Here is a 210,847-nt window from a genome sequence, read left to right as displayed (position 1 = left end):
AAGGCTCCCAGTAGACGACTGGGTTGATAGGCCGGATCTGGAAGCCAGGTAACTGGTGGAGGTGACCGGTACTAATAGGCCGAGGGCTTGTCCATATTTGCTCGCGTCCACTGTGTTAGTTCTGAGGCAACGACCGTGTCATGTTTCCGGTCTTGTTTCATAGTGTTTCGGTGGTCATAGCGTGAGGGAAACGCCCGGTTACATTCCGAACCCGGAAGCTAAGCCTTACAGCGCCGATGGTACTGCAGGGGGGACCCTGTGGGAGAGTAGGACACCGCCGAACAATTTTTGATGAAAAGGCCCACACCTCATGGTGTGGGCCTTTTCGCGTTGTGGGTGTGGTTCATGGTTTTTGAGGGGGCGCTTTGCGCCCCCCTTTTTTTGTTTACAGGCGGCCGGCTGCTTTCAGTGCCAGATAGGCGTCGGCCAGTGCTGGAGCCAGGTCGTCGGGGGTCGCGTCGACCACGGTCACTCCGTGGCGGCGGAGTTGTTCCGCCGTGCGATGGCGTTCCGTCCGGGCCTGGGCGGCGGCTGCTGCCTCGTAGACCGCGTCGACGTTGCCGCGGCTCGTGGCCATGTCCGCGATATGAGGATCCGCCACTGAGGCCAGGAGGACCGTGTGCCGCTGGGTGAGTTGAGGGAGGACGGGCAGCAGGCCCTCCTCGATGGGCGCGGCGTCGAGGCTGGTGAGCAGCACGATCAGGGAGCGGCGGGGGGCCGTACGCAGGGCTGTGGCGGTGAGGCCGCGGGCGTTCGTCTCGACGAGCTCGGGTTCGAGGGTTGCCATCGCGCTGACCAGTGAGGGGAGCAGGTCGTTGGCCGTCCTGCCCTGGACCAGGGCCCGCACCCCGCGGTCGTAGGCGAGGAGGTCCACGCGGTCGCCGGCGCGGGAGGCGAGGGCTGCCAGGAGCAGAGCCGCGTCCATCGAGGCGTCGAGGCGGGGGGCGTCGCCCACGCGGCCTGCCGAGGTGCGGCCGGTGTCGAGGACGACGAGGATGTGGCGGTCGCGTTCGGGGCGCCAGGTGCGTACGGCGACGGAAGTCTGGCGGGCCGTGGCGCGCCAGTCGATGGAACGGGTGTCGTCGCCGGGGACGTACTCGCGGAGGCTGTCGAACTCTGTGCCTTCGCCTCGGGTGAGGACGCTGGTGCGGCCGTCGAGTTCGCGCAGGCGGGCGAGCTTGGAGGGGAGGTGCTTGCGGCTGGTGAAGGGGGGCAGGACGCGGACCGTCCAGGGCACCTTGTGGGTGCCCTGGCGGGCGAAGAGGCGGAGGGGGCCGTAGGAGCGGATCGTCACGCGGTCCGCCCGGCGGTCGCCGCGGCGGGTCGGTCGCAGGCGAGTGGTGAGGCGGCGGCGTTCGCCGGCCGGGACCGTCAGACGGTGGCGGGAGGCCTCCACCTCCGTGCCGGGCTGCCAACTGCTGGGCGGCCAGGCGTCGCGGACCTGGGCGCGGAGCGGGCGGCCGGACGGGTTGGTGACCGTGAGGGTGACGTCGGCCGTCTCGCCCAGGCGGGCGGAGGTGTCGCCGGACCGGGTCAGGCCGAGCCGTCGTACGGGTGCCGCCAGGGCGAAGTCGCAGGCGCAGGCCACCGCGAGGGGGGCGTTGACGGCGAGGATGCCCGTCCAGCTCGGTTCCCAGATGCCGACGGGGAGGGATCCCAGAGCCGCGAGGAGTGCGGCGCGTCCGGTGAGGGCCATCAGCGGGGGACCGGGACGTGGGCGAGGATCGCGTTGATGACGGAGTCGGCCGTCACGCCCTCCATCTCGGCCTCGGGGCGCAGTTGTACGCGGTGGCGGAGGGTGGGGAGGGCCAGGGCCTTCACGTCGTCGGGGATGACGTAGTCGCGGCCGGTGAGCCACGCCCACGCGCGCGAGGTGGCCAGCAGGGCCGTGGCGCCGCGCGGGGAGACGCCCAGGGTGAGGGACGGGGACTCGCGGGTGGCGCGGCAGATGTCGACGACGTACGCGGTGATCTCGGGGGAGATCGAGGTCTTGGCGACTGCCGCGCGCGCGGCTTCGAGGTCGGCCGGGCCCGCCACGGGGCGTACGCCGGCGGCCTTGAGGTCGCGGGGGTTGAAGCCTTCGGCGTGGCGGGTGAGGACGTCGATCTCGTCCTGGCGGGAGGGGAGCGGGATCGTCAGTTTCAGGAGGAAACGGTCCAGCTGGGCTTCGGGGAGCGGATAGGTGCCCTCGTACTCCACCGGGTTCTGGGTCGCGGCGACCAGGAACGGGTCGGGGAGGAGGCGGGGAGTGCCGTCGACCGTGACCTGGCGCTCCTCCATGGCCTCCAGGAGGGACGACTGGGTCTTGGGCGGGGTGCGGTTGATCTCGTCCGCGAGGAGGAGGTTGGTGAAGACCGGGCCGGGCTGGAAGGAGAACTCGGCGCTGCGGGTGTCGTAGACCAGGGAGCCCGTCACGTCGCTCGGCATGAGGTCGGGGGTGAACTGGACGCGCTTGGTGTCGAGTTCGAGGGCGGATGCGAGAGCGCGGACGAGCAGCGTCTTGGCGACGCCGGGGACACCTTCGAGGAGTACGTGTCCGCGGCACAGGAGGGCGACGACGAGACCGGTCACGGCGGGGTCCTGGCCGACCACGGCTTTGGCGATCTCGGCGCGCAGGGCTTCCAGGGAGGCCCGGGCGGTGTCCGGGTCCCCGGTGGTCCCGGCGTTGTCAGTGGTCGGGTCCATCATGGACGGCGTACCTCTCTTTCGAGGGCGTCGAGTTGGTCGGCTAGGGAGATGAGGGCCGCGTCGTCGCCGGGCGTCGGGCCGAAGAGCAGGGAGTGCAGGGACTGTCCGTCGCCGTTGCGGTGGAGGTGGGCGGACAGGGCGGGGAGCAGGGCTTCGGGCGCGTGCGCCTGGGCGACGGGGACGCCTACGAGGGGGGCGAGGCGGGTGCGGGTGGTGGAGCGAAGAGCGGTGGCCGCGCGGTCGCGGGCGTCGGCCTTGCGGTAGAGGCGGGCTCGGCCTTCGACGGTCTCGGAGGCGCGGATCGCCACGGGGAGTTTCTCGGGCACCAGGGGGCCGAGTCGGCGTGCCCTCCACAGGGCGGCGAGGGCTGCCGCGATGAAGAGCTGGAGTGTGCCCCAGAGCCAGCCCGAGGGGAGCAGGTCGAAGAAGCTCTTCTCGTCGTCCGGGTCGGCGGCGGAGGAGTCGGAGAGCGAGGGGAGGTACCAGACCAGATGGGGGCGGGAGCCGAGGAGTTGGAGGGCGAGCGAGGCGTTGCCCTGCTCGTCGAGGGTGTCGTTGTAGAGGATGTCGGGCGCGCCGAGTACGACGGTGTCGCCGTCCCCGGAGTCCGCCGGGACACGCACCAGGGTGGGCAGGCGGTCGCTGGGGTAGCACTCGTCGTTGCCGGGGTGGGTGACGGTGTAGCGGATGCCGCCGGTGTCGGCGTTGCCCGCGCGCCGGGCCGCCGGCAGGGCGCAGTCGGGGGAGAGCGTCGAGTCGAGGCTGGTGGCGGGGTCCGCGACGACGCCGGGGGCGAGCCGTTCGACGGACCAGTTCCCGGGGGCGACGAGGACGGTGCGGCCGTCGGAGCCGGCGGTCGCGGAGCGCAGTCGGTTCTGCTGGCCGTGCGTCAGGAGGTCGGGTACGGCGACCAGGAGCGTGGTGTCGGGGCCGGCCGCGGCGCTCGCCTCGTCCAGGGTGGTGACGACGCGGGTGTCGACGCCCCGGTCGGCGAGGAGTTCGGCGACCGCGCGGCTGCCGAAGGGGTCGGCGGAGCGCGGGTCGAGGCTGCCGTGGCGTTCGGTGGAGCGGATCGCCGCGATCGCCACGGCCGCGACGAGGAGCAGTACCAGGGCGAGCACGACGCCTCGCGCGCGGGTCCACACCTGACGGGCGGTGGGCGAGGCCGAGGTGGACGGGAGCGTGGCCTCGGTGGTCATTCGGCGGCTCCCGGGCGGGCGTTGTGGTCCGCGCTGTGGCTGCTGCCCGTGCTGCTCCGGCTGTTCCCGCTGTTCGCTGTCGCGAGGACCGGCTTGGCGCGTTCCAGGTCGCGGTCGAGTTCGGCGATGCGGTGGTACGACTGCTCGGTCGCGGCCCTGCCGCCGTACGTGACGTCGTCGAAGGCGCGGGCGGCGGAGCGCAGCCGGTCGGTGTGCGAGGGCAGGGCGCGGCCCGCCTCCGCGGCCGCCTCGTCCGCGGTGCGGCCGGGACGGACGTCGAGGAGGGCGCGTTCCTCCAGGGAGCGGACGATCGCACGCATGCGCTCCTGCACGGCCTGGCTCCAGTGGCCCTGGGCGGCGTGGGCCTCGGCGGCCGCGCGGTGGTCGGCGGCGCTGCGGGGGCGGTCGTCGAAGAGGGCGGCGGAGGAGGCGGGCCCGCGGCTCGGGGTGCCCAGGCGCCACCACAGTGCGCCGACGACCAGGACGATCGCGGCGATGACGACGACCAGGCCGAGCGGTCCGCCCGGGGTCGCCGACGAGGCGGCGTCGAACAGCTTGCCGACCCATTCCCAGAACGCGTTGAGGGCGCGCTGGAACCAACTGGGGTCGTTCTCGTGGTACATGCGCTTGGACAGCTCGCGGCGAGCCGCCTCCCGCGCGGGATCGCGCGGGATCGTCAGCGGCGGCTCGTCGGCGGACCGTGCCTTTGACAGCACGGAGGCGTCGACGCCGCGCAGCATGGTGAGCACTCCCCCCGGCAGGTTCACCGCATCAGCTCCCGGCAGCGGGGCCGGTGCCGTAGCCCTGGACGCCGGCCGCGCGGGCCAGTTCGAGGTCGAGGGCCTCGCGGCGGATGCGCTGGTCGATGTAGAGGAGCACGGTGACGCCCGCCGAGATCGGGAAGGTGATCATGGAGCCGATCACCGCGCCGATGCCGCTGATGATGAGGAACGTCCAGCCGAGGTCGCCCGTGCCGTTGACGAAGCCGCCGACCCCTTCGCCGCTGAGCGCCGCGGCGAGGAACGTGAAGGGGATGACGACGATCGCGGCGACGATGTTCGCGATGATCGCGGCCAGCAGCTGGATGCCGAGGACCCGCCACCAGGAACCGCGGACCAGCTTCGTGGAGCGGCTCATCGACTTCACGATGCTCTGCTTCTCCAGCATCAGCGCGGGCGACGCCAGGGAGAAGCGGATCATCAGCCACAGCGCGACGACGCCGGCGCCGATGACGCCCAGGGCCACCAGGGCGATACCGCCGCCGTCGGAGCCCGCGGCGGCCACGAGGATGCCCGGCAGCGCACCGACGGCGAGCACGCCGAAGGCGATGAGCATCAGCAGGAAGATCAGGCCGAACAGCCTGGGCACCTGCGGGCGGGCGTCGCGCCAGGCCTCACCGGTGGTGACCGGCCTGCCGAGCACGGCCCGGCTGGTGACGGCCGTCAGCATCGCGGTCGCGGCGATCGTGCCGATCAGGGAGATGAGGTAGACGACGGTGGAGCCGAGCATGGTCTCGCCCAGGGCGCGCGTCAGCTCGTCGGCGCTGGCGCTGGGGTCGTTGAGCGCCTCGGTACCCGCGCTGTCGTTCAGGACGAACCCCTGGAGCAGGATGACGAGGACCTCGGTCACGACCGCGACGGCCAGGGAGATGCCGAGGACCGTGCGCCAGTAGGTGCGCATGGTGGAGACCGCGCCGTCGAGGATCTCGCCCACGCCGAGCGGGCGCAGCGGGATCACGCCGGGCTTGGCCGCGGGCGGAGGGCCGCCCCAGCCGCCGTAGCCGCCGCCCCAGCCCGGGGGAGGGGTGTAGCCGGCGGGCGGGCCTGCGGGAGGCTGCGTTCCCCAGCCCGGGCCGGGGGGTGGCGGCGGAGGGGTCTGGCCGGGAGCGCCGGGGCCGGTGGGGGCGGACCACTGGCCGGCCGCCGGCTGCTCCTTGGACCACTTCGAGCCGGCGTCCTGCGCGTTGTCCTCCGGCTGCTGCGCGGGCTTAGCGGCGTCGGGCCGGGCGGCGGGCTCGGCGGGACCGGACGTGCCGGGCTCGTGCCCGTCGGACGGGGCGGATCCGGGCGAGGCCCAGCCCGGAGTGTCGTTCATCGTCGCTCCTTCACGGTGCCCGTCCGCGGTCGCGGCGGCAGGTTGGCAGCCATCGTGCCATGGGGTGGTCGGCGGGGGACCAGCCGCGGTATGGGCTGCACACCTTCAATACTCCGGCGGACAAGGGGCAGACTGATCGCATGGCTGATCAGTACGTGCAATCCGGCGAGGACAGCAAGCCCACCGAGATCCCGGCGATCCGCTGGGAGGAGCCACCCGAAGGCCCCGTGCTGGTGCTTCTCGACCAGACGAGGCTGCCGGCCGAAGAGGTCGAACTGGTCTGTACGGACGCGTCCGCGCTGGTGGAGGCGATCCGTTCGCTCGCGGTGCGCGGGGCGCCCCTGCTCGGCATCGCGGGGGCGTACGGGGTCGCGCTCGCCGCCGCGCGCGGGTTCGACGTGGAGGAGGCGGCGACCGCGCTTGCGGGTGCCCGTCCGACCGCGGTGAACCTCGCTGTGGGGGTGCGCAGAGCCGAGGCCGCCCACCGGGCCGAGCTCGGCAGGAGCGGTGACGAGGAGCTGGCGGCCGGGGCGGCGCTGGCCGCGGCCCGCAAGCTGCACCAGGAGGACGCGGCGGCCAGTGCGGCGATGGCCGAGCGTGGGCTGGCACTGCTGGACGAGCTGCTGCCGGGCGGCGGGCACCGGATCCTGACGCACTGCAACACCGGTTCGCTGGTGTCGGGCGGTGAGGGGACCGCGTTCGCGGTGGCGCTCGCCGCTCATCGCGCGGGGCGGCTGCGGCGGCTGTGGGTGGACGAGACACGTCCGCTGCTCCAGGGCGCCCGGCTGACGGCGTACGAGGCGGCGCGCAGCGGGATGGCGTACACCCTGCTGACCGACAACGCGGCGGGCTCGCTGTTCGCGGCCGGGGAGGTGGACGCGGTGCTGATCGGGGCCGACCGGATCGCGGCCGACGGCTCGGTGGCGAACAAGGTGGGGAGCTATCCGCTGGCGGTGCTCGCGCGGTACCACCATGTGCCGTTCATCGTGGTGGCGCCGGTGACCACGGTCGATCCGGACACCCCGGACGGGGCGTCGATCGAGGTGGAGCAGCGGGCCGGGCACGAGGTCACCGAGATCGTGGCGCCCCAGGTGCCGGTGGCGGGAGCCGAGGCGGGCGGCGGGATTCCGGTGGCGCCGCTGGGGACGCAGGCCTACAACCCGGCCTTCGACGTGACGCCGCCGGAGCTGGTGACGGCGATCGTCACGGAGGAGGGCGTGGTGTCGCCGGTGACGGCCGAGGCCCTCGCCGAGCTGTGCGCGAGGGCCCGCGAGGTGACGATGAGCTGACGCGGATGCGGTGGCCACGCATTCCGTCCCGGGTCGCGGCATGTCCACGGCGGCGGTCGAGGCAGACAGTGACCGTCCGGTACGACTAAGGTCACTGGTCGGTGAGCTGTCTCACCACTGCCTTCACCACTGTTATGAGAATGGGATGATGTCGTTTATGAAGGGACGAGTCCTTGTCGTCGACGACGACACCGCACTTGCCGAGATGCTGGGCATTGTGCTGCGTGGTGAAGGTTTTGAGCCGTCTTTCGTAGCCGACGGCGACAAGGCGCTGGCCGCGTTCCGTGAGGCCAAGCCGGATCTGGTGCTGCTGGACCTGATGCTGCCCGGGCGGGACGGCATCGAGGTGTGCCGCCTCATCAGGGCGGAGTCCGGCGTGCCGATCGTGATGCTGACGGCCAAGAGCGACACCGTGGACGTCGTCGTGGGCCTGGAGTCCGGCGCCGACGACTACATCGTGAAGCCGTTCAAGCCGAAGGAGCTCGTGGCCCGCATCCGGGCGCGGCTCCGCAGGTCGGAGGAGCCGGCTCCCGAGCAGCTCGCCATCGGTGACCTGGTCATCGACGTGGCAGGGCACTCGGTGAAGCGGGACGGGCAGTCGATCGCGCTCACGCCGCTGGAGTTCGACCTGCTGGTCGCACTCGCGCGCAAGCCCTGGCAGGTGTTCACGCGCGAGGTGCTGCTCGAGCAGGTGTGGGGCTACCGGCACGCCGCCGACACCCGGCTCGTCAACGTGCATGTGCAGCGACTGCGTTCCAAGGTCGAGAAGGACCCGGAGCGGCCGGAGATCGTGGTGACCGTCCGTGGTGTGGGTTACAAGGCAGGGCCAAGCTGACATGTCCGGAGACAGCGCCGCTTCGTCGCCCGGGCGGACCGGGGTGACCGCGGGGCGGCCTGTCGGGCGGAAGGGGGCCGGCTCCCGCTGGGGGCGGCTCTTCGAGGGAGGACTGCTCCAGGGCGGCGTCCAGGGCAGCCCGGTCCTCCGGCTCTTCATGCGCTGGGTGCGCCGGCCGCTGCTGCCGGTGATGCGGTTGTGGCGACGCAACATCCAGCTCAAGGTCGTCGTCACCACCCTGCTGATGTCGCTCGGCGTGGTCCTGCTGCTGGGCTTCGTCGTCATCGGGCAGGTGCGCAACGGCCTCCTCGACGCCAAGGTGAAGGCCTCGCAGAGCCAGGCCACCGGCGGGTTCGCGGTGGCCAGGCAGAAGGCGGAGGAGGCCGACGCCGGGACCGACGACACCGCTCCGGCCGACGGCCGGTCCGACCAGTTCGTCATCGAGTGGATGAGCAACCTCGTCTACTCGCTCTCCAGCGGCGGTCAGGGCGCCTTCGACGTGGTGAGCCTGCCCGTGGGCGGCGACAGCGGGAGCGGGCGCGGGCCGCGCGCCTCCGGTGACGTCGACCCGACGGCCAGCGTTCCCGAGGCGCTGCGCGAGAAGGTCGACGACAGCACGGCGGCCGCGCAGAGCTACACCCGCATCGTCTACGACAACACCGACCTGGAGTCCCAGCCCGCCCTGGTCATCGGCAAGCAGGTCAACGACCCCAACGGCGACCCCTACCAGCTCTACTACCTCTTCCCGCTCACCCAGGAGGAGAAGTCGCTCAGCCTGGTCAAGGGCACCCTGGCGACCGCCGGGCTCTTCGTCGTCGTACTGCTCGGAGCCATCGCCTGGCTCGTGGTGCGGCAGGTCGTCACGCCGGTGCGGATGGCGGCCGGGATCGCCGAGCGGCTGTCCGCCGGGCGGCTCCAGGAGCGGATGAAGGTCACCGGCGAGGACGACATCGCGCGGCTCGGCGAGGCCTTCAACAAGATGGCGCAGAACCTCCAGCTCAAGATCCAGCAGTTGGAGGACCTGTCGCGGATGCAGCGGCGGTTCGTGTCGGACGTGTCGCACGAGCTGCGGACGCCGCTGACGACCGTGCGGATGGCCGCCGACGTCATCCATGACGCGCGGGAGGACTTCGATCCGATGACCGCGCGGTCGGCCGAACTGCTCGCCGACCAGCTCGACCGGTTCGAGACGCTGCTCGCGGACCTGCTGGAGATCAGCCGGTTCGACGCCGGGGCGGCGGCGCTGGAGGCCGAGCCGATAGACCTCAGGGAGGTCGTGCGGCGGGTCGTCAGCGGGGCCGAGCCGCTCGCCGAGCGCAAGGGCACGACCGTCCGGATCGTGGGCGACCAGCAGCCCGTCGTCGCCGAGGCCGACGCCCGGCGGGTGGAGCGGGTGCTGCGCAATCTCGTCGTCAACGCCGTGGAGCACGGCGAGGGCAAGGACGTCGTGGTCAAGCTGGCCTCGGCGGGCGGGGCCGTCGCGATCGCCGTACGCGACTACGGGGTCGGGCTCAAGCCCGGCGAGGCCACACGCGTGTTCAGCCGCTTCTGGCGGGCCGACCCGGCACGCGCGCGTACCACCGGCGGTACGGGGCTCGGGCTGTCCATCGCCCTGGAGGACGCGCGGCTGCACGGGGGCTGGCTCCAGGCGTGGGGTGAGCCGGGCGGCGGCTCGCAGTTCCGGCTGACGCTGCCCAGGACGGCCGACGAGCCGCTGCGGGGCTCGCCGATACCGCTGGAGCCCAAGGACTCGCGGCGCAACCGTGGACTCGACGACGCCGGCCTGCCGCGCGGGGGCGGCGACAAGGCAGCCACCGTGCCGGTCCGGCCCAAGGACGACCAGGTGACCACCCGGGACCCGATAGCGCCCCGGACGAACCCGGTGCACCCCACGGCCGATCCGACGGCGCTGCCCGGCAACGGCGCGCGGGTGGTGTCCCGGCCGGCGCCGAATGCGCGACGGCCGGAGACCGCGGTCGGCGGGGACGCGTCCGGCGGTGGGACCGCCGACCGCGCGGACGCCGGGTCGCAGGAGTCGTACGGCCGGCAGGAGTCGTACGAGCAGCAGGGATCGTACGAACAGCAGGAGTCGTACGAGCAGCAGGGGGAGGCTTTCCGTGGACGCTGACCGCGACGGGGGCGGCCGGCGCACGCCGGGGCGCGCGGCGGTGTACGCAGCCTGTGGTGTCGTACTGCTGGCGGGGTGCGCCTCGATGCCGGACAGCGGGGATCTGCGCGGCGTGGACTCGACGCCGCGGCAGGACACGCAGGTGCGGGTCTTCGCGATGCCGCCGCAGGAGGATGCCGAGCCCACGGACATCGTGCAGGGCTTTCTCGAGGCGCTGACCAGCGACGATCCCAACTACGAGACGGCCCGCAAGTACCTGACCGCGAGCGCGGCGAAGCAGTGGCAGCCGGGGCTGTCCACGACGGTGCTCGACGACGGGCCCGGTGCCGACGTGGTGCCGCCCGTGGACCGGGAGCAGGGCGACGACAAGTCGTTCACGCTGGTCGGCACCAAGGTGGCCGTGGTGGACGCACAGCAGTCGTACACGCCGGCCTCGGGCGAGTACCGGGAGACCGTGCACCTCGTGCACGACAAGAAGACCAAGCAGTGGCGGATCGACAGCCCCCCGCGCGGTGTCGTCATGGGGAAGTCGGACTTCCAGCGCAACTACGTGTCCGTCAACAAGTACTACTTCGCCTCGAACACCAGGTCGGCGTCGGCTCCGCAGACCGTGGCGGTAGCCGACCCCGTGTACGTACGCGAGCGCGTGGACCCCATGACGCAGTTGGTGCGGTCCCTGCTCAGCGGGCCGACGAGCTGGCTCGACCCCGTCGTCAGGACGAGCTTCCCCACCGGTACGGCACTCAGGAGCGGTGTCTCCGCGCTGGCTCCCGACGACCGGAGCACGCTGACGGTGCCGCTCAACGGCAAGGCCGAGCGCGTCGGCGCGGACCAGTGCAAGGCGATGGCGACGCAACTGCTGTTCAGCCTCCAGAACCTCACCCCTGCCGTGGACGACGTCGAACTGCAGGCGGGCGGCAAGCACTTGTGCTCGGTCAGTGAGAGCGAGGCCAACGGGGACGCCATGCGCGGCTCGGTCGAGCGCCCCGATTTCCTGTACTTCGTCAACGGTGAGCACCGGCTGGTGCGGGTCTCGGCCGAGGCGGACGGCAGCGGTACGAAGGCGCAGGCGGTGCCGGTCCCCGGGGCGCTGGGCGAGGGCGACAAGGCTCTGCGGTCGGTGGCCGTCTCGCGTGACGAGCACACGGCGGCCGGTGTCGGCATCGACGGCAAGGCGCTGTACGTCGGGTCGCTGGTGTCGGGCGGGTCGCTCGGGGAGCCGGTGCTGGTCAGCACCGGCAAGAATGAGACGGACCGCCTGACCACGCCGAGCTGGGACACGGAGGGCGACCTGTGGGTGGCCGACCGGAACCCCGCCGATCCGCGGCTGCTGCTGTTCAAGGAGGGCGCGGGCGAGCCGCTGGACGTGGGGACCCCCGGCCTGGACGGGCGCATCAAGGACCTGCGGGTGGCCGCCGACGGGGTGCGGATCGCGCTCGTCGTGGAGAAGGGCGGCAAGCAGTCGCTGTTCATCGGGCGGATCGAGCGGGAGGGCAAGACCGGGGACCCGCAGAGCGTCTCGGTGCGGGAGCTGCGCTCCACGACACCGGATCTTGAAGAGGTCACGACCATGTCGTGGGCCGGTGACAGCAGGCTCGTGGTGGTCGGGCGCGAGCAGGGCGGTGTGCAGCAGACGCGGTACGTCCAGGTCGACGGTTCGACTCCGGAGGGTCCGCCGCCGGCCGCGCTCACGGGCGTGAAGGAGATCGCGGCGTCCGAGAACGACGAGATGCCCTTGGTGGCCTACTCGGAGGACGGGATCGTACGGCTGCCGTCCGGGGCGCAGTGGCAGAAGGTGGACGCGGACGGGACGGCGCCGGTTTACCCGGGGTGAGGGGGCCGGCGTGCTGCCGCGGGGGGAGCGCCTTCGGGATGCGAGAGCGGGACTGAGGCGGCTGGGTGCGCCTCCGCGCCATCGTGTTGGGAGCGGCTGCTTTTGCCGGGGGTGACTCTGGTGAGAGCGGCCGCTTTTGGTTGGTGGGGGTGGGGGATTCGTGGCTGCGGGGGGTGCCTGGATTCGCCGGCGGTGGAGCGGGGGCTGAACGGGGGCGGAATCGGTGTAGGGGGCTGATTAGTGGGGCGTGGTCGACCGGCCATTTAGTTGTATAGGGCCGGGATTTGTGGTGGGAACTGCTGTTCGTTTCAGGGGTTTGGGGTTCTACGGTCAGTTATCCACAGCCGTTATCCACAGGGGTGGTCGGCCGGCTTCCGTGTTGGCACAGTGATGGGCATGCGGGGGTGGTGGCGGGACCTCACGGATCTGGTGCTGCCGGCCGAGTGCGGAGGCTGCGGGAAGCCTCGCACGGTGCTCTGTGGGGAGTGCCGTGCCGCCCTGGACGGGGCCGCGCCGAGCCGGGTGCGACCGGTGCCGGAGCCGCCCGGCCTGCCGGTCGTCCATGCGGCGGCTCGGTATGCGGACTCGGTACGGGCGGTGTTGCTGGCGCACAAGGAGAGGGGGGTGCTGGGGCTTGCGGGGCCGCTCGGTACGGCATTGGCGGGGGCCGTGTGGGTGGCTGTGCGGGTGGCTGTGGGGGAGGTGGAGGGCCGTTCCGGCGGGGCGGGGGCGTATGCGGGGCGGACCGGTCGGACGGGGGTGCCAGGGGCGGGGGTTTCTGTGGGGATGCCGGGGGAGGGGGCTTCTGCTGGAGGGGGCGGCTGGGGGTGGTCGGAGGGTCTACGAGGGACGGGGGGAGCGGCTTCGGGCAGTGGCGGTGGCAGTGGTGGTGGCGGTGCGTCGGGAGCGGAGGTCCTGGCTGTCCGTCCCGGTGGCCCACAGTCCCCTGCGTACGTCGGTGGCGGTCGGACGGGTGAGGCGCTCGGTGTGCCGGTGTTGCTCGTTCCCGTGCCGTCCGCGCGGCGGGCGGTTCGGGCTCGGGGGCATGATCCGGCGCGGCGGATCGCGCTCGCGGCGGCAGCCGAGCTGCGGCGGGCAGGGATGCCGGCGCGGGTGGTGGCCGTACTGCGGCAGCGGTGGGGCGTGGCCGACCAGTCCGGGCTCAACTCCCGGCAGCGGAGGGAGAACCTCGCGGGCGCGCTGACCGTGGTGCCCGGTGGTGGACGGCTCCTGTCCGAGGGACTGGTCGTGCTGGTCGACGACCTGATGACGACGGGCGCGTCCCTGGCCGAGGCGGCGCGCGCGGTCCGGGAGGCGAGGGCGCGGGAGAGCCGGGAGGGGGCGGCGCAGGAGAGCCTGGCAGTGAGTGCGCGGCAGGGTGTCGTGCGCCGTGGTGAACGGACGGCCGTCGGGCGCCGTGATCAACGGCAACAGGGAGGTGCAGAGCACGGCGGTCGCGGGCACTTGGAGACAGGTGGACCGCCAGGTCATGGGCGGCCGGGACCAGCGGGACGACGGGGCCGCGTACAGCACGGGACGGACGGACTTCAGGGTGAACGACGACAGGGTCGCAGAGGGCGCCACGGTGGCCGAGCGGTGGCCGGATGTGGCGATGATCCGACGGGCCTCGTGTACACCGCTGCAACTCGGGAAGGCATGGGGGAACGGATGATCGCAGTGGCGGAGGAGGACGCGGACCGGGAGCGCTGCTTGACGACAACGGCGGGCGCCCATGGCGTCGGTGACGTCATCTGCGCGGCCGTGGTCGCGGCCTCGCCGGATTCCTTCGGAATAAACCGGAACTGACTGCGAAGTTGCATCGTTGCAGGTTACGAGAGAGTCAATTCACCTGAACGGAGGTACGCCGCGGTAGAGGGTGACGACATCCGTCCAGGCGAGATATGTTCGGTTGTGAGAGAAAGGCGCAGGCCACACCTCGCAAATCCGAATGCCGTGCCCGCGGGATTTCCACCATCACCCGCGACGGTGGAATGGAGATCTTGCCCGCGGGGGAGGAGGTGGACGTCACCGAGTCCGAGGTTCCGGGGCTCACCGGAGCCTGGTGCAAAAGGGAGATGCTCCGCATCGAGGCGGAGCGATCCGGGAACGGAGTTCTGCGTGGACATCGTCGTCAAGGGCCGCAAGACCGAGGTGCCCGAGCGGTTCCGCAAGCACGTGGCCGAGAAGCTGAAGCTGGAGAAGATCCAGAAGCTCGATGGCAAGGTGATCAGCCTCGACGTCGAGGTGTCCAAGGAGCCGAACCCCCGACAGGCCGACCGCTGTGACCGAGTGGAGATCACGCTCCGCTCCCGCGGTCCGGTGATCCGGGCGGAAGCGGCAGCCAGCGATCCGTACGCGGCACTCGACCTGGCGGCGGAGAAGCTGGACGCCCGGCTGCGCAAGCAGCACGACAAGCGCCACACACGCAGGGGCGCACGGCGGCTCACGGCGGCCGAGGTCCCCGACCACGTTCCGGACGCGGCGACGCTGAACGGCAACGGCCACCCCGTCCACGAGGACGAGTCGGACGGCGTGCCCACCAAGCGGATCGGCTCGCTGGAGATCAAGGGTGAAGGCCCCCTGGTCGTCCGCGAGAAGACCCACGTCGCCTCCCCGATGACCCTCGACCAGGCGCTCTACGAGATGGAACTGGTCGGGCACGACTTCTATCTGTTCGTCGACTCCGAGACGAAGGAACCGAGTGTCGTCTACCGGCGGCACGCCTACGACTACGGCGTCATCCACCTGAGCACGGACCCGATGGTCGCCCGGGCGCACTCTCCCGCGGTCGGCGACACGACGGGCAGCTGACCCTCCCGGATGACAGATGAGCCGGTGCCCCTGGAGCGCGTGTGCGCCCCCAGGGGCACCCGCGTGCGACCACTTCGCGCACCGCTCTGTCACCTCACTGTCGTCCGGGCATGGAATCATGGGCCCACCGGCCCAACCGGTGGGTCGTTGCCTTGGGTTGGCGATGGCACAGGACCAGCCACAGCCTTCAGGGGGAGGAACGATGGCGGACAGCTTCGGACCGCTGCACGGCGCGGACGCCGGCGACGGCGCCGTCGGCATGGGCGCGGACACGGGCTCTCCACGCAAGGAGCCGATCCGGGTTCTCGTCGTGGACGACCACGCCCTCTTCCGGCGCGGACTGGAGATCGTGCTCGCGGCCGAGGAGGACATCCAGGTCGTCGGGGAGGCGGGCGACGGTGCCGAGGCCGTCGACAAGGCCGCCGACCTGCTGCCGGACATCGTTCTGATGGACGTGCGGATGCCCAAGCGGGGCGGGATCGAGGCCTGTACCTCCATCAAGGAAGTCGCACCCAGCGCCAAGATCATCATGCTGACGATCAGTGACGAGGAAGCCGACCTCTACGACGCGATCAAGGCGGGCGCGACCGGATACCTCCTCAAGGAGATCTCGACGGACGAGGTGGCCACCGCCATCCGCGCCGTGGCCGACGGGCAGTCGCAGATCAGCCCCTCGATGGCGTCGAAGCTGCTCACCGAGTTCAAGTCGATGATCCAGCGGACGGACGAGCGGCGTCTCGTGCCGGCCCCGCGGCTGACCGACCGGGAGCTGGAAGTCCTCAAGCTGGTCGCCACCGGGATGAACAACCGCGACATCGCGAAGGAGTTGTTCATCTCGGAGAACACCGTGAAGAACCACGTGCGCAACATCCTGGAGAAGCTGCAACTGCACTCCAGGATGGAGGCCGTGGTCTACGCGATGCGGGAGAAGATCCTCGAGATCCGCTGACCCGGCAGCGGTCAGCGCAGGGCCGCCACCAGGGCCCGGGTCACCTCCGCGGTGAGCGGCTCGCGCAGCTCCGGCGCGTCCACCCGCTCGACCCGGATGTCCGTGCAGTCCACCCAGCTCGCCGCCTCGACCAGGGCCTGGGCCACCGCGGGAACCGCCTTCGGGCCGTCCAGGCTGACCTGCCTGGCCACCAGCGTGCCGCCCTCCCGGGCCGGATCCACGCGGCCGACGAGACGGCCACCTGCCAGCACCGGCATCGCGAAATAGCCGTGGACCCGCTTGGGCTTGGGGACGTACGCCTCCAGGCGGTGGGTGAAGCCGAAGATGCGCTCCGTGCGCGCGCGTTCCCAGATCAGCGAGTCGAACGGGGACAGCAGAGTGGTCCGGTGGCGGCCGCGCGGGGGTGTCTCCAGGGCCGCGGGATCGGCCCAGGCGGGCTTGCCCCAGCCCTCGACCGTGACCGGCACCAGGCCCGAGTCGGCGATCACCGCGTCGACCTGCTCGCCCTTGAGACGGTGGTAGTCGGCGATGTCCGCGCGGGTGCCGACGCCCAGCGACCGCCCGGCCAGCCGGACCAGGCGGCGCACGCACTCGGCGTCGTCCAGCTCGTCGTGGAGCAGGTCGGCCGGGACGGCGCGCTCGGCGAGGTCGTACACGCGCTTCCAGCCGCGGCGCTGCACGCAGACCACCTCGCCGTACATCAGGGCGCGCTCGACGGCGACCTTGGTGCCGGACCAGTCCCACCACTCGCTGGTCCTCTTCGCGCCGCCCAACTCCGTGGCGGTGAGGGGGCCCTCGGTGCGGAGCTGCTTGATGACCTGGTCGTAGGTGCCGTCGGGGAGCTGGTGGTTCCAGTGCGGGCGGTTGCGGTAGGCGCGGCGGCGGAAGGCGAAGTGGGGCCATTCCTCGATGGGGAGGATGCACGCCGCGTGCGACCAGTACTCAAAGGCGTGCGGTCGTGCCGGAGGCGCGCCGAGGGGAGCAGTGGTCCAGTAGGCGTCCTCCACCGTCTTGCGGCCCACCGCGCCGAGACGGGCGTACGGGATCAGCTCGTGGGAGCGGGCGAGGACCGAGATGGTGTCGAGCTGGACCGCGCCGAGGTGACGCAGGACGCCGCGGACTCCGGCCCGGCGGTCGGGAGTGCCGAGGAAGCCCTGGGCGCGCAGCACGATGCGGCGGGCCTCGTCGGCCGAGAGGTCGATGGTGGGACGCGGAGTCGTCATGGGTCCGAACGATAGAGGCCGGCACTGACAAAGCGGAGTGCCCCCGAGGATCTACCGAGGCGCGGGGAGGTACTGCACCGTCGACGGCAGGCCCAGGTCCGACGGGAGCAGCGCGCCCACCCAGCAGTCCCGGCGCACGCCCTGGTGGGTGATGCCGGAGCGCTGGACGCCCTCCATGACGAAACCGACGCGCTCCGCCACCGCGCGGGAGGACTGGTTGCCCACTTCCGCACGCCACTCCACGCGGTCGATCGACAGCTCGGTGAAGGCCCAGCGGGAGACGGCGCGCACGGCCTCGGTGACGTAGCCCTTGCCGCGGTGCTCCTTGCCGGCCCAGAAGCCGATCTCGGCGGTGCCCGGCGCACGCATGGCCAGACCCAGCATGCCCACCAGTTCCTCCTCCTCGGGCAGGAACAGGCCCCAGGTGCACGTGGTGCCGTTCGCCCAACCCGTCGGAACGAGCTGCTCCGTGAAGCTCCGGGCGTGCTCCACCAGGTAGGGGGAGGGGATCGTGGTCCAGCGCAGGATGTCGGGGTCCTGCACGGCCGCGAGGACGGTCCCGGTGTCCTGCGGGGTGGGCGGGCGCAGCAGGAGACGGTCCGTGGTCAGCGTGACGGGTTCCATCGGCCGATTCTGCTCAGGTGTTCGGTCCGGACGCCATCGTTTTCGCTGTGAGTGAGCGGGTGATCACAATTCGCGCAATTCGTGAGCGGGGCGCGGCACCATCGGCGTTCCCCGTCCGTTGTCCCCTTTGAAGCAGATTTGAAAGAGCTGACAGCCGGCCTACCCGGCAGGCCTCCCGACGCGGCGGGGTCCTCGCATACGATGGCCGTTGCTCAGTAAGCCAAATGGAAACCGACCGTCCCAGGCCCGACCGGCAAGGAGACCAACCCCCGTGTCCGTCCTCTCGAAGATCATGCGTGCAGGCGAAGGCAAGATCCTGCGCAAGCTGCACCGCATCGCGGACCAGGTCAACTCCATCGAAGAGGACTTCGTCGACCTCTCCGACGCCGAGCTGCGGGCCCTCACCGAGGAGTACAAGCAGCGGTACGCCGACGGTGAGAGCCTGGACGACCTGCTGCCCGAGGCGTTCGCCACCGTGCGCGAGGCCGCCAAGCGCGCGCTGGGCCAGCGCCACTACGACGTGCAGATCATGGGCGGCGCCGCCCTCCACCTCGGCTACGTCGCCGAGATGAAGACCGGTGAGGGCAAGACGCTCGTCGGCACCCTGCCCGCGTACCTGAACGCGCTGTCCGGCAAGGGCGTCCACCTCATCACGGTCAACGACTACCTGGCCGAGCGCGACTCCGAGATGATGGGCCGCGTCCACAAGTTCCTCGGTCTGACCGTCGGTTGCATCCTCGCGAACATGACGCCGGCCCAGCGCCGCGAGCAGTACAACTGCGACATCACGTACGGCACGAACAACGAGTTCGGGTTCGACTACCTGCGCGACAACATGGCGTGGTCCAAGGACGAACTCGTCCAGCGCGGCCACAACTTCGCCATCGTCGACGAGGTCGACTCCATCCTGGTCGACGAGGCCCGTACGCCGCTGATCATCTCCGGCCCGGCCGACCAGGCCACCAAGTGGTACGGCGACTTCGCCAAGCTGGTCACCCGCCTGAAGAGGGGCGAGGCCGGCAACCCGCTCAAGGGCATCGAGGAGACCGGCGACTACGAGGTCGACGAGAAGAAGCGCACGGTCGCCATCCACGAGTCCGGTGTCAGCAAGGTCGAGGACTGGCTGGGCATCGACAACCTCTACGAGTCGGTGAACACCCCTCTGGTGGGCTACCTGAACAACGCCATCAAGGCGAAGGAGCTCTTCAAGAAGGACAAGGACTACGTCGTCATGGACGGCGAAGTCATGATCGTCGACGAGCACACCGGCCGTATCCTCGCCGGCCGCCGCTACAACGAGGGCATGCACCAGGCGATCGAGGCGAAGGAAGGGGTGGACATCAAGGACGAGAACCAGACCCTCGCCACGATCACCCTCCAGAACTTCTTCCGCCTCTACAAGCGCCACGACCACGACGGCAAGGAACAGCCCGGTCTGTGCGGCATGACCGGTACGGCCATGACCGAGGCCGCCGAGTTCCACCAGATCTACAAGCTCGGCGTGGTCCCGATCCCGACGAACAAGCCGATGATCCGCAAGGACCAGTCGGACCTGATCTACCGCACCGAGGTGGCCAAGTTCGAGGCGGTCGTCGACGACATCGTCGAGAAGCACGAGAAGGGCCAGCCGATCCTCGTCGGCACCACCTCGGTCGAGAAGTCCGAGTACCTCTCGCAGCAGCTCAGCAAGCGCGGCGTCCAGCACGAGGTGCTCAACGCCAAGCAGCACGACCGGGAGGCGATCATCGTCGCCCAGGCCGGCCGCAAGGGCGCCGTCACCGTCGCCACGAACATGGCCGGCCGCGGTACCGACATCAAGCTCGGCGGCAACCCCGAGGACCTCGCCGAGGCGGAGCTGCGCCAGCGCGGCCTCGACCCCGAGGAGCACATCGAGGAGTGGGCCGCCGCTCTGCCGGCCGCCCTGGAGAAGGCCGAGCGGGCGGTCAAGGCGGAGTTCGAGGAGGTCAAGCAGCTCGGCGGGCTCTACGTCCTCGGCACCGAGCGGCACGAGTCGCGCCGTATCGACAACCAGCTGCGCGGTCGTTCCGGCCGTCAGGGCGACCCCGGCGAGTCCCGCTTCTACCTCTCCCTCGGCGACGACCTGATGCGCCTGTTCAAGGCCCAGATGGTCGAGCGCGTGATGTCGATGGCGAACGTCCCGGACGACGTCCCGATCGAGAACAAGATGGTCACGCGCGCGATCGCGTCCGCGCAGTCGCAGGTCGAGCAGCAGAACTTCGAGACCCGTAAGAACGTCCTGAAGTACGACGAGGTCCTCAACCGCCAGCGCGAGGTCATCTACGGCGAGCGCCGCCGGGTCCTGGAGGGCGAGGACCTCCAGGAGCAGATCGTGCACTTCATGGACGACACGATCGACGCGTACGTCGCGGCGGAGACCGCCGAGGGCTTCGCGGAGGACTGGGACCTCGACCGGCTGTGGGGCGCGTTCAAGCAGCTCTACCCGGTAAAGATCACCGTGGAGGAGCTGGAGGACGCGGCGGGCGACCGCGCGGGCCTGACCGCCGAGTACATCTCCGAGTCCATCAAGGACGACATCCACGAGCAGTACGCGGCGCGCGAGGCGCAGCTCGGCTCCGAGATCATGCGTGAACTGGAGCGCCGGGTCGTGCTGTCGGTCCTGGACCGCAAGTGGCGTGAGCACCTCTACGAGATGGACTACCTCCAGGAGGGCATCGGCCTGCGCGCGATGGCCCAGAAGGACCCGCTGGTCGAGTACCAGCGCGAGGGCTTCGACATGTTCACCGCCATGATGGAGGGCATCAAGGAGGAGTCCGTCGGCTACCTGTTCAACCTGGAGGTCCAGGTCGAGCAGCAGGTCGAGGAGGTCCCGGTCGAGGACGAGAAGCCGTCCCTCGCCAAGCAGGACTCCGTTCCGGCGCAGGCCGGCGCGCGTCCCGAGATCCGCGCGAAGGGCCTTGACGCCCCGCAGCGCAGGGACCTGCACTTCTCCGCGCCGACCGTGGACGGCGAGGGCGGTGTCATCGAGGGCGAGTTCGCCGACGACGACGAGCCCGTGCGCTCCGAGGCGGACGGCCTCACGCGCGCGGAGCGCCGCAAGCAGTCCCGCGCGCGGGGCCGCCGCAAGAAGTAGCGCGTGCGGCGTCCCGGACGCCGTTGCCGATCGACGTGACGGTGCCTGGGGCGCCGTGTCGTAGGAAGGGCCGGTCACCTGAGGGTCACCTCAAGGTGGTCGGCCCTTCGGCGTGTGGGGCACTCGCGGGCCTCTGTGGGCCTCGGCGGGGCTCTCAGTCGTCGTTCGGACGGGGTGCCCGGGGGCCGCCCAGTTCGACCGCCGTGCAGCGCCAGCGGAGGTCCTGGCCCTGTTCAAGGCGGAAGGCCATGGCGCGCAGTTGGTCGCCTGCACCGATCCGGGCGAAGGCCTCCACGGCGCCTCGGCGCGGGACGTAGTAGCCGATGTCCCGGACGACCGGGCGGGCGCCGCGGGTGCGCAGGGGGCCGCGCTCGGCGAGCCAGGCCAGCTCGTCGTAGGCACGGCCGGCGGTGTGCCGGAGCATCGAGTGCACGGGACGCTGGCCGCTCAGGACGGCAAGCAGCAGGTCGGCGAAGAGGTCGGTGGGGCGGGGCTGGGGGACGACGGGGCGCCGGGGGGTCTGGGGCGGGACGGTGGCCGTGGCCGTGGCGGTGCCGGTCGTCGTGGCGCCGGTCGTCGTGCCGCCGGAGCTGGTCGTCGTGCCGCGGTGAGCGGCCGCGGTGGGCGTCCCGTCGGGGCCGGGGATGCTCTGCGGGCGGCTGTCCGCGGGGCGCGTGCGGGCGCGGGGGCCGCTGCCGGGGGAGCCCGGTGGGCGGCCGTCGCCCGGGGCCGTGCGGGGAGCGCTGCCACCGGGAGTGCGAGGCGGCGTGCCGCCCGGGCGGCGGGAGTCGCGGCGGGCCGGCGGGCGGGTGCCGGGGTGATGCTGGGCCCTGGTCATGACCTTGTTCATGGGATCCCCGTTCAGCGGGCCCGGGAAGTACCGGGCAGTAACTTCGGTTGGGGATCTTGTACGGGGCCGGAGACCGCTGCGGCAAGGAAGCGGCGGGCCCGGGTCGGGTGGCCGGGATGTTCACCTATCAGGCTGATCCGAGGGGCGAAAAGCCCGTGAACGCGGGGGCAGGGAGGGTGAATTCCGGGCCCGGAGTGGACGCCCGCCGAGGCTTGGGCAGGGACTCGAAAGGGGACGCCCGCACGTATCCTGAAGGCCTTCGCGGACCCTTCCGACGATGTTCCCCGACCACGAAAGCGGCCAGTCATGCGCGTCTACGTCCCCCTGACCCTCTCCGGTCTCGCCGAGGCGTACAAGACGGGTGAGCTGGGGGCCGGACCGCTCCTCGCCTACGCCGTCACGCCCGCCCTGCGCGAGTGGTACCTCTCCGACGACATCGAGGAGCTGGAGTACGCGGCCCTGAACCGGGCAGCGCTGGCCTCGCTGCGGCTGCTGGCCGCGGACTCCGGGGCCGTGCGGCGCCGGGTCGTGGTGGCCGTCGACGTGGCCGACGGGGCGGCGGTAGCCGACCCCGACCGGGCGCTGGACCCCGCGGCGCTGGGTGAGGTGCGGGTCGCCGGGCCGGTGAGGCTGGCCAAGGCGGCCGCGGTGCACGTCGACTCGGACGACGCGGTGGAGGACGTCACCGCCGCCGTGGACGCGCTGGAGGCGGCCGACGCCGGGGACGACGACGCGCAGTTCGTCGTGGACGGGGCCGAGGACCACGAGCTGCTGTGGTACGCCACCCAGGAGATCCCGAACCTGGTGGGACTGGACGGCTGAGCCCGTTCCCGCCGTCCCGGGCCGCGGCTCCACCCGGCGCGACCTGCCGGTCTCTTGATTGTCAGTGGGGGCGGGTACGTTTTCGGCATGGGGAAGCTGACAGGGGCGCACATCGTCTGGGACTGGAACGGCACGCTGTTCCACGACAACGACGCGATCATCGGGGCGACGAACGCGGCATTCGGCGAGCTGGGGCTCGCGCCGATCACGATGGAGCAGTACCGGGCGCTGTACTGCGTGCCGGTGCCGAAGTTCTACGAGCGACTGCTCGGCCGGCTGCCCACCGACGCCGAGTGGGAGCTGATGGACGACACCTTCCACCGGTACTACGCCGAGCACCGGGTGGGGTGCGGGCTCACCGACGGCGCGGTGGAGCTGCTCACGGGGTGGGGCTCGGCCGGGCGCAGCCAGTCGATCCTCAGCATGTACGTCCATGACGAGCTGGTGCCGTTGGTCCGCGGGTTCGGGATCGAGGAGCACTTCCTGCGGGTGGACGGGCGGACGGGACCGTCCGGGGGGAGCAAGGCGGAGCACATGGAGCGGCATCTCGCCGCCCTGGTGGGAGTGGAGGCGGCCCGGACCGTGGTGATCGGGGACGCCGCGGACGACGCGGTGGCCGCGATGCGGGTGGGAGCACGGGCCGTGCTGTACACCGGCGGGTCGCACAGCCGGGCCAGCCTCGAAGGGGTGGGGGTGCCCGTGGTGGACACCCTGGCGGAGGCGGTCGCGGAGGCCGAGCGAATAGCGGCGTGACGGCCTGCCGCCGTTCCGCGACCACGGCGGCGTACGGCAGGTACCGGCGCCGCGCCGGCTAGCTCACCGGTGCCTTCGCCCTGAGCACCTTCAGGAACTCCCGCATCCAGGCCGAGTGATCCGGCCAGGCGCGGGAGGAGACCAGGGTGCCGTCGACCACCACCTCGGTGTCCTGGTAGGCCGCGCCGGCGGACTGCATGTCGGGTTCGAGGGCCGGATAGGCCGTGACACGGCGGCCGCGGAGGCCGTCGACCGCGGCCGTGAGCAGCGGGCCGTGGCAGATCTGGGCGACCGGCTTGTCCGCGTCGAAGAACGACTTGAGGATCTTGCGGAGCTCGGGGTCGTTGCGCAGGTACTCGGGGGCGCGGCCGCCGGGGATGACGAGAGCGGCGTACTGGCCGGCGTCGACCTCGGCGAAGGCCAGGTCGGCGGGCCAGGTGTAGCCGGGCTTCTCGGTGTAGGTGTCGAAGCCGGGTTCGAAGTCGTGGACGACGAAGCGCAGCTGCTTGCGGTCGGGGGCCGCGACATGGACGTCGTAGCCCTCCTCACGCAGGCGCTGGTAGGGGTACAGGACCTCCAGTGACTCCGCGGCGTCACCGGTGACGATGAGGATTTTTGCGGTCATGTCGGCAAAGTGCACCGACGGGGCGTGCTTGCCAAGAGGGTGTGCGAAAAGGAGGGAAGAAGGTCATGGCCTGGATGCGACGTCGGCACTGTGCAGAGTGTCAAAGTTCCACCCCCGGTTTTGTACACATACGGCTCATGACGGCCCCCCTGTGGGGAGCGATAGCCTTGGTGGCGTGATCAGCGCGATAGTTCGCGGGGGCGCTGTGGCCCCCGCCCCGCGCCCGGTGCGCACGGAACACCTCCGTGGCCGGGCGGCGGCCGCTGGTCCTCGCGGGCGGGACGGGGCCGTAGGGGCCCTCATGACGCCGAGCACACCCTCGTCACCGGCGCGGCAGAGAGCAGCGTCACACCTGACGGGCGTGTCGAGAATGGCCGATATACCCCCGCTCATCTCACCCTGCGGCATAGCGTCGGAGCAGACCGGAGACCCCGGGCCGTGGCGTCGAGCCGCAGGGGAAGAGACCGTACTTCCTTCTACGTCACGCAACGGCGCGCGACAGGAGTCAGAGGACAATGCAGACCAAGCTGGACGAAGCCAAGGCCGAGCTGCTCGAGAGGGCCGCGCGGGTAGCTGAGAACAGCCCGGCCGGGGGGCACCTACCGACTGGGACGACGGACGACGAGACCCCCCGCACCCCGGACACCCCGGACAGCGAGACCGTCCTCGCGTTCCTCCAGCGCTACTACCTGCACACGGCCCCCGAAGACCTCGCCGACCGCGACCCGGTCGACATCTACGGAGCCGCTCTCTCCCACTTCCGGCTGGGCGAGGCCCGCCCGCAGGGCACGGCCAACGTGCGGGTGCACACCCCCACGGTGGAGGAGAACGGCTGGACCTGCACCCACTCGGTCGTCGAGGTCGTCACCGACGACATGCCCTTCCTCGTCGACTCCGTCACCAACGAGCTGACCCGCCAGGGCCGCGGCATCCATGTCGTGATCCACCCCCAGGTCGTCGTCCGCCGCGACCTCACCGGCAAGCTGATCGAGATCCTCGCCGCCCCGCCCTCCGCCGCCGACCTCCCGCACGACGCGCACACCGAGTCCTGGATCCACGTCGAGATCGACCGTGAGACCGACCGCGGCGACCTCAAGCAGATCACCGCCGATCTGCTGCGCGTCCTGTCCGACGTCCGGGAGGCCGTCGAGGACTGGGAGAAGATGCGGGACGCGGCCCTGCGGATGGCCGAGGAGCTGCCCGCCGAGCCCGTCGCCACCGATCTGCGCGACATGGAGATCGAGGAGGCCCGCGAGCTGCTGCGCTGGCTGGCCGACGACCACTTCACCTTCCTCGGCTACCGCGAGTACCAGCTCAGGCCGGACGACTCCCTCGCCGCCGTGCCCGGCACCGGCCTCGGCATCCTGCGCTCCGACCCGCACCACGCCGGCGAGGAGGGCCACCCGGTCAGCCCGTCCTTCGAGCGGCTGCCCGCCGACGCGCGCGCGAAGGCACGCGAGCACAAGCTGCTCGTTCTGACCAAGGCCAACAGCCGGGCCACCGTGCACCGGCCGTCCTACCTCGACTACATCGGGGTCAAGAAGTTCGACGCGGACGGCAACGTCGTCGGCGAGCGGCGCTTCCTCGGACTGTTCTCCTCCGCCGCCTACACCGAATCCGTACGCCGGGTTCCGGTCATTCGGCGCAAGGTGGACGAGGTGCTCGAAAGGGCCGGATTCTCGCCCAACAGCCACGACGGCCGCGACCTGCTCCAGATCCTGGAGACCTACCCGCGCGACGAGCTGTTCCAGACCCCGGCCGACGAGCTGGAGTCCATCGCCACCTCCGTCCTCTACCTCCAGGAGCGGCGGCGGCTGCGCCTCTACCTGCGCCAGGACGAGTACGGCCGCTACTACTCGGCCCTCGTCTACCTGCCCCGCGACCGCTACACCACCGGCGTCCGCCTCCGGATCATCGACATCCTGAAGGAGGAACTCGGCGGCATCAGCGTCGACTTCACCGCCTGGAACACCGAGTCGATCCTGTCCCGGCTGCACTTCGTGGTCCGCGTCCCGCAGGGCACCGAGCTGCCGCAGCTCAGCGACAGCGACAAGGAGCGCATCGAGGCCCGCCTCGTCGAGGCCGCCCGCTCCTGGGCCGACGGCTTCGCCGAGGCGCTCAACGCCGAACTCGGCGAGGAGCGCGCCGCCGAGCTGACCCGCCGCTACGGCAACGCCTTCCCCGAGGGCTACAAGGCCGACCACAGCCCCCGCTCCGCCGTCGCCGACCTGGTCCAGCTGGAGCGGCTCGGCGAGGAGAACGACTTCGCGCTCAGCCTGTACGAGCCGGTGGGCGCCGCCCCCGAGGAGCGCCGCTTCAAGATCTACCGCAAGGGCGACGCCATCTCCCTGTCCGCCGTCCTGCCGGTCCTCAACCGGCTCGGCGTCGAGGTCATGGACGAGCGGCCCTACGAACTGCGCTGCTCCGACCGAAGCATCGCCTGGATCTACGACTTCGGCCTGCGCATGCCCAAGTCGCAGAACGGCTCGGGCGACTACCTCGGCGACGACGGCCGCGAGCGCTTCCAGGAGGCCTTCGCCGCCACCTGGACCGGCAAGGCGGAGAACGACGGATTCAACGCCCTGGTGCTGAGCGCCGGCCTGAACTGGCGTCAGGCGATGGTGCTGCGGGCGTACGCCAAGTACCTCCGCCAGGCCGGCTCCACGTTCAGCCAGGACTACATGGAGGACACCCTCCGCAACAACGTCCACACCACCCGGCTGCTCGTCTCCCTGTTCGAGGCGCGGATGTCGCCGGACCGCCAGCGCGCCGGCCACGAACTCGTGGACGCCCTCCTGGAGGAGCTCGACGCCGCGCTCGACCAGGTCGCCTCGCTGGACGAGGACAGGATCCTGCGCTCCTTCCTCACCGTCATCAAGGCGACCCTGCGCACCAACTTCTTCCAGGAGGCCACGGGCGGCAAGCCGCACGACTACGTCTCCATGAAGTTCGACCCGCAGGCCATCCCCGACCTCCCGGCCCCGCGCCCGGCCTTCGAGATCTGGGTCTACTCGCCGCGCGTCGAGGGCGTGCACCTGCGCTTCGGCAAGGTCGCGCGCGGCGGACTGCGCTGGTCCGACCGGCGTGAGGACTTCCGCACCGAGATCCTCGGCCTGGTCAAGGCGCAGATGGTGAAGAACACCGTCATCGTGCCGGTCGGCGCCAAGGGCGGCTTCGTCGCCAAGCAACTCCCCGACCCGTCCGTCGACCGGGACGCGTGGATGGCCGAGGGCATCGCCAGCTACAAGACCTTCATCTCGGCGCTGCTCGACATCACCGACAACATGGTGGCCGGCGAGGTCGTGCCCCCGGCGGACGTCGTCCGGCACGACGAGGACGACACCTACCTCGTCGTCGCCGCCGACAAGGGCACCGCGACCTTCTCGGACATCGCCAACGGGGTCGCCGAGCAGTACAACTTCTGGCTCGGCGACGCCTTCGCCTCCGGCGGCTCGGCCGGTTACGACCACAAGGGCATGGGCATCACCGCCCGCGGCGCCTGGGAGTCCGTCAAACGGCACTTCCGCGAACTGGACCTCGACACCCAGTCCGAGGACTTCACCGTCGTCGGCATCGGCGACATGTCCGGTGACGTGTTCGGCAACGGCATGCTGCTCAGCGAACACATCCGTCTGGTCGCCGCCTTCGACCACCGGCACATCTTCATCGACCCGAAGCCGGACGCGGCCGCCTCCTACGCCGAGCGCCGCCGCATCTTCGAGCTCCCGCGCTCCAGCTGGGCCGACTACAACACCGAGCTGATCTCCACAGGCGGCGGCGTCTTCCCCCGTACCGCCAAGTCGATCCCCGTCAACGCCCACGTCCGCGAGGCCCTCGGCATCGAGGACAAGGTCACCAAGATGACCCCGGCCGACCTGATGAAGGCCATCCTCAAGGCGCCGGTGGACCTGCTGTGGAACGGCGGCATCGGCACCTACGTGAAGGCGTCCACCGAGACCCACGCGGACGTCGGCGACAAGGCCAACGACCCGATCCGCGTCGACGGCGCCGACCTGCGCGTGCGGGTCGTCGGCGAGGGCGGCAACCTGGGCCTGACCCAGCTCGGCCGGATCGAGTTCGCGCTGCACGGCGGCAAGATCAACACCGACGCCATCGACAACAGCGCGGGCGTGGACACCTCCGACCACGAGGTGAACATCAAGATCCTGCTCAACGGCCTGGTCGCCGAGGGCGACATGACCGTCAAGCAGCGCAACAAGCTGCTCGCCGAGATGACCGACGAGGTCGGCCGCCTGGTCCTGCGCAACAACTACGCGCAGAACACCGCGATCGCCAACGCGCTCGCCCAGTCCAAGGACATGCTCCACGCCCAGCAGCGCTTCATGCGCCACCTGGTGCGCGAGGGCCACCTCGACCGGGCCCTGGAGTTCCTGCCCACCGACCGCCAGATCCGCGAACGGCTCGGCGCGGCACAGGGGCTGACCAGCCCGGAGACGGCCGTCCTGCTGGCGTACACGAAGATCACGGTCGCCGAGGAACTGCTGCACACGTCGCTCCCTGACGACCCGTACCTGCACGGTCTGCTGCACACGTACTTCCCGAAGGCGCTGCGGGAGCAGTTCCCCGAGCACATCGACAACCACCCGCTCCACCGCGAGATCACCACGACCGTCCTGGTCAACGACACGGTCAACACCGGCGGCACGACCTACCTGCACCGCCTGCGCGAGGAGACCGGCGCGTCGCTGGAGGAGATCGTCCGGGCGCAGACGGTGGCCCGCGCGATCTTCCGCTCGGGCGTGGTGTGGGACGGAGTCGAGGCACTCGACAACAAGGTCGAGGCCGCCGTACTGACCCGTATCCGCCTGCACTCGCGCCGCCTCGTCGAACGCGGCACACGCTGGCTGCTCAACAACCGGCCGCAGCCGCTCCAGCTCGCCGAGACCGTCGAGTTCTTCGGCGACCGCGTCGAACAGGTGTGGTCGCAGCTCCCGAAGCTGCTGCGGGGCGCCGACCTGGAGTGGTACCAGAAGATCTACGACGAGCTGAGCGGCTCCGGCGTCCCGGACGAACTCGCCACGCGCGTGGCCGGATTCTCCTCGGCCTTCCCGACACTGGACATCGTCTCGGTGGCCGACCGCATGGGCAAGGACCCGATGGACGTCGCCGAGGTGTACTACGACCTCGCCGACCGGCTCCACATCACCCAGCTCATGGACCGCATCATCGAACTCCCCCGCGCCGACCGCTGGCAGTCCATGGCCCGCGCCTCCATCCGCGAGGACCTGTACGCGGCCCACTCGGCGCTGACGGCCGACGTCCTGGCGGTGGGCAACGGCACGTCCACGCCCGAGCAGCGCTTCAAGGCCTGGGAGGAGAAGAACGCCCCGATCCTCGGCCGGGCCCGCACCACCCTGGAGGAGATCCAGAGCTCGGACGCGTTCGACCTGGCCAACCTGTCGGTGGCCATGCGCACGATGAGGACACTGCTGCGGCAGCACTCCTGAGGCCTACGGCCCCTTCGCCGGGCCTACGACCATGAGGGCGCCCGGGACTTCACGGTCCCGGGCGCCCTCGCCGTCGTGCTGCAGGAGCTGTGGGTGGAGCTGTGCTGTCAGGCGGCGGCCTTCTGCCGGGCCTTCGCCTTGTCCGGACCGCCCGTGAAGTCCTCGTAGGCCGCCAGGACCTCGTCGGTGGGGCCGTCCATGCGCAGCTCGCCGCGCTCCAGCCACAGCACCCGGTCGCAGGTGTCGCGGATCGACTTGTTGCTGTGGCTGACCAGGAACACCGTGCCCGCGTGCTTGCGGAGCTCGCGGATGCGGGCCTCGGAGCGCTTCTGGAACGAGCGGTCGCCGGTGGCGAGGGCCTCGTCGATCAGGAGGACGTCGTGGTCCTTGGCGGCGGCGATGGAGAACCGAAGCCGGGCCGCCATGCCCGAGGAGTAGGTGCGCATCGGGAGGGTGATGAAGTCGCCCTTCTCGTTGATGCCGGAGAAGTCGACGATCTCCTGGTAGCGGTCCCTGACCTGCTCGCGGGACATGCCCATGGCGAGGCCGCCGAGGTGGACGTTGCGCTCCCCAGTCAGATCGTTCATCAGGGCCGCGTTGACGCCGAGCAGCGAGGGCTGACCGTCGGTGTAGATACGGCCGTTCTCCACCGGGAGCAGGCCCGCAACCGCCTTGAGCAGGGTCGACTTGCCCGAACCGTTGGTGCCGATCAGGCCGATCGCCTCGCCCTTGTAGGCGACGAACGACACGTTCCTGACGGCGTGCACCCTGCGCACGCCCGCCGCCTTCTCGGCCTGGCCCCTGCGCAGCATGCGGTTCAGGGCGGCGGTGGCCGAACCCTTGCCCGCGCCGGTGCCGTTGACGCGGTAGACGATGTCGACGCCGTCGACGACGACGGTCGGGATCTTGTCGGTCTCGATGTCAGCCACGGCCGTACGTCTCCTCAGCCTTCCAGAAGTAGATGAAGCCCCCGACGCCGGCGAGCAGCGCCCAGCCCACGGCGATCGCCCACACGTGGTGCGGCAACTGGCTCGCGTGGAAGCTGTCGATCAGGGCGTAGCGCATCAGGTCGATGTAGACGGCGGCCGGGTTGGCCTGGAGGACCGGGACCACCCAGGACGGCCAGTCGTGGTGGCCCTTGGCCAGCTTGTCGATGCTCCACATCACCCCGGAGACGTACATCCAGGTGCGCAGGACGAACGGCATGAGCTGCGCGATGTCCGGTGTCTTGGCGCCCATCCGCGCCACGATCATCGAGACGCCCGCGTTGAACGTGGACTGGAGCACCAGCGCCGGAACCGCCAGCAGCCAGGACGCCGCGACCGGGACACCGAAGCAGAGCAGGATCACGACCAGGGCGGCCATCGAGAACAGCAGCTGCTGCAACTGCTGGAGCGCGAACGAGATCGGCAGCGCGGCCCGCGGGAAGTGCAGCGCGCGCACCAGACCGAGGTTGCCGGAGATCGCCCGGGTGCCCGCCATGATCGAGCTCTGGGTGAACGTCCAGATGAACACACCCGTCACCAGGAACGGCACATAGTCCGGCACGTTCCTCTTGGTGCCCAGCAGCACACCGAAGATGAAGTAGTAGACCGCCGCGTTCAACAGCGGGGTCATCACCTGCCAGACCTGGCCGAGCTTGGCCTGGCTGTACTGCGCGGTGAGCTTGGCGGTCGAGAACGCGGTGATGAAATGACGCCGCGCCCAGAGCTGACGGACGTAGTCGGGCAGGGAGGGACGGGCGCCGCTGACCGCGAGGCCGTGCCGGGCGGCCAGGGCCGAGAGGTCTTCGTCGGCTCGGGGCGCTGTCGGGGGCGGGGTGTCGAGGACCTGGCTCACATCCGTTGCTTTCGCTCGGGGGTGGGGGTGGTGCACATGTGCGGCCGGCACGCCCGTCATCCGGCGTTTCCTTACGAGACTCTTCACGTTTTCTTACGTCGGGACGGGACCGTATCGTCGCAACGCGAGCGTACGGCGAGAGTGCGTCGGAACGCAACCGTTTCGTCGTCACGCGCGACGTCGGGACGAAACCGTTTCGTCGTGCCGCGCCACGTAGGGACGAAACCGTTTCGTCGTGCCGCCTCGCGTCGGAACGTAACCGTTTCGTCGCTACGCCCTATGCTGTCCGCATGACGACCAACGCCGACGCGCCGCAGACCCGTACGCGCCGCCGTGCCCCGGCAGGAGCCGCCGTACTCCGTGAGGACGTGACCGACGCGATCCGGGCGGCCGTGTTCGAGGAGCTCGCGGCCGTCGGTTATGCGCGGATGTCGATCGAGGGCATCGCGCGTCGCGCGGGTGTCGGGAAGACCGCGGTGTACCGCCGGTGGCGTTCGAAGCTGCACCTGGTGCTGGACGTCGTGTCGGAGATCGCGGTGATGGGTCTGCCGGTGCCGGAGACGGGTTCGCTGGAGGATGACCTGCGGATGCTGTACGAGGTGACGTCGCGGGCGCTGCGGCATCCGGTGGCCTCGCAGATCATTCCGGATCTCCAGGCGGAGGCGGCCCGTAATCCCGAGATCGCCGAGGCGTTGCAGAACGCGTTGCAGAAGGGTCAGGAGGGCGTCGCCAGCAAGATCATCTCGGCGGCGGAGCAGCGCGGGGAGCTCCGCGCGGGCCTCAACGACGAACTGGCCCTGGATCTGATCTCCGGCCCCCTGTACTGGCGTTCGGTCGTGATCCGCAGCCCGAAGCTGCCGAAGGGCTATCTGGCGGCGTTGGCGCGGGCGACGACGGAGGCGTTGAAGGCGCTCTGAGCCTCAGCGGCCGGGCCCGGCGTCCGGTGCCGCGCGCAGGGCGAGGAGTTCCGGGGCGAGCACCTGGATCCGGCTGTCGCCCGTGCCGTTGCCGCCGCTTTCCGTGGGCCCGATCAGTCCGTCCCGCCGGAGCCGGGACAGTGCGCGGTTGACCGTGACGCGGGTGACTCCGAGGAGGTCGGCGAGTGCGCGCTGACCGCCGGGGAGGGGGCGCGGCTGTCGGTGCCGTGCCGGCTCAGTTCGTCGAGGAGCCAGGACGCGAGGCGGGCCTCGCAGGGCAGGGTGGCCGTGTCGGTGAGCCGTTCCTGCTGGGCGCGTGCCTGCGCGGCGAGGAGCCGCAGGACGTGGGCGCGGACGGCCGTGGAGTCGTCGAGCAGGGTCGTGAAGCGGGTGCGGGGGAGGGCCCGTACGGCGCAGGGGGTGAGTGCGGTGAAGGTGGCCGTGTGGCCGGCTCGGTCGAGCAGGGCGACCTTGTCGAGGGCGCAGGGCCCGGACCAGGTGCCGAACCGCAGGACGCGTCCGGCGGCGGTCGTGGCGGACGCGGAGGCGGTGCCGTCGAGCAGGACGAGCAGGTGGTCGGCGGGGGCGCCCTGGTGGCGCAGGATCTCGCCGGGGCCGTAGCGGCGGGGGACCGAGGTGTCCCACAGGTGGCGCAGGTCGGGCTCGGGGAGGGCGGCGAACAGCGGGACGTCCTGCAGTCGCCGCCAGTCGGAGGTGGGCACGGCGGCTGCTCCTTCCCTCGCTGTATCGGCTGATACAGACGGGCGCGGCGGGCTGAGCCCAGCATCGTCGCGTCGGATTGTCGTCCTGGGAAGGGGACCTTGTGCTGGTCGTGGATCTCGCCTTCACCTCCGCGCCGGAACGCCTCGCCGCCCGGCCCGCTCACCGTGCGGTGCTCGGCCGTCTGCACGCGGAGGGGAAGCTGTTCGCCGCGGGGCCGTGGGCGGACGACCGGGGGCGATGCTGCTGTTCGCGGTGGAGCGGGCGGAGTTGGAGGAGCTGCTGGAGGCTGATCCGTACTACCGCTCCACTCCGGGGGTCGAGGTGCGGGCGATCCGGGAGTGGGTGCCGGTCGTCGGGGGCTGAGGTGAGCCGTGCCCCGCAGGCCCGCCCGGACCTCCGGGACGCGTCCCGCGCGCCCTGCCTTCGACACCCCGCACCCCCGCCCCCACCCCTCACCGGCCCTACTCGATGACCAGGTCGACCTCGATGTTGCCGCGGGTGGCGTTGGAGTAGGGGCAGACCTGGTGGGCCTGCTCGACCAGCTTGCGGCCGGTCTCCGCGTCCACGGTGTCGGGGAGTTCGACGCGGAGGGCGACCTTGAGGCCGAAGCCCTCGCCCTGCTTGCCTATGCCGACCTCGGCGGTGACGGCGGCGTCGCTGACGTCCACCTTGGCCTGGCGGCCGACGAGGCCGAGGGCGCTGCCGAAGCAGGCGGCGTAACCGGCGGCGAAGAGCTGCTCGGGGTTGGTGCCCTGTCCGTTGCCGCCCAGTTCCACCGGCGGGGCCAGAGCGACGTCGATCTTGCCGTCGTTCGTGTAGGCGCGGCCGTCCCGGCCGTGGGTGGCGGTGGCGACAGCGGTGTAGAGCGCGTCCATGGGAAACCGTCCCTCTCGAAGTCGTGTTCCGGCGGCTCTTCCGGGGCCGCCTCACGGCCATAAGTAGAGCACACAATTCAATTGCGCACAACTAAATGGCTCGCAAGAGCTATCCTGGAGCCATGGACACGCCCCCGACCACGGCAAGCGCTCCCGCCGCGACCCCGGCCGCCACCGACTGGCTCCGCCTGGACCAGCAGATCTGCTTCTCCCTGAACGCGGCCTCCCGCGCCTTCGGCGGCCTCTACCGCGTGATCCTCAAGGACCTGGGGATCACGTACCCGCAGTACCTGGTGATGCTGGTGCTGTGGGAGCACGGCGATCTGCCCGTCAAGAAGCTCGGCGAGCACCTGCGGCTCGACTCGGGCACCCTCTCCCCGCTTCTCAAGCGACTGGAGGCGGCCGGCCTCGTCCGCCGCGAACGCAGCACCCGCGACGAGCGTTCGGTGGAGGTGCGGCTCACCGAGGAGGGCGTCGCCCTGCGTGAGCGCGCGGAGCAGGTGCCCCGCCGGATCGTCTCGGCGACCGGCTTCGACGTGGACGAGATCAGCGACCTGCGGGCCCGCCTCGACCAGCTCACCTCGGCCCTGGACGCGGCGGTGCACGCCGAGCTGCCCGACGAGGACTGACGTGACCGGCGCGCCGGCCGGCCCGGCACCGCACGTGCCCCCGTCGCGCGCACGGTGACGACCGGGGCGCCCTGGTTCACTGATACGCGGACACGGGTCAACCGAAGAGGGGACGGCCGTAGATGACCTGGCTGATCACCGGCGGTGCCGGTTACATCGGGGCGCACGTCGTGCGGGCGCTGACCGAGGCGGGCGAGCAGGCGGTCGTGTACGACGACCTGTCCACCGGCGTCGCCGAGCGCGTGCCGGCCGCTGTGCCGCTGGTGACGGGTTCCACGCTGGACGCCGAGCGGGTCGCGCACACCCTGGCGGACCACGAGGTCACCGGTGTGGTGCACCTCGCGGCGAAGAAGCAGGTCGGCGAGTCGGTGGAGCTGCCGCTGCACTACTACCGGGAGAACGTCGAGGGCCTGCGCGTCCTTCTGGAGGCGGTGACGGCGGCGGGGGTCCCCTCCTTCGTCTTCTCGTCCTCGGCGGCGGTGTACGGCATGCCGGACGTTCCGCTGGTGACCGAGCGGACCCCGTGCGCGCCGATGTCCCCGTACGGCGAGACCAAGCTGGCCGGGGAGTGGCTGGTCCGCGCCACGGGCCGGGCGACCGGCCTGTCCACCGCCTGCCTGCGCTACTTCAACGTGGCGGGAGCGGCGAGCCCCGAACTGGCCGACACGGGTGTCTTCAACATCGTCCCGATGGTCTTCGAGAAGCTCACGGAGAACGCCGCCCCGCGCGTCTTCGGCGACGACTACGACACCCCCGACGGCACCTGCGTCCGTGACTACATCCACGTCGTCGACCTGGCCGAGGCGCACGTGGCCGCGGCCCGCGCCCTCCAGTCGGCCCCGGGCCGTGACCTCACCGTCAACATCGGCCGCGGCGAGGGCGTCTCCGTCCGCGAGATGATCGACCACATCAACGCCCTCACCGGCTACGACCGCCCCCCGACGGTCGTCGCCCGCCGCCCCGGCGATCCGGCCCGGGTCGTCGCCTCCGCCGATCTGGCGGCCTCGGAGCTCGGCTGGCGGGCCAAGCGCGACGTCCAGGACATGATCACGTCGGCGTGGGAGGGCTGGGTGCGGCTGCACCCGGAGGCGGTCAGGGGTTAGGTCCCTCGTCGAAGTGCAGCGGGCAGGCGGGAGTTCGACGACAGGGCCTACCGGCGCGGCCGGCGTCCCGGCCGCCCGACCGGGCGCCAGGTGGACGGGCGGGTCGGTGTGGGATGGGAGGCGCTGGACGGCATCGGCCCCTCCTAGCGGGTCTCGGCGACGGGCGTGTCCGTTGCCGGCCGGGGCACGGTGGCCAGCGGGGTCCGGTCGAGCGCCGCCGCGGCCGACGGCACCGGGTGCCGCTCCGCGAGCGGGACCACCTCCGGCAACTCGGTCTCGCCCAGGACGACACGGCGTACGACCCGCTCGGCGGCGCGGCCGTCGTCGTACGGGCAGAAGCGCTCGCGGAACGCCGCGCGCAGTTGGGCGGAGCGGGAGCCGCGCCAGTGGCCGGTGGCGAAGATGTCGATCAGTTCGTCCTCGCTGCGCGCGACCGCTCCGGGTGCGAAGGACCGCAGGTCGAAGTAGGTGCCGCGGGCCGCCTCGTACGCCTCGCGGTCGTCGGCGTGGATCACGATGGGGCGGTCCAGGTTGGCGTAGTCGAACATCAGGGACGAGTAGTCGGTGACCAGGGCGTCCGAGGCGAGGCAGAGGGACTCCACGCTCGGGTGGCCGGTGACGTCGACGATCCGGCCCGTCGGGTGCGGGACGAGCGGGCCGCCGTGCCGGTGGTGGGCGCGGGCCAGCACGACGAAGCGGGGGCCCAGGCGGCGCAGCACGCGGTCCAGGTCGAGGGGGGTGTGCTGGGTGCGGCGGTAGTCGCGGTGGGTGGGCGCGTACAGGATCGCCACCGAGCCCTCGGGGATGCCGAGGGACTCGCGCAGCCTCCGCACGTCCTCCGAAGTCGCCCGCTGGAACACGTCGTTGCGGGGGTAGCCGTAGGGGAGCGTGGTGTAGCGGCCGGGGTAGACCCGCTCCCAGGTGAGGGTGGTGTGGCGGTTGGGGGACAGGAGGTAGTCCCACTGGTCGACGCCGTGCAGCATCGCCTCGAAGTCCGTTTGACCCGCGGCGGCGGGGCGTTCCCGCAGGTCCAGGCCCATGTGCTTGAGGGGCGTGCCGTGTTGGGTCTGGAGGAGGACCTGGCCGGGGCGCTTGACCAGGCGGTGGTCGAAGCCGGTGTTGTCGACGAGGTACTTGGAGCGGGCCAGTGCCGTCCAGTGGGCGGCCGTGCCGGGGCGCAGCCTGCGGGTGGCGGTCGGGATGGTGTGGTGGTGCTCGGGGCGGGCGACCCACGCGGTGCGGATGTGCGGGGCGAAGGTGCGGAACGCCTCCTCCAGGGCGCCCGGGTTGCAGCCGTGGCCGCGGCCCCCGTACGCGGCGAAGACGGCACGGTCCGCGCGCAGGGGGAGGCAGCGCTGGACGCGGTAGTGGAGGCGGAGGGCCGCCGTGCGCAGGGACCGGGCGAGGCGTGCGGCCGGGCGGGCGGTCCGGCGGCCCAGGCTCCGGGCCAGTTCCGTGAGCCGGTGGGTGCGGTACAGGCCGAGGCGGATCACGGTGTGGCGCAGCCGGGAGCGCACCGGGGCCGGGTGGCCCGGGGTGCGGTGGGCGCGGTGGTGGGCACGGGCGCGCCGCAGGAACTCGGCCCGGGCGCCGCGCGGCAGACGGCCGGGCCCGGTGAACACCGCCCACAGGTCGTCCACCATGCGACGGAACAACACCGGGCGCCAGCAGGCGAGTTCGGGGCGCGCGGTGAGGTGCGCGAAGACCCTGTCGTACTGCTCGAACAGGTCGAAGTGCCCCGTCGCCTCCGGGAGTTCGCTCCTGCGATGCCGCCGGTGGTGGACGCAGACCCGGTCCAGGGTGGCGATCGACTCGGCGGCCATCAGGACCGGGTAGGTCCAGGGCAGGTCGGCGTGCCGGCCGGGCGGGAACGCGAAGCCCCCGCGCTCGACGAACTCCCTGCGGTACGCCTTGTTCCAGGCCACCGGCGGCACCCGCAGCAACCCCGGGCGGTCCTCCAGGCGGAACGGCGCCGGGCCGCGCTCGGTGAGCCGGCCCGCGGAGGTCTCGCGGACCTGCTCGCCCGACCGGTCGACGAGCGCGTGGTCGTGGACCAGGACGTCCGGCTCGCCCGTCTCCTTCAGCCGGTCGGCGACGGCCCGCAGCGCGTGCGGGGTGAGCGTGTCGCCGCCGTCCAGGAACAGCAGGTAGTCGCCCGTGGCCTCGGCCGTCCCGGCGTTGCGGGCGGGGCCGAGTCCCGAGTGCCGTGTCAGGTGGACCGCCCGGACCCGGGGATCGCGGGCCGCGAACTCGTCGATGATCTCCCCGCACGCGTCCGGCGAGCGGTCGTCGACCGCGATCAGCTCCAGATCCTCGTACGACTGCGACAGCACCGATTCCAGGCACGCTTGCAGGTGGGCCTGAACCTCGTACGCGGGGACGATGACACTGAACCTGGGCACGGCACATCCAAGGGTCGGCGCGGGAGTTCTGCCCGGGAACGCCCCAGCGCGGCCCGGGGTTACGGTCCGTACGGCATTCGGGCGAACGCGAAGGGGCGGACCGTCTCCGGCCCGCCCCTCCAAATGCGCTGTCTGCGACGCTACTTGACCGCGCCCGCCATCACCCCGGACACGAACTGCCGCTGGAACGCGAAGAACACGATCAGCGGAATCACCATCGAGATGAAGGCGCCCGGTGCCAGGACGTCGACGTTGTCGGCGAAGGCACGCATCTGGGTCTGGAGGGCCACCGTGATCGGCTGGCTGTCGGCGTCGGTGAACACCAGCGCGATCAGCATGTCGTTCCACACCCACAGGAACTGGAAGATGCCCAGGCTCGCGATCGCGGGCCCGCCGAGCGGCATCACCACCCGTACGAACAGGCGCAGTTCGCCCGCGCCGTCCAGCCGTGCCGCCTCCAGGAGTTCACGGGGGATCTCCGCGAAGAAGTTCCGCAGCAGGAACACCGCGAACGGCAGGCCGAAGCCCACATGGAAGAGGATCACTCCCATGATGTTGCCGAACAGGCCGATCTTGCCGAAGAGTTCGGCGATCGGGATCAGCGCCACCTGCACCGGCACCACCAGCAGCCCGACCACGGCCATGAACCACCAGTCGCGGCCCGGGAACTCCATCCACGCGAACGCGTAGCCCGCGAGCGCGCCGATGACGATCACCAGGATCGTCGCCGGGACCGTGATCAGCACGGTGTTGACGATGGAGCCGGTGATGTCGCTGTTGTGGAGCAGCTTGTCGTAGCTGTCGAGGGTGAGCTGGGAGGGCTTGGTGAAGACCTTCCACCAGCCGGTCGCGGCGAGGTCCCCGGGGCTGCGCAGCGAGGAGATCAGCAGCCCGATCGTCGGCACCAGCCAGAACAGGCCGACGACCACGAGGAAGACGCTGATCAGGCCGCCGCTGACCCGTTCGACGAGCCGTGAACCCAGCGACTGCCGTGCCTTCGCCCCCTCGGCCGGTGCCGTCTCGGGGAGCCTTTCGGCCTGAGTGGTCATCGCCGTACCTCCCGCCTGAGCCGACGAATGTTGAACCACATCACCGGGATCACCAGCAGCAGCAGGAACACCGAGATGGCGCTCGCGATGCCGGGCTGGTCCTCGGCGAAGCCCTTGCGGTACAGCTCCAGGGCGAGGACGTTCGCGTCGTCCTGCGAGGAGCCCGGAGGGATGATGAAGACCAGGTCGAAGATCTTCAGGACGTTGATCATCAGGGTCACGGTGACGACCGCGAGGACGGGCGCCAGCAGGGGCACCGTGACCCTGCGGAAGACCTGCCACTCGCTCGCGCCGTCGACCCGGGCCGCCTCCAGGAGTTCCCGGGGGATGCCCGCGAGCCCGGCCGCGATCAGCACCATCGCGAAGCCGGCCCACATCCAGATGTACGCCCCGATGACCGCCGGCGTCACCAGCGACGGGCCGAGCCAGTCGACCCCGTTGTAGGCCTCCTTGAAGTTGCTCGCCGGAAGTCGGAGCCTGGCCCCGTCGGCCTTCTCGGAGAAGGAGAACGTGCCGTCGTCTCCGGCCTTCGCCGTCTCGACGACCTTGCCGTCCTTGACCGCCTCGATCTTCATGCCGGGGTAGCCGAGTTCGGTCGGGTCGACCCCGCCGAGCTTGCCCACGCCCTTGCCCCGCGTGAAGTCCTGCCAGGTGGTCCCGGTGATCCGGCCCGGGTCCGCCTGCGGCGCCACGGCCTTCTTCGCGTCACCGGGCATCTGGTCCGGGGCGACGCCCACCAGGGGCAGGGTGACCGTGCCGCCGGTGTGGACCGTGGCCTTGGTGACGAAACCGCCGCCCTGGGGCACCAGCGGCGAGTTGCGGCCCGGGTGGGCCTTCGGGAACGCCGAGGACTGCGCGAACGTGTCGTGCACGCCCACCCACACCGCGTTCGCGAACCCCTTGTCCGGGTCCTGGTCGTAGACGAGCCGGAAGATGATGCCCGCCGCCAGCATCGAGATCGCCATCGGCATGAAGACGACCAGCTTGAACGCCGTTCCCCAGCGCACCCGTTCGGTCAGCACCGCGAAGATCAGACCGAGCGCGGTGGCGATCGTCGGCGCGAACACCACCCAGATGATGTTGTTCTTCAGGGCCGTGCGGATGCCGTCGTCGGTGAACAGGGCCTTGTAGTTGTCGATGCCGGCGAAGCCGTCGCCGGACTGGTCGTAGAAGCTGCGGACGATCGAGTACCCGATCGGGTAGACCACGAGCGCGCCCAGCAGCACCAGGGCGGGCAGCAGGAACAGCGCTGCCACGGTCCTGCGCGTGCCGGTCACGCTCTTGCGCGACTTGGGAGAGGCAGGGGCCGGAGGGACCCCTGCCTCGGTGGCTGCTGTCATCGCCTCAGTTCCCGTAGGCGGCCGCCGCGTCGGCCTCCAGCCTCGCCTGCGTGCCCGCGACGTTCTTCGGGTTCGCCAGGAAGTCCTGGAGCGCCTTCCACTCACCCTTGCCGGGGGTGCCGCCGAAGGCCTGCGGGGCCTGGTCCGACATGTCGAAGCGGAAGTCGTCGCCCGAGTCGATCAGCGCCTTGGCGATCTTCTGCTGCACCGGGTTCGGATACGACGAGACGTCCACGCTCTTGTTCGGCGAGAGGTAGCCGCCCAGCTTGGCCTGGATCGTCGCCGCGTCCGGGGAGGCCAGGAAGGTGGCCAGCGCCTGCGCCGCCTTGGAGTCCTTCAGGATCACGGCCGCGTCGCCGCCGGAGACCACGGGGGCCGTGTCGCCGACCTTCGGGAAGGGGAACACCTTCGCGTCCGTGCCGACCTTCGCCTTCGCCGTCTGGATGTTGACCTGCGCGAAGTCGCCCTCGTAGACCATCGCCGCCTTGGGCTGCTCACCGCCGGTGAAGGTCTGCGTCACCGAGGCCGGGAAGTCCGTCTGGAGCGCGCCCTTGGCGCCGCCCGCGACATAGTCCTTCTTGCCCCACACCTGGGCCAGCGTGGTCAGCGCGTCCTTCACGGACGGGTCCGTCCACTTGATCTCGTGCTTGGCGAGCTGGTCGTACTTCTCCGGGCCCGCCTGGGAGAGGTAGACGTTCTCGAACCAGTCCGTCAGGGTCCAGCCCTCGGCACCGCCCACGGAGAACGGTGTCACGCCCGAGTCGTAGACCGTCTGGGCCGTGGTGAGGAGCTCGTCCCACGTCTTCGGCTCGGAGGCGCCCGCGTTCTCGAAGACCTTGGCGTTGTACCAGATCAGCGACTTGTTGGCGGCCTTGTAGTAGACGCCGTACTGGGTGCCGCCGACCTTGCCGATGTCCTGCCAGCCCTGCGAGTAGTTCTTGGCCAGCTCGGCCTTGGCCTCCGCGCCGAGGGGCTTGGCCCACTTCTTGTCCACGGCCTGCTTGATCGCGCCGGGCTGCGGAAGCATCGCGATGTCCGGCGGCTGGCCGCCCGCGACCTTCGAGCCAAGGAAGTTGACGATCGGGTCCTGGGCGGGCACGAAGGTCACCTTGGCGCCGGTGCGCTTCTCGAACTCCGCAAGGACCTTCTTGAAGTTGGCCTGTTCGGCGCCGCTCCAGACGGCGGCGACCTCCAGGGTCTGACCGTTCAGTTTGGGGAGGGTGACCGTGGTGCCGGTCTCCTTGCCGCCTGTCGCGCCCGAGTCACTGCTCTTGTCGTCGTCTCCGCCGCATGCGGTGAGCGACAGGGCGAGGGCCGCCGCGAGGGCGGCGGCCGCCGATTTCGCAGCCCTGTTCGCTGACCTGGGCTTCCGCTGGGTGCTGCTGGTGGTGCGCATCACGACCCCGTTCTTCGTTCCTCGTCGAACGTCCGAGGGCTGTCCCGTGCGATCTGGTCTACGCCGGGGGAACGAGGTCGGCAAGTGGGCGTCCGCTGTCAACCGGAAGATCGTGATGCCGTCGTGACCAGTGCCGGTGCGTCGTGGCACGCGTCGGCCGGGGGCGGCGCCCCCGGGCCCCTCGATGGCTACAGCAGGGACGGGACCTCTGTCGCAGCGACTTCCCTCGCCGCGCGTTCCAATGCACTTGCCAGCAGGGCAAGATCCGTCGGTCCGTTGCCCAGTTCGCGGACCGGGCGGCGGGCCGGGGGGTCGCCCATGCGTTCCCATTCCAGCGGGACGACCGTGGGCCGCAGGGTCGCGGTGCGGGGGATGCGGCCGGTGACCCGGCCGGCCTGGAAGGCGGTGACCCGGCCGTCGGGCCGGGTCAGCCGGCCACGTCCGGGAGCGGGTTCCTCCGGGCCGGTGGCCGGGGCGTCCAGGGCGACGCGGAGGGTGGCCCGGCGGGCCGCTTCCCACTCCGCCGTACGGCCGCCCGGACCGGTCGCGGCGACCAGGTGCACGCCCAGGCGCTCACCCTCACGGGAGACCGCCTCCAGCGCGCGTATGACCGAGCCGGCGGCCGGCCTGCCCGGCGAGCCGAGGGGCGGGGAGACCAGGGCGTCCAGGTCGTCCACGACCACCACGAGACGGGGGAGCGGGGGTGCCGTCTCCGTCTGCCGCCGGGCCGCCGCCGGGCGCAGGCGGATCGTGGAGCTGGGCGGCGAGTCGAGATCGCCGGAGGCCGGGTCGCCGGGGGCGCCCGCGGTGCCCGCCGTGCCCCGAGGGGACGTGCGCCGGGGGGAGGGGGAGCGCTGGGCGACCATGCGGCCCGACACCTCCCGGCCGGTGTGCCACTCCGCGAAGTCGCAGCGGCCGAGCAGCTCCGCGCGCCGCTTCAGCTCGGCGCTCAGGGACTGCGCGAACTCCCGCATGCGGACCGGGTCGTTGGCGGTGAGGTGGGTGGTCACGTGCGGTACGTCCGTGCACACGCGCAGCCCCTCGCCGTGGCCGCCGGCGGTCACGCTGTCCCGGCCGTCCATCAGGACGACGCTGAGGCGGTCGGGGCGCTCGGCCGAGGCCAGCGAGGCGACGACCGCCCGCAGCAGTTCCGTACGGCCGCTGCCCGCGGGGCCCTCGATCAGCAGGTGCGGGCCCTCCGCCACGAGGTCGGCGCAGACCGGACCGCGCGGTCCGGCCCCCAGCACCGCCCACGCCCGGCCGCCGAGCGACTCCGGGTCGTCGGCCGCGTCCGCCCAGCGGGTCATCAGCGACGGCGGGGTGGCCCGGGCCAGCCCCAACTCGTCGAGCAGCCGGGCCGACCGGGGCAGCGGCGAGGACACGCGCGCGTGGCCCGCGGCGGCGGTGCCGTCCGTCCGCAGCGGTGCCAGCGCCCGCGCGAACCGCTCGGCCCAGGCCACGGAGACGGCGTCCACCGCGGCGATCGTGCCGTGGCCGACGGGGGCGGGGGCCGCGGTGAGGTGGAGGGTGTCGGCGTCGGTACGGGCGCCCGGGCCGGCGGGACGGGCCTGGGCGCCGGTGCGGTGCGCGTCGGCGTGGCGTGCGTCGGCCGGGGACAGGGGGGTGCGGGTGCGGCCGGGCTCCGGGGCGGCGGTGCGGTAGGCGTCGGTGCCGTCGGGGCCGGTCTCCGTGGGCACCCCCGCGCGCGCCACCCGCATCAGCCGCAGGGCCGTCGCCACGTCCCCGCTGAGCAGCCCGACCGCCCCGCACTCGCGGAACGTGGGGGCCGCCGCGCACGCCGCCTCGTAGGTGTCCGTCACCGGGGAGGCGGGCGAGGCCGGGGCCGTCTCGGCCAGGCAGACGACGTGGATGCCGGCCCGGGGGCCCTCCGCCGCCAGCCGCGCCATCGCCTTGCGCAGATCCGCGCCGCCCGGGTCGCCGTCCACGACGACCACGGTGTACGGCCCCGGGAAACCGCCGCCCGGACCGTCCTCCGCGTCCTCCCGGGCCCAGGAGGGCCGTCGGACGGCAGTGCCGGGACGGTTCTGCGGGGCGGCGGAGCGGGCGGCGGGGACGGCGGGGGCGAGCTCGGCGTCGGTCAGGTGGTCGTCCAGGCGCCGCAGGAGTTCGTCGGCGCGGGCGGCGGCCTGTTCGCGGTCGTGGGCGAGGAGGAGACGGCAGTCCTGGCCGTGTCCCGGGCGGACATGGGGGAGCCAGCCGAGCCAGGACCACTCGGCGACCCGCTCGTGGGCGGGCCGGGACCGGTCCGTGCTGATCAGGACGATCTCCAGGGTCTCCGGCGCGTGCAGGGCGGCGAGCTGGGCCACCACCGCGCGGGCCAGCCCGGCGAGCCGCGCGCGCGGACCGGCCAGCCCGAGCGCACCGGCCTCGCGCAGGTCCGCGGTGACCGGAACCGCCGGCAGCAGTCCCGAGCCGTCGGGGGCCGCCCGGTCGGCGGTGCCGAGCCGCACGGTGAGCGCCTCCGGATGGCCGGGCCCGCGCTCCCACAGGCGCGCGCCCGGACCCAGCGCCGTGAGCAGCAGGGCGGCCGGGTCGGGCCAGACCTCGGGCACCTGGGGCCCGGCGGCCGACGGCACCGCGGTGACGGACGCGGCCGTGCCGTCGTACGCCTCGTCCTGCCCGGACGGCTCCTGCTCGCCCCGTCCCCCGGCCAGCCGCCGGGCCCACGCGGACAGCCCGCCGCGCCGCCGCACGCCTTGCGGTACGTCGGTCCCGCGCAGAGGAGTGCCCTTGCGGCGGCCGGCCGCGGGGGCGTCCGGGGCGTCGGCGGCGGAGGACGCCGAGGAAGGGGAGGAGCCGTCGTGGGCGGCCGGGGGAGGCGGGGGGACGGCGGTCGTGCGCGTCACCTCGAAGGAGCCGAGGCCGGACCGGCCGCCGTGGGTGTCCCCACCGGAGGCACCGGTGTCCGGGCGTCCGGCACGGGAGTCGTCCCGGTGCTCGATCCGGGGCGCGCTGCCCTGACCCGGTACGACGACCGGCGGCTCGAAGGGGCCGTGGCCCTGCGCACCCGTGTCCCCGGGACCGCCCGACGCACCCCAGCTCGCGGAACCGTAGGCGTGATGGGTGCCGTCGGCGGGCGGACGGGGGGAGGCGTCGCCGCTGTCACGGCCGTCCCGCGCGCGTGCCGAGCCCTCGGCCGAGGCGGACGCGGCCCTCGCCGACACCCGGCCCCGCGCGCGTGGCGAGGCCGGTCCGGTGACCGGGCCTGCCGCACCCCTGTCGTCCTCGTGCGGTCCTGCCGTCCCGCGGTCCGGGGCAGCGCCGGACTCCGAGCCCCGGCGGGCGGCGGGCACGCCCGGTCCCTGACCGCCGCTCGGCCCACCGGCCGGCGCGGAACCCGCGTGTGCCAGGCTTGCGCCCGCTGTGGGCCCGGAGCGGCCGGCACGGGCGGCGTCCGCGCGCCCGAGCCCCCGCTCGTCGCCCGGCCACGGCCCGGCCTCGTCGGAGGTGATCCGCACATGGCCCTCGCCGTCCGGTTCCGTCCCGAGCCGTCGTCCGCCGCTCGGCGACAGCCGGAGCACCGACTCGCCGATCCTCAGGAGCGCCCCCGGAGGGAACCGGACCGGGCGGGTGCCCACGCGGACGCCGTCCAGGGTGGTGCCGTTGGTGGAGTCGAGGTCGGCCACCGAGACGCGGCCGTCGGGCGCGACCGTGACCGCGCAGTGCAGGCGGGAGACGTCGGGATCGTCCAACGGGACGTCGGCGTCGGCGGAGCGGCCGATGTGGATCTGGCCGCCGTGCAGCAGATGGACGCCGCCGGCGTCGGGGCCGGCGACCACGTGGAGCTGGGTGGGGGCGTCGTCGAGCTCGGGATGGGGCTCGGGGGCCGCCGGAGCGCCCAGGGACAGCACGGCCCCGTCGATCAGCGGGGGCTCGCCCAGGGTGGCGCGCTGGGCGTCCAGCCGCTCGCCGTCGGCGTACAGCACGACCGGACCGCCGCCGCGCTCGGCCTCGCCCGCGCGGGAGGCGGCCCCGTCCCCGGGGACCGCCGAGGCGAGCGCGGTGGCCACCGCGGCCAGTGCGGTGCCGACGGGGGCGGTGACCAGCACGTCGCGACTCGCGGCGCGGCCCCGGGTCCGGTCGGGCGGGCCCAGCGGGTCTACGACGGTCAGCCGGATCTGCATCGCCGTCAGCGGTCCCTTCTGCTCGGACGCGGACAGCCCCACCCCCGCACGAGCACATCGGCCAGTACTGCACGCATCCTCGCACCTGACACTGACAACGCGCCCGTCGCCCGAGGGCAAGTGATCTTGATTGGTCAGCTCTGCCCCCAAAAGTGCCTGACCAGTGCAGCGCCGGCGATCACTTGAGATCGGTCACGTCACCGTCCGGCAACCGAAGGCCCGGACGGAGCGTCCTTCTCCGGAAAGTGCTTGGCAACGCTTACGTGGTGCCCGCGGGAGCGGCACTACAGTGGGTCGGAAGTGGGTCGGAACGACAGCAAGCAGCAGGGAGTGCATGACGTGCGGCCGGTAGGCAGCAAGTACTTCCTCGAGGAGCCGCTCGGACGCGGTGCCACGGGGACCGTGTGGCGAGCCCGCCAGCGGGAGACCGCGGGCGCCGAGGCCGCCGTACCGGGACAGCCCGGCGAGACCGTCGCGATCAAGGTCCTCAAGGAGGAGCTCGCGAGCGATCCGGACATCGTGATGCGGTTCCTGCGCGAGCGCTCCGTGCTGCTGCGGCTGACCCATCCGAACATCGTGCGGGTGCGTGACCTGGTCGTCGAGGGCGATCTGCTCGCCCTGGTCATGGACCTCGTCGAGGGTCCCGACCTGCACCGCTACCTGCGCGAGAACGGCCCCTTCAGCCCGGTCGGCGCCGCTCTGATCACCGCCCAGATCGCCGACGCGCTCGCCGCCAGCCACGCCGACGGCGTGGTCCACCGCGACCTGAAGCCCGCCAACGTGCTGCTGCGGCAGCACGGCGGCCAGATGCACCCCCTCCTGACCGACTTCGGCATCGCGCGCCTCGCGGACTCCCCGGGCCTGACCCGGACCCAGGAGTTCGTCGGCACGCCCGCGTACGTCGCGCCCGAGTCCGCCGAGGGCCGCCCGCAGACCTCCGCCGTCGACATCTACGGCGCCGGCATCCTGCTGTACGAGCTGGTCACCGGCCGTCCGCCGTTCGCCGGCGGTTCCGCCCTGGAAGTCCTGCACCAGCACCTGAGCGCCGAGCCGCGCCGCCCCTCCACGGTCCCCGACCCGCTGTGGACGGTCATAGAGCGCTGTCTCAGCAAGAGCCCCGAGCGGCGCCCCAGCGCCGAGAACCTCGCGCGCGGGCTGCGCGTCGTCGCCGAGGGCATCGGCGTGCACGCGAACTCCGCGCAGATCGCCGCGGCGGACAACGTCGGAGCGCTGCTGCTGCCCGACCCGGACCCGGCCGCCGTGCCGGACACCCCGGGTGCCGCCGACCCGACCCAGGTGCTGCCGCACGGCGCCGGCGCCGCGGGCGGCTACGACCCGAACGCGGCGACCAGCTTCCTGCCGCACACCGGTCCCGGGAACCCGGTCGGCGCCGCCGACCCCACCGCCGTGCTCCCGCACCGCGGCGCGGCCGATCCCACGGCCGTCATGCCGCCGGTGCCGCCCGGGCAGCCGGGCCAGGGCCAGTACGGGCAGCAGGGGCAGCAGTCCGGCGGCCCCGAGGACCCGCACCCCTGGCAGAACCAGCTCCGCGCGGCCCGTGACCGTAACGAACAGACGCAGGTCCAGTACCTCGACCCGAACGAGGACCCGCTGCGCCGCCGCCCCCAGCGGCAGGTCGCCAGGCCGCAGCAACAGCAGCCGCCCCAGCGGCAGCAGCGGCCCCAGCAGCGCCCGCCGCAGGGCGGTTACGGCCGTCAGCCGCAGCAGCAGCCCCAGCAGTACGCCCCGCAGCAGCAACCGCAGCGCTACGCGCCCCCGCCGCAGCCCGAGCGCCCCGCGCGTGAGCCCCGGCAGCCGCGGCAGCGCAGCGCCAACCCGATGAAGATCCCGGGTCTGGGCTGCCTCAAGGGCTGCCTCTTCACGCTCGTCATCCTGTTCGTGGCCAGCTGGCTGATCTGGGAGCTGAGCCCCCTCCAGGACTGGATCGGCACCGGCAAGAGCTACTGGCAGCAGATCGGTGACATCGTCGAAACCGTGAGCGGGTGGATCAGCGACCTGGGCGGAAACTCCTCAGGTCAGCAGTAAGTCTGGAGATTTGTCGACACCCGGCGGGTGATTTCCGTCTCCGCGGTGAAGGTTGGCTCCTACGGCGCGTAGTTTTAGCGACAACACGCGTCTGTAGGAGCAGCCTTGGCACGGAAGATCGGCAGCCGGTACACCGCCAACCAGATCCTGGGGCGGGGCAGCGCCGGCACGGTGTGGCTGGGCGAGGGACCCGAGGGGCCCGTCGCGGTCAAGCTGCTGCGCGAGGATCTCGCGTCCGACCAGGAACTCGTCGGGCGCTTCGTCCAGGAGCGCACGGCCCTGCTCGGCCTGGACCACCCCCACGTGGTCTCCGTACGCGACCTCGTGGTCGACGGCAACGACCTGGCGCTCGTGATGGACCTGGTCCGGGGCACCGACCTGCGCACCCGGCTCGACCGGGAGAAGCGGCTCGCGCCCGAGGCGGCCGTGGCGATCGTCGCGGATGTCGCGGACGGGCTGGCCGCCGCGCACGCCAAGGGGGTCGTGCACCGGGACGTGAAGCCGGAGAACATCCTCCTGGACATGCAGGGGCCGCTGGGCCCCGGCGGCGCGCACCCCGCCCTGCTGACGGACTTCGGTGTGGCGAAGCTCATCGACTCGCCGCGCCGGACCCGCGCCACGAAGATCATCGGGACGCCGGACTACCTGGCCCCGGAGATCGTCGAGGGGCTGCCGCCGCGGGCCTCCGTGGACATCTACGCCCTCGCGACCGTCCTGTACGAGCTGCTGGCCGGGTTCACACCGTTCGGCGGCGGGCACCCCGGGGCGGTGCTGCGACGGCACGTGACGGAGACGGTGGTCCCCCTGCCGGGGATCCCCGACGAACTGTGGCAGCTCGTCGTGCAGTGCCTGGCCAAGGCGCCGGCCTCCCGTCTGCGCGCCTCCGAGATGGGCGCACGGCTGCGGGAGCTGCTGCCCCTGCTGGCCGGGATGCCCCCGCTGGACGTGGACGAGCCGGACGCGGAGCACGAGGAGGAGCAGGACGCCGAGGACGCGGCCGCGGACTCGGCCGGGGAGCCGGTGCCGGCCGGGCGGCCGGCGCGGCGGGGCGCGGTGCCGCTGGTGCCGGGGGCCAAGCCCGCGGACTCCAACCGGGACACGCACACCTCGATGCGGGTGCCGGGCCCCGACGAGCTGGCCGGCGGCGCGCGCGGGACGGCCCGGGTGCCGAGGCCCGCCGGGGCGCCCCGCCCCGGATCCGCGCGGCACCGGGCGACCACGCGGCGGCGCAGGCTGGTGGTGGGCGTCGCGGGGCTGGTGCTGGTCGCCGCGGCGGGCGCCGGGATCTGGGCGGCCACCTCGGGCGACGACGCGGGAGCCGCACCGCGGGACACGGAGAACTCGGCGCCCGCCTCCCCCTGAGAGGGGCGGCGGCCCGGGGGACGACCGACGTCGGTTGCCACAGCCGTTAGGCTGGAGGGCGTGGCAGTCGTCGATGTATCCGAAGAGCTCAAGTCCCTCTCCTCGACCATGGAGTCGATCGAGGCCGTTCTGGACCTCGACAAGCTGAGGGCAGACATCGCCGTGCTCGAGGAGCAGGCGGCCGCGCCGTCCCTGTGGGACAACCCGGACGAGGCGCAGAAGATCACCAGCAAGCTGTCCCACCTCCAGGCCGAGGTCAGGAAGGCGGACGCGCTGCGCGGTCGCATCGACGACCTCTCCGTGCTGTTCGAGATGGCCGAGGAGGAGGACGACCCGGACACCCGCGCCGAGGCCGAGTCCGAGCTCGCCGCCGTTAGGAAGGCGCTGGACGAGATGGAGGTGCGGACCCTCCTCTCCGGCGAGTACGACTCCCGTGAGGCGCTCGTCAACATCCGCGCCGAGGCCGGCGGCGTCGACGCCGCCGACTTCGCCGAGAAGCTCCAGCGGATGTACCTGCGCTGGGCGGAGCAGAAGGGCTACAAGACCGAGGTCTACGAGACGTCGTACGCCGAGGAGGCCGGCATCAAGTCGACCACCTTCGCCGTGCAGGCGCCGTACGCCTACGGCACGCTCTCCGTCGAGCAGGGCACCCACCGGCTCGTGCGCATCTCGCCCTTCGACAACCAGGGCCGCCGCCAGACCTCCTTCGCGGGTGTCGAGGTGCTGCCCGTGGTCGAGCAGACCGACCACATCGAGATCGACGAGTCCGAGCTGCGCGTGGACGTGTACCGGTCCTCCGGGCCCGGTGGCCAGGGCGTCAACACCACCGACTCCGCGGTGCGGTTGACCCACCTCCCGACCGGCATCGTCGTCTCCTGCCAGAACGAACGCTCGCAGATCCAGAACAAGGCGAGCGCGATGGCCGTCCTCCAGGCCAAGCTGCTGGAGCGGCGCCGCCAGGAGGAGCAGGCCGCGATGGACGCCCTCAAGGGCGACGGCGGCAACTCCTGGGGCAACCAGATGCGTTCGTACGTGCTGCACCCTTACCAGATGGTCAAGGACCTGCGCACCGAGTTCGAGGTCGGCAACCCCGAGGCCGTGTTCAACGGCGAGATCGACGGTTTCATCGAAGCCGGAATTCGCTGGCGCAAGCAGCAGGAGAAGTAACTTTGTCGACTTGACCGTCGGCCCGCAACTGCCGCCCCCCGGGCGGCAGTTTGCTTTATGTCTGGGTTTTACATCACACTCACAGACCGCTTTCCCCGGCAAAGAGCGCTTACCAGGACATCGCGCCCGCAACGGCCTTGACGATGCTTTGAAAAATCGGAAGGGTAAAGCGTGGCATGCGTATCTCTGGGGCGCATGTGAACCGGGGGACATCAGCACACCGCTACCTTCCTCCGTCGATCACGGCCCCGAGCGCCGCCTCATTGACGATGAGCTACTGGGGGTAGCAACCACATGACGAAGAAGACGCGGATCCGGATCGCGCGCATAGCCGCCGGTGCCGTGATCGCAGCCGGTGCCTCGCTGACCGCCGCAGGCGCCGCTTCCGCGCTGGAGCTCGGCGTGACCGTGGGCGACAGCGGTGTCGGTGTGAACGTGAACACCGACGACGACCCGACCGACCCGGGCACGGAGATCCCGACCGACCCGGGCACCACGCTCCCCACGGACCCCGGCACCGAGGTGCCGACGGACCCGGGAACCACGCCGCCGGTCACCGAGGAGCCCACGGACCCGACCGAGGAGCCCACGGAGCCCACCGAGGACCCGACCGACCCGGGCAACGGGAACGGCAATGGGAACGGCAACGGCAACGGGAATGGCAACGGGAACGGCAACGGCAACGCCGGGGGCGGTGGCAACAGCAACACCAACCCCGACGGCGGCTCCAACACCTCCACCCAGGAAGAGGGCTCCTCGGCCCTGACCGAGACCGGCACGGACACCACGTCCAACACGTCGGCCCAGGGCAACGGCCAGGAGCTCGCCGAGACCGGTGCCGGCCAGACCGCGTTCCTGATCGTGGGTGCCGCCACGATGATCGCCGGCGGTGTCGGCTTCCGTCTGCTGCCCCGCCTCGCGGGCGGTCGCGGTGGCGCTGCCGCCTGACGGTGACACCCGGTAGCCGCGCACTCGCCTGACGTGTGCGTACGGTACGGACGAAGGGCCCGGAGCGTGTCCGCTCCGGGCCCTTCGTGCGTCCTTCGTATGTCCTCGGCCGCCGCCTAGGCGGTCTGGTGCGCCAGCAGGGCCACCGCCGCGATCAGGACCGCGAGCAGGGCGATCAGGGCCATCGGGTTCAGCCCCGCGAAGAGGTTCTCCTGCTGAAGCCGCTCACGGTTCGCACGGCAGACGGGGCACCGGCCCTCGCTCACGGGCGCCGCGCAGTTTGCGCACACCAGGCGGTCGTACGTCATGCGCGTCACCCTTCTTGCGATATACGTTCCACAGGGAGAACGCCCCCGGGTCGGAGAACGTTCCCCTCCCTACTGTGCCAGGTTCCTCCGGGGGCCGCCTGTGCGCTGCCGGAGCCGGGGTCAACAGGGGGGCACAAAACAGCCCAAGCAATACGCAACCCGAACCGGCGCCTGCGCTCGCGCACCCGGTTCGCGTATGGTCACGCTCATCTACCCCCGGCCTACCGTGGTGCATCCGTGATCCGATTCGACAACGTATCCAAGGTCTACCCCAAGCAGACCCGCCCCGCACTCAGGGACGTCTCCCTGGAAGTGGAGAAGGGCGAGTTCGTGTTCCTCGTCGGGTCCTCCGGCTCCGGGAAGTCCACCTTCCTGCGGCTGCTCCTCCGCGAGGAACGGTGCAGCCAGGGACAGGTGCACGTGCTGGGCAAGGACCTCGCCCGCCTGTCCAACTGGAAGGTGCCGCAGATGCGGCGCCAGCTCGGGACGGTGTTCCAGGACTTCCGGCTCCTGCCCAACAAGACGGTCGCCGAGAACGTGGCCTTCGCGCAGGAGGTCATCGGCAAGTCCCGCGGCGAGATCCGCAAGTCCGTGCCGCAGGTGCTCGACCTCGTCGGGCTCGGCGGCAAGGAGGAGCGCATGCCCGGTGAGCTCTCCGGTGGTGAACAGCAGCGCGTGGCCATCGCCCGCGCCTTCGTGAACCGGCCCAAGCTGCTCATCGCCGACGAGCCCACCGGCAACCTCGACCCGCAGACCTCCGTCGGCATCATGAAGCTGCTGGACCGGATCAACCGGACCGGCACGACCGTCGTCATGGCCACGCACGACCAGAACATCGTGGACCAGATGCGCAAGCGCGTCATCGAGCTGGAGAAGGGCCGCCTCGTCCGCGACCAGGCACGCGGCGTCTACGGCTACCAGCACTGACCGCCGTTCGAAGAGTCCCCGGAAAGGCCTGAAGAAGACGCCATGCGCGCCCAGTTCGTACTCTCCGAGATCGGTGTCGGTCTCCGTCGCAACCTGACGATGACGTTCGCGGTCATCGTCTCCGTCGCCCTGTCGCTCGCCCTGTTCGGCGGGTCGCTCCTGATGAGCGATCAGGTCGGCGCCATGAAGGGCTACTGGTACGACAAGGTCAACGTCTCGATCTTCCTCTGCAACAAGAGCGACGCCGAGTCGGACCCCAACTGCGCCAAGGGCGCGGTGACCGACGACCAGAAGAAGGACATCCTCTCCGACCTGAAGAAGATGTCGGTCGTCGAGACGGTCATCCACGAGTCCCAGGACGAGGCGTACAAGCACTACAAGGAGCAGTTCGGCGACTCCCCGCTGGCCGCGTCCCTCACCCCGGACCAGATGCAGGAGTCGTACCGGATCAAGCTGAAGGACCCGGAGAAGTACCAGGTCATCGCGACCGCCTTCAACGGCCGTGACGGCGTGCAGTCCGTGCAGGACCAGAAGGGCATCCTGGACAACCTCTTCACGATGCTGAACCTGATGAACAGGGCCGCGCTCGGCGTGATGGCGCTCATGCTGGTCGTCGCCCTGCTGCTGATCGTCAACACGGTGCGGGTCTCGGCGTTCAGCCGTCGGCGGGAGACCGGGATCATGCGGCTCGTGGGCGCGTCCGGCTTCTACATCCAGGCGCCGTTCATCATGGAGGCCGCCGTCGCCGGTGCGATCGGCGGCGGGCTGGCCTGTGTCTTCCTCGTCGTCGGCCGGTACTTCACCGTCGACCACGGCATGGCCCTGGCCACCAAGCTCAACCTGATCAACTTCGTGGGCTGGGACGCCGTCCTGACGAAGCTGCCGCTCATCCTCGCCGCGAGCGTGCTGATGCCCGCGTTGGCCGCGTTCTTCGCGCTGCGCAAGTACCTGAAGGTGTGACACATGCCAAGAGGGCCGTACGGTCAACCGACCGTGCGGCCCTCTTGCGTTGTCCTAGACTCACCGGCATGCAGGGCCGAGATCTGTTCTGTCAGCCCCGCCGCATCCGCCGCGGGGCGGCCCTGACATTGGTGTTCGCGAGCGTCCTTGTGGCCGGCGCGGCGACCGGCTCCTTCCCCGAGGCCGACGGCGGCGACCGGAAGTCCTCCTCGGACACGGCCCGTTCGGCCGCCCCCGCGGGTCACCACGAGGACGTGGCCGAGGCCGCCCAGGAAGCCAAGGCGGCCGGCGCCTCCCCCGTGGAGGCCGCCGAGCGTGCCGTCAGCCGCAGCGGGGACCGCTGGGCAGCCGTCTACTCCCGGGGCGAGTACGAGGAGTTCGAGGAGGCCCTCGACGGCCAGTACACCGGCGTCGGCCTGTGGGCGCGGCGCGAGCGGGACGGCCGTATCGAGGTGACCCGGGTGAGCTCGGACTCGCCCGCGGCCGCCGCCGGGATCCGCGAGGGCGACCGGCTGCGCAGCGTCGACGGCGAGCGGGTGGACGGCCACCCGGTCACCGAGGTGGTCTCCTTACTGCGCGGCGACGCCACGGACGCGGCCGCCGGCACGGCGGTCCGGCTCGGCCTGGAGCGCGGCACGCACGCGTGGACGCAGACCGTCCGGCGGGCCCGGCTGTCCACGGACTCGGTCGCCGTCCGGGAACTCCCCGACGGGGTCACCGTCATCAGGATCGACTCGTTCACCAAGGGTGTCGGCGCCGAGGTCCGGGACGCCGTCCGGGACGCTCCGGCCGGCGGCGGGATCATCCTCGACCTGCGCGGCAACTCCGGCGGCCTGGTCACCGAGGCCGTCACCACGGCGTCCGCCTTCCTCGACGGGGGCCTGGTGGCGACCTACGACGTCGACGGGACCCAGCAGGCGCTGCACGCCGAGCCCGGCGGGGACACCAGCAGGGCGCTGGTCGCGCTGGTCGACGGCGGGACGATGAGCGCGGCCGAGCTGCTCACGGGGGCGTTGCAGGACCGGGGGCGGGCGGTGGTCGTCGGTTCCCGCACCTTCGGCAAGGGGTCGGTGCAGATGCCGAGCCGGCTGCCGGACGGGGCGGTGGCCGAGCTGACCGTGGGGCACTACCGGACCCCGTCGGGGCGAGGGGTCGACGGCCGGGGGATCACGCCGGATCTGGAGGCCGACGACCGGGTCCTCCAGCAGGCGCAGACGGTGATCGCGGGGCTGGGCGACTAGCTCGCTCCATGAGCTTGCGCCTCCGCCGGATAAGCACTGGTCTCCGCACCCCTTCCTAGTGCGAAAATGGCAGCACTATGAGCAAGGGAATGTACGTACCGAAGGAGTCCCAGCCGAAGCAGGGTGGCGGGGGCGGCAAGGCGCGGGACGGGGAGAAGGGGGGCAAGCGGAAGCTGGTCGCCCAGAACAAGAAGGCCCGGCACGACTACGCGATCATCGACACCTACGAGGCCGGGATCGTGCTCACCGGCACCGAGGTGAAGTCCCTGCGTCAGGGGCGGACCTCGCTCACCGACGGGTTCGTCCAGATCGACGGCGGTGAGGCGTGGCTGCACAACGCCCACATCCCCGAGTACAGCCAGGGGAGCTGGACCAACCACTCCGCGCGCCGCAAGCGCAAGCTGCTGCTGCACCGCGAGGAGATCGACAAGCTGGAGACGAAGGCCCAGGAGACCGGTCACACGATCGTGCCCCTCGCCCTGTACTTCAGCAACGGCCGGGCCAAGGCCGAGATCGCCCTCGCGCGAGGCAAGAAGGAGTACGACAAGCGGCAGACCCTGCGGGAGAAGCAGGACCGGCGGGAGTCGGACCGTGCGATCGCGGCGGTCAAGCGGAGGCAGCGGGCCCAGTAGGGCGAGCCGCCGGGAATACGGTGGCATCGGCGTGCGTTGGTCACGTACGATGGAGTCAACACCGGCCGCGGTCGGTGGGCTGATTGACAACACAACATGGGGATGATCGGTTTCGACAGCGGCTGTTGAGGCAGGGGAAGCGTGTCGAGGAAGCGGCAATGATCTCGTAAACCATATGTCGCAACCAATAATCGCCAATTCCAAGAGCGATTCCCGCGTCTTCGCCCTCGCTGCCTAATAAGCAGTGAGCGAAGGCCCTAACGGGTGTCAGCCCGGGAGTGTTCCCGACCCGGATCCTGGCATAATCTAGGGGACTAAACCATTGAGCCCGGTCACGGGGTTCAATGGGAAATCAAACAGTGACTGGGCCCGTCGGCGACTTGTTCGCGTGATCGCCGGGGCCGAGAAAATCGCAGCGAACTGCACACGGAGAAGCCCTGGTTCTGCACCGTTGGACGCGGGTTCGATTCCCGCCATCTCCACTCGTCCCTCCGGGGACCACCCCATGTGGGCGAAGGCCCCGCTGCTTGACGGCAGCGGGGCCTTCGTCATGTCTGTCCGGGAGTATCCGCACCGGTCCCGGTCTTCACACGTTGCTCACATGTAACCCGGAAAACTCTTGTCCTGCACCCGACATGTATGTCTAAGGTGAACGCCGCGCCGGACGGAGCCGACCACTCCGCCACAGGGCGCGTCGAACGGCGACCGGGGGAACACCGTCGCCACGGGGAGGACAGACCACCATGCCGAGACATCGGCTCTTCACGCATGCCCGGGCGCACTCCGGGCTCCTGACGCCACTGCTGACCTCCGCGGTCGCCGTGGCCCTGATCGGGTCGGTGGCCGTACAGCCGGACCTGATCAGCCGGTACGCGGCCGAGGACATGGCTGCCGCGGCCGCCACCTCGGACAGCGGCGACAGCTACGAAGGCTTCGACGCCAAGGCCGCCGAACAGCTCCGCCAGGACCAGTGCCTGCTGGGCGAGACACTGCGGATGGGCGGGCCGGCCATGTTCGGCGTCGCCCAGGACGGGCTCAATCAGCCGCCGGACAAACTGCACGCGGCGGCGAACCGGTCGTATTGGGAAACCACTCCGCTGTCGACGGCGTTCAAGCAGGACCGGGACGCCGCCAACAAGCAGGGCACTGAACTGCACGACCACCTCCGGGACTTCCAGATTTCCGGGCTGTCTCAGCCAGGCGGTTTCCAATCGAAGGCCGACTTCGAGTGGCCGCCCGGCACGAGCGGTGACCCCCGGCCTGACTTCTTCGAGCAGAGCGGCATCTCGACTTGGATCTGGGATCAGTTCTGGAAGAGCGAGAGCGACTTCTACCGCGACCTCACCCCGCCGGCTGACGAGGCCGCCGTCAAGGCGGTCAAGGACCTCGGTGACCCGTTGTACGGCGGAGATCCCGACCCGAAACTGCCCAACTGGAATCAGCGGTACGAGGAGCACAAGGCCTACGACGGCCTGGTGAACTGGTCCATGGAGCCGACGGCCGCGGACAACGCCCGGCTCTTCCTCTCGTACGGCGGCTTCCCGCGCACCGCGCCCGAGCCCGGCAGCGTCGAGTACCGCATCGCCGTCGAGGACCTGAAGACCCGGTTCGCCTCCTGTGCCTGGCGCACCCCGGTCGACCCGAACAAGGTGCTCGGCAAGGAGGTCGCCACCGCGTCCGCCGAGTGGCAGCAGGAGATCGCCGCGCAGGCCGGCCCGCGCAACCAGATCCTGACGGCGAACAAGAGCGCCACCAAGGCCCTCGCCGCCGGCTCCAAGGCGTTGAGCGAACTCCTCGGGCTGTCCTGGCGGGCCGACCACCTGGTCCGCTGGCAGGACCACTGGTCGGCAGGCGGTCCGGGCTGGATCGGCACCAGCCCGTTCGTCGTGCACGCCCACGGGTCCACCGACAAGTGCCTGGACGTGGCCGGCGGCCAGAAGGACAACGGCACGCCCGTGCAGATCTACACCTGCAACGGCAGCGCCGGACAGAAGTGGCAGATCGACGCCGACCGGCTGGTCAACCCCAACTCGGGCAAGTGCCTGACCGTCAAGGGCGGTGCGAGCGCCAACGGCACGCCGGTGCAGATCTCCACCTGCGGCACCGGGGCCTCGCAGAAGTGGCAGTACGGCACCCACGGCACGACCCGGCTCCACAACCCGGGCACCGGCAACTGCCTCGACCTCGCCGACTACACCAACAGCCGTGACGGCCGCATGTGGGACTGCACGGGCAAGGCCCCGCAGCAGTTCGACATCGTCCCGTCCGGACACCAGGGCGCCGACGACGACCTCGACTACCCCACCAAGGCCCAGTTCGACAAGGCGAAGCAGTGGGTCACGGCCGCCCAGACCGAGGCGAAGAAGCAGGTCGACCTGCTCAAGTCCCAGGCCACGGCGGCGAAGACGGCCGCCACCACGTCGGACACCGCGCTGACCGCGGCGTACGGCATCGCCGACAAGGCGGGTGCCCCGCGCGGCCGCGGCCTGCTCGTCGGGCAGCAGAAGGCGCAGGTCACCAAGGCGTCGTCGGCCGCGCTGGACGCCCTCGCCAAGGCCGGTGACACCGCGTACGCGGCCACCCGCGCCGCCGCCGGGGACAGCGCCACCATCGCAGCCCGCGCACTGACGCAGGCCGCGCAGTCGAAGGCCGCCTTCCGTACCGCGGCCGCGAACGAGGCCCGGGCGCAGGCGAAGGCCGCCGCCGACGCGGCCGCCGTACAGGCGCAGACCGCCAAGGCCGCCCGCGACCTCGCGAAGGCCAAGCTCGCCGAGACGCAGAAGGCCGAGGCCGACGCGAAGGCGGCGGCCGCCGACGCGCACGCCAAGCGGCTCGCGGCGGAGGCCGAGGCGGCGACGGCGAAGGCGGAGAAGGAGACCGCCGCCGCCAAGCAGGCCGAGGCCGCGCAGCACAAGCAGAACGCTGAGGGGTACGCGCAGACCGCCCAGGAGGCCAAGGGCCGGGCGGAGAACGCCGAGTCCACCGCCCGCGCCAAGCGGCAGGACGCCGAGGCCGCGCGGGACCGGGCCAAGGGCAAGCGGGACGACGCGTGGGACGCCGAGAGCCAGGCCAACGCGGCCCGCGCCAAGGCCGACGCCAAGGACGCCTACGCCGAGGCCCATGACTCCGAGTCGGACGCCAAGGAGTCCCGGGCCGCCGCCGACCAGGCGGACGCCGCCGCCGACGACGCGGAGTCGGCCGCGCGCTCGGCCCGCTCCGAGGCGGACGCGGCCACCCAGGCCGCCGCCGACGCGGACGCCGCCGCCACCCGCGCGGAGGCCGCCGCGAAGCGGGCCCGCTCCGACGCGGACGCGGCCCAGGCCGCGAAGCTCCGGGCCGACGCGGCCGTCCGTACCGCGACCAGCGCCGCCGCAGACGCCATCAAGGCGTCCGAGGCCTCCGCCTCCGCCGCCCGCAGCGCGGTCGAGCTGGCCGACGAGGCGGAGAAGCACGCCGCCGACGCCATGAAGCAGGCCGACGCGTCGAAGGCCGAGGCCGCCAAGGCGGTCGCGGGCGCTGCGGACGCCGCCGGCCACGCCTACACCACCGCCCAGGCGGCGGAGGACGCCGGCAACGCGGCCCAGCAGGTCGCCGCCCCCGCCAACGACGCGATCCAGCTGGGCGCGCCGTACGTCACCACCGACTCGGCGGCCGGCCTCGCCGTGCTGTCGGGCCAGGCGTCGAAGACGATCGCCGAGCAGCAGCGGGCGGTCGCCGAGGCGCACGCGGCCAACGCGCAGAAGAACGCGGACCAGGCGGCGAGCCTCGCCGCCGCGGCCACCGGTGACGCGAAGGCGGCGTACACGCTGGCGGCGGAGGCCGCCGGATTCGCGGCCGACGCCCGCAAGTCGGCGAAGGAGGCGCTGGGTTACGCCGCCGAGGCGGCCCAGTACGCGGCCGACGCGCAGGCGTCCCTGGCCCGGGCCAAGGAGTACGACCGCCAGGCCACCGAGGACGCGGCCGCCGCCGACCAGGCGGCCGACCGCGCCGAGACCTACGCGGCCGACGCCCGCTCCTCCGCCGACCAGGCGGCCCTCGATGCGGAAGCCGCCCGCTCGGCGGCGGCGGAGGCCGAACAGGCCGCGAAGGACGCCCGCGCGGCGGCCGACCGCGCGGACGCGGAGGCGACGGCGGCGGAACAGGCGGCGAAGGACGCGCAGAAGTACGCGGAGTCGGCGCAGCAGGCGGCCGAGCAGGCGGCCAACAAGGGTGCGAACGAACAGGTCGCCAAGGGTGCGGCGACCGGCCAGGAAAACACCTTCCTCGTCATCGACAAGATCACTCTGACCGAGCAGCCGAAACAGCTCAACGGCTGCACGCTCACCGTCGACGGCTGCACGGTGGAGTTCGAGTTCCACTTCGACGCGATCGTCAGTTTCTACTACTGCGCCAACCCGGACGTCCCGGCCACGGAGTCGGGCTGCCCGAAGGCGGACACCTTCTACCTCGGTTCACAGCCGCAGAAGGGGCTGTCGAAGAAGATCACCTACCACTTCAGCTTCTGGGAGGTGGAGAAGGCCGGCCTGCAGAGCCTGGGGCTGTTCGTCGCGAACCTGGCCTACGGAATCCTCGTCGAGGACTTCGTCCAGTGCTACCACCAGTTCACGCCCTCAGACGACGGGGGTTCCGCGTCGGGATGTGCCTGGGCGGCCGCTGTCTTCGTCCCCGTCGGGAAGGTCGCGGAGGCGCTGAAGGCCGCCAAGCTCGTCGAGGACGCGATCAAGACGGGCCGGGGAGCGGAGAAGCTACTCGGCGACCTGAAGAAGCTCTTCGGTGAGAAGCCGTCCGCCACGGACCTGGCGGACCCCGACACCCTCGCGGGGATGGCGTTGCGGCTCTCCCAGCGCATGGCGGACCGGGCCAAGGCGGCGAACAGCGTCGACCTGGACCTGGTGCGCAAACTGGAGGCCAGCGGTGCCAACTTCAACCGGGCGGACGTGGTGATGGCGGTGCGCTATCCGCGGCCCGGTGTGCCGGTGGCGTGGCTGGAGTTGGGCACTCACAAGTCGGGTCTCGTCCACATCATCTTCCGGCACGCGGGAGAGTTCATCGAACGCGGTGTAGCGTCCGAGGACATTCCCAAGCTTCTCAACAAGGCACTGAGCGAAGGCAAGATCGTGGGACAACAGGGAGCGGACGGCGGCCGGCCGATCTACGAGACCGTGTACAACGGCAGGACCCAGCGGGTGGCCATCACAGTGGGCGACAACGGATTCATCGTCGGAGCGAACCCCGCATGACCTGGGAGCCGGCTCCACGCCATCTGCTCGTCCGTGCGCGGGGCGACGACTCGCCGCTGTATATCGCGGAGCACGAGGGCGACGACGACCTCACCCGGTTCACCCGCCCCGTTTCGCTCGACGACCCCCGGCTCGGGCTGACCGAGTCCCTGGCCGGGCGGCTGTCCGCCTGGGCGCGGGCCCGGCCCGGGGCAGGGGCGTCCCGGCAGAACCTGCGCCGGCACGCGAAGCGTGGACTCGAGGTCGCCCAGGCGTTGGCCCGGTACCTCGGGCCGCGGTGGGTGGTGCGCTACTGGGACGACGCGTACGACACCGACAAGTTCGTGTGCTGGGGATGCCGGCGACTGCACTGGTCCCTGGAGGAGCACGACGCGCCGCCCTATCCGCTCCACATCACCGTCGAGGGCGAGTACAAGTGGCACCCGCTCCGGGCGGAGGGGCTCGGGGACTTCGCTCCGGACGATCCCACCGCCGGACTCGACCTGTCCGACGAACTGGTCGCGGACCTGTACCGATGGGCGGCCGACTTCGACGCCGGTATGGAGCAGTACCTCAAGGACCGGGACGAAGAGCGGGACGACGAGAGGCGCCGGGAACTGGATCTGCGGGGCCGTGACCTGGCAGCGCGAGTGGCCCGGGAAGCGGGTCCGGCCAGGACCGTCACCTACGGGGGACTCGCCTAGTGAGGGCCCGTACTCGACCGGGTACGGGCCCTCTCCGTACGCCTGCGTCGGCGTCTCACGGAACCGTCCGCCGCCCCGTGCTCGCCCGTTCCGTCATCCGTGGTGGCAGCAGGGTCGACTCCGGTGCGGCTGTTCCCGCCAGTTGCTTCATCAGGAGTTCCACGGCGCGTTCGCCCAGTTCCTCCGACGGCAGGGTGACCGACGTGATCGGGACGCGGGTCGACTCGGCCACCTCGTCGGGGCAGATCGCGGTGACCGACAGGTCCGTGGGGACCCGTAGGCCCAGGCGGGCGAAGGCGTCGAGGAGAGGTTCCAGCAGGGCCTCGTTGTGGACTACCACCCCCGTCAGCGCCGGTTGGTCGCGCAGGAGGCGCTCGGCGGTCTCGCGGGCCGCGTCCGGTTCGCAGGGCAGGACCGTCGAGGACATGCCGGCGCGGTCCGCGGCGGCCGTGAAGCCCTGGACCACCCGTTGGGCGAAGGCCGTGCGGCGGACGTAGACCTCCGGCGGGGAGCCGACCAGGGCGACCGAGCGGTGGCCCAGCCGGGCCAGGTGCTCCACGCACGCCTCGCCCGCAGCCTTGAAGTCGAGGTCGACGCAGGTGAGGCCCGTACAGGAGGCGGGGAGGCCGATCAGGACCGACGGCAGGTCCAGCGTGCGCAGCAACGGCAGCCGGGGATCGTCCAGTTGGACGTCCATCATGACCAGGCCGTCGACCAGTGCCGTGTCCGCGACCCGGTGCAGCCCCTCCTCGCCCTCTTCCTGCGTCAGCAGCAGCACGTCGTGGTCGTACCGCCGGGCCGTGGTCACCACCGACACCGCGAATCGCATCACGGTCGGGACGTGGATGCCGGTGCGTAAGGGCACCACCAGCGCCAGCACGTTGGCGCGCCGGCCGGCCAGGGCGCGGGCACCGGCGTGCGGGCGGTAGCCCAGTTCGCGGATGGCGTCCTCGACCCGCTGCCGGGTCTCCTCGGAGATCGGGCGCTTGCCGCTGAGGGCGTAGGAGACCGTGCTGGGGGAGACCCCGGCCCGTCGCGCCACATCCGTGATCTTCACCATCAGCCCAGCTCCAGGGAGAGGAACCCGGTACCGGCCCGCGCCCGCGCCGCCCGGTCCCCGGCCGCCAGGCCCCAGGGCGCCGACGGGTCGTCGCAGGACGCCCGCAGTGTGTCCCCTTCGCGTACGACGGTGTAGGCGACCTCTCCGACCCGTACCGTGACCTGCTCGCCCCGGGCCAGGCCGTACGCCCGCAGGGTCACCCCGTCGGCGTGGTCGTAGTCGGGGCGGTCGTCCACCGCGCCGACCGGGATCACCGCGCCGGGCCGTACCAGCAGTGGCACGCTGCTGAAGTCGTGCCGCTCGCGCACCCAGCGCGGGCCGGTCACCGTCTCCCCGGTCACGAAGTGGGTCCAGGTGCCCTCGGGGACGTAGTACGAGACCTCCCCGGAGTCGGTGAACACGGGCGCCACCAGGAGATCGGGGCCGAGCATGTACTGGCGCTCCAGGTGCGCGCAGCCGGGGTCGTCCGGGAACTCCAGGACCATCGCCCGCATCACCGGCACGCCCTCGGTGTGGGCGGTGCGCGCCGCCTCGTAGAGATACGGCATGAGGCTCAGCTTGAGGCGGGTGAAGTGGCGCAGGACGTCCACGGACTCCTCGTCGAAGAGCCACGGGACGCGGTACGACGAGCTGCCGTGCAGCCGGCTGTGGGAGGACAGCAGGCCGAAGGCCAGCCAGCGTTTGAAGAGCGCCGGGCTCGGGGTGCCCTCGAAGCCGCCGATGTCGTGGCTCCAGAAGCCGAAGCCCGACAGGCCGAGGGACAGGCCGCCGCGCAGGGACTCGGCCATCGACTCGTACGTCGCCTCGCAGTCGCCGCCCCAGTGCACCGGGAACTGCTGGCTGCCCGCGGTCGCGGAGCGGGCGAAGACGACCGCCTCCTCCTCGCCGCGGTGCTTGCGGAGCACGTCGAAGACGGTCCGGTTGTAGAGGTAGGTGTAGTAGTTGTGCATCCGCTCCGGGTCGGAGCCGTCGGACCACTCCACGTCCAGCGGGACCCGTTCGCCGAAGTCGGTCTTGAAGCAGTCCACGCCCTGCGCGAGGAGCGCCTCCAGCTTGGACGCGTACCAGTCGCGGGCCGCCGGGCTGGTGAAGTCGACCAGGGCCATGCCGGGCTGCCACAGGTCCCACTGCCAGACGCTGCCGTCGGGGCGCCTCAGCAGATGACCGAGGGCCTTGCCCTCCGCGAACAGGGGGGACCGCTGGGCGATGTACGGGTTGATCCACACCGAGACCCGCAGGCCCCGCGCGTGCAGCCGGGCGAGCATGCCCTCCGGGTCGGGGAAGACCCGCGGGTCCCACTGGAAGTCGCACCAGTTGAACTCGCGCATCCAGAAGCAGTCGAAGTGGAAGACGGACAGGGGCAGTTCGCGGTCCTTCATGCCGTCGATGAACGACGTCACCGTCTCCTCGTCGTACGACGTCGTGAAGGACGTCGACAGCCACAGGCCGAAGGACCAGGCGGGCGGGAGGGCCGGGCGGCCGGTGAGGGCCGTGTACTTGCGGATGATCTCCTTGGGGGACGGCCCGTGGATGACGTAGTACGTCAGCTCCTGTGTCTCCGCGCTGAACTGCACCCGGGAGACCGCTTCCGAGCCGACTTCGAAGGAGACCTTGCCCGGGTGGTCCACGAAGACGCCGTAGCCGGCGTCCGTGAGGTAGAACGGCACGTTCTTGTAGGCCTGTTCGGTGGCCGTGCCGCCGTCGGCGTTCCAGATGTCGACGACCTGGCCGTTCTTCACCAGCGGCCCGAAGCGCTCACCGAGGCCGTACACCGAGGTGCCGACGGCCAGGTTGAGCTGCTCGCGCAGGTAGTGGGCCCCGGCCGCGTCCCGCATGATGCCCATGTTCTTGGTGCCGCTGCTGGTCAGGACCCGGCCGTCGGCGAGGAAGTCGACCTGCCACGGGCCGGTGCGGGCGAAGCGGACCGACAGGGAACCGGAGGTCAGGGTCGCGAAGTCCTCGTCGGATCCGCTGTGCGGGGTGAACTCCTCTCGGGCGAGCGCGAATTCGGGACGGTTCGGTTGCTCACCCTCGAAGTGCGTGAAGGTGATGCCGATGACGTCGGGCATCGGGGCGTGGGCGCTGATCGTCACGACCGGTCCCTTCAACAGGTCGCCGCGGTGGCGGATGGGCTGGGACGGCGCGTGGATCTCGAGCCCGCCGTCCGACGCGACGACCTCGTGGACCACGGCCGGGTGGTCGGCGGTGACGCCCTCGCGCAGCAGCCAGTAGCCGTCGGTGAACTTCATCTGAGGGGTCCTTACTTCACGGCACCCACGGCGATACCGCGGGTGAGGGTTCGCTGGAAGACGAGGAAGAAGACGATCGCGGGGAGCACACCGAGCAGGGCGGCCGCGTTGGTCATCGTGGCGTCCATCAGGCGCTGGCCCTGGAGGACGCCGAGGGCCACCGACACCGTCTGGTTGTCGTTGGAGATCAGCATGACCAGGGGGAGCAGGAACTCGTTCCAGGTCCAGATGAAGAAGAAGACCAGCAGGACGCCGAGGGTGGGGCGGCTGACCGGGACGACGATCCGCCACAGGACCTGCCACTTGCCCGCGCCGTCGATCCGGGCCGCCTCCAGGATCTCGCGGGGGAACTGGCCGAGCACCGCGGAGAGCAGGTACGTGCCGAAGGCCGCCTGGATGACCGTGAACACGATGATCACGCTCAACCTGGTGTCGTAGAGGCCGACTTCCTTGCTCAGGTAATAGACGGGGTAGACCAGGGCCTCCTGCGGCAGCATGTTCGCCAGCACGAAGAAGGCGAGGACCCAGGTGCGGCCCTTGATGCGGCCGATGCCGATCGCGTAGGCGTTGAGGACCGACAGGACCACGGCGAGCACCGCCACCGAACCGCTGATCAGGACCGAGTTGACGAGCTTCCGGCCGAAGTCGACGCGCTCCCAGAAGTCCCTGACGCCGTCGGTGTAGAGACCGTCGGGGAGACTGAGGGGGCCGTTCTGGGCGTACTCCGCCGGGGACTTGAAGGCGTTGACCGTGACGATGAGGAACGGCACGACCATGAACAGGGCCGCGACGCACAGGGCGATCAGCACCGGGTAGCGGCGCAGGGCGGTGGTCATGCGTCCGTCCTCTCCTGGAGCTTCAGACCGATCAGGGACAGCGCGAGGATGATCACCGTGAGCACGGTGGAGATCGCGGCGCCGTAGCCGACCTGCGTCTTCTCGAAGAACGTGGTGAAGGAGAAGTAGGACGGCACGTTCGTGGCCCCGCCCGGTCCGCCCTTGGTCAGCACGTACACCGCGCCGAACACCTTGAGCGCGGCGATCGAGCACCAGGTCAGCACGACGTAGATCTCCGGGCGGATCTGCGGCAGCGTGATGTGCCAGAAGCGGCGCCACCAGCCGGCCCCGTCCAGCTCGGCGGCCTCGGCCAGTTGGGGGTCGGCGCGTTGCAGGCCGGCCATGAAGACGACCAGCGGGAAGCCCAGTTGGACCCAGACCATGACGCCCATGACGCTGTACAGGGCGAGGTCGGGATCGCCGAGCCAGTCCTGCTGCCAGCTGCCGAGGCCGACCGCCTTGAGGAGGGCGTTGAGGGAGCCGTTGTCGGGGGCGAGGATCCAGCTCCAGACGATGCCGGCGACCGCGATCGGCAGGACCTGGGGGAGGTAGAAGCAGGCGCGCAGGACGGCCGCGATCCGGGTGCCGAAGTGCTTGCCGACGTAGTCGAACAGGGCGGCGGCGAGGACCAGTCCGAGGACGGTCGGAACCGCCGCCATCGCCACGACCATGAACAGGCTGTGCCGGAAGGACGCCCAGAACTCGGAGTCGTCCACCAGCTCGCGGTAGTTGGCGAGCCCCGACCACTCGGGGGAGCCCACGCCCTGCCAGTCCGTGAAGCTCACATACGTGTTCATCACGAACGGCAGGACGACGACCGCGAGGAAGGCGAGGGCGCCCGGGAGCAGGAACAGGGCGTAGGAGTCGCGGGGGCGGCGCGGGGGGCGGGGGGCGCTGCCCTTGCCGACCGCCCGCGCGGTGCGTTCGACGGTCGCCGTCATTGCTTCGGCGCGCCCTTGTCGTAGGCCTCCTGGAGGTCGCTGAGGTAGCCCTCGGGCTTCTCGCTGCCCGTGATCAGCTTCTGGGTCGCGGAGACGAGGACGTCGTAGAAGCCGGGGACGGGCCAGTCCGGGTAGAAGGCCAGGCCGTCGGTCTCGGAGAGGGTGTTGAAGTCGTCGATCAGGGTCTTGGACTGCGGGTCGGTGATGGCGGAGGCGTCGGCCGCGACCGGGACGCCGCCGGAGTTGCCGAGCAGGTTCTGGATCTTCTTCGACATGGTGATGTCGATGAAGTCGTAGGCGAGTTCCTTGTTCTTCGACCCCTTCGGTACGACCCAGAGGTTGCCGCCGGAGCCGAGGGTGAGCTTCGAGTCGGGCCAGCGGAAGGTGCCCCAGTCGAACTTGTTGTCCGTCTTGAAGCGGCCGTACCACCAGCTGCCGGAGAACAGGATCGGCGCCTTGCCGGAGGTGAAGGCGACGCCGGCGGCCTCCTCGTTCTGGCCGCTGGAGCTCTTGCTGAAGTAGCCCTTCTCGACCCAGTCGGCGAAGGTCTCGGCGCCGTAGGTCCAGGCCGCGTCGTGGAAGTCGGTCTTCCCCTTGTAGAGCTGGTACGAGTCGACCCAGGCGCGGTCGGCCTTCGAGAGCGCGAGCTGGTAGAGGTACTGCTGGGCGGGGTAGGCGGCGCCGCCGTTGGCGAGCGGGGTGACCTTGTTCTCGACGAACTTGTCCATGGCGGCGGTCAGTTCGGCGAGCGACTTCGGCACGGCGACGCCGTACTTCTTGAAGAGGTCCTTGTTGTAGTAGACCAGCGTGTACTCGGCGTAGTTGGGGACGCCGTACCACTTGCCGGAGCCCATCACGCCGTTGGTGTCGTAGAGGCTGGTGGTGCGGACACTGGGGCTGAGCGCCTTGTCCCAGCCGCGCTCGGTCGCTTGTTCCGTGAGGTCGGTCAGCAGTCCCTGCTTGGAGAGCAGGCCGGCGGTCGCGTTGCCCTTGTTGTACTCCATGAGGTCGGGCGCGTCCGAGGAGTTGAGGACCATCGGGGCGGTCTTCTGGATCTGGTCGAAGCTCTTCTCCTCGAACTCCACCTTCACGCCGGGATGCGTGGCCTCGAACTCCTTGATGGCCTCCTTCCAGGCGATGCCCATCGCGCTGCTCGGGCCCTCGTAATGCCACAGCCGCAGGGTCTTGCCGTCCGAGGACCCGCTGTCGGAGTCCCCGCAGGCCGTCATCAGCAGTGACCCGGCCAGGACCACCGCGGTCACCACCACACGCCTTCGTGCCGTCAACATCCCGTACCTCCGGGGAGTCGGATGGTCGCTTCGGGCGGGCGCCGCGCAGGGGTCGTTGATTCGACTCGGTTCGACGGCCCCTGTCGAAGCGCTTCGACGAAGGAACGTATGCGGGGGCCTCAAGGTCGTCAATGGGTTGCACAGGATCTGGTGAAGCGATTCGACGATCGGGGGGTGCGAGGGAGGGGTGCGGCGGGGGCGTCGTGCCGGTGCTGGTGGCTGGGGCGGGTCTTCCGGGGGGCGGTCGGAGGTTCCGGTCGGGGGCGTCCGTACCGGCGTGGTCGGAGGGGCCCGACTGCTGTGGCGCTCTTGGCTGGGAGGCCGTGACCGCCACGGGGCCGCGGGAAACTGTGCGATCAGCCCTCATCGGGCGGGCGGTGTGGTGCGGGTGAGGGCCGGGAGCGGGGTCGTGCGGTGGTTGTGGGGGAGGGGCCGGATCCGCCGCCGGGGGGTGTGGGCGGTCGCCCACCGTTCGCCGCGGATGCGCCGCAGGCCTCAGCGGCGCGGGGAACGGCGCGACCAGCCCCCACCGGGCCGGCGGTGTGGTGAGGGCCGGGGTCGGGGTCGTGTGGTGGTTGTGGGTGGCGGGCCGGATCTGCCGTCGGGCGGCCTATCGCTTGCCGCGGATGCGCCGCAGGCGTCAGGGGCGCGGGGAACTGCGCGACCAGCCCCCACCGAGCCGCACCCGCCAGCTCACCGCCGAGCCCACCCCAGCGCTGTCCTCAGAGCCACCGTCCCGGCCGCCACCGTCGAGCCCACCTCAGCGCTGTCATCAAAGCCACCGCACCCGCCAGCTCACCGTCGAGCCCACCCCAGCGCTGTCCTCAGAGCCACCGCCCCGGCAGCCTCACCGTCGAGCCCACCCCAGCGCCGTCAGCAGAGCCACCGCCCCCGCCGTGACCGGGATGCCGTAGCCCGCCAGCGGCGACACGTGTTCCGCCGTCCAGCCGCCCGCCGCGCTTCCGCAGGCGATTCCCGCGAGGAGGCCGGTCACGGCGAGGGTCATGCCCTCGTTGAGGTGGCCGGGCGGGGTGCGCCGCTGGATCAGGGTCATGCCGGTGACCATCGTCGGGGCGGTCGCCATCCCGGCGATCAGGAGAGCGACCGCGAGGACCGGCAGGGAGCCGGTGAGGGAGGCGGCCAGCAGGGGGAGGGTCAGCAGGGCCGTCATGGCGGCTATGCACCACACGTAACGGTCCGCCGCAGAGCCGGTGCCGGTCCGGCTCCCCGCCCCGTAGACCAGCCCCGCCGCGCACGACCCGGCCGCCTGGAGCGCGAGCACGACGCCGGCCGCCGAGCGGTGCCCCTGCGTGTCGGCGAAGGCGATGGTGACGACCTCGATGGAGCCGAAGACGGCACCCATGGCGAGGCAGACGGCGAGGAGGGGAGGGACGCCCGGCGCACGCAGGGGCGCCTTCGCCGGTCCGCGCCCCCGCACCGGCGGCTCCGTCGCACGCTGGGCCGTGAACACCAGCACGCCCGACACCAGCAGCACCACCCCGGTCAGCGTCCCCGCCTCCGGGAAGAACGCCGTGCACAGGAAGGCCGCGAGCACCGGCCCCAGCATGAAGCACGCCTCGTCCACGGCCTGCTCGAAGGAGTTCGCGACATGCAGCGACCTCTCGTCGCCGTCGAGGAGATGGGCCCAGCGCGCACGCGACATGCCGCCGAGATTGGGGGTCGTTGCGGTGGCGGCGTACGACACGAAGAGCGTCCACGCCGGGGCGCCGAGGTGGACGCACAGCAGCAGCGCCAGCGAACCCAGTGCCGCCAGGACCGTGGCCGGCACGGCGATCTTGGCCTGTCCGTGTCGGTCGACGAGCCGCGCGGTCCACGGGGCGACGACCGCCGTGGCCCCGAGCCCGGCCGCGGTGACGGCGCCGGCGAGGGCGTACGACCCGCGCGTCCCCGCGATCATCACGACCGCGCTGACGCCGAACATGCCCATCGGGAGCCGGGCGAGAAGGTTCCCGATGGTGAAGGCGCGGGCTCCGGGGGTGGCGAGAAGGCGGCGGTAGGGGCCGGGGGCGCGGCGGCGACGCGAAGCCCGTGGGCCGAAGTCGGCGATGACGAGCGCGTCCGCGGTCATGGTGAACATCGGTCGGTTCGATGGCGGCATGTGCCCACCGTCGCGCGGCAACGATCAAGGGGTCCAACACCTTCTCCGCAGCGATTCACGCACCTGTGTTGTAAGTTCGCCCGATGTCCGTGCCCAGCCCCCGCCCCAACCCCGGCCCACGCTCCCGCCACCTCGACCCCCGCCTCCTGCGCGCCTTCCTCACCGTCGCCGACGAGCTCCACTTCACGCGCGCGGCGGCCCGGCTGTACGTCGCCCAGCAGGCGCTCAGCCGTGATGTGCGGCGGCTGGAGCGGGAGTTGGGTGCCGAGCTGTTCGTGCGCACCACCCGGCAGGTGACGCTGACCGCCGACGGCGAGCGGCTGGTGCCGTACGCCCGCCGCGCCCTGGACGCCCAGGACGAGCTGCTCGCCGCGTTCGCGCAGGCCCGCCCCCTGCTCGTGGACCTGAACTTCCCCGACCAGGCCACCGCCCGCGCCGTCCTGCTGCGGGCCCGGGAACTGGCGCCCGACCAGGAGCTGATGGCCCGCTACGAGAGCGGGCTGACGGGCGCGGCGGGGGAACTGCTCGCCGGTCGCCTCGACGCCTCCTTCGGCCGGTTCGCCGGTCTGGACCCGGCGCTGCGGGCGGGCCTGGACCACCAGCCCGTGCGCTACGAGCCCATGGCCCTCGTCCTGCCCGAGGACCACCGGCTGGCCCCCCTGGAGCGGGTGCCGCTCGCCGCGCTGGAGGGCGAGACCGTGTACGCGGGAGCCGGAAATCCGCGTACTCCGGAATGGACCGATCTCGCTCGTCGGCTGTTCGAAGGACGGGGTATCCGGATCGCCCCGCCGATGCCGCTCGCGGTCGGCGACGAGGAGTTCCAGCGGCTCATGGCGAAGATCCGTAACCCGGTTCTGGTGGTCCTGGATTTTCCGGCCATGCCCGCCACCGTGCTGCGTCCGCTGGTCGAGCCGGTGCCGCTGTCGCCCGTGTCGTTGGTGTGGCGCAGGGGTCTGGTGCACCCCGCCTTCGACGCTCTCCGCCGTGCCGCGATCGAACTGTCCGTCGAACACGGTTGGCTCCGTCGGCCGTCCGATGGATGGATTCCAGCCATCGATGAGGCCGATATGAACATCCACAAATGACACGTGGCAAACACGGATCCTCCGTGTGCGCTACATTCGTGGCCTGAGCACGGTGTGGTAAGGGGGGCGCTCGGACCGGGTGGGGGCCTGGTTCAGCCGACGTGTGCTCAAGGTCGAAAGCGCGCCCAGATCAGCCCGTGGGGGATGTGCGTGCGCGTGAAAAACTGGCGAGAAGACGCCCAACCGGAATGGCCCGAGGTCGCATCAGGGACCCAGGACATCCCGACGACGGGGGGCGCCACCCAGACGTTCCCGGAAACCGGAGGGTTCGCCTCGACCGGATTGAACGGCTTGACCGGATCGGCCGGGTCGGCAGGAACGGCCGGGTCGACCGGGTCGGCAGGATCGACCGGGGCCGCCGACTCGACCCGCTCGAAGGGATCGACCGGTCCGGCCGGAGTGCCGGCCGCCGGCCTCTTCGGCTCGGTCGGGACCGAGGGCCCCGAACCGACGGCCGACCGCTCCGGGACACCGGCGGGACCGGACGGAGACCGGGACTTCCCCGGGGCCCCGACAGCGGACCACACCGGGGACGAACCGGAACCCGCGGGCCGCAGAGTCGTCGTACGCGACCCCTGGGACGAGTCCGGCGTCGGTGCCGGCGGCACCCACGACCCGCACGAGGTGACCGTCCAGCTCGACGCGATCAGCCTGAACGGCCAGGACCGTATCGAGGGCCGCTCCGGCGGCGACGGCGGATCCGAGGGCTCCGAGGGCCCGGTCTTCGTCGACGAGTCCGGCCGGCGCAGTCGGCGCTTCCGCCGGATCGGCATGGCCGTCGGCCTGGCCTGCGCGGTCTACGCCGTCGTCATCGTCGTCACCCTGCTGTCCGGCAACTCCAACGCGCCCTGGATCCCGATGAACGGCCCCAAGGACGACGCCCCGGCCGGCAAGGTCGACACCAGCCCGACGCCGGCCGAGTCCACCGCGCCCTCCGCCGGCGCGGGAGTGCTCCCGGGGACCACCCCGACGGTCAGCGGCGGGGTGACACCGGCTCCCGGACTCAGCGGCACCGCCCCCGGGGCCACCGTGAGCCCGGGCGGACCGGGGGCGTCCGCCGACGCGCCGGCCACGGCCACCCGGCCGGGCGGCAACCCGTCGGCGAGCGCCGACCCGTCGACGCAGCCGACGCAGTCGGTCACCCCGCCGCCCAGCCCCTCGGTGACCCCACCCGTCACCACCAGCCCCGACCCCTCGGTCGCCCCGACCCAGACCACGGGCGGTGACAGCGCCGGACCCGGCACGGTCGCCGACGGGCCGGCCGCCCCCTCGCCCATCGCGTCGGAGACGTCCCCGACCTCGGCACCCGGCACCTCCGCCCCGGTGCCCTCCGGCGCCCCGCTCTCCTCCCCGTCCCCGGAGTACATCCTCTGATGGCATCCCGCACCCGCCGCCCGGGGGCCGCACCAGGAGCCCCCGACGGCTCCAGGCGCCGTCGCCTGCCCATGCGCCTGCTGCTGCCCGTGCTCGTCCTCGTCGCCCTCATGGCGATGCTGATGCTGCGCGGCTACGTCCACAGCGAGATCCTCGCCGACCACCGCATCCAGCCCGAGGCCTCCTCCGACAAGGTGCCGGAGAAGATCATCGACGGCGGGCCGGTGATCGACACCCGCAGCGGCCGCACCACCAGCCTGAGGATGCCCGACCACCGGCTCGTCCTCACCTTCGACGACGGCCCCGACCCGACCTGGACCCCCAGGGTCCTGGACGTCCTGAAGAAGCACCACGCGCACGCCGTCTTCTTCGTCACCGGCACCATGGCCTCCCGCTACCCGGACCTCGTCAAGCGCATGGTCGACGAGGGCCACGAGGTCGGGCTGCACACCTTCAACCACCCCGACCTGTCCTTCCAGTCGAAGAAGCGCATCGACTGGGAGCTCTCCCAGAACCAGCTCGCGCTGGCCGGCGCGGCCGGCATCCGCACCTCGCTGTTCCGGCCGCCGTACTCCTCCTTCGCCGACGCCATGGACAACAAGTCCTGGCCGGTCACCGAGTACATCGGCACCCGCGGCTACATCACCGTCGTCAACAACACCGACAGCGAGGACTGGCGCAAGCCCGGAGTCCGGAAGATCATCAGCAACGCCACGCCGAAGAACGGCAAGGGCGCGATCGTGCTGATGCACGACTCCGGCGGCGACCGCCACCAGACGGTCCAGGCGCTCGACCGGTTCCTGCCCGACATGAAGGACAAGGGCTACGAGTTCGACAACCTCACCGAGGCCCTCGACGCGCCCACCGCGCACACCGCGGTCGCCGGACCCGAGCTGTGGAAGGGCAAGGCGTGGATCTTCCTGGTCCAGGCCTCCGAGCACATCACCGACGTCCTCGTCGTCGGGCTGTCGATCATCGGCTCCCTGGTCATCGGCCGCTTCGTCCTCATGCTGCTGCTCTCCGGCATCCACGCCCGCCGGGTGCGCCGCAAGGACTTCCGCTGGGGCGAGCCGGTCACCGAGCCGGTGTCGGTGCTGGTCCCGGCGTACAACGAGGCCAAGTGCATCGAGAACACCGTGCGTTCCCTGATGGCGAGCGAGCACCCCATCGAGGTGCTCGTCATCGACGACGGCTCCAGCGACGGCACCGCCCGGATCGTCGAGGCGATGGGCCTGCCGAACGTCCGGGTCGTGCGCCAGCTCAACGCGGGCAAGCCGGCCGCCCTCAACCGCGGTCTGGCGAACGCCCGCCACGACATCATCGTGATGATGGACGGCGACACCGTCTTCGAACCGTCCACGGTCCGCGAGCTGGTCCAGCCCTTCGGCGACCCGCGCGTGGGAGCCGTCGCCGGCAACGCCAAGGTCGGCAACCGCGACTCGCTGATCGGCGCCTGGCAGCACATCGAGTACGTGATGGGCTTCAACCTCGACCGCCGGATGTACGACGTCCTGCGCTGCATGCCGACGATCCCGGGCGCGGTCGGAGCCTTCCGCCGCTCCGCCCTGGAACGCGTCGGCGGCATGAGCGACGACACGCTCGCCGAGGACACCGACATCACCATGGCCATGCACCGGGACGGCTGGCGCGTGGTCTACGCCGAGAAGGCGCGGGCCTGGACGGAGGCACCGGAGTCCGTCCAGCAGCTCTGGTCGCAGCGCTACCGGTGGTCGTACGGCACCATGCAGGCGATCTGGAAGCACCGGCGCGCGCTGGTGGAGCGGGGCCCGTCGGGCCGCTTCGGCCGCGTGGGACTCCCGCTGGTCTCGTTGTTCATGGTGGTGGCCCCCTTGCTGGCCCCCCTGATCGACGTGTTCCTGCTCTACGGCGTCGTGTTCGGCCCGACCGGGAAGACGATCCTGGCCTGGCTGGGCGTCCTCGCCATCCAGGTGGTCTGCGCCGCCTACGCGTTCCGCCTCGACCGGGAACGCATGACCCACCTGATCTCGCTGCCGTTGCAGCAGATCCTCTACCGCCAGCTCATGTACGTCGTGCTGCTCCAGTCCTGGATCACGGCCCTCACCGGGGGCCGCCTGCGCTGGCAGAAGCTGCGCCGCACGGGAGTCGTCGAGGCACCGGGCGGACCGGTGCCGAGGCCACGGGCGAGCAGTGAGAGCGACGAGCGGAGGCCGGTCGGATGACCCAGGAGTACACGGCGGGGCTCGCCGCTCCGGCGCCCGAGGCGGAGGCGAGGAAGCCCGGCCGGGACCGGTACCTGGACCTCCTGCGCTCCCTCGCCCTGGTCCGGGTGGTCCTGTACCACCTGTTCGGCTGGGCCTGGCTGACCGTGCTGTTCCCGTCGATGGGCGTGATGTTCGCGCTGGCGGGCTCGTTGATGGCGCGGTCGCTGAACCGCCCCGCCCTGAGCGTGATCAGAGGGCGGATACGCCGACTCCTGCCCCCGCTCTGGGCGTTCAGCGCGGTGGTGCTGCCGCTGATGTTCCTGGGCGGCTGGAAGCTCTCGGAGGACCCGGACCACAGCGGCACCTGGGGCCTGCTGGAGCTGGTCAACTACGTCATCCCGATCGGGGCACCGCCGTACCCCTGGGAGGTCGGCTTCCCGAACGACCTGCTGGAGAGCACGTGGGCGGACCAGGCGGTGGGCCCGCTGTGGTACCTCCGCGCGTACCTGTGGTTCGTGCTGGCGTCCCCGCTGCTGCTGTGGGCGTTCCGCAGGGTGCCGTGGGCGACGCTGCTGGCCCCGCTGGCGCTGACGGCCGTCGTGGGCACGGGACTGGTGACCATCCCCGGTGAACTGGGCAACGCGGTCACCGACTTCGCGGTCTACGGCAGCTGCTGGGTCCTCGGTTTCGCGCACCACGAGGGAGTGCTGGCGAAGGTCCCGCGCTATCTCGCGGTCTCCGGATCGGTGCTGGTGATGGCGTTCGGCCTGTGGTGGGCGTCGGGCCACCTCGGCCCCGAGGGCTGGGACCTGAACGACATCCCGCTCGCCCAGGCGGCCTGGTCCTTCGGTTTCGTGGTCATCCTGCTCCAGTACTCCCCGTCCTGGCAGGAACTCCCGGGCCGCCTGGCCCGCTGGGACAAACTGGTCACCCTCTCCAACAACCGTGCCGTCACGATCTACCTCTGGCACAACCTGCTCATCATGGCCACGGTCCCGATCATCGACCTGGCCTACCGACTCCCCTTCATGCAGAGCGACCGCGCGGTCGCAGCCCTCGACTCGACGGACACGCTGTGGATGTTCTTCCTGGTGTGGCCGCTGATCGGCCTTGCGATCCTGGCCTTCGGGTGGATCGAGGACCTGGCGGCGAAGAGGAGGCCGCGGTTTTGGCCGAACGGGGTGAAGCGGGGACGGGTGAAAGGGACGGCGCGCGCGGGGCACGGGGCATGACGGCCCACGGGCGCGACCTCGGATGAACGTGACCCTCCTGGCCGTGCCGACGACCGAAACCGGCGCCGGGTTCGACCAGGTCGTCGCCCGGTTCCGTGCACCGGAGGCGGGCGACGCCTCTCCTTGGGGCTCCTGCGACCTGGGGGAGGAAGCGGGGGTGGTCGAGGAGTTGCTGCTGCGCGCGGACGCGGGTGAGCTCGCCGGTCTCGCCGCCTACGGCGGGACCGTCCTCGGGGACGACCGTGCCGGTACGGTGTGCACGCTGCTGTCGGCCGACGAGGTGGTGCGGGTCCACGAGTTCCTCGCCGCGGTCGGCACCGCAGGCGTGACGGACCGGATGGCCGACGTGCTGGATGCGACCGTGCGTGGGGGCGTCCCCTACGGTTACGCGGATGATCTCACCGAGCTGGTGGACGAGTTGACCGCCCTCTTCGCGTCGGCCGCGCGGAACGGGCTCTGTGTGGTGCACCTCCATGAGGGATGAGGAGCGAGAGGCCGCGGCGGTCGCGAGTGTGCGCGGTCTCCGTGACCGGGGGACGCCCGAGGACGTCGTCGCCGTGCATGCGGCCTGCCGGTACTACTCGGTGATCGAGCTGGAGCAGCTGGGCGAGTTCGACCTGTACGACCTGCGTGACCGGCTCGAAGGTGTCGTCTGGGTCGGTGACGAGGAGTTCGCCGCCCTCGGGCTCGGTCCCGACGAGATCGCCGAGCTGCGGCTATGGGCCCTGGACTGGGAGTCCGACCTCGGGTTGCGGATCCTTGAGGACCACGAGAACTCCCAGGACGACGAGTACTGACGCGGAGCTCTTCGTAACACAGAGCACCCATGACCTCTCATCCCGCCCGCCCCCGGGGTGAGAGCAAAGTTCCTTTCCGGTCACCCGGCGAAACACAGGCAGGAAACGCGCCCTCCCTACTTTCGGGATCAGCCAGTCGTAGCAGGACCTGAGCCCGTCGCACCGTGGAGGCGTCATGACAGCCCCTAGTACAGCCCCCGCACCCCCGAGCAGGGGCGGTCGCTGGATCCAGCAGTGGGATCCGGAGGACGAGACGTTCTGGAAGGAGACCGGAGAGAAGGTCGCCAAGCGGAACCTGCTCTTCTCCGTGCTCTCCGAGCACATCGGGTTCTCGGTCTGGACCCTGTGGTCCGTGCTGGTGCTCTTCATGGGCCCGGAGTACGGGCTGACCCCCGCCGACAAGTTCCTGCTCACCTCGATGGTCACGCTCGTCGGCGCCGTCGTCCGCGTCCCCTACACCTTCGCCGTCGCGATCTTCGGCGGGCGGAACTGGACGATCATCTCGGCCAGCCTGCTCCTCGTCCCCACCATCGCCGCGTTCACCGTGATGGAGCCGGGTACCTCGTTCGGCACCTTCCTCCTGGTCGGTCTGCTGGCCGGCATCGGAGGCGGCAACTTCGCCTCGTCCATGACGAACATCAACGCCTTCTTCCCGCTCCGCAAGAAGGGGTGGGCGCTCGGGCTCAACGCCGGCGGCGGCAACATCGGCGTCCCGGTCATCCAGCTGGCCGCCCTCGCGATCATCGGCGCCAGCGGCGGACCCCGGGTGCTGCTCGGCATCTACATCCCGCTGATCCTCGTCGCCGCCGTCCTCGCCGCGCTCTTCATGGACAACATCGAGAACGTGAAGAACGACACAGGGGCCGCGAAGGACGCCGCACGGGACGGCCACACCTGGATCATGTCCTTCCTCTACATCGGCACGTTCGGTTCGTTCATCGGCTACAGCTTCGCCTTCGGGCAGGTGCTGCAGAACCAGTTCGGCCGGACCCCGCTGGAGGCGGCCTACGTCACCTTCATCGGCCCGCTGCTCGGCTCGCTGATCCGCCCGGTGGGCGGCGCGCTGGCCGACAAGTACGGCGGCGCCAAGATCACGCTGTGGAACTACGTCGCGATGGCCGCCGCCACCGCCGTCCTCATCGCCGCCAGCATGGAGAAGTCGCTCGGACTGTTCACCGTGGCGTTCGTAGTCCTGTTCGTCCTCAGCGGCCTCGGCAACGGCTCGACCTTCAAGATGATCCCCGGCATCTTCCACGCCAAGGCCCTGGGCAAGGGCCTCGAAGGCGAGGAGGCCGCCGCCTACGGACGCCGTCTGTCCGGTGCCTCCATGGGCCTGATCGGCGCGGTCGGCGCGCTCGGCGGTGTCGGCATCAACCTCGCCTTCCGCCAGTCCTTCCTCTCCTACGGCTCCGGGACCGGCGCGTTCGTCGCCTTCCTCGCCTTCTACGCGGCCTGCTTCGGGGTCACCTGGGCCGTATACCTTCGCCGTACGGCCGACAAGGGGTCGACCACGGCCGCCGCCGAGACGAAGCCGCAGCTCAGCTATGCCGAGGTGTGACGTAACACTGGCGACATGAACCGGAACCGAGCCTGTCACGAGCCGTTGACAGGCTCGGTCGGCATGTAGGGACGACCCACGTACGACCACGTACGACCACGTACGACCACGTACGACCCACGTACGACTGTGTACGACGACTCGAGTGCGGGACGAGAGCCATGTACGAGCAACAGCAGGACGCAGAGCGACACGGCCCCCTCGCGGGGTTCACCGTGGGAGTCACGGCCGCGCGCCGGGCGGACGAACTCGGTGCGCTGCTCCAGCGCCGCGGGGCCGCGGTCCTGCACGCGCCGGCCCTGCGGATCGTGCCCCTCTCCGACGACAGCGAACTGCTGGCGACGACGAAGGACCTGATCGACCAGGCACCGGACGTGGTGGTGGCCACCACGGCCATCGGCTTCCGGGGGTGGGTCGAGGCCGCCGACGGATGGGGGCTCGGGGAGCCGCTCCTCGCCCGGCTGCGCGAGGTGGAGCTGCTGGCGCGCGGGCCGAAGGTCAAGGGTGCGGTGCGGGCCGCGGGGCTGACCGAGGACTGGTCGCCGTCGTCCGAGTCCATGGCCGAGGTGCTGGACCGGCTCCTGGAGGAGGGCGTCGAGGGCCGCCGGGTCGCCATTCAGCTGCACGGCGAGCCGCTGCCCGGCTTCGTGGAGGCGCTGCGGGCCGGGGGAGCGGAGGTCGTGGGGGTACCGGTGTACCGGTGGATGCCGCCGGAGGACATCGGGCCGGTGGACCGGCTGCTGGACGCGGCGGTCTCGCGAGGGCTTGACGCGCTGACGTTCACCAGCGCGCCGGCCGCGGCCTCGCTGCTGTCCCGGGCGGAGGACCGGAGCCTGCTGCCGGAGCTGCTCGCCGCGCTCGACCACGACGTGCTGCCGGCGTGTGTCGGGCCGGTGACGGCGTTGCCGTTGCAGGCGCGGGGGGTGGAGACGGTCTCGCCCGAGCGCTTCCGGCTCGGACCGCTCGTGCAGCTGCTCTGCCAGGAACTGCCCGCCCGGGCCCGGTCGTTGCCCATCGCGGGGCACCGGGTGGAGATCAGGGGGCACGCGGTGCTGGTCGACGGGGAGCTGCGGCCGGTGCCGCCCGCGGGGATGTCCCTGCTGCGGGCGCTGTCCCGGCGGCCCGGGTGGGTGGTGTCCCGGGCGGAGCTCCTGCGGGCGCTGCCGGGGGCGGGCCGTGACGAACACGCGGTGGAGACGGCGATGGCCCGCCTCCGCACGGCCCTCGGAGCCCCGAAGCTGATCCAGACGGTGGTGAAGCGGGGCTACCGCCTCGCCCTGGACCCGGCGGCGGACGCGAAATACGCCGACTCCTAGTCATCGGCCGTGACGTACGCCGACTCCTAGTCATCGGCCGTGACGTACGCCGACTCCTGGTCAGTCGGACGCGAAGTACGCCGACTCCCGGTCAGCCGGCCGCGGGGGCACGGCTGCCGGTGGCCTTCACCAGCAGCCCCGTCGCCACCGTCAGCAACACCGCCCGCACCACGTTCCACGCCACCCACGGGTCCTCGAACTCCTCGCGCAGGGCGGTGGGGTCGCCGTCGGCCGCGAGCGCGTCGTTGAGGGGGATGTTGCAGGCGACCGTGACCAGGAAGGCCAGGGCGGAGGCCGCCAGGGCCGCCCACACCCACCTCCGGTGACTCGCGCCCCGCGCCTGCCACGCCGCCACCGCCGTGAGCAGCGGGGCGCCCAGGAAGCCCAGGAAGAACACCGGGTTCTGGATGACCTCGTTGATGTCCCGCATCACCGTGACGTAGACGCGGTCGTCGCTGCGGGCCAGGGCCGGCATCACGGCGCACGCGAAGACGTAGAAGGCCCCGGCGATCAGGCCGGTGGCGACCGCGGCCGCGCCCAGGACGAGGCCGTCGCTCCTGCTGTTCTGTGTCATGCAACCAGTCAAGGACCCCGTCCGCCGGGCCGACATGGCCGAGACGCGCCTCCGCATACGTGCGCGTCCAGGCACCGCTCCGGGTACGGGGGGTTCCGGCGGCGGGGGCGGGAAGGCACTGTGGGAGGGAGCCCCGGAACAGCCCCGCACAGCCTTGAAGCACCCCACCGACCCCATCCGACCGGGGCACCCTAGGCGGTGACAGGCACATGGCACTGGGTACGGCCACGGTCGCGTACGAGCTGCGGTTCGACGCCGGACGGATCTGTCTCGACCTCCTCGCGACCACCCACCCCGGGGAACGCCTCGACTCGACCGGGGTGCTCGCCGCCTGGATCGTCGGTTCGGGGCTGGTGCCGCGGGGGACGGACCTGACGCACGCGGACCCCTCCTGGCTCGTCGCCTTCCGCGAACTGCGCGAACGGATCGGGGAGTTGGTGCGGGGCACCTCCCGGGACATCCCGGGACCCGGTTACGACCTCGCGCTCGCCCAGGTCAACGAGGCCGCCCGTACCGCGCCGCCCGCCCCGCGCGCGGTACCGGGCGAGGACGGCTCGCTGGTGCGCGAGCTGGACGGTCCGCCCGACTGCGCGGCACTGCTCGGGGCCATCGCCAGGGACGCCGTGGAACTGCTCACGGACCCTGTCGCGCGGGCGGCGATCAGAGAGTGCGAAGGGGACAACTGCCCCATCGTCTACCTCGACACGTCACGGGGACGCAGGAGGCGCTGGTGCTCCAGTGAGGTCTGCGGGAACCGCGAAAGGGTGGCCCGGCACCGTCGGCGCGCGGCTCTCTCGCGGACCTGACTGGCCGTTATGTCCCTTCTGTGGAGCGGCTGTCGAAGTGATTTCGATTACATGTCGTTTACCCGCTCAACCTCACGGGCCGTAGTCGTGATCTTGCCCGTGTGGCGGAAATGTAAAGATCGCGCGGCGGGAATGTGCGCGCATGTCCTGTCTCGTCACGTCACTCGGAAGAAAACTGTCGCCACCCTTTGAACATCCAACTCATCGCGTGCGTACCCGTAGTCGAGCGACCGACTGGGGGAACCCCCGGACATCGGAGGTGGGCGTGCGCAAGGATTCCGTCGTGGCCAATGAACGTGGATCGAGGGCCCGACATCGCATGTCCCAGCCCTCGGAACCTGATGAGGAGCTGATGCGTGCCCTGTACCGGGAGCACGCCGGACCTCTCCTTGCGTACGTCCTTCGTCTGGTCGCGGGTGACCGCCAGAGAGCCGAGGACGTGGTGCAGGAAACACTCATCCGTGCCTGGAAGAACGCCGGACAGCTCAATCGAGCGACCGGATCGGTACGCCCCTGGCTGGTGACGGTCGCCCGGCGCATCGTCATCGACGGCCACCGCAGCCGGCAGGCCCGGCCGCAGGAGGTCGATCCGTCGCCGCTGGAGGTCATCCCCGCGGAGGACGAGATCGACAAGGCGCTGTGGTTGATGACGCTGTCGGACGCGCTCGACGACCTGACCCCCGCCCACCGGGAGGTGCTCGTCGAGACGTACTTCAAGGGGCGTACCGTCAACGAGGCGGCCGAGACCCTGGGCATCCCCAGCGGAACCGTCCGCTCGCGGGTCTTCTACGCCCTGCGGTCGATGAAGCTCGCACTGGAGGAGCGGGGGGTGACAGCGTGATGGGTGTTTACGGGGGTAACCAGGGATTCGGCACAGGTGGTTCGGGTATGTCTGGCTCCATGATGGGATCTCCGGTGCCGAACGAGCACGAGACCGTCGGCGCCTACGCCCTCGGAATCCTCGACGACGCCGAGGCGACCGCCTTCGAGGCCCATCTCGCGACCTGCGAGTGGTGCGCGCAACAGCTCGACGAGCTCGCCGGCATGGAGCCGATGCTCGCCGCCCTCGCGGACCTGCCGGGCTCCGGCACCCCCGCGATCGGGGAGTCGCTGTCCGCCAAGCCCAGTCCGCGGATCGTGAACAAGCTCGTGGACGAGGTCGCCGAGCGCCGGGCGCAGAAGCGGCGCCGCAGCTTCTACATGGTCGCGGCCGCGGCCGCGCTGATCATCGGCGGCCCGTTCGTCGCGATGGCGGCGAGCGGCGGCGACTCGGACGGCGGGGCCAAGCAGGGCCAGGTCCTGGCGGCCACCCCGAAGGAACTCTTCGAGTCCATGCGCGACAAGGTGTCCGCCACCGACTCCACGACCGGCGTCAGCGCGACCGTCGCCATGCAGGAGAAGAACTGGGGCACCTCGCTGGGCCTGGAGCTCAAGGGGGTCAAGGGACCGCTCAAGTGCTCGCTGATCGCGGTCGGCACCAACGGTGAGCGCTGGACGGCGTCCACCTGGTCCGTCGGCAAGTGGGGCTACGGCATCCCGGACGGCAAGACCGAGGAGTCCAAGAAGCCGCTCTACATCGGCGGCGCGGTCGCTCCGGCCCAGAACGAGATCGATCACTTCGAGGTCGTGGACTCGGACGGCAACAAGCTCGTCCAGGTCGACGCGTAACTTCCCGCCGGGGCCCCCTTCGCGTACGGTTGACGGCTGCCCAGCACGTCAGAAGGGGGCCCGGTGGCCGCTCAGGCTCAAACAACCGCGGTCGGCTCGGTTCAGGACTCGGTTCGGGACCGTGAGATCAGCGTCGAACAGGAACATCTGGACCGGGTCTACCGGCGCCTCGAGGAGAAGATCCACGAGGCGGAGTTCCTGATGAACGACGCGGCCAAGCGTGGCCAGGTCGGCACGCCCGGCGCGCTCGCCGAGCGGGACGCCCAGGTCTTCCGGGCCGGCGTCCACCTCAACCGGCTCAACAACGAGTTCGAGGACTTCCTCTTCGGCCGGATCGACCTGCTCGCCGGCAAGGACGGCAAGAAGGGGCCCGACGGCGCCTACACCGCCGTCGAACCCGCCGAGGGCGCGGTCCGCGAGGACAACACCGCGGACATCGCGGAGACCCTGCACATCGGCCGGATCGGGGTCCTCGACTCCGAGTACGCACCGCTCGTCATCGACTGGCGCGCCCCGGCCGCCGCGCCCTTCTACAGGTCCACTCCGGTGGATCCCGGGCGTGTCGTACGACGCCGGGTCATCCGCTCCAAGGGCCGCAGGGTCCTCGGCGTCGAGGACGACCTCATGCGCCCCGAGCTCACGGCCTTCCTCGACGGCCAGGAGCTGCCCGTCATCGGCGACGGCGCCCTCATGGCCGCGCTCGGCCAGGCCCGCAGCCACACCATGCGGGACATCGTCGCCTCCATCCAGGCCGAGCAGGACCTGGTCATCCGCGCTCCCGCCGCGTCCGTGACGTACGTCGAGGGCGGGCCCGGCACCGGCAAGACCGCCGTGGCCCTGCACCGCGCGGCCTATCTGCTCTACCAGGACCGCCGCCGCTACTCGGGCGGCATCCTCATCGTCTCGCCCACCCCTCTGCTGGTCGCCTACACCGAGGGCGTCCTGCCGTCCCTCGGCGAGGAGGGCCAGGTCGCCATCCGCGCGATCGGCTCCCTGGTCGACGGCGTCGAGGCCACCCTGTACGACTCCCCGGCGGTGGCCCGCGCCAAGGGCTCGTACCGGATGCTCAAGGTGCTGCGGAAGGCGGCGCGGGGGGTGCTGGAGCTGGGCGCCGACGGTTCGGGCAGGGCCGCGCCGGGCCCCTCCGACTCCGGGCAGCTCTCCTTCGGGGACGCCGGTGACCTCGACGGCGGTGCCGGGGGGGGAAGCGGTGCCGGTACCGCCGTAGCACCGAAGGCCGGGCCCCCCACCCGCCTGCGCGTGGTCGCCTTCGGGCGGAGGCTGGAGCTGGAGGCGGACGAGCTGGAACGTATCCGCCGCAACGCCCTCGGCGGCACCGCGCCCGTCAACCTGCTGCGGCCCCGGGCCCGCAAGCTGCTGCTGGACGCGCTGTGGGCGCGCTCCGGGGCGGGCAGCCGGCACACCGATCCGGAGCTGGCCGCCGAGCTGCGGTCCTCGTTCGACGAGGACATCACCTCCGAGGACAGCTTCGTCGAGTTCCTCGACGCCTGGTGGCCCGAGCTCACCCCGAAGGCCGTCCTCGCCGCCATGGCCGACGAGCGGCGCCTCGGCCGCTGGGCCCGCCGCATCCTCAACCCCGGTGAGATCCGCCGGGTCGCCCGCTCGCTCCGGCGGGACGGCCTCACCGTGCACGACATCGCCATGCTCGACGAGCTCCAGGCGGTCCTCGGCGCTCCGGCGCGCCCCAGGCGCCGACGTGAACTGGACCCGCTCGACCAGCTCACCGGGCTGGAGGAGCTGATGCCGGTGCGCGAGGAGTCGCAGCGCGAGCGGGCCGAGCGGCTCGCCCAGGAGCGGGTCGAGTACGCCCACGTCATCGTCGACGAGGCTCAGGACCTCACGCCGATGCAGTGGCGCATGGTCGGCCGCCGCGGCCGGCACGCCACCTGGACGGTCGTCGGCGACCCCGCCCAGTCCTCCTGGTCCGACCCCGACGAGGCCGCCGAGGCCCGCGACGAGGCCCTCGGCACCCGGCCCCGCCGCCGCTTCCAGCTCACCGTCAACTACCGCAACCCCTCCGAGATCGCCGACCTCGCGGCGAAGGTGCTGGCCCTCGCCATGCCGGGCGCCGAGTCCCCGCGGGCCGTCCGGTCCACCGGCGTCGAGCCCCGGTTCGTGACCACGAACAGCGGACGCGGCAGCGGCGTGCGCAGGTCGCTGGGCGAGACCGTCCGCGAGGAGGCGGCCCGGCTCCTCGGCCTCGTCGACGGCACCGTCGGTGTCGTGGTCGCCATGAACCGCCGCGAGGAGGCGGCCCGCTGGCTCACCGGCCTCGGGGACAGGGTCGTGGCGCTCGGCAGCCTGGAGGCCAAGGGCCTGGAGTACGACGCCACCGTGGTCGTCTCCCCGGCCGAGATCGCCGACGAGTCGCCCGCCGGACTGCGGGTGCTCTACGTCGCCCTGACTCGGGCAACCCAGCAGCTCACGGTCGTCTCGGCGGAGCGCGACCAGCCAAACGCGGAAGGCGTGCCGGATCTGCTGAAAGATTGAACTCTCCGCACGGGAATGGTCTTTCGGGATCCGTTTGTTAGCCTGGATGTGACACCGGCCCGATCCAAGCCCCCGGGCCCAACCTTCGTCGCTACGAGCGACCACTTGCCGCGAGGCGAGCATGGCGGGTCGGTGTCACTGACCTGGTGAGAGGCCCACGTCCCTGTGACGTGGGCCTCTTTCGCATGAACGGCCCCGTGAACAAAACGTCCGCAATCCGGGGCGGCTAACGCCTACTCATCAGTAGGTGCGACGATCGGACGGCATCAGCAGTACAGGTGAAAGCAGAGGAAGTCGGCCATGGCAACGGCGCCCAGCGTCTCCTACTCGATGACGGTCCGGCTGGAGGTGCCCGCGAGCGGAACCGCCGTCTCGCAGCTCACCACCGCCGTGGAGTCCTCCGGAGGCTCGGTGACCGGCCTCGACGTCACCGCGTCCGGCCACGAGAAGCTCCGGATCGACGTCACCATCGCGGCCAGCTCCACCAAGCACGCCGACGAGATCGTCGAGGAGCTGCGCGGCATCGAGGGCGTCACGCTCGGCAAGGTGTCCGACCGAACGTTCCTGATGCACCTCGGCGGCAAGATCGAGATGGCGTCGAAGCACCCCATCCGCAACCGCGACGACCTCTCCATGATCTACACCCCGGGCGTGGCCCGCGTGTGCATGGCGATCGCCGAGAACCCCGAGGACGCCCGCCGCCTCACCATCAAGCGCAACTCCGTTGCGGTCGTGACGGACGGCTCGGCCGTGCTCGGCCTGGGCAACATCGGCCCCAAGGCCGCCCTCCCGGTCATGGAGGGCAAGGCGGCCCTCTTCAAGAGGTTCGCCGGCATCGACGCCTGGCCGCTGTGCCTGGACACCCAGGACACCGACGCGATCGTCGAGATCGTCAAGGCGATCGCCCCCGGGTTCGCCGGCATCAACCTCGAGGACATCTCCGCGCCCCGCTGCTTCGAGATCGAGGCCCGGCTGCGCGAGGCCCTCGACATCCCCGTCTTCCACGACGACCAGCACGGCACCGCGATCGTCGTCCTCGCCGCCCTGACCAACGCGCTGCGCGTCACCGGCAAGGCGATCGAGAACATCCGGGTCGTCATGTCCGGCGCCGGCGCGGCCGGTACGGCCATCCTCAAGCTGCTGATCGCGGCGGGCGTCAAGAACGCCGTCGTCGCCGACATCCACGGCGTCGTGCACGCCGGCCGCGAGGACCTCGTCGACGCCGCCCCCGGCTCGGCGCTGCGCTGGATCGCCGACAACACCAACCCCGAGAACCTGACGGGGACGTTGAAGGAGGCCGTCCGCGGCGCCGACGTCTTCATCGGCGTCTCGGCCCCGAACGTCCTCGACGGCGCCGACGTGGCCGCCATGGCCGAGGGTGCGATCGTGTTCGCGCTCGCGAATCCCGACCCCGAGGTCGACCCGGCGATCGCCCGGCAGACAGCGGCCGTCGTGGCCACCGGCCGCTCCGACTTCCCGAACCAGATCAACAACGTGCTGGTCTTCCCGGGCGTCTTCCGCGGCCTGCTGGACGCCCAGTCCCGCACGGTCAACACCGAGATGATGCTCGCGGCCGCGAAGGCCCTCGCGGACGTCGTCACCCAGGACGAGCTGAACCCGAACTACATCATCCCGAGCGTCTTCAACGACAAGGTCGCGGGCGCGGTGGCCGGCGCGGTGCGGGACGCGGCGAAGGCCGCGGGCGCGACGGCGTAGGGCCCCCGGCCGGGTCCGGGGACCCGCGTCTACAGTGGTAGTCGTATGTTTGTTCGGCTGTGAGGATTGCCACGGCGGTCCTCCGGCCCGGCGCGTCGCGAAACCGGGGGCTTCGCGCCACCCTCTAGGGTGGCGCCACGCCCAGGCCTCTGTTCGTGTGACCCCCTAGGGTGTTCTCACGAGTCCAACGGGTGCCGGATTGGCTTTCCCGCAGCAGGTAGGGGCAGGATGCGTCCCTGGGCGCGAGCGCATCGGCTTCGCTGTGCCTCGTGTGCGGCCCCGCCGCGTGGCACACCCCAACGGCAAGAAGAACACGGGAGTAACAACATGAACCGCAGTGAGCTGGTGGCCGCGCTGGCCGACCGCGCCGAGGTGACCCGCAAGGACGCCGACGCCGTTCTGGCCGCGTTCGCCGAGACCGTCGGCGAGATCGTCGCCAAGGGCGACGAGAAGGTCACCATCCCCGGCTTCCTGACCTTCGAGCGCACCCACCGTGCCGCTCGCACCGCGCGCAACCCGCAGACCGGTGACCCGATCCAGATCCCGGCCGGCTACAGCGTCAAGGTTTCGGCGGGCTCCAAGCTCAAGGAAGCCGCCAAGGGCAAGTAAGCGCTCCGCTTCGAGCGCCGGGTGACTGCGGGCCGTCCTTCGGCTGACGGGACCGCCGTGGCTGGTCGCGCAGTTCCCCGCGCCCCTTCGGGGCGCACAGCACAACGCCGATGGGGCGGTCACCCGGACTCGGGTGACCGCCCCATCGGCGTCCGTACGACCGGCGTCAGCCGAGCGCCTTGCCCGGCAGTTCGACCTTGGCGCCGAGCTCCACGAGCTTGTCCATGCTGTGTCCGCCCGGGGGCAACCCCCGGACCCCCGGCCGGGCAGGGAAGCAGCCGGGGTGGTCATGCGGCCGGGGCGGCCATCCGGTGTGGTGGCCGCCCCGGCGTCGTGTTGTTCAGGAGATGCTCAGCCGAGCGCCTTGCCCGGCAGTTCGACCTTGGCGCCGAGCTCCACGAGCTTGTCCATGAAGTTCTCGTAGCCGCGGTTGATGAGGTCGATGCCGTGGACCCGGGACGTGCCCTGGGCCGCGAGGGCCGCGATCAGGTACGAGAAGCCGCCGCGGAGGTCGGGGATGACCAGGTCGGCGCCCTGGAGCTTGGTGGGGCCCGAGACGACCGCCGAGTGCAGGAAGTTGCGCTGGCCGAAGCGGCAGTTCGAGCCGCCCAGGCACTCGCGGTAGAGCTGGATGTGCGCGCCCATCTGGTTCAGCGCGGAGGTGAAGCCGAGGCGGGACTCGTAGACCGTCTCGTGGATGATCGACAGGCCGGTGGCCTGGGTGAGCGCGACCACCAGGGGCTGCTGCCAGTCCGTCTGGAAGCCCGGGTGCACGTCCGTTTCGAGCGCGATGGACTTCAACTGGCCGCCGGGGTGCCAGAACCGGATGCCCTCGTCGTCGATCTCGAAGGCACCGCCCACCTTCCGGTAGGTGTTCAGGAACGTCATCATCGAGCGCTGCTGGGCGCCGCGGACGTAGATGTTGCCCTCGGTCGCCAGCGCGGCGGACGCCCAGGAGGCGGCCTCCAGACGGTCCGGCAGGGCGCGGTGGTTGTAGCCGCCGAGCCGGTCCACGCCCGTGACGCGGATGGTCCGGTCGGTGTCCATCGCGATGATGGCGCCCATCTTCTGCAGCACGCAGATGAGGTCCTCGATCTCCGGCTCCACCGCGGCGTTGGAGAGCTCGGTGACGCCCTCGGCGAGGACCGCCGTCAGCAGCACCTGCTCGGTCGCGCCGACGGACGGGTAGGGCAGCCGGATCTTCGTGCCGCGCAGCCGCCGCGGCGCCTCCAGGAACTGCCCGTCCGCGCGCTTCTCGATCGTCGCGCCGAACTGCCGCAGCACCTCGAAGTGGAAGTCGATGGGCCGGCCGCCGATGTCGCAGCCGCCGAGACCGGGGATGAAGGCGTGACCGAGCCGGTGCAGCAGCGGGCCGCACAGCAGGATCGGGATACGGCTGGAACCCGCGTGGGCATCGATGTCAGCGACGTTGGCGCTCTCGACGTGCGTCGGGTCCATCACCAGCTCGCCCGGTTCCTCACCCGGACGGACCGTCACGCCGTGCAGTTGCAGCAGCCCGCGTACGACACGCACGTCACGGATGTCCGGAACATTGCGCAGTCGACTCGGCTCGCTGCCCAGCAGGGCGGCGACCATGGCCTTCGGTACGAGGTTCTTCGCACCGCGGACCCGGATCTCGCCCTCCAGCGGGGTTCCGCCGTGGACAAGCAGTACGTCGTCAGAGCCGTTGACGGTCATGTATCTCGCGTTCCGATGAGTCGGGCAGGGGCCAGAAGGGACAAGGGTAATCGCCGCCCACCCCCCTTCTGTAAGCCCAAGTGCCGCTCAGTCACGTCATAGCTCTGTCACAACACGGCGTGCTCATCACCGGGCACATGGGGTCACCGGCGCCCGGCGTGCGCTCGCGGCGCACCGGTGCGCTCTGAGCTGCATCCGCCGTCGTCGGGGCATTGCCTCCCCACGCGGAGGGAAGATGCGGGATCATGTCTGGCATGACCGAGGTGTCCTCGCTCACAGGGCGGTTGCTCGTGGCAACGCCCGCCCTGGCGGACCCGAACTTCGACCGTGCGGTGGTGCTCCTTCTCGACCACGACGAGGAGGGCTCCCTCGGCGTCGTCCTCAACCGGCCCACCCCGGTGGACGTCGGCGACATCCTGGAGGGCTGGGCCGACCTCGCGGGCGAACCCGGAGTCGTCTTCCAGGGCGGCCCGGTCTCCCTGGACTCGGCCCTGGGGGTCGCCGTCATCCCCGGCGGCGGGGCCGTCGACGGGGCGCCGCTGGGCTGGCGCAGGGTGCACGGCGCGATCGGACTGGTCGACCTGGAGGCCCCGCCGGAGCTGCTCGCCTCGGCCCTCGGCAGCCTGCGCATCTTCGCCGGGTACGCCGGCTGGGGCCCCGGGCAACTGGAGGACGAGCTGGTGGAGGGCGCCTGGTACGTCGTCGAGTCGGAGCCCGGCGACGTCTCCTCCCCGGCCCCGGAGAGACTCTGGCGCGAGGTGCTGCGCCGCCAGCGCAACGAGCTGGCGATGGTGGCCACGTACCCGGACGACCCTTCGCTCAACTGATCCATGTGAGCTTCAGTACTCTTGGGCTTATGAGCACTCTCGAGCCCGAGCGCGGGACTGGTACGGGGACCCTCGTCGAGCCCACGCCGCAGACTTCCCACGGCGACGGCGACCACGAGCGCTTCGCCCACTACGTCCAGAAGGACAAGATCATGGCGAGCGCCCTCGACGGGACTCCCGTCGTGGCGCTGTGCGGCAAGGTGTGGGTACCCGGCCGCGATCCCAAGAAGTACCCCGTGTGTCCCATGTGCAAGGAGATCTACGAGTCCATGGGCTCCGGGGACGACGAGGGCAAGGGCGGCGACAAGTAGCCGTCCGGCCCCACTGAGCTTCACGAGGCCCCCGAGGCGTGTTCCGCACGCCTCGGGGGCCTTTCGCGTGTCACGAAGTGGTGGAGACCTCTTGTGGGCGTGTTCATGCAAGCCATAACCTCCGTTGCGTTGAGCGAAACCGTCATTGCACATGTTGCAACGCACGCTCGGAGGACCGCTTCATGAAGCTCTCCCCCCGCCTTCCCGCACTCCTCCTGACCGCCCTCCTCGTCACCGCCTGCGCGCCCCAGACCTCCTCCAACTCCGCCTCCGACAAGGACGAGAAGACCGGAACCCTGCGCGTCTGGCTCTTCCAGGAGGTCGGCAACAAGCCGAAGGAGAAGGTCGTCGACTCGGTCGTCACCGCCTTCGAGAAGGCCCACGAGGGCACGGAGGTCGACGTCGAGTACATCCCCGTCGAGACCCGCGCCCAGCGCGTCAAGGCCGCCTTCAACGACCCCTCCTCGGCGCCCGACGTGATGGAGTACGGCAACACCGACACCGCCGGCTACGTCAAGGACGGCGGACTCCTCGACGTCACCAGGGAGTTCGGCGACTGGAACGAGGCCAAGGACATCGACCCCACGGCGAGGACCTCGGTCACCGTCGACGGGAAGGTGTACGGCTCGCCCTTCTACGTCGGCGTCCGCGCGCTGTACTACCGGACCGACGTCTTCGCGGAACTCGGCCTGCACGTCCCGAGGACCATGGCCGAGTTGGCCTCCACGGCCCGCAGAATCCGGGCCGCGAAACCCGAGTTGTACGGCCTCGTGGTCGGCGGTGCCTACACGTACGGCGCGATGCCCTTCATCTGGGCGAACGGCGGCGAACTCGCCACCGGCAAGGGCGGCTCGTACACCTCCGCGATCGACGGCGCGGCCGCGCAGAAGGGCATCGAGGAGTACACCTCGCTCTTCACCGACGACAACTGCCCCGCCGCCAAGTGCGCCGGCATGGGCGGCAACGACACCGTCACCGCGTTCGCGGCGGGCAAGGCGGGCATGGCGATCGGGGGTGACTTCAGCCATGCGGCGGTGGAGGCCGGCAAGGTCAAGGGCAGGTACGCCGTGGTGCCGTTGCCCGGGGTCGCCGCCGGGTCGATCGCTCCCGCCTTCGCCGGCGGCAACAACATCGGAGTGCTGAAGAGCACCTCGCACCGCACGCAGGCCGTCCGGCTCATGGAGCAGCTCACGTCGAAGAGGACGCAGGCGGCGATGTTCGACGCGATGGGCTTCCTGCCGACGTTCGCGGACGTCCGGCAGCAGGCGGCGGCCGAACGGCCGTACGTGAAGCCGTTCGCGCGGACCCTCGCGGCCGGCACCAGGTTCGTGCCCGCGTCCCCCGGGTGGTCGCGGATCGACTCCTCGCTGGTGCTGCCGACGATGTTCCAGGAGGTCATCAGCGGCCGGAAGAGCGTGGCCGCGGCTTCGAAGGAAGCGGCGGCGAAGATGAACGACGCGTTCTCCACCGCCGGGTGACCTCGGTGAACACCCGCGCCACCTGGACCCCGTGGCTCTATCTCGCCCCCGCCCTCGCCGTCCTCGGCGGCCTGCTCGTCTACCCCGTGTACCAACTCGGCCTGATCTCCCTCTTCGAGTACACCCAGGCCCAGGTCAGCGGCGGCGCGCCGACCGCCTTCCAGGGGTTCGGGAACTACTCGGCGCTGTTCTCCGACCCGCAGTTCTGGCAGGTGCTGCTGGCCACCGTGCTGTTCGCGGCGGCCTGTGTCGTCTCGACGCTCGCCGTCGGATGCGCGCTGGCGGTGCTCCTCACCCGCGTGCGTGCCCTGCCGCGGATGGCGCTGATGCTGGCCGCGCTCGGGGCGTGGGCGACCCCCGCGGTGACCGGCTCGACGGTCTGGCTGTTCCTCTTCGACCCCGACTTCGGCCCGGTCAACCGGCTGCTGGGACTCGGCGACCACTCCTGGACGTACGGGCGGCTCAGCGCCTTCCTCCTCGTCCTGCTCGAAGTCGTCTGGTGCTCCTTCCCGTTCGTGATGGTCACCGTCTACGCCGGGATCCGGGCCGTCCCGGCCGAGGTGCTGGAGGCCGCCGCGCTGGACGGGGCCTCGCAGTGGCGGATCTGGCGGTCCGTGCTCGCGCCGATGCTGCGTCCGGTCCTGACCGTCGTCACCATCCAGTCGGTCATCTGGGACTTCAAGGTCTTCACACAGATCTACGTCATGACGAACGGCGGCGGCATCGCGGGCCAGAACCTCGTCCTGAACGTCTACGCCTACCAGCAGGCGTTCGCCTCCTCGCAGTACGGCCTCGGCTCGGCGATCGGGGTCGTGATGCTGCTGATCCTGCTCGCCGTCACGCTGGTGTACCTGCGGCTGCTCCGCCGCCAGGGGGAGGAACTGTGAATCTTCCGCGTCCGGATCTTCTGCGGCGGCCCTGGCGCACGGCCGCCGAGGCCTCGACGCTCCTCATCGCCGTCGCCGTCGCCTTCCCCCTCTACTGGATGGTCCTCGGCGCCTTCAGACCGGCCTCGGAGATCGAGTCGACCGAGCCCCGGCCCTGGACGCTCGCGCCCTCGCTGGATTCCTTCCGGCGGGTGTTCGGGCAGCAGGATTTCGGTCGGTATTTCGTCAACAGCCTGGTCGTCGCATGCAGTGTGGTGATCGTCTCCGCGTTGATCGCGTTTCTCGCGGCGACCGCCGTGACGCGATTCCGCTTCCGCTTCCGGACCACCTTGCTGATCATGTTTCTGGTGGCCCAGATGGTGCCGGTGGAGGCCCTCACCATCCCCTTGTTCTTCCAGATGCGGGACTTCGGTCTGCTGAACACGCTGGGCTCGCTGGTGCTGCCCCACATCGCCTTCTCGCTGCCCTTCGCGATCTGGATGCTGAGGGGGTTCGTGAAGGCCGTACCGGAGACCTTGGAGGAGGCCGCCAGCATCGACGGGGCGAGCCGCGCGCGATTCCTGTGGCGGATTCTCTTCCCGCTCGTCCTCCCCGGGCTCGTGGCCACCAGCGTGTTCTCCTTCATCTCGGCCTGGAACGATTTCCTCTTCGCCAAGTCCTTCATCATCAGCGACACTTCGCAGTCGACGCTGCCGATGGCCCTGCTGGTCTTCTACAAGCCGGACGAGCCCGACTGGGGCGGGGTGATGGCCGCGTCGACGGTGATGACCCTTCCGGTGCTGGTGTTCTTCGTACTCGTACAGCGACGCCTGGTCTCGGGGCTGGGCGGAGCGGTCAAGGACTGACGTGACTTCATTGGCAGGACTGATTCCCGCGCCCCGCGCCGTCGAGGGGCCCACGGCGTGCGGCTTCGTGTTCGGACCGGAGACCGCCCTGTGGGGTGCGCCCGGCACCGGGAGCACACAGCGGTGGCTGCGCTCCACCCTGGGCGCCGCCCTCGGCCTGCCGCTGCCGCCCGGACAGGAGGGCGCCGAGAACACGCTCACGCTGCGCCTCGACGACACCCTGGACCCGGAGGGCTACCGGCTGAAGGTCACCGCCGGGTGGGGCGTCGAGATCACGGGCGGCGGCCCGGCCGGGGTCTTCTGGGGCGCCCAGTCGCTCCGTCAGCTCCTCGGCCCCGACGCCTTCCGGCGCGCGCCCGTGGCACCCGGCCTCCAGTACGGCGTCCAGCACCAGACCGTCGAGGACGCCCCCCGCTTCCGCTGGCGCGGCCTCATGCTCGACGTGGCCCGGCACTTCATGCCCAAGGACGGGGTCCTGCGCTACCTCGACCTGATGGCCGCGCACAAACTCAACGTCTTCCACTTCCACTTGACGGACGACCAGGGCTGGCGGATCGAGATCGAGAGGTACCCCCGGCTCACCGAGGTGGGTTCATGGCGAGCGCGCACCAAATTCGGCCACCGGGCCTCACCGCTGTGGGAGGAGAAGCCGCACGGCGGTTTCTACACCCGGGACGACATCAGGGAGATCGTCGCCTACGCGGCCGAACGGCATATCACCGTCGTCCCCGAAATCGACGTGCCCGGACACTCGCAGGCCGCCATCGCCGCGTACCCGGAACTCGGCAACACCGATGTCATCGACACGTCCTCCCTCTCGGTCTGGGACAACTGGGGCATCTCCGCAAACGTACTCGCCCCCACTGACAACACCCTGCGCTTCTACGAGGGGGTGTTCGAGGAACTGCTGGAACTGTTCCCCTCGGAGTTCATTCACGTCGGGGGTGACGAATGCCTCAAGGACCAGTGGAAGCAGTCGCCCACCGCCCAGGCCCGCATCAAGGAACTCGGCCTCGCCGACGAGGACGGCCTCCAGTCGTGGTTCATCGGCCACTTCGACCGGTGGCTGGCCGCGCGCGGACGCCGGCTCATCGGCTGGGACGAGATCCTGGAGGGCGGTCTCGCCGAGGGAGCCGCCGTCTCCTCCTGGCGCGGCTACCAGGGCGGGATCGCGGCGGCGCGATCCGGCCACGACGTCGTCATGTGCCCCGAGCAGCACGTGTACCTGGACTACCGTCAGGACGCCGGCGCGGACGAGCCGGTGCCGATCGCGTACGTCCGCACCCTGGAGGACGTCTACCGCTTCGAACCCGTTCCGCCGCAGCTCACCGCGGAGGAGGCCGCTCACGTGCTGGGCACGCAGGCCAACCTGTGGACCGAGGTGACGGAGGATCACGCGCGCGTGGACTATCAGGCGTTCCCGCGGCTGGTGGCCTTCGCCGAGGTGGCCTGGAGCGCGCTGCCCGCACCGGCGGAACGGGACTTCGCCGACTTCGAGCGGCGGATGACCGCGCACTACGCGCTGCTCGACGCCCTGGGCGTCGGCTACCGGCCGCCCACGGGACCGCTGCCGTGGCAGAAACGGCCCGGAGTGCTCGGCCGGCCCCTTGAGGGGACGCCCCCGAACAGGTAGGAGAAAAAGACCTCAGGAGTCACCGAAGAGTGTCAATCGCCATGTGCGGGTTATCCCGGACGAAAACGGACCATCTCCCTGATGGGGCGGGCGAATGCCGCCGAACGCCTCCTGGCGGACCCCTGTCCTCGGGTGTTGCGAAGATGTGCCAGAGTTGCCACGTCCGCCCTGTCAGCACGTACCGTACGGCAACAAGCAGGCAGGACCAGCAGGACCAGGTGGGGCAGCGGGAAGGGGCAGCCGGTTTGACCACGCACGCACCGCAGGCGGCGCAGGCCGTCACGCTGCCCACGACGCTGGACGAGGCCGTGGCGGCCCTCACCGCGATGCCCGCCGCCGTGCCCGTCGCCGGCGGCACCGACCTGATGGCCGCCGTCAACTCCGGGCAGCTCAGGCCCGCCGCCCTCGTGGGCCTCGGCCGGATCAGCGAGATCCGCGGCTGGCAGTACCAGGACGGGCACGCCCTGCTCGGCGCCGGACTCACGCACGCGCGCATGGGCCGCCCCGACTTCGCCGCCCTCATCCCCGCGCTGGCCGCCGCCGCCCGCGCCGCCGGCCCGCCGCAGATCCGCAACGCCGGCACCCTGGGCGGCAACATCGCCTCGGCGGCCCCCACGGGCGACGCGCTGCCCGTCCTCGCCGCCCTCGAGGCCACGCTGATCATCGCGGGCCCCGAGGGAGCCCGCCGGGAGATGCCGGTCTCGCACCTGCTGGCCGGCATGGAGATGCTGCGCGCGGGCGAGCTCATCGGCTACGTGCGCGTGCCGCTGCTGCACGCCCCGCAGGTCTTCCTCAAGGTCACCGGGCGTACCGGACCGGGCCGCGCGACGGCCTCCGTCGCGCTGGTCCTCGACCCGGCCCGGCGCGGGGTCAGGTGCGCCGTCGGCGCCATAGCGCCGATGCCGCTGCGGCCCCTGGACGCCGAGCAGTGGGTCGCCCGGCTCATCGACTGGGACAACAACCGCGCGATCGTCCCGGAGGCTCTGCAGGCCTTCGGCGAGTACGTCGCCGCGGCCTGCATCCCGGACCCGGCACCGGCCCCGGACGGCTCCGTGCCGCAGCATCCGCCCGCGGTACTGCACCTGCGGCGCACCGTCGCCGCGCTGGCCCGACGAGCACTGGGGAGGGCACTGTCGTGACCGACGACCAGCACGGAGAGGGCACGCCCCGCGCCGCCGGCCGCTGGGACCCGCTGCCCCAGGGCGACTACGACGACGGCGCGACCGCCTTCGTGAAGCTCCCCGAGGGGGGCATCGACGCCCTCCTGGCCTCCGCCGACAGCCCGCTCGCCGCGCCCGGCCACGGCTACGTGCCGCCGCAGATAACGGCCGCGCAGGGCGACGGGACCGACCCGGGCGCCTGGACCGCGCCGGCCGAGGGCGCGCAGTGGCCCGACCCGAGCACCCTGCCGCAGGGCCAGACCGGGCAGTTCACGTACAACCCGGCGGCCACCCAGCAGTGGCAGGTCGAGGACACCGCGCCCGCGCCCGCGCCGGGCCACGACGTCACCGGCCAGTGGTCGATCCCCGTCGCCGGCGGCGAGCTCCCGGACGAATCGGGCGAGTTCACCACGTCGTCCCTGGTCGAGCAGTGGGGCGGCACCCCTCCGGCGACCCTGCCGGGCGGCGCGGCGGCGCCCTGGGCGACCCAGCCGGCCCAGCCGTGGGGGGACCAGCCCCAGGGCGGCCCCGGCGCGGGACCCGAGCACGGCGGACCGGCCGGGGAACCGCACACGCACGTGCCGCACGGCGACGGTCCCGGGAGCGGGTTCGACGACGGACGCGGTGGCTTCGGCGACGGCCACGGCGGCGGGTTCGACGAGGGCCGCGGCGGCGGGTTCGACGACGCTCACGGCGGGACGGCCGGTGACGGGCACGCGGGTCCGGCCGGCGACGGCCACGCGCACGTGCCCGGCGGTGAGTCGCCGGGCGAGTCCGACGACCCGCACGGCGCCGGCGGTCCGGCCGGCGACGCGCACATGCCGTCCGCCGTGCACCCGGGAGGCCACGCGGTCGCCGACGCGCCCCCGCACCCCGAGCCCGGCGAAGCCCCCCACGAGGCGGCCCAGGACTCCGCGCACCCGCACACCGACGGTCGCGGCACCGCCCTCGCCGACCCGCACGGCACGGCCCGCCCCCACGACCCCGCCGAGCCCCACGCGGACGGCCCCTCCGTGGCCGCCTCACAGCCCCCGTCCGGCCCCGGCGAGGCATCGGTGGCCCTCGGGGCCCCCGAGGGCGCCGAAGCGGCCGTGGAAGCCGCTGACGGCCCCGCCGAGCCGGGCGACGGGCACGCCCCCGCTGCGGCCGACGACGAACCGGCGCCGGAAGCCGCCGAGGAACACGCCGCCGACCCCGGAGAGGACACCGGCGACCAGGCCACCGCGCTCCCCGGCGAGGAACACCCCCTCGCCGCCTACGTCCTGCGCGTCAACGGCGTCGACCGCCCCGTCACCGACGCCTGGATCGGCGAGTCGCTGCTCTACGTCCTGCGCGAGCGGCTCGGACTCGCCGGCGCCAAGGACGGCTGCTCGCAGGGCGAGTGCGGGGCGTGCAACGTCCAGGTCGACGGACGGCTCGTCGCCTCCTGCCTGGTGCCCGCCGTGACCGCCGCGGGCAGCGAGGTCCGTACCGTCGAGGGCCTCGCCGAGGACGGACAGCCGTCGGACGTGCAGCGCGCCCTCGCCCGGTGCGGGGCCGTGCAGTGCGGCTTCTGCGTGCCCGGCATGGCGATGACCGTGCACGACCTGCTGGAGGGCAACCCCGCCCCCACCGAGCTGGAGACCCGCCAGGCGCTGTGCGGCAACCTCTGCCGCTGCTCCGGCTACCGGGGTGTCGTCGACGCCGTCAGGGAGGTCGTCGCCGAACGCGAGGCCCACGCGACGGCCGACGCTGAGACGGACGGCGACGAGGCACGTATTCCGCACCAGGCGGGTCCCGGGGCCGGCGGCGTCCACCCGTCGGCGTTCGACTCCCCGGGGTTCCCGAACGCCTCCGGGCCGCATGAGCAGGCGTACGGACAGGGACAGGACGGAGGCCAGGCGTGAGCAACGAAGCCGCCACCGCGACCACCGCCGCGGAGGCAGCACCCGCCCCCGAGCCGATTCCGCACGGCATCGGCGTCTCCCTGCCGGCCGCCGACGCGCGCGCCAAGACCGAGGGCACCTTCCCCTACGCGGCCGACCTGTGGGCCGAGGGCCTGCTGTGGGCGGCCGTCCTGCGCTCCCCGCACGCGCACGCGCGCATCGTGTCCATCGACACCACCCACGCGCGCGAGATGCCCGGAGTCCGCGCGGTCGTCACCCACGAGGACGTGCCCGGCAGACCGGTGCACGGCCGCGGCAGGGCCGACCGCCCGGTGTTCGCCTCCGAGGTGGTGCGCCACCACGGCGAGCCCATCGCGGCCGTCGCCGCCGACCACCCGGACACCGCGCGCATGGCCGCGGCCGCCGTCATCGTCGAGTACGAGATCCTCGACCCGGTCACCGACCCGGAACAGGCCTTCGAGGCCGAACCCCTGCACCCCGACGGCAACCTGGTCCGGCACATCCCGCTCCAGCACGGCGACCCCTCCGTGACCGGCGAGATCGTCGTCGAGGGCCAGTACCGCATCGGCCGCCAGGACCCCGCCCCCATCGGTGCCGAGGCCGGCCTCGCCGTGCCCCGCCCCGACGGCGGCGTGGAGCTGTACCTCGCCTCCACCGACCCGCACACCGACCGCGACACGGCCGCCGCCTGCTACGGCCTCGAACCCGAGCGCGTCAAGGTCGTCGTCACCGGAGTGCCCGGCGCCACCGCCGACCGCGAGGACCAGGGCTTCCAGCTCCCGCTGGGCCTGCTCGCGCTCAAGACCGGCTGCCCGGTGAAGCTGACGGCCACCCGCGAGGAGTCCTTCCTCGGCCACGTGCACCGCCACCCGACGCTGCTCCGCTACCGCCACCACGCCGACGCCGACGGCAAGCTGGTCAAGGTCGAGGCGCAGATCCTGCTCGACTCGGGCGCCTACGCCGACACCTCCTCCGAGGCCCTGGCCGCCGCCGTGGGCTTCGCCTGCGGGCCGTACGTCGTGCCGAACGCCTTCATCGAGGGCTGGGCCGTGCGCACCAACAACCCGCCCTCCGGCCACGTCCGCGGCGAGGGCGCGATGCAGGTGTGCGCCGCCTACGAGGCGCAGATGGACAAGCTCGCCAAGAAGCTCGGCGTCGACCCGGCGGAACTGCGCCTGCGGAACGTACTGGCGACGGGGGACGTGCTCCCCACCGGCCAGACCGTGACCTGCCCGGCCCCGGTCGCCGAACTGCTCCAGGCCGTACGGGACTTCCCGCTCCCGGCGCTGCCCAAGGACACCCCCGAGGACGAGTGGCTGCTGCCCGGCGGACCCGAGGGCGCGGGCGAACCGGGCGCGATCCGCCGGGGCGTCGGCTACGGCCTGGGCATGGTGCACATGCTGGGCGCCGAGGGCGCGGACGAGGTCTCCACGGCGACCGTACGGGTCCAGGACGGCGTCGCCACGGTGCTCTGCGCGGCCGTCGAGACCGGCCAGGGATTCACCACGCTTGCCCGTCAGATCGTCCAGGAGACGCTCGGCATCGACGAGGTCCACGTGGCCCCCGTCGACACCGACCAGCCTCCCGCGGGCGCGGGCGCGCGTGGCCGTCACACCTGGGTCTCCGGCGGCGCGGTGGAACGCGCGGCCAAGATGGTCCGCACCCAGCTCCTCCAGCCCCTGGCGCACAAGTTCGGCATGTCCACCGAACTCCTCCAAATCACCGACGGCAAGATCACCTCGTACGACGGCGTCCTGTCGACGACCGTCACCGAGGCCATGGACGGCAAGGAACTGTGGGCCACCGCCCAGTGCCGTCCGCACCCGACGGAACCCCTCGACGAGACGGGCCAGGGCGACGCCTTCGTCGGGATGGCGTTCTGCGCGATCCGCGCGGTCGTCGACGTCGACATCGAACTCGGCTCGGTCCGCGTGGTCGAGCTGGCGCTCGCCCAGGACGTCGGCCGCATCCTCAACCCCGCCCAGCTCGAGGCCCGTATCGAGGCGGGCGTCACCCAGGGCGTCGGGATAGCGCTGACGGAGAACCTGCGCAGCGCGCGCGGTCTGATCCGCCACCCGGACCTCACGGGGTACGCCCTGCCGACGGCGCTGGACGCGCCGGACATCCGGATCGTCAAGCTCGTGGAGGAGCGGGACGTGGTCGCCCCCTTCGGCGCGAAGGCGGCCAGCGCGGTGCCGGTGGTCACGTCACCGGCGGCCGTCGCCTCCGCCGTACGGGCCGCGACCGGCCGTCCCGTCAACCGGCTGCCGATCCGCCCGCAGGCCGCGGTGGTGACGGACCGGTGAGCGCGCCCGGGCAGGAGCCCCGCGAGTACGAACCGCCGCCCGGGTTGGGCAAGTTGGCGCTGTGGATCCTGCTGTTCGTGGTCGCGGCGGTCGTCGTCGTGGTGGGCGGCGTGTACTTCGCGTGATGCGCGGGGTCGTGCTGGTCACCGGGGTGATGGCGGCCGGGAAGTCGACGGTCGCGCAGGCGCTGGCGGAGCGGTTGCCGCGGGCGGCGCACGTCCGCGGTGACGTGTTCCGGCGGATGATCGTGACGGGACGCGAGGAGTACGCGCCCGGGGCCTCCGAGGAGGCTGCCGCCCAACTTCACCTGCGATACCGGCTGTCGGCGGCGACGGCGGACGCGTACGCCGAGGCCGGGTTCACGGCCGTCGTGCAGGACGTGGTGCTGGGCGAGGCCCTCCCCGCGTACGTCGGACTGGTCCGCACCCGACCGCTGTACGTGGTGGTCCTCGCGCCGGACGCGGAGACGGTGGCCGCCCGTGAGGCCGCCCGGACGAAGACGGGCTACGGACCGGCCTGGTCGGTGTCCGCCCTGGACGAGGCGCTGCGGGAGGCGACCCCGCCGATCGGCCTGTGGCTGGACACCTCCGCGTAGACCCCCGCGCAGACGGTGGAGGCGATTCTCGCGGGACGGGAACGCGCCAGGGTGCTCTGACGTCTCCTTGGTACGGGGGCGTTGTCAGTGGCGGCGCGTAGTGTTTCGAGCAGTGGGGGACGAGCGCAGGCCCGACGGGTTCGCCGTGCCGTGCCCGGCCAGGGGACTGCGTACGAAGCACACGGGGGAGCCATGAGCACGACCGATGCCGCCGTAGCGGCGATCAGACTGACCGAGGACGAACTGCAGCCGTACATCTCGCACGTGTCGACCCGCCGCTGGCTCAGCGGTCCCGGACTGCCCGCCGACAGCGACCTGTTCACCTTCGAGGAGCTGCGCCGGGAGGGCCTGCGCACGGTCGCGGACTCCACGTCCGACCCGGCCGGACGGCTCAGCGAGGAGCTGCGCGACCAGTTGGTGATCGGCGGACTCACGGACCTGCACGGCAGGGAGACGGAGTCGGTCCTGCTCGACGGGGCCACCGGCGAGGTCTCCACGACGGCGTTCTTCCACGCCCGCCCCGACCTGATGGACCGCACGCCCCTGGCCCCGTCGCTCCCCACCCTGGTCCGCTTTGCGACGGCGACGGACGAACTGACCGAGGTGCGCGGCCAGTTCGCCGCCTACGCCGGCCGCTTCGGCCCTACGGCGGTGGAGGACGCGACGCGCCAACTGCTGACGGTGTTCGAGGAGGGCACGGGCGGCGACGTGCCGACGTTCTGGAAGATCGCGGCACTGATCCGCCCGCTGACCCTGGTGGCGGGCCCGGGCACGGATTCCGGACTGGCCCTGGACCTCCCGCCGCGCCTGCTGGACCACGAGTTCGGCCGGAACCGGGTCGCCCGCTTCGAGGACATCGACTTCCCGTCCACGCTCACGCACGCCCCGACCCGCCGCTTCCTCGCGGAGACGGGCCTGCCCGAGGACGGCGTCCTCTTCCACACCGACCCGGACGCCCCGCTCCCGACCCTCGCGGAGCACCGGGCCGAGCACCTGGTCGCCCTCCCGCCGCGCGCCGGCCACCTGATCGTCCTCGGCCATCTGATCGAGGACAACACCCTGGTCGTCGACGGCGAGACGGGCGCGGTCCTGAACTGGAGCGAGCGCGAGGGCACGCTCCACCCCCTCAACACCGACATCTCCACCCTCGCCTTCACCCTCTGGCTCCTGCACCGGGAGCGCCGGATAGACGAGTCGCTCGCCCACGAACTGACGAACACGCTGTACGTCCAGGTCGCCAAGACGATGATCCGCGCCCTGTCCACGATCGACCCCACGGGCACGACGACGGACGCGGACTGGCACTACTGGACGGAGCTGTTCCAGGACGAGGTGGGCGGGGTGCTCTGACCGGCCGCACGCCGCAGCGTCGCCGACAGGTGGTGCTGCAGGGGCTGCCCGACCGCTGCCAGATCGTGCACGAAGTCCAGAGTGCCGGCGTCGGCGAGGGTGTAGCGGCGACGGGTGGCGGTCACGTCCTTGGCGGTGGGGGTGAGCGCCACGGAGTGCGTGGCGAGCTCGACCGCGCCCTCCCCGGCGTGCCCGACCAGGATCTCGGTGATGCCGGTGGGCTGGGTGACCAGCGCCTCCACCCGGCCGTCCGGCTGCAGACGCCACCACCCGCTCTCCCGGGCCGCGGGCCGCAGGGGCGCCCCCTCGTCGTCGAGCAGCCAGGCCCGGGCCTCGTACCGGAGGAAGGGCCGCCCGTCGTGACTGAACCGGACCTCCTGCGCGTACCCGAAGCCACCGTCGAGCGTCGGATACCCGCCCCGCCCCCGACCGCGCCACACCCCCAGGAACCCGAGCACGGGCCCGAGCAGCGCGTGGGGGGCAGGCGCCTGATCCGCCCACAGGGAATCGGGAAAGGGCGGCTCCGCCCCGCTGTCGACCACGCCCGCGTCCTCCTCGCTCACGACCACAACCGCCGCAAGCGTAGGACGCCCCACGGGAAAGGGGCGGCACCTCGAACGAGATGCCGCCCCCTCTCCACGGAGGCCGTGGCGGGAATCGAACCCGCGTAACTCGCTTTGCAGGTTTGTCCGAGCTGGTCAGGGCATGATCCGGGGTCGTTCAGAGGCGTTCAATCTTGTGCGGTCGGCACCGCAGGGGAGTGAGCGAATCGTCCTGAACGGCCGCGTACTGCTACGAACGAGACGGAAACTGAGACGGAGCTAGGACGGCTGACCTAGACGACGCCCCCGGCACGTGAGCAGAAGGGCGGCACCCTGTGCAGGGGTGCCGCTCCTTCCACATACTCGGCTGACACTGTCGAGCTACACCGCTGAACAGGTAAAAGGGCGTTTGCTGGCGTTGGTTGTCGATGGACCCGTGTGAGGGCGTTGTGCCCTCCGGACGCGGCGTGACAAGCGCCGCTGAGGACGCGCGTGGACTGCGGATCCAGGCGAGCGATACGGGAGCCCATCATCTGGTGGTAGTTGGCCATGCCTCTGCAGAGCAGGATGAAGACCGACCGTATGGAAGGAACCGCAGCGACGCGGGCGCCCAGCGATTCCGCATGAGCTACGGCGCACCTGGCAGACACGACGGCGGACGCTTAAGTACCTTCGTTCTGCGTAAAACAGCTGACCCTCAGGGCACCTGTGACTGTACGCTCTACCCAACTATGCCACGGGATGGGAGCTGGCTGGTGGTGCAGCAGTACGACTATGAAACGCTGGGTGCCGATACATTTCAGCAGTTGTGTCAAGCGCTACTGGTTAAGCAGTATCCCGACGTCCAGTGCTTTCCAGTCGGCATGCCGGATGGCGGTCGAGACGCGTCTAGCCCAGCCGAACAAATTTCCGATAGTGCAGTCTTCCAGGTTAAATTCCGCAAGCCGACGCCAAACAAGCTGGCCACGGCAGACGAAATTGCCAAGTGGCTGATTGATCACATTAAAGGCGAGCTGGGCAAGGTCGAGCGCCTCGTTGCTAAAGGTGCCACTAGTTATATTGTTATGACAAACGCCCAGTGTTCCTCGCATGAGGATGTGGGTACACGCGATAGGGTGCAAAGCTGGCTAGACGATAACGTGGATATTCCCTCCCAGGTTTGGTGGCGAGACGATATTGATCGCCGCCTGGATGGTGAGACGGAAATTAAGCGCACGTATGGCTTCCTTCGAGACGTTGTCGGACTGGCTGAACTTATCGGGGCGGTCAGGCATGGAATAAATGATCATGAAACTGTAAAGGTCGCTCGCGCTGATCGTCGAGTAGCTGCTTTACTCAAATACCTTCGACACCAGTACCAAAGAGATAAAGTGGTCAAGTTCAAGCAGACGGAGCATGAACCTGACCTTCTCGATGTTTTCGTCGATGTGCCCGCAGAGGCGTATAGGACCGATACTGTCGCAGCCCATGCCGTGATGTCGGTTCGGGCCGCAGCGCCTGGGGCCGATGAATCCGACGGAACTCTCGCGATGTGGGAAGGACTGCTTACCCCGCAGACGCAATCGATTCTCTCGGTAAGGGATAGATCGGAAGCTGCACCAGCGGCAGAACTGCTGCTATCGCGAGATCTGTCGATAATCCCAAAAGATGATGCGGAGTCAACGCATACTCGCATTGTTCTAGAGGGTGCGCCTGGGCAGGGTAAGTCGACTGTCGCACAGTATATCTGTCAGGTACACAGAGCGCGCCTTCTGGGCCTCACTAGTGAAATTTCACGCTTCCCGTCTTCGCACATCTCCAGCCCAATTAGACTTCCGTTCCACGTGGATCTGAGGGACTTGTCGGCGTGGCTCCGGAAGGAGGACCCTTTCGACATTAAGAACACCGGTACCCCGCCCAATTGGGGGGCGAGCCTTGAGGCCTTTTTGGCCGCTCAAGTATCGCGCGATTCAGGCGACATCGAGTTCAAAGCGAGCGACTTGGATGCCGTCACAAGTGCCACGCCAGTGTTGCTGATGCTGGATGGTCTGGATGAGGTGCCGGACTTCAACGATCGCAAGAATGTAGTAAATGCTGTAGATGAGGCAGTTAACCGAATTTCGTATAGCTGCCCTTCTTTGATGACGGTCGTAACGAGCCGTCCCAGTGTTTTCGCTAAAACCCCTGGATTTTCGCGCAAAGCCTACAATTACCTCAGCCTCTCAGATCTGCCATTGCAGATGGTGCTCCAATACACCGATGGCTGGCTGAAGTCGCGAAATGTTCCACACCAGGAGGCCTACGCAGTCCGTAAAGTCCTGGGTGAAAAGCTCGGGCACCCGCATATAGTTGACCTTGCAAGAAATCCCATGCAGCTTGCGATCCTTCTGTGGTTGGTAAAGCGCAAGGGGCCTTCCCTGCCGGATAAGCGTACGGCGCTTTATGGTTCCTATATGGACACCTTCCTCGATCGAGAGGCTGAGAAGAGCTCGATAGTGAGGGACGAACGGGATCTCATTCTTGAGATGCACGGTTTCGTCGCTTGGGAGCTTCATTGTCAAGCTGAAACTGGGCAGTCCGGCGGAAGAATCTCCGAAGTAAAGCTCAAGGGCCTTCTCAGGCGATACTTGGCTCGCGAGGGGTATAAGAAACCCGATCTCTTGGAGCAGCTGTTCACTGGTATGACCTTGCGGGTCATGGTCCTCACAAGTCGGGTTGAGGGGACATTCGAATTCGAAGTTCAGCCGCTCCGTGAATATTTTGCTGCGCGGTTTTTGTACCTGACTGCTCAAAGTTCTCCCCCTGGCGGCGAGCGTCGCGGAAGTAGGTCCGATCGTTTCGAAGCGCTGCTGAGAAATCCATATTGGTGGAATGTCACACGGTTCTACGCCGGGTTCTCCGACAAGGGCGAACTGGCCAACGTGGTTGACCTTCTGGAAGCGCTTAGCGAGGACAAGGATTTCGCCCTGGTTGCATATCCGCGTATGGCGGCCGCCACGCTCCTGCGTGATCAGGTCTTTTCCCAAGGTCCACGCAGCGCGGCGCGGGTATTCGATCGAGTTACATCGCCGGACGCGCTTGCACTGATGCTGGCCTCTCGCACAAGCAATGAGGCGCTGACATTCGGCGGCGATGGTGGGGATATCGTCCAAGAAATGAAGGGTCGTATCCAGAAGGGTATCTCGGCGAGCGGTCAGCTTGATTTGGTCGGCTGTCGCGCCCTTTCCAAGAATGGCGACCCTGCGGGACTGACTAGCTGGTGGTTGGACAGGTTTAAATCCTCTAGGAATGTTACGCAGCAAAAGCTTTGGTACGTGGCTGCATCAGAGATGAATCTCTTGCGAACGCTCTCTGATGAAAATTTGAGTTATATCGCCGAGCGAATCTCCGATCCTTATTTGTTTTGGAGAAGACTAGTCTCGGACGATGTCGTCTTTGACCCTGCCGAGGGCACAGTCGCCTTCCAGCAAATGCGCGAAGCAGTGCGAGACGTGATCGTTGAACCCGTATTTCTCTACCGGGCTGGCCCGCATTTCAGTATGGTAATCAGGACACTCAGCTCAGTGTCTCTTTTCCCTTTGTCCGTCTATCGTAGGCTCATGGCACAAAGCTTGAGCATGCTGCGACTGACAGACAACAGCGGTCCGGGTGGCCAGCTGGCGGAAGAGGTCACAGAGGCTTTGGTCGGTCTCTATCACTCCATGCGCGAGAACACAAATAACATCGATGTCTGGCAGTCTGCGTACGAGAGCCTGGTTCGAGTCTTGGGCAGTGAGGCCAAGCAAACGCAGATGTTTGCGCTCGCCGGCGGCAGGGTCCGAACCAATAATATTTCAAGAGAAAAGGGCGGGCGTCTACTCGATGAGGAACTGCCCGCAGTCTTTCGCGCCCGCTATGCTCGGCAACGGCGAAAGGATGCGGAGTGGTGGGGGACACAGGTCCGCTCAATCGAGACGAAGCAGGATGCGTGGTTCATCATTGCTGCGATGCTGTCCTATGCGTCCGCTGAGATGATGCTCGACCATGCTCGCGAGCTGGATCAGTGGGTATCTGAGTTTACGCCTGAGGATATTCGTGGGCTCTCGACTGCTTTCCGGGGGCGATCAATCTCCACAGATCCTGGCGTAGGGTTTCGATTGCCTCGAGGGCTGTCGCACCAGTCACGATTTATTAGCGTGCTGTCGGGCGCCAGTGATCGCTTTGACGAAGATATCGCTACGGCCATTCGAAAGGCCGGATCGCAACGGGAATTTGTCGGTCTCTACGCTAACCATCAGTTGCAGAGGTTTCTACACTCTCCGCTTGTAAAAGTCGTCCCTTCTTTGAGTGCGATCAAAGAGGCGATGCGACTAGTTTCCCGAGGGTTTGATCCAGTTGAGGCGAACTACTATATAGAGCACAGGTTGCAGCCCGCTGACTCCAGAAAGGTTCTAGCGGAGCCGAGCCGTATGTTGCCTCAACATGTTAACAGCGCCGACCTTTCACTCATGGCCGCAATTTCTGAACACTGTTCTCCGTTGGCCGTCATTGCGGAGAGCGAAGGGTGGTTCGAGGAGATGTAAGCCAGTGGGACGGACGGGAAGACAATGATTACCTGCTTCGCGCCTGTGGTGGGGCTATGGGACAGCAGGGTGGTCCGGCCTGCTCGGTTTTTCGGAGGCAGCGCGGTGCCGACCTGTCGTGGGATGGTAGAGAGGAGAAGGACAACGACGGCATGGGCGAAGAAGGGGAGGACGCGTGCCGCAGGGCAGTCCGCGAGGTACGTACCTAGAGGTCTCGGAATCTCTCAAGACCTCTTGGCCGAGGCGAAGGTGCGGGACGGTCGGCTGCACAACGCGCGCCACACGGCCGCCACGGTTCTACTCATCCTCGGTGTCCCCGGGCGGGCCGTCATGGGCCTCATGGGGTGGTCCACCACAGCCATGGCCGCCCGCTATCAGCACATGGTGGACGGCGTGCGCGCCGACGTGGCGAAGCAGGTGGACGGTCTGATCTGGAAGGCTGAGGCGGTTCGGGACGAGGACAATGGCGTGGCTGGCAGTCAGCCCAGTGATCAAGTGCCGCCCGAGAAGTAGGAACTGGATGGGATCGCTGGTCCCTGGGCGACCGCTTCCCTGTACATCTCGTCGACTATGGTCACGAAACGCATCTCTCTGCGAACCTTTGAAGCGTTGGCTAATTGTCGCCAGTGTTGGCCGGCACCCTCCCAGTGCTTGCGAGGAATTTCACCTCTGAAGTGGGTGCTCAGCACCACTCGAAGTTCGCCATCATTCAAGCGCTTCAGACGGTACTCGGCTATCCAGTTGCTGACGAAGAGGTTCGTCAACATCATCTGCCTCGCCTCTTGCTCTGTCACGTTGATTGGAGGTGGTTCGCCGCCTGGGAGAAGCGTCGGATCGTTCATCACCAGCGCGATCACGTACTGATGCGAGGCGCGCAGAGCCTGCTCCGTTGTAACGGCTGTCTGGCGGGACTGGTGAACCAAGGATGCGACTACACCAAGAAGTGCGGCTGCGGAGAAGAAGACAGAAAGCGCTCCGTATGCCTGGCTGATGTTACTGAGTTGCTCCCAATCCTTGTTGGATGGGGCAGCCGCTTGGAGCAAGAACGGAGTGATCACTATCAATAGAGTTGTGAGCACTCCCACGACCGCCCACAGGGCGATGCCCCGTCGCCTTACAGGCATCATCGCGAATCCCCCCGTCTTGATGCTCTTACTCATCTTGGGGAGCTTGTCGGTGCTGAGCAAGACGGCGGCGGGGCTGAGCCGAGCCCCACCCTCATCGCGGGTGTACCGGGCGTCGATTGAGACGGAAACTGAGACGGACGAGCGATAGGGCGGCATCTCCGAGGAGATGCCGCCCTATCGTCTTACCTGGTCAAGGCACTGGAGGCCGTGGCGGGAATCGAACCCGCGTAACTCGCTTTGCAGGCGAGTCCCTGAACCACTCGGGCACACGGCCGGGATGAACCGGTGACTTGACCGTAGGGGGCCGTGGGGGGTGGTTCAAGGGAGGCGTGGGGGCTGCAACGGGACCGCCATACGCCGTTCATGAACGGGGACGGGGCCCGAGGGGGTCGTACGACCAAGGTCTCAGGGGGAGGCGGGCTTTCGACAGGGGCAAAGGCGGGCCGAGGACCTTACCCTGGCGGGCATGTCAGTGCTCGAACCACGTGACGCCGGTGTCACCGGCGACCCTCAGGTCCCGTCCGTCGACGAGGGGGAGGAGGGGGTGCTGGGGCGTTCGTACCGGGCGCTGAGCATCGGCATCGTGTCCGTCGTGCTGCTGATCGCGTTCGAGGCGACCGCCGTGGGGACCGCGATGCCGGTCGCCGCGCGGGAGCTGGACGGGGTCGCGCTCTACGCGTTCGCGTTCTCCGGGTACTTCACCACCAGCCTGTTCGGGATGGTGCTGGCCGGGCAGTGGGCGGACCGCAAGGGGCCGCTCGGGCCGTTGACCGCGGGGATCGCCTGCTTCGGGGCGGGGCTGCTGTTGTCGGGGACGGCCGGTGCGATGTGGCTGTTCATCCTCGGGCGGGCCGTGCAGGGGTTCGGGGGCGGGCTGGTCATCGTGGCGCTGTACGTCGTCGTCGGCCGGGCCTATCCGGAACGGCTGCGGCCCGCGATCATGGCGGCGTTCGCGGCGGGCTGGGTGGTGCCGTCGATCGTGGGGCCGCTCGCGGCCGGGGCGGTGACCGAGCACCTCGGGTGGCGGTGGGTGTTCGTCGGGATTCCGGCGCTGGTCGTCCTCCCGCTGGCCCTCGCCCTTCCGCAGATACGGCGGCGGGCCGCGGGCCCGGTGGACGGTCGTGCTCCCGGCGCCGACCGGCGCCGCATCCGGCTCGCCCTCGGGATCTCCGTGGGCGCCGGGCTCCTCCAGTACGCAGCCCAGGACCTGCGTCCGCTCTCCCTGCTGCCCGGTCTCGTGGGGGTGGCCCTGCTCGTGCCGGCCGTGCTCGGACTGCTCCCTCGCGGCACGTACCGGGCGGCGCGCGGGCTGCCCTCCGTCGTGCTGCTGCGCGGGGTCGCGGCGGGCTCCTTCGTGGCGGCGGAGTCCTTCGTGCCGTTGATGCTGGTCACCCAGCGGGGGCTGTCGCCGACGCTGGCCGGGTTCTCGCTGGCGGCGGGCGGGGCCACGTGGGCGCTGGGGTCGTGGGTGCAGTCACGGGCGCGGGTGGAGCCGTACCGGGAACGGCTGATGACCGCGGGGATGGTGCTGGTCGCGGCCGCGATCGCCGCCGCGCCGAGTGTGCTGATCGACTCCGTGCCGGTCTGGACGGTCGCCGTCGCCTGGGGCTTCGGCTGTTTCGGGATGGGGCTGGTGATCTCCTCCACCAGTGTGCTCCTGCTGCATCTTTCCGCCCCGGAGGAGGCCGGCAGCAACTCCGCCGCCCTCCAGATCTCCGACGGCCTCTCGAACGCCGTCCTGCTGGCGGCGGGCGGCGCCGCCTTCGCGGCGCTGGGCGGCGGCACGGTGAGCCACACCGCGACCCAGGCATCCGGCTCTCACCCGGCCGCGTTCGCCGTGGTGTTCCTGCCGATGGCGGGGGTGGCCCTGGTGGGGGCGTGGGTGACGACCCGGCTGCACGCCGGGCAGGGGTCCGCCCGCACATGAGGGCCACCGCCGGCGGACCCACTGTGACCTCCGTCCCACCCCCACCCGCCCCGGCCCCGTCCGCGCGGTGACACGTGCGGGCCGCCGGTAAGGTGACCCGGTCGTCATACACAGGCGAAGACACCGCCCAGCCGCTCGACCCCGACGGAGACCGTGACTACCACCGCCGCCTCCTCCCACCACCTTTCCCCCGCCTTCCCCGGCCGGGCCCCCTGGGGCACCGCCAGCAAGCTGCGTGCCTGGCAGCAAGGGGCGATGGAGAAGTACGTCCAGGAGCAGCCGCGTGACTTCCTGGCCGTCGCGACGCCGGGGGCCGGCAAGACGACCTTCGCGCTCACGCTGGCCTCCTGGCTGCTGCACCACCATGTCGTGCAGCAGGTGACCGTCGTCGCGCCGACCGAGCACCTGAAGAAGCAGTGGGCCGAGGCGGCCGCGCGGATAGGGATCAAGCTGGATCCCGAGTACAGCGCCGGGCCGCTCGGCAAGGACTACCACGGTGTCGCCGTCACCTACGCGGGTGTGGGCGTGCGGCCCATGCTGCACCGCAACCGGGTCGAGCAGCGCAAGACCCTCGTCATCCTCGACGAGATCCACCACGCCGGCGACTCCAAGTCGTGGGGCGAGGCCTGTCTCGAGGCCTTCGAGCCCGCCACCCGCCGGCTCGCGCTCACCGGTACGCCGTTCCGCTCGGACACCAATCCGATCCCCTTCGTGACGTACGAGGAGGGCAACGACGGGATCCGCAGGTCGGCCGCCGACTACACGTACGGGTACGGCAACGCGCTCGCCGACCACGTCGTGCGGCCCGTCATCTTCCTCTCCTACAGCGGCAACATGCGCTGGCGGACCAAGGCGGGGGACGAGATCGCCGCCCGGCTCGGCGAGCCCATGACCAAGGACGCCATCAGCCAGGCCTGGCGTACGGCCCTCGATCCGCGCGGTGAGTGGATGCCGAGCGTGCTGCGCGCCGCCGACCAGCGGCTCACCGAGGTCAGGAAGGCCATCCCGGACGCCGGGGCCCTCGTCATCGCCTCCGACCAGGACTCCGCGCGCGCCTACGCCAAGCTGATCCGTGAGATCACCGGCACCCGGGCGACCCTCGTCCTGTCCGACGACGCCGGCGCCTCGAAGCGGATCGACGACTTCAGCCAGAGCAACGACCGGTGGATGGTCGCGGTGCGGATGGTGTCCGAGGGCGTCGACGTCCCCCGCCTCGCGGTGGGCGTGTACGCCACCACCATCTCCACGCCCCTCTTCTTCGCCCAGGCCGTCGGCCGTTTCGTACGGTCCCGGCGGCGCGGCGAGACCGCCTCCGTGTTCCTGCCGACCGTGCCCGACCTGCTCACCTTCGCCAACGAGATGGAGGTGGAACGGGACCATGCCCTCGACAAGCCGAAGAAGGAGGGCGAGGAGGACCCGTACGCCGAGTCCGAGAAGGAGATGGAGGAGGCGAACAAGGAGCAGGACGAGGACACCGGCGAGCAGGAGCAGTTCGCCTTCGAGGCGCTGGAGTCCGAGGCCGTCTTCGACCGCGTGCTGTACGACGGCGCCGAGTTCGGCATGCAGGCGCACCCGGGGAGCGAGGAGGAGCAGGACTACCTCGGCATCCCGGGCCTCCTCGAACCGGACCAGGTGCAGCTGCTGCTCCAGAAGCGGCAGGCCCGGCAGATCGCGCACAGCCGCAAGAAGCCGGACAGTGAGGCGGACCTGCTGGAGCTGCCCGCCGAGCGGCGGCCCGTCGTCTCGCACAAGGAGATGATGGAGCTGCGCAAGCAGCTCAACACCATGGTCAGCGCCTACGTCCACCAGAGCGGCAAGCCCCACGGTGTGATCCACACCGAGCTGCGCCGGGTGTGCGGCGGCCCCCCGAGCGCCGAGGCCACGGCCGGGCAGCTCCGCCAGCGGATCGCCAAGGTGCAGGAGTGGGCCACCCGGATGCGGTGAAGCCTGCCGGAGGCCGACCGTACGTATCAGGACAAACGGAGTGGTCCGTACCGGCTGGTGCCCGGATTCTGGACGGAGGCTTCCGCTGAGCGAACCCGCTTCGCTACTGTCCCGCTACGCACACGCCCCGTGGCAGCGCCGCCGCGGAGCGCAGCCGTGAAGCGACGCGGCCCGGCGAGGGACCGGGCCGCCGGCCGATCGGCGGCCTCTGAAGCGCGTCACTGACGGGACTCGGTGACGCATCCGCCGCGAGGGGGCTGCCGACCTCACCACTTGGAGGAGTGGGCGTCGTGACCGCGGAGACCTCTCAGACGCTTGACCGGGGACTGCGTGTCCTCAAGCTCCTGGCCGACACGGACCACGGGCTCACCGTCACCGAGCTTTCCAACAAACTGGGCGTCAACCGGACCGTGGTGTACCGGTTGCTGGCCACGCTGGAGCAGCACGCCCTCGTACGGCGTGATCTCGGCGGGCGCGCCCGGGTGGGGCTGGGGGTGCTGCGGCTCGGACGGCAGGTGCATCCGCTGGTGCGGGAGGCGGCGCTGCCCGCGCTGCGGTCGCTCGCGGAGGACATCGGGGCGACGGCCCACCTCACGCTGGTGGACGGCGCCGAGGCGCTGGCCGTGGCCGTCGTGGAACCCACGTGGACGGACTATCACGTGGCCTACCGGGCCGGGTTCCGGCATCCGCTGGACCGCGGGGCCGCGGGGCGGGCCATCCTCGCGGCCCGGCAGCAGGGGTTCGGGGAACCGGGGTACATGCTGACGCACGGCGAGCTGGAGGCCGGGGCGAGCGGGGCGGCCGCGCCGCTGCTCGGGGTCACCGGGGTCGAGGGCAGTGTCGGGGTCGTGATGCTGGCGGACGCGGTGCCGGAGCGGGTGGGGCCGCGGGTGGTGGACGCTGCGCGAGAGGTGGCGGAGGCGCTGCGCTGACCTGAGCGGTGCGGTGCGGTGCGGTGCGGGTTCGTCGTCGGCTGCGGGTTCGGTGGGGGCTGGTCGCGCAGTTCCCCGCGCCCCTGGGTGGGTGTGGTTGCCGTCCGCCGACACGCCCTCGTGTGAACCTGCCGTCGCCGTCCGCGGCCACGCCCTCGTGTGAACTTGTCGCCGCCGTCGGCCGACACGCCCTCGTGTGAACCTGCCGTCGCCGTCGGCCGCCATGCCCTCGTGTGAACCCGCCGCCGCCGTCGGCCGACACGCCCCCGTGTGAACCCGCCGTCGCCGTCGGCCGCCATGCCCTCGTGTGAACCTGCCGCCGCCGTCGGCCGACTTGTGCGCGTGGTCAATCGGCGGGCGTGCTCGGGCCGAGGCCCGCCAGTACTCTCAACTGGAGCCACATCACCAGGCGTTCGTCGGGGTCGTCCAGGTCGATGCCGAGTTGCCGGCGCACCTGCTTCAGCCGGTAGCGGCACGTGTTGGGGTGGACGGCGAGCGACTTCGCCGCGCCCGCCATGTCGCACCCCGCGTCGAACCAGCACACCAGCGTGCGGGCGTGGTCGGTGCCGTGCTCCTCGTCGTGGGCCAGCACCCGCCGCCAGGTGCCCTTCGTCAACTCCCCGTGCTCGGCGAGCACTTCGGCCAGACGCAGCAGCGTGACGCGTGGCCGCACCTCGTCGACCGTCGCCACCGGCAGCGAGGGCCCGAGCACCCGCAGGACCAGGTCGGCGTCGGCCCGTGAACCGGCCACCTCCCCGAGCCCCGCCACCACCTCGCCCAGTCCCGCCCGCACCGGCACCCTGAGCGCCTGTCCGGCCCGCGCCACGATGTCCTCGGCCAGCCGCCGGTGACGGTCCCCGGGCGCCGGCAGCAGCGCGTACACCACCCCGTCGAGCAGTACGCACGCGTGCCGCCCGTAGCGCGCCTCGCACTGGAGTCGTACGACGTCCAGCAGCCGCAGCCCGGTCTGTCCGGCGTCCGGGAGGCCGGCCGCGTCCGAGACGAAGGCCGCCACCCGCACCGGCCCCTCGACCCCGAGCCGTACGGCGGACGTCGCCGGGTCCGCCGTGCCGTCCAGCACCCGCCGCAGCAGGTCACCGCTCTGGTGCCGGGCCAGCTCCTGTGCCGCCCGGGCCCGCAGGAGCAGCACGGCCGCCGTCGACGCGCCCTGGACGAGCGTCTCCTCCGCGTCCAGCGCGAGTGTGCCGGCGTCGACGACCCACACCGAGCCGAGGGTCTCCCCGCCGGCCCGCACGGCGACCGCGAGGCGCGGCAGGGAGCCGTCCCGCAGCGCGGGCAGCCGTACCGGTCCGGCGGCCGCGAACAGCTCCCGGTACTGCTCGGTGTTCTCCACGTCTGCCGGCACCCGGAGGCCCAGGATGCCCTGCCGGCGGTCCTCGTCGACCGGCTGGCCGGGGACGGTGGAGTAGGCGAGGATCCGCCGGCGCGGGTCCTCCACGGCGGTGGCCCCGCCGGTCGCCGTCGCGATGGCGTCGGCGAGGGCGAAGAGGTCGCCGTGCCCGGCCGTGGACGGCACCGGCCGGGCGCCGGTCGCCGAGGCCAGCAGCAGGTGCGCCCGGTGCCAGGCGGTGTCCTCGGCGACGGACAGCAGCGCCACGCCGTACGCCTCGGCTTCCGCTACCGGCCCGTCCGGGCCCCGGACCACCAGGCCGGTCATCCCGGCCTCCGCCGCCGCCCTCGCCAGCGGCCCGGCCGCGGCCGCCCGCACCCCGACGGCCAGCAGCAGCGCGCCCGGCACGCGGGGGAGCGGGGCGTGGGCGTCGTGCAGGACCACCTCCGTGACGGGGGCGGTGAGCCCGGCGGGGGCGGTGTGCAGCCGTACCGAGGTGCCGCCGACGATGTCGAGGAGGTCGCCGAGGGTGCAGGCGTCCACGAGTCGCACCTCCCCGCTCCTTGGCTGTTCCGCAAAGGAACGTACGCACACGTTGTACGACTGCACAACCCGGAGCGCCCGCCCGCGGCCGAGACTGGGCGCATGACCGTGGTGAGCATCCGTACCGTCCACGACGTCGCCGGCCTCGGTGCCGTCAGCGCGTACTTCGGCGAGGTGTGGCGGACCCCGCCCTCGGCCCCGCCCTACCCGGCCGAGGTGCTGCACAGCCTGGTCCACGCGGGCGGCGCGGTGCACGCGGCCCACGACGGGCGGCGGCTCGCCGGGGCCTGCGCCGCCGTGTTCGGGCCGCCGGGTTCGGCGGAGGCGTACTCCCTGGTCGCCGCCGCGGAACCCGGGGTCGGGCAGACGGTGAAGCAGGCGCAGCGGGCCTGGGCGCTGGGTCTCGGTGTCCGCACCATGCGCTGGACCTTCGACCCGCTGGTCGCCCGCAACGCCCGCTTCAACCTGGTCAAGCTGGGCGCGGTCGGCACCGAGTACCTCGTCGACTTCTACGGCCCCATGCACGACGGCGTGAACGGCGGCGACGAGAGCGACCGGCTGACGGTGACCTGGGACCTGACGGCGCCCGGACAGCCGTACGACACGGGGGAGCGCGAGGACGCGCCCGCCACCCACCGCGCTCCCGACGGCGGGGTCCTCGCCCGCCGCGACCTCGCGGACCTGCACGTCTGGTGCCGGGTCCCGGACGACGTCGTCGGGCTGCGGGCCGCCGACCCGGCGCTCGCGCTGCGCTGGCGGCGGGCCGTGCGCGAGGTGTTCACGGAGGCGTTCGGGCAGGGTTTCCGGGCGACCGGGATGTCCCGGGACGGCTGGTACACCCTCACCAAGGAGGCCGCCGCATGAGGCTGGAGCGCGTCGAAGTCGTCCATGTGGCGATCCCGCTGGTCACTCCCTTCCGCACCTCGTTCGGCACGATGACCACGAAGGACACCTTCCTGCTGCACGTCGTCACGGACACCGCCGAGGGCTGGTCGGAGTTCGCCGCCGACCCGCAGCCGCGGTACTGCTCCGAGTTCGTGGCCGGTGCGGAGTTCGTGCTGCGGGACTTCCTGGTGCCGAGGGCGGCGGCGCTGCCCACGCTCTCGGCGGCGCTGGTCGGGCCCGCCGTGAGCGGGACCAAGGGGCACGAGCTGGCGAAGGCGGCCCTGGAGACGGCGGTGCTGGACGCGGAGCTGCGGTCGTACGGCATGCCGCTGGCGGTGTACCTCGGCGCGGTGCGCGACCGGGTGCCCGCCGGGGTGTCGGTGGGGATCAAGGAGTCCGTGCCGGAGCTGCTGGACGACGTCGAGGGGTATCTCGCCGAGGGGTACGTCCGGATCAAGCTGAAGATCGAACCGGGCTGGGACATCGAGCCCGTACGGGCCGTGCGCGAGCGCTTCGGGGACGCGCTGCCCCTCCAGGTCGACGCCAACACCGCGTACACGCTCGCGGACGCCGAACACCTGCGGCGGCTCGACGAGTTCGGGCTGCTGCTGATCGAGGAGCCGCTGGACGAGAACAACCTGTACGGCCACGCACGCCTCCAGAGCCGTATCACGACCCCCGTCTGCCTCGACGAGTCCCTGCACAACGCCCGGGACACCGCCTCCGCGATCGCCATGGACGCGTGCCGGGTCGTCAACGTCAAGCCCGCGCGGGTGGGCGGCTATCTGGAGGCCCGGCGCATCCACGACGTGGCCCGCGCGCACGGGGTGCCGGTGTGGTGCGGCGGCATGCTGGAGACGGGGATCGGCCGCGCCGCGAACCTCGCCCTGGCCGCCCTGCCGGGCTTCACGCTCCCCGGCGACACCTCCGCCTCCTCCCGCTACTTCGCCGAGGACCTCACCGAGCCGTTCGTCCTGGCGGACGGCCACCTGCCGGTGCCCCGGGGGCCGGGCATCGGGGTCGAACCGCTGCCCGACGTCCTACGGCGTTTCACCCGCGCGCGACGGGATCTGTACCGGGGCTGACCGGCTCGTGGCCGGAAGTGACCGCCGCGTTAGATTGATCCCGTGCTCTCTCGCCTCACGCGCCCCCAGGCCGTCGCCGTCTGTGCCCTGCCCGTCGTGGCGCTGGTCGCCACGGCCCTCCTCGCGCCGCTGCCGTTCTCGCTGGCGCAGCCGGGGATGACGGCGAACGTCCTCGGTGACAACGAGGGCGCGGCCGTGATCACGGTCTCCGGGGCCGCGACCCGGACGACGAGCGGGCAGCTGCGGATGACGACCATCGAGGCGACCGGGCCCGACGCGCACATCTCCCTCGGCGACATCGTCGACAACTGGTTCCGCACCGACCGGGCGGTCATGCCCCACGACGCGGTCTACCCGAGCGGGCAGAACGTCGAGGAGATCGAGAAGCACAACACCGCGCAGATGAAGGAGTCCCAGGACGCGGCGACCCAGGCGGCCCTCGGCTACCTCAAGCTCAGCGACGACAAGGTCAAGGTGACGCTGAGGCTCGCGGACGTCGGGGGGCCGAGCGCGGGTCTGCTGTTCGCGCTGGGGATCGTCGACAAGCTCCACGGCAACGGCTCCGGGGGCGAGCTCACGGGCGGCCGCACCATCGCCGGGACCGGCACGATCGACGCGGACGGCACGGTCGGCGCGGTGGGCGGTGTGGCGCTGAAGACACAGGCCGCGAAGCGGGACGGGGCGACGGTGTTCCTGGTCCCGAAGGACGAGTGCGCCGACGCGAAAGCGGAGCTGCCGAAGGGGCTGCGGCTGATCCCGGTGACGTCCCTGAAGGGGGCGGTGGGTGCGCTGACCGCCCTGGAGTCCGGCAAGGGGTCCGTCCCCGCCTGCTAGGGCGCGAGGGCAGGCCGCGGGGAGGCGAGCCGGAGCCCGACCTCCACGAGGGTCCAGCCGAGGCGGGTGCGGATGGCGTACGGCCGCCTGGCCTCGACGGCGAGCCGGTGCGCGTCGGCCTCGGCGCGGAGGTCGGCGGCGCGGAGCTGGTGCAGGGCCAGGTGGGTGTCGGGGTGCATGGCGGGGCCTCTCAGTCCGTCTCGGTGGGGAACAGGTGCGTGTGGACGCGGACTTGCTCCGTGCCGGGGGCCTCGTCGGTGACCCGGCCGCGGTAGTCGTTGATCAGGGCGTGCATCTTGTCGACGAGCTCGGTGGCCAGGTCGGGGGTGAGCCGGAGCGTCATGTCGCTCATGTCGGAGGCGCGGGTCCACTCGGTGGACCAGTGATCCCGGGTGCTGAGCCAGCCGGAGAGCTCGCGGGCGTGCGTGGCGGCGACCTCGTGCAGGTAGATCTCGGCCATGCCCCGAACCTCGGGGCCCGCGCCGTCGAACTCGGTGGTGTCGAAGGTCAGCCCCTGGTCCACGGCCTGCCACCACCGCTCCCGGCCCTTGCCGTGCTCCGGGGCGTCGGCGATGAAGCCGTGCTCGGCGAGCTGGCGCAGGTGGTAGCTGGTGGCGCCGCTGGACTCGCCCAGGCGCTCGGCGAGCATCGAGGCGGTGGCCGGTCCGCGCCGGCGCAGCGCGTTGAGCAGTTCCATCCGCAGCGGGTGGGCCAGCCCGCGCAGTGAACGGGCGTCGAGTTTCCGTACCTTCGGCTCTTCCGGCATGCGTACAAAGATAACTCTGCAAAGGTTCCTTTGCAACGGGTTCTTTGTAACTCGGCGGATCGGGAGCCGGCCCCTACTTCACGAACCCCTCCGCCTTCATCCAGTCCAACGCCACCTGGTGCGGGTCCTCCCCGGCGACGTCGACCCTGGCGTTGAGCTCCCGAGCCACCGTGTTGTCCAGCTTCTCCGTGACCGGGGCGAGCACCTCCGCGATGGCCGGCCACCGCTTGAGGGACCTGGAGTTGATCACGGGCGCCGCGTTGTAGTTGGGGAAGAACCTGCGGTCGTCCCGCATCACCGCGAGGTTCATGGACGTGATGCGGCCGTCGGTCGTGAAGACCTCCCCGTACCGGCAACTGCCCTTCGCCACCTGGGTGTAGATGATCCCGGTGTCCATCTGGGTGATGTACCCCGCCGGGACGCTCATCCCGTACGCCTTCTCCATGCCCGGCAGCCCGTCGGCGCGGTTGGCGAACTCGTTCTCCACGCACAGGGTCACCGCGCCGGGGTCCTTCTTCGCCAGCGCGGCCACCTCGGAGAGCGTTGTCGTGCCGTACTTCCGGAGGCCGGCCCGGTTCGTGGCGAGGGCGTAGGTGTTGTTCAGGGGTGCCTTCGGCAGCCAGGTCAGCCCGTTGGCCAGGTCGGCCCCGCGCACGGCCGTCCACTGCTCCTGCGGGTCGGCGATCGGCTCGCTGTTGCCCTGGTAGGTGATCCACGCCGTGCCGGTGTACTCGTACATCCCGTCCGCGTCCCCGGACCTGACCGCCTCCCTGGCCCCGACCGACCCCTGGATGCCGGTGCGGTCCAGCACGTCCGCCCCGGCCGCCTCGAAGGCGATGCCCATGATCGCGCCGAGGACGAGCTGCTCGGTGAACTCCTTCGACGTGACCGTCAGCTCGGCACCCTTGAGCGGCTCACCGCGGCCGATCGACCCCGGCTCCACGTCGTCGGCCATGGGCGAGCCGCTGGTCAGCCCACAGCCGGCCAGCAGGACCAGGCAACCGCTCAGCACCAGGAGGGCCGGTTTCACACCGTCACCTCACGTCGTCGCGACGGGAGGCGCGCTTCCCTGTCGGCGGGCGGGCACGTGGACGTCATGGCGTGACCGCCGAACCGGTTGCCCCCAAAGGCAGTTCGACCGACCGGGCGACCGGCGGAGGGCCCGGGCTGCCGGGGGCCCCGGAGGTTCCCGTGCCTCGTCGTCGGCACGGCAGGACCGGGGAACGGACGCCCGTCGGGCCCGACGCCGGGCTCCTCCGTTCCAGGCCCCCGCCCCCGGCCCCCTGCACGTGGGCAGCGGTGCGCCGGACGCGAGGGGGGAGGGGCCCCGGCCTCAGAACCCGTGGGACGGCCGGCGAGGCCGGTGCCCGGCGTCCGCACCTCATCCCCCCACCTCCAATCCCCGTGGTTCGAGCAGCAGTTCCGCGAGGGAGGCCAGCCAGTCGACCAGGAGGGCGAGGGTGACCGTGAGGACGGAGCCCAGCATCAGGACCGGCATCCGCTGGTTGGTGATGCCGGTCGTGATGAGGACGCCGAGGCCGCCGCCCCCGCCGAAGGCCGCCAGGGTCGCCGTGCCGACGTTGAGGACCAGGGCCGTGCGGACGCCCGCGAGGATCAGCGGGACCGCCAGCGGGAGTTCGACGCGGGCCAGTACTCCCAGCGGGGACATGCCGATACCGCGTGCCGCCTCCAGCAGGGTGGGGTCGTTCGCCTTCAGGCCCGCGATCGTGTTCGACAGGACCGGCAGGACGGCGTAGGCGACGATGCCGATCAGGGCCGCCTTCGTGCCGGTGCCCAGCCAGATCACCAGCAGGGCCAGCAGGCCGATCGCCGGGGTCGCCTGGCCGATGTTGGCGGCCGCCGTCACCACCGGGCTCGCCTTCCGGAAGGCGCCGCGGGTCAGCACGATCCCCAGCGGGATCGCGATGATCAGCACGAAGAACGTCGAGACCACCGTCAGCTCCACGTGCTGCCACAGGGCCTTGGACACCTGCCCGTTCGACAGCGCGTTCGCGGAGAGCGGGTCCAGGTCGGCCTGCTCGAACCACAGCCAGGTCGCGAGCAGGACGGCGAGGAGGAACGCGGGCAGGAAGGTCAGCTTCCGCCAGGTCACCCGCCGCTTCGGCGGCCCCGGCGGGGGAGCGGACGCGCCCTCCTCCCGCCCGTCCTCGGCAACGGGACTCGCGGCCGTCGTCACGCCGTCCGCCCCCCTGCGGCGGCGCCCTCCTGCTCGGCGTGCGTCCGGTCGGCCCGGATCGTCTCCAGTTCGTGCTGATGCTCCATGGCCTCCAGCCGGTCCGCCTCCAGGAGTGCGTGCACGGAGTTCATGAGCGTCTCCATGTCGACGACCCCCGTGTACTCACCGTGCCGCCCCGTCACCGCGACCCGTCCCGCGTTGTCGGTCAGCACGGCCTCCAGGGCGTCCCGCAGGGTCGCGTCCCTGGTCACCGTGTCGCTCACCGGCGTCCCGGCCCGGGCCGGCGACCCCTTCGCCCGCATCATGTCGCCGCGCCTGAGCCACTTGTAGGGCCGTCCGCGCCTGTCGAGCAGCAGGATCTCGTTCGTCCCGCTGCCCCGGAGCCTGTTGAAGATCTCCTGGAGGGGGTCGTCGACGGTCGCGGTCGGACAGCCGGTGATCTCCACGTCCCGCACCCGGGTGAGGTTCAGCCGCTTCAGGGCCGCCCCGGCGCCGACGAACCCGGACACGAAGTCGTCGGCCGGGTTGGTCAGGATCGCCTCCGGGGTGTCGAACTGGGCGATGCGGGAGCGTTCGCGCAGCACGGCGATCCGGTCGCCCAGCTTGATCGCCTCGTCGAAGTCATGGGTGACGAAGACGATCGTCTTGTGCAGCTCGCGCTGGAGCCGGATCAGCTCGTCCTGGAGATGGTCCCGGGTGATCGGGTCGACCGCGCCGAACGGCTCGTCCATCAGCAGGACGGGCGGATCGGCCGCGAGCGCCCTGGCCACCCCGACCCGCTGCTGCTGACCGCCGGACAGCTGGCGTGGATAGCGGCCGTGGAACTCGCCGGGGTCGAGTCCGACCAGGTCGAGCAGTTCCTCCACCCGGTCGCCGATCCGTGCCTTGCCCCAGCCGATCATCCGCGGCACGAGCGCGATGTTCTGCGCGACCGTCATGTGCGGGAAGAGTCCGGCCGACTGGATCGCGTAGCCCACCTTGCGGCGCAGCCGGACCGGATCGATGTCGGTGACGTCCTCGCCGTTGATCCGGATGCGTCCGCCGGTCGGCTCGATCAGCCTGTTGATCATCTTGAGCGTGGTCGACTTGCCGCAGCCGGACGGCCCCACGAGGACGACGGTCTCGCCCGCCCTGATCTCCATGGTCACGTTGTCGACGGCGGGCTGCGGACTGCCGGGGTACCGCTTGGTCAGGTGCTCCAGCCCGATGGCCGCACCCGAGGCGCCGGACGTCTCAGACACGGATCCCCCTCGGAATGGTCAGCCGCCCGAGCAGGACGTACGCGGCGTCGAACAGCAGGGCGAGGACGACGATCCCGAGCGTGCCGGCGAGCACCTGGTTGAGTGCGTTCCTGCTGCCCAGGGAGGCGATGCCGCGGAAGATCTCGTTGCCGAGGCCGGGACCGGAGGCGTAGGCGGCGATCGCGGCGATGCCCATCAGCATCTGCGTCGAGATCCGGATCCCGGTCAGGATCGGCGGCCAGGCGAGCGGCAGCTCGACCCGCGCGAGGCGGGTCACCCGGGACATCCCGATCCCCTCGGCCGCGTCCACCAGCGAGGGATCGACCCCGCGCAGCCCCACGATCGCGTTGCGGACGACCGGCAGCAGCCCGTACAGCGTCAGGGCGATCACCGTGGGCGGCACCCCGAGGCCCACGACCGGGACGAGCAGGCCGATCATGGCGAGCGAGGGGACGGTCAGGATCGTCGAGGTGGCCGTCGTGGCGAGGTTGCCCGCCCACTCGCTGCGATAGGTCACGACCCCGATCAGCACCCCGATCACCGTCGCCGCGACCATGCACTGGAAGACGGCGCTCGCGTGCTGGTAGGCGTCCACGAGCAGTTGCTGGTGGCGGCTGCCGAGGTACTCCCAGAAGTTCACACCCGCTCACCCCGCTGGCTCGGTCACTCCCGAAGGGCCGGATCACCCGCCGCCTGCTCCACCAGCGGGATGATCCGCAGCGGAACGGGGTTCTCCATGACGATCGCGGTGGCGGCCCGGACGATCCCATCGAAACCGACAACCCGGTCGATCACACGTTGGAGATCGGCGTTGGAGCGGGCCACGAGGCGGCACAGCATGTCCCCGCTGCCGGTGGTGGTGTGCAGTTCGAGGACCTCCGGCACGGTCGCCAAGTGCGCCCGTACGTCGGCCCCTTGCCCCTGCCGGATCTGGAGCGTGGCGAACGCGGTCACCGGGTAGCCGAGCGCCGCCGGATCGACCTGCGGACCGAACCCCCGGATGACTCCGTTCGACTGAAGCCGGTCCAGCCGCGCCTGCGCGGTCCCCCGGGCCACCCCCAGCCGCCGGGACATCTCGAGGACCCCGATCCGCGGCTCGCGCGCGAGGAGCACGATGATCCGCCCGTCCAGCTCGTCGATCCCCACGGCAGCCTCCCCGAGAGATGGTCATCCTGCACAGAAAGTCCGTCGATACGGCCGTACCGCTGAACATGTTGTCCAGTGGACACGCAAACTATTGCGCACCTTGCAGGGCGGAGCCAGGCTTCGCACATGACGCAGACCACACACCACACTCCCGACACCGCCCGGCAGGCCGATCCCTTCCCGGTCAAGGGAATGGACGCGGTCGTCTTCGCCGTCGGCAACGCCAAGCAGGCGGCCCACTACTACTCGACCGCCTTCGGCATGCGGCTGGTGGCCTACTCCGGACCGGAGAACGGCAGCCGCGAGACCGCGAGCTATGTGCTGGAGAACGGCTCCGCCCGGTTCGTGTTCACCTCGGTCATCAAGGCCGCCACCCCCTGGGGCCACTTCCTCGCCCAGCACGTGGCCGAGCACGGCGACGGGGTGGTCGACCTCGCCATCGAGGTCCCGGACGCCCGCCGCGCGTACACCTACGCGCTCGAGCACGGTGCCCGCTCGGTCGCCGAGCCGTACGAGTTGAAGGACGAGCACGGCACGGTCGTCCTCGCCGCGATCGCCACCTACGGCGAGACCCGCCACACCCTGGTCGAGCGCACCGGCTACGACGGCCCCTACCTCCCGGGCTACGCGGCGGCCGCCCCGATCGTCGAGCCCCCCGCCCACCGCACCTTCCAGGCCGTCGACCACTGCGTCGGCAACGTCGAGCTCGGCCGGATGAACGAGTGGGTCGGCTTCTACAACAAGGTCATGGGCTTCACGAACATGAAGGAGTTCGTGGGCGACGACATCGCCACCGAGTACAGCGCGCTGATGTCGAAGGTCGTGGCCGACGGCACCCTCAAGGTGAAGTTCCCGATCAACGAACCCGCCGTCGCCAAGAAGAAGTCCCAGATCGACGAGTACCTGGAGTTCTACGGCGGCGCCGGCGTCCAGCACATCGCGCTGAACACCAACGACATCGTGCAGACCGTGCGGACCATGCGCGCGGCCGGGGTCCAGTTCCTCGACACCCCCGACTCCTACTACGACACCCTCGGCGAGTGGGTCGGCGACACCCGCGTCCCGGTCGACACCCTCCGCGAGCTGAAGATCCTCGCCGACCGCGACGAGGACGGCTACCTGCTCCAGATCTTCACCAAGCCGGTCCAGGACAGGCCGACCGTGTTCTTCGAACTCATCGAGCGGCATGGCTCGATGGGCTTCGGGAAGGGCAACTTCAAGGCACTGTTCGAGGCCATCGAGCGGGAGCAGGCGAAGCGGGGCAACCTGTAGCCCCCGCTGATCGAGGGAGGACCGTGACCGAGCGTTTCGACCTGTCCGTGCCGGCCGTCCGCTGGCTGTGGAAGAAGTCGCTGCACGAGGGCACGGTCCTCCAGTCCTTCGCCTTCGACGAGGCGCACGGACACCTCTACGCCCTCCAACTCGCCCCGGGCGGAGCGGAGTCGGGCGATCTGTGCCTGAACCGGCTCGACTACGAGGGCACGCTGCTCGGGCACATGCATCTCCAGGGCTTCGGGCACGGCGTCAGCATGGGCGTGCAGAACGCGGCCGACGGCACCGTCTGGATCTGGACCGAGGCCGCCGCGGAGAACGGCTACGGCCAGGGCATCACCCGCTTCCGCTTCTTCGACGGCGCCACCCGCACCGGCGAGGACGTGGCGATCCGCAAGCCGATGCCCGGCACCACCAACAACCAGCCCTCGGTGTGCATGGCCTCGCGGCGCATCGCGATCCGCTACCGCCTCGACGGCCGGCCCCGCTACCGGATCTGGGACCTCGACGCCTTCGTCGCCCGCGACTACGCCGACCCGGTCGCCGACCTCGCCCAGACCGGCCTGCACCCCGACCCCGCGATCCCCTTCCAGGGGTACGCCCTGTACGGCGACCACGTCTACCAACTGGCCGGGACCGCCTACGACGAGGCCACCAACCCGCCCGAGGAGCACGGCAACGCCTACCTGTCCTGCCTCGACATCCGCACCGGAGAGCTGGTCCAGCGGCAGCGCACCGAGGCCGGCCACTCCCTCGACCACCGCGAGCCCGAGGGAGTCGCCGTACGGCACGGCGGCACCCCGTGGCTGTGCATGGGGCTCGTCTCGGGTGCGACGGGCGCACGGCGTTTCTCCGTCTACCACAAGCCACAGTCCGGGCAACCCTCGTAGGCTGGCCGCATGGCCAGGATGAACGACGTGGGCGGCACGCAGGGGTTCGGTGCGATCGACACCACCGACGACACCGAGCCCTTCCGCGCGGACTGGGAGGCGCGGGTCGTCGGCCTCTACAACACCCTGCGCGCCCAGGGGCTGTTCAACACCAACGAGTTCCGCGACGCGATCGAGTCGATGCCGCCGGCGGAGTACCTGGCGGCCTCCTACTACGAGCGCTGGTTCACCGCGATCTGCACCCTGCTGGAGCGCAAGGGCGTGATCGAGGCCGGTGAGCTCGATGACTGACACGCCGCCCGACCGCTTCCCGCCCGGCACCCGGGTCCGCACCTACCGCCACGACCCGCCGCACCACACGCGGCTGCCGCGGTACGCGCGCGGCCAGCGGGGGGTCGTCGTCGAGCCGGAGGGCCCGGAGGAACTGGCCGACCTCAGCGCGCAGGGACGCGGGGACGCACCCGTCGAGCAGATCTACGCGGTCCGCTTCGCGGCCCGGGACCTGTGGGGCGAGGGCGACCACCACGTCGTGCTGGACCTGTGGGAGAGCTACTTGGAGGCGGACGAGAGGAGCGGGGCCGATGAGCGGTGACCACCACACCGACGCCACGATCGCCAGGCGGGTCAGGCGCCTGGAGACCCTTCTGGAGGAGAAGGGGCTGATCACCGGCGAACGGCTGGACGAGGCGATCGACGCGTTCCTCGTGGAGTCCTCGCCGGCGAACGGCGCCCGGGTCGTCGCCCGTGCCTGGACCGACGACGCCTACCGGGCCCGGCTCCTCGCGGACGGCACGGCGGCCGTCCGGGAACTGGGGTACATGGACGGCTCGTACCAGCGCCTGCGGGTGGTGGAGAACACCGACTCGCTGCACAACGTCGTCGTCTGCACCCTCTGCTCCTGCTACCCGCTGCGCCTCCTGGGCCCCTCACCGAGCTGGTACAAGTCCGAGGCGTACCGCTCCCGCGTGGTCCGCGAACCACGCGCCGTGCTGCGGGAGTTCGGCCTGGAACTGCCCGCCGCCACCGAGATCACGGTGTGGGACTCCAGCGCGGAGACCCGCTACATGGTGCTGCCCCGCAGGCCCGAGGGCACGGCGGGGCTCGGCGAGGAGGAACTGGCGGCGCTGGTGACGAGGAACGCCCTCATCGGTACGGCCGCGGTGTGACCGCCTTCGCGTCCATCACCGGCACCCCCTCGTCCGGCACCTCCCCCAGCGCCGCCAACGCCTCCCGCGCCGCCCGCACCCGCGGGAGCGAGAACCACGGATTGATCCGCAGCGCCTCCCGCAGATGCCGGCGCGCGGGAGCGGAGTGGCCCGACGCGGCCTCGATCATGCCCAGGTGGTAGGCGTACAGCGCGCTGCGCACCTTGCCCCCGTGCACCTTGTCCGTCGCGATCCGGGCGTACCGCAGGCCCTCCCGGCCCCGGCCCGCCCGGTGCAGCGCCCAGCCCAGGGCGTCGGCCACCGCGGTCCCCGGCTGCCGCAGCCACTCGGCCCGCAACCGCCGTACCGCGGACTCCGGGTCGCCGTGGTCCGCCTCGAACTGCCCCAGCACCAGCTCCCCGTCCACCCCGCCCGCCGCGGCGCGCTCGACCGTCGTCCGCAGCAGGTCGTACTGCACCCGGGCGGCCTGCCCCAGCCCGAGCGACTCGTACAACTCGCCCAGCTCCAGGGCGTACTGGGGCAGCGGCTGCTTCGCGAGGGCCGTCCGGTAGGCGCTCAGGGCCTCCGTCGTCCGGCCCAGTGCCGCGAGGGCCCGCCCCTGACCGGCCTGCGCGGCCCGCTGGTCGGGGTCGATCCGGACCGCCGCCTGGAAGTACCGCAGCGCGTCCTCGCGGTCCCCGCGTTCCCAGGCGAGCTGCCCGGCCTGCTCCAGGTACGCGGCCCGCTCGGCCGGCGCCCGCGCCTCCGCCACCGCGTCGACCAGCTGCGCCGCCGCGTCCTCGCGCCAGCCCCGGTCCCGGTACACGGCCGCCGCCCGGGCCCGCACCGCAGGCCCCGACCGCAGCCGCGTCAGCCGCTCCAGCGCCACACCGGCCGCCTTGTGGTCGCCGAGCCCGGTGTACGCGTCGATCAGCGCCGGATACGTCGTCCACCGCCTCGGCTCCAGTTTCCGCGCGGCCTCGCCCCAGGTGCGCGCGGCCCGGAAGTCCCGGCGCGCGTTCGCGAGGGCGGCCAGACCACCGAGGGCCTGGGCGCCGCCGCGCAGCTTCAGGGACCTTTGCAGGCTGTCGTCGGCCTTCGCGTAGAACGTCGTGTCGGCCGTCCGCCGCCCCTGCTCGACGTACGCCGTCCCGAGCACCGCCCACGACTCGGCGTCCCCGGGGTGCCGGCGCAGATGGCGCTCCCGCTCACCGATCAGCGCCGCCAGGTCGGGCAGCGCGGCGGGCACACCGGCGGTGACCGCCGTCAGCGCCTGGGCCCCCGGCGCGGGGGCGGGAGCGCGCGTCACCGTCCGCTCCACGGGCAGCAGCATCAGCACCGTACCGAGCACCGCGCAGCCCGCGACCGCGGCGGCCACCAGGCGCCCGCGCACCCGGGTCCGCCGCTCCTGCGGGCGGTTCTCCGTGGCTTGGTTCTCCATGGCGCTCACTGTGCGGCAGTACGGCGACCACCCCCCGGAGTGCGGCGGTCGGCGCTGGTGGGGTTCACACCGATGGCCCCCGGTGCGACGCTGTGATCATGAGCCGTATCGAAGCCCCCCGCGACGAGGCAACCGGCAACCTGGTGGACCGCCTGCTCACCGGTCTGCCCGCCGACGCCCTCCTCACCGATCCGGACGTCACGGTCTCCTACGCCAACGACATGGCGAGCTTCTGCCCGGCCGGCACCCCGGCCGTGGTCGTCCTGCCCCGCACGGTCGAACAGGTCCAGCACGTCATGCGCGTCGCCACCGAACTGCGCGTCCCGGTCGTCCCCCAGGGCGCCCGCACCGGCCTGTCGGGCGCGGCCAACGCCTCCGACGGCTGCATCGTGCTGTCGCTGACCAAGATGGACCGGATCCTGGAGATCAACCCGGTCGACCGCATCGCCGTCGTCGAGCCCGGAGTCGTCAACGCGACCCTGTCCCGCGCGGTGAACGAACTCGGCCTCTACTACCCGCCGGACCCGTCCAGCTGGGAGATGTGCACGATCGGCGGCAACATCGGCACCGCGTCCGGCGGACTGTGCTGCGTGAAGTACGGGGTCACGGCGGAGTACGTCCTCGGTCTTGACGTCGTCCTCGCCGACGGGCGGCTGATGTCCACCGGCCGCCGTACCGCCAAGGGGGTCGCCGGCTACGACCTGACCCGCCTCTTCGTCGGCTCCGAGGGCTCGCTCGGCATCGTCGTCCGGGCCGTCCTGGGCCTGCGGCCGAAACCGCCCGAACAGCTGGTGCTGGCCGCCGAGTTCTCCTCCGGGGCCGCCGCCTGCGACGCGGTCTGCCGGATCATGGAGGGCGGGCACGTGCCGTCCCTCCTCGAACTGATGGACCGCACCACCGTCAAGGCCGTCAACGACCTGGCGCACATGGGGCTCCCGGAGACCACCGAGGCCCTGCTCCTCGCGGCCTTCGACACCACCGACCCGGCGGCGGACCTCACCGCCCTCGGCGCGCTGTGCGAGGTGGCCGGCGCCACCCAGGTCGTCCCCGCCGAGGACGCGGCCGAGTCGGAACTGCTGCTCCAGGCACGCCGGTTGTCGCTCCCCGCCCTCGAAGCGGTCAAGGGCACCACCATGATCGACGACGTGTGCGTGCCCCGCTCCCGGCTCGCCGAACTGCTCGAAGGCACCGAGCGGATCGCCGAGAAGCACGGGCTCACCATCGGGGTCGTCGCCCACGCGGGTGACGGCAACACCCACCCCACGGTCTGCTTCGACGCCGCCGACCCCGACGAGTCCCGGCGGGCCCGGGAGTCCTTCGACGAGATCATGGCCCTCGGCCTGGAGCTCGGCGGCACGATCACCGGGGAGCACGGGGTGGGCGTACTGAAGAAGGAGTGGCTGGCCCGCGAGATCGGTCCCGTCGGGGTGGAGATGCAGCGGGCGGTGAAGGGGGTCTTCGACCCGCTGGGGATCCTGAACCCGGGCAAGCTGTTCTGAGACCTCGCGCTACGGCTCACTCCCCGTCCGCCGACTCGTCGCCCGGCCACGGGTCGCCCAGCCACAGGTCGTCCGCCGGAGTGGGGGCCAGCAGTTCGGCGAGGCCGTCGTCGATACCGAGCTGCTCCGCCTCGGTGCCCGGCGGGACCGCCCGCAGCGTGCGCTCCAGCCAGGCCGAGACCTGGGCGGCCGGGGCCTCCAGGAGGGCGTCTCCGTCCGGGGAGCTGAGCGCCATCAGCACGACACCGCGCCCCTCGACCTTCGTCGGCCACACCCGCACGTCCCCGTGCCCGCACGGCCGGAACACCCCCTCCACGAGGAGTTCGCGGGCGAAGGTCCAGTGGACGGGGTGGTCCGAGCCGATGTGGAAGGTGACGTGGACGGCGAAGGGGTCGTCGCTGCGGTAGCCCAGTCTGGCCGGGACCGGGATGCTGCGCTCGGGCGACAGGATGAGCTGGAGCTCCAGTTCGCGCTCCACCACCGTGTGATGCATGTCGTTCGTTCCTCTCTCGGCTCGCGTCCGGGTCCCGCGGTGGGCCCGTACGAAGGGAGAGGGGGAGGGGGCGGGATCATTACGCGGGTTCGGCGAACTTTTTTCCGGCGGTACCACGGCGGGTGTCAGGTCGTGCTCAAAAGGAGTGGGTCCGGTGGGACTGGCGGTGGGTCCTGCGCCGGTCTGATAGATGTGGAGCCCCCTCTATTGACCCCCGAGCAGATACGGGACGACGGACATGAGCGCCCCAACCCCGGCACCCGGTGACGACAGGCCCCGCGAGGGCTACTACCCGGACCCGTCCATTCCTGGATATGTCCGTTACTGGAACGGTGCCTCCTGGGTGCCGGGCACCAGCCGTCCCGCCCCGGCGGACGGCGAACCGCTCGCGCCGCCGGCCGGCCCGGGCTCCGGCCCGGCCCCGTCGGTGGAGGAGACGGGCCCGCACTTCTTCGACGAGGACCCGGCCGAGGAACCGCCGCACCCCGACACCCAGCACGGCAGCCGCCCCGAGCCCGCGTCCGCGTGGGCCGCCGACCGGGCCCACCAGGCCGGCTTCGGCGGCGACCAGGACCGCCGGGTGTCGTGGGGGTCCCCGCAGCAGGCCGCGCAGGCACCCCAGGGGATTCCGCAGCAGGGTGCTCAGCAAGGCGCTCAGCAGGGGCCGCAGGCAGTTCAGCAGGGGACGCCGCGGGCTCCGCAGGGCGCCGACCCCAGGGTGCCGGGGCCCGGGCGGTCCGCCGACGGTGCCGCCCCTGGCCGGCCGGACGGACAGGCGGCCCGTACCGAGGGCACGGCGACGATCCCGCCCGCCGAGCCGGACGAGGACGGCGGCACGCGCGTCTTCCGCCGGCCCGCGGCCGGGTCCGGGGGAGCGGGGACGGCCCGGCAGTCCGACGACGGCACCATGAAGTTCCGCGCGCTCTCCCCGCGCACGGCGCAGCAGGGCGCGGGTCCCGGGGCGCAGAACGGAAGCACGCCCGGCGGTCCCGGCGCGGGTGCCGTGGCCCCGGCCGGTCCGCAGGGCCCCGGTTTCGGTGCCGGCAAGGCCGCCGCCGAGCGGGCCGTGGCGTCCGGTGCCGCGGGCCCCCAGGGCCCCGCCTCCGCCGCTGCCGCCGCCCCCTCCGGCCCCCAGCAGCCCGGCCCCGTGCCCGGCCCGCAGACGGCCCCTCCGGGCGTGCCCCAGCAGGGAGCCGCAGCCCCGGCCGTCGGTGCTCCGGTCCCCGCCACCCCCATGAGCGCGGGTCCCGGCGGTGGCCAGCCCTCCTGGGCCCAGCAGGTGCACCGGCTCGCGGGACCCGACGAGGAGCAGCCAGCCCCCTGGAAGCCCCCGGTCGAGGACATCTTCCAGGCGGCCGCCCGCCGCCAGGCCTCGGCCAGGCCCGCCGGGCTCGGCAAGCGCCTGGCCGCACGCCTGCTCGACACCCTCGTCGTCGGCGCGGTGACCGCCGTGGCCGCGGTCCCCCTCGGCACCAAGGCGGCCGACCACGTCAACGAGAAGATCGACGCGGCCAAGCTCTCCGGCGAGACCGCGACGGTCTGGCTGCTGGACGGCACCACATCGGTGTACCTCGGCATCGTGGTCGCCGTGCTCCTCGTCGCCGGTGTCCTGTACGAGGCGCTGCCCACCGCCAAGTGGGGCCGCACCCTCGGCAAGAAGCTGCTCGGCCTGGAGGTGCGGGACATCGAGGCGCACGAGCCCCCGCCGTTCGGTGCGGCCCTGCGCCGCTGGCTGGTCTACAGCGTCCCCGGCCTGCTCGGCATCGGCCTCGTGGGCGTCGTCTGGTGCCTGTTCGACCGGCCCTGGCACCAGTGCTGGCACGACAAGGCGGCGCATACGTTCGTGGCGGGCTGAGCGGGTCCTCCGAACGGCGTACGTGATTCGGTACTCCGGACGGCCGCTCGCCGGATGCGGAGCCGTGGGGTTCGCGGTCGACTCGGGCCATGAGCAGCGAACCCCCCCACGGCTCCGGCCAGCAGCCGCCGGATGACGACCCGTTCAGGAAGCAGCCCCCGCCTGCCGAGGGCTCGGGATCGCCGTACAGCAGCCCGCCCCCGCCCTACGGGGGCACCCCCGGCGGCGACCCGTACGGCGGCGGCTCCTACCCCACCGACCCGCTGGCCGGCATGCCCGCCCTCGCGTCCAGCGGCAGACGCACGCTGGCCCGCATCATCGACATGATCCTCGTGGGCATCGTCGTCTGGCTGATCACCTGGGGCTTCGGGGTGAGCGAGTACGACGTGAACGGCGACAACGTCCAGTACGGCAAGTCGCTCGCCCAGTCCCTCCTCGCCGCGGTGCTCTACATCGCCTACGACACCGTCCTGATCACCCGGTCCGGGCAGACGCTCGGCAAGAAGTGGCTCGGCATGCGGGTGGCGAACCTCGACAACGGCTCCACGCCCTCCGTGCAGACCACACTGATCCGCTCGGCGGTCCTGTGGATCCCGTTCGCCTTCTGCTGCGCCTGCATCTGGACCGCCATCTCGGGCGGCTGGAGCTACTTCGACAAGCCCTACAAGCAGGGCCTGCACGACAAGGCGGCCAAGACGGTGGTGGTCAGCACGGATTGACGCAGGTGTGAGGCCCACGGGCGGCCGCGGCGGCACGCCGGGCTATGCACCCTCGGTGAGGCGGTGTCGCGGCGGCACGCTCATGAGGCCGAGCCGGCAGCCGACGCGTGCGGGGTGCCGCGCTGTGCCGCGCTCTGGGCCGGCGGGGCGGACGCTGCCGCTGCCCCGGCGGATCGGTGGGACGGCGCACGCAACCCGGGTGGGCGTGGGGAACGTGGTGTCGGGGATGCCGAGTTGTCGGCGTCCCGGTTCGCCGTGCGGCGTCGGAGGCGTTCAGTCGTACCCGGGCGCTCGTCGAGCCGTCGTCGGGCGGCACGGCGTGGTGACCGGCGCCCGGAGCGCACCGGCAAGCCCGGGAGCTGTTCAGGCCGCGGTCTTCGAGCCGGAGGCCACCGCGGGGACCGGCTCCTCCGCCGGACGGTCGGCGGGCCTGCTCACCGCCACGACGCGGGGCTTGGGCTGCGGGACCGTCATGGCGACCAGCAGGCCGAGGGCGAGCGCCGAGACCGCGATGACCGCGGTCCCCACGACCGAACTCGTCTGTGACAGCAGCAGCATGGCGAGCGTCGAGAAGATGACGGTGATCGAACCGTAGGCGATCTGTGCGGCGGTCGGACGAGGCATGGCAATCGGTCCTCGGATTTTGGGGTCCACGGGGGGCGTCGGCCTGGCTTTCCGCCGACTTCCGGGCGTTCCGCCAATCGACTCTAATCGCCTGTGTGCCCGAGTGGAACGAACAGTAAGCGTGACCTAACCAACAGTGCCGGTGCACAGGGGGCGCACGGAGTCATGGCGTCCACCAAGTGGACGGCTGCACGCGCCCGTCGCGGTTCTGTCACATGTCCGCAATGCGAACACCGGCTCCTAATAATGCACTTGTCGGGTCCAAGTCAAGGTCTGTCTTTTCTCCTCAACCTTTAGTCAAATACCGGTCACTTGCCTGATAGGGGAGAGGTACAAGTGACTGACAGATCCTGGACGTTCAGGACGGCGGCGACGGTCGTGGCGCTGGCCGCGGCCTCGGCCACGTTCTCCACGTTCGCCGTGGCACAGGCCGCGGACAACTCGGCCGGGACCTCCGCGGTCGACCGGCAGGACCCGCAGCCGGCGAAGGCCAGGGAGCACGACTTCGACGGCCCGCTGACCAAGACCCGGGAGGCGCAGCGCAAGGAGGCGCTCGACCAGGTCATATCCGGCGACGCCGCCGTGCGGAACCGCGACGGTTCCCAGGTGGTCGAGCTCAAGAGCCGCAAGGGCGACAGCAAGTACGTCGAACTCGGCCGCGAGAAGACCGACAAGATCTTCACCATCCTGGTCGAGTTCGGTGACAAGGTCGACCCCCGCTACGGCGGCACGGCCGGCCCGCTGCACAACCAGATCGCCCAGCCCGACCGCAGCCAGAACAACAGCACGGCCTGGCAGGCGGACTACAACCAGGCGCACTTCCAGGACCTGTACTTCGGGACCGGCAAGAAGACCGAGTCGCTGAAGAAGTACTACGAGAAGCAGTCCTCGGGCCGCTACTCGGTCGAGGGCGAGGTCACCGACTGGGTCAAGGTCCCCTACAACGAGGCCCGTTACGGCTCCAACAAGTGCGACCCCGACAACTGCGCCTGGTACGCGGTCCAGGACGGCGTCAACGCCTGGGTCGCCGAGCGCGAGGCCGCCGGGGACACCGCCGCCGAGATCGCCGCGGAACTGGCCGAGTTCGACCAGTGGGACCGCTACGACTTCGACGGCGACGGCGACTTCAACGAGCCCGACGGCTACATCGACCACTTCCAGATCGTGCACGCCGGCGAGGACGAGTCCGCGGGCGGCGGCGCCCAGGGCGAGGACGCCATCTGGGCGCACCGCTGGTACGCCTTCGGCACCGACGCCGGCTCCACCGGCCCCTCGGGCAACAAGCTCGGCGGCACCCAGATCGGCGACACCGGCATCTGGGTCGGCGACTACACCATCCAGCCGGAGAACGGCGGACTCGGCGTCTTCGCGCACGAGTACGGCCACGACCTCGGCCTGCCCGACGAGTACGACACCTCCGGCGGCGGCGAGAACTCCACCGGCTTCTGGACGCTGATGTCCTCCGGTTCCTGGCTCGGCACCGGCAAGGACTCCATCGGCGACCTGCCCGGCGACATGAACGCCTGGGACAAGCTGCAACTGGGCTGGCTCGACTACGACGTGGCCACGGCCGGCAAGCGTTCCTCCCACAAGCTGGGCGTCGCGGAGTACAACACCAAGAACCCGCAGGCGCTCGTGGTGCAGTTGCCGAAGAAGAAGGTCAGCACCGAGGTGGTCACCCCGGCGCAGGGCGCGACCCAGTGGTGGAGCGGCAGCGGCAACGACCTGCGCAACACCCTGACCCGCGCGGTCGACCTGACCGGCAAGTCCTCGGCGGCGCTGACCCTGGACGCCTGGTGGGACGCCGAGAAGGACTACGACTACGCCTACGTCGAGGTCTCCACCGACGGCTCCAACTGGACGCCGATCGACGGCACCCTGGCCGACGGCACCGCGATCCCGCGTGACGGCAGCGGCAAGCCCGCCCTCACCGGCACGGTCGAGGCGTACCAGAAGCTGACCTTCCCGCTGAACGCCTACGCGGGCCAGAAGATCCAGCTGCGCTTCCGCTACCAGACGGACGGCGGGGTAGCCCAGAAGGGCTTCGCGGCCGACGAGATCACGGTGACCGCCGACGGCGCGGCCCTGTTCTCCGACAACGCCGAGACGGCGGACGCCGCCTGGACCGCCAACGGCTTCTCGCGCATCGGCGCCTCCATCACGGACGACTACGCGCAGTACTACATCGCCGAGAACCGCCAATACGTGTCGTACGACAAGGTCTTGAAGGTCGGCCCGTACAACTACGGCTTCTCCAAGACCCGTCCGGACTGGGTGGAGCACTACGCCTACCAGAACGGCCTGTTGATCTGGAAGTGGGACACCTCCCAGGCCGACGACAACACCAGCCAGCACCCGGGTGAGGGCCTGATCCTCCCGGTCGACTCGCACCCGACCGCGCTGAAGTGGTCCGACGGCACGCTGATGCGCAACCGCATCCAGGCCTACGACTCCACCTTCAGCTGGTACCCGACGGACGCGATCACGCTGCACAACGCCGACGTCCCGACGAAGATCAAGTCCAAGCCGGGCGTCCCGGTCTTCGACGACGGCACGTCTAACTACTACGACGCGACGAACCCGCTCGCCGGTGTCAACATCACTGACACCGACACCAGGATCAAGATCGTCAAGGAGCCCCTGGACGGCTCGACGATCACGCTCCAGGTCGGCCCTTCGGCCAAGAAGCGGTAAAACAGCAGGTCAGAAGCGTATCGGCGGCAACCCCTGGCGGGTTGCCGCCGATCGTGTTTAGGTGCGTCCTGTGGCTTCCTTATTGACACCGACGCACACGGGGGTGTGACCGCATGGCCGCAGGAGGTTTCTGCAAGCTGCCGAACGGCAGGGTGGTGGTGGCGCTGAACCTGCCCCGCCCGCCCGCCGACGGCTTCGGCAGCGTGCGGGTACTCGTCCACGCCCAGAACCGGGCGCGCGCCCTGACCAGGCTGCGCAACCTGGGTCTGCGGGCGGTGTACCTGCGCGGCAACGGCGCGCCCCCGACCCCCGACGAGATCACGGCCGTACTGCACCACCCGGACGGACTGATATGGCGTACCGCCCCTGACAACGCTGTCGCGGGCGGACCCGAGCTGGTCCAGGAGCTGTGGCATCCCATCAGGTCACTGCTGCGGAGACCGACGGCACCGGTCTGAGCACCCGCCCTAGACGACCGGCTTCCCGGAGAGCTCCACGCCCGCCTCCCGCAGCTCCTCGATCGCCCGCTCCGTCGTCGCCTCGGCGACCCCGGCGGTGAGGTCGAGGAGGACCTGCGTACGGAAGCCCTCCCGGGCCGCGTCCAGCGCGGTGGCCCGTACGCAGTGGTCGGTGGCGATCCCGACCACGTCCACCTCGGTCACGTCCCGCGCCCGCAGCCAGTCGGCCAGCGGCACGCCGTTCTCGTCGGCGCCCTCGAACCCGCTGTACGCCGCCGCGTACGCCCCCTTGTCGAAGACCGCGTCGATCGCCCCGGAGGCGACGGCCGGCGCGAAGTTCGGGTGGAACCCCACCCCCTCGGTCCCGGCGACGCAGTGCGCGGGCCAGGAGTGCACGAAGTCGGGGTTGTCGGCGAAGTGGCCGCCGGGCGCGATGTGGTGGTCCCGGGTGGCCACCACGTGCTGGTAGCCGGAGCCCGCCGCCTGCCCGATCAGCTCGGTGACGGCGGCGGCCACATCGGCGCCCCCGGCCACCGCGAGGCTGCCTCCCTCGCAGAAGTCGTTCTGCACGTCGACGACGATCAAGGCGCGGCGCATGGTGGGTGTCCTTCGACTAAGAGTGAACTTACGAGCCTAGAGACTTCGCGGAGTGAGCGGGAGGGGGCACGGGCGGGCGCGTTCGGGGCGGCGGCCGCGGGGCCTGTCCGGCGGATCACGCCGGCGCCGCGGGGGCCGGGCCGCCCACCTGGGGCGTTGCCGTCGGCAGCCGATCCGCCACGCCCGAACAGCTTCGTACGGGGACCGGCCCGATCGGCCGGACAGCTCCTTAGCTACCCGTGCGCCCGTTGACATACTCCGTCGGAATGACGGGCTCCCCACGCGAGAGCTGGGTCGCCGACAGCGGCAGGTTGGCCCGGGCGGCCGCGTGCCGGTCCCGTACGACGTCCAGCGGCTCGCGGGCCACGACCTCGCCGCCCTTGACCAGCTCCACCAGGAGCTGCCGGTCCGTGAGCCCCGCCGGCACGGGTCCGGTGCCCACCACCTCGGCCTCCGCGATCCCGTCCGCGTCCAGTCGCCGGGCCGCCCACTTGCGGCCGCCGACCGAGGTCTTGCCCCCGGACGACTTCTTCGCGACCGGGATCAGCGGTGCCTTCGGGTCGTCCGACCCGGCCCGCGCGACCAGCTTGTAGACCATCGAGGCGGTCGGGTGCCCGGACCCGGTCACCAGCTGGGTGCCGACGCCGTAGGCGTCCACGGGGGCCGCGGCCAGCGAGGCGATCGCGTACTCGTCGAGGTCGGAGGTGACGATGATCCGTGTCCCCTTCGCGCCCAGCTCGTCCAGCTGCTGCCGCACCCGGTGGGCGACGAGCAGCAGGTCGCCGGAGTCGATGCGCACGGCCCCGAGCTCCGGCCCCGCCACCTCGACGGCCGTACGGACGGCCTCGGTGACGTCGTAGGTGTCCACCAGCAGGGTTGTGCCCCTGCCCAGCGAGTCCACCTGGGCTTGGAAGGCGTCCCGCTCCTGGTCGTGCAGCAGGGTGAAGGCGTGCGCGGAGGTGCCCACCGTGGGGATGCCGTAGCGGAAACCGGCCGCGAGGTCGGAGGTGGTGGCGAAGCCGCCGACGTAGGCGGCGCGGGCGGCGGCCACCGCGGACAGCTCGTGGGTGCGGCGGGCACCCATCTCGATCAGCGGCCGGTCGCCCGCGGCCGAGGACATCCGGGAGGCGGCCGCGGCGATCGCGGAGTCGTGGTTGAGGATCGACAGGATCACGGTCTCCAGCAGCACGCACTCGGCGAAGGAGCCCTCCACCCGCATGATCGGCGAGCCCGGGAAGTACACCTCGCCCTCCGGGTAGCCCCAGATGTCGCCGCCGAAGCGGTAGGAGGCGAGCCAGTCCAGGGTCTCCTCGTCGACGATGGAGCGCTCGCGCAGGAAGGCGAGGACGTCCCCGTCGAAGCGGAAGTTCTCCACCGCGTCCAGCACCCGGCCGGTGCCCGCGACGACGCCGTAGCGGCGCCCCTCCGGCAGCCGCCGGGTGAAGACCTCGAACACGCTGCGCCGTTCGGCGGTACCCGCCTTCAGTGCGGCCTGCAGCATCGTCAGCTCGTACTGGTCCGTGAAGAGTGCCGTCGAGGGAACGTCCACCGGCAGCCCAAGGTCCGCTGTGTTCATAGCAAGAGATGCTACCCCACTTCGCGTCAGTGTGACGATTTGTGGGGCGCGTGGCAGCATGGGCCGTGTGACGTCACCCGCTCCCGTAGAGATCGAACGCACCGAGTCGGCGGAAGAGGTCTTCGCCGTCCCCGAGCCGGACGTCCCCTGGGTCACGATCGTCCACAACGACCCGGTCAACCTCATGAGCTACGTGACCTACGTCTTCCAGACGTACTTCGGCTACTCGAAGGACAAGGCCACCAAACTGATGCTCGACGTCCACCACAAGGGCCGGGCGGTCGTCTCCAGCGGAACCCGCGAGGAGATGGAGCGCGACGTGCAGGCCATGCACGGCTACGGTCTGTGGGCCACCCTCCAGCAGGACCGGAAATGACCCGACCCCGCCCGCAGGACCGGAAGTAGCGACAATCCCTGATGCCCGGAACCTTCGAACCGCTCCCCGGCGGCGGCGCGGCCGTCGCCCTCGACGACGTCGAGATCTCCATCATCCGGTCGCTGGCCGTCCAGCTCCTGGAGCTCATCGGCCCCGGACCCGCCGAGGACGCCCCCGACGACCCGCTCGCCGAGCTCTTCGCGGAGGGGCCGAGCGAGCCGCCCTCCGACCCGGTGCTCAGGCGGCTCTTCCCGGACGCCTACAGCGACCCCGAGGGCACCCCGCAGGCCGAGGAGGCCGAGGAGCAGCGGGCGTACTCCTCGGAGTTCCGCCGCTACACCGAGAACGACCTGCGGGCCGGCAAGCGCGAGAACGCCCTCGCGGTGGTCCGCTCCCTGGACGCGCTGCGCTCCGCGGGCGACGGCGGCGCGGTCCTCAAGCTGTCGGCCGACGAGTCCCGGCAGTGGCTCGGCGCCCTCAACGACCTGCGGCTCGCCATCGGTTCCCGCCTCGACATCACCGACGAGGAGGACACCGACCTCCTCTACCGGCTCCCGGACGAGGACCCCCGCAAGCCGATGGTGATGGCGTACCTGTGGCTGGGCGGCCTCCAGGAGACCCTCGTGAACACCCTTATGCCGTGAGATGTGACGGTTCCGTGTTCGCTCAGAGGACGCTCAAATCCGGATAACGATCACGTCACCGTGATGGCCGCCTATGTCCGCCACGGGTGCTCTTTGTCCGCTTCTCCCTGTGGTGACTGCCACATCGCGCCCAGGTGATCACTGTTGCGGCCGTGATAAATCTTCACGACCGCCCGGCGAACACCACCCGCATGTTCGTCCGGGTGCGCCACCGAGCCGGCAACCGCCGGCCAGGCACGACTCCATCAATCCGGGGGGATCGAAACCCGATCCGTGGCCGACGAGAGGCCCGGTTCGGCATGGAGAAAGGCGCACCACCACATGACCTCCGCTCAGGTCGAAGGCAAGGGCTCAGGCCCGCAGAAGGCCCCTGACGAGACCGAAGAGGGCTACGAGCGCGGACTCGGCAGCCGCCAGGTCCAGATGATCGCGATCGGCGGCGCCATCGGCGTCGGCCTCTTCCTCAACGCCGGGGCGAACATCGCCAAGGCCGGTCCGAGCCTCATCCTGATGTACGCCCTCGCCGGCGTGATCATCTTCTTCATCATGCGGGCCCTCGGCGAACTGCTGCTGTACCGCCCGGTCTCCGGGTCCTTCGCGGAGTACTCCCGCGAGTTCCTCGGCCCGTTCTTCGGTTACTTCACCGGCTGGACCTACTGGCTGATGTGGGTCGTCACCGGCATGGCCGAGCTGACGGCCGCCGCGATCTACATCCACTACTGGTTCCCCGGCATCCCGCAGTGGGTCACGGCCCTGGTCTTCCTGGTCGTCCTCTTCACCGCGAACCTGATCTCGGTGAAGCTGTTCGGCGAGATCGAGTTCTGGGCCTCCATGATCAAGGTCACCGCGCTCATCGGCATGATCGTGATCGGCCTCGGCGTCCTCACCTTCGGCTTCAGCAACGCCGGTGACACCGCCGCCGTCTCCAACCTGTGGGAGTTCGACGGCTTCTTCCCCAACGGCATCGGCTCCTCCCTGATGACCCTCCAGGGCGTCATGTTCGCCTACCTCGCCGTCGAGCTCGTCGGCGTCACGGCGGGCGAGTCCGAGAACCCCGAGAAGACGCTGCCCAAGGCGATCAACACCCTCCCGTGGCGGATCGCCCTCTTCTACGTCGGCGCGCTCACCGTCATCCTCTGCGTCGTGAAGTGGACCGAGTTCGCGCCGGGTGTCAGCCCCTTCGTCAAGGCGTTCGCGATGATCGGCATCCCCGCCGGCGCCGGCATCGTCAACTTCGTCGTCCTCACCGCGGCCCTGTCGTCCTGCAACTCCGGCATGTACTCCACCGGCCGCATGCTGCGGAACCTGGCCGACAGCGGAGAGGCCCCCGCCGCCTTCGGCAGGCTGTCCTCCACCAAGACCCCCGCCCTCGGCATCACCGTCTCGGTGCTCTTCATGGGCATCGGCGTGGTCCTGAACTACGTCGTCCCGGAGAAGGCGTTCGCCTACGTCACCTCGGTGGCCGTCGGCGCCGGCATCTGGACCTGGCTCATGATCCTCGTCAGCCACGTCCTGTACCGCCGCGCGGTCGAGGCGGGACGGCTGCCCGCCTCCTCCTTCCCGGCGCCGGGCGGCTCGGTGGGCTCCTGGATCGCCATCGTGTTCCTGCTCTTCGTGACCGGCCTGATCATGAAGGACTCCGAGTCCCGGATCAGCCTGTACGTGCTCGCCGTGTGGGCCGTCGCCCTCGGTGTCGGCTGGGTGGTCCTCAAGAGCCGCAACCCGCGGATCACCGAGCGCCGCGAGCCGGAGTTCGAGAAGGTCGGAAGCTAGCCGGTCCGGCATGTGGGCCGCTTCGTACCACTCCTCGGTACGAAGCGGCCCTCTGCTTATCCTTTCGGCATGCTGACCATTACCCAGGCCCTCGTGGACCAGATCGTCGCGCACGCGCGCAAGGACCACCCCGACGAGGCGTGCGGAGTCGTCGCGGGCCCGGCCGGATCGGACCGCCCGGAGCGCTTCATCCCCATGCTCAACGCGGCGATGTCCCCGACCTTCTACGAGTTCGACTCCGGCGACCTGCTCAAGCTGTACCGCGAGATGGACGACCGCGACGAGGAGCCGGTGGTCATCTACCACTCCCACACCGCGACCGAGGCTTACCCGTCCCGCACCGACATCTCCTACGCCAACGAGCCCGGCGCCCACTACGTCCTCGTCTCCACCGCCGACACCGACGGCCTCGGCGACTTCCAGTTCCGCTCCTACCGGATCGTCGACGGCGAGGTCACCGAGGAGGACGTGGAGATCGTCGCGGCGTACTAGGCCCGGGGAGGTCCGGTGGGCGAGGTCCACCGCGTGAGGCCGCCCTGCTGTTCCCGGACGACCCCGACGGCCGCACCCGGGCCGCCGACCGGCTCCACGGGATGGCCGACGGGCACGGTGTCCCGGTCGCCTCCGGCGGTCGCCCCCTGCCGTGTGCGGGTGACACCGTGCGGGCCGTCCAGCGTCTCGTCTTCCCGGCCGCACGAGGATCGCGACCGTCACCGGCCCGGACGGCCACCAGCACTCCGCGGGAGAGGGGCCGCCGGGTGCCCGAGGGCGTCGCGGTCACCGGCCTCGACGACCTGCCCGGGATCAGCGGGACGACGGACCCGCCGCCGGCCACGGTCGACCAGGACGTGGCGCACCCGGGCCGGCTCAGGGCCTGCGGGCTGCTTCTGCGGCACTCCGCCTGAGCTGCCGTATCTCAGCCAGCGGCCGGATTCCGTCCGCATGGTGGGATCACATTCCGGGACCCGGAGGGGGAATCGATACGATGACCCCATGGTTTCTTACGACGTGAGCGAGAAGACGCCGGGCACCCTGCTCGTGGCGCGGCTGCACGTCGACCTGTGCAGGCTCGCCAGCGCCATCTGTTGACGCTGCCCCTGCCGCCGTACGGCCGTGAGCCGCGGCGCGCCACACACGCACGACCTGCCGCACCAGAGCTGCCGCGCGCCCACCGACCAGACACCATCCGACAGGAGCCCTGAGCCATGGCCATCGAGGTCCGCATCCCGACCATCCTCCGCACCTACACCGACGGCCAGAAGGCGGTGGAGGGCAACGGGAACACCCTCGCCGAGCTCTTCGCCGACCTGGAGACCCGGCACGCGGGCGTCCAGGCCCGCATCGTGGACGGCGGTGAGCTGCGCCGCTTCGTCAACGTCTACCTGAACGACGAGGACGTCCGCTTCCTCGACGGCATCAACACCAAGCTCGCCGACGGCGACAACGTCACGATCCTGCCGGCCGTGGCCGGCGGCATGGCCTGATCGTCGATGCGTTACGACTCCCCGCTGGCCGCGGTGGGCAACACTCCTCTGGTGCGCCTGCCGCGGCTCTCGCCGTCCGCCGACGTCCGCATCTGGGCCAAGCTGGAGGACCGCAACCCCACCGGCTCCGTCAAGGACCGCCCCGCCCTGCACATGATCGAGCAGGCGGAGAAGGACGGCCGGCTGACCCCGGGCTGCACGATCCTCGAACCCACCTCCGGCAACACCGGCATCTCGCTGGCGATGGCGGCGAAGCTCAAGGGCTACCGGATCGTCTGCGTGATGCCGGAGAACACCTCGCAGGAGCGCCGGGACCTGCTCGCCATGTGGGGCGCCGAGATCATCTCCTCGCCGGCCGCGGGCGGCTCCAACACCGCCGTACGGGTCGCCAAGGAGCTGTCCGCCGAACACCCCGACTGGGTGATGCTCTACCAGTACGGCAACCCCGACAACGCGGGCGCCCACTACGCCACGACCGGCCCGGAGATCCTCGCCGACCTCCCCTCGATCACCCACTTCGTCGCGGGCCTCGGCACCACCGGCACCCTGATGGGCGTCGGCCGCTACCTGCGCGAGCACAAGCCGGACGTGAGGATCGTCGCCGCCGAACCGCGCTACGACGACCTGGTGTACGGCCTGCGCAACCTCGACGAGGGCTTCGTACCGGAGCTGTACGACGCGTCGGTGCTCACCACCCGCTTCTCCGTCGGCTCCGCGGACGCGGTCACCCGCACCCGGGAGCTCCTCCAGCAGGAGGGCATCTTCGCGGGCGTCTCGACGGGCGCCGCCCTGCACGCGGCGATCGGCGTCGGCACCAAGGCGGTCAAGGCGGGGGAGTCCGCCGACATCGTGTTCGTCGTGGCCGACGGCGGCTGGAAGTACCTCTCCACGGGCGTCTACACGGCGGCGACCACGGAGGATGCGATCGAGACGCTCCAGGGCCAGCTCTGGGCCTGACCTCCCGCTAGGTCGCCAGGTGACGGACCTGGTCCCACAGGACCGGGTCCACCACCCCCGCCCTGCGCCGGAAGTCCCCCACCGGCACCTCGCGCAGCTCGTGCGTCTCCAGGAAGCTCGCCCGGCCCTGGGCGTCGCCCACCGAGCCTGGCGGCAGGGGGATCACCCCGGCCCGCTCGTCGTGGTACTTGCTGGTGATCTTCGCGACGACGGCCCGCCGCCCGCGCACGGCCAGCACGAGACACGGCCGGTCCTTGGCCCCCGGCCCGTCCTCGTACGGCACCTGAGCCCACCAGATCTCGGCGGGCCGCGGCCGCACCCCCGTGGTACGCCCGGACGGGCCGGTCGTACGGTCCGAGCGCCCGCGGGGCCGCTGCCCCCGCCCCCACCCGTCGACGAGCGTGGCGACCAGCGCCAGCAGCACCACGGCCGCGAGAGCGAGCCACCAGGACGTGTCCATGAGGACGACGTTACCGGCGCGCGATCTGCCCCGCGCGCCCTCTGTTCAAGCCGTTAGCGCGGTCACACTCCCCACACGCCCCTGGTCCAGCCGAACCGGTGACACCACAGGTGAGTTCGCCCACAACAGCCCTTGGCGGAGGAGCGACCGGAGGTTTTGCGCCTTACGCTCGACGGACCGCACGACCCCCGTCTCTTTCCCAGAAAAGTTCCCGCCAGCGGAGGTTTCTGCTCTATGAAGCTCACCGTCGTCGGCTGCTCGGGGTCGTTCCCGTCCGCGGAATCGGCCTGCTCGAGCTACCTCGTCGAGGCCGACGGCTTCCGGCTGCTTCTCGACATGGGCAACGGTGCCCTTGGCGAGTTGCAGCGCCACTGCGGTCTCTACGACCTCGACGCGATCTTCCTCAGCCACCTGCACGCCGACCACTGCATCGACATGTGCGCGTACTTCGTCGCGCGCTACTACCGCCACGAGGGCGGCCGCTGCGACCCCATCCCGGTCTACGGCCCCGAGGGCACCGAACACCGTCTGACCACGGCCTACGCCGACACCCCCACCGCCTCCTCCATGAGCGAGGTCTTCGACTTCCACACGGTCAAGCCGTCCACCTTCGACATCGGCCCGTTCACCGTCCACACCGAACGCGTGGCGCACCCGGTCGAGGCGTACGGCATCCGCATCGAGCACGGCGGCAGGTCGCTGACCTACTCCGGCGACACGGGGGTCAGCCCCGCCCTGACCGAACTCGCCCGCGACACCGACCTGTTCCTGTGCGAGGCCGCCTTCACGCATGGCAAGGAGAACATCCCCGACCTGCACCTCAACGGCCGCGAGGCGGGTGAGACCGCGACCCGGGCCGGCGCCCGCCGCCTGGTCCTCACCCACATCCCCCCGTGGACCGACCCCCAGGTCAACCTCGCCGACGCCCGCGCGGTCTTCGACGGCCCGGTGTCCCTGGCGACACCGAGGCAGTCGTACGAGATCTAACCCCTACGACATGCCGAAGGCCCCCGGAGCGGTTCAGGGCTCCGGGGGCCTTCGCGTGCGGTACGGCTGTGCCTACGCCTTGGTGAGGTCCTCGACCTCTTCCTCGGGCTCGCGGCCCGGGGTGGGGAGGTTGAACTTGACGATGGCGAAGCGGAAGACGGCGTAGTACACCGCGCCGAAGACCAGGCCGATCGGGATGATCAGCCAGGGCTTGGTGGCCAGGTTCCAGTTCAGCCCGTAGTCGATGACACCCGCGGAGAAGGTGAAGCCCGCGTGGACACCGAGAGCCCAGGTCACCGCCATGGAGACGGCGGTCAGGACCGCGTGGATCGCGTAGAGCACCGGCGCGATGAACATGAACGAGAACTCGATCGGCTCGGTCACGCCCGTGACGAAGGAGGTCAGCGCGAGCGAGACCATCATGCCCATCACGGCCTTGCGGCGCTCGGGGCGGGCGGAGTGGGCGATCGCGATCGCGGCGGCCGGAAGACCGAACATCATGATCGGGAAGAAGCCCGACATGAACTGCCCGGCGGTCGGGTCACCGGCGAAGAAGCGGTTCAGGTCGCCGTGCACGACCGCGCCCGTGGCGTCCTTGAAATCGCCGAGCTGGAACCAGGAGACCGTGTTCACGAACTGGTGCATGCCGATGGGGATCAGCGCACGGTTGATCAGGCCGAACAGCCCCGCACCGACAGCGCCGAGACCGGTCATCCACTCACCGAAGTCGGAGATGACCTCACCGATCGGCTCCCAGACGAGGCCGAAGAAGACGCCCATGAGGGTGCCGACGAAGGCCATGATGATCGGCACGAGACGGCGGCCGTTGAAGAAGCCGAGCCAGTCCACCAGCTTGGTGCGGTGGAAGCGCTGCCACAGCACGGCCGAGAGCAGCCCCATCAGGATGCCGCCGAGGACGCCGGGGTTGTTGTAGGTCGCGGCTATGTCGGCGCCGGCCTGGACCTTCGCCTCGGTGACCGGGAAGGCCTTGAGGACGTTGCTGTACACCAGGAAGCCGACCAGGGCCGCCAGTGCGGTCGAGCCGTCGGCCTTCTTGGCGAAGCCGATGGCGACACCGATGCAGAACAGCATCGGCAGGTTGTCGAAGATCGCGCCACCGGCGGTGGCGAACACGGACGCGACCTTGTCCCAGCCGAAGCCGTCCTTGCCGAATACATCGGGCTGGCCGAACCGGAGCAGCAGCCCCGCCGCCGGCAACACGGCGATCGGGAGCTGCAGGCTGCGGCCGACCTTCTGAAGGCCCTGGAAAAGACCGGATCCCCGCTTCTTTGCGGGGGCCGCCGTCTCGGTGGCGGTGCTCATGACGCTTCCTCCATCGGGTGGTGGTCTACACCACTCAGTGGTGTAGACCTGTTGTACACGATGGGGGCGTTATAAGGAACCCGTCAATTCCGCAACCGGAGGACTACAGCTTGGTGACGTCCTCGACCTCCTCCTCGGGCTCCCGGCCCGGCGTCTTCAGGTCGAACCGGGTGATGGCGAACCGGAAGATCACGTAGTACACGGCCGCGAAGCACAGGCCGATCGGGATGATCGCCCACGGTCTCGTCGCCAGGTTCCAGTTGATGACGTAGTCGATGAGACCGGCCGAGAAGCTGAAGCCGTCGTGCACCCCGAGGCCCCACGTGACCGCCATCGACACCCCTGTCAGCACCGCGTGCACTGCGTACAGCACCGGCGCGATGAACAGGAACGAGTACTCGATCGGCTCGGTGATCCCCGTCACGAACGAGGTGAGCGCGACCGACAGCATCAGACCGCCGACTTCCTTGCGCCGCTCCGGCCGCGCACAGTGCGTGATCGCCAGCGCCGCCGCCGGCAGCGCGAACATCATGATCGGGAAGAACCCCGACAGGAACTGCCCCGCGTTCGGGTCGCCCGCCAGGAACATGTTGATGTCGCCGTGCACCTCGGTGCCGTCCGGCTTGGTGTACGTCCCGAACTGGAACCAGATGGGCACGTTCAGGAACTGGTGCAGCCCGATCACCAGCAACGCCCGGTTCGCGACACCGAACAGCCCCGCACCCCACGCCCCCGCGTCCTTCAGCCAGTCGCTGAAGTTCTCCAGACCGTCGCCGATCGGCGGCCACACCCACAGGCACAGCGCCGCGAACACGATGGCCACGAACGCCATGATGATCGGCACGAGACGGCGGCCGTTGAAGAAGCCGAGCCAGTCCACCAGCTTGGTGCGGTGGTACCGCTGCCAGAAGAACGCCGTCAGCAGCCCCATCACGATGCCGCCGAACACCCCCGGGTTCTGGTAGGTGAACGCCACCACCGTGTGGTCCACCGCCGCCTGGCACCCGATGCCCGGCACTGCCTTCGCCCCGCTCGGACAGTCCTCCGGGAACTGCCTCAACACCGTGAAGTAGACGAGGAATCCGGCCACCGCGGCGAGCGCAGTGGACCCGTCCGCCTTCTTCGCCATCCCGATGGCCACCCCGACGCAGAACAGCAGCGGCAGCCCCAGCTGGCCGTCGAGCAGCGCTCCGCCCGCGCCCGCCATCACCTTGGAGACGTTCGTCCAGCCCAGCCCGTCGTCCCCGAACACGTCCGGCTGGCCGAGCCGGTTGAGGATGCCCGCGGCCGGCAGCACGGCGATGGGGAGCTGAAGGCTGCGGCCCATCTTCTGGAGCCCCTGGAACGCCGACTGCCACCGCCGGCGTGCGGGCGAGATCTCGGTTTCCGAACTCATCAGTTGGCGACCGCCTGTCGGGTGGTGTAGACCAGTCACGGACGATTGGTTGCTGTGACGTCATCTTTCGGCACGAACAGCGCAATCGCCCGCGAAGTTGGGCCAACTGTGCATGAGGAGAACGACATGGCCACCAAGGCTGAGAAGATCGTCGCCGGACTCGGCGGCATCGACAACATCGACGAGATCGAGGGCTGCATCACGCGCCTGCGCACCGAGGTCCACGACGCTGCCCTCGTCGACGAAGCCGCCCTCAAGGCCGCCGGCGCCCACGGCGTCGTCAAGATGGGCACCGCGATCCAGGTCGTCATCGGCACCGACGCCGACCCCATCGCCGCCGAGATCGAGGACATGATGTGAGCTGAGCGCGCCAAGCGCTCACCCGGCAGGCCGATAGGCTCGACGCCATGTCTCGAATCGACGGCCGCACCCCCGAACAACTCCGCCCGGTCACCATCGAACGCGGCTGGAGCAAGCACGCCGAGGGCTCCGTCCTCGTCTCCTTCGGCGACACGAAGGTCTTCTGCACCGCCTCCGTCACCGAAGGCGTCCCTCGCTGGCGCAAGGGCAGCGGCGAGGGCTGGGTGACCGCCGAGTACTCCATGCTGCCCCGCGCCACCAACACCCGAGGCGACCGCGAGTCCGTCCGCGGCAAGATCGGCGGCCGCACGCACGAGATCAGCCGGCTCATCGGCCGCTCCCTGCGCGCGGTCATCGACTACAAGGCACTCGGCGAGAACACGATCGTCCTCGACTGCGACGTCCTCCAGGCCGACGGCGGCACCCGCACCGCCGCCATCACCGGCGCCTACGTCGCCCTCGCCGACGCCGTCGCCTGGGCACAGGGCAAGAAGCTGATCAAGGCCGGCCGCAAGCCGCTCACCGGCACCGTCTCCGCCGTCTCCGTCGGCATCGTCGGCGGCGTCCCCCTCCTCGACCTCCGCTACGAGGAGGACGTGAAGGCCGACACCGACATGAACGTCGTCTGCACCGGCGACGGCCGCTTCGTCGAGGTCCAGGGCACCGCCGAGGCCGAACCCTTCGCCCGCGACGAACTCAACTCCCTCCTCGACCTCGCGGTCCTCGGCTGCTCCGAACTCGCCGCCCTCCAGAGCAAGGCGCTTGATACGGTCCTCGAAAGGTAAAGGGACCGCCAAGAACGGTGGCCGGCGAGCGCAACCCGACCGGCCGCCCCGGCGTCTTCGGGAGTACGGGCGCCCGCTGTGCACAACGGGCGCCCGGCCAGTCGACGGGGGGCCTCCCCAGGCCTGCCACAGGGAGGGAACAGATCCATGGCCGCGAGCCGACGCCGCCGTAGTCGCCGTATCACCATCGCCGCCGCGGTGGCCGCCGCAGTACTCACGACCGGCCTCACCACCGGCTGCGACGCCGTCAGCAAGGCCCTGGACTGCGTCCAGACCGCCGAGGCCGTCGCCGACAGCGTCACCGACCTCCAGCAGGCCGTGGAGAACGCGTCGAACGACCCCACCCAGATCGACGAGGCCCTCGCCTCCATCGACCAGAACCTCGACGAGATCGGCGACAAGACCGACAACGCCGACGTCAACAAGGCGGTCGACGACCTGAACTCGGCCGTGTCCAACGTCCGTACCGCGGTGAGGAACGGCGACGAGACCCCCGACCTCAGCCCCGTCACCGACGCGGCCGGCGAACTGACCAAGGTCTGCACGCCGTAATACTGGTGGGCATGACCCGCCTGATCCTCGCCACCCGCAACGCCGGGAAAATCACCGAGCTCCACGCGATCCTCGCCGACGCAGGTCTGCCGTTCGACCTCGTCGGCGCGGACGCGTACCCCGAGATCCCGGACGTCAAGGAAACCGGCGTCACCTTCGCCGAGAACGCCCTGCTGAAGGCCCACGCCCTGGCCCGGGCCACCGGCCTGCCCGCCGTGGCCGACGACTCGGGCCTGTGCGTGGACGTCCTGGGCGGCGCCCCCGGCATCTTCTCGGCCCGCTGGTCCGGCCGCCACGGGGACGACAAGGCCAACCTGGACCTGCTGCTCGCCCAGCTCTCCGACATCGCCGACGAACACCGCGCCGCCCACTTCGCCTGCGCGGCGGCCCTCGCCCTGCCGGACGGCACGGAAAGGGTCGTCGAGGGCCGCCTGAACGGCACCCTCCGCCACACCCCGACGGGCACGAACGGCTTCGGCTACGACCCGATCCTCCAGCCGGAGGGCGAGACGAGGACCTGCGCGGAGCTGTCACCGGAGGAGAAGAACGCGATCAGCCACCGCGGCAAGGCGTTCCGGGCACTGGTACCGGTGGTGCGGGAGCTGTTGGGCTGAGGCTACGCGGGTACGGCCTGCGCATCGGTCCTTCGATGCGCAGGCCGTTCGTGTGCGGCGGAAGGGATTCGAACCCTCAAGCCCGATCAGGGGCCACAGGACCTAAACCTGCTGCGTCGCCGTTGCGCCACCGCCGCCAGCCGTCTGTCATCGTACCGGGAGTCGCTCGTCGCCTTCCGCCGCCTCTGCACCAGGTGCTGGTGATCGCGTGACAGTTGGGGCACAACAGCCGCAAGTTCTCCCGCCGGTCGTCGCTCCAGTCGCCGTTGATGTGGTCGACCTCCAGCGTCATGGGCTTGCCCAGCCATTCGGGGCCGGTTCCGCAACAGACGCACTCCTCGGTCACGCCGACTTCCAGCAGCGCGCGGCGCAGTCGCTTGGTCGTTGTCCGGTGTGTGCCGTGGTGCCGGACCAGTACCTCCTCCGGGCGCTTGGCGTTCGCTGACGATTTGCCTCGTCGGTGGGCTTGCCCCAGGAAGTGCGAGGTCGCGATCTCATGCTCGGCGATCCACCGGCGCACCTGACTCCGTTGACTGCCATTTTCCGGGCGATCCAGTCGGCGCAGCACCTCCGCGAGGGAACTCGATTCGGCGACCGCTGCTCGCAGTTGGTGCTCTGAGGGGCGAGTCAGCCTCCCGCAGGGACGGAAGTGCGAGATGTCGATACCGAAGTGAGCGAAGCGCCTTACGAGGTAGCGACGGAGGCAGCCGTAGGGCCGGGTGCCGAAGAAGGTGATGACCTCGTCGATGTCGGAACATCGCACAGCGGCTTCGACCAGCCTTTCCCGGGTGTACCGCACGCCACTGCTCATGAGGCACGCGCCTTCCCGCGCCCGCGGTAACTGTCCGTCGTCGAGTGGCAGTTGGGGCACAGGAGCCGCAGGTTCTCGATCCGGTTGTTCCGCCAGTCGCCGTCGATGTGGTCGACCTCCAGCGGCAGCGGTTCGCCGAGCCACACCGACTCGATCCCACACAGGGCGCAGCGCTCCTCTGCGCCCAGCTCGCGCATCGCCCGCTTCAGACGGCTGCCCGGTACGCGCGTGGCATGCGCCGAGGTCTCCTCGACGAGGATCTCCTCAGCCGTCCGGCGGCGCTGGTTGCACCGCTGTCGCTCCGTACGGCGCACCGGCGTGAAGTGCGAGGTGTCGAGGCCGTACGCCTTGATTCGCCGGGAGATGTTCGTGTGGTGACCGCCGACCGGGTCGAGCCCCAGGTGCCGCAGGACCTCGTAGACGCTCGATGACCGAGCGACCACGGGCTCAAGGATCTCTCGAGTCCACTTGACCCCCTCCCGCTCGAAGTGCGAGACATCCACCCCGAGCTTCTGCATGCGCTCGTGGATGTACCGTCGCTTCCAACCTTTCGGGTCCACCCCCAGCCTCCCCAACGCCTCCGACAACGTCCGAGCCCCCCGAGCCGCCTCCTCCAGCCGCTCCCTGGTGTACGCACTGGCCCCCATCGGTCCCCCTCCGTCCTCGGCCACGCGTTCGTGGCCTCGTACGGAGTAACGAACCGTTTATCGGACAGTCACGCCCGGAACGTGGAGCGGCCCGCGCCGGGGGTCCGGTGCGGGCCGTTCGGAGGGGGAGGGTCAGATGCCCAGGTCCTTGATGATCTTCGCCACGTGGCCCGTCGCCCGGACGTTGTAGAGGGCGCGTTCGACCTTGCCCTCCTCGTCCACGACGATCGTGGAGCGGATGACGCCCATGTAGGTCTTGCCGTAGTTCTTCTTCTCGCCGTAGGCGCCGTAGGCCTCGGTGACGGTCTTCTCGGGGTCGGCGAGGAGGGTGACCCTGAGGGACTCCTTCTCGCGGAACTTCGCCAGCTTCTCCGGGGCGTCGGGGGAGATGCCGATGACGTCGTAGCCCGCGCCGGCCAGCACGTCCAGGTTGTCGGTGAAGTCGCAGGCCTGCTTCGTGCAGCCGGGGGTCAGGGCGGCCGGGTAGAAGTAGACGATGACCTTGCGGCCCTTGTGGTCGGACAGGGACACCTCGGTGCCGTCGGCGTCGGGCAGGGTGAAGGCGGGGGCCACGTCCCCGGGCTGGAGTCGCTCGCTCATTGGGTCAGCGTAACCGGGGGTCCTGACAGTGCGGTCGCGGGCGGAACTGACAGACTGTCCAGGACAAGTAGCAGCGACCCCGGAGGCTCTACCGTGGCGGACACGTCGGACATCAGAACCCCGGCGCAGATCGAGGCGGACATCAAGCGCCGCCGCGAGGTGCTGGCAGAGACGCTCGACGAGATCGGGGTGCGGGTGCACCCGAAGACGATCGTCGGCGACGCCAAGGCCAAAGTCGTCTCCAACATCGACCACACGCTCGGGCGGGCGTACGTCTCCGTGAACAAGGCCGTGACGGACGTGAAGGCCCAGTTCGTGGACGAGGACGGGGCACCCCGTCTGGAGCGCGTCCTGCCCGTCGCCCTCGTCGCCGTGGGACTCGTGGGGCTGCTCGCCCTGGGCGCCCGGCGCCGCAAGGGCTGACCCGGCCGCGTACACGGGCGTCGAGGACAGGTAGGTTCAGTGGCGTGAGCGCCAAGAGAAACGACACCACGCACGACAAGCTGCCCATCCGGATGCTGCACGACCGCGTGCTCGTGCGGCAGGAGAACAGTGAGGGCGAGCGGCGGTCGGGTGGCGGCATCCTCATTCCCGCCACCGCGGCCGTCGGACGCCGGCTGGCCTGGGCTGAGGTCGTCGCGGTGGGGCAGAACGTACGGACCGTGGAACCGGGCGACCGGGTGCTGTACGACCCCGAGGACCGGGCCGAGGTCGAGGTGCGTGGGACGGGTTACGTCCTCATGCGTGAGCGTGATCTGCACGCCGTGGCGGCCGACCGGTTCGAGGGGTCCGAGGACTCGACGGGCCTGTACCTCTGAATCAGCGGTTCAGAAGGGCTGGTGACCATCGTCACCAGCCCTTTTTGTCGTTCCTTTGCTAGTTTTGAAAGTGCCAGCCCGACGAGACGCGCCGTACCGGGACTGCCGTGGAGACATCGGAAAAGACGACGCACCCGCTGTCGGAGTTCGTTTCCCGGAGGTGTCCGTCATGGCCTGGGTCCTGCTCGTCGTCGCCGGTCTGCTCGAGGTCGGCTGGTCGATCGGCATGAAGTACTCGGAGGGCTTCACCCGGCCGGTGCCGAGCCTGCTCACCGGCGCCGGGATCGTCGCGAGCATGGTCCTGCTGTCGTACGCGGCCAAGTCCCTTCCCATCGGTACCGCCTACGGCGTCTGGGTCGGGATCGGCGCGGCCGGGGCGGCGGTGCTCGGCATGGTGGTGCTGGGGGAGCCGGTCACCGCCGCGCGGATCTTCTTCGTGTGCCTGCTGCTGGTCGCCGTGGTGGGGCTGAAGGCGACCTCGGGTCACTGAGGCGCGGTCACTCCCGGCGGCTCGTGGTCAGCAGGTTCTGGCCGCCCGTCGCCCCGCCGCTCGGCGAGTCGCCTGTCGTGCCTCCGGTGGCGTCGCCCGTGGTGCCGCCGTCGGTCGTGCCGCCCCCGGTGGAGGTGTCCCCGGTGGTCCCGCCCGTCGTCGTGCCGCCGTCGGTCGTGGTGCCGCCGTCGGCCCCGCCCGTGGTGTCGCCGCCGGCGGCGCCGCCGTTGTCCTGGCCCTCGGTCTGGCCCTGGGACTGGCCCTCGCTCTGCCCCTCGGTCTGGCCCTCGGTGCCCTGGCCGCCGGTGGTGTCGCCCGTGGTGCCGGCGTCGCCCTGGCCGCCCGTGGTCGGGTCGACGGGGGCCTGGGTGCTCGGGGCCCGCTGCTCGGCGCCCGCCTGGAGCTGGAGGTCGAAGTCGCCGACCGGCTTCCCCTTGAGGGCGTCCTTGGTGTACTGCGCCCAGATCTCGGCGGGCGGCCCGCCGCCGTTGACGCGTTCCAGGCCCATCGCGCCGTACAGCGACTTGTGCGCGGCGGTCACCGGGTCCTGGCCCATGACGGAGACGACGGTGGCGAGTTCGGGGGTGTAGCCGGCGAACCAGGCCGCGGTGTCCTCCTCGGCGGTGCCGGTCTTGCCCGCGGCGGGGCGGCCGGCGCCCTGGGCGGCGGTGGCGGTGCCGTTCTCGACGACGCTCTGGAGGATCGAGGTGGTGGTGTCGGCGGCCTCGCGGCTGACGGCCTGCTTGGTGCGCTGCTTCGGCAGCTCGACGGTCGCCTCGCCGTCCTTGGTGATCTTGTCGATCATCGTGTAGGTGCCGTGCCGGCCGTGGTTGGCGAGGGTGGCGTAGGCCTCCGCCATGTCGAGGACGCTCGCGGTGTTGACGCCGAGCGCGATGGAGGGGGACGCGGTCAGGTCCGGGGTGTCGGCGGGGATGCCCAGGTCGATCGCGGTCTGCTTGACCTTGTCGGAGCCGACGTCGACGGCCATCTGCGCGTACACCGAGTTGACGGACTTGTCGGTGGCCTCGCGGACGGTGATCTCGCCGTAGGAGCCCTGGTCCTCGTTCTCCGGGGCGTAGGAGCCGCCGCTCCACCCGACGACGGGGCGCTTGTTGGTGCCGTCGTAGTAGGTGTTGGGGGTGATGAGCCGGCCGTCCTGGGTCTCGGAGTGGTTCTGGACGGCCGAGGCGAACACGATCGGCTTGAAGATGGAGCCGACCTGGAAGTCACCGCGGGTCGCGCCGTTGGTGTACTGCTTGACGTAGTCGATGCCGCCGTACATCGCGACGACCCGGCCGGTCTTCGGGTCGACGGAGGCGCCGCCCGCGCGGACGTAGTTGTCGACCTTGTTGTTCTTCTTGTCGAGCTTCTTCATCACCTGGTCGTTCACCGCCTTCACGAAGGCGTCCTGCTTGCTCTTGTCCAGCGTGGTGGTGATGCGGTAGCCGCCCGCCTCCAGCTGCTCGGCGGTGACGATCTTGTTGGTGGTGAGGTAGTCCTTGATCGCCTGGACGATGTAGCCGCGCTGCCCGGACAGGCCGGTGGAGACGGTCTGCTCCTTGGGCATCGGGAACTTCAGCCCGGTGCGCTCGGACTGGTCCAGCCAGCCCTTCTTGACCATGCCGTCCAGGACGTAGTTCCAGCGGGCCTCGGCGGCGGCCTTGTTCTCGGGGTGGGCGACGACGTCGTACTCGCTGGGCGCGTTGACCAGCGCGGCGAGGTAGGCGGCGTGGGCCGGGTCGAGGTCGACGGCGTCCTTGCCGTAGTAGGCCTGGGCGGCGGCTTGGATGCCGTAGGCGTTGCGGCCGAAGTAGCTGGTGTTGAGGTAGCCCTCGAGGATCCGGTCCTTGGACTGGGTGCGGTCCAGCTTGATCGAGATGAAGAACTCCTTCACCTTGCGGGTGACGGTCTGCTCCTGGGCCAGGTAGTAGTTCTTCACGTACTGCTGGGTGATCGTCGAGCCGGACTGCTTGCCCTTGCCGGTGGCGGTGTTCCAGCCGGCCCGGAGCATGGCCTTCGGGTCGATCGCGGACTCGCTGTAGAAGTCGCGGTCCTCGGCGGCCAGCACGGCGTGCTGGGCGTCCTTGGAGACCTGCGAGAGGGAGACGTTCTCGCGGTTGACCTCGCCGTCGCGGGCGAGCTGGCTGCCGTCGGCGTAGAGGTAGACGTTGGACTGCTTGATGGCGAGCGCGTTGGCCGGCGGGATCTTGACCATGGAGTAGCCGAGGAAGAACAGGCCGGCCAGGGCGATCAGTCCGAGGACGAAGGTGCCCAGCACCATGCGCCAGGTCGGGACCAGCCGTCGCCAGCCGGTCCGCCTGGGCCGCTTGGCCTTCTTCTTCCCGTCGGGCTCTTCAGCCGCCTGCGGGTCTGTCGGTGCCCAGCCCTCGGTCGGCTGCTGCGGCTGGTCGCTCATCTCGTGCACGGACTCCTGTTTCGCGTCGTACGTTCCCGTACGACCTCGTACGCCTTCTGCGTCCCCTGTTGAAGACTCTCGCACCCTGCGTTCCGTTCCCGGATATGGCGCGCGTCTCGCCCGGAAAATGAGTGGCACGCCCCGTCACCTGCGCACTAGGCTCCTGCGCTTCGGTGTCCGCGGGCCGAGGAGGGCTGTCGATGTGGGTTCCTGGCGGTTGTACGCGACCGTCGCGGCAGGGGGATTCCGACGATACGCGACATATCGCGCGGCCACGTTCGCGGGGGTGTTCACCAACACCGTTTTCGGTGTGATCCTCGTCTACACGTATCTCGCGCTGTGGGACGAGAAACCCCATCTGGGCGGCTACGACCAGGCGCAGGCCGTCACCTACGTGTGGCTGGGGCAGTGCCTCTACTCGACGCTGGCCCTCCAGGGCGGCGGCGCCGAGAAGGACGTGATCGAGCGGATCCGCACGGGTGAGATCGCCGTCGACCTGTACCGCCCGGCCGACCTCCAACTGTGGTGGCTGGCGAGCGACTTGGGGCGCTCGCTGTTCCAGCTGCTGGGCCGCGGGGTGATCCCCTTCGCCTTCGGCGCGCTGTTCTTCCCGATGGCGCTGCCCACCGATGTCACGTCCTGGGCGGCCCTGTTCGTGGCGCTGCTGCTCGCGATGGTCGTCAGCTTCGGGATCCGCTATCTCGCGGCGCTGAGCGTGTTCTGGCTGATGGACGGCATGGGTGTCATGCAGGCCGTGATGATCACGGGAGTCTTCTGCTCCGGCATAGTGTTCCCGCTCAACGCCTTCCCCGGGGTGCTCGGCGACATCGTGCGGGCGCTGCCGTGGGCGGCGCAGCTCCAGGTGCCGGCGGACGTCCTGATGGGGGAGGCCGACCCGCTCGGCGCGTACGCCTTCCAGGCGACCTGGGCGGTGGTCCTGCTGGGGGCCGGGCGGCTGCTCCAGTCGGCGGCGACCCGGCGGGTGGTGGTGCAGGGTGGCTGAGACGTCCCGCCTGGCCGACGGGGTGCGGGCCTACCGGCTGATCGCCGGCATGTGGGTGCGGTCCGCGATGACCTACCGCACCTCCTTCGTCGTCACGATGTGCGGCAACCTGCTGATGACCGGCCTCGACTTCGCCGGGATCCTGCTGATGTTCTCGCAGGTCGACTCGCTGGGCGGCTGGGGGCTCCCCGAGATCGCCTTCCTCTACGGCCTCTCGGTGACCGCCTTCGGCGTCGCCGACCTGGTGCTCGGCTCGATGGACGTGCTGGGCTCCCGGATCCGCGACGGTTCCTTCGACATCCTGCTGGTGCGGCCGGCGCCGGTGCTCGCGCAGATCGGCGCGGACCGGTTCGCGGTGCGCCGCCTGGGCCGGATCGTCCAGGGCACGGTGGTGCTGGTGTGGGCGCTGGCCGCGGTGGACGTCGACTGGAGCGCGGCGAAGGTCCTGCTGGTGCCGGTGATGGTGGTCAGCGGCGCGGTGATCTTCTGCGCGGTGTTCGTGGCGGGCGCGGCCTTCCAGATCTTCGCGCAGGACGCCTCCGAGGTGCAGAACGCGTTCACGTACGGCGGTACGACCCTGCTCCAGTACCCGCCGACGGTGTTCGGGAAGGACTTCGTGCGCGGGGTGACGTTCATGCTGCCCCTCGCCTTCGTCAACTGGGTGCCGGCCTCCTACGTGCTGGACCGGCCGTACCCGCTGGAGCTGCCGCACTGGGCGGCCTTCACGCCGCCGCTGGTGGCGGTGGTGTGCTGTGCCCTGGCCGGGCTGGCCTGGCGGGCCGGGCTCGGGTCGTACCGGAGTACGGGGAGTTAGCGATGGACGTGGAGATGGACGTGGCGCAGGAGGCCTTCATCGAACTCGACCGTGTCGAGAAGGTCTTCGACGTGCGCAAGAAGACCGGATTCCTGAAACGGGAGCGGCGCCGGGTGCGGGCGGTCGACTCGATCTCCTTCACCGTGGCGCGCGGCGAGATGGTCGGGTACATCGGCCCGAACGGCGCCGGCAAGTCGACGACGATCAAGATGCTGACGGGCATCCTGACCCCGTCGGGCGGCCGCCTGCGGGTGGCGGGCATCGATCCGTCCCGGGAGAGGACGAGGCTCGCGCACCGCATCGGCGTGGTCTTCGGCCAGCGCACGACCCTGTGGTGGGACCTCCCGCTGATCGACTCCTACAAGCTGATGCACCGCATGTACCGCATCCCGGACGCCCGTTACCGCGAGAACCTCGACCGCTGTGTCGAACTCCTCGAACTGGCCGACCTGTTGGACGTGCCGGTGCGCCAACTGTCGCTGGGCCAGCGGATGCGGGGCGACATCGCGGCGGCGCTGCTGCACGACCCCGAGGTGCTGTACCTGGATGAGCCGACCATCGGACTCGACGTCATCTCCAAGGCCAAGGTGCGGGGGTTCCTGCGGGAGTTGAACGCCGAGCGCGGCACGACGGTCCTGCTGACCACCCACGACCTCCAGGACATCGAGCAGCTCTGCTCGCGCGTGATGGTCATCGACCACGGGCGCCTGATGTACGACGGCCCGCTCACCGGCCTCCACGAGGTGGGCGAGAGCGAGCGGACCCTGGTGGTGGACCTGGAGCGGGAGTTGCCGCCGATCGAGGCGGCACCCGCGCGCGTGGTGAGGGTGGAGGGGCCACGGCAGTGGCTGGCCTTCCCGGCGTCCGAGTCGGCGGCGGCGCTGGTGGCGCGGGTCGCGGCGGAGTACCCGCTGGTGGACCTGTCGGTGCGGGAGCCGGACATCGAGGCGGTGATCGCGAAGATGTACGCGGGAGAAGCGGAGCAAGCGGTGTCGTAGCCGTGCGGTGAGGTACCTCGTAGGCTGCTCGTATGACGGAGGAACTCCCGGAGCTGCGTGCTTCCGACGCCGATCGTGAGCGAGTCGCCGAGGTCCTGCGGGACGCCCTCGCGGAGGGCCGGCTCGACATGGAGGAGTTCGGCGAGCGGCTGGAGGCGACCTACAAGGCGCGGACCTACGGCGAGCTCGCGCCGATCACCCGTGACCTGCCGGTCGGACAGGTGGCCGCTCCCAAGGTCGACATGGTGAAGGGGCCCGAGGGCGACGGGAGTTGGGCGTCCCGGATCGTCGGCGGCGAGGGTTCCTCGACATGGGCCGTCGCCGTGATGTCCGGGTTCCAGCGCAAGGGGCGGTGGACCGTGCCCCGGCGGTTCAACTGCTTCGCCTTCTGGGGCGGCGGGGAGATCGATCTGCGGGAGGCGAACTTCGCCGCCGGTGAGGTCGAGATCAACTGCGTCGCGATCATGGGCGGGATGCAGGTGGTCGTGCCGCCGGGGGTCGAGGTCGTGGTGCGCGGGATCGGGATCATGGGCGGGTTCGACCAGCGCGAGGAGGGGGTGCCGGGAGAGCCCGGGGCGCCTCGCGTGATCGTGACCGGGTTCGCGTTCTGGGGCGGGGTCGGGGTCGAGCGCAAGCTCAGGAAGGCCGACCGGCAGCGGCTGCGGGAGGAGCGGCGGCGGGAGCGTGTGGAGCGCCGGGAGGTCGCGCGCGAGCTGAGGGAGGGGCGCGGGCGGGGGGAGGGCTGAGCGGTTCGTCGGCGGGTGCGGGTGCGTTGTGGCCGGTCGCGCAGCTCCCCGCGCCCCTGAGAGCCCTCACCTGATCGCCCCTTCAGGGGCGCGGGGAACTGCGCGACCGGCCCCCACCGGTCCGCGCCTACAGTCGTGCCGCCGTTGACCCGTTCAACAGCCGCAGGTCGAAGGAGTACGCCATCCGCTCGTACCCCCTGTCGTTGGGGTGCAGCCGGTCTCCCGAGTCGTAGATCGCGCGGAGGCTGCGGGGGTCGTAGGGATCCCGCAGCGCCCGGTCGAAGTCGATCACCGCGTCGTACACCCGGCCCGAGCGGATCTCCGCGTTGACCCTCTGGCGGACGCCCTCGCGGGCCTCGGTCCAGGTGGAGCGCTCACCGACGGGCATGAGGGTCGCGCCGACCACCTTGATGCCGCGCGCGTGGGCCTGGCGGACCAGGTCGCGCAGGCCGGCGAGGAGCTGCCGGGGGTCGACGGTGCCCGGGGTGCGGAGGATGTCGTTGATGCCGAGGTCGACGACCACGATCCTGACGTTGGGGCGGTCGAGCACGTCCCGCCGGAAGCGCCGGACGCCGGCCTGGTTCTCCCCGGGGCGGCCGCGGGCGTCCGCGAGGACCCGGTTGCCGCCGATGCCCTCGTTGACGACGCTGTAGCGGGGCAGGTCCCGGCCGGCGGCGAGCGCGGTGCGCAGGCGCCGGTTCAGGAAGTCCGGCCAGCGGGCGTTCGCGTCGGCGGTGGAGTTCTTGCCGTCGGTCAGCGAGTCGCCGAAGGCGACCACCGTGCCGTCGGCCTCGTCGCTGAGCACGTCCACCGCGGTGAGGTACCGCCAGTGGTCGACCTGCTCCGTGTACCCGGTCCCGGTCTCGTCCTCGGTGAGGTCGCCGGGACCGGCGTACGAGGTCTGGCGGGCGGTCGGGTGGTAGGTGACCGGACCGGACAGCACGGGGGAGTAGGTGGTGACGAGGAGGTCGCCGCCGGCCGGGACGGCGAGGGCGACGGCATCGCTGAGCACCTGCGAGCCGGCGGCGACGACGACCTTGGTGTCGCCGGCGAAGGTGAGCCGCCGCGTGCTCCCCGCCTGTGCCGCGGCGGTCCTCGGACCGGCGGCGAGGGCGAGGGAGGCGTGCGTGACGGTCAGCGGGGTCCGGCCGTAGAGATTGGACAGCGTGATGCGGGCACTCGTACCGCCGACGCTGGTGTGGACGACGTTGCGGACGGAGCGGCCCGTCATGCCCTCGGCGAGGGTGCCGGGCTCGGCGCCGACCGGGGCGGCGGACCAGGTGCCGACCCAGACTCCGGCGGAGGCGGGCGCGGCGGACGGGCGGACGGGCCGGGAGCCGGACAGCGAGGTCCGGTCCGCGGTGCCGGTGCCGGCCGCCACCGAGACGTAGACGGCGGTGGACAGGGCCACGATCAGGGCGACGATCGAGGCGAGCAGGGCGTAACCATGACGCCGAGTCATGTGGTGCTGTTCTCCTAGGGCGATGGGAGCCCGAGGCTCCGATCTGATCAACTCATGATGCGGCATGCACCTGAGGAGAAGCGACGAGACCCCCGCCGGTTCCCCCGTCCGGACCGACACCGGGAACTCCTGTTCTGTTCCGGGAGTAGGTCAGGAAGGGACAATGTGTGAGGGATCACCGAACGGGTGGAGCGGATGGAACGCACGAAACCTGAGGAAGCGGAACCGTCGGACGCGGAGCGGCAGGCCCCGGAGCGCGGGGCCGTGACGTCCACGAGCCGGGCCGCCCCCGCGTCGCCCGTCCGTGCGATGAACACCTTCAGCGAGGCGGACCTGGAGAAGCAGCGCGGGGTCCGGCGCATGAAGCTCACCGCGACCGGACTGCTGCTGTTCGTGGCCGTCGTGTACGTCCTCGCCACCTGGGCGCACCACGCGTGGGCGGGTTCCTGGGCCGGCTATGTCGCCGCGGCCGCCGAGGCCGGCATGGTCGGCGCGCTCGCCGACTGGTTCGCGGTCACCGCGCTCTTCCGCCACCCCCTCGGCCTGCCCATCCCGCACACCGCGATCATCCCCACCAAGAAGGACCAGTTGGGGGTGTCCCTGGGCGAGTTCGTCGGCGAGAACTTCCTCTCGGAGGACGTCGTACGACAGCGCCTGCGTGCCGTGGGGATCGGCAGCCGGCTGGGCGCCTGGCTGGCCGAGCCCGAGCACGCCGACCGGGTCACGGCGGAGCTGTCGGCGGCGCTGCGGGGCGCCCTGACCGTCCTCAGGGACTCCGACGTGCAGGCCGTGGTCGGCGAGGCGATCACCCGGCGGGCCGACGCCCAGGAGATCGCGCCCGGCATCGGCAAGATGCTGGACAAGGTCGTCGCGGACGGCGGGCACCGGCGGGTCGTCGACCTGGTGGTGGCCCGCGCCCACGACTGGCTCGTGCTCCACGACGAACAGGTCATGGACGCGGTGCAGGGGGGCGCGCCCGGCTGGACCCCGCGGTTCGTCGACAAGAAGGTCGGCGAACGGGTCTACAAGGAGCTGCTGCGGTTCGTGACCGAGATGCGGGACATGCCGACCCATCCCGCGCGCGGAGCCCTGGACCGGTTCCTGACGGACTTCGCCTCCGACCTCCAGTCCGACACGGACACGCGTGCGCGTGTCGAGCGGCTCAAGGGCGAGGTGCTGGGCCGCGGCGAGGTGCAGGACCTCATCGCGTCCGCCTGGACCGCCGTACGGTCCATGATCGTCTCCGCCGCCGAGGACGAGCGCAGCGAACTGCGGCTGCGGGTGCGGGCGTCGCTGCTGTCGCTCGGGGCGCGGATGGCCGTCGACCCCAAGGTGCAGGCGAAGGTCGACGGCTGGGTGGAAGGGGCCGCGGTGTACGTGGTCACCACCTACCGGCGGGAGATCACCTCCCTGATCACCGACACCGTGGCCGGCTGGGACGCCGAGCACACCACGCGGAAGATCGAGGCCCACATCGGCCGCGATCTGCAGTTCATCCGGATCAACGGCACGGTGGTGGGATCGCTCGCGGGACTGTTGATCTACACCGTGTCGCGGGCGCTGGGGGCGTAGCCGGGCAGGTCGGGGGCACCCGGGTGGGGTTCGTTCGAGGATCGCTCGACGAGGAGGGAGCCCGTCCGTGACCACAGCCCAGGCCGATACCGGCCGCACCGTGACGACCAACATCCCCGCCAGACTCGACCGGCTTCCCTGGTCGCGCTGGCACTGGACCATCGTCATCGGACTCGGCACCGTGTGGATCCTCGACGGCCTGGAGGTCACGGTCGTCGGCAACATCGCGAGCCGGCTCTCGGAGCCCGGCAGCGGGCTGTCCATCTCCTCCGGACAGGTCACCGGTATCGCCGCGGCGCTGTACGTGGCCGGGGCGTGCCTGGGGGCGCTGTTCTGGGGGCGGCTCACCGACAAGTGGGGCCGCAAGAAGCTGTTCATGATCACGCTGGCGGTGTACCTGGCGGCCACGGCGCTGACGGCGGTGTCCTTCGACTCCTGGTGGTTCTTCCTGTTCCGGTTCCTGACCGGGTTCGGCATCGGCGGGGAGTACGCGGCGATCAACTCCGCGATCGACGAGCTGATCCCGGCGCAGTACCGGGGCCGGGTCGACCTGATGATCAACGGCAGTTTCTGGCTGGGGGCGGTGGGGGGTTCCCTGCTGTCGATCGTCGCGCTGAACACGGACATCTTCGCCAAGGACGTGGGCTGGCGGCTGACGTTCGCGCTGGGCGCGGTGCTGGCACTCGTGATCCTCCTCGTACGGCGGCACGTGCCCGAGAGTCCGCGGTGGCTGCTGATCCACGGCCAGGACGAGGAGGCGGAGCGGATCGTCTCGTCGATCGAGGAGAAGGTGGAGGCGGAGCGGGGGTCCGCGCTGCCGCGGGCCGAGGGTGAGCTCACGATCCACCAGCGCCGCAGTGTGACGTTCGTCGAGATCGCGCGGACGGTGTTCTCGGACTACCGGCGCCGGTCGGTGCTGGGGTTCTCGCTCTTCATCGGCCAGGCCTTCCTGTACAACGCGATCACCTTCGGGTTCGGGGCGATCCTCACCACGTTCTTCGACGTGCCGACGGGGGACACCGGGTACTACTTCGCGGTCATCGCGATCGGCAACTTCTGCGGGCCGCTGCTGCTGGGCAAGCTGTTCGACACGGTCGGGCGGCGGGTGATGATCTCGTCCACGTATCTGCTGTCCGGGCTGCTGCTGTTCGGGACGGCGTGGCTGTTCGACCGGGGTTCCCTGAGCGCGGGCACGCTGACGGCCTGCTGGTGCGCGGTGCTGTTCTTCGCATCGGCGGGGGCGTCCAGCGCCTACCTCACGGTGTCCGAGGTGTTCCCGATGGAGACGCGGGCCATGTCGATCGCGTTCTTCTACGCGCTGGGCACGGCGGCGGGGGGTATCAGCGGGCCGCTGCTGTTCGCCGACCTGACAAGCACGGGGAAGGTGGGGGACACGGTGCTGGCCTTCCAGATCGGGGCGGGGCTGATGTGTGCGGCCGGTCTGGTGGCGGCGTTTCTGGCGGTGCGGGCGGAGGGGCGGTCGTTGGAGGACATTGCCAAGCCGCTTACTGCTGCGGCGTGAGGTGTGGGTGCGGCTGGGTGGGGGCGGGCGTTGTGCGCAGTTCCCCGCGCCCCTGAGATGCCTGCGGCGGCCCGTCGCTGTCCGGTGGGGGCTGGTGTAGCGCATACGGCTCGGTGGGTGGGTCGGTGCCGGGGTGGGGGGTATCCGTCCTCGGTCCGGCGGCTCGGCCCCTTGAGCAGTTCCCTGTAACGGACGCCGGCCGCTGCGGGCGGACACCCCCCACCCCGTCCCCTGCGCGCCGTACGCGTCTGCACGAGCGTCCACATGACCCACTTAGGGGCGCGGGGAACTGCGCGACCAGCCACGACGGACCCGCAGTCGCCCGACGACGTTCCGCGGGGCGCGATAGGGCGTCCGGTCCGTCGTGGCGCAGGGGACGGCACCCACCCAGGGGCGCGGGGAACTGCGCGACCAGCCCCCACCTTCCCGCACTCGCCCCACAACCGAACCCGGCATCCCCCTGTGCCCGCAGCCGCCTACGGCGTTCCGCGGCACCCCCATCCGTGCAAGGCTGGCGTCGAAGTCGGGGGCGTCAAAGAAGGAGCCGTGTTCGTGAGCATTCGCAGGATCATGCCCGACGTCCACGTCGAGTCCGGCGCGGCTCTGACCGCCAACCGTGACTTCTACGGCCTGCTCGGCTTCGAGGAGGTCATGGACATGGGGTGGGTCGTGACGATGGCCTCGCCCGCGAACCCGACCGCCCAGATCAGCTTCCTCACCGAGGAGCGCACCGCGCCCGTCGTCCCCGACCTGAGCGTCGAGGTCGAGGACGTCGACGCCGTGTACGCGCAGGTCGTGGCGTCGGGCGCGGAGGTCGTACGGGAGCTGCGGGACGAGGAGTGGGGCGTACGGCGCTTCTTCGTCCGGGACCCGAACGGCCGGGTCGTGAACGTACTGACCCACCGGGCCGGGGGAGACCGGTGAGGTCCCTCAGGCGTTGCGGTCCGCCACTGCCCAGGACGCCAGGGCCACCGCGCCCGCCGCGCTGAAGACCGCGGGCCAGGCGCCCATCTTCCTGGCCAGCGGGTGGGACCCGGCGAAGGCGGCCACGTACGCGGCGGACAGTGCCCCGGCCGCCCTGCCGCCGGCCCGCTCCCGCCACTGCTGGGCCGCCGCGGCCCCGGCGACGGCCAGTACCGCCCCGCCGAGCTGCCGCTTCTTCGTCCAGCGGGCCACGCCGTACCCGCCGACGAGACCGCCCGCCGCGAGCAGCGCGCTGGGAACCTTCGCCATGTCTGCCTCCTCCTGACGCTTGGGTCGAGGCTAACTCCGAACCCGGTCCGGAACCGGACCTGAGTCGGGGCTTGTCAAGTTTCCTGGCTCCGAGCTATATAAGAAGGCGTAGGGCATCGCACCCGGACAGTCTGTGGAAAGGAGATGGACTGTGATGCTCATGCGTACCGACCCCTTCCGTGAGTTCGACCGCCTCACGCAGCAGGTTTTCGGTTCCACCGCCCGTCCCGCCGCGATGGCGATGGACGCGTACCGGTCGGGGGACGACTTCGTCGTCCACTTCGACCTCCCCGGCGTCGACCCCGAGACGATCGACCTGGACGTCGAACGCAACGTCCTGAACGTCCGCGCCGAGCGCCGCGTCCCCGCCCCCGAGGGCGCGGAGATGATCGTCGCGGAGCGCCCCACCGGCTCCTTCACCCGGCAGCTCTTCCTCGGCGACACCCTCGACACGGAACGCATCGACGCCTCCTACGACTCCGGCGTCCTCACCCTGCGCATCCCCGTGGCCGAACAGGCCAAGCCGCGCCGCATCCAGATCACGGGCGGCGACAGCGGCCGCAAGCAGATCAGCCGCTGACCGCGGCGGCCGAAGAACGTACAAGGCAGTCGCGCCCCCGCGGGCCCGGCCGGTCCGCCCGCGGGGCGCAACGACCCCCCCAGGAGACCCGTACATGAGCGCACTCAGCGCGGAACGAGCGACCAGAACGACACGGTGGAGCGACCTCGTCGACGCCGTGCGGGATGCCGGACAGTACGCCACCACGGCGGAGGCGGAAGAGGTCGTCCGCGTCGTCCTCTCCGCCCTCGGCGACCATGTCACCGGCGACGAACGTGTCGACCTGGCCCGGGCCCTGCCCGAGGAGGCCGCCAGGCTTGTCGCCTCCCGGATCCCGCTCAACAGGCCCTTGACGGCACCGGAGTTCGTGGACGCCGTGGCCGCCCGCATCGAGGGCGCTACGCCGGCGACGGCCCGCTGGGACGTCAGCTCGGTCCTGAGCGTGCTGCCGAGGCTGGTGGGCGACGAGCTCGTCGATCGGCTGCTCTCCCAACTGCCCTCCGGCTACGCGCTGTTGTTCGGCAAGGCGGAACTGGCCCCCGCGGCCTGACCCGCACCCAGGGGTTCCCGCCCTCGCGTGCCCGGGCGACGGCCATGCACGGCCGGCGGCGGCGAGGGCGGAGCCCAGGGCGAGGGGACCGACGTGGCTCACCGAGTGGCGCGAAACGGCTGGCGCGGGCGGCGCGGGCGGGCGAGTCTTCCCTCACGCACGCAACCGGGGTGAGGGGGAAGGACGTTGCGGTACGAACGCACGCGGGCCGGCCGGGAACGACGCCCACGCGGGGAATCATGAGCGGCGCCGGCGGCACCGGCCGCGCCCTCCTCTACCTCGACGTCGACGGGCCCCTCAACCCCTACGCCGCCAAGCCCGAACGCCGCCCCGAGGGCTACACCACCCACCGCATGAAGCCCGAGGGCTGGATCGCCCAGCACCCCGGCCTGCCCGCGTCCGCGGTACGGCCCCTGCGGGTCTGGCTCAACCCCGGCCACGGACCCGCGCTGCTGGCCCTGACCGACCGCTACGACCTCGTCTGGGCGACCACGTGGCGCCAGGAGGCGAACACCCACATCGCCCCCGTGCTCGGCCTCCCCGACCTCCCCGTCGTCGACTGGCCCACGCCCCCCGCCCCCGGCCCCGACGGCACCTTCTGGAAGACCCGCCACCTCGTCGCCCATGCCCGTGGCCGCCCCTTCGCCTGGCTCGACGACGAACTCGACGACCGGGACCGCCGGTTCGTGACAGCGCACCACGACGGCCCGGCCCTGCTGCACCGGGTCGACCCCCGACTCGGCCTGCGGGACGCGGACTTCGCCGAACTCGCGGCTTTCGCCGACCGTCTGTGACAGCGGGCTGCCGCGTCACACCTCGTCGAGCAGCGCCGCGAGGCCGTGGTCGAGGTCGGGGCCCAGGTCCTCGGTGCCGGGCGCGACGACGTCGTAGGAGCGCAGCAGGAAGCGGCGGAGGGTGGCCGTGCCGAAGCGGATCACGGCGAGGCCGAGCGGCGAGTGGAACTCGATGACGGTCCGGGCCCAGCCGCACGGCCGTATCCGCACGTCCCCCTCCCCGGCGGGGGCCTCAAGACCCTCCTCCAGCAGGGCCCGCCCGAACATCCAGGTCACGCCCTCGCCGTCGGCCGAGATGTGGGCGGGGAAGTCGATGTGCACGGCGAACGGCTCGGCGGAGTCGTAGCGCAGCGTAGGGCGCAGCGGGAGTTCGGGGTGGTCGGGGGTGATCAGACGGGCGCGGACGCTCTGTCGCAGGCTGGTGAGGCGCATGGGTGACGGTCTCCGTCTCGGGCGGGGCGCTGGGCTCGGTGCTGTGGGGTCCATTGCTTGTCGAGTGGCCGGAGTACCGCTTGGTTACGCCCCGACAGCGCCCTGTGATCTGAATCACCAGCGGAACTGCATGCTTGAAAGTTGTGTCATCTACGCTGACCCGACCCTTCCGCGCCCCCACCCGCCGGGAACTGGAGCGTTCCTGCATGATCGAGCAACCGGCCAGAGTGCCCGCCCGGACGTCCCCCGCCACGACCGCCGCCTACGTGCGGATCTACGAGGAGCAGCAGCCGCGCCTCGTCGCGTACGCCCGCTCGCTCACCCGTAACACCTGGGCGGCCGAGGACCTGGTCGCCGAGGCGCACTTCCGGGTGTGGCGGCGACTGTCCGCGGGGCACGAGATCGACAACGTCCCGGCGTACCTCATGACGACCGTCCGGCACCTCGCCTCCTCCGCCGCCGGCGCCGCGCACGAGACCCCCCGGGACCCGCAGGTCCCTGAGCAGGCGTCGGCCGGCCACGCGGCGGACCCGGCCGAACAGGTCTCCGCCACCGACCTGTTGGTCCGTGTCCTCGGCGAACTGCCCGAACGCTGGGTGCGGGCCCTGTGGCTCGCCGAGGCCGAGGGCCAGCCGCTGGAGACGGTCGGCCGGCAGATCGGCGCCAAGCAGGGCGCGACGGCCGTACTGCTGCACCGGGCCCGCGAGGGCATGCGCCAGGCGTTCCTGCGCTCGCAGACCGAGGCGCCCGACGATCCCGCGTGCGAGGTCCACTGGGCCCGCATGCCGGCCTACGTCCGCGGCAGCGCCACCGCGCGCCAGTCCGAGCGCCTCCTCGCCCACGTCGACACCTGCGAGGGGTGCCGCGGACGCCTCGCCGTCCTGATGCGCGCCAACGACCGGCTGCCCGCGCTCGTCGGTCCCGCCCTGCTGGTCCTTGCGGTGGGCGGCGGCGGGGGGCGGTTCCTCGCGTCGCTGACGGCGGGCTCGGCCGGGTCGGCGGGGTCCGCGTTCGTGCACGGCGGCCAGGGTCTCCTCCGTACGGCCCGTGCGGCGGGCCCCCGGACCAAGGCCGCCCTCGCCTCCGGCACGGCGGCCGCGGCGGCGGTCGCCGTCGTACTGACCCTCGGCCTGAACGAGTCCCCCACGACGGTGACCGCACCGGAGAGGGCGCCGGTGGCGCGGGGGCCGGTCGCGGGGCCGTCGGTGGGGGTGGGGGAGGGGTCGGGGGAAGGTTCGTCGGTGGGGGATGGGCGGGATGGGCGCCGGGGCCGGGGGTTGGGCCTTGACCGGGGTGAGGCTGTCGGGGTGGTGGTCATCGGCGCCGGGAGCGCCGGGGATGCCGGCGGTGCCTCGGAGGTGCCGGATCCGGGTCCCGGTCCGCTGCGGCCGGCCCCCGAGGTTCCCGGCCCCGGGCCCGACCCGGTGGACCCCGCTCCAAGGGACCCCGCCCCGAGGGGCGAGGACCCGGAGCCGCCCGGGGAGCCGATGCCGGCTCCGCCGAAGGAACAGCAGCCCGAGCCGGAGCCGGAGCCGGGGGCGGAGAAACCGAAGCCCGGCACGCCGGGGGAGGAGACCCCCGTACCGAAGCCGAAGCCGGACCCGAAGCCGCCGGCCCCCGCCGAACCGTCTGACCCCGCCCCCGGCGACGACTGCGGACGCCCTTACCCCCATCCTCACCCCCATCCTCACCCTGGAACTTCCGTGCCCAGAAAGGGAGTTGGAACGGAAAAGGAAAGGCCGAAGCAAGGGAAGTAAGGGGAACCCCGTGAGAGAGCACGGTTTCCGCGCCGACGAGATCGACACCAGCCGACCGCACCCCGCCCGGATCTACGACTACCTGCTCGGCGGCGAGGACAACTACGAGGTCGACCGCCGGGCCGGCGAACAGCTCGTCGCGTCGGCCCCGGAGGCGCGGATCGGCGTACGGGCCAACCGGGCCTTCCTGCGCCGGGCCGTCCGCCACGTCGTCGGCACCGGCGTCCGCCAGCTCCTGGACATCGGCACCGGCCTGCCCACCTCACCGAACGTCCACGAGACGGCCCGCGAGGCGGCCCCGGACGTCCGCGTCGCCTACGTCGACAACGACCCGCTCGTGCACACCCACACCGGCGCCCTGCTCGCCGGGGACGACACGACGGGCATCGTCCTGGCCGACCTGCGCGACCCGCGGGCGATCCTGGACGACCCCGGCGTACGGGCCGTCGTCGACTTCGACGAACCGGTGGCCCTGCTCCTGGTCGCCGTCCTGCACTTCCTGACGGACGCCGACAGACCCCGGGAGATCATCGCCACGCTCCGCGACGCCCTGGCACCCGGAAGCCACCTGATCCTGTCCCACGCCACCGGCGACTTCGCCGACCGCAGCGGGGCGGCGGCCGTCTACAGCAAGGCCACGGCCTCCATGAACCTGCGCGGCCGTACCGAGATCGAGAGCTTCTTCGACGGCTTCGAGCTGATCGACCCGGGCGTGGTCCAGGTCCCGTTCTGGCGCCCGGACACGCCCCCGCCGCCCCGCTCGCACGAGATCGGCTTCTACGGCGGGGTGGCCCGCAAGCCCGACTGAGACCTCAGCTCTGGTACGGCTGCTGCGGGGCCTGACCGCCGTACACCTGACCCCCCTGCCCGCCGCCGGCGGCGGCCTGCGCCTGAAGGTGCTCCGCCTCCTGCGCGCTCAGCTTGTTCTCCGCACCGCAGAAGGTGCACTGCGTGGCGTACTTGGTGGAGATCGGGAACAGCGGCACGAAGAACAGCGTGAACTTCGTGACGCGCTTGCGCAGGGTGTGCGCGGCCGGGTTCCCGCACCGTCCGCACACCAGGGTGAGTATCGCGAGCTGGTACAGGTACCCCTTGGTGCCGAAGAGGATGAACATGGTGCCGCCTTCCGGGATCGGTGCTTGAGAGGCAGTATCCCCGCACCGGGTGCCCGCTCCGAGGACTGCGCTTCAGGATGCCTCGCTGTCCAGCCGGCTCAGGGCCCGCATGGCCTCGCGCTCGATCCGTGCCAGCTCGAGGAGGGCGGCGCCCGCCTGGGCGAGGTGCTCCTCCTCGCCCGACTCACCGGCCTCGGCGATCAGCGCCGCGACCCGCGTCCACAGGGCGGCCGCCTCGGCGTACAACCGGTGCCCGGTGCGCAGATGACCGCTGTCGACGATCTCGGAGCACTCCGCGAGGAAGTCCCGGTAGAGATTCCGGAACAGCGCACCCCCTGTACCGCCCCTCTCCATCAGCAGGGCGGCCTGCGGCAGATCCCGCGCGGGGTCGTCACTCCGCCGAAGCCATGTGCGTACGGCCTTCCCGGCCTTGTCGATGCCGCGGTGCCCCAGGTTGGCGATGGGCGGTTCGAGGAAGGCGCGGGCGCAGCCGGTGACGGCGGGAACGATCCGTGTGTGCGCGGCGGGCAGCTCCGGCGGCACGGTGACCGTGAACGACCGGTGCCTGGCGGCCATGGGGCCCCGCGCCGCCCGAGCCTCGGCGAGACTGTCCAGACTGGTCGTGACGGCACCACCCTGCTGCTCGGTGTCGACGAGGTGGGCGACTTCGTCGTCATAGCCGTACAGGGCGACGATGTGCCCCCCGAAGTGCACCTTCGCCGTGAAGTAGTCCAGGTGGTAACTGTCGAGCTGAAGCCCGACGGGCCGGCCGCCCTCGACGGCGGCCACGACATCGGCCCACGCCTTGCGCGGCGAGGTCGTCTCCCGCACCTCAAGCCCGAGCCCCATCACCTCAGCCAGGTTCCTGCTGAGCTCGAACGGCTTCACCCGCCCCCCGAGGAACGGGAACCCCATGTTCTTGCTGTCCCAGTAGACGAAGGACAGCCCCCGCCCCAGCCCGAAGAGCATGGGCTCGGAGAGATCGATCCCCTGCTGCCGGAGCAGCACACCGAGGGCGGTGGTCTCGCAGTGGTGCAGGCCGCGGGGGGTGATGCCCTTCACGATGGTCACGCGATGTCTCCTTCATGGGGGTGGCCGCTGCATAGGGCCGAAGTGCGTGATGCGGATACACGTCTCAGCCGAGGCTCCTGAGAGCCGCACCGGTATACCGATTCCACCGCCGGCAAGCGTGGCCCGCACTCCCCGTACAGCGGCGGCGGTCGAGTGCGTCCAGGTGCCGGCCGAGGTGTTGCGGGCGGAGAAGCCTCGAGACCGGCGCCGAACGGCCGGGCGGAGGTCAGCGGTCCAGTGATCGCGCGAAGTACCCCACCTCAGAATCCTCGGGGGTTCCGACGAGCAGCGCGCGGTCCAGCAGGATGTTGTTGTGCTCGCAGCTCGTCTCCGGGAGCATCACGCAGGCGTGGCAGGCGGCCAGGTTGGTTCCGCCGGTCCCGGACGCCTCGGTCTCCATGCAGAGCGGGTCGGAGGAACACCACTCGGCGCGGCGGACGGCCGAACGGATCGTACGGTCGAGAAGTTCTGGTTCGCCCTGCGCGACAAGCCCACCCAGACTGCCTGCCGAGTCGCTCGTGGCCGTGTAGACAAGCACTCCGGCCATGTCGTCGGTGGCATACAGGCGTTCGCGCAGGGCCGCCGCCGGGTATCCCGCCTCCAGGCTCCACTCGTTGATGAGGATGTGAGCCACGGTGTGCAACAGGACCATGCGAGGCGTTGCCGGGGAGGGGACGACTCGACTGGGATCACCGGCCCGCTGCTCCAGTACCCGTTGATGAGCGGAGCGCATCCGCTCGATGCGCCTCGCCACGGCCGGCGCCTTTTCCCATGCGCCCAGCCGATGCTCGTCCAGGCGAAGGAAGACTCCCTCCCCCCGCACCTCCATGGCCGGGAGCCAGCGCAAAGAGGAGCCGGTGAGTGGCATCTCCTTGGAATCGGTCGTCGAGTCGGGGTCGGCGAGCCGGGTGAACGCCTTCAGAGCACGGACCTCGCGGAGCTTCTTGACCAGCATGGGGCCGGTCACGCCCAAAGGCTGGAGCAGACTTTGGTCACCCAAGGGGGTTTCGCAGACGAATTGCTCGTTGCGTGAGTGCTCGCTCTCATCGTTGCCGGAGATCAGACGTTCGTATTCCTTGTTGCGGAGGGCACGGTAGCGATGGTCGAAGGTGGGGGTCTCCGTGCCGTCTGGATCCTCCTCACGCTCGGCTTCGAGCAGCGCCATCACCTCGTCCGGCGTGACAGGGCACTCGCCCTTGAAGACCCCTTTGAGATAGATCTCGACGTGCTCACGCCTGTCGTACTGCCGGAGCGCGTCCCAGTGTTCGGCGAGAGGATCCGAGCGGCTGTCGCTCCACGGGGGAATCGAAAGCGCCGACTTCAGCACCGGTTGCCACACCGCCGACGAACCGCGCTGGAGCGTGCGCAGGGGGAGTCCGCACTCCTCGGCGGAGGAGGACGTGCCGAGCCAGGGGCGGGTACCTCGGCATCTGAGCCCCAGGTCCTTGAGGGCGGTCCTGCGGAACGACCCCTCCATCGAGACCTCGGGGGCCTGTCCGCAGGTGCAGGAGACGAGGATGGAACGGAGGGAAGACGTATGCCCGGACGTACGCAGGTTGAGCTTCCCCCCGCACTGTCCCACTGCGGCAGCGCCTCGATCGGTGGATCGGTGCACCCACTGCCAATAGGGGAACTCGTCGAGGTGCCCTGCCTCGCAGGCCACGACGAACCGGGACGGCACCAGCTCGACCTCGCACGTGCCGCAGACGCTTCGACCGGCAGGCGGGTTGAAGTCACGGTGCCGCTGCAGTTCATTGCACTCGGGGCAGGAGTGCATCAGAGGAAAGCGCCGGACCCGCAGCCCGTCCTTGCTGTTGTCGTCGGAGGCGGGGGGCAGGCGGAAATAGTCGACGTCGAGCAGTCGAGCCAGGCGTCGTTCGTGGATCTTCGGGGCTTCGTCGAGGCTCCAACTCTCGTCGGCCCTGTCCAATCCCGAGACGATGAACGACTCGTGGTCGACGGCGATGAGCGAACCGACACCGTATGTGGTGATCGCCTGGGCGCGGCGGACCGCCCCGCGCCGCGGGAGGTTGTGGGCGGGGGTGGCGCCTGTCGCGCCGGCCCGACGACGGCGGGCGGGGGGCGGGGTCATCGGGTTCCCTCCATGAACAGGGCGGACTCGGCATCGACATCGCGCAGGCTCCAGAGCGTGGACCAGGCATCGGCGGCCAGGGATTCGTCGTCGTAGGCCTTCAGGAGCGAGGGGGCGCGACTGCCTCGGCGGGGTTCGAAGAGCAGGCCGCTGTTGATGTCGGCCTCTTCGCACCACCAGTCGACGAACTCGTCGAAAGCGCGGGAAACCGCTTCGGTCTCCTCCGGGCTGACGGCGTCCACACGATCCAGAAGCACAGACTTGATGCGGCCTCGGAGCGTGCTTTCGTAGGAATCGACCTTGCCCGCGCCCTCATTGGGACGGGCCTCACGGATCAGGATGCGGGCGAGAGCGACGATCACTGCATGCAGGCCCCGCTCGCGGGCGCGGGCCGAGAACGGTGTGACGGAGGTGGACTCGACCTCGCGATACAGGGCAGAGTGGAAGTGCTGGAAGCTCTCGTAGTGGGAACGGTCCCTGGAGCGTGCCGAGTTGAGCATGACAGCGACCAGACCGGGATGGGCGCGGCCGACTCGGCTGGTGGCCTGGATGTACTCGGCGGTGGTCTGCGGCTGACCCATCACGGCCATGAGACCGAGGCGGTCCACGTCCACACCCACCGCGATCATGTTGGTGGCCAGAAGGACATCGACAGCGTCCTCGTCGGGGAACCGCTTCTCGATGCTCTTGAGACGGGTGGGGATCTCACTGGCGTCGATGCGACTTGTCAGCTCCGAGTAGTTGGTGACCGAGCGGGCCGTCCCACCCTCTCGTTCGGCCAGTACCTCCAGGTAGGCCACGACGTCGTCGTGGACCTGGAGTTCGGCTGCCGAGAGCAGACGGAGGCTGTTGAAGTATCCGACGAGACTCCAATAGGCGTCACGCACTTCGTCCTCGGTGACCGCCTGCTTGGCACGGTGCAGCAAGGTGGCGTAGGTGCGGATCAGCAGGGTCGACTGGCTGGTGCCGGGAGCCAGGAGTCCGACGTAACGACGGCTCGCCTTGTCCTCGCGCGGTGTCTCCACAGCGAACCAGGAGTCACGAGAGTCCAGACCGGCGGGCGGGAACTGCCGTACTCCACGGGCGAAAAGGTGGCGTCCCTGGTCGGCGGCGCGGCGGATCGTCGCCGTGGAGGCGATCACTTTGGGTCGGCCGGCGAGCGCATCGACGGCGGTCTCGTACAGTCCGGTGAGGGTGCCCAAGGGTCCCGAGATCAGGTGGAGTTCGTCCTGGACGATCAGCTCCGGGGGCGGGGTCGTGCCGTCCAGGTCGTCGAGGTTGAACAGCGCGGAGGTCGCCGGACGCCAAGGCATCGAGGCGAACTTGTCGACGGTGGCGATGACCAGGGTGGGACGCGCGTCGTACACCGCTTCGTCGATCAGGTGGACGGGCAGGCCGTCGGCGAAGTCGCAGCCCGAGCCGGGGCAGCGGACATGCATGCGTTTGGCGGTCTCGTCGACCTCGTAGTTCCGTGCGTCGAGACTTGTGCCGCACCAGGGGCAGGCGTGCAGTTGGACGGGATTCTCGGTGGCGAGGCGCTTGTCGAGATTCGCGCGCAGTTCGGCGAGCCTCACACTTGCCTCGGCCAGAGTATTGGGGGTGGCTGAACGGCCTACCCACATGCCGACGGAGAACTCCTCGCGACCCAACTCGGGCGTGTGGCGCCGCATCCGCTCCATGGCGCAGAGCAGGATGGCTGCTCGCTCGAACTGCTGGAGCGTGAGCAGTCGCAGCGTGTAGCGCATGAGAACGGTGACGCCGCCCCCGTCCGTACCCCGGCGGATGCGGCGCAGGAACGACGTGAGGGCGATCAGTCCGAGGTACGCCTCTGTCTTGCCACCGCCGGTCGGGAACCACAGCAGATCGGAGACCTTTCGGTCCTGATGCTCGGGTTCGTCGATACCTGCCAGACAGAGCAACATGAACGCGATCTGGAAGGGGCGCCAGCGACCGGCGGCCGGGTCGGGGGCACCGGCACGTCCGTTCTTCACCCAGGCGCTGCGGGCGCGCTGGTCCGCCATGGCGTGATTGGCCAGGCGGAACGCCCTCATCAGGTCCGGTTTGCTCCGCAGCAGTCCTATGCCCTCACGGATCCGATCGAGTGCTTCGCGACAGGCCGCCACCTGGTCGCGGGCGGGTTTCTCATGGGCACTTCCCTTCAAGGCGTCCGACTCAACTGCCTTGCGGTCGATCCAGCGTCCATATCCCGTGGCGAGTTCCTCCAGAGCTTGCAGGATCTCGGTGGCCGGCCTCTCCGCCAACCCGAGCATCGACAGGGCCGAGCTGTCGATCTCCGGATTGGAGTCGGTGAGCAGAACCTCCACGCTGGGAACGAACTCGCTCCGCACCTCGGGGACGGCTGCCCGGACCGTGTCTGTCATGCCGATCGGCGGCGGCGTCCAGTCCCATGAGGCGGAGCAGCCGTGCCCGACGGCGAAGGTCGGGGCATGCCGATGCAGCAGTCGACTCGTGGCGATCTCCGGATCGTGGGCGGCAGACGGGGCGGGACGTTCGACGAAAGCTGTGGACCCGTTGGCTGCCCTGACCGTCAGGCCGCATTGGAACAGGGAGAAGGCGTCCTGAAGGTCTCTTTCGGCGACCTTCTGGGTGTTGATCAGTGTGACCGTGATCGTGACGGTGCCGGCAACCGGGTCGGGACGCCGGACATTGACGTGCAGAGCGGCTTCCTGGCTGAGTTGGATCGGTTCCTTCGGTGCCGGTTCGGTCACGGAGAGGGGCAGGTCCGGGAGATCGAGTTCCCGGCGTCGCCACTGCTCTCGCTGGTCGGCGGTGCTTCGAGCCTCCGCGCGCCGCGGGGGTACGGGCCTGCCGTCTGCGTCGGTGGGCTCGTAGACGGCGGCGCGTGCCGACACCAGGATCGTGTCGCTTATGCCCGGGTCGACCGCGAACGTCAGGCCCATGGAGGAAGGACGACGGTCACTCGTGGTGCCGACGTCCTGTGCGTAGCCGGAGTCCTCGATGTCGTCGTGGGCAAGGACGGGGGCGACGTCCAAGCCCTCCTGCTCGGCGTGGTCCTCGTCCTTCCGCTGTTTCGCCGCCTTGTCCGCGGCTCGCGGATACAGAACGCCGGAAAGGTACCGTTCGATCGGTGCGTCCTGGGAGAGGACCTCGTCCCTGTCGTCCTGCGCCGCGTCGGGAGCAGGGCCGAGCAACTCACGGCGGAGCCCAGCCAGAAGTTCCTCGTCCCGGACTCGGTAGTGCTCGGAGTGTCGGCTTGTTGCGTCTGTCATGCGCGCTGCTCCTCACCGTCGGTGGTCCGGCGGTACCTTCCGATGCCGGTGATTTTGGGGGCGATCCACACGCCGCGATCACCGAGACCGGCGTTCCTGCCGGCGGCCACGCTGCCTGTCACGGTCTCCAGGACGTCGATCCGCAGTCCGTGGATCTCGTCAGGCCACCACGGGTCCCATGTACGGTTCACCTTCTGCACCAGGAACAGCCCTTCACGGAACCGTTCCGACACTTCACCGATCTTCCTCCCGTTGTGCATCAGGGCGTACGGTGGGCTCTGGAACTCGCCCACAGGCAGGTCGTGGCGCTTGCGCAGCAGGACTTCCTCCCCGGAACCGACCTGTTCGACGAGATACGCCTGAGTCGCCACGGCGTCGCTGTCGTGCCCCGGCGGGTTGTCCCGGCACACGTCGCCGGCCCCGACGACGACACCGAACCTGTCGTAGGCTCGCCAACCACCCACGTAAAGACGGCCGTTCTTCCTGCCCCCGGTTCTCCGGAACATCGGCAGCTCGGGGGAGTTCACGTGGTACAGGTCCTGGCGGGCCCGTGTCATGGCCACATACAGTGCGCGGGCCTCGGCGGGGAGGTCCAACTCTTCCTTGTACTGCTTGCGGAGATCGGTGACGGTGGGCGGTGTCAGGACGATCACCCGATCGAACTCCAAGCCCTTGGCCCGATGCACGGTGGAGACGACGATCCGCGTCGTTTCCGGATCGGCCGCCTCGTCGGGGAACCCGCCGGCCACGATCGAGCGGCGCAGCCCTTCGAGATCGAGCACATTGCGCGCGGCCGAGCGGGTGGCCCGGCGCAGCACTGTCCACAACGTGCTCGCATCGGGCTCGTACGGCAGGGGGATCTCCCCGAGCAATGACCGGAACCGGTCCTCCGTGAGACCGGTCGCTTCCGTACGGCGCAACAGTTCGCCGACCCAGTACGGCACCGGCCGCTCTTCCAGAGGACGACGCAGCCGGTGCTCCACCGAGTGCTCGTGGAGGAGATCGGAGATCACCAGGGCTTGTCGGTTGTCGCGAGTGAGGACGGCGCAGGTCTCGGAGAGGTTCCGCAGCCCGTCCAAGGTGAGCGGATCGGTGAGATCGCCCAGCCCGTTGGTCGGGTTCAGGAGCAGATCGCGCAGTTCCTCGTAGAGTTCGGTGGCCTGATCCGCGTCGGTGACCTGTTGGAGCCGGGAACCGTACGCGAGCGCGATCCGGGCCTCGGGAGTCACCGCACGGAAGTTCTGGGAGAGGTGCAGCTCCACCAGGTCGTCCGGGTAGGAGCAGCGCAGCCAGTCGAAGAACCGGCCGGTCTCGTCGGCTCGCTCGTCAGGGTCCTCGATCTGGAAGCCGTAGACCGACTGAGCTGCGTCACCGACCACGGTGAACCCGCAGGTGTCCTGGTAGCGGTCGAGCAGAGACTCCACGAGTTCGCGGCGGCTGCCCAACAGGTCCTGCACCTCGTCGATCACCACATGGGCGGGCGGAACGGCGTCGCCGGCCTCCAACGCCCCCTTCTCGATCGCCTGGGCCGCGGCGGTGATGCGCTCGTCGAAGCCCACCGTGCTCCACTCTCCGTCGGGCCGCGCCTGAAGGAGCACGCCGTACGCCCAGGCATCGAACGTCTGGGCGCGCACCCGACGTGCCCGCTCTCCGTGCCGGGCGATCCGCTCGCGCAGTTCGCGGGCAGCGGCCCGGGAGAAGGTGAGCACGAGGATCTCCGCCGCCTCCAAGGCCTCGTCGGGATCATCATGGCCGCACAGTGCGTCGAGCCGGCGCACCAGCGTGTGGGTCTTTCCCGCTCCGGCGCCCGCGGTGACCAGTACGCGCGCGTCCCAGGGCTGCTCGACCACGGCCCGCTGCTCGTCGGTGAGTGGAGGGCTGTCGAGGTAGGCGTCGGTCACTTACGGCTCCAGAGGTGCTCGAACTGGGTGAAGGCGAGCTGGGTGTGGAAGTTCGCGATGTTGTCACTGACGTTGAGGATCAGACAGGTGTCCTTGCCGCCGTTCTTGGGACCACGCAGGCCCCGACCGATCATCTGCTGGTAGACGTTGTGGCTGAAGACGGGGCGGGCCACCACCACGGCACGTGTGGCGGGCGCGTCGAACCCCTGGGTCAGGACACCGTAGTTGGTGAGCACCCGGATGCGTCCGTTGCGGAACTTCTCGATGCGGGTACGTCGGTCCTGCGCACTTGTCGTCGAGTCCACCGCGGCGGCCGATACGCCCCGGTCGTTGAGCATGGCCGCGAGGTATTTGGCGTGGTCGACCGAGGTGGCGAAGAGCAACGTCGGCCAGTCGTCCGGCAGGTCGGCCACCGAGTCGACGATGCGCATGCTGCGCGCGTGGTCGTCGGCGAGTCGCTGCTCGGCGGAACGGGAGAGCGTCGCCATGCGATCGGCGTGTGTCTTCTCGTCCTGGGTCAGCTCGATCCGACCGCCTTCCAGGGTGCGGTGCTCGACCTGGGCGAGCATGCCCCAGTCCTGGAGGTCGCGATACGGATCACCTGAGGGGAAGACACCTTGGTCGAGTCGCTTGTTGCCGAAGCGGCTGACCAGCCGGCGCGTCTCGTCCTCGTTGGTGTTGCGGAACGGTGTGGCGGTCAGACCGAGCAGGTGCCGACCGGTCTCGTACTGGGTGAGGCCCAACGTGCCCAAGATGTCCGTGTAGCGCTTGGAGATGGCGGTGTGTGCCTCGTCCACGATCACCAGCGCGGCCTGGCGCAGCCAGGCGTACTGGTCGAGGCTTAGGCATCGCTCCAGTTTGGCGTCGGTGGCGATCACCAGGTGGGGCTGGTCGACGACGTTTCCGACCTCGTTGCTGCTCCACAACCGACTGATGGTGAGCGAGCGCTCGGCACCGACCTTGCTCCAGACGAACTTCCAGCTCTGGACGGCCTGCTCGCACAACTCCTCGGTCTGCGCGATCCACAGCAACGGACCCTTGAGGTCGCCGACCCGCTTCACCCAGCGGATCACGGCCTCGGCGGTGATCCGGGTCTTGCCTGCACCCGTAGGCAGGGACAGCATGCCGCGTTGGGGGGCCAACCGGTCGAGCATGGTGGAGATGTTCCGGACCAGGTCCTCCTGGTAGTCGTGGAGGCTCGGGAAGTCACGAGGGCCCTCGACGGTCTCGGAAGGAGGCGGCGACGGCGTCCGCGAACCGGCGAATGCGACAGGCAACCTCAGTTCCGAGACGAACGCGACGGCCGCCGACGAACCCCCGTACGCCACAGGTGCGTTGGGAAAACGCGCCTGGATGTCACGCGCGTGCTGCTGCAGTACCCCGTCACCGTGCGCGTTGAACGCCATCTGCGCGATCCGTCGTCCGGACGGCTCCTCGCCGTCGGTCATCTGGAGTTCGGCCTCCAGCAGACCCTCGGGGAGGCCCGTCCGAAGCGCGTCCGCACCGATCAGGAGCTCGATCTTGGACACTACGTCATCGGCCTCGCGTACGGCTTTCTGCGCGGCCCTCAGTTCGCTGTCCCGGGCCATGCGCTCCTGGTGCTCCAACACGGACCGGCAGCCCTCCGCACCGAGACCGAGACCGAGTTCGCGGTCGATCAGACGCAGCATCGGCTCGGGCTCCAGAGGCACGCGGACTTTCACTGTGCCGTCCTGGCGCACGGCGTCCAGAGGGGAGGCGTGTGTGCCGTTGGGTGTGCGGGTGACCTCCTCCAACTCGCTGCACCGCAGCACCATGGTGCTGCGGTTCCCGCTGTTCAGACGCTGACGGAGGGCGGGGAACAGCTCGACCAGGGCTACGGGATCGCCCTCCGGAACTTCACGTGTCTCCCGGCTGATCACGTCGGCGTAGCGGAGCATGCCCCACTTCTCGGCCATCAGCTCGGCGTCCTCGACGGTCGGTACGAGCAGCGCCGGGAGCTGCTCCGCTCGGAGGGCTCGATACTCGGCGGTACCAGCGGCGACAGTGATCTCGTCGTCGGGACGCGTGTCCCAGACGTCGCCGATCCGGCAACGCGTCAGTGAGTCCTCGGGGAAGTCGGCACCGAAGCGGGTCAGCATCACATAGGTGGCTCCGACGAAGGAGTCGTCCTCACTGCGGGACACCTCGCCGAGGAGCGCCTGCCAGCGGTCGGACGGGACTTCGTCGACGGTGGTGGGGAGCCGCAGCTTGCGGGCCTTCTCGGGAGAGATGTCGGCAACCGGTAGAACGTCACGGTAGGCGGCGAGTTGGGGGCCGACGGCCTCCTTCAGCGGCTTGAGCCCCTGCGAGGTGGCGACCGTGCCGTACTTCATCAGCATCCACCGGATCGGTGAGGCAACCGCGTGCCGGGTGCTGGTCTGCGCGCCGATCTGGCGGGTCCAGTTGTCCACCACGGCGTCGTCGGGCAGCACCCTCAGGAAGGCGGCTCGGGACTCCTCGGACAAGGCACGGAAGAGGTGGAGCGGACCACCGATCGCGGCACCCTCGACCTTCAGCCGGTTCAGGGTGGGTCGGGGGGCTCGGGAGTCCAGGCCACGAAGGTAGGCCGCATGAACGGCTTCCCGATACTCCTGGAACCAGGCTTCGTCCGCCTTGGGCTGCACCCCGCTCGCAGGGCGCTCCTCCAAGCCGACCTGGGAGAAGAAGGGAGTGTCGTCGGAGTGGAAGGACATGTCGACGGCGATGCTCGGGTCGCGCTGCGCATCGACCACGACACCCGGCAGCATGCAGTCCTCGATCGGCCGGAACCTTCCACCGGCCGTCCGTACGTGGAGCGTCGATCGGGGCGCGGGCACACGCTCCAGGACCTTGTGGGCCAGTCGACGAACCCCGGCCCGGCGGAACAACTCCCAGAACCGCTCCCAGTCCGAGTCGCTGTAGTGGTCGAAGCCCTGGTCGAGGACGCTGACGAACCGGCCCTCGACATCGGCCTCCCGGACACCGAGGACGTTGAGCGCGTGAGCCAGCGACGGGTCCTGGGCGAGGCTGTCCACCACGTACACCAGGGACTCCCGCAGTCCGCCCTCATCGGCGCGGCGGAAGACCTTGCCGTGGACGGGCGCGACGAGCCCATGCTCCTCGGTGAGGACGACGCGGGCCTTGCGGGCCTCATCGGCATACGGGGAGCGGCTCTCGACCATGTCCGCGAGGATCCGAACAGCCACCGACGACGACTCGACGGTACCGCTCTCCACCAGGGCCTCCAGCCACGAGCGCACGTCGGTCCGCTCGTGACCGGCCGCGTTGAGGACGTGCTCCACCTTGCCGGAGCGCAGCGTGTCGGCCTCGACGCTCGGGTGCAACCAGTTCGAGGGGCGTCCGGGGCACTCGTGCCACATCCGCAGCCAACCGGACAACTTCTTCGGATCCCCGAGCCTTGGGTGGATCCGCAGCTCGGTCGGAACACGCAGTACACCGTCCTGGTCGGGCAGCGAGGGATGGTCCGCCGTGCGGGCCCAGATCTCCCGGGTCAGGAACTCGTCGGCCCAACTGATCGCCTCCTTCACACGGCCGGGAAGCAGAGGAAGGTACGCGGCGGGGTCCTCGGCGGGGGCGAGATCAGGGAGGGAGTCGACCACCAAGGCCGCCGTCACTCTGATCATCTCCTGGTTGAAGGGGGAGGAGTCGAGAAGATTCTGCCGGTCCTCGTTGGTCTTCCACGCGCCGTTGACGATGCCGCTCAACGACATTTCGTACTTGGTCGGGAAGAAGGACCAGAACGTGCCACGGCCACGGGTCCGCGGGTTCACGTACAGGCCGGACTCCGGGTCCTTGCGGAGGGCGGGGACCGCCCAGGAGAGATCAAGGCAGAGGCGGTCGTGGAGTTCGCCTGCGTCCGCCCGGGCGGACGGCCCGGGCTCGTGCGAGATGGTGAACACCCGCCAGTCCTCGGAGACGCTGACCTTCCCCGTCCTCTCCTCCACCACGGTGTGCAGGTCACCGGATTTCCGTGACGTCAGGACTCGACGGGCCGGAGGCATGAGGCGACGGTCTTCGAGGACGACCTTCGCGACGTGCGGGGAGAAGAGCTGGAAGCCGGTGGGGAACTCGTCGCGGGGCAGACCATGATCCTTGGCACGCCCTCCGTGCATGTCCTTGCCCAGTCGGTCTGCCGCCCCGCGAAGCAGAGGCAGGCGGACGACCGTGGTGGCCCACGTCAGAAGCTCGTGCAGGACAGGGTCGCCGGCCCGCTCGGCCGCCATGTCGAGTGGCCGAGCCATACGCAGCACAGGTGCGTCGAATTCAGGGCCGTATCGCGCTGTGACATCGGAGATGGCACGGATCTGCTCGTATGACCAAGCGCGATCGAAACCGAAACTGCCGGTGCTGCTGAAGAATTCCGGGGCGTCGGTCACCACCAGAACCGATTTGACGCCGACCCCGAACCGCCCGATCTGGCCACCGCGCTTTCTCGACATGCTCATCCGTAGGATTGTCTCTGCGCCCTCAGGAGTAACCGGATCTCCCTCGTTCGCGCAGTAAAGGTGGGTCTCGGTGAGGACCACATGCACTTTTCCGCCGGGCTCGGAGGCAATCTCGTCGGCCGCATTCTGAACGAGCTCGAAAAGCTGTCGGTCGCCGTAGCCACCTTGAGTGATACGCCGTTCTCCATTGGCATGCTCGGCTACGAGACCGGGGTCGACAGAATAAGTCTGCAGGACACGGCTGGACTGTTCGAGAACGGTTTGAATCACAGAGGACGACGGCTTCGACATGTTTCCTGAACTCCTGACGATTCAAAGGTCCGTAAGAATGAGTGGGAGCGCGGGCCGGCAGCACGATTCGCCGGCCCGTCTGCTCCGTGTGCTGTGCCGTCGGACGACTCAACCATCCCCCTCACCAGGGGCGGGAGGAGTATCGGGCAGGCTGGCCACCTCCTTGGCCAGTTCGGGGAAGTTGTCGATGAAGTACTTCTCGGTCGTCTCGAACAACGCGAGGACGGCCGCCACCTGCGCCTTGTTCACCGCCATACGAATCTCCAGCTCGAAAGAGCTCCGGTCGCGGCTGGAAAAGAGGTAGTCGTCGTCGCTCTGCCCACTCATGAAAATACACACCCCCGTGACAGCAGGAATCCTCGGACATTTCGGCACGGGGAGTATTCAGGCACAAAAAAGCCCCGCGGCTGAGTCGCTTTCTCAGTAGAGATGCTTACTCGGATCCACGGTAGCGGGTCCGTTTGAAGTTTCGCCAGCGACTTGGATGAAATTCTGGCTGGCGCGGTATTCGGAAAAATTTTCGGGCGCGAAAAATCTGACTGTGGACAGAGCTCTGGCCCGGCCGATCGGCTTCTCTTGTGGTGAAGTCGAACGGGACGGAAAATCCGCCACCCCGAACCCTATCGGCGAAGCAGGGGTGTCGTCAACCGTGGTTGTTCCAGCCTGGCGACGGCCTGGAAGGGGCGGAAAAGAGGGTGAATCGGGCCAATTGCGAACATTTGAATGACTTGGACAAGCCGAAGAGTCGGATCCGGCGCGATCAACTGGCAGTTGACAGAGATCGTTGTGTCAAATTAGCCTCCTTCATGTCTCAGGCGCCCCGCCTGCGGCTCCGAGGAAGGAGCAGGTCCAACGTGGAGACAGGTGAGGAGTTCGGGCCCTGGCTCGCCCGGCAGCTCAAACTCGCGGGCAAGACCCAGGCCGAGCTGGCCGAGGAACTACAACTGACACGAGCGGCCGTCTCCGCGTGGATCACCGGTAGGTCGACACCGCGTCCCACGGTCATGGCAGACATCGCGAAGGCGCTCGGTACGGACCTCGGCACGGTGCACACGCGCACCACCGACACCCAGGTCGGTCTGCCGATCACCTGGTATCACCGTCCCGGCTACCCCGACGGCGGGCGCGACCTGGGGAATGCCGCGGCGTTCGCCTTCGACGCGGACGTACAGGTACTCGCTCGTGAGACCTGTCAGAACAGCCTCGACGAACGCCTCACCGAGAACGGAAGGCCGGTAAGGGTTCGCTACACCCTTCACGAGTTGACCGGGAAGACGCTAGAGGCCTTCCGTGAGGCGATCCTGTGGAACGATCTGTTTCCCCACTACTCCGCCGTCTCCGAAGGCGCGGGCAGCCAAAAGGTCGGCCGGGTCGTGGACGCCGGAGTGCGTGACATGTACGAGAAGGGGCGTCTGCTTCTGCTCCGCATCGACGACTACAACGCGTCAGGACTCATCGGTGACGACTACGGGGACGGCAAGTTCGCGGCCGTGGTCAGACGCCAGCTCGAGAGCCTGAAATCGAGTCAGCGTGCCGGCGGTTCGTACGGCCTGGGCAAGGCGACCCTCTGGGCCACCAGTGCCCTGGGACTTGTGCTCATCAACTCCACCTTGTCGGTGCCGCACGAGGGGCGCACGGAACGACGGGTCATCGGCCGTCTGGAGCTTCCCTGGCGAAAGGTCGAAGGCAAGGACTATGCAGGGCCCGCCTGGTTCGGACGTCCCGATCCCGAGTCACAGGGGGCCGAGGTCGTCCGCTCGTGGTGGGCGGACGAGGAGACGGTGAGCCGTCTCCATCTGACGCGTGACAGCGATGAGCCCGGCACCTCCTTCCTCGTCGTCGGTGCGCATGATGTCGCCAGCCTCGACGAAAGGGCGTACGAGGTCGGGCCTGAGGACGACCTGGACCAGGGCGACGAACACGGAGACACGCGCGACCTCAAGAAGATGCACCGCCGCTTGGTGGCCGCGCTGGGGCGGGACTTCTGGGCGGCAATGACCGGGGGAGGCAACAGGCTTCCCCTGCTGGAGGCCTCGGTCCGCTCCCTGCGCAACGGTGAGATCGTCGTCCCCGAGGAGCAGGTTGATCCCACTCGCGAACAACCGTCCCGTACCCGTGCCCTACGAGCGCATTACGAGGGTGCGACCGTCGAGCGGCTCACGGAGGCCGGCCAGGTGGCCGCACGCAGCGTCCCCCTGAAGCTGCCGGTTTCCGGAGGCGGTCGTGGAACTCTCGGCACCCACCCGGCCGTCCTGCTGGTCACCGAGGCGGAGGACCAGGACGGGGACAAGAACCAGGTGCATTCCCTGCGTGGAAACCGGATGACCGTCAAGAGGGCCGGCGTGCCGGGTCTGCCGGTAGGGACCAATCCCTTCCAAGCAGTCCTCCTGGCGGGAGAGGCTGCAGGGGATTCAGTGGCTTTCGCAAATGAAGCCGAGGAGTTCCTGCGCGCCGCGGAACCGCCCGAGCACGACCGATGGGGGCAGACGGAGGAGCTGACATTGCGCTGGTCCCCGTCCGCATATCGACGGATCAACGCGCTGACCAGCGAGGTGAACAGCGCGATCAAGGAGATCGTGGCCCGTCCCCGCCGTACGCGCGCCGAGGGAGGAGAAGCTCTTCGCAAGGCGTTGACCGTGCGCACCAAGCCTCAGGCCAAGACGCCCACCGGGCCGGTGATCCCCGTACTCGACGGCCTGGACGCGGCGGTCGGAGACGCAGGGGAGTGGCAGATCACCGCCGAGGTGACCATCCCGCGAGGGGACGAGATCACTCCGATGGTCCCGATCGCGCAACTCGACGTGCGCTCCGGAGGACGCCCACGACTGGACTGGGCCGAACTCGACGCGCTCGAAGGCTGCGAGGTTCAGGACGGGGTCCTTTACTTCCCGCCCGGAACTCGCCGTGCCAGGTTTCGGGGGGCCACCGATGTCACGAGCCATCCGGTGAGGACTGCGCTCACCCGACTCGTCGTCGAACTTCGCGCCGGCAAGGGGGAATGACAGCGTGAAGATCTACCCCTACAAGCGACTCAACAGACCGGTCTCGCTCAGGGTGACCTCCGTGTCCATCAAGCTCCTGGACGGCACCCGCGATCATCTGGAGACAACCGCGTACTCCACGCAACAGCAGACCGTAGCTCTCGGTGTCGCGGGCCATGACGACTGGGTGAGCGCCGTCATCGGACTTTCGGCGACCTTGCCCCCGGGGGCGAACGCGCCGGACGCCGCATGGTCCGACCTGGAGGTCCTCGCCGTACTCACCGACGGTGAGACCAATGTCCGGACTTCCGTACGGCTGAGCCGTGACACCGAGGACGGCCGTGACTGGTCCGGCTCGTTGGAAGTCGTCCGCGACGATCATGCGGGGCGGGCCTCGCTGGCCGTCCATGCTGTGGGAACCGTGGACGGCGTTCGCGGACGGGCCATCGCCGAGACCGATCGGAACTGGATCGTCGACACGGTCTCCGAGGAACCCGTCCGCGGGCTCCAACTGGATGTCCAGAAAGCCTCCTTCCAGAAGAGTGCCCGGGAATGGCTTCGCGCGTACGTCGACGCCCCGTGGGTCGTGGAACCTGCGGCCCGCGTCCCCACCGTGTGGGTCAATACCGACGTCGAGGACGTCATGGACCTTCTGGACAGCGGTGGTTCCGGAGTCGAGAGCAAGGTGCGTGATCTTCTGGTCGCCCAGATGGCCACCGATGTCTGGACCGCGGTGTTCCACGCAGCGGTCGGTGACCTGGAAGTGGAACCCGACGGCAGTCCGGTCTTCCCCACCGACTGGCAGGGCGAGGTGCTGCGGGAGATGCTCCCGGACGTGGTGCCCGGCGTGCACGTCGAGGAAGCGCTGCGGCAGGTCCACCGACGGCGGACCGGGGAGTCCGGCTGGCCGGAACTCCAGACCCGCATCCACTACGCGGCGATCCGCCGTGCCGAAGCCCGCCGAGCCCTCGGATTCGTCATCCGAGGCCTGGAGCAGATGAACCGAGCAGGTGAGGCATGATCACCCGACCGAACCACGTGCCGGAGCGACTGGGGCTGCTCGCCGCCGCGGCGATGGATCCGTTCCTCACCGAGCAGTTGATCAGCGGCGAGCAGGTCCACGGTGGAGTCGACCTGACGAGAGTCGTCGAGCCGCTGCCCGATGACGACGCCCGGTGGGAGGTCGAGCCGCTCCGCAGCCTGGTCGAGGACGCCATGTTCGAGTTCCGGGAAGATCGCACGCGGGCCGACGCCTGGCTCGCCCCGCGCCTCCACGCGACCCTGCGGCTGACACGACGGGAGGCTGCGGACAAGCGTCTGTGGAACCACTTGGCCCTCGCCGTGGCCCCTGACTACGTTGCTTGGCGGCACCTCTCGGAGCCCACGGCGAAGAGACCCGAGAGGCGTATCGCCCTCGAACGATTCCGCGGCGCGGCGGATCGGCAATGCTTCTCCCGTCTCTGGTGGGCGGCCGAACTCTTCCGGAACGGCCCCGACTACGAGCCGGTCGAAGTGGCCTGTGCGAATCAGGACATCATTCACAACACGCACCGACTCGGGCTGGTCGACCATCGACCCACAGCTCAGGCCATCGTCCGTCTGTTGAAGGACGGCCAGATCACCAAGGGGCGGGATTTCAACGGTCTCAGCGTTGCGATCAACGCCGCCGGCGCAACTTTGATCTACGACGTTCTCGGGCCGGACGCTCCCAAGGACCCCACTCGGATGCGGGACTGGGTCGCGGGCGCCGAGTCGGCCGGACCGGTGAGCCGGTACAGCCTCCCTCAAGGACCTGACGAGGATCCCGCGCCGGAAAACTCTGTGGCTGCGCTCACCGCCTACTTCGCGGAACTCTTCGAGACCGCCCCGGTCAGGGGGCGGAGGAGCGAGGACTGACGAGTGTATCCGGACGTCGTGGCCCGCTGACGGTGCGGCTCACGGCCGTGACCGGAGGTTTGGAGCCGGCGGGGTTCTGGTCCTCCGGCCGAGGACACCGGTCGGTGCAGGCGTCGGGGCTCCCGCAGCCATGGCTGCGCAACTTGGCCCGCTGGGTATCGGTGGCACACTGCCAAGGCTTTCGCAGCACATCGGCGTCCGGTGCCGGTAGACCCAGTGCGGCACTCAGCAGGTGTGTACCGAACAGGGGCGGCACCGCGTTGCCCACCTGTTGGGCCTGCGCGGTGCCGGACCACGGATAGTCCGGGGGGAAGCTCTGCAGCATCCCTGCCTCGTTCATGCTGAATCGCGCGCCCTCGCGCAGGACGATCTCGTTCAGGTGCTCGAAGACCACGAAGCGGGAGATGCGGCCGGTGACCGTGGTGGCAGGCTGCCGATCGCCGCGCACTCCACGCCGGCCGGGATTCCCGGAACTGCCGTAGTTGGAACGAACCAGGAAGGGTACGACCCGCCCTGGGTGAGTCCCCACGGGCTGCTCCAGCACGTCGCCCATCGACCGCCACGGAAGCAGAGCCGTGTCGTCCGTCTCCGGGGCCTCCTCGATCTCTTCACCGAGCATCGGCTGTCGCATCTGAGCCACCGACACTTCGCGCCGGTTCCAGGCCTTGGCCTCGTAGGCTCGGTGGGTGGCGACCGGGAGGGAAGGCGGTTGACCGAGTCCTTCACGTCGAGCGATCAGCACAGCCCGGGTCCGCGTCTGGGGCACCCCGTAGGTCTCGGTGGACAGGACCCCGACGGCGACGTCGTACTTGGTGCCATCGGGGAGTCCCGTGTTTTTCAACACTGCGGCATAGTGCTCCCAGAGTGCGACGACCGACGGTACCTGCTCCAGGACGATCACGTCGTAGGGGCGCCCGTTCCTGTTGGGGCTTCTCGTCGCCTGGATCGCGTATCGGAGGGGCTCGAGGACCATCGCGGTCCGAGGGTCGGGCAGGGCGCTCAGGTCTCTGTCGACGGCCTCGTCGGACTCGCCCGCTGTCAGGCGCTCGATGAACGTCTTGACCTCGTCCAATGCCTGGCGTCCGGATCCCTTGCCTGCAACGGAGTACGTCTGGCACGGCGGACCACCAGCGAGCACGTTGATCTCCGGTGGCAAGGTCTCGAACGCGTCCCGGCGCACCGCACTCACATCGGCGTGCAGGGTGTCCAGCCCGGCCGCGTAACGCGTGAGGCACGCGCTCCTGTCCCATTCGATCCCGAGGCTCGGGATGTCGAGGGCGTGCCCTGCTACGTCCAGACCCCCGGGTCCCGCGAAGAGGTCCAGGACATAGGGCTTGTCGAGGATGGGCTGCTGGGACGCCGTGCTGGTCATGATGCGGAAGTGTAGCCGGCCGGGAAGATCATCCTCGCCCGTTCAGTGCTGCCACGAGAGCACGCCCCAGCGCCCGCCCGACGGGAGGCGGTGTCGCCTGTCCGACCTGGCGGTACCGAGCGGTCTTCCGGCCGGTGATCTGCCAGGTCTCGGGAAACCCCTGCAGCAGAGCCGCCTGCTCAACTGTGATCTTCACCATGCCGTCGCGCCCCGCCGCGGGGTTCCAGTCGAACTCGGGACCGGGGATCGCGTCGCCGACGGTATGCGCGTTCACGCCCATCGTCGCCCAGGTGTTCTTGGCTCCGGTCGGGCCGAGGTCCGCGCCGCCCCGATTGCGTGAACCTCCGACCAGCGTGGGGGCGGGGCGGTCCGCCTGCGCCGTCCACCGGGCGGCGTCCTTCCAGCCGCGGGAGGCCATCGAATCGCCCAGTGCCATGCCGACTGTCGTAGGTTCCTGGACGGTGGGCGCCGGCGGGCAGAACACTCCGGCTTGTTGCCGCTTCATGGCCACCAGCACACCCTGCTTGCGGTTCTGCGGCACCCCGTAGTCGACGGCGTTGACGACCAGCCAGGTGAACTCGTACCCCAGGTGGGCCAGTTCGGCTCGGGCGAACTCTCGGAACTCCTGGTACTCGTCCGAGTGGGCGAGACCGGAAACATTCTCGATGAGCACTGCCCGAGGTCTGATCGCGTGGACGAGATAGATCGCGGCCTTCAGCAGGCGCTCCTCCACCTGCGAATCCGCCCGTCCCACGGTCGCGCTCGACCTGACTCGGGGCAGGCCGGCCGACAAGAGGTCCACATCGTGGCTCACGGGATGCTCAGCCGGATCGAAGTCCAGAAGATCCGTGTGGAGCACATTCCACTGTGGCCGGTTGGCTCGCAGAGTGGCGACAGCCACCTCGTCGTCGTCCAGAAGCAGCCGCGGCTCGAATCCCGCCTGCTCGAGGCCGAGCACGAGCCCACCTGCCCCCGAACACACGTCCACTAAGGTCAGACCACTCATCGCCTTGTCCCCCTCATCCGCTCGCCACGCCGTTGCTCCACAGCGGCGGCGATCTGCACGGCCACTGCTTCGGGGGCTTCGTGTTCCCAGAACCGCAGGACCGTCCAGCCCTCCGCGACCAGATGCTCGGTCGTCTCCCGGTCCCGAGCCATGTTCCGGTCCAGCTTGTTGCGCCACCACTCCGCATTGGCCTTCGGCTGCGTCGCATGCTCCGGGCACCCGTGCCAGAAACATCCGTCGATCAGGACCGCCACCTTCACCCCGGGAAACGCCACATCGATCCGGCGCCGCACCATTCTCGGTACCGGGTACTCCACGCGGTACCGCAGGCCCGCGGCATGGAGCAGGCGGCGTACCGCGAGCTCCGCTGCTGTGTCCTTGCTGACCTGCCGGGACATACGTGCGGAGACGCCCGGCGAGGAGGGCCTCAAGTCGTTCATTGCTGTCACGCCTCAGGACGTACATCGTCTCGGTCGACGACCACTGCATCCTGCCGGCCCGAATCGATCGCGCGGAATCGGACCAGAGGGCGGCCCGGACCCACTGACGACTTCGGGGCGACGAAGGCGAAGGCCATGACCAGGTCGCGTGGATCCACAGATCCGTCGTCGGTGAGACGTAGCTCCGACTCCACCACCGGGTAGATCACCAGGCCACCTCGGCGGGGGCGTGCGTTCTCCTCGACCGTGGCGCTCGCGGCCGTCGTGACGGCGCCTGCGATGCGCAGCGCGGGGGGTCGATGCTTTGGCTCGCTGATCGCCCCGAACAGTGAGCCTCGACGACGGGTCCGTCGGACGGGTGTGAAAGGACCGTGCCCAAGAAGGCGGGCCTCGCGGCGACGCACAGCACTCTGGAGTGGAGTGATCACGAACCAGTCCTCGATCGCCGCCGGCTGTTGTCCCGCCCGCAGCAGGAACTCGAGGTGCGGCGAGAACTGACTCGGGGCGGACCAGCGCAAGTCGCAGAGCACTCTCAGCAGCGTCTCGTGGGAGACGGTCCCCACTCGTGCTTCGTAGTGAGGTTCGCTCCCGACCCCCAGCCGTACCGGAGGGGCGGACAGCGAAGCCAGCACCGGTTCCCAACACTCTGTGTTGTGGGCCAGTAGCTCGGGGGTCTCCGGATAGGCCGTCGGTTCCACCCACGATCCCGGTGAGCGCAGTTCCACCAACTCCGCGTTGAACATCTTGTTCCGGGCCGACGGCTTCACCCAAGGCAGATGTTGGGCTACGAGCGGTGGGATCTGCGCGGGCGTGACCTGAGGGCGGCCGTCCACCAGAGGCGCGTACCGTTCCAGTTCCTCACGAAACAGTTCCTCGTCGCGGCAGATCGCCTCGAAGGCCTCGTAAAGATCGACAGTCTTGGCGTTGCGGCTGCGGCCGAGGGTTTCCTCGCGGCCGATGTAGAGGCGCACGAGGTCGCGGTACCCCGTCCGGAAGCCGAACCAACGGCCCATCTGCATGAGAGTGTCGGCCTGTTGGGTCGTACGGCGGTAGTACGTGATCGTCAGGCCCTCGACAGTGAAGCCGCGGGACAGCTTGGTGCCGCCGACGAGAATCTTCCAGACGTTCGGGGTGCGGTCGAAGTCCAGATCGGGCTGGGCGTAGTCGCGTTCACGGTCGCCGTTGACGACGATGACCGGCGTGCCGCCTCTGGAGATCAACTGGTGGGCGCGCGACACGTACTTCTTGAGGTCTGCGTACGCCACGGGACCGGGGAGTGCCTCGTCCAAATGGGCTCGGAAGTCTTTGGAGAACAGAGCCTCCAAGCGGGCGTGACCCGCGGGGCCCGAGTACGCGGCCTTGCTCCACAGACCTCGGATGCGGTCTGCCAGTTCGGCGTGCTCGGTCATACGGACCGATTCGTGGACCAACATCGTGTGGTGGCGGAAATGGTTCTCGGGGACGCCGTGATCGGCGCGGTACAGCTTGAGCGCGCCGGTGAGAACGAAGGAGTCCAGGGCCTCGTGCAGGCGGTCGCCGGTGGAGTCGTAGATTCCGCGGACATGTGTCGCCTCGGCCTGACCCGGCCCCTCACCATCCACGGTGGTCAGATCGTGGAAGTCCTGCACACCCATGTAACCGGCTGGACGGGGGAGCGAGATGAGGAAGTCGCGGGGGAAGACGTCTTCCTCGTCGCCCGGGTCGATGAAGACGTTGGCGAAAGGGGTGGCGGTATAGCCGACGTATTGCGCTCGGGGCAGCAGTTTGAGGAGCGCGCTGATCTGGCCGTTGATCGCGGTGCGGTTGACTTTGCCGGCTTCCCACTTCTTCGGGTCTGTCGTGTTCACCGAGGCTTGGTCGGACTCGTCGTCGATGATGAGAGCCGGGATCTCGCCGAGGATCGGGCCGAACTTCTTGAGGTCCGTGACCAGTCTCTCGAGTACGGACATGTTCTTCTTGACGACCATGACGCGGGCGCGCGCCCCGTGCAGGTTGGCCGGGTCATACAGGGGACGCGAAGGGTCGGCCTTGTCGAACTCCAAGGCGCTGATGCCGCGTTCGAGCGACATGTAGTCCTTGTCGCGCGACGTCAGGCGTTCGATGTCGAAGGCCCCGAGTGAGGAAGGACGGGCGCCGAACGAGACGAACTTGGCCGGCCAGTCTTCGTCGTCCTGATAGTCGATACCGACCAAGGAGTCGGGATCATCGGCGTCGGCGGTACCCAGGATGTTCTCCCGGCCGATCAGTTCCATGTCGAGGCGGCGCTGTGTCTGGCCGCGCAGCAGGTTCAGCGTGCCGCCGAGGACGATGACCAAGCGGTAACCGGCATCGATGGCTTTTGCCGTGACGCCGGTGAAGTTCGCGGTCTTGCCGGACTGCACGTACCCCACGACCAGGCCGCGTGCGCTGTAGGCGTCCGCGCGGGTGGGATCGGCCAAACGCTCCACGACGGCGTGAGCCGCCTCGTCCAGGCCGGACACGGCGGTGTGGCTCCAACCCTTGCGGCGCAGCAGGTTTTTGTACGACTTCCAGTAGAAGGATCGGTTGGAGGCCAACTCCCGGGTGTACCAGGGCTCGAACTCCCGACTGATGGTGACTGGGCCTGGGCCTTTATGCACCGGTACGGCCACGTCGATGATCTTACGGAGGCTGCCGTCCAATGCGAGCTTGTCGTAGACAGCTTCACGGCGTTCATCGGTTCGTGGTGCCGTGTCGGTCCAGGACGGTGCGGGCAGCATGTCCCATTCGGCGAGCTTGTGGCTCCATACGGCGAGCAGTTCGTCGCCGGCGGTCGCGGCCGCGATGCGCTCGCGGAAGTGGGACAGATCGATGTCGACCGGCTCGTCGGCGTCGGACAGGGCGAATGCCAGCTTGGCGAAGTGCCTGGGGCCACGACGACTCATCGCGTCGAGGATCTCACCGTGGAGATCGGCGAGATGGTCGGCTGAGGTGTTTTTCTCGGCAGTCACTTGTCCTGATCCGGTTCTCTCGGCGTGGGGTCGTCGCGGGGGAACTAAGAGTCCGTACGGTCCAGTTCCGCACGTGCCGCCGCCACGAGCACGCTGTTCCACAGCGCGATCTTGTCGGTCTGGTTGGCCCAGACTCGCTCCTTCTGGAAGATCTCGTTGAGCATCAGGTAGAGGAGGCTCTTGAGGACGGGTGCATCGTTCGAACCGCCGTGTCGGTCTCCGTTGAAGGCCTGGCGGTAGTCCTTGTTGAGGACGACCCGGCGTTCCTTGTGGTCGATCGTGAAGAGCAGTTCGCCGGAGCCCTTGCCGTCGGGTGTGTCCAACTCGGCCCAGGTGAAGGTGATGGGCTCTTCGCCCTCCAACTGCGGCAGTTCGTCGCGCAGCGCGCGCTTCACCTTCGGGTCGATGCCCTTGCCGGGAGGGATCATCTCCTTCCGCCTGACCTCTGTGCGCCGACGGGCGGCTTCACGATAGGTGGCGCCTGCCTCTTGGACGTACGCCGTGAAGGTGTGGCCCGTTGCGGGATCGACGGCCTGCTCCAGGCCTCTGGCAAAGGCAGGGGTGACCTGGACGCCGTCCTTCTTGACGGTGAGGGAGAAGACGTCGTTCGGCTCGGACGGCAGGTCGATGGAGATGCGAGCCAGTGCCAGGTGCCCTTCGGGACTGCGGGTGCCGTTCCATCCACCGGCCTGGACGAGGCGTTCGTTGCGGTAGAGGTAGAAGCCCTGCCGATCGGACAACGGCCCGATGCCCCGGTATGCGACCAGTGGGGACTTCGGAGGCCAGATGTGAGCAGTCAGCGGGATGTCGCCGGCGCCCACGACAGGCGCGAGGTAGGTACGGGGGAAACCGGCTCGGCCCGGAACCCGATAGCCGAAGGGATCGATGGACTCCACCCCCCGGTGGTCCAGTTCCTCGCGGGTGTGGACGTCCTCCACGACGATGTCCACGTGGAAGTCGTCGCGGGAGAGGAAGCGGTGCAGATAGAGGCCGAGATGGGTCTCGAGGCGTTCGATCGCGTCATTGAGATATCGATCTGTCTGTCCGTCCGTGACGGTCTCGAACGCGCGAACCTGGTCCCAGCGCACGATCGTGCCGTGCCAGCCGATGACTCCGTCGTAGCGGTCGACCAGGTCTTGGCAATATCTCGCATCCACGATGTCACAGGTGAAGTCGGCCTGAGCGTTGGCGGTCAGCCAACGGCGGCCGGTCGACGGACTGCGCCTGGTCCGGCTGATCACGGTGAGTGCGTCCGCATGCGAGAGCGAGGCTGCCTTCAGCCCGGCACCGAAGCGTCCCAGGGCACCGGGGGCGTACTTCTCGCGCCCACCGATCGTCATTGCCGTGTCCAGGCCTGCGTCGTCCATGCCGTCACCGTCGTCGACGACGAGGAGGCCGACCACGCGATCCAGGCCACCACGCTCACCGGTGTCCCGCAGGAAGCTCACGACGACGTTCTGCGCCCTTGCGTCGATGGAGTTGTCGATCAAATCGGCGATGGCCGCCTCGAAGCTGTAGCCCTGGTGCGCCAGCGATTCGAACGACCTGGCCGCCGGGGGAAGCTGCTTACTTCCGGTGGTAGGTACATCGAACTGCCAGTCCGAAGACGGCTCATAGGGCGCCATGCAGGTGTTCCTCGGGGGCGGGACATGCCGGGATGTGTGGGGCATGCCAGTTCACTCGGTCAAATATGACGTTAGCGCGAACAAGCCCTGTAGGAGCAGCGGAACCGGAACGAGACGGCCCCTGGCTGCCGGTGCCGTCCTCGATTCCGCCCCGCCGGCGCTCGTTCACTCCCCGTGGCACTCCCCGTAGCTCCGTCCCGACCCGCACCAGCACCCCGCCCCCCGCTGCGGGGGCCACTCCGCCGCTCGGCCTCGGGCTGCCAGGGTCGTCGCGTACTGGGGGAGGAGGGAGGTCTCCGACGGGGACGTGCCCTCCGAGGCGGCGAAGGCCTCGTAGGACGGGACCGTGCCCGAGACGATGCCCAGGTTCGCCGTGCCGGAGGCGGCGAGCTCGCGCAGGGACGCCTCTATCGTCGCCAGGTGCTCCTCGTGGGAGGGGTACTCCGCGGAGAGGGAAGGGTAGGCGTCGACCAGTTCCGCGAGTTCGGACGCCGGCCAGTGCAGGACCGCCACCGGGAAGGGGCGGGACAACGCCTCGCGGTAGGTGCCCAGTTCGGCGCGCAGGCGGGAGATCTCCGCCTCCAGCTCCGCCGGGTTCTCCGAGCCGAGGGACCACACGCGCTTCGGGTCGTGCAGCTCGTCCAGGGAGACCGGGGAGGAGTGCAGGGTGTCCGCCAGGGTGTCCCACTCGTCGTGGGCCAGGCCCAGCATGCGGCGGACGCGGTGGCGGCCGAACAGCAGAGGATGCGTGGAGTACGGCGGCTCCGGGACGTCCGTCAGGAGGACCTTCGCGCCCTGCGTGAACGTCTCCTGCGCCTGTTCCAGCTCGTCGTGGGACTCCAGGGCCTCCGCGACGATCACCCAGGGGGCCGGGTCCCGGGGAGAGGCTGCCCGGACGCCGTCGATGATCGCGCGGGCCTCGGCCTCATGGCCGTACTCCCACAGGTTCGCGGCCTTCAGGGCGCGGACGAGAAACGGGTTCTCCAGGCCGTCCTGCGCGGCCAGCAGGCGGTCGTAGAGGGAGGACGCGGCGGGGCGGTCGCCGGCCAGCTCCAGATGGGCCGCGGCCTGCAGGAGCAGGGCTTCGGCGTCCTCGGGATACCGGTCGGCGGTCCGCTCCAGGCGCGCCGCTTCGGCGTTGTGGTCGACGTTCTCGGCAGGCGTGTCGGGGCGCATGGGGGACACCGTACTGCCGATCAGTGTCAAAGGAGAGAGAGGTGCAGGCCAGGGGCCGGTTGGCGGGAAGGGCCCCTGGCCTGCACCACGTCGGCCTCGGACCGGCTTCGGACCGGCCTCGGACCGGCACTCGGCTCGGTCTCAGATCGTCACGCCGTCGATCTGGAGTGTCTGCACCGCCTTCGCCGCGAACGGCACCGCCACCGACTTCCCGCTCAGGAAGGTGTTGGAGTACGACGCGTACTTGTCGCCGCCCGTCGTCACCGTGTTCCAGCGCGGGACCAGGCCGCCCGAGCCGCCCGTCACCGTCGTGAAGCGGGACAGGTCGAAGGTCAGGGTCTGGGCGGAGGTGGAGGTGTTCAGGGCCACGATGACCAGGCGCCTGGCCGCGGCGTCGTAGGCCGCGACCGCGTTGCTCACGCCCGTGTCGAGGATCTTCATCCCGGGGCGGATGTGGCGGCTGAACTGGGCCAGCACGTAGTACTTCGTCTCGATCGCGCCGGCCTGGAGGGTGCCGGCGTCGTACTTGATCACTCCCCAGCCCGCCGTCGGGTCCATGACCTGCCAGTAGACCCAGGCCGTCGGGTGCAGCCAGCGGAAGTCGTAGAGGAGGTTGAAGGCCGTGGTGTAGCCGGTGCCGTCGCCGTCGCCGGTCTCGGAGTTCCACAGCTTCTTGCCGGCCGTGGTGACCACGTCCGTGTAGAGGAGGTCCCTGCGGCCGCTCGACCCCTGGTAGCCGTGCACGTTGACCTGGTCGACGTACCCCTTCGTGGTCGAGCTGAAGGAGTTCCAGGTGGTGCGGGCCAGGTCGTAGCTGGTCTCGTCGGAGGCCGAGATCCGTACGCCGGTCAGGCCGCGGCTGTTCAACTCGCTGCGCAGGTACGGCAGTACGGCCGACTGGACGCTCGCGTCCAGGTGGCAGCCCTCCTGCGTGCCGGTCGCCGTCCACCAGGACGAGGAGGGCTCGTTGAAGGCGTCGACCGTCGCGAAGTTCACGCCCCAGTTGTTCCTGGCGTAGAGGGCCACCGAGGCGAGGTGGGAGGCGTGCTGGCGGTAGTTCCAGGACTGGAGGTTGTTGCCGCCGTCCGAGGCGCCGGAGGGGTTGTGGTTCAGGCACATCCACCACATCGGGGAGTTCGCGAAGAGTTCCGAGGTGGCGCCCCGGGCCGTGGCCTTCACCAGCATCGCCCGCTGGTTGGCGTCCGCCGTCCAGTCCCACGCCGAGGACGTGGGGTTCTCGTTGTTCCAGTCCTGCCAGTAGCCCTCGATCTGCTTGAAGGCGGGGATGTTGGGCGAGGCGACCATGGCCGAGCCGTTCACGGTGTTCCAACTGCACGCGCCCAGGTTGTAGCGGGCGATGTTCAGGCCGAGGCCGGGGAGCGAAGTGCCGTTGTACGAGGTCGACTTGGTGGTGAAGAAGATGTCGGCGAAGTCGTCCCGGGCGCCGAACACGTTGGCCCACCAGGCGAGCGAGGTGCCCCAGCCCTCCCAGGTGCCGTACGAGGTTCCCGGGCTGACGGCGATCGTGGCGTCCGCACGGGCGGTACCGGTGGCCAGCGCGCTGCCGAGGAGGGTGCCTCCTGCGGCTGTCAGCAGCGTTCTGCGTCGGATCATGGCTACTCCGAACTCCGATGGATGGACGCGGCCTTGTGACCCGCGTCGTGGCCTGCCCCGTTCATGCCAAACGAAGCATCGGGTGTGGCCAGGAAGGTTGTCGAGGGTTCTGACAGCCCTTCTTAAAACCGGTGGAGGAAGTTCGGTATACCGGACACGCCGACCGCCGCTCCGGCCCGGCGAAGCCCGCGGCACTGGTGACTTGAACGCCCCGGCCTTATCGTGCGGGCGGCCCCGGCCGAGGAGGCGTGACCCATGCGGCAGCACATCGTGCACCGGCGGCAGCGGACCGGGTACCGGCGGCAGCACATCGTGCACCGGCGGCAGCGGACCGGGTACCGGCGGCAGCGGACCGGGTACCTGCGGCTGCGGATCGTGCACCACGGAACCCGGCGCCGGCGCGAGCGCCTTCGGCGCGCGGTGCGGGCGGGCGGCGAACTCCTCGTCACCGGGGGCCTCGTCCTGCTGCTCCTGGTCGTGCACCAGCTGTGGTGGACCAACCGGGAGGCCCGGGAGGGCGCCCGGCGCGAGGTCGAGGTGCTGGAGCGGGAGTGGGAGCGGGGCCCGGGGGCCGACTCAGGCTCCCCGTCGACTTCCCCGGAAGCGGGGGAGGCGGGGGAAGCGGGGGATGCGGGGGGAGCGCGGGAACAGCGGCAGCCGCGGGAGTCCTCGGCCGATCAGGGCCCCCGTCCCGCCGTCCCGGACCTGTCCCGGGCCTACGCGGTCCTCCGCATCCCCCGCCTCCACCTCCGCGTCCCCGTCGCCGAGGGCGTCGGCCGGCGCAGTGTCCTCAACAAGGGGTACGTCGGCCACTACCCCGGCACCGGACAGCCGGGCGGCGCCGGGAACTTCGCGCTCGCCGGGCACCGCAACTCCCACGGCGAGCCTTTCCGGTACGTCGACCGGCTCGTGCCCGGGGACACCGTGCGGGTGGAGACGCGGAGCGCGGTGTACACGTACGCCGTGGACCGGACCCTGCGCCGGACCTCGGCCCGCGACTCGGGGGTGATCGCCCGTGTTCCGCGCTCGTCGGTCCGCCCCGCCTTCGGGTACACCGCGCCCGGTCACTACCTCACCCTCACCACGTGCACCCCGGAGTACACGTCCCGGTACCGGCTGGTGGTGTGGGGCAAGCTCGTCTCGGCGCGGCCGCGCTGAGAACCGCGCCTCCCGTACCGGGCTCACCGTTCCCGCGTCTTCCGTACCGGGCTCACCGTTCCCGCGTCTTCCGTACCGGGCTCACCGTTCCCGCGTCTTCCGTACCGGGCTCACCGTTCCCGCGTCTCCCGTACCGGCCTCACCGTTCCCGCGTCTCCCGTACCGGCCTCACCGTTCCCGCGCCTCCCGTACCGGCCTCACCGTTCCCGCACCTTCCATACCGCCCTCACCGCTCCCGCAGCCCCACCACGCTCCCCGCCGCCACCAGCGCCAGCACCGCCGACACCACCATGGCGATGTCCGCGCCGTGGGCGAGGCCGCCGCCGGAGGAGGTGGCGATCGCGATGGTCAGGGCGACTCCGGCGCAGGAGCCGATGTAACGGAAGGTCTGCTGGGCGCCCGAGCCCATCGCCGCGCGCGTGGCCGGGACGGACTCCACGGCGGCCAGCGGGAGCGCCGCGTTCAGCAGGCCGCTGCCGACGCCGGCGACGACCAGGCCGGGCAGCAGCCGTACCCAGGACCCCGCGTCCAGTGAGCCGAGCATGGTCAGCACGCCCGCCGCGTGCAGCAGGAAGCCGATCGCGAGCTGCCAGCGCGGCGGCACCCGGCCGGCCAGGCGCCGGGCCTGGAGGGCGACCGCGAAGGACAGCCCGGACCAGAGGAGGAAGAGCCAGGCGGTGTCCATCGCGGACAGGCCGACGGTCTGCTGGAGCAGGGCCGGGAGGAAGCTGAACAGGCCGATCACCGCGAGACCCGTGAACAGTCCGCTGGAGGAGGACGCGAGGAACCGGCGGTGGCGCAGCAGCTCCAGGTCGATCATCGGCGTCGCGGAGCGGCGTTCCACCGCGGCGAACACGGCGAGCAGGACCACGAACGCCAGCAGCAACAGCCCGACCGGTGCCCGCAGCCAGCCGTCCCGGCCCAGGGTCAGCGCGGCCACCAGGGCGACCAGGGCGAGCCCGAAGGTCACGGCTCCGGCGAGGTCGGGGCGGCCGCCGCGCGGGGCCCGGGACTCCGTCAGGAGCCGTGCGGACAGGGCGGCCACGAGCACGGCGGCGGCGCCGAGAACGCCGTACGACACTCTCCAGTTCGGCATCGCGCCGCTCAGCAGGGGGCCGACCGCGATGCCGCCGCTCACGAACGCGCCCCAGACGCCGGTCGCGTGCAGGCGGCCCCTGGGTGAGGGGTAGGCGTGGACGATCAGGCCGAGGCTGCTCGCGAGGAGCGCCGCGCTGGCCGCGCCCTGGGCGATCCGGGCCAGGGTGAACAGCCAGGTGGACGAGGTCAGGGCGCCCAGTGCCGTGGTGAGGCCGAGGGCCAGGGTGCCCGCGACGAAGATCCGGCGGCGGCCGTAGTCGTCGGCGAGGCTGCCGGCGACCAGGAGGAGGGCGGCGAGGCCGAGCGGGGTGCCGTTCAGGAGCCAGGCCTGGGCGGAGAGCGGGGTGTGCAGGTCGGCGACGACGTCGGGGAGCTGGACCACCGGCGCGGTGTACGTCATGAGGGCCACGGCGGTGGCGGCGCTGGTCAGGGCCAGGGTGGGCCCGGGACGGGCGGGCGCGTCGGGAGCGGGCGCCGGCGCCTCGACCTCAGTAAGGGTTCGTTCATTGAACTTGGGCATGCCGAGCACCGTAGCAGAGTAGGTTCGGTCATTGAACCCATGACCGGAAAATGGTTACAGTGGGCGGCATGGCACTGGGCAAGGACTACGCGACACAGGAATGCTCGATCGCCCGCGCGCTGGAGATCGTCGGCGAACGCTGGACCCTGCTCGTGGTCCGCGACGCCCTCTACGGCGTCCGGCGCTACAACGACTTCCTCGTCCACCTCGGCATCCCGCGCGCGGTCCTCGCCACCCGCCTCCAGATGCTCACCGAGGAGGGGATTCTGGAGAAGCGCCGCTATCAGGAGTCCCCGCCGCGCGACGAGTACGTCATCACCGAGCGCGGCATCGCCCTGTGGCCGGCCCTGCGCGCGCTCGGCCGCTGGGGCCGCGAGCACCACGGCGAGAGCGCGCTGCGCACCTTCCACCACGCCGAGTGCGGCACCGAACTCGGCTCCTGGGGGGAATGCCCCGCCTGCGCCACCGTCGTACCCGTCGCGGACGTGCTCATGGTGCCGGGCCCCGGGCTCGACACGGACCCGGCCGACCCGGTCAGCCGGGCGCTGCTCCAGCCGAGGAGGCTCCTTCAGCCGATCACGGTCGATCAGGTATAACCGGGGGAGGACTCGCAGCGAGAGGGGGAGTGGCCGTGACGCGCCGCTGGACGACACCGCGTCCCGCCGCCGTGCTGCTCTTCCTCCTCCTCGACGTCGTCCTCCTCGACGCCGGCAGCCTCTCCGCCGCCGTCGCGCTCGCCGCGACCGCCGCGGCCGGCTCCGCGTTCGTCGCCTGCTCGCTGATCGCCTCGCGCTGCGCGCCCGCCGTACCGCCCACCCGGGTCCGCACGGCCATCCGCGACCGCGCCCGCCGTACGGCCTTCCTCCAGCAACGCGACCCCGACGCCAAGGGTCGCTCCCGCCCCCGAGCGCCCGGTCACGCCCGCCCGGCGACCGCCGCGTAGGGGCCCACTCTGTACGGACACCCCGCGCGGGTCGTCATGCCGCTTTCCCCGTTCCCGGCACGACGAGACCCCCGGAGGGCTCACCCATGTCCGTCTTCGCTGATCTGGTCCAGCACCTCGCCGACCTGCTCCACCCCCTCTTCGGCGCCACCGCGGCCGCCGCCGCGATCGTCCTGTTCACCGCCCTCGTACGACTGCTCGTGCACCCCCTGTCCCGCGCCGCCGCCCGCGGGCAGAAGGCCCGCACCCGGCTCCAGCCGAAGATCGCCGAGCTGCGGAAGCGGCACAAGGACGATCCCGCGGAGCTCCAGAAGGCCGTGATGGCGCTGCACGCCGAGGAGAAGGTCTCACCGCTGTCCGGCTGTCTGCCCGGACTGTGCCAGCTCCCCGCGTTCTTCCTGCTGTACCACCTCTTCTCCAACACCACGATCGGCGGCAGCGCGAACGAACTGCTGAGCCACGAGCTGTTCGCCGCGCCGCTCGGCGGACGCTGGGCGGACGCGCTCGCTCACGGCGGGGTGTTCGGGGCGGCGGGACTCGTGTACGTCTGCCTCTTCGCGTTCGTGGTCGTGGTGGCGACCTTCAACTACCGCCGCACCAAGCGGATGATGGCCGCGAACCCGGTCGTGCCGGTGAGCGACGGGCAGCCGGTGCCCGGGGCGGGCGCGGTGACCAGGGTGATGCCCTTCATGTCCTTCTTCACGCTCTTCACCGTGGCGGTCGTGCCCCTGGCGGCCGCCCTGTACGTGGTGACCAGTTCGACGTGGGCCGCGGTCGAGAGGGCCGCCCTCTACCGCTGACCGGTCCAGTCCGTGAACCGGGTATTGCGGACGGGACACGCAGCTTGGAGGATCGACCAGTCATCCGATGGCTGCACCCGTCGGAGGACGCCCCGCGATCGAGGGAGATAGTGATCATGAAGTTGCTGCGAGTCGGTACGGCGGGAACGGAGACGCCCGCGCTGCTCGACGCCGACGGGGTCCTGCGCGACCTGTCCGGTGTCGTGCACGACATCGACGGGACGCTGCTCGCCGACGACGCGGCACTCGGCCGGGTCCGCGCGGCCGCGCAGGCCGGGGACCTGCCGGCGCTGGACGCCACGGGGCTCCGCGTCGGACCGCCGGTCGCACGGATCGGGAAGATCGTCTGCATCGGCCTGAACTACCACGACCACGCGCGCGAGACGGGGGCCGAGCCGCCCGCCGAGCCGGTGATCTTCTTCAAGGCCGCGGACACCGTGGTCGGTCCCCATGACACGGTGCTGGTGCCCCGCCGGTCGGAGAAGACCGACTGGGAGGTCGAACTGGCGGTCGTGATCGGGCGCACCGCCCGCTATCTGTCGTCCGCCGAGGAAGGGCTCGCCCATGTCGCCGGGTACGCGGTGGCGCACGACGTGTCCGAGCGCGAGTTCCAGATCGAGCGCGGCGGGACGTGGGACAAGGGCAAGAACTGCGAGACGTTCAACCCCCTCGGCCCCTGGCTGGTGACCGCCGACGAGGTCCCGGACCCGCAGAGCCTGTCCCTGAAGCTGTGGGTCAACGGGGAGCTGAAGCAGAACGGCACGACCGCCGAGCAGATCTTCCCCGTGGGCGAAGTCGTGCGGTACGTCAGCCAGTTCATGACCCTGTACCCGGGTGACGTCATCAACACCGGCACGCCCGCGGGGGTGGCGATGGGGGAGCCCGAGCCCAAGCCGTACCTGCGGGCCGGGGACGTGGTGGAGCTGGAGATCTCCGGGCTCGGGCGTCAGCGGCAGGAGTTCAAGGACGCGTAGGCGCTCCGCTGGAGAATCGGGGACTGCGCGTTGTTCGGCGGGTGCGGCGCCGTTGTGGCTTGTCGCGCAGTTCCCCGCGCCCCTGAAGGCCGTACCTCAACCCAGTAGAGATGCGAGCCTGCGCCAGCCCTCCCTCGGAAGGCTGTAGCGCGGGCCACCGTCCACCACCTGCAAGGCCACGTGGTCCGCGCCCGCCGCGATGAACTCGTCGACGCGGGCGCGGATTTTGTCGTCCGTGCCCCACGCGAAGACCGCGTCGACCAGCCGGTCGCTGCCGCCGTCCTTCAGGTCGTCCTCCGTGAAGCCGTTGCGGAGGAAGTTGTTGGTGTAGTTGGGCAGGCCCAGGTACAGGGCCAGGTAGTCCCGGGCCAGGGTGCGGGCCCGGGCCGGGTCGGACTCGAGGACGACCTTCAGCTCCGGAGCCAACAGGGGCGCCGTGCCGAGGAGTTCGCGGGACTTCGCCGTCTGCTCCGCGGTGATCAGGTACGGGATCGAGCCGGCCGAGCGGTCCCGCGCCAGCTCGATGGTCCTCGGGCCCAGCGCGGCCAGGACGCGGCCCCCGGCCGGCATTCCCGCCGCGTCCAGGGCGTCCAGGTAGGCCACCAGGGCCGAGTACGGGCGCCGGTACCGCTCCGCGAGCTTGGCGTGACTGACGCCCAGGCCCAGGACGAAGCGGCCGGAGTGGGCGGCGCGCAGGTCGGCGAAGCTCGCGGCGGCGTCCTCGGCCGCGTGGTCCCAGATGCTCTGGATGCTGGTGCCGACGACGATCCGGGAGGTCGCCTCCAGGAGCGGGGCGGCGTGGGCGGCCGAGCTGCTGCCGCCCAGCCAGATCGCGCCGAACCCGAGCTCCTCCAACTCGGCGGCGGCCTCGGCGCGTTCACCCCGCTGGGCCGGGTCCTCCGCGCGCAGGCCGCCGCCGTTCCAGATGCCGTGCTTTCCGATGGTCTCCTTCATGGCAGGTGCCAACGTGGCAGACCCCGGCGGTCATTCCGGCTTTGCTAGCGGTCCTTGCCCAGGAACTCCTCCAGCGCCTCGACCACCATCCGGTGGTCCTGGAGCTGGGGCAGACCCGAGACCGTCACGGTGCCGACGACACCGACGCCCTCCACCGTGATCGGGAAGGATCCGCCGTGGGCCGCGTACTCGTCCGGGTCCAGGCGCGAGGACTCCTCGAAGGTGCTGCCCTTGGCGCGGAAACGGGCGCCGACCAGGTAGGAGGCGGAGCCGTAGCGCTCCACGACCCGGCGCTTGCGGTCGATCCAGGCGTCGTTGTCCGGGGTGGAGCCGGGCAGGGCCGCGTGGAAGAGCTGCTGGCCGCCGCGGCGGATGTCGACGGCCACCGGTGCCTGCCGCTCCCGGGCCATGCCGACCAGCAGGGAGCCCAGCGCCCAGGCGTCCTCGTAGGTGAACTGCCGGAAGACCAGGCGGCGTTCCTGCGCCTCCAGCTCCTCCAGCGGCGGGGTGAGTTCCGGGTGGAACTTCGGGGTCAGCTCGGTGTTGTGCGTCACAGCTCCACCGCCACTTTGTCGTGAGCCGAACGGCGCGCCGCCTCCAGTACGTCGAGGGCGGCGGCCGCCTCCAGTGCGGTCACCGGGTTGGTGCCGCCGTCGGCAAGGGCCCTGGCCACGGCCGCATAGTAGGCGGGGTAGTCGCCGGGGAGGGTGGGGACGGGGCTGCCGCCGCCCGTCACGGGGGACTCTCCCGCGCCCAGCCGGCCCCACAGCGACTCGGGCTCCCGGCCCCAGCCGGCGCCGGTGCCGGGGCGCTCGCCCTCGCGCAGGGCCGCCTCCTGCGGGTCCAGGCCGTACTTCACATAGCCCGCCTTGGAGCCCAGCACCCGGAAGCGGGGGCCGAGTTGGGCGGTGGTGGCGGAGACGTAGAGGTGGGAGCGGACGCCGTTCGCGTGGGTGATCGCGATGAACGTGTCGTCGTCGATCTCGGCACCCGGGCGGCGGACGTCCGCCTCGGCGTACACGGAGGCGGCGGCCCCGAAGAGGGTCAGGGCCTGGTCGACGACGTGGCTGCCGAGGTCGTAGAGCAGACCTCCGATCTCTGCGGGGTCGCCGGACTCGCGCCAGCCGCCCTTGGGCTGCGGCCGCCACCGCTCGAAACGGGACTCGAAGCGCCAGACGTCGCCCAGTTCGCCCTCGTCGAGGAGCCGGCGCAGGGTCAGGAAGTCGTTGTCCCAGCGGCGGTTCTGGAAGACGGAGAGCAGCAGGCCGCGCTCCTCGGCGAGGCCGGCGAGTGCGCGTGCCTCGGCGGCCGTACCGGCGACGGGCTTGTCGACCACGACCGGCAGACCGGCCTCCAGGGCGGCGGTGGCGAGCGGGACGTGCGTCCTGTTGGGGGACGCGATGACGACGAGGTCCAGGTCGGCGGCGCGGGCGAACAGCTCGTCGGTGCCCGCGACCGTACGGACGTCCGGGAACTCGGCGCGGGCCTGTTCCTGCCGCTCGGGGTTCGAGGTGACCACCGTGTCGAGGGCGAGGCCCTCGGTGGCGGCGATCAGCGGGGCGTGGAAGACGGAGCCCGCGAGGCCGTAGCCGACGAGGCCCACGCGGAGGTCAGCAGCAGTCATGCCCTCCACTTTCGCAACGGTGTTGCCAAAGTGCAAGCGTGACGGAGAATGGCCGGGTGAACAGGACGAACGGCGGAGTCAACCTCCCGGCCCTGCGCAGCCACAACACCGCGCTCGTGCTCGACCTGCTGCGGGGCGCGGGCGCCGGGGGGATCAGCCGGCTGGAACTCGCCGAACGGACCGGGCTGACCCCGCAGGCCGTCAGCAAGATCACCGCCCGGCTGCGGGAGGCGGGGCTCGCGGCGGACGCGGGGCACAGGGCGTCGACGGGCGGCAAACCGCGGACCGTCCTGCGGCTGGTGCCGGCAGCGGGGCACGCGGTGGGCCTCCACCTGGACCGGGACGCGCTGCGGGCGGTGCTCGTGGATCTCGCGGGGACGGTGGTCCGGGAACGGCACGCCGGACTGGACCTGGGCGCGGGGGCGGAGGCCGTCGTCTCGGCGGTCGCGGGGGAGGTGGCGGGGCTGGTGGCGGAGGCGCGGGGGGCCGGACCGGACACCGAACCCGCAGCCGGGACGACGGCCCCCGGACCCGGCGCCGAGGGCGGCGCCCCGCATACCGCTGCCGGCTCCCTCCCGGCCCTCCCCTCCCTCCTCGGCGTGGGCGTCGCCCTCCCGGGACCGCTCGACCACACCAGGGGTGTGCTGCACCGCGTCACCGGCTTCCCCGAATGGGACGGCTTCCCCCTGCGGGACGCGCTCGCGCGGCGGCTCGGGGTGCCCGTCGTGGTCGACAAGGACACCAACGCGGCCGCATTGGGACTAGCGGTCGCGGGGGAGCGGGGGTCCTTCGCGTATCTGCACCTCGGTACGGGGCTCGGTGCCGGGCTCGTGATCGGCGGGGCCGTGCACCGGGGGGCGCGGACCGGGGCCGGGGAGTTCGGACACCAGGTCGTCCAGCTCGACGGACCGCCCTGCGGCTGCGGTGACCGGGGCTGCGTGGAGGCGCTGTGCCTGGCGGCGGTGGCCCGCGGCGACCTCACCGGGGCGGCCCGGGTCCTCGGCATCGCGGCCGGCAACCTCGCCGCCCTCCTCGACATCGACCTGGTCCTGCTGGGCGGCCGTACGGTGCGCGACGCCCCGGAGCCGTTCCTGCGAGGCGTCGCAGCCGTCCTCGACGAACGCGCCCGGCGCACCGGCGAGGACCCGGTCCCCGTCCGCGCCGCGACCGGCGAGGTCGCCGAGGGCGCGGCCCAGCTCGTACTGGCCCCGCTCTTCGGCCGGTCCGACGCGTGAGCTGATCGAGGGGACTTCCCAGGCCGTACGGAGCGGCATCCCCCGTCGGCCGCGGCGGCCCGGCATGGTCATGTGTTCATGCGACGGTATGTCCACGGATGCAAGCCCACCCTCCTCGGCCTCGCGGCAGCAGCCGCCCTGCTGCCGACCCCACCCGCGGCCGCCGCCCCGGCCCCGGCCCGGTTTCCCGCCGCCCCTGCGGCCGCCGACCTGGTCCCGCCTGCGCTGCCCGCCGCTCCCGAGGCTGTCGGCCTGGTCCCGGCCGTGATGCCGGCCCCCTTCACGGCCGCGGGCCTGGCTGCCGCCCAGGTGCCCGCTGCGCCCGCGGGAGCCCGCCCAGCCTTCGCCGCGCTGCCCGCTGCTCCCGGGGCTGTCGGCCTGGTCCCGGCCGCATTGGCTGGGGCTCCGGCGGCGGCCGGCCTGGGCGTCGCCCGGTTGCCCGCCGGTCCCGCGAGAGCCCGGTCGGCCTTCGCCGTGCCGCCCGCACCCCCGGCCGCCGTCGGTCCACCCCCCGCCCCCGCGCTGGTGGCCGCAGCCACCTCCAGCCCCGCCCCGGCATCCCCCTCCTCTTCCGCCGACCACTCCTGCACCCCAGTCGGCCGTTCCTTCCCCCTCGCCACCCGTATTCACGGTGGGCCCGACGTCTACGAGGGCGGGGAGTTCGGGGGCTGGTATCTGGATCTCGTGAACACGACCCGGCACACCTGTGCGGGGATCCACCCGGTCGTCGTGCTCGTCGACGAGCGGCACGCGCTGAAGCCGTCGCAGGTCCGCCTGGAGTTCCAGGACGGTGCCCGCAAGCGCGCCGTACGGTTCGAGAGCACCGACGCGGACGAGCTGGTGGGGGCGTTCGGCGGCGCCGGGCTCACCGTGGGGCCGGGCAGGACGCTCACCGTGAAGGTGCGGCTCGCCGTCACCGAGGACGCCGTACCGAACGAGGTCACCGCCAACGCGGCCGTGGTCCAGCGACACGGGGAGGACGGCGACTGGGTGGGGCAGTCCAACGACTACCGCTTCGGCATCGGCTCCGCCCCGGCCGCGCGGCACGACACCACCCCCACCCCCGAGGGCCTCCCCTTCACGGACGCGGCCGAGGAACTCGCCAGCACCGGCCCCGCCGTGGCCGCCGCCGTCCTCGGAACCGCCGCCCTCCTCCTGGTCACGGCGGGTGCGATCCTCCGGGCCCGCGGCCGCCGCTGACCCCAGGGCTTCCGGTGCCCGTCCCCGGCCGGCCGTTCCCCCAAGATCCGGCCACTGTCTAGGCTGGGGCCGACGCAGCAGGCGTACACGCGTACGGCAGGAGATCCCGCACATGGCAGACCGCAAGCCCATCGATTCGTGGCTCACCGACATGGACGGTGTACTCATCCACGAGGGCGTTCCGATCCCCGGCGCCGACGCCTTCCTCAAGAAGCTCCGCGAGTCCGGCAAGCCCTTCCTGGTGCTGACCAACAACTCCATCTACACCCCGCGCGACCTGCACGCCCGGCTGCGCCGCATGGGCCTGGACGTCCCGATCGAGAACATCTGGACCTCCGCCCTGGCCACCGCGCAGTTCCTGGACGACCAGCGGCCCGAGGGGACGGCGTACGTCATCGGGGAGGCGGGTCTGACCACCGCCCTGCACGACATCGGCTACATCCTCACCGACCACGAGCCGGACTACGTGGTCCTCGGCGAGACCCGCACCTACTCCTTCGAGGCCATGACCAAGGCGGTCCGGCTCATCAACGACGGTGCCCGTTTCATCTGCACCAACCCCGACGAGACCGGCCCCTCCGCCGAGGGCGCGCTACCGGCCACCGGCGCCGTCGCCGCCCTGATCACCAAGGCGACCGGCAAGCAGCCGTACTTCGCGGGCAAGCCCAACCCGCTGATGATGCGCACCGGGCTCAACACCATCGGGGCGCACTCCGAGAGCAGCGCGATGATCGGCGATCGCATGGACACCGACGTCCTGGCCGGCATGGAGGCCGGCATGCAGACCTTCCTGGTGCTCACCGGCCTGACCCGGCCCGAGCAGGTCGAGGACTTCCCGTACCGGCCCTCGAAGGTCGTGGACTCCATCGCGGACCTCGTCGACCGGATCTGAGGCCGACCCGAACGGAGCAACGCGGCGCCCCCCGGGATGCGGGCCCGCGGTCCCCGGGAGACCCTCCACATATCTGGAGGTTCACGATGGGTTCACTACGCCTCACTCTCTGTACCGCCGTCCTGGCTGTCGTCGCCCTCGCCCCGCCCGCGCAGGCGGCGGACGGCGGCAGCGTCTCGGTGACCCCGTCGATCCCCGCCGCCGGCGCCGACCTCGCGCTGCGGGTGACCGGCTGCGCCGGGAGGACGGCCACCGCCGCCTCGGCCGCGTTCGTCGCGAACGCCCGGCTGACGGGGGTGGGCGGCAGCCTCGCCGGCGAGACCCGCGTCCGCTCCTCTGTCGAACCCGGCCCGTACGAGGTGCGGATCACCTGCGCCGACTCCGAGGTGCGGGGCAGGATCACCGTCGCGGCGGCGACCGGCGGCAGCGCCCCGGCGTCCCCCGCGGCCCCCGTCGACGCGGGCGGCGGCTGGACCGCCACCCACCTGTCCGCCATGGAACCGCACGCCGCCGGACCCGGCACCGGGCACGCGGTGACGGGTCTGGTGCTCGCCGGGGTGGCGGCGGTGGCCGTCGTGCTGCGCCGCAGCCGCCGGAGCCGCGAGGCGGACTGACCGCCGATGTCCGACCGATTCGCCGACCCGGAAGGGGGGCGCGCCCCCCCCCGCCCCCCCCCCCGGGCGGGGGGGGGGGCGCCCGGGGGGGGGGGGGGGGGGCCGCTGGTCCGGCTGTTGGGGTGGGGGCGCGCGGGGAACCCCCGGCGGCCCCGCCCGTGCGGGGCCGGCCCCC

At 70.6% G+C, this 210,847-nt stretch carries 177 protein-coding genes, 2 tRNA genes, 2 rRNA genes, 1 other RNA gene and 4 pseudogenes; 112 read left to right on the top strand and 74 right to left on the bottom strand.

All coding sequences use genetic code 11. The annotated features are described in order from the left end of the window. Together ACIQJT_RS09080 and rrf are read left to right on the top strand one after the other, a co-directional pair. Positions 1-95, top strand: a 23S ribosomal RNA gene (locus tag ACIQJT_RS09080); the annotation flags it as partial. Between the two features lie 71 nt (positions 96-166). Beyond that, positions 167-283, top strand: a 5S ribosomal RNA gene (rrf, locus tag ACIQJT_RS09075). Between the two features lie 102 nt (positions 284-385). Here rrf and ACIQJT_RS09070 read toward each other — a convergent pair. From ACIQJT_RS09070 to ACIQJT_RS09050, 5 genes are read right to left on the bottom strand one after another with little or no spacing between them, the layout of a single operon-like run. Then, a complete protein-coding gene (locus ACIQJT_RS09070) occupies positions 386-1,696 on the bottom strand; it encodes a DUF58 domain-containing protein (RefSeq protein ID WP_402641285.1) in 1,311 nt (436 codons plus the stop codon). After that, positions 1,696-2,685, bottom strand: coding sequence for a MoxR family ATPase (locus tag ACIQJT_RS09065; RefSeq protein ID WP_086724790.1), 990 nt, complete (start codon positions 2,683-2,685; stop codon positions 1,696-1,698). Before ACIQJT_RS09065 ends, ACIQJT_RS09070 begins: the two co-directional genes overlap by 1 nt. Next, positions 2,685-3,887: a DUF4350 domain-containing protein gene (locus tag ACIQJT_RS09060; RefSeq protein WP_402641282.1), complete on the bottom strand. Its 1,203-nt coding sequence runs from the start codon at positions 3,885-3,887 to the stop codon at positions 2,685-2,687. The genes ACIQJT_RS09065 and ACIQJT_RS09060 overlap by 1 nt, the downstream gene beginning before the upstream one ends. Then, positions 3,884-4,627 carry a DUF4129 domain-containing protein gene (locus ACIQJT_RS09055; protein ID WP_402641353.1) on the bottom strand — a complete coding sequence of 248 codons (744 nt, stop codon included), beginning with the start codon at positions 4,625-4,627 and terminating at the stop codon, positions 3,884-3,886. The genes ACIQJT_RS09060 and ACIQJT_RS09055 overlap by 4 nt, the downstream gene beginning before the upstream one ends. A gap of 31 nt (positions 4,628-4,658) precedes the next feature. Continuing rightward, positions 4,659-5,981 carry a hypothetical protein gene (locus ACIQJT_RS09050; protein ID WP_365449592.1) on the bottom strand — a complete coding sequence of 441 codons (1,323 nt, stop codon included), beginning with the start codon at positions 5,979-5,981 and terminating at the stop codon, positions 4,659-4,661. Positions 5,982-6,121: 140 nt separating this feature from the next. Between ACIQJT_RS09050 and mtnA the strand changes: the two genes are divergently transcribed. The 5 genes and pseudogenes from mtnA to ACIQJT_RS09025 all read left to right on the top strand — a co-directional run. Then, on the top strand, positions 6,122-7,270 hold the full coding sequence (gene mtnA, locus ACIQJT_RS09045) for an S-methyl-5-thioribose-1-phosphate isomerase (protein WP_365449594.1): 1,149 nt from the start codon (positions 6,122-6,124) through the stop codon (positions 7,268-7,270). A 145-nt stretch (positions 7,271-7,415) separates the two neighbouring features. Beyond that, positions 7,416-8,105: a two-component system response regulator MtrA gene (gene mtrA, locus ACIQJT_RS09040; protein WP_187283109.1), complete on the top strand. Its 690-nt coding sequence runs from the start codon at positions 7,416-7,418 to the stop codon at positions 8,103-8,105. A 1-nt stretch (position 8,106) separates the two neighbouring features. Then, on the top strand, positions 8,107-10,233 hold the full coding sequence (gene mtrB, locus ACIQJT_RS09035; protein ID WP_402641277.1) for an MtrAB system histidine kinase MtrB: 2,127 nt from the start codon (positions 8,107-8,109) through the stop codon (positions 10,231-10,233). Beyond that, positions 10,223-12,067, top strand: a complete 1,845-nt coding sequence (locus ACIQJT_RS09030) for an LpqB family beta-propeller domain-containing protein (protein ID WP_402641274.1) — start codon at positions 10,223-10,225, stop codon at positions 12,065-12,067. The genes mtrB and ACIQJT_RS09030 overlap by 11 nt, the downstream gene beginning before the upstream one ends. Before the next feature lie 396 nt (positions 12,068-12,463). After that, a pseudogene (locus tag ACIQJT_RS09025) lies at positions 12,464-12,754 on the top strand (ComF family protein); the annotation flags it as partial. A 153-nt stretch (positions 12,755-12,907) separates the two neighbouring features. On the opposite strand, the gene ACIQJT_RS09020 reads toward ACIQJT_RS09025, so the two are convergent. Next, on the bottom strand, positions 12,908-13,651 hold the full coding sequence (locus tag ACIQJT_RS09020; protein WP_402641355.1) for a hypothetical protein: 744 nt from the start codon (positions 13,649-13,651) through the stop codon (positions 12,908-12,910). A 534-nt stretch (positions 13,652-14,185) separates the two neighbouring features. On the opposite strand from ACIQJT_RS09020, the gene hpf reads away from it, so the two are divergent. Continuing rightward, entirely contained in the window at positions 14,186-14,878 is a 693-nt protein-coding gene (hpf, locus tag ACIQJT_RS09015) for a ribosome hibernation-promoting factor, HPF/YfiA family (protein ID WP_402641271.1), read from the top strand. Positions 14,879-15,080: 202 nt separating this feature from the next. Then, the gene (locus ACIQJT_RS09010; RefSeq protein WP_053846265.1) at positions 15,081-15,827 is read left to right on the top strand and encodes a response regulator transcription factor; all 747 of its coding nucleotides are present in this window, start codon (positions 15,081-15,083) and stop codon (positions 15,825-15,827) included. A gap of 11 nt (positions 15,828-15,838) precedes the next feature. Here the strand turns inward: ACIQJT_RS09010 and ACIQJT_RS09005 are convergent, their stop codons facing one another. Further along, entirely contained in the window at positions 15,839-17,050 is a 1,212-nt protein-coding gene (locus ACIQJT_RS09005; RefSeq protein WP_402641267.1) for a winged helix-turn-helix domain-containing protein, read from the bottom strand. A gap of 51 nt (positions 17,051-17,101) precedes the next feature. Then, positions 17,102-17,674 (bottom strand): GNAT family N-acetyltransferase, encoded by a 573-nt coding sequence (locus tag ACIQJT_RS09000; protein ID WP_402641264.1) that lies wholly within the window; start codon positions 17,672-17,674, stop codon positions 17,102-17,104. A 271-nt stretch (positions 17,675-17,945) separates the two neighbouring features. Here ACIQJT_RS09000 and secA point away from each other — a divergent pair, with 271 nt between their 5' ends. Then, positions 17,946-20,786, top strand: a complete 2,841-nt coding sequence (gene secA, locus ACIQJT_RS08995; RefSeq protein ID WP_365449604.1) for a preprotein translocase subunit SecA — start codon at positions 17,946-17,948, stop codon at positions 20,784-20,786. A gap of 154 nt (positions 20,787-20,940) precedes the next feature. Here secA and ACIQJT_RS08990 read toward each other — a convergent pair whose 3' ends face one another. Further along, on the bottom strand, positions 20,941-21,636 hold the full coding sequence (locus tag ACIQJT_RS08990) for an Rv3235 family protein (RefSeq protein ID WP_402641260.1): 696 nt from the start codon (positions 21,634-21,636) through the stop codon (positions 20,941-20,943). 306 nt (positions 21,637-21,942) lie between these two features. Between ACIQJT_RS08990 and ACIQJT_RS08985 the strand changes: the two genes are divergently transcribed. Both ACIQJT_RS08985 and ACIQJT_RS08980 read left to right on the top strand, forming a co-directional pair. Further along, positions 21,943-22,458, top strand: coding sequence for a DUF6912 family protein (locus ACIQJT_RS08985; RefSeq protein ID WP_402641257.1), 516 nt, complete (start codon positions 21,943-21,945; stop codon positions 22,456-22,458). An 87-nt stretch (positions 22,459-22,545) separates the two neighbouring features. Beyond that, positions 22,546-23,211: an HAD family hydrolase gene (locus ACIQJT_RS08980; protein WP_053852577.1), complete on the top strand. Its 666-nt coding sequence runs from the start codon at positions 22,546-22,548 to the stop codon at positions 23,209-23,211. Between the two features lie 58 nt (positions 23,212-23,269). Here the strand turns inward: ACIQJT_RS08980 and ACIQJT_RS08975 are convergent, their stop codons facing one another. Next, the gene (locus tag ACIQJT_RS08975) at positions 23,270-23,836 is read right to left on the bottom strand and encodes a DJ-1/PfpI family protein (RefSeq protein WP_402641253.1); all 567 of its coding nucleotides are present in this window, start codon (positions 23,834-23,836) and stop codon (positions 23,270-23,272) included. Between the two features lie 515 nt (positions 23,837-24,351). Here ACIQJT_RS08975 and ACIQJT_RS08970 point away from each other — a divergent pair. Then, positions 24,352-29,304, top strand: a complete 4,953-nt coding sequence (locus tag ACIQJT_RS08970; protein WP_365449612.1) for an NAD-glutamate dehydrogenase — start codon at positions 24,352-24,354, stop codon at positions 29,302-29,304. A gap of 107 nt (positions 29,305-29,411) precedes the next feature. Here the strand turns inward: ACIQJT_RS08970 and ACIQJT_RS08965 are convergent, their stop codons facing one another. Both ACIQJT_RS08965 and ACIQJT_RS08960 read right to left on the bottom strand, forming a co-directional pair. Next, a complete protein-coding gene (locus ACIQJT_RS08965; RefSeq protein WP_365449614.1) occupies positions 29,412-30,233 on the bottom strand; it encodes an ABC transporter ATP-binding protein in 822 nt (273 codons plus the stop codon). After that, on the bottom strand, positions 30,226-31,143 hold the full coding sequence (locus tag ACIQJT_RS08960; protein ID WP_365449616.1) for an ABC transporter permease: 918 nt from the start codon (positions 31,141-31,143) through the stop codon (positions 30,226-30,228). Before ACIQJT_RS08960 ends, ACIQJT_RS08965 begins: the two co-directional genes overlap by 8 nt. Before the next feature lie 290 nt (positions 31,144-31,433). Between ACIQJT_RS08960 and ACIQJT_RS08955 the strand changes: the two genes are divergently transcribed. Continuing rightward, a complete protein-coding gene (locus ACIQJT_RS08955; protein ID WP_053850341.1) occupies positions 31,434-32,060 on the top strand; it encodes a TetR/AcrR family transcriptional regulator in 627 nt (208 codons plus the stop codon). A gap of 3 nt (positions 32,061-32,063) precedes the next feature. Here ACIQJT_RS08955 and ACIQJT_RS08950 read toward each other — a convergent pair whose 3' ends face one another. Together ACIQJT_RS08950 and ACIQJT_RS08945 are read right to left on the bottom strand one after the other, a co-directional pair. After that, positions 32,064-32,315, bottom strand: coding sequence for a helix-turn-helix domain-containing protein (locus ACIQJT_RS08950; RefSeq protein ID WP_402641351.1), 252 nt, complete (start codon positions 32,313-32,315; stop codon positions 32,064-32,066). Positions 32,316-32,485: 170 nt separating this feature from the next. Continuing rightward, positions 32,486-32,782, bottom strand: a pseudogene (locus ACIQJT_RS08945) (cyclic nucleotide-binding domain-containing protein); the annotation flags it as partial. Between the two features lie 217 nt (positions 32,783-32,999). On the opposite strand from ACIQJT_RS08945, the gene ACIQJT_RS08940 reads away from it, so the two are divergent. Beyond that, positions 33,000-33,146: a hypothetical protein gene (locus ACIQJT_RS08940; RefSeq protein ID WP_402641247.1), complete on the top strand. Its 147-nt coding sequence runs from the start codon at positions 33,000-33,002 to the stop codon at positions 33,144-33,146. Positions 33,147-33,244: 98 nt separating this feature from the next. On the opposite strand, the gene ACIQJT_RS08935 is transcribed toward ACIQJT_RS08940, so the two are convergent. After that, a complete protein-coding gene (locus ACIQJT_RS08935; protein ID WP_125192855.1) occupies positions 33,245-33,658 on the bottom strand; it encodes an organic hydroperoxide resistance protein in 414 nt (137 codons plus the stop codon). Positions 33,659-33,780: 122 nt separating this feature from the next. On the opposite strand from ACIQJT_RS08935, the gene ACIQJT_RS08930 reads away from it, so the two are divergent. After that, positions 33,781-34,287, top strand: a complete 507-nt coding sequence (locus ACIQJT_RS08930) for a MarR family winged helix-turn-helix transcriptional regulator (protein ID WP_402641244.1) — start codon at positions 33,781-33,783, stop codon at positions 34,285-34,287. A gap of 122 nt (positions 34,288-34,409) precedes the next feature. Further along, a complete protein-coding gene (gene galE, locus ACIQJT_RS08925) occupies positions 34,410-35,390 on the top strand; it encodes a UDP-glucose 4-epimerase GalE (RefSeq protein ID WP_402641241.1) in 981 nt (326 codons plus the stop codon). A gap of 143 nt (positions 35,391-35,533) precedes the next feature. Here the strand turns inward: galE and ACIQJT_RS08920 are convergent, their stop codons facing one another. From ACIQJT_RS08920 to ACIQJT_RS08900, 5 genes are all read right to left on the bottom strand, one after another. After that, positions 35,534-37,792, bottom strand: a complete 2,259-nt coding sequence (locus tag ACIQJT_RS08920) for a CDP-glycerol glycerophosphotransferase family protein (protein WP_402641238.1) — start codon at positions 37,790-37,792, stop codon at positions 35,534-35,536. Positions 37,793-37,932: 140 nt separating this feature from the next. Next, positions 37,933-38,841, bottom strand: a complete 909-nt coding sequence (locus ACIQJT_RS08915) for a carbohydrate ABC transporter permease (protein WP_365449628.1) — start codon at positions 38,839-38,841, stop codon at positions 37,933-37,935. Further along, a complete protein-coding gene (locus ACIQJT_RS08910; protein WP_402641235.1) occupies positions 38,838-40,181 on the bottom strand; it encodes a carbohydrate ABC transporter permease in 1,344 nt (447 codons plus the stop codon). The genes ACIQJT_RS08915 and ACIQJT_RS08910 overlap by 4 nt, the downstream gene beginning before the upstream one ends. Positions 40,182-40,185: 4 nt before the next feature. Continuing rightward, a complete protein-coding gene (locus ACIQJT_RS08905; RefSeq protein WP_402641232.1) occupies positions 40,186-41,577 on the bottom strand; it encodes an ABC transporter substrate-binding protein in 1,392 nt (463 codons plus the stop codon). 188 nt (positions 41,578-41,765) lie between these two features. Beyond that, complete coding sequence (locus ACIQJT_RS08900) at positions 41,766-45,722, bottom strand: FHA domain-containing protein (RefSeq protein ID WP_402641349.1); 3,957 nt, start codon at positions 45,720-45,722, stop codon at positions 41,766-41,768. Between the two features lie 339 nt (positions 45,723-46,061). Between ACIQJT_RS08900 and ACIQJT_RS08895 the strand changes: the two genes are divergently transcribed. The 4 genes from ACIQJT_RS08895 (at position 46,062) to ACIQJT_RS08880 (ending at position 51,245) form a co-directional block, all read left to right on the top strand. Further along, positions 46,062-47,768, top strand: a complete 1,707-nt coding sequence (locus ACIQJT_RS08895; protein ID WP_365449634.1) for a serine/threonine-protein kinase — start codon at positions 46,062-46,064, stop codon at positions 47,766-47,768. Between the two features lie 105 nt (positions 47,769-47,873). Next, on the top strand, positions 47,874-49,130 hold the full coding sequence (locus ACIQJT_RS08890) for a serine/threonine-protein kinase (protein WP_402641229.1): 1,257 nt from the start codon (positions 47,874-47,876) through the stop codon (positions 49,128-49,130). A gap of 60 nt (positions 49,131-49,190) precedes the next feature. Beyond that, on the top strand, positions 49,191-50,297 hold the full coding sequence (gene prfB, locus ACIQJT_RS08885) for a peptide chain release factor 2 (RefSeq protein WP_365449638.1): 1,107 nt from the start codon (positions 49,191-49,193) through the stop codon (positions 50,295-50,297). 294 nt (positions 50,298-50,591) lie between these two features. After that, positions 50,592-51,245 carry a hypothetical protein gene (locus tag ACIQJT_RS08880; RefSeq protein ID WP_402641226.1) on the top strand — a complete coding sequence of 218 codons (654 nt, stop codon included), beginning with the start codon at positions 50,592-50,594 and terminating at the stop codon, positions 51,243-51,245. A gap of 116 nt (positions 51,246-51,361) precedes the next feature. Here ACIQJT_RS08880 and ACIQJT_RS08875 read toward each other — a convergent pair whose 3' ends face one another. Continuing rightward, entirely contained in the window at positions 51,362-51,553 is a 192-nt protein-coding gene (locus ACIQJT_RS08875) for a hypothetical protein (protein ID WP_053851796.1), read from the bottom strand. 237 nt (positions 51,554-51,790) lie between these two features. On the opposite strand from ACIQJT_RS08875, the gene ftsE reads away from it, so the two are divergent. The 7 genes from ftsE (at position 51,791) to ACIQJT_RS08840 (ending at position 61,236) form a co-directional block, all read left to right on the top strand. Continuing rightward, a complete protein-coding gene (gene ftsE, locus ACIQJT_RS08870) occupies positions 51,791-52,480 on the top strand; it encodes a cell division ATP-binding protein FtsE (RefSeq protein ID WP_053851795.1) in 690 nt (229 codons plus the stop codon). A gap of 42 nt (positions 52,481-52,522) precedes the next feature. Next, positions 52,523-53,440 (top strand): permease-like cell division protein FtsX, encoded by a 918-nt coding sequence (gene ftsX / locus ACIQJT_RS08865; protein WP_365449642.1) that lies wholly within the window; start codon positions 52,523-52,525, stop codon positions 53,438-53,440. 68 nt (positions 53,441-53,508) lie between these two features. Continuing rightward, positions 53,509-54,681: a S41 family peptidase gene (locus ACIQJT_RS08860; protein WP_402641220.1), complete on the top strand. Its 1,173-nt coding sequence runs from the start codon at positions 53,509-53,511 to the stop codon at positions 54,679-54,681. 89 nt (positions 54,682-54,770) lie between these two features. Further along, positions 54,771-55,313, top strand: coding sequence for an SsrA-binding protein SmpB (gene smpB, locus ACIQJT_RS08855; protein ID WP_365450652.1), 543 nt, complete (start codon positions 54,771-54,773; stop codon positions 55,311-55,313). Positions 55,314-55,411: 98 nt separating this feature from the next. Then, positions 55,412-55,798: a transfer-messenger RNA gene (gene ssrA, locus ACIQJT_RS08850) on the top strand. Positions 55,799-56,056: 258 nt separating this feature from the next. After that, positions 56,057-60,553 carry a ricin-type beta-trefoil lectin domain protein gene (locus ACIQJT_RS08845; protein WP_402641217.1) on the top strand — a complete coding sequence of 1,499 codons (4,497 nt, stop codon included), beginning with the start codon at positions 56,057-56,059 and terminating at the stop codon, positions 60,551-60,553. Next, the gene (locus tag ACIQJT_RS08840) at positions 60,550-61,236 is read left to right on the top strand and encodes a hypothetical protein (protein ID WP_402641214.1); all 687 of its coding nucleotides are present in this window, start codon (positions 60,550-60,552) and stop codon (positions 61,234-61,236) included. The genes ACIQJT_RS08845 and ACIQJT_RS08840 overlap by 4 nt, the downstream gene beginning before the upstream one ends. A 55-nt stretch (positions 61,237-61,291) precedes the next feature. On the opposite strand, the gene ACIQJT_RS08835 is transcribed toward ACIQJT_RS08840, so the two are convergent. The 6 genes from ACIQJT_RS08835 to ACIQJT_RS08810 all read right to left on the bottom strand — a co-directional run bounded on the left by ACIQJT_RS08835 (position 61,292) and on the right by ACIQJT_RS08810 (position 69,730). Next, positions 61,292-62,296 (bottom strand): LacI family DNA-binding transcriptional regulator, encoded by a 1,005-nt coding sequence (locus ACIQJT_RS08835; protein ID WP_402641211.1) that lies wholly within the window; start codon positions 62,294-62,296, stop codon positions 61,292-61,294. Then, on the bottom strand, positions 62,296-64,545 hold the full coding sequence (gene yicI, locus ACIQJT_RS08830; protein ID WP_402641208.1) for an alpha-xylosidase: 2,250 nt from the start codon (positions 64,543-64,545) through the stop codon (positions 62,296-62,298). The genes ACIQJT_RS08835 and yicI overlap by 1 nt, the downstream gene beginning before the upstream one ends. Positions 64,546-64,556: 11 nt before the next feature. Then, complete coding sequence (locus ACIQJT_RS08825; RefSeq protein WP_402641205.1) at positions 64,557-65,381, bottom strand: carbohydrate ABC transporter permease; 825 nt, start codon at positions 65,379-65,381, stop codon at positions 64,557-64,559. Then, the gene (locus ACIQJT_RS08820) at positions 65,378-66,322 is read right to left on the bottom strand and encodes a carbohydrate ABC transporter permease (RefSeq protein ID WP_402641202.1); all 945 of its coding nucleotides are present in this window, start codon (positions 66,320-66,322) and stop codon (positions 65,378-65,380) included. Before ACIQJT_RS08820 ends, ACIQJT_RS08825 begins: the two co-directional genes overlap by 4 nt. Then, a complete protein-coding gene (locus tag ACIQJT_RS08815) occupies positions 66,319-67,611 on the bottom strand; it encodes an ABC transporter substrate-binding protein (protein WP_402641199.1) in 1,293 nt (430 codons plus the stop codon). The genes ACIQJT_RS08820 and ACIQJT_RS08815 overlap by 4 nt, the downstream gene beginning before the upstream one ends. Before the next feature lie 847 nt (positions 67,612-68,458). Continuing rightward, the gene (locus ACIQJT_RS08810; RefSeq protein ID WP_402641196.1) at positions 68,459-69,730 is read right to left on the bottom strand and encodes an MFS transporter; all 1,272 of its coding nucleotides are present in this window, start codon (positions 69,728-69,730) and stop codon (positions 68,459-68,461) included. An 83-nt stretch (positions 69,731-69,813) separates the two neighbouring features. On the opposite strand from ACIQJT_RS08810, the gene ACIQJT_RS08805 reads away from it, so the two are divergent. From ACIQJT_RS08805 to ACIQJT_RS08770, 8 genes are all read left to right on the top strand, one after another. Further along, positions 69,814-70,815, top strand: coding sequence for a LysR family transcriptional regulator (locus ACIQJT_RS08805; protein ID WP_402641193.1), 1,002 nt, complete (start codon positions 69,814-69,816; stop codon positions 70,813-70,815). 291 nt (positions 70,816-71,106) lie between these two features. Beyond that, positions 71,107-72,189, top strand: a complete 1,083-nt coding sequence (locus ACIQJT_RS08800) for a hypothetical protein (RefSeq protein WP_402641190.1) — start codon at positions 71,107-71,109, stop codon at positions 72,187-72,189. Then, the gene (locus ACIQJT_RS08795; RefSeq protein ID WP_365449668.1) at positions 72,189-74,390 is read left to right on the top strand and encodes a glycosyltransferase; all 2,202 of its coding nucleotides are present in this window, start codon (positions 72,189-72,191) and stop codon (positions 74,388-74,390) included. Before ACIQJT_RS08800 ends, ACIQJT_RS08795 begins: the two co-directional genes overlap by 1 nt. Then, positions 74,387-75,604, top strand: coding sequence for an acyltransferase (locus tag ACIQJT_RS08790; RefSeq protein ID WP_402641186.1), 1,218 nt, complete (start codon positions 74,387-74,389; stop codon positions 75,602-75,604). Before ACIQJT_RS08795 ends, ACIQJT_RS08790 begins: the two co-directional genes overlap by 4 nt. 43 nt (positions 75,605-75,647) lie before the next feature. After that, positions 75,648-76,088 (top strand): hypothetical protein, encoded by a 441-nt coding sequence (locus ACIQJT_RS08785; protein WP_402641183.1) that lies wholly within the window; start codon positions 75,648-75,650, stop codon positions 76,086-76,088. Next, positions 76,078-76,401: a hypothetical protein gene (locus ACIQJT_RS08780; RefSeq protein WP_402641180.1), complete on the top strand. Its 324-nt coding sequence runs from the start codon at positions 76,078-76,080 to the stop codon at positions 76,399-76,401. The genes ACIQJT_RS08785 and ACIQJT_RS08780 overlap by 11 nt, the downstream gene beginning before the upstream one ends. A 175-nt stretch (positions 76,402-76,576) precedes the next feature. Next, positions 76,577-77,959 carry a nitrate/nitrite transporter gene (locus ACIQJT_RS08775; RefSeq protein ID WP_365449676.1) on the top strand — a complete coding sequence of 461 codons (1,383 nt, stop codon included), beginning with the start codon at positions 76,577-76,579 and terminating at the stop codon, positions 77,957-77,959. Between the two features lie 161 nt (positions 77,960-78,120). Then, entirely contained in the window at positions 78,121-79,275 is a 1,155-nt protein-coding gene (locus ACIQJT_RS08770; protein WP_365449678.1) for a uroporphyrinogen-III synthase, read from the top strand. A gap of 91 nt (positions 79,276-79,366) precedes the next feature. Here ACIQJT_RS08770 and ACIQJT_RS08765 read toward each other — a convergent pair whose 3' ends face one another. Further along, positions 79,367-79,849: a DUF1772 domain-containing protein gene (locus ACIQJT_RS08765; protein WP_402641176.1), complete on the bottom strand. Its 483-nt coding sequence runs from the start codon at positions 79,847-79,849 to the stop codon at positions 79,367-79,369. A gap of 209 nt (positions 79,850-80,058) precedes the next feature. Here ACIQJT_RS08765 and ACIQJT_RS08760 point away from each other — a divergent pair, with 209 nt between their 5' ends. The 6 genes from ACIQJT_RS08760 (at position 80,059) to ACIQJT_RS08735 (ending at position 87,159) form a co-directional block, all read left to right on the top strand. Beyond that, positions 80,059-80,655, top strand: coding sequence for a CGNR zinc finger domain-containing protein (locus tag ACIQJT_RS08760; RefSeq protein WP_402641173.1), 597 nt, complete (start codon positions 80,059-80,061; stop codon positions 80,653-80,655). A 319-nt stretch (positions 80,656-80,974) separates the two neighbouring features. After that, a complete protein-coding gene (locus ACIQJT_RS08755) occupies positions 80,975-81,496 on the top strand; it encodes a sigma-70 family RNA polymerase sigma factor (RefSeq protein ID WP_010039908.1) in 522 nt (173 codons plus the stop codon). 59 nt (positions 81,497-81,555) lie between these two features. Next, on the top strand, positions 81,556-82,323 hold the full coding sequence (locus tag ACIQJT_RS08750; protein WP_159044193.1) for an anti-sigma factor: 768 nt from the start codon (positions 81,556-81,558) through the stop codon (positions 82,321-82,323). A 63-nt stretch (positions 82,324-82,386) separates the two neighbouring features. After that, positions 82,387-84,834 carry a HelD family protein gene (locus ACIQJT_RS08745; protein ID WP_402641169.1) on the top strand — a complete coding sequence of 816 codons (2,448 nt, stop codon included), beginning with the start codon at positions 82,387-82,389 and terminating at the stop codon, positions 84,832-84,834. A 300-nt stretch (positions 84,835-85,134) separates the two neighbouring features. Continuing rightward, on the top strand, positions 85,135-86,550 hold the full coding sequence (locus tag ACIQJT_RS08740; protein WP_053846427.1) for an NAD-dependent malic enzyme: 1,416 nt from the start codon (positions 85,135-85,137) through the stop codon (positions 86,548-86,550). A 327-nt stretch (positions 86,551-86,877) separates the two neighbouring features. Then, on the top strand, positions 86,878-87,159 hold the full coding sequence (locus ACIQJT_RS08735) for an HU family DNA-binding protein (protein WP_007382399.1): 282 nt from the start codon (positions 86,878-86,880) through the stop codon (positions 87,157-87,159). A 351-nt stretch (positions 87,160-87,510) separates the two neighbouring features. On the opposite strand, the gene murA is transcribed toward ACIQJT_RS08735, so the two are convergent. After that, positions 87,511-88,857, bottom strand: a complete 1,347-nt coding sequence (gene murA / locus ACIQJT_RS08730; protein WP_365449686.1) for a UDP-N-acetylglucosamine 1-carboxyvinyltransferase — start codon at positions 88,855-88,857, stop codon at positions 87,511-87,513. Between the two features lie 254 nt (positions 88,858-89,111). Between murA and ACIQJT_RS08725 the strand changes: the two genes are divergently transcribed. The 12 genes from ACIQJT_RS08725 to ACIQJT_RS08670 all read left to right on the top strand — a co-directional run bounded on the left by ACIQJT_RS08725 (position 89,112) and on the right by ACIQJT_RS08670 (position 102,135). After that, entirely contained in the window at positions 89,112-89,684 is a 573-nt protein-coding gene (locus ACIQJT_RS08725; RefSeq protein WP_020139023.1) for a YqgE/AlgH family protein, read from the top strand. A gap of 29 nt (positions 89,685-89,713) precedes the next feature. After that, on the top strand, positions 89,714-89,995 hold the full coding sequence (locus ACIQJT_RS08720) for a DUF3039 domain-containing protein (protein WP_053846429.1): 282 nt from the start codon (positions 89,714-89,716) through the stop codon (positions 89,993-89,995). Positions 89,996-90,177: 182 nt separating this feature from the next. Beyond that, the gene (locus ACIQJT_RS08715; protein WP_402641163.1) at positions 90,178-91,473 is read left to right on the top strand and encodes an extracellular solute-binding protein; all 1,296 of its coding nucleotides are present in this window, start codon (positions 90,178-90,180) and stop codon (positions 91,471-91,473) included. Continuing rightward, positions 91,470-92,360 (top strand): carbohydrate ABC transporter permease, encoded by an 891-nt coding sequence (locus ACIQJT_RS08710; protein WP_402641160.1) that lies wholly within the window; start codon positions 91,470-91,472, stop codon positions 92,358-92,360. The genes ACIQJT_RS08715 and ACIQJT_RS08710 overlap by 4 nt, the downstream gene beginning before the upstream one ends. Next, positions 92,357-93,205: a carbohydrate ABC transporter permease gene (locus tag ACIQJT_RS08705; RefSeq protein ID WP_402641157.1), complete on the top strand. Its 849-nt coding sequence runs from the start codon at positions 92,357-92,359 to the stop codon at positions 93,203-93,205. The genes ACIQJT_RS08710 and ACIQJT_RS08705 overlap by 4 nt, the downstream gene beginning before the upstream one ends. Before the next feature lies 1 nt (position 93,206). Then, positions 93,207-94,838 (top strand): beta-N-acetylhexosaminidase, encoded by a 1,632-nt coding sequence (locus ACIQJT_RS08700; RefSeq protein ID WP_402641154.1) that lies wholly within the window; start codon positions 93,207-93,209, stop codon positions 94,836-94,838. Between the two features lie 245 nt (positions 94,839-95,083). Continuing rightward, complete coding sequence (locus ACIQJT_RS08695) at positions 95,084-95,977, top strand: FAD binding domain-containing protein (RefSeq protein ID WP_365449697.1); 894 nt, start codon at positions 95,084-95,086, stop codon at positions 95,975-95,977. Continuing rightward, positions 95,974-97,884 carry a 2Fe-2S iron-sulfur cluster-binding protein gene (locus tag ACIQJT_RS08690; RefSeq protein ID WP_402641150.1) on the top strand — a complete coding sequence of 637 codons (1,911 nt, stop codon included), beginning with the start codon at positions 95,974-95,976 and terminating at the stop codon, positions 97,882-97,884. The genes ACIQJT_RS08695 and ACIQJT_RS08690 overlap by 4 nt, the downstream gene beginning before the upstream one ends. Next, positions 97,881-100,190 carry a molybdopterin cofactor-binding domain-containing protein gene (locus tag ACIQJT_RS08685; protein ID WP_365449701.1) on the top strand — a complete coding sequence of 770 codons (2,310 nt, stop codon included), beginning with the start codon at positions 97,881-97,883 and terminating at the stop codon, positions 100,188-100,190. The genes ACIQJT_RS08690 and ACIQJT_RS08685 overlap by 4 nt, the downstream gene beginning before the upstream one ends. Continuing rightward, positions 100,187-100,315, top strand: coding sequence for a hypothetical protein (locus ACIQJT_RS08680; RefSeq protein WP_330326124.1), 129 nt, complete (start codon positions 100,187-100,189; stop codon positions 100,313-100,315). The genes ACIQJT_RS08685 and ACIQJT_RS08680 overlap by 4 nt, the downstream gene beginning before the upstream one ends. Beyond that, on the top strand, positions 100,315-100,785 hold the full coding sequence (locus ACIQJT_RS08675) for an AAA family ATPase (protein ID WP_402641145.1): 471 nt from the start codon (positions 100,315-100,317) through the stop codon (positions 100,783-100,785). The genes ACIQJT_RS08680 and ACIQJT_RS08675 overlap by 1 nt, the downstream gene beginning before the upstream one ends. Before the next feature lie 192 nt (positions 100,786-100,977). Beyond that, positions 100,978-102,135 (top strand): SUKH-4 family immunity protein, encoded by a 1,158-nt coding sequence (locus ACIQJT_RS08670; RefSeq protein WP_402641142.1) that lies wholly within the window; start codon positions 100,978-100,980, stop codon positions 102,133-102,135. Here the strand turns inward: ACIQJT_RS08670 and ACIQJT_RS08665 are convergent. Next, on the bottom strand, positions 102,090-102,698 hold the full coding sequence (locus tag ACIQJT_RS08665) for an FABP family protein (RefSeq protein ID WP_402641139.1): 609 nt from the start codon (positions 102,696-102,698) through the stop codon (positions 102,090-102,092). The two genes, ACIQJT_RS08670 and ACIQJT_RS08665, sit on opposite strands and share 46 nt — an antisense overlap. 446 nt (positions 102,699-103,144) lie before the next feature. On the opposite strand from ACIQJT_RS08665, the gene ACIQJT_RS08660 reads away from it, so the two are divergent. Next, positions 103,145-107,218 (top strand): NACHT domain-containing protein, encoded by a 4,074-nt coding sequence (locus ACIQJT_RS08660; protein WP_402641136.1) that lies wholly within the window; start codon positions 103,145-103,147, stop codon positions 107,216-107,218. A gap of 231 nt (positions 107,219-107,449) precedes the next feature. Continuing rightward, a pseudogene (locus ACIQJT_RS08655) lies at positions 107,450-107,731 on the top strand (tyrosine-type recombinase/integrase); the annotation flags it as partial. On the opposite strand, the gene ACIQJT_RS08650 reads toward ACIQJT_RS08655, so the two are convergent. Continuing rightward, positions 107,710-108,378, bottom strand: coding sequence for a DUF6082 family protein (locus tag ACIQJT_RS08650; protein ID WP_402641133.1), 669 nt, complete (start codon positions 108,376-108,378; stop codon positions 107,710-107,712). The pseudogene ACIQJT_RS08655 and the gene ACIQJT_RS08650 sit on opposite strands and share 22 nt — an antisense overlap. A 166-nt stretch (positions 108,379-108,544) precedes the next feature. Further along, a tRNA-Cys gene (locus ACIQJT_RS08645) sits at positions 108,545-108,619 on the bottom strand. Positions 108,620-108,811: 192 nt separating this feature from the next. On the opposite strand from ACIQJT_RS08645, the gene ACIQJT_RS08640 reads away from it, so the two are divergent. The 3 genes from ACIQJT_RS08640 to ACIQJT_RS08630 all read left to right on the top strand — a co-directional run bounded on the left by ACIQJT_RS08640 (position 108,812) and on the right by ACIQJT_RS08630 (position 113,148). Then, positions 108,812-110,272 carry an MFS transporter gene (locus ACIQJT_RS08640; RefSeq protein ID WP_402641130.1) on the top strand — a complete coding sequence of 487 codons (1,461 nt, stop codon included), beginning with the start codon at positions 108,812-108,814 and terminating at the stop codon, positions 110,270-110,272. Between the two features lie 153 nt (positions 110,273-110,425). Continuing rightward, positions 110,426-112,216, top strand: coding sequence for a DEAD/DEAH box helicase (locus ACIQJT_RS08635; RefSeq protein ID WP_280894741.1), 1,791 nt, complete (start codon positions 110,426-110,428; stop codon positions 112,214-112,216). Between the two features lie 290 nt (positions 112,217-112,506). After that, positions 112,507-113,148: an IclR family transcriptional regulator gene (locus ACIQJT_RS08630; RefSeq protein ID WP_031041623.1), complete on the top strand. Its 642-nt coding sequence runs from the start codon at positions 112,507-112,509 to the stop codon at positions 113,146-113,148. A 346-nt stretch (positions 113,149-113,494) separates the two neighbouring features. Here the strand turns inward: ACIQJT_RS08630 and ACIQJT_RS08625 are convergent, their stop codons facing one another. Beyond that, positions 113,495-115,051 (bottom strand): PucR family transcriptional regulator, encoded by a 1,557-nt coding sequence (locus ACIQJT_RS08625; RefSeq protein WP_402641125.1) that lies wholly within the window; start codon positions 115,049-115,051, stop codon positions 113,495-113,497. A gap of 93 nt (positions 115,052-115,144) precedes the next feature. Between ACIQJT_RS08625 and ACIQJT_RS08620 the strand changes: the two genes are divergently transcribed. The 3 genes from ACIQJT_RS08620 to ACIQJT_RS08610 are packed head-to-tail and all read left to right on the top strand — an operon-like array spanning position 115,145 to position 117,846. Further along, positions 115,145-115,906 (top strand): chorismate synthase, encoded by a 762-nt coding sequence (locus ACIQJT_RS08620; RefSeq protein ID WP_402641122.1) that lies wholly within the window; start codon positions 115,145-115,147, stop codon positions 115,904-115,906. Continuing rightward, complete coding sequence (menC, locus tag ACIQJT_RS08615) at positions 115,903-117,012, top strand: o-succinylbenzoate synthase (RefSeq protein ID WP_402641119.1); 1,110 nt, start codon at positions 115,903-115,905, stop codon at positions 117,010-117,012. The genes ACIQJT_RS08620 and menC overlap by 4 nt, the downstream gene beginning before the upstream one ends. Positions 117,013-117,054: 42 nt before the next feature. Continuing rightward, the gene (locus ACIQJT_RS08610) at positions 117,055-117,846 is read left to right on the top strand and encodes a S16 family serine protease (RefSeq protein WP_402641116.1); all 792 of its coding nucleotides are present in this window, start codon (positions 117,055-117,057) and stop codon (positions 117,844-117,846) included. Here the strand turns inward: ACIQJT_RS08610 and ACIQJT_RS08605 are convergent. From ACIQJT_RS08605 to ACIQJT_RS08575, 7 genes are all read right to left on the bottom strand, one after another. Continuing rightward, positions 117,843-118,025: a hypothetical protein gene (locus ACIQJT_RS08605; protein WP_402641113.1), complete on the bottom strand. Its 183-nt coding sequence runs from the start codon at positions 118,023-118,025 to the stop codon at positions 117,843-117,845. The genes ACIQJT_RS08610 and ACIQJT_RS08605 overlap by 4 nt on opposite strands. 11 nt (positions 118,026-118,036) lie before the next feature. Continuing rightward, complete coding sequence (locus tag ACIQJT_RS08600; protein WP_402641110.1) at positions 118,037-118,612, bottom strand: ArsR/SmtB family transcription factor; 576 nt, start codon at positions 118,610-118,612, stop codon at positions 118,037-118,039. A 73-nt stretch (positions 118,613-118,685) separates the two neighbouring features. Next, positions 118,686-119,567, bottom strand: a complete 882-nt coding sequence (locus tag ACIQJT_RS08595) for a glycine betaine ABC transporter substrate-binding protein (protein WP_402641346.1) — start codon at positions 119,565-119,567, stop codon at positions 118,686-118,688. A gap of 426 nt (positions 119,568-119,993) precedes the next feature. Then, on the bottom strand, positions 119,994-120,809 hold the full coding sequence (locus tag ACIQJT_RS08590) for an ABC transporter permease (protein WP_402641107.1): 816 nt from the start codon (positions 120,807-120,809) through the stop codon (positions 119,994-119,996). Then, complete coding sequence (locus ACIQJT_RS08585) at positions 120,806-122,050, bottom strand: betaine/proline/choline family ABC transporter ATP-binding protein (protein WP_402641104.1); 1,245 nt, start codon at positions 122,048-122,050, stop codon at positions 120,806-120,808. The genes ACIQJT_RS08590 and ACIQJT_RS08585 overlap by 4 nt, the downstream gene beginning before the upstream one ends. Then, entirely contained in the window at positions 122,043-122,690 is a 648-nt protein-coding gene (locus ACIQJT_RS08580; RefSeq protein WP_402641101.1) for an ABC transporter permease, read from the bottom strand. Before ACIQJT_RS08580 ends, ACIQJT_RS08585 begins: the two co-directional genes overlap by 8 nt. 23 nt (positions 122,691-122,713) lie before the next feature. Next, complete coding sequence (locus ACIQJT_RS08575; protein ID WP_053848827.1) at positions 122,714-123,196, bottom strand: Lrp/AsnC family transcriptional regulator; 483 nt, start codon at positions 123,194-123,196, stop codon at positions 122,714-122,716. Between the two features lie 126 nt (positions 123,197-123,322). On the opposite strand from ACIQJT_RS08575, the gene hppD reads away from it, so the two are divergent. From hppD to nthA, 5 genes are read left to right on the top strand one after another with little or no spacing between them, the layout of a single operon-like run. Continuing rightward, positions 123,323-124,468 (top strand): 4-hydroxyphenylpyruvate dioxygenase, encoded by a 1,146-nt coding sequence (gene hppD, locus ACIQJT_RS08570; protein ID WP_365449729.1) that lies wholly within the window; start codon positions 123,323-123,325, stop codon positions 124,466-124,468. 23 nt (positions 124,469-124,491) lie between these two features. Then, complete coding sequence (locus ACIQJT_RS08565; RefSeq protein WP_402641096.1) at positions 124,492-125,358, top strand: Teichoic acid biosynthesis protein C (Precursor); 867 nt, start codon at positions 124,492-124,494, stop codon at positions 125,356-125,358. 9 nt (positions 125,359-125,367) lie between these two features. Continuing rightward, entirely contained in the window at positions 125,368-125,649 is a 282-nt protein-coding gene (locus ACIQJT_RS08560; protein WP_365449733.1) for a hypothetical protein, read from the top strand. Continuing rightward, on the top strand, positions 125,642-125,950 hold the full coding sequence (locus ACIQJT_RS08555) for an SH3-like domain-containing protein (RefSeq protein ID WP_402641092.1): 309 nt from the start codon (positions 125,642-125,644) through the stop codon (positions 125,948-125,950). The genes ACIQJT_RS08560 and ACIQJT_RS08555 overlap by 8 nt, the downstream gene beginning before the upstream one ends. Continuing rightward, positions 125,940-126,524 (top strand): nitrile hydratase subunit alpha, encoded by a 585-nt coding sequence (gene nthA, locus ACIQJT_RS08550; RefSeq protein ID WP_402641089.1) that lies wholly within the window; start codon positions 125,940-125,942, stop codon positions 126,522-126,524. Before ACIQJT_RS08555 ends, nthA begins: the two co-directional genes overlap by 11 nt. Here nthA and ACIQJT_RS08545 read toward each other — a convergent pair. Beyond that, positions 126,502-127,944, bottom strand: coding sequence for a tetratricopeptide repeat protein (locus tag ACIQJT_RS08545; RefSeq protein ID WP_402641086.1), 1,443 nt, complete (start codon positions 127,942-127,944; stop codon positions 126,502-126,504). The two genes, nthA and ACIQJT_RS08545, sit on opposite strands and share 23 nt — an antisense overlap. A gap of 92 nt (positions 127,945-128,036) precedes the next feature. Between ACIQJT_RS08545 and ACIQJT_RS08540 the strand changes: the two genes are divergently transcribed. Next, the gene (locus ACIQJT_RS08540; protein WP_402641083.1) at positions 128,037-129,443 is read left to right on the top strand and encodes an FAD-binding oxidoreductase; all 1,407 of its coding nucleotides are present in this window, start codon (positions 128,037-128,039) and stop codon (positions 129,441-129,443) included. Between the two features lie 16 nt (positions 129,444-129,459). Here ACIQJT_RS08540 and ACIQJT_RS08535 read toward each other — a convergent pair whose 3' ends face one another. Continuing rightward, positions 129,460-129,936 (bottom strand): SsgA family sporulation/cell division regulator, encoded by a 477-nt coding sequence (locus tag ACIQJT_RS08535; RefSeq protein WP_365449743.1) that lies wholly within the window; start codon positions 129,934-129,936, stop codon positions 129,460-129,462. A 238-nt stretch (positions 129,937-130,174) separates the two neighbouring features. Between ACIQJT_RS08535 and ACIQJT_RS08530 the strand changes: the two genes are divergently transcribed. Both ACIQJT_RS08530 and ACIQJT_RS08525 read left to right on the top strand, forming a co-directional pair. Then, positions 130,175-131,791, top strand: a complete 1,617-nt coding sequence (locus ACIQJT_RS08530; protein WP_402641080.1) for an RDD family protein — start codon at positions 130,175-130,177, stop codon at positions 131,789-131,791. An 89-nt stretch (positions 131,792-131,880) separates the two neighbouring features. Next, positions 131,881-132,510, top strand: a complete 630-nt coding sequence (locus ACIQJT_RS08525; protein ID WP_365449747.1) for an RDD family protein — start codon at positions 131,881-131,883, stop codon at positions 132,508-132,510. Between the two features lie 363 nt (positions 132,511-132,873). Here ACIQJT_RS08525 and ACIQJT_RS08520 read toward each other — a convergent pair whose 3' ends face one another. After that, complete coding sequence (locus ACIQJT_RS08520; protein WP_053852670.1) at positions 132,874-133,134, bottom strand: hypothetical protein; 261 nt, start codon at positions 133,132-133,134, stop codon at positions 132,874-132,876. 336 nt (positions 133,135-133,470) lie between these two features. On the opposite strand from ACIQJT_RS08520, the gene ACIQJT_RS08515 reads away from it, so the two are divergent. Both ACIQJT_RS08515 and ACIQJT_RS08510 read left to right on the top strand, forming a co-directional pair. Further along, positions 133,471-135,828, top strand: coding sequence for an immune inhibitor A domain-containing protein (locus tag ACIQJT_RS08515; protein ID WP_402641075.1), 2,358 nt, complete (start codon positions 133,471-133,473; stop codon positions 135,826-135,828). A gap of 113 nt (positions 135,829-135,941) precedes the next feature. Next, entirely contained in the window at positions 135,942-136,286 is a 345-nt protein-coding gene (locus ACIQJT_RS08510; RefSeq protein ID WP_365449751.1) for a hypothetical protein, read from the top strand. Between the two features lie 9 nt (positions 136,287-136,295). Here ACIQJT_RS08510 and ACIQJT_RS08505 read toward each other — a convergent pair whose 3' ends face one another. Both ACIQJT_RS08505 and ACIQJT_RS08500 read right to left on the bottom strand, forming a co-directional pair. Beyond that, positions 136,296-136,883, bottom strand: coding sequence for an isochorismatase family protein (locus ACIQJT_RS08505; RefSeq protein WP_365449753.1), 588 nt, complete (start codon positions 136,881-136,883; stop codon positions 136,296-136,298). A 229-nt stretch (positions 136,884-137,112) separates the two neighbouring features. Beyond that, the gene (locus ACIQJT_RS08500) at positions 137,113-138,459 is read right to left on the bottom strand and encodes a nicotinate phosphoribosyltransferase (RefSeq protein ID WP_053848599.1); all 1,347 of its coding nucleotides are present in this window, start codon (positions 138,457-138,459) and stop codon (positions 137,113-137,115) included. A gap of 58 nt (positions 138,460-138,517) precedes the next feature. Between ACIQJT_RS08500 and clpS the strand changes: the two genes are divergently transcribed. The 8 genes from clpS (at position 138,518) to ACIQJT_RS08460 (ending at position 143,693) form a co-directional block, all read left to right on the top strand. Beyond that, positions 138,518-138,835 (top strand): ATP-dependent Clp protease adapter ClpS, encoded by a 318-nt coding sequence (gene clpS / locus ACIQJT_RS08495; protein WP_053848598.1) that lies wholly within the window; start codon positions 138,518-138,520, stop codon positions 138,833-138,835. A gap of 41 nt (positions 138,836-138,876) precedes the next feature. Next, positions 138,877-139,479, top strand: coding sequence for a DUF2017 domain-containing protein (locus ACIQJT_RS08490; RefSeq protein WP_365449756.1), 603 nt, complete (start codon positions 138,877-138,879; stop codon positions 139,477-139,479). A gap of 321 nt (positions 139,480-139,800) precedes the next feature. Then, complete coding sequence (locus tag ACIQJT_RS08485) at positions 139,801-141,252, top strand: amino acid permease (RefSeq protein ID WP_365449758.1); 1,452 nt, start codon at positions 139,801-139,803, stop codon at positions 141,250-141,252. Between the two features lie 69 nt (positions 141,253-141,321). Beyond that, positions 141,322-141,744: a M67 family metallopeptidase gene (locus ACIQJT_RS08480; protein ID WP_266528354.1), complete on the top strand. Its 423-nt coding sequence runs from the start codon at positions 141,322-141,324 to the stop codon at positions 141,742-141,744. Positions 141,745-142,010: 266 nt separating this feature from the next. Next, a complete protein-coding gene (locus ACIQJT_RS08475; protein WP_402641068.1) occupies positions 142,011-142,157 on the top strand; it encodes a hypothetical protein in 147 nt (48 codons plus the stop codon). A gap of 88 nt (positions 142,158-142,245) precedes the next feature. Further along, entirely contained in the window at positions 142,246-142,341 is a 96-nt protein-coding gene (locus tag ACIQJT_RS08470; protein ID WP_020121180.1) for a putative leader peptide, read from the top strand. 116 nt (positions 142,342-142,457) lie between these two features. Further along, a complete protein-coding gene (locus tag ACIQJT_RS08465) occupies positions 142,458-142,736 on the top strand; it encodes a MoaD/ThiS family protein (protein ID WP_031056734.1) in 279 nt (92 codons plus the stop codon). Positions 142,737-142,742: 6 nt separating this feature from the next. Beyond that, positions 142,743-143,693 (top strand): PLP-dependent cysteine synthase family protein, encoded by a 951-nt coding sequence (locus tag ACIQJT_RS08460; RefSeq protein WP_402641064.1) that lies wholly within the window; start codon positions 142,743-142,745, stop codon positions 143,691-143,693. A gap of 7 nt (positions 143,694-143,700) precedes the next feature. Here ACIQJT_RS08460 and ACIQJT_RS08455 read toward each other — a convergent pair whose 3' ends face one another. Next, positions 143,701-144,153 carry a type II toxin-antitoxin system PemK/MazF family toxin gene (locus tag ACIQJT_RS08455; protein ID WP_402641061.1) on the bottom strand — a complete coding sequence of 151 codons (453 nt, stop codon included), beginning with the start codon at positions 144,151-144,153 and terminating at the stop codon, positions 143,701-143,703. Between the two features lie 234 nt (positions 144,154-144,387). On the opposite strand from ACIQJT_RS08455, the gene ACIQJT_RS08450 reads away from it, so the two are divergent. Further along, the gene (locus ACIQJT_RS08450; RefSeq protein WP_365449765.1) at positions 144,388-145,140 is read left to right on the top strand and encodes an MBL fold metallo-hydrolase; all 753 of its coding nucleotides are present in this window, start codon (positions 144,388-144,390) and stop codon (positions 145,138-145,140) included. A gap of 72 nt (positions 145,141-145,212) precedes the next feature. Here the strand turns inward: ACIQJT_RS08450 and ACIQJT_RS08445 are convergent, their stop codons facing one another. Beyond that, positions 145,213-146,463 (bottom strand): PTS transporter subunit EIIC, encoded by a 1,251-nt coding sequence (locus tag ACIQJT_RS08445; RefSeq protein ID WP_053848590.1) that lies wholly within the window; start codon positions 146,461-146,463, stop codon positions 145,213-145,215. A gap of 103 nt (positions 146,464-146,566) precedes the next feature. Then, positions 146,567-147,859, bottom strand: a complete 1,293-nt coding sequence (locus tag ACIQJT_RS08440; protein WP_365449769.1) for a PTS transporter subunit EIIC — start codon at positions 147,857-147,859, stop codon at positions 146,567-146,569. Positions 147,860-147,985: 126 nt separating this feature from the next. Between ACIQJT_RS08440 and ACIQJT_RS08435 the strand changes: the two genes are divergently transcribed. From ACIQJT_RS08435 to rdgB, 4 genes are all read left to right on the top strand, one after another. Continuing rightward, on the top strand, positions 147,986-148,219 hold the full coding sequence (locus ACIQJT_RS08435; RefSeq protein ID WP_031056752.1) for a glucose PTS transporter subunit EIIB: 234 nt from the start codon (positions 147,986-147,988) through the stop codon (positions 148,217-148,219). 47 nt (positions 148,220-148,266) lie between these two features. Beyond that, positions 148,267-149,004: a ribonuclease PH gene (rph, locus tag ACIQJT_RS08430; protein ID WP_053848588.1), complete on the top strand. Its 738-nt coding sequence runs from the start codon at positions 148,267-148,269 to the stop codon at positions 149,002-149,004. A 147-nt stretch (positions 149,005-149,151) separates the two neighbouring features. Further along, on the top strand, positions 149,152-149,556 hold the full coding sequence (locus tag ACIQJT_RS08425) for a hypothetical protein (protein ID WP_402641054.1): 405 nt from the start codon (positions 149,152-149,154) through the stop codon (positions 149,554-149,556). Positions 149,557-149,567: 11 nt separating this feature from the next. Further along, positions 149,568-150,170: an RdgB/HAM1 family non-canonical purine NTP pyrophosphatase gene (gene rdgB, locus ACIQJT_RS08420; protein ID WP_402641051.1), complete on the top strand. Its 603-nt coding sequence runs from the start codon at positions 149,568-149,570 to the stop codon at positions 150,168-150,170. 53 nt (positions 150,171-150,223) lie between these two features. Here rdgB and ACIQJT_RS08415 read toward each other — a convergent pair. From ACIQJT_RS08415 to bcp, 4 genes and pseudogenes are all read right to left on the bottom strand, one after another. Then, positions 150,224-150,307, bottom strand: a tRNA-Leu gene (locus ACIQJT_RS08415). 26 nt (positions 150,308-150,333) lie between these two features. Next, positions 150,334-150,981, bottom strand: a pseudogene (locus ACIQJT_RS08410) (HNH endonuclease); the annotation flags it as partial. Continuing rightward, positions 150,978-151,628, bottom strand: a complete 651-nt coding sequence (locus ACIQJT_RS08405; RefSeq protein WP_402641047.1) for an HNH endonuclease signature motif containing protein — start codon at positions 151,626-151,628, stop codon at positions 150,978-150,980. The pseudogene ACIQJT_RS08410 and the gene ACIQJT_RS08405, both read right to left, overlap by 4 nt. Positions 151,629-151,760: 132 nt before the next feature. Then, positions 151,761-152,228: a thioredoxin-dependent thiol peroxidase gene (gene bcp / locus ACIQJT_RS08400; protein WP_365449777.1), complete on the bottom strand. Its 468-nt coding sequence runs from the start codon at positions 152,226-152,228 to the stop codon at positions 151,761-151,763. 93 nt (positions 152,229-152,321) lie between these two features. Here bcp and ACIQJT_RS08395 point away from each other — a divergent pair, with 93 nt between their 5' ends. The 3 genes from ACIQJT_RS08395 to ACIQJT_RS08385 all read left to right on the top strand — a co-directional run bounded on the left by ACIQJT_RS08395 (position 152,322) and on the right by ACIQJT_RS08385 (position 153,536). Further along, complete coding sequence (locus tag ACIQJT_RS08395) at positions 152,322-152,651, top strand: DUF3618 domain-containing protein (protein ID WP_365449778.1); 330 nt, start codon at positions 152,322-152,324, stop codon at positions 152,649-152,651. Between the two features lie 44 nt (positions 152,652-152,695). Next, on the top strand, positions 152,696-153,046 hold the full coding sequence (locus ACIQJT_RS08390; RefSeq protein WP_402641043.1) for a GroES family chaperonin: 351 nt from the start codon (positions 152,696-152,698) through the stop codon (positions 153,044-153,046). A 169-nt stretch (positions 153,047-153,215) separates the two neighbouring features. After that, positions 153,216-153,536, top strand: coding sequence for a multidrug efflux SMR transporter (locus ACIQJT_RS08385; protein WP_053848580.1), 321 nt, complete (start codon positions 153,216-153,218; stop codon positions 153,534-153,536). Between the two features lie 7 nt (positions 153,537-153,543). Here ACIQJT_RS08385 and ACIQJT_RS08380 read toward each other — a convergent pair whose 3' ends face one another. Beyond that, positions 153,544-155,952: a transglycosylase domain-containing protein gene (locus ACIQJT_RS08380; protein WP_402641040.1), complete on the bottom strand. Its 2,409-nt coding sequence runs from the start codon at positions 155,950-155,952 to the stop codon at positions 153,544-153,546. Positions 155,953-156,154: 202 nt separating this feature from the next. Here ACIQJT_RS08380 and ACIQJT_RS08375 point away from each other — a divergent pair, with 202 nt between their 5' ends. From ACIQJT_RS08375 to ACIQJT_RS08360, 4 genes are read left to right on the top strand one after another with little or no spacing between them, the layout of a single operon-like run. Beyond that, a complete protein-coding gene (locus ACIQJT_RS08375) occupies positions 156,155-156,955 on the top strand; it encodes an ABC-2 family transporter protein (RefSeq protein WP_365449784.1) in 801 nt (266 codons plus the stop codon). After that, positions 156,948-157,769, top strand: coding sequence for an ABC transporter permease (locus ACIQJT_RS08370; RefSeq protein WP_402641035.1), 822 nt, complete (start codon positions 156,948-156,950; stop codon positions 157,767-157,769). The genes ACIQJT_RS08375 and ACIQJT_RS08370 overlap by 8 nt, the downstream gene beginning before the upstream one ends. Positions 157,770-157,771: 2 nt before the next feature. Continuing rightward, positions 157,772-158,767, top strand: a complete 996-nt coding sequence (locus ACIQJT_RS08365) for an ATP-binding cassette domain-containing protein (RefSeq protein WP_402641032.1) — start codon at positions 157,772-157,774, stop codon at positions 158,765-158,767. Between the two features lie 32 nt (positions 158,768-158,799). Then, a complete protein-coding gene (locus ACIQJT_RS08360) occupies positions 158,800-159,513 on the top strand; it encodes a DUF1707 domain-containing protein (protein ID WP_402641029.1) in 714 nt (237 codons plus the stop codon). A gap of 127 nt (positions 159,514-159,640) precedes the next feature. Here the strand turns inward: ACIQJT_RS08360 and ACIQJT_RS08355 are convergent, their stop codons facing one another. Further along, positions 159,641-160,975 carry an SGNH/GDSL hydrolase family protein gene (locus ACIQJT_RS08355; RefSeq protein ID WP_402641026.1) on the bottom strand — a complete coding sequence of 445 codons (1,335 nt, stop codon included), beginning with the start codon at positions 160,973-160,975 and terminating at the stop codon, positions 159,641-159,643. A gap of 195 nt (positions 160,976-161,170) precedes the next feature. On the opposite strand from ACIQJT_RS08355, the gene ACIQJT_RS08350 reads away from it, so the two are divergent. From ACIQJT_RS08350 to ACIQJT_RS08340, 3 genes are all read left to right on the top strand, one after another. Further along, on the top strand, positions 161,171-162,547 hold the full coding sequence (locus tag ACIQJT_RS08350) for a DUF445 domain-containing protein (RefSeq protein ID WP_402641023.1): 1,377 nt from the start codon (positions 161,171-161,173) through the stop codon (positions 162,545-162,547). 67 nt (positions 162,548-162,614) lie between these two features. Then, a complete protein-coding gene (locus ACIQJT_RS08345; protein ID WP_365449796.1) occupies positions 162,615-164,069 on the top strand; it encodes an MFS transporter in 1,455 nt (484 codons plus the stop codon). Positions 164,070-164,621: 552 nt separating this feature from the next. Continuing rightward, complete coding sequence (locus ACIQJT_RS08340) at positions 164,622-164,993, top strand: VOC family protein (RefSeq protein WP_365449798.1); 372 nt, start codon at positions 164,622-164,624, stop codon at positions 164,991-164,993. 6 nt (positions 164,994-164,999) lie between these two features. Here the strand turns inward: ACIQJT_RS08340 and ACIQJT_RS08335 are convergent, their stop codons facing one another. Further along, positions 165,000-165,302, bottom strand: a complete 303-nt coding sequence (locus ACIQJT_RS08335; protein WP_402641018.1) for a hypothetical protein — start codon at positions 165,300-165,302, stop codon at positions 165,000-165,002. A gap of 154 nt (positions 165,303-165,456) precedes the next feature. On the opposite strand from ACIQJT_RS08335, the gene ACIQJT_RS08330 reads away from it, so the two are divergent. From ACIQJT_RS08330 to ACIQJT_RS08320, 3 genes are all read left to right on the top strand, one after another. Next, positions 165,457-165,882, top strand: a complete 426-nt coding sequence (locus ACIQJT_RS08330) for an Hsp20/alpha crystallin family protein (RefSeq protein ID WP_053852989.1) — start codon at positions 165,457-165,459, stop codon at positions 165,880-165,882. 94 nt (positions 165,883-165,976) lie between these two features. Further along, a complete protein-coding gene (locus ACIQJT_RS08325; RefSeq protein WP_402641013.1) occupies positions 165,977-166,411 on the top strand; it encodes a DUF2267 domain-containing protein in 435 nt (144 codons plus the stop codon). A 239-nt stretch (positions 166,412-166,650) separates the two neighbouring features. Further along, positions 166,651-167,205, top strand: a complete 555-nt coding sequence (locus ACIQJT_RS08320) for an HAD domain-containing protein (protein WP_365449804.1) — start codon at positions 166,651-166,653, stop codon at positions 167,203-167,205. 15 nt (positions 167,206-167,220) lie between these two features. Here the strand turns inward: ACIQJT_RS08320 and ACIQJT_RS08315 are convergent, their stop codons facing one another. Next, entirely contained in the window at positions 167,221-167,637 is a 417-nt protein-coding gene (locus ACIQJT_RS08315; RefSeq protein WP_365449806.1) for an SsgA family sporulation/cell division regulator, read from the bottom strand. Between the two features lie 206 nt (positions 167,638-167,843). On the opposite strand from ACIQJT_RS08315, the gene ACIQJT_RS08310 reads away from it, so the two are divergent. Both ACIQJT_RS08310 and ACIQJT_RS08305 read left to right on the top strand, forming a co-directional pair. Continuing rightward, the gene (locus ACIQJT_RS08310; protein ID WP_402641008.1) at positions 167,844-169,394 is read left to right on the top strand and encodes a sigma-70 family RNA polymerase sigma factor; all 1,551 of its coding nucleotides are present in this window, start codon (positions 167,844-167,846) and stop codon (positions 169,392-169,394) included. A gap of 10 nt (positions 169,395-169,404) precedes the next feature. Continuing rightward, entirely contained in the window at positions 169,405-170,202 is a 798-nt protein-coding gene (locus ACIQJT_RS08305; protein WP_402641005.1) for an SAM-dependent methyltransferase, read from the top strand. Positions 170,203-170,206: 4 nt separating this feature from the next. Here the strand turns inward: ACIQJT_RS08305 and ACIQJT_RS08300 are convergent, their stop codons facing one another. The 7 genes from ACIQJT_RS08300 to ACIQJT_RS08270 all read right to left on the bottom strand — a co-directional run bounded on the left by ACIQJT_RS08300 (position 170,207) and on the right by ACIQJT_RS08270 (position 183,908). After that, positions 170,207-170,509 (bottom strand): zinc-ribbon domain-containing protein, encoded by a 303-nt coding sequence (locus ACIQJT_RS08300; RefSeq protein ID WP_365449812.1) that lies wholly within the window; start codon positions 170,507-170,509, stop codon positions 170,207-170,209. 72 nt (positions 170,510-170,581) lie between these two features. Continuing rightward, on the bottom strand, positions 170,582-171,580 hold the full coding sequence (locus tag ACIQJT_RS08295) for a BtrH N-terminal domain-containing protein (RefSeq protein ID WP_402641002.1): 999 nt from the start codon (positions 171,578-171,580) through the stop codon (positions 170,582-170,584). A 226-nt stretch (positions 171,581-171,806) separates the two neighbouring features. Next, complete coding sequence (gene drmB, locus ACIQJT_RS08290) at positions 171,807-173,672, bottom strand: DrmB family protein (RefSeq protein WP_402640999.1); 1,866 nt, start codon at positions 173,670-173,672, stop codon at positions 171,807-171,809. Beyond that, on the bottom strand, positions 173,669-176,923 hold the full coding sequence (locus ACIQJT_RS08285; RefSeq protein ID WP_402640996.1) for a helicase-related protein: 3,255 nt from the start codon (positions 176,921-176,923) through the stop codon (positions 173,669-173,671). Before ACIQJT_RS08285 ends, drmB begins: the two co-directional genes overlap by 4 nt. Beyond that, positions 176,920-178,824, bottom strand: coding sequence for a UvrD-helicase domain-containing protein (locus ACIQJT_RS08280; RefSeq protein ID WP_402640992.1), 1,905 nt, complete (start codon positions 178,822-178,824; stop codon positions 176,920-176,922). Before ACIQJT_RS08280 ends, ACIQJT_RS08285 begins: the two co-directional genes overlap by 4 nt. After that, positions 178,821-183,581, bottom strand: a complete 4,761-nt coding sequence (locus tag ACIQJT_RS08275; protein ID WP_402640989.1) for a DEAD/DEAH box helicase — start codon at positions 183,579-183,581, stop codon at positions 178,821-178,823. Before ACIQJT_RS08275 ends, ACIQJT_RS08280 begins: the two co-directional genes overlap by 4 nt. 108 nt (positions 183,582-183,689) lie before the next feature. Then, a complete protein-coding gene (locus ACIQJT_RS08270) occupies positions 183,690-183,908 on the bottom strand; it encodes a hypothetical protein (RefSeq protein WP_402640986.1) in 219 nt (72 codons plus the stop codon). 527 nt (positions 183,909-184,435) lie between these two features. Here ACIQJT_RS08270 and ACIQJT_RS08265 point away from each other — a divergent pair. The 3 genes from ACIQJT_RS08265 to ACIQJT_RS08255 are packed head-to-tail and all read left to right on the top strand — an operon-like array spanning position 184,436 to position 188,458. Further along, positions 184,436-186,583, top strand: coding sequence for a helix-turn-helix domain-containing protein (locus tag ACIQJT_RS08265; RefSeq protein WP_402640983.1), 2,148 nt, complete (start codon positions 184,436-184,438; stop codon positions 186,581-186,583). A gap of 4 nt (positions 186,584-186,587) precedes the next feature. Next, positions 186,588-187,583 (top strand): hypothetical protein, encoded by a 996-nt coding sequence (locus tag ACIQJT_RS08260; RefSeq protein ID WP_402640980.1) that lies wholly within the window; start codon positions 186,588-186,590, stop codon positions 187,581-187,583. Continuing rightward, a complete protein-coding gene (locus ACIQJT_RS08255) occupies positions 187,580-188,458 on the top strand; it encodes a DUF6339 family protein (RefSeq protein ID WP_402640977.1) in 879 nt (292 codons plus the stop codon). The genes ACIQJT_RS08260 and ACIQJT_RS08255 overlap by 4 nt, the downstream gene beginning before the upstream one ends. Here ACIQJT_RS08255 and ACIQJT_RS08250 read toward each other — a convergent pair. The 7 genes from ACIQJT_RS08250 to ACIQJT_RS08220 form a co-directional block, all read right to left on the bottom strand. Beyond that, the gene (locus ACIQJT_RS08250) at positions 188,433-189,830 is read right to left on the bottom strand and encodes a DNA cytosine methyltransferase (protein ID WP_402640974.1); all 1,398 of its coding nucleotides are present in this window, start codon (positions 189,828-189,830) and stop codon (positions 188,433-188,435) included. The two genes, ACIQJT_RS08255 and ACIQJT_RS08250, sit on opposite strands and share 26 nt — an antisense overlap. Before the next feature lie 28 nt (positions 189,831-189,858). Next, positions 189,859-190,836 carry a DNA cytosine methyltransferase gene (locus tag ACIQJT_RS08245; protein ID WP_402640971.1) on the bottom strand — a complete coding sequence of 326 codons (978 nt, stop codon included), beginning with the start codon at positions 190,834-190,836 and terminating at the stop codon, positions 189,859-189,861. Further along, positions 190,833-191,276, bottom strand: a complete 444-nt coding sequence (locus ACIQJT_RS08240) for a very short patch repair endonuclease (protein ID WP_402640968.1) — start codon at positions 191,274-191,276, stop codon at positions 190,833-190,835. Before ACIQJT_RS08240 ends, ACIQJT_RS08245 begins: the two co-directional genes overlap by 4 nt. A 5-nt stretch (positions 191,277-191,281) precedes the next feature. Beyond that, positions 191,282-194,179: a Z1 domain-containing protein gene (locus ACIQJT_RS08235; protein WP_402641344.1), complete on the bottom strand. Its 2,898-nt coding sequence runs from the start codon at positions 194,177-194,179 to the stop codon at positions 191,282-191,284. Positions 194,180-194,289: 110 nt separating this feature from the next. After that, positions 194,290-195,870 (bottom strand): ATP-binding protein, encoded by a 1,581-nt coding sequence (locus ACIQJT_RS08230; protein ID WP_402640965.1) that lies wholly within the window; start codon positions 195,868-195,870, stop codon positions 194,290-194,292. 165 nt (positions 195,871-196,035) lie between these two features. Further along, positions 196,036-197,046: an SEC-C domain-containing protein gene (locus ACIQJT_RS08225; RefSeq protein ID WP_402640962.1), complete on the bottom strand. Its 1,011-nt coding sequence runs from the start codon at positions 197,044-197,046 to the stop codon at positions 196,036-196,038. Between the two features lie 141 nt (positions 197,047-197,187). Further along, positions 197,188-198,660, bottom strand: coding sequence for a beta-1,6-galactanase (locus ACIQJT_RS08220; RefSeq protein ID WP_402640959.1), 1,473 nt, complete (start codon positions 198,658-198,660; stop codon positions 197,188-197,190). Between the two features lie 360 nt (positions 198,661-199,020). Between ACIQJT_RS08220 and ACIQJT_RS08215 the strand changes: the two genes are divergently transcribed. After that, positions 199,021-199,818 carry a class E sortase gene (locus tag ACIQJT_RS08215; RefSeq protein ID WP_402641342.1) on the top strand — a complete coding sequence of 266 codons (798 nt, stop codon included), beginning with the start codon at positions 199,021-199,023 and terminating at the stop codon, positions 199,816-199,818. A 226-nt stretch (positions 199,819-200,044) separates the two neighbouring features. Here the strand turns inward: ACIQJT_RS08215 and ACIQJT_RS08210 are convergent, their stop codons facing one another. Then, entirely contained in the window at positions 200,045-201,436 is a 1,392-nt protein-coding gene (locus ACIQJT_RS08210) for an MFS transporter (protein ID WP_402640956.1), read from the bottom strand. A gap of 68 nt (positions 201,437-201,504) precedes the next feature. On the opposite strand from ACIQJT_RS08210, the gene ACIQJT_RS08205 reads away from it, so the two are divergent. From ACIQJT_RS08205 to ACIQJT_RS08190, 4 genes are all read left to right on the top strand, one after another. Beyond that, complete coding sequence (locus ACIQJT_RS08205; RefSeq protein WP_402640953.1) at positions 201,505-202,032, top strand: winged helix-turn-helix transcriptional regulator; 528 nt, start codon at positions 201,505-201,507, stop codon at positions 202,030-202,032. A gap of 35 nt (positions 202,033-202,067) precedes the next feature. Beyond that, complete coding sequence (locus ACIQJT_RS08200) at positions 202,068-202,379, top strand: DUF6412 domain-containing protein (RefSeq protein ID WP_365449843.1); 312 nt, start codon at positions 202,068-202,070, stop codon at positions 202,377-202,379. A gap of 86 nt (positions 202,380-202,465) precedes the next feature. Next, positions 202,466-203,179 carry a YidC/Oxa1 family membrane protein insertase gene (locus ACIQJT_RS08195; RefSeq protein WP_402640950.1) on the top strand — a complete coding sequence of 238 codons (714 nt, stop codon included), beginning with the start codon at positions 202,466-202,468 and terminating at the stop codon, positions 203,177-203,179. A gap of 116 nt (positions 203,180-203,295) precedes the next feature. Continuing rightward, positions 203,296-204,153 (top strand): fumarylacetoacetate hydrolase family protein, encoded by an 858-nt coding sequence (locus ACIQJT_RS08190; RefSeq protein ID WP_402640947.1) that lies wholly within the window; start codon positions 203,296-203,298, stop codon positions 204,151-204,153. A gap of 96 nt (positions 204,154-204,249) precedes the next feature. Here ACIQJT_RS08190 and ACIQJT_RS08185 read toward each other — a convergent pair whose 3' ends face one another. From ACIQJT_RS08185 to ACIQJT_RS08175, 3 genes are read right to left on the bottom strand one after another with little or no spacing between them, the layout of a single operon-like run. Then, positions 204,250-205,107 (bottom strand): LLM class F420-dependent oxidoreductase, encoded by an 858-nt coding sequence (locus ACIQJT_RS08185; protein ID WP_402640944.1) that lies wholly within the window; start codon positions 205,105-205,107, stop codon positions 204,250-204,252. A 44-nt stretch (positions 205,108-205,151) separates the two neighbouring features. Further along, positions 205,152-205,661 (bottom strand): heme-degrading domain-containing protein, encoded by a 510-nt coding sequence (locus ACIQJT_RS08180; protein WP_053853297.1) that lies wholly within the window; start codon positions 205,659-205,661, stop codon positions 205,152-205,154. Then, positions 205,658-206,731 (bottom strand): Gfo/Idh/MocA family oxidoreductase, encoded by a 1,074-nt coding sequence (locus ACIQJT_RS08175; RefSeq protein ID WP_402640941.1) that lies wholly within the window; start codon positions 206,729-206,731, stop codon positions 205,658-205,660. The genes ACIQJT_RS08180 and ACIQJT_RS08175 overlap by 4 nt, the downstream gene beginning before the upstream one ends. A 56-nt stretch (positions 206,732-206,787) precedes the next feature. Here ACIQJT_RS08175 and ACIQJT_RS08170 point away from each other — a divergent pair, with 56 nt between their 5' ends. From ACIQJT_RS08170 to ACIQJT_RS08155, 4 genes are all read left to right on the top strand, one after another. Next, the gene (locus ACIQJT_RS08170; RefSeq protein WP_402640938.1) at positions 206,788-207,966 is read left to right on the top strand and encodes an ROK family protein; all 1,179 of its coding nucleotides are present in this window, start codon (positions 206,788-206,790) and stop codon (positions 207,964-207,966) included. A 474-nt stretch (positions 207,967-208,440) separates the two neighbouring features. Further along, a complete protein-coding gene (locus tag ACIQJT_RS08165) occupies positions 208,441-209,166 on the top strand; it encodes a hypothetical protein (protein ID WP_402641340.1) in 726 nt (241 codons plus the stop codon). 112 nt (positions 209,167-209,278) lie between these two features. After that, positions 209,279-210,058, top strand: coding sequence for an HAD-IIA family hydrolase (locus tag ACIQJT_RS08160; RefSeq protein ID WP_053853155.1), 780 nt, complete (start codon positions 209,279-209,281; stop codon positions 210,056-210,058). A gap of 86 nt (positions 210,059-210,144) precedes the next feature. Next, on the top strand, positions 210,145-210,672 hold the full coding sequence (locus ACIQJT_RS08155; protein ID WP_365449857.1) for a hypothetical protein: 528 nt from the start codon (positions 210,145-210,147) through the stop codon (positions 210,670-210,672). Positions 210,673-210,847 lie beyond the last annotated feature (175 nt).

Origin of the sequence: Streptomyces sp. NPDC091972 (assembly GCF_044756385.1) — a bacterium.
Taxonomy (GTDB): Bacteria; Actinomycetota; Actinomycetes; order Streptomycetales; family Streptomycetaceae; genus Streptomyces.
The sequence above is the reverse complement of the archived record's forward strand: the minus strand, read 5'-3'. Positions and strand labels throughout refer to the sequence as shown.

Excerpts from the sequence above, each read along its gene's own strand:
- ACIQJT_RS08235 (WP_402641344.1), bottom strand. The coding sequence starts at position 194,179 with ATGAGTCGTCGTGGCCCCAGGCACTTCGCCAAGCTGGCATTCGCCCTG.
- ACIQJT_RS08465 (WP_031056734.1), top strand. The coding sequence starts at position 142,458 with ATGGCCATCGAGGTCCGCATCCCGACCATCCTCCGCACCTACACCGAC.
- ACIQJT_RS08225 (WP_402640962.1), bottom strand. The coding sequence starts at position 197,046 with ATGCGCCCCGACACGCCTGCCGAGAACGTCGACCACAACGCCGAAGCG.
- nthA (WP_402641089.1), top strand. The coding sequence starts at position 125,940 with ATGAGCGGTGACCACCACACCGACGCCACGATCGCCAGGCGGGTCAGG.
- ACIQJT_RS08670 (WP_402641142.1), top strand. The coding sequence starts at position 100,978 with ATGAGCACGACCGATGCCGCCGTAGCGGCGATCAGACTGACCGAGGAC.
- ACIQJT_RS08190 (WP_402640947.1), top strand. The coding sequence starts at position 203,296 with ATGAAGTTGCTGCGAGTCGGTACGGCGGGAACGGAGACGCCCGCGCTG.
- ACIQJT_RS08860 (WP_402641220.1), top strand. The coding sequence starts at position 53,509 with ATGCAGGGCCGAGATCTGTTCTGTCAGCCCCGCCGCATCCGCCGCGGG.
- ACIQJT_RS08760 (WP_402641173.1), top strand. The coding sequence starts at position 80,059 with ATGGCACTGGGTACGGCCACGGTCGCGTACGAGCTGCGGTTCGACGCC.
- rph (WP_053848588.1), top strand. The coding sequence starts at position 148,267 with ATGTCTCGAATCGACGGCCGCACCCCCGAACAACTCCGCCCGGTCACC.
- murA (WP_365449686.1), bottom strand. The coding sequence starts at position 88,857 with ATGACCGTCAACGGCTCTGACGACGTACTGCTTGTCCACGGCGGAACC.
- ACIQJT_RS08220 (WP_402640959.1), bottom strand. The coding sequence starts at position 198,660 with ATGATCCGACGCAGAACGCTGCTGACAGCCGCAGGAGGCACCCTCCTC.
- yicI (WP_402641208.1), bottom strand. The coding sequence starts at position 64,545 with ATGAAGTTCACCGACGGCTACTGGCTGCTGCGCGAGGGCGTCACCGCC.
- ACIQJT_RS08250 (WP_402640974.1), bottom strand. The coding sequence starts at position 189,830 with ATGACCAGCACGGCGTCCCAGCAGCCCATCCTCGACAAGCCCTATGTC.
- ACIQJT_RS08270 (WP_402640986.1), bottom strand. The coding sequence starts at position 183,908 with ATGAGTGGGCAGAGCGACGACGACTACCTCTTTTCCAGCCGCGACCGG.
- ACIQJT_RS08780 (WP_402641180.1), top strand. The coding sequence starts at position 76,078 with ATGAGGGATGAGGAGCGAGAGGCCGCGGCGGTCGCGAGTGTGCGCGGT.
- bcp (WP_365449777.1), bottom strand. The coding sequence starts at position 152,228 with ATGAGCGAGCGACTCCAGCCCGGGGACGTGGCCCCCGCCTTCACCCTG.
- ACIQJT_RS08985 (WP_402641257.1), top strand. The coding sequence starts at position 21,943 with ATGCGCGTCTACGTCCCCCTGACCCTCTCCGGTCTCGCCGAGGCGTAC.
- ACIQJT_RS08205 (WP_402640953.1), top strand. The coding sequence starts at position 201,505 with ATGGCACTGGGCAAGGACTACGCGACACAGGAATGCTCGATCGCCCGC.
- ACIQJT_RS08875 (WP_053851796.1), bottom strand. The coding sequence starts at position 51,553 with ATGACGTACGACCGCCTGGTGTGCGCAAACTGCGCGGCGCCCGTGAGC.
- ACIQJT_RS08315 (WP_365449806.1), bottom strand. The coding sequence starts at position 167,637 with ATGCGCCTCACCAGCCTGCGACAGAGCGTCCGCGCCCGTCTGATCACC.
- ACIQJT_RS08555 (WP_402641092.1), top strand. The coding sequence starts at position 125,642 with ATGACTGACACGCCGCCCGACCGCTTCCCGCCCGGCACCCGGGTCCGC.
- ACIQJT_RS08445 (WP_053848590.1), bottom strand. The coding sequence starts at position 146,463 with ATGAGCACCGCCACCGAGACGGCGGCCCCCGCAAAGAAGCGGGGATCC.
- ACIQJT_RS08835 (WP_402641211.1), bottom strand. The coding sequence starts at position 62,296 with ATGGTGAAGATCACGGATGTGGCGCGACGGGCCGGGGTCTCCCCCAGC.
- ACIQJT_RS08300 (WP_365449812.1), bottom strand. The coding sequence starts at position 170,509 with ATGTTCATCCTCTTCGGCACCAAGGGGTACCTGTACCAGCTCGCGATA.
- ACIQJT_RS08240 (WP_402640968.1), bottom strand. The coding sequence starts at position 191,276 with ATGAACGACTTGAGGCCCTCCTCGCCGGGCGTCTCCGCACGTATGTCC.
- ACIQJT_RS08605 (WP_402641113.1), bottom strand. The coding sequence starts at position 118,025 with ATGCACCCCGACACCCACCTGGCCCTGCACCAGCTCCGCGCCGCCGAC.
- ACIQJT_RS08330 (WP_053852989.1), top strand. The coding sequence starts at position 165,457 with ATGCTCATGCGTACCGACCCCTTCCGTGAGTTCGACCGCCTCACGCAG.
- ACIQJT_RS08790 (WP_402641186.1), top strand. The coding sequence starts at position 74,387 with ATGACCCAGGAGTACACGGCGGGGCTCGCCGCTCCGGCGCCCGAGGCG.
- ACIQJT_RS08470 (WP_020121180.1), top strand. The coding sequence starts at position 142,246 with ATGGTTTCTTACGACGTGAGCGAGAAGACGCCGGGCACCCTGCTCGTG.
- ACIQJT_RS08385 (WP_053848580.1), top strand. The coding sequence starts at position 153,216 with ATGGCCTGGGTCCTGCTCGTCGTCGCCGGTCTGCTCGAGGTCGGCTGG.
- ACIQJT_RS08195 (WP_402640950.1), top strand. The coding sequence starts at position 202,466 with ATGTCCGTCTTCGCTGATCTGGTCCAGCACCTCGCCGACCTGCTCCAC.
- ACIQJT_RS08560 (WP_365449733.1), top strand. The coding sequence starts at position 125,368 with ATGGCCAGGATGAACGACGTGGGCGGCACGCAGGGGTTCGGTGCGATC.
- ACIQJT_RS08440 (WP_365449769.1), bottom strand. The coding sequence starts at position 147,859 with ATGAGTTCGGAAACCGAGATCTCGCCCGCACGCCGGCGGTGGCAGTCG.
- ACIQJT_RS08275 (WP_402640989.1), bottom strand. The coding sequence starts at position 183,581 with ATGTCGAAGCCGTCGTCCTCTGTGATTCAAACCGTTCTCGAACAGTCC.
- ACIQJT_RS09060 (WP_402641282.1), bottom strand. The coding sequence starts at position 3,887 with ATGACCACCGAGGCCACGCTCCCGTCCACCTCGGCCTCGCCCACCGCC.
- rdgB (WP_402641051.1), top strand. The coding sequence starts at position 149,568 with ATGACCCGCCTGATCCTCGCCACCCGCAACGCCGGGAAAATCACCGAG.
- ACIQJT_RS08725 (WP_020139023.1), top strand. The coding sequence starts at position 89,112 with ATGACCGAGGTGTCCTCGCTCACAGGGCGGTTGCTCGTGGCAACGCCC.
- ACIQJT_RS08595 (WP_402641346.1), bottom strand. The coding sequence starts at position 119,567 with ATGGCCGACGACGTGGAGCCGGGGTCGATCGGCCGCGGTGAGCCGCTC.
- ACIQJT_RS08175 (WP_402640941.1), bottom strand. The coding sequence starts at position 206,731 with ATGACTGCTGCTGACCTCCGCGTGGGCCTCGTCGGCTACGGCCTCGCG.
- ACIQJT_RS08955 (WP_053850341.1), top strand. The coding sequence starts at position 31,434 with ATGACGACCAACGCCGACGCGCCGCAGACCCGTACGCGCCGCCGTGCC.
- ACIQJT_RS08405 (WP_402641047.1), bottom strand. The coding sequence starts at position 151,628 with ATGGGGGCCAGTGCGTACACCAGGGAGCGGCTGGAGGAGGCGGCTCGG.
- ACIQJT_RS08980 (WP_053852577.1), top strand. The coding sequence starts at position 22,546 with ATGGGGAAGCTGACAGGGGCGCACATCGTCTGGGACTGGAACGGCACG.
- ACIQJT_RS08450 (WP_365449765.1), top strand. The coding sequence starts at position 144,388 with ATGAAGCTCACCGTCGTCGGCTGCTCGGGGTCGTTCCCGTCCGCGGAA.
- ACIQJT_RS08600 (WP_402641110.1), bottom strand. The coding sequence starts at position 118,612 with ATGCCGGAAGAGCCGAAGGTACGGAAACTCGACGCCCGTTCACTGCGC.
- ACIQJT_RS08620 (WP_402641122.1), top strand. The coding sequence starts at position 115,145 with ATGACCGTGGTGAGCATCCGTACCGTCCACGACGTCGCCGGCCTCGGT.
- mtrA (WP_187283109.1), top strand. The coding sequence starts at position 7,416 with ATGATGTCGTTTATGAAGGGACGAGTCCTTGTCGTCGACGACGACACC.
- ACIQJT_RS08905 (WP_402641232.1), bottom strand. The coding sequence starts at position 41,577 with ATGCGCACCACCAGCAGCACCCAGCGGAAGCCCAGGTCAGCGAACAGG.
- ACIQJT_RS08510 (WP_365449751.1), top strand. The coding sequence starts at position 135,942 with ATGGCCGCAGGAGGTTTCTGCAAGCTGCCGAACGGCAGGGTGGTGGTG.
- ACIQJT_RS08285 (WP_402640996.1), bottom strand. The coding sequence starts at position 176,923 with ATGACAGACGCAACAAGCCGACACTCCGAGCACTACCGAGTCCGGGAC.
- ACIQJT_RS08720 (WP_053846429.1), top strand. The coding sequence starts at position 89,714 with ATGAGCACTCTCGAGCCCGAGCGCGGGACTGGTACGGGGACCCTCGTC.
- ACIQJT_RS09000 (WP_402641264.1), bottom strand. The coding sequence starts at position 17,674 with ATGGAACCCGTCACGCTGACCACGGACCGTCTCCTGCTGCGCCCGCCC.
- ACIQJT_RS08735 (WP_007382399.1), top strand. The coding sequence starts at position 86,878 with ATGAACCGCAGTGAGCTGGTGGCCGCGCTGGCCGACCGCGCCGAGGTG.
- ACIQJT_RS08490 (WP_365449756.1), top strand. The coding sequence starts at position 138,877 with ATGCCCGGAACCTTCGAACCGCTCCCCGGCGGCGGCGCGGCCGTCGCC.
- ACIQJT_RS08485 (WP_365449758.1), top strand. The coding sequence starts at position 139,801 with ATGACCTCCGCTCAGGTCGAAGGCAAGGGCTCAGGCCCGCAGAAGGCC.
- ACIQJT_RS08355 (WP_402641026.1), bottom strand. The coding sequence starts at position 160,975 with ATGACTCGGCGTCATGGTTACGCCCTGCTCGCCTCGATCGTCGCCCTG.
- clpS (WP_053848598.1), top strand. The coding sequence starts at position 138,518 with ATGGGCCGTGTGACGTCACCCGCTCCCGTAGAGATCGAACGCACCGAG.
- ACIQJT_RS08880 (WP_402641226.1), top strand. The coding sequence starts at position 50,592 with ATGACGAAGAAGACGCGGATCCGGATCGCGCGCATAGCCGCCGGTGCC.
- ACIQJT_RS08970 (WP_365449612.1), top strand. The coding sequence starts at position 24,352 with ATGCAGACCAAGCTGGACGAAGCCAAGGCCGAGCTGCTCGAGAGGGCC.
- ACIQJT_RS08755 (WP_010039908.1), top strand. The coding sequence starts at position 80,975 with ATGTCCCAGCCCTCGGAACCTGATGAGGAGCTGATGCGTGCCCTGTAC.
- mtnA (WP_365449594.1), top strand. The coding sequence starts at position 6,122 with ATGGCTGATCAGTACGTGCAATCCGGCGAGGACAGCAAGCCCACCGAG.
- ACIQJT_RS08310 (WP_402641008.1), top strand. The coding sequence starts at position 167,844 with ATGATCGAGCAACCGGCCAGAGTGCCCGCCCGGACGTCCCCCGCCACG.
- mtrB (WP_402641277.1), top strand. The coding sequence starts at position 8,107 with ATGTCCGGAGACAGCGCCGCTTCGTCGCCCGGGCGGACCGGGGTGACC.
- ACIQJT_RS09050 (WP_365449592.1), bottom strand. The coding sequence starts at position 5,981 with ATGAACGACACTCCGGGCTGGGCCTCGCCCGGATCCGCCCCGTCCGAC.
- menC (WP_402641119.1), top strand. The coding sequence starts at position 115,903 with ATGAGGCTGGAGCGCGTCGAAGTCGTCCATGTGGCGATCCCGCTGGTC.
- ACIQJT_RS08320 (WP_365449804.1), top strand. The coding sequence starts at position 166,651 with ATGAGCGGCGCCGGCGGCACCGGCCGCGCCCTCCTCTACCTCGACGTC.
- ftsX (WP_365449642.1), top strand. The coding sequence starts at position 52,523 with ATGCGCGCCCAGTTCGTACTCTCCGAGATCGGTGTCGGTCTCCGTCGC.
- ACIQJT_RS08820 (WP_402641202.1), bottom strand. The coding sequence starts at position 66,322 with ATGACGGCGACCGTCGAACGCACCGCGCGGGCGGTCGGCAAGGGCAGC.
- ACIQJT_RS08640 (WP_402641130.1), top strand. The coding sequence starts at position 108,812 with ATGTCAGTGCTCGAACCACGTGACGCCGGTGTCACCGGCGACCCTCAG.
- ACIQJT_RS08795 (WP_365449668.1), top strand. The coding sequence starts at position 72,189 with ATGGCATCCCGCACCCGCCGCCCGGGGGCCGCACCAGGAGCCCCCGAC.
- ACIQJT_RS08845 (WP_402641217.1), top strand. The coding sequence starts at position 56,057 with ATGCCGAGACATCGGCTCTTCACGCATGCCCGGGCGCACTCCGGGCTC.
- ACIQJT_RS08750 (WP_159044193.1), top strand. The coding sequence starts at position 81,556 with ATGATGGGATCTCCGGTGCCGAACGAGCACGAGACCGTCGGCGCCTAC.
- ACIQJT_RS08380 (WP_402641040.1), bottom strand. The coding sequence starts at position 155,952 with ATGAGCGACCAGCCGCAGCAGCCGACCGAGGGCTGGGCACCGACAGAC.
- ACIQJT_RS08770 (WP_365449678.1), top strand. The coding sequence starts at position 78,121 with ATGTACGAGCAACAGCAGGACGCAGAGCGACACGGCCCCCTCGCGGGG.
- ACIQJT_RS08545 (WP_402641086.1), bottom strand. The coding sequence starts at position 127,944 with ATGGAGAACCAAGCCACGGAGAACCGCCCGCAGGAGCGGCGGACCCGG.
- ACIQJT_RS08255 (WP_402640977.1), top strand. The coding sequence starts at position 187,580 with ATGATCACCCGACCGAACCACGTGCCGGAGCGACTGGGGCTGCTCGCC.
- ACIQJT_RS08360 (WP_402641029.1), top strand. The coding sequence starts at position 158,800 with ATGACGGAGGAACTCCCGGAGCTGCGTGCTTCCGACGCCGATCGTGAG.
- ACIQJT_RS08480 (WP_266528354.1), top strand. The coding sequence starts at position 141,322 with ATGCTGACCATTACCCAGGCCCTCGTGGACCAGATCGTCGCGCACGCG.
- ACIQJT_RS08765 (WP_402641176.1), bottom strand. The coding sequence starts at position 79,849 with ATGACACAGAACAGCAGGAGCGACGGCCTCGTCCTGGGCGCGGCCGCG.
- ACIQJT_RS08650 (WP_402641133.1), bottom strand. The coding sequence starts at position 108,378 with ATGAGTAAGAGCATCAAGACGGGGGGATTCGCGATGATGCCTGTAAGG.
- ACIQJT_RS08530 (WP_402641080.1), top strand. The coding sequence starts at position 130,175 with ATGAGCGCCCCAACCCCGGCACCCGGTGACGACAGGCCCCGCGAGGGC.
- ACIQJT_RS08840 (WP_402641214.1), top strand. The coding sequence starts at position 60,550 with ATGACCTGGGAGCCGGCTCCACGCCATCTGCTCGTCCGTGCGCGGGGC.
- ACIQJT_RS08810 (WP_402641196.1), bottom strand. The coding sequence starts at position 69,730 with ATGCCGCCATCGAACCGACCGATGTTCACCATGACCGCGGACGCGCTC.
- ACIQJT_RS08975 (WP_402641253.1), bottom strand. The coding sequence starts at position 23,836 with ATGACCGCAAAAATCCTCATCGTCACCGGTGACGCCGCGGAGTCACTG.
- drmB (WP_402640999.1), bottom strand. The coding sequence starts at position 173,672 with ATGACCCCGCCCCCCGCCCGCCGTCGTCGGGCCGGCGCGACAGGCGCC.
- ACIQJT_RS08525 (WP_365449747.1), top strand. The coding sequence starts at position 131,881 with ATGAGCAGCGAACCCCCCCACGGCTCCGGCCAGCAGCCGCCGGATGAC.
- ACIQJT_RS08535 (WP_365449743.1), bottom strand. The coding sequence starts at position 129,936 with ATGCATCACACGGTGGTGGAGCGCGAACTGGAGCTCCAGCTCATCCTG.
- ACIQJT_RS08915 (WP_365449628.1), bottom strand. The coding sequence starts at position 38,841 with ATGACCACTCAGGCCGAAAGGCTCCCCGAGACGGCACCGGCCGAGGGG.
- ACIQJT_RS08505 (WP_365449753.1), bottom strand. The coding sequence starts at position 136,883 with ATGCGCCGCGCCTTGATCGTCGTCGACGTGCAGAACGACTTCTGCGAG.
- ACIQJT_RS08935 (WP_125192855.1), bottom strand. The coding sequence starts at position 33,658 with ATGGACGCGCTCTACACCGCTGTCGCCACCGCCACCCACGGCCGGGAC.
- ACIQJT_RS08435 (WP_031056752.1), top strand. The coding sequence starts at position 147,986 with ATGGCCACCAAGGCTGAGAAGATCGTCGCCGGACTCGGCGGCATCGAC.
- ACIQJT_RS08460 (WP_402641064.1), top strand. The coding sequence starts at position 142,743 with ATGCGTTACGACTCCCCGCTGGCCGCGGTGGGCAACACTCCTCTGGTG.
- ACIQJT_RS08805 (WP_402641193.1), top strand. The coding sequence starts at position 69,814 with ATGTCCGTGCCCAGCCCCCGCCCCAACCCCGGCCCACGCTCCCGCCAC.
- ACIQJT_RS08210 (WP_402640956.1), bottom strand. The coding sequence starts at position 201,436 with ATGCCCAAGTTCAATGAACGAACCCTTACTGAGGTCGAGGCGCCGGCG.
- ACIQJT_RS08775 (WP_365449676.1), top strand. The coding sequence starts at position 76,577 with ATGACAGCCCCTAGTACAGCCCCCGCACCCCCGAGCAGGGGCGGTCGC.
- ACIQJT_RS09070 (WP_402641285.1), bottom strand. The coding sequence starts at position 1,696 with ATGGCCCTCACCGGACGCGCCGCACTCCTCGCGGCTCTGGGATCCCTC.
- ACIQJT_RS08990 (WP_402641260.1), bottom strand. The coding sequence starts at position 21,636 with ATGAACAAGGTCATGACCAGGGCCCAGCATCACCCCGGCACCCGCCCG.
- ACIQJT_RS08815 (WP_402641199.1), bottom strand. The coding sequence starts at position 67,611 with ATGTTGACGGCACGAAGGCGTGTGGTGGTGACCGCGGTGGTCCTGGCC.
- ACIQJT_RS08365 (WP_402641032.1), top strand. The coding sequence starts at position 157,772 with ATGGACGTGGAGATGGACGTGGCGCAGGAGGCCTTCATCGAACTCGAC.
- ACIQJT_RS08520 (WP_053852670.1), bottom strand. The coding sequence starts at position 133,134 with ATGCCTCGTCCGACCGCCGCACAGATCGCCTACGGTTCGATCACCGTC.
- ACIQJT_RS08675 (WP_402641145.1), top strand. The coding sequence starts at position 100,315 with ATGCGCGGGGTCGTGCTGGTCACCGGGGTGATGGCGGCCGGGAAGTCG.
- ACIQJT_RS08160 (WP_053853155.1), top strand. The coding sequence starts at position 209,279 with ATGGCAGACCGCAAGCCCATCGATTCGTGGCTCACCGACATGGACGGT.
- ACIQJT_RS08245 (WP_402640971.1), bottom strand. The coding sequence starts at position 190,836 with ATGAGTGGTCTGACCTTAGTGGACGTGTGTTCGGGGGCAGGTGGGCTC.
- ACIQJT_RS09065 (WP_086724790.1), bottom strand. The coding sequence starts at position 2,685 with ATGGACCCGACCACTGACAACGCCGGGACCACCGGGGACCCGGACACC.
- ACIQJT_RS08350 (WP_402641023.1), top strand. The coding sequence starts at position 161,171 with ATGGAACGCACGAAACCTGAGGAAGCGGAACCGTCGGACGCGGAGCGG.
- ACIQJT_RS08740 (WP_053846427.1), top strand. The coding sequence starts at position 85,135 with ATGGCAACGGCGCCCAGCGTCTCCTACTCGATGACGGTCCGGCTGGAG.
- ACIQJT_RS09055 (WP_402641353.1), bottom strand. The coding sequence starts at position 4,627 with ATGCTGCGCGGCGTCGACGCCTCCGTGCTGTCAAAGGCACGGTCCGCC.
- ACIQJT_RS08185 (WP_402640944.1), bottom strand. The coding sequence starts at position 205,107 with ATGAAGGAGACCATCGGAAAGCACGGCATCTGGAACGGCGGCGGCCTG.
- ACIQJT_RS08425 (WP_402641054.1), top strand. The coding sequence starts at position 149,152 with ATGGCCGCGAGCCGACGCCGCCGTAGTCGCCGTATCACCATCGCCGCC.
- ACIQJT_RS08335 (WP_402641018.1), bottom strand. The coding sequence starts at position 165,302 with ATGGCGAAGGTTCCCAGCGCGCTGCTCGCGGCGGGCGGTCTCGTCGGC.
- ACIQJT_RS09005 (WP_402641267.1), bottom strand. The coding sequence starts at position 17,050 with ATGACGACTCCGCGTCCCACCATCGACCTCTCGGCCGACGAGGCCCGC.
- ACIQJT_RS08715 (WP_402641163.1), top strand. The coding sequence starts at position 90,178 with ATGAAGCTCTCCCCCCGCCTTCCCGCACTCCTCCTGACCGCCCTCCTC.
- ACIQJT_RS08500 (WP_053848599.1), bottom strand. The coding sequence starts at position 138,459 with ATGAACACAGCGGACCTTGGGCTGCCGGTGGACGTTCCCTCGACGGCA.
- galE (WP_402641241.1), top strand. The coding sequence starts at position 34,410 with ATGACCTGGCTGATCACCGGCGGTGCCGGTTACATCGGGGCGCACGTC.
- ACIQJT_RS08825 (WP_402641205.1), bottom strand. The coding sequence starts at position 65,381 with ATGACCACCGCCCTGCGCCGCTACCCGGTGCTGATCGCCCTGTGCGTC.
- ACIQJT_RS08155 (WP_365449857.1), top strand. The coding sequence starts at position 210,145 with ATGGGTTCACTACGCCTCACTCTCTGTACCGCCGTCCTGGCTGTCGTC.
- hppD (WP_365449729.1), top strand. The coding sequence starts at position 123,323 with ATGACGCAGACCACACACCACACTCCCGACACCGCCCGGCAGGCCGAT.
- smpB (WP_365450652.1), top strand. The coding sequence starts at position 54,771 with ATGTACGTACCGAAGGAGTCCCAGCCGAAGCAGGGTGGCGGGGGCGGC.
- ACIQJT_RS08455 (WP_402641061.1), bottom strand. The coding sequence starts at position 144,153 with ATGGACACGTCCTGGTGGCTCGCTCTCGCGGCCGTGGTGCTGCTGGCG.
- ACIQJT_RS08930 (WP_402641244.1), top strand. The coding sequence starts at position 33,781 with ATGGACACGCCCCCGACCACGGCAAGCGCTCCCGCCGCGACCCCGGCC.
- ACIQJT_RS08325 (WP_402641013.1), top strand. The coding sequence starts at position 165,977 with ATGAGCGCACTCAGCGCGGAACGAGCGACCAGAACGACACGGTGGAGC.
- ACIQJT_RS08230 (WP_402640965.1), bottom strand. The coding sequence starts at position 195,870 with ATGGCGCCCTATGAGCCGTCTTCGGACTGGCAGTTCGATGTACCTACC.
- ACIQJT_RS08910 (WP_402641235.1), bottom strand. The coding sequence starts at position 40,181 with ATGACAGCAGCCACCGAGGCAGGGGTCCCTCCGGCCCCTGCCTCTCCC.
- ACIQJT_RS09010 (WP_053846265.1), top strand. The coding sequence starts at position 15,081 with ATGGCGGACAGCTTCGGACCGCTGCACGGCGCGGACGCCGGCGACGGC.
- ACIQJT_RS08900 (WP_402641349.1), bottom strand. The coding sequence starts at position 45,722 with ATGCAGATCCGGCTGACCGTCGTAGACCCGCTGGGCCCGCCCGACCGG.